General features: G+C 39.2%; 190 protein-coding genes, 1 tRNA gene and 4 pseudogenes (2 of these 195 cut by a window edge). 87 read left to right on the forward strand and 108 right to left on the reverse strand.

Features of this window, described 5'->3' with window-relative positions; translation table 11 throughout:
- From OK025_RS23200 to OK025_RS23215, 5 genes are all read left to right on the forward strand, one after another.
- On the forward strand, positions 1-16 hold the end of the coding sequence (locus tag OK025_RS23200; RefSeq protein ID WP_317667106.1) for a hypothetical protein. 125 nt of this gene lie to the left of the window's left edge; 16 of the gene's 141 nt are visible here — the last part of the coding sequence; the start codon falls outside the window, past its left edge; its stop codon occupies positions 14-16.
- 787 nt (positions 17-803) lie between these two features.
- Complete coding sequence (locus OK025_RS23205) at positions 804-2,270, forward strand: two-component regulator propeller domain-containing protein (RefSeq protein ID WP_317667107.1); 1,467 nt, start codon at positions 804-806, stop codon at positions 2,268-2,270.
- Positions 2,271-2,442: 172 nt separating this feature from the next.
- Positions 2,443-2,637, forward strand: a complete 195-nt coding sequence (locus OK025_RS26850; protein ID WP_411567680.1) for a C10 family peptidase — start codon at positions 2,443-2,445, stop codon at positions 2,635-2,637.
- Positions 2,638-2,680: 43 nt separating this feature from the next.
- Positions 2,681-3,145, forward strand: a complete 465-nt coding sequence (locus OK025_RS23210) for a hypothetical protein (protein ID WP_317667108.1) — start codon at positions 2,681-2,683, stop codon at positions 3,143-3,145.
- Positions 3,146-3,638: 493 nt separating this feature from the next.
- A complete protein-coding gene (locus tag OK025_RS23215; RefSeq protein ID WP_317667109.1) occupies positions 3,639-4,250 on the forward strand; it encodes a hypothetical protein in 612 nt (203 codons plus the stop codon).
- 584 nt (positions 4,251-4,834) lie between these two features.
- Here OK025_RS23215 and istB read toward each other — a convergent pair.
- Both istB and istA read right to left on the reverse strand, forming a co-directional pair.
- Positions 4,835-5,572: an IS21-like element helper ATPase IstB gene (gene istB / locus OK025_RS23220; protein WP_317667110.1), complete on the reverse strand. Its 738-nt coding sequence runs from the start codon at positions 5,570-5,572 to the stop codon at positions 4,835-4,837.
- Between the two features lie 18 nt (positions 5,573-5,590).
- A complete protein-coding gene (gene istA, locus OK025_RS23225) occupies positions 5,591-7,144 on the reverse strand; it encodes an IS21 family transposase (RefSeq protein ID WP_317667111.1) in 1,554 nt (517 codons plus the stop codon).
- Positions 7,145-7,447: 303 nt separating this feature from the next.
- On the opposite strand from istA, the gene OK025_RS23230 reads away from it, so the two are divergent.
- Complete coding sequence (locus tag OK025_RS23230; protein WP_317667112.1) at positions 7,448-7,858, forward strand: hypothetical protein; 411 nt, start codon at positions 7,448-7,450, stop codon at positions 7,856-7,858.
- Between the two features lie 134 nt (positions 7,859-7,992).
- Here OK025_RS23230 and OK025_RS23235 read toward each other — a convergent pair whose 3' ends face one another.
- The 4 genes from OK025_RS23235 to OK025_RS23250 form a co-directional block, all read right to left on the reverse strand.
- On the reverse strand, positions 7,993-9,045 hold the full coding sequence (locus OK025_RS23235; protein WP_317667113.1) for a DUF5694 domain-containing protein: 1,053 nt from the start codon (positions 9,043-9,045) through the stop codon (positions 7,993-7,995).
- Positions 9,046-9,219: 174 nt separating this feature from the next.
- Positions 9,220-10,002, reverse strand: a complete 783-nt coding sequence (locus OK025_RS23240; protein ID WP_317667115.1) for a type II CAAX endopeptidase family protein — start codon at positions 10,000-10,002, stop codon at positions 9,220-9,222.
- A 192-nt stretch (positions 10,003-10,194) separates the two neighbouring features.
- Positions 10,195-11,136, reverse strand: coding sequence for a helix-turn-helix transcriptional regulator (locus OK025_RS23245; protein ID WP_317667116.1), 942 nt, complete (start codon positions 11,134-11,136; stop codon positions 10,195-10,197).
- Between the two features lie 65 nt (positions 11,137-11,201).
- Positions 11,202-12,104 carry an SDR family oxidoreductase gene (locus tag OK025_RS23250; protein WP_317667117.1) on the reverse strand — a complete coding sequence of 301 codons (903 nt, stop codon included), beginning with the start codon at positions 12,102-12,104 and terminating at the stop codon, positions 11,202-11,204.
- A 301-nt stretch (positions 12,105-12,405) separates the two neighbouring features.
- Between OK025_RS23250 and OK025_RS23255 the strand changes: the two genes are divergently transcribed.
- From OK025_RS23255 to OK025_RS23295, 10 genes are all read left to right on the forward strand, one after another.
- Positions 12,406-12,876 carry a DinB family protein gene (locus OK025_RS23255; RefSeq protein ID WP_317667119.1) on the forward strand — a complete coding sequence of 157 codons (471 nt, stop codon included), beginning with the start codon at positions 12,406-12,408 and terminating at the stop codon, positions 12,874-12,876.
- 813 nt (positions 12,877-13,689) lie between these two features.
- Positions 13,690-13,845 carry a helix-turn-helix domain-containing protein gene (locus OK025_RS23260; RefSeq protein WP_317667120.1) on the forward strand — a complete coding sequence of 52 codons (156 nt, stop codon included), beginning with the start codon at positions 13,690-13,692 and terminating at the stop codon, positions 13,843-13,845.
- Between the two features lie 246 nt (positions 13,846-14,091).
- The gene (locus tag OK025_RS23265; RefSeq protein ID WP_317667121.1) at positions 14,092-15,633 is read left to right on the forward strand and encodes a DHA2 family efflux MFS transporter permease subunit; all 1,542 of its coding nucleotides are present in this window, start codon (positions 14,092-14,094) and stop codon (positions 15,631-15,633) included.
- A gap of 183 nt (positions 15,634-15,816) precedes the next feature.
- A complete protein-coding gene (locus tag OK025_RS23270; RefSeq protein ID WP_317667122.1) occupies positions 15,817-16,413 on the forward strand; it encodes a TetR/AcrR family transcriptional regulator in 597 nt (198 codons plus the stop codon).
- Positions 16,414-16,606: 193 nt separating this feature from the next.
- On the forward strand, positions 16,607-17,062 hold the full coding sequence (locus OK025_RS23275; protein ID WP_317667123.1) for a VOC family protein: 456 nt from the start codon (positions 16,607-16,609) through the stop codon (positions 17,060-17,062).
- A gap of 115 nt (positions 17,063-17,177) precedes the next feature.
- Positions 17,178-17,708, forward strand: coding sequence for a DinB family protein (locus OK025_RS23280; protein WP_317667124.1), 531 nt, complete (start codon positions 17,178-17,180; stop codon positions 17,706-17,708).
- Between the two features lie 96 nt (positions 17,709-17,804).
- Positions 17,805-18,098, forward strand: coding sequence for a PaaI family thioesterase (locus tag OK025_RS23285; RefSeq protein WP_317667126.1), 294 nt, complete (start codon positions 17,805-17,807; stop codon positions 18,096-18,098).
- Positions 18,017-18,277 carry a PaaI family thioesterase gene (locus tag OK025_RS26855; RefSeq protein WP_411567681.1) on the forward strand — a complete coding sequence of 87 codons (261 nt, stop codon included), beginning with the start codon at positions 18,017-18,019 and terminating at the stop codon, positions 18,275-18,277. Before OK025_RS23285 ends, OK025_RS26855 begins: the two co-directional genes overlap by 82 nt.
- Positions 18,278-18,315: 38 nt before the next feature.
- A complete protein-coding gene (locus OK025_RS23290) occupies positions 18,316-19,164 on the forward strand; it encodes an alpha/beta hydrolase (protein ID WP_317667127.1) in 849 nt (282 codons plus the stop codon).
- Positions 19,165-19,181: 17 nt separating this feature from the next.
- Positions 19,182-20,081: an MBL fold metallo-hydrolase gene (locus tag OK025_RS23295; RefSeq protein ID WP_317667129.1), complete on the forward strand. Its 900-nt coding sequence runs from the start codon at positions 19,182-19,184 to the stop codon at positions 20,079-20,081.
- A gap of 12 nt (positions 20,082-20,093) precedes the next feature.
- On the opposite strand, the gene OK025_RS23300 is transcribed toward OK025_RS23295, so the two are convergent.
- The 4 genes from OK025_RS23300 to OK025_RS23315 form a co-directional block, all read right to left on the reverse strand.
- Complete coding sequence (locus tag OK025_RS23300; protein ID WP_317669783.1) at positions 20,094-20,834, reverse strand: alpha/beta hydrolase; 741 nt, start codon at positions 20,832-20,834, stop codon at positions 20,094-20,096.
- 272 nt (positions 20,835-21,106) lie between these two features.
- Positions 21,107-21,520 (reverse strand): MarR family winged helix-turn-helix transcriptional regulator, encoded by a 414-nt coding sequence (locus tag OK025_RS23305; RefSeq protein ID WP_317667130.1) that lies wholly within the window; start codon positions 21,518-21,520, stop codon positions 21,107-21,109.
- 87 nt (positions 21,521-21,607) lie between these two features.
- Positions 21,608-21,991 carry a hypothetical protein gene (locus OK025_RS23310; protein WP_317667131.1) on the reverse strand — a complete coding sequence of 128 codons (384 nt, stop codon included), beginning with the start codon at positions 21,989-21,991 and terminating at the stop codon, positions 21,608-21,610.
- Positions 21,992-22,176: 185 nt separating this feature from the next.
- Complete coding sequence (locus OK025_RS23315; RefSeq protein ID WP_317667133.1) at positions 22,177-23,730, reverse strand: serine hydrolase; 1,554 nt, start codon at positions 23,728-23,730, stop codon at positions 22,177-22,179.
- Positions 23,731-24,114: 384 nt separating this feature from the next.
- Between OK025_RS23315 and OK025_RS23320 the strand changes: the two genes are divergently transcribed.
- Complete coding sequence (locus OK025_RS23320) at positions 24,115-25,098, forward strand: type I glyceraldehyde-3-phosphate dehydrogenase (protein WP_317667134.1); 984 nt, start codon at positions 24,115-24,117, stop codon at positions 25,096-25,098.
- An 83-nt stretch (positions 25,099-25,181) separates the two neighbouring features.
- Here OK025_RS23320 and OK025_RS23325 read toward each other — a convergent pair whose 3' ends face one another.
- Together OK025_RS23325 and OK025_RS23330 are read right to left on the reverse strand one after the other, a co-directional pair.
- Positions 25,182-25,841 carry a vancomycin high temperature exclusion protein gene (locus tag OK025_RS23325; RefSeq protein ID WP_317667135.1) on the reverse strand — a complete coding sequence of 220 codons (660 nt, stop codon included), beginning with the start codon at positions 25,839-25,841 and terminating at the stop codon, positions 25,182-25,184.
- An 858-nt stretch (positions 25,842-26,699) separates the two neighbouring features.
- Positions 26,700-26,915, reverse strand: coding sequence for a hypothetical protein (locus tag OK025_RS23330; protein ID WP_317667136.1), 216 nt, complete (start codon positions 26,913-26,915; stop codon positions 26,700-26,702).
- A gap of 459 nt (positions 26,916-27,374) precedes the next feature.
- Between OK025_RS23330 and OK025_RS23335 the strand changes: the two genes are divergently transcribed.
- The gene (locus OK025_RS23335; RefSeq protein WP_317667137.1) at positions 27,375-28,010 is read left to right on the forward strand and encodes a hypothetical protein; all 636 of its coding nucleotides are present in this window, start codon (positions 27,375-27,377) and stop codon (positions 28,008-28,010) included.
- Between the two features lie 135 nt (positions 28,011-28,145).
- Positions 28,146-29,687: a protein adenylyltransferase SelO gene (locus tag OK025_RS23340; RefSeq protein ID WP_317667139.1), complete on the forward strand. Its 1,542-nt coding sequence runs from the start codon at positions 28,146-28,148 to the stop codon at positions 29,685-29,687.
- A gap of 145 nt (positions 29,688-29,832) precedes the next feature.
- Here the strand turns inward: OK025_RS23340 and OK025_RS23345 are convergent, their stop codons facing one another.
- Positions 29,833-30,549 (reverse strand): hypothetical protein, encoded by a 717-nt coding sequence (locus OK025_RS23345; protein WP_317667141.1) that lies wholly within the window; start codon positions 30,547-30,549, stop codon positions 29,833-29,835.
- Between the two features lie 846 nt (positions 30,550-31,395).
- Positions 31,396-31,764: a MerR family DNA-binding protein gene (locus OK025_RS23350; protein WP_317667143.1), complete on the reverse strand. Its 369-nt coding sequence runs from the start codon at positions 31,762-31,764 to the stop codon at positions 31,396-31,398.
- Positions 31,765-31,889: 125 nt separating this feature from the next.
- On the opposite strand from OK025_RS23350, the gene OK025_RS23355 reads away from it, so the two are divergent.
- The gene (locus OK025_RS23355) at positions 31,890-32,774 is read left to right on the forward strand and encodes an alpha/beta hydrolase (RefSeq protein ID WP_317667144.1); all 885 of its coding nucleotides are present in this window, start codon (positions 31,890-31,892) and stop codon (positions 32,772-32,774) included.
- A gap of 203 nt (positions 32,775-32,977) precedes the next feature.
- Here OK025_RS23355 and OK025_RS23360 read toward each other — a convergent pair whose 3' ends face one another.
- The 3 genes from OK025_RS23360 to OK025_RS23370 all read right to left on the reverse strand — a co-directional run bounded on the left by OK025_RS23360 (position 32,978) and on the right by OK025_RS23370 (position 36,805).
- The gene (locus tag OK025_RS23360; protein WP_317667145.1) at positions 32,978-35,668 is read right to left on the reverse strand and encodes a hypothetical protein; all 2,691 of its coding nucleotides are present in this window, start codon (positions 35,666-35,668) and stop codon (positions 32,978-32,980) included.
- The gene (locus OK025_RS23365; protein WP_317667146.1) at positions 35,652-36,425 is read right to left on the reverse strand and encodes a GLPGLI family protein; all 774 of its coding nucleotides are present in this window, start codon (positions 36,423-36,425) and stop codon (positions 35,652-35,654) included. The genes OK025_RS23360 and OK025_RS23365 overlap by 17 nt, the downstream gene beginning before the upstream one ends.
- A gap of 65 nt (positions 36,426-36,490) precedes the next feature.
- Positions 36,491-36,805: a hypothetical protein gene (locus OK025_RS23370; RefSeq protein WP_317667147.1), complete on the reverse strand. Its 315-nt coding sequence runs from the start codon at positions 36,803-36,805 to the stop codon at positions 36,491-36,493.
- 479 nt (positions 36,806-37,284) lie between these two features.
- Between OK025_RS23370 and OK025_RS23375 the strand changes: the two genes are divergently transcribed.
- From OK025_RS23375 to OK025_RS23425, 11 genes and pseudogenes are all read left to right on the forward strand, one after another.
- Positions 37,285-37,797 (forward strand): sigma-70 family RNA polymerase sigma factor, encoded by a 513-nt coding sequence (locus OK025_RS23375; RefSeq protein ID WP_317667148.1) that lies wholly within the window; start codon positions 37,285-37,287, stop codon positions 37,795-37,797.
- An 86-nt stretch (positions 37,798-37,883) separates the two neighbouring features.
- Positions 37,884-39,065, forward strand: coding sequence for a FecR family protein (locus tag OK025_RS23380; protein WP_317667149.1), 1,182 nt, complete (start codon positions 37,884-37,886; stop codon positions 39,063-39,065).
- Between the two features lie 213 nt (positions 39,066-39,278).
- A complete protein-coding gene (locus tag OK025_RS23385) occupies positions 39,279-42,488 on the forward strand; it encodes a SusC/RagA family TonB-linked outer membrane protein (RefSeq protein ID WP_317667150.1) in 3,210 nt (1,069 codons plus the stop codon).
- A 10-nt stretch (positions 42,489-42,498) separates the two neighbouring features.
- A complete protein-coding gene (locus tag OK025_RS23390) occupies positions 42,499-44,094 on the forward strand; it encodes a RagB/SusD family nutrient uptake outer membrane protein (protein ID WP_317667151.1) in 1,596 nt (531 codons plus the stop codon).
- Between the two features lie 278 nt (positions 44,095-44,372).
- A complete protein-coding gene (locus OK025_RS23395; RefSeq protein WP_317667152.1) occupies positions 44,373-44,876 on the forward strand; it encodes a DinB family protein in 504 nt (167 codons plus the stop codon).
- A 68-nt stretch (positions 44,877-44,944) separates the two neighbouring features.
- The gene (locus tag OK025_RS23400) at positions 44,945-45,541 is read left to right on the forward strand and encodes a DUF4142 domain-containing protein (RefSeq protein ID WP_317667154.1); all 597 of its coding nucleotides are present in this window, start codon (positions 44,945-44,947) and stop codon (positions 45,539-45,541) included.
- 231 nt (positions 45,542-45,772) lie between these two features.
- Positions 45,773-46,633 carry an alpha/beta hydrolase gene (locus OK025_RS23405; protein ID WP_317667155.1) on the forward strand — a complete coding sequence of 287 codons (861 nt, stop codon included), beginning with the start codon at positions 45,773-45,775 and terminating at the stop codon, positions 46,631-46,633.
- 297 nt (positions 46,634-46,930) lie between these two features.
- Complete coding sequence (locus OK025_RS23410) at positions 46,931-48,682, forward strand: NPCBM/NEW2 domain-containing protein (RefSeq protein ID WP_317667157.1); 1,752 nt, start codon at positions 46,931-46,933, stop codon at positions 48,680-48,682.
- Positions 48,683-48,913: 231 nt separating this feature from the next.
- Positions 48,914-49,508 (forward strand): annotated as a pseudogene (locus OK025_RS23415) (DNA-3-methyladenine glycosylase).
- 121 nt (positions 49,509-49,629) lie between these two features.
- Entirely contained in the window at positions 49,630-50,028 is a 399-nt protein-coding gene (locus OK025_RS23420; protein ID WP_317667158.1) for an STAS/SEC14 domain-containing protein, read from the forward strand.
- A 299-nt stretch (positions 50,029-50,327) separates the two neighbouring features.
- Entirely contained in the window at positions 50,328-50,915 is a 588-nt protein-coding gene (locus OK025_RS23425) for a hypothetical protein (RefSeq protein WP_317667160.1), read from the forward strand.
- A gap of 33 nt (positions 50,916-50,948) precedes the next feature.
- Here the strand turns inward: OK025_RS23425 and OK025_RS23430 are convergent, their stop codons facing one another.
- The 3 genes from OK025_RS23430 to OK025_RS23440 all read right to left on the reverse strand — a co-directional run bounded on the left by OK025_RS23430 (position 50,949) and on the right by OK025_RS23440 (position 53,522).
- Positions 50,949-51,407: a hypothetical protein gene (locus tag OK025_RS23430; protein ID WP_317667161.1), complete on the reverse strand. Its 459-nt coding sequence runs from the start codon at positions 51,405-51,407 to the stop codon at positions 50,949-50,951.
- A gap of 612 nt (positions 51,408-52,019) precedes the next feature.
- The gene (locus tag OK025_RS23435) at positions 52,020-52,718 is read right to left on the reverse strand and encodes a mutarotase (protein ID WP_317667162.1); all 699 of its coding nucleotides are present in this window, start codon (positions 52,716-52,718) and stop codon (positions 52,020-52,022) included.
- Positions 52,719-52,829: 111 nt separating this feature from the next.
- Positions 52,830-53,522: a hypothetical protein gene (locus OK025_RS23440; RefSeq protein WP_317667164.1), complete on the reverse strand. Its 693-nt coding sequence runs from the start codon at positions 53,520-53,522 to the stop codon at positions 52,830-52,832.
- Between the two features lie 321 nt (positions 53,523-53,843).
- Here OK025_RS23440 and OK025_RS23445 point away from each other — a divergent pair, with 321 nt between their 5' ends.
- Together OK025_RS23445 and OK025_RS23450 are read left to right on the forward strand one after the other, a co-directional pair.
- The gene (locus tag OK025_RS23445; protein WP_317667165.1) at positions 53,844-56,516 is read left to right on the forward strand and encodes a DEAD/DEAH box helicase family protein; all 2,673 of its coding nucleotides are present in this window, start codon (positions 53,844-53,846) and stop codon (positions 56,514-56,516) included.
- A 73-nt stretch (positions 56,517-56,589) separates the two neighbouring features.
- Positions 56,590-57,132 (forward strand): SMI1/KNR4 family protein, encoded by a 543-nt coding sequence (locus OK025_RS23450; protein ID WP_317667166.1) that lies wholly within the window; start codon positions 56,590-56,592, stop codon positions 57,130-57,132.
- Positions 57,133-57,147: 15 nt separating this feature from the next.
- Here the strand turns inward: OK025_RS23450 and OK025_RS23455 are convergent, their stop codons facing one another.
- Both OK025_RS23455 and OK025_RS23460 read right to left on the reverse strand, forming a co-directional pair.
- Positions 57,148-57,720, reverse strand: a complete 573-nt coding sequence (locus OK025_RS23455; RefSeq protein ID WP_317667167.1) for a glutathione peroxidase — start codon at positions 57,718-57,720, stop codon at positions 57,148-57,150.
- Positions 57,721-58,055: 335 nt separating this feature from the next.
- On the reverse strand, positions 58,056-59,345 hold the full coding sequence (locus OK025_RS23460) for a glycoside hydrolase family 71/99-like protein (RefSeq protein ID WP_317667169.1): 1,290 nt from the start codon (positions 59,343-59,345) through the stop codon (positions 58,056-58,058).
- A 485-nt stretch (positions 59,346-59,830) separates the two neighbouring features.
- On the opposite strand from OK025_RS23460, the gene OK025_RS23465 reads away from it, so the two are divergent.
- The 3 genes from OK025_RS23465 to OK025_RS23475 all read left to right on the forward strand — a co-directional run bounded on the left by OK025_RS23465 (position 59,831) and on the right by OK025_RS23475 (position 64,314).
- Positions 59,831-60,652 carry an ATP-binding protein gene (locus OK025_RS23465; protein ID WP_317667170.1) on the forward strand — a complete coding sequence of 274 codons (822 nt, stop codon included), beginning with the start codon at positions 59,831-59,833 and terminating at the stop codon, positions 60,650-60,652.
- A gap of 114 nt (positions 60,653-60,766) precedes the next feature.
- The gene (locus OK025_RS23470; protein WP_317667171.1) at positions 60,767-62,509 is read left to right on the forward strand and encodes an ABC transporter ATP-binding protein; all 1,743 of its coding nucleotides are present in this window, start codon (positions 60,767-60,769) and stop codon (positions 62,507-62,509) included.
- Positions 62,509-64,314 carry an ABC transporter ATP-binding protein gene (locus OK025_RS23475; RefSeq protein WP_317667172.1) on the forward strand — a complete coding sequence of 602 codons (1,806 nt, stop codon included), beginning with the start codon at positions 62,509-62,511 and terminating at the stop codon, positions 64,312-64,314. The genes OK025_RS23470 and OK025_RS23475 overlap by 1 nt, the downstream gene beginning before the upstream one ends.
- Positions 64,315-64,545: 231 nt before the next feature.
- Here OK025_RS23475 and OK025_RS23480 read toward each other — a convergent pair whose 3' ends face one another.
- The 3 genes from OK025_RS23480 to OK025_RS23490 form a co-directional block, all read right to left on the reverse strand.
- Positions 64,546-66,426 (reverse strand): MGH1-like glycoside hydrolase domain-containing protein, encoded by a 1,881-nt coding sequence (locus OK025_RS23480; protein WP_317667173.1) that lies wholly within the window; start codon positions 66,424-66,426, stop codon positions 64,546-64,548.
- Positions 66,427-67,318: 892 nt separating this feature from the next.
- Positions 67,319-67,744 carry a hypothetical protein gene (locus OK025_RS23485; protein WP_317667174.1) on the reverse strand — a complete coding sequence of 142 codons (426 nt, stop codon included), beginning with the start codon at positions 67,742-67,744 and terminating at the stop codon, positions 67,319-67,321.
- 1 nt (position 67,745) lies between these two features.
- Positions 67,746-68,090 (reverse strand): GIY-YIG nuclease family protein, encoded by a 345-nt coding sequence (locus tag OK025_RS23490; RefSeq protein ID WP_317667175.1) that lies wholly within the window; start codon positions 68,088-68,090, stop codon positions 67,746-67,748.
- 638 nt (positions 68,091-68,728) lie between these two features.
- Here OK025_RS23490 and OK025_RS23495 point away from each other — a divergent pair.
- Positions 68,729-69,451, forward strand: a complete 723-nt coding sequence (locus tag OK025_RS23495; RefSeq protein ID WP_317667176.1) for a DUF3667 domain-containing protein — start codon at positions 68,729-68,731, stop codon at positions 69,449-69,451.
- Positions 69,452-69,545: 94 nt separating this feature from the next.
- On the opposite strand, the gene OK025_RS23500 is transcribed toward OK025_RS23495, so the two are convergent.
- From OK025_RS23500 to OK025_RS23510, 3 genes are all read right to left on the reverse strand, one after another.
- Positions 69,546-71,012 (reverse strand): sigma 54-interacting transcriptional regulator, encoded by a 1,467-nt coding sequence (locus OK025_RS23500; RefSeq protein WP_317667177.1) that lies wholly within the window; start codon positions 71,010-71,012, stop codon positions 69,546-69,548.
- Between the two features lie 6 nt (positions 71,013-71,018).
- Positions 71,019-72,140, reverse strand: a complete 1,122-nt coding sequence (locus tag OK025_RS23505) for a vWA domain-containing protein (RefSeq protein WP_317667178.1) — start codon at positions 72,138-72,140, stop codon at positions 71,019-71,021.
- A 274-nt stretch (positions 72,141-72,414) separates the two neighbouring features.
- Positions 72,415-74,502 carry a DNRLRE domain-containing protein gene (locus OK025_RS23510; protein WP_317667179.1) on the reverse strand — a complete coding sequence of 696 codons (2,088 nt, stop codon included), beginning with the start codon at positions 74,500-74,502 and terminating at the stop codon, positions 72,415-72,417.
- A gap of 260 nt (positions 74,503-74,762) precedes the next feature.
- On the opposite strand from OK025_RS23510, the gene OK025_RS23515 reads away from it, so the two are divergent.
- Complete coding sequence (locus tag OK025_RS23515) at positions 74,763-75,179, forward strand: hypothetical protein (RefSeq protein WP_317667180.1); 417 nt, start codon at positions 74,763-74,765, stop codon at positions 75,177-75,179.
- A gap of 27 nt (positions 75,180-75,206) precedes the next feature.
- Here the strand turns inward: OK025_RS23515 and OK025_RS23520 are convergent, their stop codons facing one another.
- Positions 75,207-76,019 carry a class I SAM-dependent methyltransferase gene (locus OK025_RS23520; RefSeq protein ID WP_317667181.1) on the reverse strand — a complete coding sequence of 271 codons (813 nt, stop codon included), beginning with the start codon at positions 76,017-76,019 and terminating at the stop codon, positions 75,207-75,209.
- A 216-nt stretch (positions 76,020-76,235) separates the two neighbouring features.
- Between OK025_RS23520 and OK025_RS23525 the strand changes: the two genes are divergently transcribed.
- The 4 genes from OK025_RS23525 (at position 76,236) to OK025_RS23540 (ending at position 81,111) form a co-directional block, all read left to right on the forward strand.
- Positions 76,236-77,060 carry an AraC family transcriptional regulator gene (locus tag OK025_RS23525; RefSeq protein WP_317667182.1) on the forward strand — a complete coding sequence of 275 codons (825 nt, stop codon included), beginning with the start codon at positions 76,236-76,238 and terminating at the stop codon, positions 77,058-77,060.
- A 74-nt stretch (positions 77,061-77,134) separates the two neighbouring features.
- Complete coding sequence (locus OK025_RS23530) at positions 77,135-78,442, forward strand: serine hydrolase domain-containing protein (protein ID WP_317667183.1); 1,308 nt, start codon at positions 77,135-77,137, stop codon at positions 78,440-78,442.
- Between the two features lie 204 nt (positions 78,443-78,646).
- The gene (locus tag OK025_RS23535; RefSeq protein WP_317667184.1) at positions 78,647-79,870 is read left to right on the forward strand and encodes a hypothetical protein; all 1,224 of its coding nucleotides are present in this window, start codon (positions 78,647-78,649) and stop codon (positions 79,868-79,870) included.
- A gap of 182 nt (positions 79,871-80,052) precedes the next feature.
- The gene (locus OK025_RS23540) at positions 80,053-81,111 is read left to right on the forward strand and encodes an alpha/beta hydrolase (protein WP_317667185.1); all 1,059 of its coding nucleotides are present in this window, start codon (positions 80,053-80,055) and stop codon (positions 81,109-81,111) included.
- Positions 81,112-81,127: 16 nt separating this feature from the next.
- Here OK025_RS23540 and OK025_RS23545 read toward each other — a convergent pair whose 3' ends face one another.
- The 14 genes from OK025_RS23545 to OK025_RS23610 all read right to left on the reverse strand — a co-directional run bounded on the left by OK025_RS23545 (position 81,128) and on the right by OK025_RS23610 (position 94,395).
- The gene (locus tag OK025_RS23545; protein ID WP_317667187.1) at positions 81,128-81,640 is read right to left on the reverse strand and encodes a 4'-phosphopantetheinyl transferase superfamily protein; all 513 of its coding nucleotides are present in this window, start codon (positions 81,638-81,640) and stop codon (positions 81,128-81,130) included.
- Positions 81,637-81,891: an acyl carrier protein gene (locus OK025_RS23550; RefSeq protein WP_182981180.1), complete on the reverse strand. Its 255-nt coding sequence runs from the start codon at positions 81,889-81,891 to the stop codon at positions 81,637-81,639. Before OK025_RS23550 ends, OK025_RS23545 begins: the two co-directional genes overlap by 4 nt.
- Before the next feature lie 4 nt (positions 81,892-81,895).
- Positions 81,896-83,167, reverse strand: a complete 1,272-nt coding sequence (locus OK025_RS23555; protein WP_317667190.1) for a beta-ketoacyl-[acyl-carrier-protein] synthase family protein — start codon at positions 83,165-83,167, stop codon at positions 81,896-81,898.
- A complete protein-coding gene (locus OK025_RS23560; protein ID WP_317667192.1) occupies positions 83,164-83,604 on the reverse strand; it encodes a 3-hydroxyacyl-ACP dehydratase FabZ family protein in 441 nt (146 codons plus the stop codon). The genes OK025_RS23555 and OK025_RS23560 overlap by 4 nt, the downstream gene beginning before the upstream one ends.
- Positions 83,605-83,618: 14 nt before the next feature.
- A complete protein-coding gene (locus tag OK025_RS23565; RefSeq protein ID WP_317667194.1) occupies positions 83,619-84,671 on the reverse strand; it encodes a type III polyketide synthase in 1,053 nt (350 codons plus the stop codon).
- A complete protein-coding gene (locus tag OK025_RS23570; protein ID WP_317667195.1) occupies positions 84,668-85,381 on the reverse strand; it encodes a methyltransferase domain-containing protein in 714 nt (237 codons plus the stop codon). Before OK025_RS23570 ends, OK025_RS23565 begins: the two co-directional genes overlap by 4 nt.
- Positions 85,372-86,505: an NAD(P)/FAD-dependent oxidoreductase gene (locus OK025_RS23575; protein WP_317667197.1), complete on the reverse strand. Its 1,134-nt coding sequence runs from the start codon at positions 86,503-86,505 to the stop codon at positions 85,372-85,374. Before OK025_RS23575 ends, OK025_RS23570 begins: the two co-directional genes overlap by 10 nt.
- Before the next feature lie 295 nt (positions 86,506-86,800).
- The gene (locus OK025_RS23580) at positions 86,801-88,447 is read right to left on the reverse strand and encodes a carboxylesterase/lipase family protein (RefSeq protein WP_317667198.1); all 1,647 of its coding nucleotides are present in this window, start codon (positions 88,445-88,447) and stop codon (positions 86,801-86,803) included.
- Between the two features lie 228 nt (positions 88,448-88,675).
- The gene (locus OK025_RS23585; RefSeq protein WP_317667199.1) at positions 88,676-89,851 is read right to left on the reverse strand and encodes a c-type cytochrome; all 1,176 of its coding nucleotides are present in this window, start codon (positions 89,849-89,851) and stop codon (positions 88,676-88,678) included.
- A gap of 56 nt (positions 89,852-89,907) precedes the next feature.
- On the reverse strand, positions 89,908-90,216 hold the full coding sequence (locus OK025_RS23590; RefSeq protein ID WP_317667200.1) for a phosphoribosylpyrophosphate synthetase: 309 nt from the start codon (positions 90,214-90,216) through the stop codon (positions 89,908-89,910).
- Between the two features lie 227 nt (positions 90,217-90,443).
- On the reverse strand, positions 90,444-91,268 hold the full coding sequence (locus tag OK025_RS23595; RefSeq protein WP_317667201.1) for an AraC family transcriptional regulator: 825 nt from the start codon (positions 91,266-91,268) through the stop codon (positions 90,444-90,446).
- Positions 91,269-91,458: 190 nt separating this feature from the next.
- The gene (locus OK025_RS23600) at positions 91,459-92,310 is read right to left on the reverse strand and encodes a helix-turn-helix transcriptional regulator (protein ID WP_317667202.1); all 852 of its coding nucleotides are present in this window, start codon (positions 92,308-92,310) and stop codon (positions 91,459-91,461) included.
- Between the two features lie 222 nt (positions 92,311-92,532).
- Positions 92,533-94,188: an FISUMP domain-containing protein gene (locus OK025_RS23605; RefSeq protein WP_317667204.1), complete on the reverse strand. Its 1,656-nt coding sequence runs from the start codon at positions 94,186-94,188 to the stop codon at positions 92,533-92,535.
- Between the two features lie 27 nt (positions 94,189-94,215).
- Positions 94,216-94,395 carry a hypothetical protein gene (locus OK025_RS23610; RefSeq protein ID WP_317667206.1) on the reverse strand — a complete coding sequence of 60 codons (180 nt, stop codon included), beginning with the start codon at positions 94,393-94,395 and terminating at the stop codon, positions 94,216-94,218.
- Between the two features lie 711 nt (positions 94,396-95,106).
- Here OK025_RS23610 and OK025_RS23615 point away from each other — a divergent pair.
- The gene (locus OK025_RS23615) at positions 95,107-95,994 is read left to right on the forward strand and encodes a helix-turn-helix domain-containing protein (RefSeq protein ID WP_317667207.1); all 888 of its coding nucleotides are present in this window, start codon (positions 95,107-95,109) and stop codon (positions 95,992-95,994) included.
- Positions 95,995-96,095: 101 nt separating this feature from the next.
- On the opposite strand, the gene OK025_RS23620 is transcribed toward OK025_RS23615, so the two are convergent.
- The 3 genes from OK025_RS23620 to OK025_RS23630 form a co-directional block, all read right to left on the reverse strand.
- On the reverse strand, positions 96,096-97,793 hold the full coding sequence (locus OK025_RS23620) for a hypothetical protein (protein ID WP_317667208.1): 1,698 nt from the start codon (positions 97,791-97,793) through the stop codon (positions 96,096-96,098).
- Between the two features lie 5 nt (positions 97,794-97,798).
- Entirely contained in the window at positions 97,799-97,999 is a 201-nt protein-coding gene (locus OK025_RS23625) for a hypothetical protein (protein ID WP_317667210.1), read from the reverse strand.
- 481 nt (positions 98,000-98,480) lie between these two features.
- The gene (locus OK025_RS23630) at positions 98,481-99,113 is read right to left on the reverse strand and encodes a hypothetical protein (RefSeq protein WP_317667211.1); all 633 of its coding nucleotides are present in this window, start codon (positions 99,111-99,113) and stop codon (positions 98,481-98,483) included.
- A 211-nt stretch (positions 99,114-99,324) separates the two neighbouring features.
- Between OK025_RS23630 and OK025_RS23635 the strand changes: the two genes are divergently transcribed.
- From OK025_RS23635 to OK025_RS23655, 5 genes are all read left to right on the forward strand, one after another.
- A complete protein-coding gene (locus OK025_RS23635; protein WP_317667212.1) occupies positions 99,325-99,645 on the forward strand; it encodes a metalloregulator ArsR/SmtB family transcription factor in 321 nt (106 codons plus the stop codon).
- A gap of 1 nt (position 99,646) precedes the next feature.
- A complete protein-coding gene (locus OK025_RS23640; RefSeq protein ID WP_317667213.1) occupies positions 99,647-100,111 on the forward strand; it encodes an SRPBCC domain-containing protein in 465 nt (154 codons plus the stop codon).
- A gap of 8 nt (positions 100,112-100,119) precedes the next feature.
- Complete coding sequence (locus OK025_RS23645; protein ID WP_317667214.1) at positions 100,120-100,704, forward strand: YdeI/OmpD-associated family protein; 585 nt, start codon at positions 100,120-100,122, stop codon at positions 100,702-100,704.
- A gap of 152 nt (positions 100,705-100,856) precedes the next feature.
- Positions 100,857-102,422 carry a sulfatase gene (locus OK025_RS23650; protein ID WP_317667215.1) on the forward strand — a complete coding sequence of 522 codons (1,566 nt, stop codon included), beginning with the start codon at positions 100,857-100,859 and terminating at the stop codon, positions 102,420-102,422.
- A 44-nt stretch (positions 102,423-102,466) separates the two neighbouring features.
- A complete protein-coding gene (locus tag OK025_RS23655; RefSeq protein ID WP_317667216.1) occupies positions 102,467-102,637 on the forward strand; it encodes a hypothetical protein in 171 nt (56 codons plus the stop codon).
- A gap of 58 nt (positions 102,638-102,695) precedes the next feature.
- On the opposite strand, the gene OK025_RS23660 is transcribed toward OK025_RS23655, so the two are convergent.
- From OK025_RS23660 to OK025_RS23675, 4 genes are all read right to left on the reverse strand, one after another.
- Complete coding sequence (locus tag OK025_RS23660; RefSeq protein WP_075992070.1) at positions 102,696-103,445, reverse strand: SDR family NAD(P)-dependent oxidoreductase; 750 nt, start codon at positions 103,443-103,445, stop codon at positions 102,696-102,698.
- A gap of 109 nt (positions 103,446-103,554) precedes the next feature.
- On the reverse strand, positions 103,555-104,238 hold the full coding sequence (locus OK025_RS23665) for a hypothetical protein (RefSeq protein ID WP_317667217.1): 684 nt from the start codon (positions 104,236-104,238) through the stop codon (positions 103,555-103,557).
- 107 nt (positions 104,239-104,345) lie between these two features.
- Positions 104,346-104,855 (reverse strand): hypothetical protein, encoded by a 510-nt coding sequence (locus OK025_RS23670; protein ID WP_317667218.1) that lies wholly within the window; start codon positions 104,853-104,855, stop codon positions 104,346-104,348.
- 19 nt (positions 104,856-104,874) lie between these two features.
- Entirely contained in the window at positions 104,875-105,174 is a 300-nt protein-coding gene (locus tag OK025_RS23675) for a hypothetical protein (RefSeq protein ID WP_201664696.1), read from the reverse strand.
- Positions 105,175-105,310: 136 nt separating this feature from the next.
- On the opposite strand from OK025_RS23675, the gene mazG reads away from it, so the two are divergent.
- The 4 genes from mazG to kdsB all read left to right on the forward strand — a co-directional run bounded on the left by mazG (position 105,311) and on the right by kdsB (position 108,658).
- Positions 105,311-106,123 carry a nucleoside triphosphate pyrophosphohydrolase gene (gene mazG, locus OK025_RS23680; RefSeq protein ID WP_317667219.1) on the forward strand — a complete coding sequence of 271 codons (813 nt, stop codon included), beginning with the start codon at positions 105,311-105,313 and terminating at the stop codon, positions 106,121-106,123.
- 75 nt (positions 106,124-106,198) lie between these two features.
- The gene (gene trpS / locus OK025_RS23685; protein ID WP_145327417.1) at positions 106,199-107,197 is read left to right on the forward strand and encodes a tryptophan--tRNA ligase; all 999 of its coding nucleotides are present in this window, start codon (positions 106,199-106,201) and stop codon (positions 107,195-107,197) included.
- Between the two features lie 12 nt (positions 107,198-107,209).
- On the forward strand, positions 107,210-107,827 hold the full coding sequence (locus OK025_RS23690; RefSeq protein WP_145327418.1) for a deoxynucleoside kinase: 618 nt from the start codon (positions 107,210-107,212) through the stop codon (positions 107,825-107,827).
- 87 nt (positions 107,828-107,914) lie between these two features.
- Complete coding sequence (gene kdsB / locus OK025_RS23695) at positions 107,915-108,658, forward strand: 3-deoxy-manno-octulosonate cytidylyltransferase (RefSeq protein ID WP_317667221.1); 744 nt, start codon at positions 107,915-107,917, stop codon at positions 108,656-108,658.
- Positions 108,659-108,664: 6 nt separating this feature from the next.
- Here kdsB and OK025_RS23700 read toward each other — a convergent pair whose 3' ends face one another.
- Genes OK025_RS23700 through OK025_RS23710 form a run of 3 tightly spaced genes read right to left on the reverse strand, consistent with a single transcriptional unit; the run spans position 108,665 to position 111,281 of the window.
- Positions 108,665-109,570, reverse strand: a complete 906-nt coding sequence (locus tag OK025_RS23700) for an aldo/keto reductase (RefSeq protein WP_317667222.1) — start codon at positions 109,568-109,570, stop codon at positions 108,665-108,667.
- Complete coding sequence (locus OK025_RS23705; RefSeq protein ID WP_317667223.1) at positions 109,557-110,288, reverse strand: FKBP-type peptidyl-prolyl cis-trans isomerase; 732 nt, start codon at positions 110,286-110,288, stop codon at positions 109,557-109,559. Before OK025_RS23705 ends, OK025_RS23700 begins: the two co-directional genes overlap by 14 nt.
- A 6-nt stretch (positions 110,289-110,294) precedes the next feature.
- Positions 110,295-111,281, reverse strand: coding sequence for a glycosyltransferase family protein (locus OK025_RS23710; RefSeq protein ID WP_120334628.1), 987 nt, complete (start codon positions 111,279-111,281; stop codon positions 110,295-110,297).
- 219 nt (positions 111,282-111,500) lie between these two features.
- On the opposite strand from OK025_RS23710, the gene OK025_RS23715 reads away from it, so the two are divergent.
- Both OK025_RS23715 and OK025_RS23720 read left to right on the forward strand, forming a co-directional pair.
- A complete protein-coding gene (locus OK025_RS23715) occupies positions 111,501-112,412 on the forward strand; it encodes a zinc dependent phospholipase C family protein (protein WP_317667224.1) in 912 nt (303 codons plus the stop codon).
- A gap of 100 nt (positions 112,413-112,512) precedes the next feature.
- Positions 112,513-114,399, forward strand: coding sequence for a TonB-dependent receptor plug domain-containing protein (locus tag OK025_RS23720; RefSeq protein WP_317667225.1), 1,887 nt, complete (start codon positions 112,513-112,515; stop codon positions 114,397-114,399).
- 154 nt (positions 114,400-114,553) lie between these two features.
- Here OK025_RS23720 and OK025_RS23725 read toward each other — a convergent pair whose 3' ends face one another.
- The 3 genes from OK025_RS23725 to OK025_RS23735 all read right to left on the reverse strand — a co-directional run bounded on the left by OK025_RS23725 (position 114,554) and on the right by OK025_RS23735 (position 116,716).
- A complete protein-coding gene (locus OK025_RS23725) occupies positions 114,554-115,270 on the reverse strand; it encodes a ThuA domain-containing protein (RefSeq protein WP_317667226.1) in 717 nt (238 codons plus the stop codon).
- 121 nt (positions 115,271-115,391) lie between these two features.
- Complete coding sequence (gene aroB, locus OK025_RS23730; RefSeq protein ID WP_317667228.1) at positions 115,392-116,459, reverse strand: 3-dehydroquinate synthase; 1,068 nt, start codon at positions 116,457-116,459, stop codon at positions 115,392-115,394.
- Between the two features lie 50 nt (positions 116,460-116,509).
- The gene (locus OK025_RS23735; protein WP_317667229.1) at positions 116,510-116,716 is read right to left on the reverse strand and encodes an RNA-binding S4 domain-containing protein; all 207 of its coding nucleotides are present in this window, start codon (positions 116,714-116,716) and stop codon (positions 116,510-116,512) included.
- Positions 116,717-116,811: 95 nt separating this feature from the next.
- Between OK025_RS23735 and OK025_RS23740 the strand changes: the two genes are divergently transcribed.
- The 3 genes from OK025_RS23740 (at position 116,812) to xpt (ending at position 120,678) form a co-directional block, all read left to right on the forward strand.
- Positions 116,812-118,005, forward strand: a complete 1,194-nt coding sequence (locus OK025_RS23740) for a proline dehydrogenase family protein (protein ID WP_182332650.1) — start codon at positions 116,812-116,814, stop codon at positions 118,003-118,005.
- Between the two features lie 265 nt (positions 118,006-118,270).
- The gene (locus OK025_RS23745; RefSeq protein ID WP_313419474.1) at positions 118,271-120,049 is read left to right on the forward strand and encodes an AMP-dependent synthetase/ligase; all 1,779 of its coding nucleotides are present in this window, start codon (positions 118,271-118,273) and stop codon (positions 120,047-120,049) included.
- Between the two features lie 53 nt (positions 120,050-120,102).
- On the forward strand, positions 120,103-120,678 hold the full coding sequence (gene xpt / locus OK025_RS23750; RefSeq protein WP_317667231.1) for a xanthine phosphoribosyltransferase: 576 nt from the start codon (positions 120,103-120,105) through the stop codon (positions 120,676-120,678).
- A 67-nt stretch (positions 120,679-120,745) separates the two neighbouring features.
- Here xpt and OK025_RS23755 read toward each other — a convergent pair whose 3' ends face one another.
- Positions 120,746-121,231 (reverse strand): hypothetical protein, encoded by a 486-nt coding sequence (locus OK025_RS23755; protein WP_317667232.1) that lies wholly within the window; start codon positions 121,229-121,231, stop codon positions 120,746-120,748.
- 177 nt (positions 121,232-121,408) lie between these two features.
- Here OK025_RS23755 and mnmE point away from each other — a divergent pair, with 177 nt between their 5' ends.
- Positions 121,409-122,788, forward strand: a complete 1,380-nt coding sequence (mnmE, locus tag OK025_RS23760) for a tRNA uridine-5-carboxymethylaminomethyl(34) synthesis GTPase MnmE (RefSeq protein WP_120334635.1) — start codon at positions 121,409-121,411, stop codon at positions 122,786-122,788.
- 122 nt (positions 122,789-122,910) lie between these two features.
- Here mnmE and OK025_RS23765 read toward each other — a convergent pair whose 3' ends face one another.
- The 3 genes from OK025_RS23765 to OK025_RS23775 form a co-directional block, all read right to left on the reverse strand.
- Positions 122,911-123,546: a response regulator transcription factor gene (locus tag OK025_RS23765; RefSeq protein WP_317669784.1), complete on the reverse strand. Its 636-nt coding sequence runs from the start codon at positions 123,544-123,546 to the stop codon at positions 122,911-122,913.
- 460 nt (positions 123,547-124,006) lie between these two features.
- A complete protein-coding gene (locus tag OK025_RS23770) occupies positions 124,007-124,486 on the reverse strand; it encodes a hypothetical protein (protein ID WP_317667234.1) in 480 nt (159 codons plus the stop codon).
- 2 nt (positions 124,487-124,488) lie between these two features.
- Positions 124,489-125,799, reverse strand: a complete 1,311-nt coding sequence (locus tag OK025_RS23775) for an RHS repeat-associated core domain-containing protein (RefSeq protein ID WP_317667235.1) — start codon at positions 125,797-125,799, stop codon at positions 124,489-124,491.
- Positions 125,800-125,842: 43 nt separating this feature from the next.
- Between OK025_RS23775 and OK025_RS23780 the strand changes: the two are divergent.
- Positions 125,843-126,862 (forward strand): annotated as a pseudogene (locus OK025_RS23780) (IS3 family transposase).
- Between the two features lie 308 nt (positions 126,863-127,170).
- Here OK025_RS23780 and OK025_RS23785 read toward each other — a convergent pair.
- The 16 genes from OK025_RS23785 to OK025_RS23860 form a co-directional block, all read right to left on the reverse strand.
- A complete protein-coding gene (locus tag OK025_RS23785) occupies positions 127,171-127,416 on the reverse strand; it encodes a hypothetical protein (RefSeq protein ID WP_317667236.1) in 246 nt (81 codons plus the stop codon).
- A 1-nt stretch (position 127,417) separates the two neighbouring features.
- Positions 127,418-127,972 carry a DUF4258 domain-containing protein gene (locus OK025_RS23790; RefSeq protein ID WP_317667237.1) on the reverse strand — a complete coding sequence of 185 codons (555 nt, stop codon included), beginning with the start codon at positions 127,970-127,972 and terminating at the stop codon, positions 127,418-127,420.
- Positions 127,973-128,268: 296 nt separating this feature from the next.
- Complete coding sequence (locus OK025_RS23795; protein WP_317667238.1) at positions 128,269-128,709, reverse strand: tetratricopeptide repeat protein; 441 nt, start codon at positions 128,707-128,709, stop codon at positions 128,269-128,271.
- Positions 128,710-128,831: 122 nt separating this feature from the next.
- On the reverse strand, positions 128,832-129,125 hold the full coding sequence (locus OK025_RS23800) for a hypothetical protein (protein WP_317667239.1): 294 nt from the start codon (positions 129,123-129,125) through the stop codon (positions 128,832-128,834).
- 79 nt (positions 129,126-129,204) lie between these two features.
- Positions 129,205-129,426, reverse strand: a complete 222-nt coding sequence (locus OK025_RS23805; RefSeq protein ID WP_317667240.1) for a hypothetical protein — start codon at positions 129,424-129,426, stop codon at positions 129,205-129,207.
- Positions 129,427-129,434: 8 nt separating this feature from the next.
- Complete coding sequence (locus tag OK025_RS23810; RefSeq protein ID WP_317667241.1) at positions 129,435-134,006, reverse strand: RHS repeat-associated core domain-containing protein; 4,572 nt, start codon at positions 134,004-134,006, stop codon at positions 129,435-129,437.
- Between the two features lie 27 nt (positions 134,007-134,033).
- Positions 134,034-136,349 (reverse strand): hypothetical protein, encoded by a 2,316-nt coding sequence (locus OK025_RS23815; protein ID WP_317667242.1) that lies wholly within the window; start codon positions 136,347-136,349, stop codon positions 134,034-134,036.
- Positions 136,350-137,201: 852 nt separating this feature from the next.
- Positions 137,202-138,050, reverse strand: coding sequence for an IS3 family transposase (locus OK025_RS23820; RefSeq protein WP_317664290.1), 849 nt, complete (start codon positions 138,048-138,050; stop codon positions 137,202-137,204).
- A gap of 14 nt (positions 138,051-138,064) precedes the next feature.
- The gene (locus tag OK025_RS23825; RefSeq protein ID WP_317664289.1) at positions 138,065-138,493 is read right to left on the reverse strand and encodes a helix-turn-helix domain-containing protein; all 429 of its coding nucleotides are present in this window, start codon (positions 138,491-138,493) and stop codon (positions 138,065-138,067) included.
- Positions 138,494-138,631: 138 nt separating this feature from the next.
- Positions 138,632-139,411, reverse strand: a complete 780-nt coding sequence (locus tag OK025_RS23830; protein WP_317667243.1) for a class I SAM-dependent methyltransferase — start codon at positions 139,409-139,411, stop codon at positions 138,632-138,634.
- Between the two features lie 193 nt (positions 139,412-139,604).
- Positions 139,605-140,024 carry a hypothetical protein gene (locus OK025_RS23835; protein WP_317667245.1) on the reverse strand — a complete coding sequence of 140 codons (420 nt, stop codon included), beginning with the start codon at positions 140,022-140,024 and terminating at the stop codon, positions 139,605-139,607.
- 5 nt (positions 140,025-140,029) lie between these two features.
- On the reverse strand, positions 140,030-144,055 hold the full coding sequence (locus OK025_RS23840; RefSeq protein ID WP_317667246.1) for an RHS repeat-associated core domain-containing protein: 4,026 nt from the start codon (positions 144,053-144,055) through the stop codon (positions 140,030-140,032).
- Between the two features lie 14 nt (positions 144,056-144,069).
- A complete protein-coding gene (locus OK025_RS23845; protein ID WP_317667247.1) occupies positions 144,070-149,199 on the reverse strand; it encodes a hypothetical protein in 5,130 nt (1,709 codons plus the stop codon).
- A gap of 18 nt (positions 149,200-149,217) precedes the next feature.
- Complete coding sequence (locus tag OK025_RS23850) at positions 149,218-149,793, reverse strand: hypothetical protein (protein ID WP_317667248.1); 576 nt, start codon at positions 149,791-149,793, stop codon at positions 149,218-149,220.
- Between the two features lie 7 nt (positions 149,794-149,800).
- Complete coding sequence (locus tag OK025_RS23855) at positions 149,801-150,328, reverse strand: OmpH family outer membrane protein (RefSeq protein ID WP_317667249.1); 528 nt, start codon at positions 150,326-150,328, stop codon at positions 149,801-149,803.
- A 95-nt stretch (positions 150,329-150,423) separates the two neighbouring features.
- Positions 150,424-151,119, reverse strand: coding sequence for a tail fiber domain-containing protein (locus OK025_RS23860; RefSeq protein ID WP_317667251.1), 696 nt, complete (start codon positions 151,117-151,119; stop codon positions 150,424-150,426).
- Positions 151,120-151,495: 376 nt separating this feature from the next.
- Between OK025_RS23860 and OK025_RS23865 the strand changes: the two genes are divergently transcribed.
- The 7 genes from OK025_RS23865 to OK025_RS23895 are packed head-to-tail and all read left to right on the forward strand — an operon-like array spanning position 151,496 to position 156,284.
- On the forward strand, positions 151,496-151,864 hold the full coding sequence (locus OK025_RS23865) for a hypothetical protein (RefSeq protein ID WP_317667252.1): 369 nt from the start codon (positions 151,496-151,498) through the stop codon (positions 151,862-151,864).
- A gap of 2 nt (positions 151,865-151,866) precedes the next feature.
- Positions 151,867-152,373: a hypothetical protein gene (locus OK025_RS23870; protein WP_317667253.1), complete on the forward strand. Its 507-nt coding sequence runs from the start codon at positions 151,867-151,869 to the stop codon at positions 152,371-152,373.
- On the forward strand, positions 152,363-153,007 hold the full coding sequence (locus OK025_RS23875) for a hypothetical protein (RefSeq protein ID WP_317667255.1): 645 nt from the start codon (positions 152,363-152,365) through the stop codon (positions 153,005-153,007). The genes OK025_RS23870 and OK025_RS23875 overlap by 11 nt, the downstream gene beginning before the upstream one ends.
- Before the next feature lie 4 nt (positions 153,008-153,011).
- The gene (locus OK025_RS23880; RefSeq protein ID WP_317667257.1) at positions 153,012-154,262 is read left to right on the forward strand and encodes a hypothetical protein; all 1,251 of its coding nucleotides are present in this window, start codon (positions 153,012-153,014) and stop codon (positions 154,260-154,262) included.
- Positions 154,263-154,290: 28 nt separating this feature from the next.
- Positions 154,291-154,629, forward strand: coding sequence for a hypothetical protein (locus OK025_RS23885; RefSeq protein ID WP_317667258.1), 339 nt, complete (start codon positions 154,291-154,293; stop codon positions 154,627-154,629).
- On the forward strand, positions 154,626-155,120 hold the full coding sequence (locus OK025_RS23890) for a type II secretion system protein (protein WP_317667260.1): 495 nt from the start codon (positions 154,626-154,628) through the stop codon (positions 155,118-155,120). The genes OK025_RS23885 and OK025_RS23890 overlap by 4 nt, the downstream gene beginning before the upstream one ends.
- Positions 155,121-155,132: 12 nt before the next feature.
- Positions 155,133-156,284: a type II secretion system F family protein gene (locus OK025_RS23895; protein ID WP_317667261.1), complete on the forward strand. Its 1,152-nt coding sequence runs from the start codon at positions 155,133-155,135 to the stop codon at positions 156,282-156,284.
- 174 nt (positions 156,285-156,458) lie between these two features.
- Here OK025_RS23895 and OK025_RS23900 read toward each other — a convergent pair whose 3' ends face one another.
- From OK025_RS23900 to OK025_RS23925, 6 genes are read right to left on the reverse strand one after another with little or no spacing between them, the layout of a single operon-like run.
- Positions 156,459-157,004: a hypothetical protein gene (locus OK025_RS23900; RefSeq protein WP_317667263.1), complete on the reverse strand. Its 546-nt coding sequence runs from the start codon at positions 157,002-157,004 to the stop codon at positions 156,459-156,461.
- Entirely contained in the window at positions 156,982-158,217 is a 1,236-nt protein-coding gene (locus OK025_RS23905; RefSeq protein WP_317667264.1) for a hypothetical protein, read from the reverse strand. The genes OK025_RS23900 and OK025_RS23905 overlap by 23 nt, the downstream gene beginning before the upstream one ends.
- Before the next feature lie 3 nt (positions 158,218-158,220).
- Positions 158,221-160,185: a secretin and TonB N-terminal domain-containing protein gene (locus tag OK025_RS23910; RefSeq protein WP_411567709.1), complete on the reverse strand. Its 1,965-nt coding sequence runs from the start codon at positions 160,183-160,185 to the stop codon at positions 158,221-158,223.
- A 2-nt stretch (positions 160,186-160,187) separates the two neighbouring features.
- On the reverse strand, positions 160,188-161,615 hold the full coding sequence (locus tag OK025_RS23915; RefSeq protein ID WP_317667266.1) for a GspE/PulE family protein: 1,428 nt from the start codon (positions 161,613-161,615) through the stop codon (positions 160,188-160,190).
- Positions 161,616-161,653: 38 nt separating this feature from the next.
- Positions 161,654-162,157 (reverse strand): hypothetical protein, encoded by a 504-nt coding sequence (locus OK025_RS23920; protein WP_317667267.1) that lies wholly within the window; start codon positions 162,155-162,157, stop codon positions 161,654-161,656.
- A gap of 1 nt (position 162,158) precedes the next feature.
- On the reverse strand, positions 162,159-162,575 hold the full coding sequence (locus OK025_RS23925; protein WP_317667268.1) for a type II secretion system protein: 417 nt from the start codon (positions 162,573-162,575) through the stop codon (positions 162,159-162,161).
- A 439-nt stretch (positions 162,576-163,014) separates the two neighbouring features.
- Here OK025_RS23925 and OK025_RS23930 point away from each other — a divergent pair, with 439 nt between their 5' ends.
- The 6 genes and pseudogenes from OK025_RS23930 (at position 163,015) to OK025_RS23955 (ending at position 174,788) form a co-directional block, all read left to right on the forward strand.
- Positions 163,015-166,491 (forward strand): hypothetical protein, encoded by a 3,477-nt coding sequence (locus tag OK025_RS23930; protein WP_317667269.1) that lies wholly within the window; start codon positions 163,015-163,017, stop codon positions 166,489-166,491.
- 31 nt (positions 166,492-166,522) lie between these two features.
- Positions 166,523-167,236: a hypothetical protein gene (locus OK025_RS23935; protein WP_317667270.1), complete on the forward strand. Its 714-nt coding sequence runs from the start codon at positions 166,523-166,525 to the stop codon at positions 167,234-167,236.
- A gap of 31 nt (positions 167,237-167,267) precedes the next feature.
- Positions 167,268-171,134, forward strand: a complete 3,867-nt coding sequence (locus OK025_RS23940) for a DUF6443 domain-containing protein (RefSeq protein WP_317667271.1) — start codon at positions 167,268-167,270, stop codon at positions 171,132-171,134.
- Entirely contained in the window at positions 171,094-171,849 is a 756-nt protein-coding gene (locus tag OK025_RS23945; protein WP_317667272.1) for a hypothetical protein, read from the forward strand. The genes OK025_RS23940 and OK025_RS23945 overlap by 41 nt, the downstream gene beginning before the upstream one ends.
- A 604-nt stretch (positions 171,850-172,453) precedes the next feature.
- Positions 172,454-173,573: pseudogene (locus OK025_RS23950) on the forward strand (IS3 family transposase).
- Positions 173,574-174,209: 636 nt separating this feature from the next.
- Positions 174,210-174,788, forward strand: coding sequence for a TlpA family protein disulfide reductase (locus OK025_RS23955; protein WP_317667273.1), 579 nt, complete (start codon positions 174,210-174,212; stop codon positions 174,786-174,788).
- Between the two features lie 286 nt (positions 174,789-175,074).
- Here the strand turns inward: OK025_RS23955 and OK025_RS26860 are convergent, their stop codons facing one another.
- The 13 genes from OK025_RS26860 to OK025_RS24015 form a co-directional block, all read right to left on the reverse strand.
- Positions 175,075-175,323 carry a transposase gene (locus OK025_RS26860; RefSeq protein WP_411567682.1) on the reverse strand — a complete coding sequence of 83 codons (249 nt, stop codon included), beginning with the start codon at positions 175,321-175,323 and terminating at the stop codon, positions 175,075-175,077.
- Positions 175,324-175,475: 152 nt separating this feature from the next.
- Positions 175,476-175,805 (reverse strand): hypothetical protein, encoded by a 330-nt coding sequence (locus OK025_RS23960; protein WP_317667274.1) that lies wholly within the window; start codon positions 175,803-175,805, stop codon positions 175,476-175,478.
- A complete protein-coding gene (locus OK025_RS23965; protein WP_317667275.1) occupies positions 175,802-176,062 on the reverse strand; it encodes a class I SAM-dependent methyltransferase in 261 nt (86 codons plus the stop codon). The genes OK025_RS23960 and OK025_RS23965 overlap by 4 nt, the downstream gene beginning before the upstream one ends.
- A gap of 177 nt (positions 176,063-176,239) precedes the next feature.
- Positions 176,240-177,160, reverse strand: a complete 921-nt coding sequence (locus tag OK025_RS23970) for a tetratricopeptide repeat protein (protein ID WP_317667276.1) — start codon at positions 177,158-177,160, stop codon at positions 176,240-176,242.
- 143 nt (positions 177,161-177,303) lie between these two features.
- Positions 177,304-177,957 (reverse strand): DUF4919 domain-containing protein, encoded by a 654-nt coding sequence (locus tag OK025_RS23975; RefSeq protein ID WP_317667277.1) that lies wholly within the window; start codon positions 177,955-177,957, stop codon positions 177,304-177,306.
- Positions 177,958-178,445: 488 nt separating this feature from the next.
- On the reverse strand, positions 178,446-180,890 hold the full coding sequence (locus OK025_RS23980) for a glycoside hydrolase family 2 TIM barrel-domain containing protein (protein ID WP_317667278.1): 2,445 nt from the start codon (positions 180,888-180,890) through the stop codon (positions 178,446-178,448).
- A 4-nt stretch (positions 180,891-180,894) separates the two neighbouring features.
- Positions 180,895-181,830 (reverse strand): hypothetical protein, encoded by a 936-nt coding sequence (locus OK025_RS23985; RefSeq protein ID WP_317667279.1) that lies wholly within the window; start codon positions 181,828-181,830, stop codon positions 180,895-180,897.
- A 49-nt stretch (positions 181,831-181,879) separates the two neighbouring features.
- Positions 181,880-183,508: a RagB/SusD family nutrient uptake outer membrane protein gene (locus tag OK025_RS23990; protein ID WP_317667280.1), complete on the reverse strand. Its 1,629-nt coding sequence runs from the start codon at positions 183,506-183,508 to the stop codon at positions 181,880-181,882.
- Between the two features lie 12 nt (positions 183,509-183,520).
- Positions 183,521-186,658: a SusC/RagA family TonB-linked outer membrane protein gene (locus OK025_RS23995; protein ID WP_294187941.1), complete on the reverse strand. Its 3,138-nt coding sequence runs from the start codon at positions 186,656-186,658 to the stop codon at positions 183,521-183,523.
- Positions 186,659-186,686: 28 nt separating this feature from the next.
- Positions 186,687-189,551 carry a TIM-barrel domain-containing protein gene (locus OK025_RS24000; protein WP_317667281.1) on the reverse strand — a complete coding sequence of 955 codons (2,865 nt, stop codon included), beginning with the start codon at positions 189,549-189,551 and terminating at the stop codon, positions 186,687-186,689.
- 182 nt (positions 189,552-189,733) lie between these two features.
- Positions 189,734-193,744, reverse strand: coding sequence for a two-component regulator propeller domain-containing protein (locus OK025_RS24005; protein WP_317667283.1), 4,011 nt, complete (start codon positions 193,742-193,744; stop codon positions 189,734-189,736).
- A gap of 541 nt (positions 193,745-194,285) precedes the next feature.
- Positions 194,286-194,876, reverse strand: coding sequence for a YdeI/OmpD-associated family protein (locus tag OK025_RS24010; protein WP_317667284.1), 591 nt, complete (start codon positions 194,874-194,876; stop codon positions 194,286-194,288).
- Positions 194,877-195,024: 148 nt separating this feature from the next.
- Complete coding sequence (locus OK025_RS24015) at positions 195,025-195,357, reverse strand: hypothetical protein (protein WP_317667286.1); 333 nt, start codon at positions 195,355-195,357, stop codon at positions 195,025-195,027.
- A gap of 367 nt (positions 195,358-195,724) precedes the next feature.
- Here OK025_RS24015 and OK025_RS24020 point away from each other — a divergent pair, with 367 nt between their 5' ends.
- On the forward strand, positions 195,725-196,654 hold the full coding sequence (locus OK025_RS24020) for a metallophosphoesterase (protein WP_317667287.1): 930 nt from the start codon (positions 195,725-195,727) through the stop codon (positions 196,652-196,654).
- Positions 196,655-196,764: 110 nt separating this feature from the next.
- Here the strand turns inward: OK025_RS24020 and OK025_RS24025 are convergent, their stop codons facing one another.
- From OK025_RS24025 to OK025_RS24045, 5 genes are all read right to left on the reverse strand, one after another.
- Positions 196,765-198,534 (reverse strand): RagB/SusD family nutrient uptake outer membrane protein, encoded by a 1,770-nt coding sequence (locus OK025_RS24025; RefSeq protein WP_317667288.1) that lies wholly within the window; start codon positions 198,532-198,534, stop codon positions 196,765-196,767.
- Positions 198,535-198,545: 11 nt separating this feature from the next.
- Positions 198,546-201,791, reverse strand: coding sequence for a TonB-dependent receptor (locus tag OK025_RS24030; RefSeq protein WP_317667289.1), 3,246 nt, complete (start codon positions 201,789-201,791; stop codon positions 198,546-198,548).
- 379 nt (positions 201,792-202,170) lie between these two features.
- Positions 202,171-202,947, reverse strand: a complete 777-nt coding sequence (locus OK025_RS24035) for a phosphatase PAP2 family protein (protein ID WP_317667290.1) — start codon at positions 202,945-202,947, stop codon at positions 202,171-202,173.
- A gap of 196 nt (positions 202,948-203,143) precedes the next feature.
- The gene (locus tag OK025_RS24040) at positions 203,144-204,415 is read right to left on the reverse strand and encodes a glucose-1-phosphate adenylyltransferase (protein WP_317667291.1); all 1,272 of its coding nucleotides are present in this window, start codon (positions 204,413-204,415) and stop codon (positions 203,144-203,146) included.
- Positions 204,416-204,666: 251 nt separating this feature from the next.
- Positions 204,667-205,125 (reverse strand): hypothetical protein, encoded by a 459-nt coding sequence (locus OK025_RS24045; protein WP_317667292.1) that lies wholly within the window; start codon positions 205,123-205,125, stop codon positions 204,667-204,669.
- 255 nt (positions 205,126-205,380) lie between these two features.
- Between OK025_RS24045 and OK025_RS24050 the strand changes: the two genes are divergently transcribed.
- The gene (locus tag OK025_RS24050) at positions 205,381-205,971 is read left to right on the forward strand and encodes a methyltransferase domain-containing protein (protein WP_317667293.1); all 591 of its coding nucleotides are present in this window, start codon (positions 205,381-205,383) and stop codon (positions 205,969-205,971) included.
- Position 205,972: 1 nt separating this feature from the next.
- Here OK025_RS24050 and OK025_RS24055 read toward each other — a convergent pair whose 3' ends face one another.
- Entirely contained in the window at positions 205,973-207,505 is a 1,533-nt protein-coding gene (locus OK025_RS24055) for a SulP family inorganic anion transporter (RefSeq protein WP_317667294.1), read from the reverse strand.
- Between the two features lie 101 nt (positions 207,506-207,606).
- Here OK025_RS24055 and OK025_RS24060 point away from each other — a divergent pair, with 101 nt between their 5' ends.
- A complete protein-coding gene (locus OK025_RS24060; RefSeq protein ID WP_317667295.1) occupies positions 207,607-209,139 on the forward strand; it encodes a DUF3943 domain-containing protein in 1,533 nt (510 codons plus the stop codon).
- Between the two features lie 40 nt (positions 209,140-209,179).
- Here OK025_RS24060 and OK025_RS24065 read toward each other — a convergent pair whose 3' ends face one another.
- Positions 209,180-210,628, reverse strand: a complete 1,449-nt coding sequence (locus OK025_RS24065) for a L,D-transpeptidase family protein (protein WP_317667296.1) — start codon at positions 210,626-210,628, stop codon at positions 209,180-209,182.
- 114 nt (positions 210,629-210,742) lie between these two features.
- Positions 210,743-211,753 carry a class 1 fructose-bisphosphatase gene (fbp, locus tag OK025_RS24070; protein WP_317667298.1) on the reverse strand — a complete coding sequence of 337 codons (1,011 nt, stop codon included), beginning with the start codon at positions 211,751-211,753 and terminating at the stop codon, positions 210,743-210,745.
- Between the two features lie 176 nt (positions 211,754-211,929).
- On the opposite strand from fbp, the gene OK025_RS24075 reads away from it, so the two are divergent.
- From OK025_RS24075 to OK025_RS24090, 4 genes are all read left to right on the forward strand, one after another.
- Positions 211,930-212,256, forward strand: a complete 327-nt coding sequence (locus OK025_RS24075) for a hypothetical protein (RefSeq protein ID WP_317667299.1) — start codon at positions 211,930-211,932, stop codon at positions 212,254-212,256.
- Positions 212,257-212,511: 255 nt separating this feature from the next.
- Positions 212,512-215,262: a heavy metal translocating P-type ATPase gene (locus OK025_RS24080; protein WP_317667301.1), complete on the forward strand. Its 2,751-nt coding sequence runs from the start codon at positions 212,512-212,514 to the stop codon at positions 215,260-215,262.
- Positions 215,263-215,317: 55 nt separating this feature from the next.
- Positions 215,318-215,596: a lipopolysaccharide assembly protein LapA domain-containing protein gene (locus OK025_RS24085; RefSeq protein WP_317667302.1), complete on the forward strand. Its 279-nt coding sequence runs from the start codon at positions 215,318-215,320 to the stop codon at positions 215,594-215,596.
- Between the two features lie 141 nt (positions 215,597-215,737).
- Positions 215,738-215,810: transfer RNA gene (locus OK025_RS24090), tRNA-Lys, on the forward strand.
- A 589-nt stretch (positions 215,811-216,399) separates the two neighbouring features.
- On the opposite strand, the pseudogene OK025_RS24095 reads toward OK025_RS24090, so the two are convergent.
- Both OK025_RS24095 and OK025_RS24100 read right to left on the reverse strand, forming a co-directional pair.
- Positions 216,400-217,374 (reverse strand): annotated as a pseudogene (locus tag OK025_RS24095) (recombinase family protein); the annotation flags it as partial.
- Between the two features lie 219 nt (positions 217,375-217,593).
- Positions 217,594-217,812, reverse strand: coding sequence for a hypothetical protein (locus OK025_RS24100; protein WP_317667303.1), 219 nt, complete (start codon positions 217,810-217,812; stop codon positions 217,594-217,596).
- A 388-nt stretch (positions 217,813-218,200) separates the two neighbouring features.
- Here OK025_RS24100 and OK025_RS24105 point away from each other — a divergent pair, with 388 nt between their 5' ends.
- The 4 genes from OK025_RS24105 to OK025_RS24120 all read left to right on the forward strand — a co-directional run bounded on the left by OK025_RS24105 (position 218,201) and on the right by OK025_RS24120 (position 223,161).
- On the forward strand, positions 218,201-219,727 hold the full coding sequence (locus tag OK025_RS24105; RefSeq protein ID WP_241283103.1) for an SAVED domain-containing protein: 1,527 nt from the start codon (positions 218,201-218,203) through the stop codon (positions 219,725-219,727).
- A 20-nt stretch (positions 219,728-219,747) separates the two neighbouring features.
- Positions 219,748-220,893 (forward strand): SMODS domain-containing nucleotidyltransferase, encoded by a 1,146-nt coding sequence (locus tag OK025_RS24110; protein ID WP_241282771.1) that lies wholly within the window; start codon positions 219,748-219,750, stop codon positions 220,891-220,893.
- Positions 220,894-220,957: 64 nt separating this feature from the next.
- Positions 220,958-222,682, forward strand: a complete 1,725-nt coding sequence (locus OK025_RS24115; RefSeq protein ID WP_317667304.1) for a ThiF family adenylyltransferase — start codon at positions 220,958-220,960, stop codon at positions 222,680-222,682.
- A 2-nt stretch (positions 222,683-222,684) separates the two neighbouring features.
- On the forward strand, positions 222,685-223,161 hold the full coding sequence (locus OK025_RS24120) for a Mov34/MPN/PAD-1 family protein (protein WP_241282760.1): 477 nt from the start codon (positions 222,685-222,687) through the stop codon (positions 223,159-223,161).
- Between the two features lie 136 nt (positions 223,162-223,297).
- Here OK025_RS24120 and OK025_RS24125 read toward each other — a convergent pair whose 3' ends face one another.
- Together OK025_RS24125 and OK025_RS24130 are read right to left on the reverse strand one after the other, a co-directional pair.
- Positions 223,298-225,619 (reverse strand): AAA family ATPase, encoded by a 2,322-nt coding sequence (locus OK025_RS24125; protein ID WP_241282759.1) that lies wholly within the window; start codon positions 225,617-225,619, stop codon positions 223,298-223,300.
- A gap of 21 nt (positions 225,620-225,640) precedes the next feature.
- Positions 225,641-226,009, reverse strand: a complete 369-nt coding sequence (locus OK025_RS24130; protein WP_241282757.1) for a hypothetical protein — start codon at positions 226,007-226,009, stop codon at positions 225,641-225,643.
- Positions 226,010-226,130: 121 nt separating this feature from the next.
- Here OK025_RS24130 and OK025_RS24135 point away from each other — a divergent pair, with 121 nt between their 5' ends.
- Entirely contained in the window at positions 226,131-226,349 is a 219-nt protein-coding gene (locus OK025_RS24135) for a hypothetical protein (RefSeq protein ID WP_241282756.1), read from the forward strand.
- A gap of 55 nt (positions 226,350-226,404) precedes the next feature.
- Positions 226,405-227,184: an SOS response-associated peptidase gene (locus OK025_RS24140; protein WP_317667305.1), complete on the forward strand. Its 780-nt coding sequence runs from the start codon at positions 226,405-226,407 to the stop codon at positions 227,182-227,184.
- A 70-nt stretch (positions 227,185-227,254) separates the two neighbouring features.
- Here the strand turns inward: OK025_RS24140 and OK025_RS24145 are convergent, their stop codons facing one another.
- The gene (locus OK025_RS24145; protein WP_317667306.1) at positions 227,255-228,724 is read right to left on the reverse strand and encodes a hypothetical protein; all 1,470 of its coding nucleotides are present in this window, start codon (positions 228,722-228,724) and stop codon (positions 227,255-227,257) included.
- Between the two features lie 1,098 nt (positions 228,725-229,822).
- On the opposite strand from OK025_RS24145, the gene OK025_RS24150 reads away from it, so the two are divergent.
- Positions 229,823-230,218 carry a single-stranded DNA-binding protein gene (locus tag OK025_RS24150; protein WP_317667307.1) on the forward strand — a complete coding sequence of 132 codons (396 nt, stop codon included), beginning with the start codon at positions 229,823-229,825 and terminating at the stop codon, positions 230,216-230,218.
- 50 nt (positions 230,219-230,268) lie between these two features.
- A protein-coding gene (locus OK025_RS24155) for a DUF932 domain-containing protein (protein WP_317667308.1) crosses the window boundary here: on the forward strand, positions 230,269-230,686 show its beginning. Its footprint extends 656 nt past the window's final position; only the first 418 of its 1,074 coding nucleotides appear in the window; the start codon lies at positions 230,269-230,271; its stop codon lies beyond the right edge, outside the window.

Below are 230,686 nucleotides of genomic sequence, written 5' to 3' on the forward strand. Positions count from 1 at the left end.
ACATCTCTTCAGCTAGAAAATAAAACCAGAATAGATACGTATTAATTATTACTTTTAACAACATTAATCCTGCAGCACCATGTAAAACTCATGATCTATTGATAAAAACATCAAAAAGAACAAGAATGACAACGAATATTCCTAGAGCAATTAAACGGGTATACTAATATGAAGGTTGTCCGAACCTTTTCATAATAAGCCCAACGATAATGCTAAGAAGCCCGATGCTTGATTATCATTCATACAATAAAATTCAGTAAAAGAATTGACACGCTAGGTCCTAAATCAATTCTTAACTTTACTTGAAAAAAGAGTCCCGTTATAAGGAACATAACTGGAATCCGTAGTTTTTATTTACACATTTAGTGGGACTGCCCCGAAAAAAATGAAAAAATTTTTTACTTGGTTAATGTATGTCGCGGCTTTTTTTTCTGCAATTATTATATTGTTGTTTATTTATTTGTCTGTTGACCCATTTCGTAAACAAAAACAAAGAAAACTTTATTATAAAAGGATCGAAGAAATAAAAACAGGAGTGCAAAACCAACTTTGTCATAGGATTAAAACTTAAAAACTTCTTTCCAGTTGGAGCCTATCAGGCTTTCTATTTCGCAAAAGCCAATTATATTAACTTTTTTCTTAAATTTATGCCATCAGTTAGCCTTTGCTTACCCAGTCGCTAAATTGAAACTTTTAACTCAATTTCCGCCACTGACGCCAAGCCCCGTAACTTAAGCCGAAGCTACGCGGACAGCTTTACAAGCAATATTAAACGGACACTCCTCGATAGATAAACAAAATAAATGAGAAAAACACTTTTTATCCTTTTTGCTGGTTTGACAATTCAAGCAAAGGCACAAAACTTATTCCCTGTAAAACTCGAAAATTGTAAGGCTGAAAAGTTTTGCCTTGACTGTGGAGATATAAAAGCAGGTTATGAACAAAATGAGTTCACAAAATTACAAGAGAAACTGAACAAGGAATTGAACTTACAAGGAATAAAAGGTGCTGTAAAATTTCAGGTTCTTGTTGACGCAACAGGTCACGGTTGTGTATTAAGTCATACTGACCAATCAAACAATCCCATTTCATTGAAAATTATTGAAGAACTTAACAAATTCAAGAAATGGACACCAGCAATAACAGGTGGAAAGACTGTAGAAAAGTCGTCCATCAATTTAATTTTTGCAATAAGTGACAACAAAATTTCGGGACAGATTGAGCGGATTGATATGAAGGCTTTTAATAAGTCATTTGATAAACCGAACAGCCCCGAGATATACAATAAAACTTACGTGTACAAAAACGGAAGTTTAAAAAAATACAAAATGACAGTTTGGAACTCCAGTAACTCAAATCTTCCAAACAATATGAACGACAATATCACCATTGACAAAAATGGCATTGTTTGGCTGACTGTTGATGAAGGATTGGTCACTTTTGATGGAAAAGAATTCAAAAATGCAGAACAGGATATTACTGACAAGGGGAAATTCTTTTCCTATTATGCATTAACAACAGATAATGAAAATGTGAAGTGGGTTTATGGAACTAAAAATATTTACAGCTTTGACAATGTTAAATGGACAAAGTATGACTCAACCGATATTGGAATAGATGGAGCCTATGAAATTGTTAATAATCAAAAAACTGGAGAAGTATTTTTCTGCTCTGACGAAGGCTTGACCATTTACAAAGATCGAAAGTGGACGAATCTAAATAAAAGCAAACTCAAAGACCTGCCATCAAACAGAGTAAATTTCGCAAAGAGAGATTCAAAAAACAGAATTTGGATTGGAACTTTTAATGGTACAGCTATAATTGACGAAAATAACCAATTAACAAACTTTGAAAACACAAACACCATTTTAAAAGGAAAATGTATTACTTCAATGGACGAAGACGAAAATGGTAATCTTTTTTTTACGCTTTATGAGTTTGACAGAAAAGTGAAAGGGAAAGTAAACAATGATGAAGGAATTGCAATTAGATACACCGACGGAACTTTCAAACAATTTACGACCGAAAATTCAGGAATGCCTTTTAACCATGCAAATTGTGTTCTTTACGACAAAAAAGAAAAGGTTCTTTGGATTTCGACTGATAGAGCCGGCTTAGTAAGATATGACTTAAAAGATGGCTGGGAAAATTATCACAATGAGAACTCTGACATTCCAACTTCCTATATTTCAACAATGACTTTTGATATGAATGGGAACTTGTATCTAGCGACACGACAAGGATTAGTAAAAATTGAAAGAAAACAATAAATACCGCTGATAATAACAGAGTTTTCATTTTGTACGTAAGGCAAGAAATGAAAGCTCTGTTGGACGGAACCTAAATCAACTTTATTTATTTTGATGATTAATACTTTTAAGTTTTTAATATGTATATTTATTACACCAGCCATAGAAAATAGATTTTGAGAAAAATTTATTTGTGGAGAGTGAAATAAAAGCGAATAGCCCCGTTATATTAACCGGTTATACTACAAATGTCGAAAGCACATACCCGGATGGCCATTGCTGGGTGACAGATGGAATACACAAGGTTATAACCTGTCCCGAAGCGTTACCTGATGGCTCAACAATTGGAGGATGGGGCTTTCTGTGGTTTCACATAAATTGGGGCTAGCTCGGTTGGGATATGGTTTATTCTATCTACAATTCATATCAATATGAACAAGTTATTAGTAATATTCGCAAGCCTTCTTACTTTCATCGCATGCAAGAAAACAGAAGAAATAAACTCAAGTGTCTATAGTGAAGTACAGCTCACTTTGGTCGATGAAAATGGTGCAAATGTCCTAAATTCAAAGCTAACAATTGCGGATCTTAATCTTTATTATGTCTCAAGTTCAGGCGAAAAAATCATTCAATATAATTCAAGCCTGGATCTTCCAAAAAACATGGAAATAACCAGTGATGGACAGGATAAAAAACTACGATTGTTTGCCAACCTCAAGGCGGAAAATAACGAGTATACTGAAAGCATATTAAACGTTAAAGGTTATGATGATATAACAATTAAGGTTAAGGTTCAAAAAAAAGGCGGTAGCCTCGGATATTCCGACTTATTTGTAAACGGAAACAACATACCTGTAGAATTGAGATTTAAACCGATTAAGATACAACTGAAGTAATAGTCACAAAAGATACAAAGACCACTAAATACCAGAATGCACATCCTTTACAACAAGATAGTTTGGATCAAGTCATTAATAAACAGAAAAGACTTCTGGAAGAAAAATTAAGATAGAATGATGAACAGACTCAAGCACTTATTTATCCTGAGGAACAGTTTGGGATAATATGGATCTACATATTCAGCTGGATCTAGTTTTCGCGGACAATACGTATCGAATCAGGTTGACTTACTACTGGAAAGATAAACAGAATTAGACGGTCGAATCTAATGGAAACATTCAAAATGACCTATCACAATCGAATATTCAAAGTTGTCAACAAATTCAGGTAATGGCGACACCTCAAGTGAGATGGCCTTTCATGACAAGCAAGAGGGAAATATCCTTACATCTATTTATTAGGGGGTAGCATTGTTGCCGGACACTTGATAGGTCTAGTCGATTCAAATGAAAATATTGATATGGTATCAGAGTTTTAAGTAGTGAAGATATGAAAAGAATTAACTGGTCAATATGGCTGCCGATGCTGGCTATCATTTTACTTACAATTGAAGTGCTGATGGAGTTTGTAATCTCCGATCAAGCATCCTGGTCCAGGTTTTTATCCAGTATAAAAGAGACAAATCCAAACGGTTGGTTAATTATCCCAGCAATGATCATCAGTGGGATCATTATAGGGGCGCTACGAATTTCCAAGCATAAATTTGGTAGGCGTGTGTCGGTTGCGACAGGGCTGATATTTATAGGTTTCTCACTTTTTTTTATCACGAGAATGACACTATTCTATTACGGGTTGAATGAAAGTCTCAATTATTTTACAGCAAAGGAGGACATAAAAAATGGAAAGATCAGATTCTATACATATGGACAAATGCATTATAGCTCCGAGAAGGAATATTACGCTATAGATTCTCTTGAGAAATCCTATGGGTACGAGGTGATCGATGCAGGTGGAGGGACTCCAGGTCTAGAAATATATAACGATGTGATTGAAGATTATTTAACAAAAATTCATGGGAAAAATTGGCGTGATGGATTCAATAGAAAAATAGATTCAATATATAAGTCAAGCAACTCAAGTCAAAGAAAAATAGACAATTAACACTCCCCTGTACTTCATCTCGTCAAGACCGAACCAGTGTGACCTGGAGATATAGATGAAGATAGATCCTACATTTTTCGATAGTTTTTAGTATTTTGTATCGTAATTTGTTAACCCTATCTAAATATGAAGAATCCTTTAGGCATCAAGGATATCGCCAAGATGCTCAAAATTTCGGTATCGACAGTTTCGCGGGCTTTTCGGCATACCCACGAAATTTGAAAGGAATTAATAATTTCTCCAAATGGAATCACTAAAGCCAGCGGGAAAATAACACCTAAAATAAAGAGCACACATGCATTTGTTATTTTAAAAACTTCTAATTTGAAGCAAAAGGGGTCTCTTCTCGTACTTTTTGACGCACTCATAAAAACAATGAACTTTTTTAAATATATGGTACTTAACAATGGAACATACAATCTAGATAAGCATCCCCTCTACATATTGAAAAAAAAATAATTCGTAGAAATAAAAACGTTAAAATCACTTTAGGTCTGTCCTGGGTATTTCGGAGTAATGATGCCAGTGATTTCGGTCAAACCGTGCCACTTAAAAGATCATACAATTATATAAAAAGGATTTGATTATTCCTTTTTCAATATTCCTTTTCTAAGCGATTCACCTTTTAGGTCTATCCGATGTGAGGAGTTCACAATCCGGTCCAAGATCGCATCCGCAATAGTGCCCTCTCCGCCGATGACCTCGTACCAGGCCGATACCGGTATCTGGGATGATATTATGGTTGATCTTTTACCATGTCGGTCGTCGATAATATCCATCAGTGTTTCCCGATCTTGACTATCAAAAGCCTGCAAACCAAAGTCATCAAGTATCAGCAGTTCCGTTTTCGTTAGTTTTTCCAGTTCTTTAAGGTACGTTCCGTCAACTTTGCTCAATTTCAGCATTTTGATCAGTCTGGCAGTTACTGTATATGAGGTTTTTATCCCCGTAATACAGGCCTGGTGTCCGAGAGCCTGGGACAAATAGCTTTTTCCAGTACCGGAAGCACCACAGATGATAATGTTTTCTTTTCGGAGCACAAAGTCCAGTGTACCCAGACGCGCAAACATATTTTTGTCCAGATTTCTTTCGCTGGCGTAGTTTATATCACTTAGACTGGCATTATGCCTAAAGTTTGCCTGCTTGAGCAAACGCTCTATCTTTTTATTTTCCCGGTCTTCCCACTGATGGTCAATAAGTAATGCAAGGTATTCGTCGCAGGTTATCCCTTCGAGCCTGTTTTCCTTAACGTACTGCTGGTGTAACTGAGCCATAGCTCCTAAACGCATGTCGCGTAGTTTTTCAACTGTCTGATTGTTCATTTTTTTGATTCTTGATTATTATTCATAAGCGGAAGCACCGCGTATATTGCTGTGAAAAGGTATATGTGGTTTTTGAGGCTCAAGCTCACTCACTGATAAAAGCAGCCTGTCCATATTGTTTTTTAGGATATTCTTTATCCGCAGATAGGAACAGCTATCTGTATCCAATGCTCTTTTACACGCATTGTTCAGACGCCCGGATCCATAGGCTCGGTGCAGGTGAATAATTCCAAGAGAGCGTTTGTAGTTTATTTCGGGATAATCATGGGAAGCTAGGATCTTTTCGATGCATGCCAGAACATATTCCCCATGTGGCAGCGCTTTTTTTCTAAAGAACTCTGGGCTCCATTCCGAATAGAACTTATGTGTGCTGCTCAGGTGATCTGCGTTAGTGATGTAACTGCCTTTGGTCAGATTGCGCTGGTGAAGCGCAATTCTTTCATGATTATAAAAGATCTCTACGCGGCTCCTGGTGTAATGGATCATTGTTTCCTTTCCGATATAGCGGTATGGAACGCTATAATAACACTTCTCCGGAGAAAAGTATACGTAACCCATCTTCTGTACTTTGGCCCTTTTGTAATCTTTCAGTTCATATGTATCAGTGGGAAGGGCTTTGAGATATTCTCGTTCAATGCTCTGGAAGAGCTCGATACGGCTCGATTCTTTTCGTTTGAACAATAGATTGTTATAACGCTCCAGTAGTACTGCAATTTCTCTATTGAGATCTTCCAGCGAGAAGAAAGTCATTTCACGTAATGGATAATAGATACGCTGATAGGCCAGATGCACCGCATTCTCAACCAGCGCCTTGTCCTGTGGAGAGTAACTACGCGTTGGGTTGATGACACAGTTATAATGGCGGGCAAAGTCCTTGAAGCTACGGTTGATGTCCGCTTCGTATCTGCTCGATCTATTGACGGCAGACTTTAGATTGTCGGATACTATCGCTTTGGGCGATCCACCATAAAAACGAAGTGCCGCCGTGCAACAGGATATCATATCTTCGCGTTTCTGGCTCCTGCATGCCTGGATATAGGTGTACTGGCTGCACGGCAGTATGGCCACAAATACTTCCACAGCGATAGCCTCTCCGGTATGTTTATCGATGATCTGCAGCTTCTTCCCGGCAAAGTCTACGAACATTTCTTCTCCCGCAATATGCTGAAGTTTCATTGAACCCTTTTCTTTTGGATATTTACGGCGATAATGTTCGAGAAACTGCGTGTAGCTATATGGTTCTGCGGCCAGCTCAACATATTGCTGATAATGATACAGAAAGGTAAAGCCGGGATGATTCCGGGCCTTGTTGACCCCCTGAAAGTAAAGCATGAGTTCATTATGGCGGGTAGCGTCCAGCGTCGTATGGGATGAAAACAGTTCGGATAAAGCAGCGGTATCAAAGTCCAGAAGCTTCTTGAATGAGTAGCCGCTGCCTGCAAATAGCTGCATATAGGTATTGACTGTATTGCGGGAAATACCGAGAACGGAACCTATTTTACGGTTACTGTAACCGTCCAGATGTAATGTGAGTATTTGTTTTAAGTCCATCGGATCAAGTTTGTTGGCCATATCGCTGTATTTAAAGCGACAAGGTAATTCTTTCTTGATCTTTTTAAAGTGGCACGATTCAAACCGTAAAAAATACGGATGGATGAGCGAAAATTAAACCACTAAAGTGGCATCATTTGAACCGTAATAGCTGGCACCATCCGACCGAAATGACTGGCACAAATCAAACCGTAATATCCATGTCCGAAGTAATTTATAATAAGGATGTATATCTTGCCAGCACCGAAATCCTTTTGAATCAAAAAGGAATCCGATCTATCTGAAGACTGAAATGCAAACTTATATTACAATAATATTGGTGTTATGAAAATTTTAGCAATAATTATATCTTTTTTTTTCATTTTGATTTCATGTGATGATGTTGATTCAAAATTTTGTGTTTTAAATAGAACTAATCAAAATATATATGCTTATCTGACAACCGATTCCTCTTCGGAAGAGGCAAGAGCTTTTTTTATTGATAATGGAAGACCGAATCAAACGTTAAGAATATATAAGGCAATAAAACAGCATGATTCTGTTTGTTTTCCGATTATTGGTAATTGGAATCAAATCAGCAATTTTAACGGAGATGGAGATATTTTTATCTTTTCAGTTGATTCAATTGAATACGATAAGGAACAGTTGAAAGCCAATTCTTATCATTTTATAAAAAAATATCAAATAACAAGGAATAAACTTTATCAGCAGGGTTGGCGTTTCGAAATAAAATAGTTTTTACGATTAACAAATTGAAAACAGAGCGATTTATTGCAAAATAAATCGCTCTGTTTTTTAGATTACAACATTAAAAGGAAAAAAATCTCTCAGCGAAAATTCTTATATGCTTTAAAATGATAACACCACTTTTAGTCAACTTCATTAATGTTTCTCACTTTCACAGCTGGCATCGTCTTGAAAATGTCCTGCATGTACTTTCTATGGTTGGCCCCAGCTAGGACTACAACTCTTTTGGCGCCTACAATCTTAGCCCTTTTGACAACATTATGGCACATTCCCTCATTTCTCATAATCCACCAATGTATTTTTGACAGCATTTCTTCTTTGGGAAACCCATTCATGTTATATAGAACAGGCAAGTAAAAATCTCCCCAGGCGGAAATCTCGGCGGCCTCATCCGTGTTCAACCATTCCGTTACCGTATTTGAAGACTTTTCGATATGAGCATATTTTTCAAAACCTTTGTCAATAGCTATCAAAGCTGTTTTCAACTGATTTTTTAAGGAATCGGTTATATCTTTCCTAAACAAGAGAAATTTTGCATCAAATGCTCCCCACGATGCTTGCCAATTCAGATCATAGTCCTGGCAATCCATAGCCATCAGTTCCTCGATGCCTAGCTCCTGCATTAGCGGGAAGGCGATATAGGCATACTCAGAGGTTATCAGCCTTTTCATACTTCGTCCACTGGTATCTATCCCCGGGCTAAGCAATTTTTCGATATGATTTTCAAGTTCAGCATTGGGTTGATGCCTCAGGAAATTATAAACTTGCCAAAATTGATAATGTCCATTTGCCACATCCTGATCGAGATAATAGGCATGCGCTAAATCAGCTTTTACACGATAATCATTGGGTTGCTGCTGGGATCGTTCCTTCAAGCTGTCAATGGTATGCTGCAGTAATGCCTCTTCTATAGGTCGATTGCTCCTAAGTTTGCTTAGCCGGTTGCTATTTGGCTGTTTGCACCAATAATCCATTAGCAAACGCTCGTCTTCTTTACTCAGAAACTCTCCAAAAAAGGCGTCAGGCTTAAATTTTCTAATTTTTTGATGGATGCTGGAAAAATCCTGGGTAGGATATTTACTATAATCATGGGAAACGCCTATTAATAAAACCTCAATATCCTGTGCTTTGGCGTTGATCGAGATTAAGAAAAATAAATAAAAGAAATACTTCATATTAATGGCCTCAAAATAGGTTTTTTCATGGCGTAGTTTTTATACTACTAAATTTACGGAAATTTTAGAAAAATTAATCAAAAAAACTGTGCATCGAGGTCAAAGATTCTTACCACTCTAAAAAGAAATTGAAATAACCAAACTCCAACGATTAAATCTCTTATCCGATTAAAATCATTCTGTCAAAGCTTTTCGAGATTTGAATAATAGCGAAACTATCAAAATTCCTAAAAGCATCACGACAGCGTAAGCTGTATAAGCTACTAGTTCACCTTGTCCCTCAAAACCTTTAGGCACTATTTCAATCAATAATCCGGTGTTATTTTTATAACCGAGCATCCAATGAAGAGAATTCCATGCAAAATGCAATCCGGTAGACAAGGCTATATTACCCGTTTTTAATGTAGCAATTCCAAAAAGCAATGCTCCAAATCCTGATCCAATCAACGAGTTTTTTAACGTTGAACCAGCGATTATATGTTCTATAATAAATATCACAATAACACAAAGTAAACCTAACACTGGCCCAATTTTATCTTTCAACCTCCATAACATATATGTTCTAAAGACAAGTTCTTCCCGAAGACCAACAAATAGGAATAATGGTATATATAAAGCAAATTGAGATAGCTGAAATGTAGTTGACCGTTTAAATTCTACCTGCGATAGATTTACAATTAGCAAGGTCATAGTCCCTACCATTAACAATCCGACGCAAAGCCCGATAAAAAATTTTGAAATATCGTTTTTCTTAAATCCCAGACCTATTTTACGAAGAGAAATTTTATCCCAACGCTTGAAAATATACACTAATCCTACTGTTAATACAGTTGCAAGCATTAATGAAAATAGTTCCGGAAGATTACCGGCTTTGCAAATCGCATTTGAAATTGCAAACATCATCATGCTGCAAAGATAAAATAGCATTACCTTAAAATAAGTCGGAGCATTTTTCATTGTAATAATTTAAGTTATTTGAAATTACAAAAAGTCATACAAAAAACTGAAATTCAAACAATTATTCATAAACCATCAAAATAAAAACAACGAAGTCTACACGGTATCACTCCCCAATGATGGCAATCCCTCCCTGTCGCAACTCGGAAGCATTCGGAAATATAATCAATGCATACGCAAAAGAATTTTTATCTATATCTTACCTATTACTTCTTCAAATTCAGCTTTAATAGATTCCCAATATTGAATGAATTCCTGAACTCCAGCGGCGAAATATTGGTTGGCTTTAAACAGTTTATTGAATGACTGGGGGTGCTCAAAACCCAATTCATAAGCGATCTCACTTATGGTGCGTTCAGTTGTGGAAAGCCATTCCTTGGCTTTTTCGATCAACTTTTCATGGATGATCTGCTGCGTGGTTTGTCCTGTCAGCGATTTGAGCAGTCCCCGCATGTATTGCGGCGACATATTCAGCTTTTCGGAAAGCAACTGCACCGTGGGTAAACCATAAGCCGTGATATTTCCTTCAAAATAATCGGAAAGAAAATTTTCCAGCTTCTCCAAAAACTGATGACTCGCCTTTCTACGTGTTATAAACTGACGCTGATAAAAACGCTGGGAATAATTCAACAGGGTTACCAATTGAGAAATGATAATATCCTGGCTGAACTGGTCCAGATTGCTCTGATATTCCTGTTTGATATTCTCGATGATCTGCTGCATTTTTACCTCCTCATCTTCTGATAGGAACAGTGCTTCATTGATCGAATAGTCAAAAAATTCATATCTTTTGATCGAAGCAGAAAGTGCTGTGTTCCACAGAAAGTCCGGATGGATCATCAGCATCCATCCGGAAGGATTTCTTCCTTCTTCTTCACGTATTACGCTTAAAATCTGATGCGGGGCCATGCAGAACATTACCCCTTCATCAAAATCATAGTCATTCTGTCCGTACTTGTACTTGTGTTCCATGTCACGTTTTACCGAAATCATATAAAAATCAAACAATAGGCTCTGTTTACCGACTTTTGTTTGCTCGGTCATATCCTCAAAATTGATTACACTGATAAGCGGATGCTTGGGCGCCGGCAAACCGCGCAGTTTATGGAAATCGGAAATGCTCCTAATTCTCATGGGCTTATTATCGGACATGGTCTTACCTGCTTTTATATTTTAATGGAAAGGAACAAAATTACAGATTATCGGCGTTCCGAAAAATAATACGAACTTTTTAAATCTTCCAATAAGGTTGGATGTACGGGGTTCCAGTCCAGCACATTCCTTGTCCATTCACTTGAACTCCGATTGTCAAGCTTTGCAAAATGTGTAAACCAGGAAAAATGCTGCTCGGCTTCCTGAGAATTTAAAGAAACCAAAGGGATATTTAAACGCTCGGCAATTTCAGTGGCTACCGTTTTAAGCTCGATTCCCTCTTCAGTCACGGCATGATATCTAGTTCCACTGTCAAATGGTTTTTCTAGTGCCAAACGGTAAAGCCTTGCTGCATCCAGGCGGTGAACAGCTGGCCAATGATTATTTCCGTCGCCAATAACCGCTGAGACAGCCTTTTCTTTTGCTATTTTGATAAATAGCGGAACAAAGCCGATTTTATCGCCTTCACCATGCACTGATGGTGATAATCTGATCACAGCAACGTTCAAGCCTTTTCTTACCTGATCGTCCGCAGCATTTTCAGTTGCAACCCTTGGGTGCGGATGATTAACACTGCGATCCTGCTCGGTTGTCATACCATCTTTTGAAAAAAGTGCTGTGCCAGAAGTGATGAGAAAAGGTTTATCTGTACCAACCAAAGCATCTCCTATGGCATTAATTACTTCTTTATCTAATTCGCACATTTCTTGAAAACGCCCAAAATCATGAACAAATCCCAAGTGTATAACAGCATCAGCGGCTTTGACCCCTATCTTCAGACTTGCAAGATCAGTCAGGTCGCCACGGTGAGCCCCCGCTCCCGCTTCAATTAATTTCTTTGCCGATTCTTCCGACCTGGCAAGCCCGAGTACCTCGTAACCAGCTCCCAATAATTCCTGTACTACAGCTGTCCCAACGAAACCTGTAGCACCTGTAACGAATACCTTCATGTCTAACTTTATTTATAAAGTAAAGTTCAGAGTCTTTGTATCATTAAACGTATCCAAAAATAACTTTGTTGTAGCCAAAACTTACGATCTGAGTAAGAGTGGAGTGTCGATACCTTTATAGCAGAAGACTAAGATAGAATAAAAAGCAAAAAAGGCCAGAATAGTCCACACTGAAGGTCTAATGAGGAATTAAGAAATCTAAGACAGAAAGCGATGAAATCTGACATCTAGGCTTGAAGATTGAAAACAAACATCATTATATTTGAATTTATTAAATTGATTTAAAATCTTAATCAATACTATGACGAATGAATTATTTGAATTTGAAATTCTAAAAGCCAGTAGAACCAGGTTATTACAATTAATAGAAACTGTTGATAACAACATACTATTTAAAATCCCAGATAGCTTTAACAATAATATCGTTTGGCAAATTGGTCACTGTATTACTTCTCAACAGCGGCATATGTATATGCGTAGTGGGCTACCGATGCATATATCACAGGAATTTATGGGAATGTTCAAAATTGGAACCTCCCCGCATACTTGGGAAAGTACTCCAGATGTTGATGAAATAAAACATACATTACTTTATACAGTCGACCAACTTAGTAAAGATCTAGAATCGGATATATTTGTTAATTACCAGCCCTTTAGCTTACCTCTTGGCATTTCCGTCAATAATCACATTCAAGCACTTCAGGCAGCCAACTTTCATGAAGCCGAACACAGCGGAATAATATTAAATTATTTAAAACTTCTAATACAGTAGGGATACAAAATGTTTATTTTCTTTAATAAATATTTAGAATACCAAATTTAACCCAAGATCTCTATTATTGCCTATTCCCCCCAATATTGGTCCTAAGAATGCCAACTTTCATCCAGCCGAGTACAGCGGAATAATATTAAGAAACCAGGATCTCAAGGATTATAAGCCCCCCCATCCTATTCCTCCGCAGACTGAACAGTCCGTATCGTCACCAAAACAGCTCTGACATTCAAACAAAAAGGATCTTATATACCATTTTTTATCAAAAAACAATTCAATTCTAAAAGGGCTTCCATCCTCAGCCTCTACAAAAAATAAATTGAATTGTTTCCTTCTGACAGAGTCTCAATCAATTTAAAATCATAGTCATTGCCAATCAATATATATTTCTTTTCAAATGACGGGTAGAGAATTCCTTTTTCTACCAGTTTGTTAACGATTTTAGTATTATTCCTAAAAATTTTAAATACCTGTAAAAAATAGTCGAAAATTTCCTCTTTATCCATATCAATTAATACATATTTACCTATCCATATTTTTACTTATCCATATTTCTACCTTTTCAATTGAAGGAAAAGCTCCACTTGAAAACCGTCCTCCTCCACCATAAAAATACAAATGTATTTAAAGTGTTGAGTTGCCCCAATATTTATTCTTCCGTTAGGATGTCTTTTACCGCTGTATTTGATTGTAATGCCATCCACGATTACAAAACATGTTATTCTAGCACTGTACCTACACCGCTCTTTAACCTGTTGAATTCATCGTAGGTCTAGGTAAATGTACTCTATTTAAAAAAAACAAACCAGTAAAATGCTACGGATTATTAAGGCTATGGAATTAATTAACGATACCGATTTGAATATGACCGAGATCACGTACGAGATTGGCTATTCAAATATAGCTGCTTTTAGCAACAATTTTTATCTACTGACCAATATGAGGCCTACGGAATTTAAAATGAGATGAATCTGATATAACTAATGTATTTTTTTATCTGATATTATTTATTCATTTTTGTACCGATCAGTATATTTTAAAATATAATATGACTTAGTTCTATAGAATGTTGTATAATATAAAAAATGTAGTTATAAATATACCTAACGGTATATTTATAGAGATACAACTCATAAAATATAAAAATAGCATGGATATATAATGCAGGCCGATTGGAGTTCCAACAGCTTGCAGGAGACTAATAATTTATAAAAAATGAAAAGATTAATATTAATCGTCACAGTGATTACAGCTGCAATTATGGAATTGATTGATACGTCAATTGTCAACGTCGCATTGAACTACATGAGCGGTAATCTGGGAGCTTCCATGGAAGATATCTCATGGGTTGTAACCGCTTATGCCATCGCCAATGTGATCGTCATACCGATGACAAGTTTTCTTGTCAATAATCTGGGGCGTCGAAACTATTACATCGGTTCCATTATCTTATTCACCTTTTGTTCATTTATGTGCGGAAACTCATCGAATATATGGGAATTGGTGGCTTTCCGTTTTTTACAGGGTATTGGTGGAGGGGCTCTCCTTTCCGTTTCAGCTGTTGTTGTATATGAATGTTTTCCGAGAGAAAAACAAAATATAGCCAGTGCATTATTTGGGATAGGTGTATTTATCGGACCTACAATAGGTCCTACGCTAGGAGGCTACATCACGGATAATTTTTCGTGGCCGTGGATATTTTATATCAACGTACCGATTGGTATAGTCACAGCACTAATATGCCTTCGATTACTGCCTGAGTCTCCGGTCAGGGAAAAGATAAAACAGGTTGACTGGGCGGGAATATTTTTGCTTATCCTAGGTATCGGCTCCCTGCAGACAGTGTTGGAACGTGGTGAAACGGAAGATTGGTTTGAATCAAAAATGATTATCATTCTTTCCATAACGGCTGCTATTGCGCTCGCCTTATTTATTTTCCAGGAACTTACGACATCCGCACCTGTGGTCAAATTGCGAATTCTCAGCTATCCTTCTTTGAGTATTTCGGCTATTTTAACTTTTGTTACAGGTTTAGGCATGTTTACCTCAATCTTCCTTACACCGGTGCTGGTACAGCGGTTTCTCGGCTTCTCCCCCACTCAGGCCGGACTGGTACTTTTGCCCGGATCCATTCTTGCTGTATTTGCACTGATCATTACCGGAAGGGCTTTGCAGCGCGGAGTAGCCCCTTCTTTAATTGTATTGATAGGCTTTATCTGCTTCATTTACTTTAATTGGGCGATGTCCCAAATTAATCTCGACGTTTCTGCAGAAACAATAGCTCACCATTTGATTATTCGCGCCCTCGGCATGGCTTTGCTCACTGTACCACTGTCTACACTTGCTATTTCCCAGCTTGATCCCCAGAATATGGCTCAGGGAACAGCCATTAATAATATGATGCGACAACTTGGGGGGTCGTTCGGAATAGCCTTGATCAACACATATATCATAAGAAAAACTGCTCAGCATCGCATCGATCTGATTTCACATATTACGGCAGATAATATGCACCTGACACAACGAATCGAAAAATATAAAACACTCTTTTTGACGCAGGGACTAACAAATACAGAAGCAGAAAAGAAAGCCATGGGGCTACTGGAAAAAGTCGTTGTAAAACAATCTTTATTCAATAGCTATACAGATGCCTATATATTGGTAGGCCTCCTATTTTTGTCAGTCACGCCCATTCTTCTCTTTTTTCTGAAAGGAAACAAGAACAAAAAGATTATCATCGCCAATGCTGATCATTAATATCTGAATTATCGTGTTCCGCTTTTCAAAAGTGACGACAACCTCCTTAAGAGGTAAATTTCCACTTTATAGGATTACATCATGAAAGAATTTGATAACAGTAGACAGTTATTTTTCGATAAAAAAAAGACCGATTGTTTTATTTTATTTATACTTTTGTAAAGGATTAACATTCGCTGTTAGATGAAAATAACAAAATCTGAAAATACCAAACGGCTCATTATCGAGAAAACTGCATCTGTGTTTAACACCAAAGGCTACGCAGGCACATCGATAAACGACCTGATGACTGCAACAGGACTTTCAAAAGGTTGCATCTATGGTAATTTCGAAAATAAAGATGAGATTGCTTTGCAAGTTTTTGATCATAACTTCGCTAAGGTCACCCAGCATATGAAAGAGCGCATTCTGGCCACCGACAGCTCTATAGAACGATTGCTGGTTTATCCACAAACCTATAAAAACTATTTTAGGTACTCCTACTTTCAAGCTGGTTGTCCGATTCTAAATACCGCTACTGAGGCGGATGATACACATCCAAAGCTAAAAGAACGGGCACAAAGGGCGCTTGGATTTTGGAAGACATCGATCGAAAACCAAATAAAACGTGGTATTGTAAGACAGGAGATAAAAGAAGAAACAGACCCAACTGAATTTGCCGTGATCATGATTTCAATGATCGAAGGAGCGTTTATGCAGGCAAAGGTCAACAACCATATGACCGAGCTCAAAATAGCAATGTCTTTCCTTGAAAAATTAATTAGGAATCTGCGTGTATAATTATTTTTTACACTATAGAAAAGACCGATTGGTTTTTTTTAAAAAAGATTGTATTGGAAAAACAGAATGAAAAAATTCAACGAGAAGCATTATTGAATAAAACACATGTCTATATCGATATAGTTAAGAGTTAGAATATCGTTGAGTTGTTTTTAAACGAGGTTGCTTAAATATTAATAAAAAATATAAAAACATGATTGAGGGATTATATGAAACACACATTCAGGTGAGTAGCCTGGAAACTGCGGTTAAGTTCTACACGGAAGTAATGGGGTTGCAACTTGCACATTACGATGCAACCAGGCCGATCGCATTTCTTTGGATCGGCGAAAATAAGAAAGCAATGCTTGGACTCTGGGAGCAGCCGGAGAATTTACAGAAGCGACATTTTGCTTTCGGCTGTTCGAAAGATTTTCTACTGGAATCTGCCAATACTTTTTTACAAAAAAGAGAGTTACAGGCCTATAATTTCCTTAAAGACGGTACCAACGAACCGATGGTTTTTGCATGGATGCCCGCACTTGCGCTATACTTTGACGATCCGGATGGCAATCAGCTTGAATTCATCCATATTTTGAAAGGTGAAAGTAAGCCGGAACTTGGGGTACTCAGCTATCAAAAATGGGTAGAGATTAATGAATCTCATTAGAATAATATGCACATCGTAGGCAACTGTTTGAAGCATGATTTTTTTGCATTGGATGAATGGATAATACCTACCAATAATTGAATAAATAACAAGTTATGATTAAAAAATGGGAACCGTGAAATCACAAGCATTGGTCAAATGGTTTGATCGAAATTTCGATTTAGATATAGACAATTATCGTTACGAAGATAGCCTAACGCGCCTCGCATATTTTCCGGTAATTTTAAAACAATTACTGGAAAACTGTCGTAAATCAATTGCAACAGTGAAGGTTGTAGGTAAATGGTCTATTCACGAAAATATAGGACATTTGATCCTTTTAGAAAAACTCTGGAGCAGTAGGTTTCAGGATATAAAAGGAGGAAATCAAAATATGTCATCCGCTGACTTAAACAATTTCGCTACTGATCAGGCTTCTTTCAATAAATATCCGCTCAACAATCTCACTAAAAGTCTGGTACATGAACGAGATCAGACCATTGCACTATTACAAAATATGAATGAAGAAGATTTTCTGAAGACTAGTATACATCCGAGGTTAAATCGACCAATGTCAATCTTAGAGCTAATGCATTTTGTGTCCGAACATGATACAAATCATATGCGGTCCATGCTATTCATTATAGCTAACACAGAAAACAATTAATTTTTAACAACAAAAAGATTGGCTATTTATTTGAAATAATATACTGCCCGTCTTACTGTATATCTATTTAACTAAAAACCTGGCAAAACATTACATATGAAAAAGTTATCAATACTTGATTATCTTAATAAGATGATCAAAAAAGAGCTTATCAGAGATATGTACACGCACATGCAATATCCAACTGCAATATCAAACACCCCAGGTATGATGGTCAAGGAAATAGGATTGGGTACAGCGACAGTGGAAATAGACACGAAAAAAGAACAACATAGCAATCAGCAAGGAACTATCCATGGTGGATTGATATGCGAATTGGCAGATGCAGCAATAGGAACGGCTCATTCAACTTTATCAAGACAGGCGAATCCTTTACCAGTGTGGAACTGAAAATCAATTTTTATAGGCCGGTTTTTGAAGGTATACTTATAGCCAAAGCCTCAGCCCTACAAAATGGAAAAAATTTGAGTCATTATCAATGTGAGATTTTTTGCAGTGACGGAAAAAAAGCAGCCATGAAAATCAGTACAGTGATGACCTTAAAAGGTGAAAAAGCGAAGGGACGTTAGTTTATTTATTCCCATAACATTAAATTAGAATAATATTCATGAATAAAACAGTTTTTAAAACTCAAGAAGGAAAAAATAAGATTATCCGTGCGTACGATGATACAATCAATAGTGCATCATTGCCATTGAAAACCTATATGGTTCAAACAACTTTTGGCGACACCTATTTTTTGGAGTCAGGCAGTCAGCATCAAGAAATCCTAATCTTATTACATGGTGCATCTTCAAATGCAACCTCATGGTTGTCGGATATAGCCGAGTATTCAAAACAATATCGGGTAATCGCTATAGATATTCTCGGCGAAGCAGGAAAGAGCGCTGAAAACAGGCCATCTTATAAAACTACAGACTTTGCAGATTGGTTAAAAGAGATTTTCGACAAACTCAATCTGAGCAAGGCAACTATAATTGGCTTATCACAAGGAGGTTGGCTAGCATTACGATTTGCAATAAGCTATCCGATATTAGTCGACCGACTTATTTTGCTGACACCAGCCGGAATAATTCCGACAAAAAAAACATTCATTATAAAAGCCCTTTTCTATAGTCTATTGGGAAAAAAGGGCCGTATCTTGATCAATAGATTGGTATTAGGAATCCAATCTGTGGACAGTAAGATTGTTGCATTTATGGATTTAATACAAAGCAATTTCAATGCGAGGATAGAAAAAGAGTATATTTTTTCAGACGCTGAACTGGACAATTTAACGATGCCGGTTTTATTTATTGGTGGGGATCAGGATGTAATCCGCTCGACACAGGATATTACTGTAAGATTGGAAAATATACTTAGTGACTTTACAGCAATCACAATTCCACAGATGGGACATGTATTGTTTGGCCTAACAAAGCAAATATCCCCTTATCTAAAAAAGACAAGACGCTAATTAAACGTACGATAAGAATGAGTTCACGTATAAACTACAGTCACCTCAAAATTCCCTTTGACACATTGGAGCTCTATATTCTTTCCGATGGATTTTTTGATATTGGCCCCTATCAGCCTATCATTGCACCGGATATTTCAATTACGGATCTTCAAAAAGAATTAAACCGTCTTCGTTTACCAATGAGCATTTACGAAGCCCCTATAAACGTGATGCTCATCAAAAAGAACGATCAACTGATTTTAGTGGATACCGGTGAAGGATTTTACGATAAACAAAACGCGGGAAAATTAGTTTATAGCCTGGAAAGCGCAGGGTTTCGTACTACAGATATTTCTGATGTATTGATCACCCATAGTCATCGAGACCATATTGGTGGTATTTTAACCGAAGACGGAAGTTTAGCATTCCCAAATGCGAGATTTTACATTTCGCGAGCTGAAATAGAATTTTGGTTCGGAAGCCATCCAGATTTTTCAGCTAGCTTAAGACCCGAATTTGGCAACTCGTCCATATCCATGGTACGGCGGATACTCGGCACTATTATGTCTCGTTTGGAGCTATTTGATGCTGGGGATGAACTGTTCTCATGCATTAAAACTCTGGCTGCTCCGGGGCATACCCCTGGGCACATTATATTTACTGTTTTCTCCGATCAATTGTCTATTACGCATCTGGTAGATCTGGTTCATAGCCCTTTATTGATTGCAAATCCAATGTGGGGCACCCAATGGGATGTTAATTTTTCATTAGGTAACATCAGTAGAAAAGATATACTTGAACAATGCTATAATCAAAACAGTCTAGTTTGCGCTTCCCATCTTCCCTGGCCTGGAATAGGCTATATCAATCGCGTCCATGACCAATATCAATGGATTCCAAAGCCTTATAATTCACCCCTGGTCCTTAATTTGTAATCTCGCATTGAATTATTTAGCGATAAAATCTGAAATATTCTCTATCAGAGAAGGAAACAGCTCCTTTGGTAGAGCGTGTCCCGTGCCATTCTTTAGAATCAGATCGCAATTATGTATATTACTTTTTAAATCCGCCGCATGCGCAGCACCAAATAAAGGATCTTGATCGCCGTGTATCATCAATGTTGGTACATCAAGACAATGGAGTACATGTGGGTTGTACGTATAACTTGCAAGTGCAATGATCTGACGAAAAGCTTTTATCAGAGATGACTTTCGGTATTCGTCTTTGATAATTAGCTCACACTCCTTTTCCTCATTGAACCGATATCGGTTGTCATAAATCGCTTTCATAAAGTCGACTTTTTCTTTTATGAAGATTTGCCTATCACCTTGAAAACTTGTGGTTGAGTTTGTTAGTTTTCTTATCATTGCGTCATCAACTTTTGGGAGAGTAGGATTAAAAGATGAGGACATAAATAAAATCAATGTATTGGTCAGTTCGGGATATTTATATGCAAATAACTGTGCAATGATACCACCCATCGACCGTCCGACAATATGTGCGCGTTGGATGCCGAATGCATGCAGCAGATCTCTTATGTCGTCGGCCATATCTATTAAAGAATAAGGAGCAGCGTGTTTTCCGGGCTGCTGCAAAAAATCGTCTAGGGAAGAACTATGGCGGTCGTTGCCACTATCGGAAATAAGAGTACTTTTTTCCGCAGTCTCTATTATCGAAGCGGAGCACACGAAATCCTTCTTCTGCAAGCTTATTACAAAATCAGAGTTCCCAACGGGTCATTTGGGTATTTAACCCACTGACCAAGACAATAGTTTCTTTATTTTTTTCGCCAAATATTTCATAATAGATGACAGTATTTTTCAGCTCAATATATTCCATATATAATTTACAATGATTGCAATTTCCAAAGACAAAAGTCTTGAGTCCTAGATAGGACTAAACAATGTTCTGTCTAAAAACTCAGTTTTTCTTTATTTTTTGTCTATAGGCAAATTAATGTTTAGAGATCACCGCCTAAGACCTTTAGCTGGTTCGAAAAATTTTTTAGATCTTTTGTCCCTATCCCATCTAACAGCTTTTTGGAGATGTATTCGGCTGTAACGCTCGCCTCCTTATAAACCTTATCTCCGACAGTACTGAGCTTGACGTAGCTTACGCGAGCATCCCTTTCATTACTGTCCTTTTCAACAAGTCCTATTTTTTCCATAGGTGAGATAATGCGCGTAATCCCTGATGCAGTTAAACCGGTATTTTCGGCCAAGTCTATCCGCTTTAAACGGTTGCCAGGGGCTTTGCTTAAAATATGCAGTATCATAAAGTCTGTAAGACTTATTCCATGCAGGCTCAAACCGTCAAATTTCTTGACAAGGACAGATTGAACTTTTATAATGTTGAGAATCGTATTTATTTCCATGACCAAAATATTTGCAATATATTTGACTATTCAAATATATTGCAAATATACAAGTTTTTTTTAATAGGTCACGAAGCAATACTTTTTCTATGATTTAATCTTAAAGGTATATTTGTAATTCAGATTGAAATTATAGCGTTTGGTATTCTGTCCGTAATAGTCGTTGACAGCATCAAGGCTTTCCTCAATGGTGGTGTGGGGGATTGTTGCAATAGCTGTAGCGGTATTGGTTAGACCTCCACCAAAGATAAAATTGCCATTTACAAAAAAACCAACTGTATTCTTTTCGTCAATAAAATAGTCCACACCAGTCTGGGCAGCCATTTTCTGAAGTTTGTCCACATCGATCATATAGCTGTCATAGAACTTTCCATTTTTTAGCTGGCGATCATTGTAATACCCCAATGTATGATTATATGTTCCAAAAACATTAATCTTGTTAACTCGATAGTTAAAGGCAAGGTTTTCCAATTGTTTGGGACTGATTCCATAGGCAAAAGCTGTGGAAATGCTTCCATTTTATCCTTTTGTCTAATTTTTCTTGGTTTTTATATTGATTATACCAGGCGCTCCAGTGGCAAGAATATTCCAATTAATAAGAATTTTTATATGGAAGTCCTTCGGTTTATAATAAAATCTTTTTTTCTCAAGATTATTTATCGTTGCTCTGAATGGTTTTTGTCAGCCTTACGATCAAACATAACCGGTTTTTCGCTACCGTCCAATAGAATTCCTATACCTTGAATCTGACCGTCCACATCGCTAAAAAAGTTAAATAAAAGATTACTTGGTTCTGTATCCACTACGCCATTTTTATCTACTAAATGTGGGTCAAAAACGTCATAATGTCGATGTAGAAGGATAACTTTCTCATACCCCAGCTCACTGTACAAGTGACTATCTTTGAGCTTTATCTCAATAATTCCATAAGCGGGATTTTCAAAAGAACCAATGTATTGTTTTAAGGGATGGGAAGCTTTCGTCGATGGAACAGGTAACTTTTCTACTTCTTTTTTTACCTGACGCAACGAGTCGATTTCTGCCTTTTTCTCTCCATTCCAATCAATTGGATCCAAGCCCAAAAGTATATCCGAGATAGAATTTCTGACTACCGTGGGAACCCTAGATACGTTTTGATTGGTTAATACGACAATTCCGAGTGTATCTGTTGGAAAAAATGATACGTTTGCAGAAAATCCGTTTATATTGCCACCATGTTCTACTTGATAATGCCCTCTATAGGACCCAATCATCCAACCTAAGCCATAGTTAGAGAGGAAAACATCTTTATGCTTGTCAGGTAAACCAGCATCCATCACCATCTGAGAACTTGCAGCCTCCTTTATATAATCTGTCGGAAGTATTTCCTTCCCATTAAAATAACCTTGGTTGAGCCAAACCTTGAGCCAATTAGACATGTCGCTCACACTGCTGTTGATGCTTCCTGCAGGCCCCATACCATTAATATTATAATAATCAATCTGTTTTATCGTATTGTCTTTAGAAAGTGAATAGGGCAAAGAAACATCACTATCCCGCTGAAATGCTAGAATATCGGTATTGGAACGCGTCATTTGTAGGGGCGTAAAAAACTTTTCTTGAATATTCTGTTCCCATGTTTTACCGCTTAGTCGCTCTACAATCATTCCTTGCGCAAGGTACATAAAGTTGTTATAGAACCATTTCATTCGCAGGCCTGAACTCGGTTTCATAAATCTGACCCTCGTAATCAGCCTATCTCTATTTTTGCTATTGAACAGAAACCAAGATAAATCATAGCGGGACAACCCAGTCCTATGCGCCATCAAGTCCTTAAGAACAATTTGATTGTCCATTTCATCATTGTAAAACTTTAATGCTGGCAATAAAGCTACTGCTCTGTCCTCAAATGTCAGTTTGCCATCCTTTCTCAACAAACCTAATAATGAAGCGGTAAAAGCTTTGGAGCTTGAACCTATGGCAAAAAGAGTATTCGGTGTGACCGGTTTTTTCTGAGCGAAATCGCGATAGCCAAATCCCTTACTATAAATTACGTTATCACCTTTTACAACAGCGACGGCGAAGCCTGCTACATGATGATCTTTTAAAACGCGGTCAAGTATTGAATCAATTGCTGCAAATTGATCTTTCGGCTCAATTATTTTCCCAACTTGAGAAAATAACGATAGAGAAAACAAAAAGCCCAAAATAAAGGTTATCAGGAGTTTCATACCAAATGGGAATTTATACGAAAATACTTATTCAACTTGATTTCCACAAACGTTCTCCTCTTTCCCTTTCTGACTGCAACACAGTTAGGATTTTTCTCCAAAAATGAAAGAAAAATGCAAGGTGCTTCAATCTATTCCAAATTATAGAAATATTGACCTCTAAGTATCAATTGTATCATTTTAATAGAGTTATGTTAGATTCCCAGAGAACAGAAAAGATACCCAATAAAAGTCAATTTTTCTCCGGTTTTATCAGTGCGTGATTGTCGGAAGTCTATGATAGAGAAATTATTGACCCATGTCAATCTTTTTTTTCGAAAAAAAAAAGAACTTAGTTTATATAAAACAAAAGAAACAATAATAAACAGAATTAAAAGGCACATTATGAAAAAAATAGCTATTAATGGATTTGGCCGCATCGGACGTGCCGCTTTAAAAATAATAACAGAAACTACTGACCTTGAAGTTGTTGGAATCAATGATCTGATGAGTATTGAAAATGCTGCCTATCTGCTTAAATACGACAGTAACTATGGGAGATATGAAAAAGATGTCCGCATCGAGGGAGATACACTTGTGGTCAATGGAAAAGCTGTTAAATATACAAGCATAAGGGAAATTGAAAAATTACCTTGGAATGATATCCAAGCTGATATCATTATCGAAAGTACGGGAATTTTCACAAACAAAGCAGATGCAGAAAAACATCTGACCTCTGGAGCAAAATTTGTAGTCATCTCGGGTCCGACCAAAGATACGCCTACAGTGGTTCACGGGGTAAATACGGAAGACGGAAGAGTTTCTGTTTTTTCATGCGCAAGCTGTACTACCAACAATATAAGTCCAATAATCGAAATATTAGGCAGAAGGCTCGGGATAAAAAAGGCAATCTTAAATACCACACACGGATATACGGCTTCACAGGCTCTTGTAGATGCTCCTTCAAAAAAAGAACCGCGTATGGGAAGAGCGGCAGGAATAAACCTTGCTCCTGCTGCCACAGGTGCTGCAATAGCGACAACCAAAGCACTTCCGCAATACGCGGGAAAATTTGACGGAATCGCTGTCAGGGTGCCAGTCCCAGTAGGTTCTATATCAGATATTACTTTTATCGCGGAAAGGCCTACTACGATCGAAGAGATCAACCAAATTTTGATCGAAGAATCAAAAACCGATCGATATAAAAAGGTACTAACAGTAACAAACGAGCCTTTAGTATCTACCGATATCATCAAAAGCCCATTTGCTTCGACAGTCGATTTGGAAATGACCAGAGTTGTCGATGGTGATCTAGTAAAAGTGATGGCATGGTATGATAATGAATGGGGATTTACCAACCAAATGATAAGACAAATTCAATCGATTTAGAGTGATAACAACGAAAAGTTGGATATACAAGCCCCTTCAATAATTTGAAGGGGCTTTTTTCTAATCAATACGCAGTATATAAGCTATTCTTTCGTGTAATTTGATTTCCCATTTATATCAACTGATCCACCTAGATACTTTGGTTTTCGGTTTCTTATTACGTCCAATACGGCTTTGGTAACCGATAATTTTTCTCTCAGTGTGTAGTATTTATAACCGGGATAAGCACCTCGGTCCGCACTATAGCCAAATGACTTTATGCCCATTTTGTCGCCTAGATAAAGACATCTGTTTAAGTGATATTTTTGGGATACCAAGATTGCTGTGTCAATATGAAAGATATGTTTTGCACGATACATGGTCGAATAGCTATCAAAGCCCGCGTAATCGATGTATATTGCTGTGGTATCAACACCATTTTTCTGGCAGTATAATTTCATTACGGTAAGCTCATCGTACTCATCTCTTCCGTTATCTCCCGACAGTAGTATTTTATCTACTTTGTTGTTTTTATATAGCGAAATCCCAGCATCCAGCCTATCTTTTAAATACCGACTGGGCTGATCGCCATTTATTCCCGCGCCAAAAATAACAGCTACTTTAGCTTTGGGCACATCTTTAAGTTCGGTGAAAATCGTCTTTTCTGTTTTGGTCGTTACATTGCGACTAGTTAACAAAACCAAAACCAGTGCTATTAGGCTTAGGACGATAAGCACTAATATGAACTTTCTTATTTTTTTCATCAGTTTAACTTTTCAATGATTCTGCAGGATCATTTTGAACCTAAATTTAGTGGTAATAACACCAATAAATTGAACTAATTATAATTCGCTGGAAATGAATTATAATTCGCTATATAGAATTTCCTTCTATTCCACCATATTAAAATAGGAATCATGTTTCAAGATTACATTTAAGATACTAGTATACCCCACGCTCACGAAGATGGTCGCATTTTTCGTTGGCTATCCATAGCTGGCTTTGAGAATTTTTCTATTTCTATACTTTTTTATGAAATGCTCATAACATTGCCATTTTTAATTATATTAATATTAGCTCCGATCGGCTTGTATTATAATTGGAAGAGCTATAAGACGAAAGAAGAGCCCAGAAAAAAAAGGACAATGTTCTTTATGGGGCATCTTTTCTTCTGCATGATGATCATTTTAATGTTTGTGTCTGTAATTAAGGGGCTAATTGATCATAATTGGTAAAATTAATTTCACTACTGTCCTACAGTATCAAAATAATATTCAATTATCTTTGAAAAATTAGCTTAAACATCAAAATTAAAAATATTAAAGTCTTTGTCGATAAGAATATATCTTAGAATACCAATAACATAATAGGCCAAAAGCGATTAAAGACCGCTCCAACCTTCAAAAGCAACTAATGCCTAAATACAAATTAACAAAAAATACAATGCGTTAGAGACATAAATTAATTCAATCGATTACGCTTTTTTATACATTTAGCTAAATTTAACTTTGTCTAATCATTAAGCTCAAATCAGAATCTCCATAGGTTGCTAAATACATTGTTACTTTTAAGTTGGTACGCCACTTAAAAGTAACAATGGGTATAAGCTCAACGACTATTTCTTATGAAAGACATTTGTTTGGCGGAATTATTTTATTTACATAATCTTTGACTTCATAAATCTCGGTTCTTTTTTCTTCAAAGTTTTCTTTCAGCTCCGTTACTGAATAATTCTTGTCAAAACTGCCAATAGCCGTCGCAATCATCAAGATAATATCTACAAAAATTGCAAATCCAATCCCACAAATAATCAAAAATATTTTTAGAAAACTCTTCATTTGTTGTTATTATTGCTGTTATTCCATTGATTAGGTTGCAGCCGTAGCTCAAATTTAAACAATTTTCAAGGCATATCCTTTAATCTCTTCTCGGTAATTATTGCTGACAACAAAATTTCGAAACATATTATTAATTCCTGTTTTAAAAGAATAGAAATTTATGTATATAATAATGCAATTGTTTTTATTAATCGGCCACATTCTCTTACACAAGAGAACGTATGCAACGGACTCAACTTCGTTTAAATGCCTATTACGATATAATATAAGCTGTGTGAGATAATCCGATCTTATGTCTCATGATCTTCCGGCACTATTTCAATAAATAATCTCCTATTACTTTTATAATCGAGCATTGAATAAAGATAAATGCACTAATCAGATTAAATACTTGCCTTAGGGCAAGAAGTCAAGGAAGTTTAAATCGTAGTTTTATAAAAAAACAACCACAGTTTAATTATGAAATATCTGTTTTTAGCTATCACATTTAGTTGTATTGTCCTATTTTGGTTTGCTGTACAGCGTAAACTTGCGGTAATCGTTTATATAGTATGGTCGCTCATCATATCAGCTGCAGCATTTTCAGGATTCTTCATACAATTTCCACCCTCATTCGGTTTGACATTATTGGGTACAGTATTCACAGTATTCTATTGTACAAAATTATTAGCTGATTCAATGGTAAATGTATATCTGCTGTTGGCCATTCATGTTGTACGCATACCTGTAGAATTTATTCTCTTCGCATTATTTCAAGCGAAGATACTTCCGAGAGAAATGACCTTTATAGGCTGGAATTTCGATCTAATCTTTGGAATTACCGCTTTGATATTTTTGATAGGAAGTTCGTTCAACCGAAAAATTTTCAATTCACAATTATTTATCCTGTGGAATATATTTGGTATTTGCTCACTTTCGATTGTAATTACTTTAGGCATATTATCATCACCTCTTCCAATGCAAATGATGGGATATAATCAGCCCAATATCGCTGTTCTACAGTTCCCATATGCCTTACTCCCTAACCTGATTGTACCGTTCATCATCTTATCACACATTCTCTTACTTCGAAATTTAATTACTTCGAGGGCCTAATAGCAGCTAGCTTCTTTGTCATGCATTTGGCGTATTTTATGTAAAAAAATAGTCATTCGGAACAGATGTTGACAATATACAATACCTTTCAATAATATGGGAGGTCTTATCTTTTATAATTAATATCTTTGCCGTATGAATATTGAACAGATCAAACAGCCTTTCCTTAAGAGGTTTCCAGGAGATTTTTCCAATACCCCTACACAAAGAAGCACGCCAAAAGTGCTATTTGCTACGATTGAACCAGTTGGGTTCGAACAGCCTCAACTGATTGCTTTTAATGAGACTCTTGCGGAGGAAATAGGGCTGGGAAAATTTGAAGAAAAAGATCTTAGTTTTCTAGTAGGATCTCACCTACCCGCCAATATTCGGGCATACGCTACAGCATATGCGGGGCATCAATTTGGTAATTGGGCGGGACAGCTTGGTGACGGCAGAGCTATCCTTGCTGGCGAAATTACCAATTCCGAAGGTAAGAAGGCAGAAGTTCAATGGAAAGGAGCCGGTTCAACCCCCTATTCGAGACGTGCCGACGGAAGAGCCGTATTGAGATCTTCTGTACGTGAATACCTGATGAGTGAAGCCATGTATCACTTGGGCATTCCAACCACTAGGGCTTTAAGCCTTGCCTTTACTGGAGAAGATGTCATCCGAGATATCATGTATAATGGCAATCCACAATACGAAAAAGGAGCCGTAGTGATAAGAACAGCCGAAAGCTTCCTCCGCTTCGGACATTTTGAACTGATGTTTGCGCAAGGCGAACACAAATTATTACAGGATCTGCTAGATTTTACTATTGAAAATTACTTTCCCGAAATTGTAACGTCTGATCATCAGAAATATAGAGACTTCTTTGAAAAAGTATGTATCCGTACCGCAAACTTAATGGTGGAATGGTTCAGAGTCGGTTTTGTACATGGCGTAATGAACACAGACAATATGTCTATCTTAGGCTTAACCATCGATTATGGTCCTTATTCAATGATGGATGAATATAATTTAAATTTCACTCCAAACACTACGGATTTGCCAGGAAGAAGATATGCATTTGGAAAGCAGGCACAGATTGCACACTGGAATCTATGGAAACTTGCAAATGCCCTACAACCCATCATCAACGATGAAAAATTCCTTGAAAACACGCTAAATAATTTTGGCGTTTATTTTTGGGAGACTCATGACAAAATGCTTTGCAAAAAATTCGGGTTTGATAAGCTCAAAAAAGAGGATGCAGCATTTTTTGCCAACTGGCAGGGATTAATGCAGAATCTGGAATTGGATTACACCTTATTTTTCAATCAACTGGAAAAAGTATCATCTGACGTTGATTTAAATGAGCATTTCGCCTCGGTGGCTTATACGGCTTTAAATGAAGAAAAAATCACAAAACTTGAAGTCTTCTTGGAACAGTACCGAGCCCGCCTGCAAGCAAATTCAATTTCAAAAGCAGCGTCTCGGGAATTAATGGGGAAAACAAATCCGAAATTTATACTGAGAAACTATCTACTTTACCAATGTATTGAGGAAATCAGTAATGGAAAAACAGAGATGTTGATGAAACTAACGCAAGCTTTAGAAAATCCTTATCAGGTATTGTTTCCAGAATTTTCTGTAAGGCGTCCTTCCAGCTATAATGACACAGCAGGATGTTCTACCCTTTCATGCAGTTCATAACATTATGTAGTGTTTTAGAAACAAATTAAACGCCTAATTGCCAGCACTGAACGAATGCTAACCGCTTAGTGTTGACATATAATTCCGAATCGTTAAGATTTGAACAAATCATTGTATTTTTCAACTATCAGCAATAAATAATGTGCTATTCAAAGCATCGTAAAGGAACACAATTATAGACTTCGGAAAATTCTGCTTTACTGTCTACACTAATTTTTGTATCTAAACTATTAGGTTCGTGTATAACGGTGACAATACGTCTATAGCTATAATAGGCGTATTCATGATTGCCCGCTAATGGAAACAAAATAAAAAAACCTCCTCCTGCCCACTCGCTTGGCACTATTAAATCACCATTTTTATCCACTGCAAGACAAATGCTTGTCGTAGAGAATCTGTTCAACAAAACATAGATGTCAATATCTGTATTCCTAATGGAAAAAAAATTGCTCGGCTCAGACTTAACTTTTCTGGTTTTCTCACGCACAACATTTCCCAAGGTATCGATCAGCTTGAACAGCATTTTATTTTTTCTTGTTAGTTCCAATGACGTTTTGTAAAGGTATTGTAGACTGTCGGTTTTATAATAATCTGGCTCAATAAAGTTCCATAGGCACACTTTATTGTATTTGGAACTCTTTTCCTGGCTACCATCATTTCGGCCGGGTACCTTCTGAGGAAAATTATCGAAGATATAGACCTCCTTCAAACCTATCTGAGAGACGCTATGATCATTGGCATTTTTCGCTAAATATTTAGGAGATATGGATATGCAGGAGCTATAAAATAACACGAATAGAAGGGGCAATAGTCCAATTGTAACTCCATACACCGTCTTGTCAAATACATTAATCCGCTTCATATTATGTGTTCGTTTTTAGATTTCTCATCTTTGTCTATCTTGCATTTTTCAGATATATATTACTAGCTAGCTATTCTGCGATTACTTATTTTGAAAGATAAATAAAAATGAGGATTTAACATTGATTTTCGACCTTTGGTTTTCTATTTTTACGATTTGCGAATTTTCTAAAAATGATCATACAAAGCAGCCAGCCAACAAGTAACCCCGCAAATAGATAAGACTCTAGATGCATATCCTGAAAATGAACGCTCGGTATATCAGCTTCGGAAGTAAACTCGGCTCTCTTTAACAGATCACGTATCTGAGTAACTTTATATTTTAGATATATAATGCGCATGGCACCACATATAAGCCCTGAAGAGCTGATAATAAGTAACGAAAGCAGCTGATTTTTTACGGAGAATATTTTACAGTAAGTGGTAACGGATAGGTACAGAAAAGGTATAATTCCAAAACAGGAAATAAAAATAAGTATTGGCAAAACCTGGCCAGGTAGACGCCAGCTATCCTTAAACAAGGGACTTTCACCTATAATTTCGGTTGTAAAAAACATTAAAAACCGATCTCTAATTAAAAAGGCAACCAGACACAATACGAATGACAATCCAATCATAACTATTTTGCATCTCATAGCTATTTATTTCTCAATAGTAAAATTTCCATACAATTTCATAATTTAAACAAAAATACAACCGCATTTTCGATATCTAAGAATACGTTTATAATTCGCTAAGCTATCTTTATCATCCGCTATAACTTAGAAATTTCCGAGAACAAACTGATCAGACAATTATAAAAGAGTGTCCTTATCCTAGATTAGATATGTTCATACATTTTTATAGATTATCGGCTTAGACCATTTTGGATATTGCTTTTACATTGTTCTATCTGCTTTTTCATTACCTTAAGTTCCCGTATCTTCATGTCTATCTGTTCGAGTTTAAGATCGAGGACTTCCATTTTACGTGCCTGAGTTAGCTCCTTTTGATACCATGCATCAATAACCTGTTTAATTTCAGCTAAGGTAAAGCCTACAGCTTTCGCCATCTTTATAAACCTCAGTTTTTCGGCGACTTCATCATCGTAGTAAACGTAATTATTGGATATTACATCCTTTTTTGTCATGCCGGAAATAAGTCCGCTCTTTTCATAAAAGCGTATGGTTCCAATAGGCATGTTTGCTTCCTTAGCTAGCTGACTAATTAATTTCACCTGATAATCAATTACTTAATATAAATAACGCAAGTATATAGTATACTTCATACTTGTAGGTTGTAAAAATACAGGTTAAATTTGTCAATAGAAAATCAATAGTAGTTATCAATTATTTTTTTATCATGGAAACAGCATATTCCGACAAAGAGCTTATTAAACTAGTCCCCGGCTTCACAAATAATTATATTGTATTAAATGATCTATCGATCCATTATGTTCAGGGAGGCAAAGGAGATCCCATAATTCTGATTCCAGGTTATCCAGAAACATGGTGGGCATACCATCATGTCATGCCGATATTAGCGGAGAACCACCAAATAATTGTAGTTGAAATTAGAGGAATGGGTAGCTCAGATAAGCCGGAAAATGGCTACGAGAAGAAGAACATCGCCAAGGATATCTACGAATTAGTCAAGCATTTGGGCTTCGATAAAGTTTCTATTGCGGGTCATGATATCGGTGCACATGTAGCATTTAGTTTTGCCTGTAATTATTCGCTGGCAACAAGTAAATTAATATTGCTGGATACACCACATCCAGACCCTAGCATGTATAAGCTTCCTATGTTACCTATTTTGGAAACCAGTTATTTGTATCCATGGTGGCTCGCTTTCAATCAGGTAAAAGAACTGCCAGAAAAGTTACTTGAGGGACGCATGTCAATCGTCATCGCTTGGTTGTTCGATAACCTGCTGATTAATAAAGATAGTATAAGCCAATTTGATAAATCTGTTTATAGCGCGGCTTATGACAATAAGGATGCCATTCGCTGTTCAAATTCATGGTATCAGGCTTTTCCACAGGATATTAAAGATTATGACAGCTATAATAAATTAGAGATCCCCGTCTTAGCAATTGGTGCAAGTGGTTATGACTTGCTCCATCATTCTTTGCCGGCGATCACAAGCGATTTAACACTTAAAAAAATTGAAAACTGTGGCCATTTTATTCTCGCTGAAAAACCTAATGAAACCGCTGAATTGATCAATGAGTTTTTAGCTAGCTAAAACTCACATTGTTTTTAGCGAAGTCTATGATTTTCTTCAGCTCAAGTTTTTGGTCAGTTTCTTGAAAGCTGTATAACGATATTGACCATCTAATTTCAGATGAAATTAACTCCTAATCAAATAGCAGTGTTTGCGTTGGCTATCCCAGTAGCTTTTTATCCGCGAGGGTAAGCTTATATTTCTCTGGTTTCGTAATAAAAACGTCAGAAGCTATAGTCTACTCCAAAACTGATATAACCCGGCAAAAGTTTATATTCGGTGCTGGTATTATAAAGGTCTGTCAATTCAGCATTTCTGAAAAAGCGAGTATTGAAAATATTTTTTGCAGTCATAGTAAATCTTGCCCTATGCTGTCGCAATTCATAAGCTAAGGAGAAGTCCGAAAAATAATAGGTCTTAGAATCCTGGCCAAGGAAACTACCAAAGCGATAAGATTCATTTTTCAGATTACACTGAATGTTTTTTCCCATAGTCAAAAATACATTCAGAAATCCGCGGCTATTGCTGAGCGTAGTTTTGCTGTCTGAGCGATAGGTAACCGACTGTAAGGCATAACCTGTATAAATATTCAACCTTGATTTCCATGCACTTCGAAATGTTAGCCCATAATCATAAGTGTCTGTATGGATCTGACGATTACCCACGCCCACCACTACCGTTTGGTAATCTGCTGTATTTGCCCCTAAGTCCAATCGAAGATTCCCTCCCAAAGCCTTCACGTAATAGTTAAGATCTACCTTATAATAACTACTCTTTTTGTTTTTAAGCAACACTTGCTGCACAAGGCTGAAATTGGGATCTAAACTGCTCGATGTACCCACATAATCAAACAGAATCTGATGTCCGCCCGAAAGGTTCGCAAAAAAACGATCTGTCATACCGCCATAGGTGTACATCAGCGTGCCGCCAGAACTACTTAAGGTCGCTAGATTATCCATTCCTCGAATAAAGTTTCGAATCCCTGTCGTATAATAATGAGGAACTAGCTCGGTGAGTGAGGTATTCTGTTGCTGAAAATAGAGGTCTGTTTCGAGTCGGCCTTTTGGGTGGATAGCCCATTTCCCTGATAATCCCGGAGAAAGTAACAGGTTATTTTTATATTTGGGTTTACCAAAATCAATCAACCTGTTCTGTACAAGACCTGCCTGCAAGCGGGGTGTCAATTCCCATTTATTTTGTTTAAAGGTATACTTGGAAATAAGGTTCGTCTGAAGCACCTTTAAGTCCATAGCATTGGAAAATCCAGAGGGAGAGACTGCTGTCCCGTCTAACTCGTCTGGAGTTGATAACAACTTCAATTCCGTGTTAAGCTCTTGTTGCTGGCAGGCCATATTGAAGGCCAACTCAAAAAAATCACCATTTTTCTTTCGGCTTACATAGTGTGTAGTAGCACCCAGATACTGTAGATTGTTTTCGATATGTTGTCTTACCGCATGGATATCTTTACCTCCAAACAAGTTTTCATAATAATATTGATTTATACTATAGTCCAATGGCGACTGCTGCTTTATCCAACGTAGTGAGCTCACCAGCACATCCCGCTCCGAAAATTTGTAGCTATGACTCAGATTGTGGTTGGTCAAATATCCTTTACTTGCGGTCAGTTCCTCACTTTGGACACCATTAAACAATAATGTGCCCAAATCATTTTTTCGTAGAGAACCTAATGTACCTGAATAGCTCAACAGCGTACGCTTATTGGGCTCAAACTGCAGCTCTAGTTTCGTGAAGTAGTTATCGATGTTTCTGGTAAACTGATAATCTTCGGTGTTGGTAAATTGAATATCCTCCAAATGATAGCTCTGCACGGTATTTCGGTAAAATGATTTTTTAGTAGGATTTGCAAAACCCAGCCATTTGATCTTTAACTGTGTGGTCGGATTTAAAATGGTATTCAAGGACAACAACTTATCATTATTGAAATTCGTTCTTTTATAATCAAAACCGGGCAGATTCGGCGTATTATCTATCAAAGTCGGTGTTGTTATTCCCACACCAATCTGACCTGGTTCATCAGGAGAACCAGACTGGATCAGGTGGTTGATACTGCTTACGGCATCCACTCCATTATTGTTAGCAGCGCCTAATAAGTAATATTTGTTCATTTTTCCGAAATTCATCAGGTTAGCATTAGCCTGATAATATTTTGGACCTATAGGAACTACCTGTGCATCCACTGAGCCCAGCCACTGTGCCCGACTTTCCTCCTTAAGCTGCAGATTTAGTGCAATTTTGTCCGAATTCTCGATACCTTTCAGCTGTTTATTATTAGAATACCGTTGCAATATTTGAATTTTTTCCAAGGGACGAACGGACATGCTTTGTGTCAGCAGGCGATAGCCCTTTTCAAAAAAATCGTCCCCTTCAACCATCACTTTTTCCACTTCTTTATTGCCTATTTTGATGCTACCATCGGTGCCCACCTGAATGCCGGGAATCTTTCGAAGCAGATCCTCTACCGTACGCTCGTCGCCCTGCAAAAAGGATTTCACAGCAAGCTCAATGGTATCTCTGCCCCGACGATAAGGCCCTTTGGAGTGGACAATCACTTCCTGCAATTGTTCCACTCCTCCAGCTGATAACTGTACATCAATCAGCGTATCGGCCTGCGTCGGTGTAATAAAAAGGGAAACAGGTTTAAAGCTCAGCGCCTTGAATACCAACGTAAATGATCCACTTTGAGCTGTTTGCACATGATATTTACCCTGGCCGTCGCTAAACGTATAAGCTAGCATTTTGTTATCATCATCACGCCGTAGATCAATACGTACCCCTCCTAACGGTTTTCCCTCAGTACTGACGCTTCCATGGATAGCAAACTGTCCACGTACGGCAATACATAACAGACAAAAGCTGAGTAAGGCCGCTATCCGTTTATTAATGTTCCCATTCATACACTTGCTCTACACTGCCCCTAACTTTTTGCTTCTCAACGCTCACGCCCTCCATCATTGGCATTTTACTGTACATAATACGCATTTGTTCTTCATTGAATTGGTCGTCTTTTTTAATAAACTCTTCCAGACTCAACTTGGGCAACGACTGGATATATTTATTATTTAAGGGAATATCGCCAGTATAGGGATAATTTACCTCCTTCAAGTACCAGTAGTTCGGATTTGCACTTTCGTTATAGAGCATCACGATAAGGCCTGGCAAGCCACCAAATTTCGATGGTCCCACAGGTACAGGAATATCATTGGTATAATAAGCCACCAGCGTAGTCCCACGATAAGAAGCCGTTGCTTTATGGCATACATGTTTGCCCAACGTATCTACATCGGCGTAATCGGTATTCCAGACCAATGGCGGAAACTTGTCCGTCACCAAATAGTTAACACCTTGAATGGAACGGGTCTCCAACTGTTGATCAGCCTTATTTTGATGGATCACAACCCTGTTATATCGTTTGCCAGAACCGATTGTTATCGAAAATGAGGGCGCAACTTCATCATCGACATCTTTGTTGAGCTCTTGCTTGCGGATCGGCATCGAATCACGAACAGCAGTCTTCACCTTTCCATCATAATAGACATCTTCTTTAAAAGTACTCATGGCTGATGGAATGTATTCATATACCGCATGAAGCCGCTGTCCAGAAGATAATCTGGATAGGAAAAGAAATAAAAAGAATATATAATATTTACGCATGATAATTTAGTTTAGAAAGACGGGGCAAAGGCCCCGCTTTTGTTTTTTTGATAATGGATAAAAAATTAGTTGTTTGCAACCCAATCATGCATCGCGGCAAAGAAACTAGCACAACCACTGGCTGACGATGCATAATCCGTGAAGACTGCGCTACCTAACAAAACGCCGTCGCAGCTGTATATACTTACTTTAAAATTACAGCGTACGAATGCTGGATTCGTTTCCGTAGTTTCCTCGGTAACCCGAACCGTATTGTTGGCCAGGCGCTGGGAAGTTGTTTTCACACGTGCATTTCCGTTGGTTGTTGTTGCCGCTGTCTTAGCCGAAGCAACTGATGATAGCATAACCACTGCTACCAAACTCATCATTAATCTTTTCATTGTCTTTAAATTTACTTGTTAAACCATGGTATGATTTGATGGCATACCTTTGTATATGGCAGTAAAAATAAAGACACATTTAATTATTTAAATGATGATTAAATATCTGTAAATGGTCACTTAGAATTCGTAGCTGATCCGTTACTATTCGCAATGGGCACATCATTGAATAACTCGAATTATGGAGCGAATCGCTTGGAAATAAAAGCGTACAAAGCCTCAATGTAAAGTAACCTACCCTTGAAAAAAAATCTATAGAAACAATACATGAAAGATTCCGAAAAACCAAGATGTTCACACAGCAAACCTCGTGTTATATCATATTTATATTAAATTACAGTGAACTATAAATAAAAACAGCATTTAATAGCACCTCTATAAAGCTTCAAAATTTTAAGAAGTTTTACCTACATAAAATCTCTAATATTTTTCTTTATTTCACTTTTAAAATCTATATTTTAAGAAAAAAAGCAAACGAAATGTTATCCACAGAATATTATTTTAACAAATATTTTCTGCAACTCAGTGTATTTGCATTTCCATGGGTTGGTTCAGAGGAAATTGCAAAAGACATCGTGCAGGACGCATTTATCGTTCTAATGGGTAGACAGGACTTACTACAAAAGGGAGAGCCCGTCATTAAAAGCTTCCTTTATAGCTCTGTAAAAAATCTAGCAATGAATATCAAGCGGAGAAATGTGGTATTTGATCGTGTACGGAACCAATTTAACACTGACCAACCGGATGACAATGATATCCTGGATAATTTAATAAATGCAGAATTGATTGGAGCTCTTCATCGGGAACTTAATGAACTGCCCGAAGGTTGTCAACGAATCTGCCGTTTAATCTATCTAGACGGAATGAAGTATGAGGAGGTCGCACAGGAACTCAATGTTTCCGTAAATACGGTTAAAACACAACGTATGCGTGCGATAAACCTGCTAAAAAGAAAATTTTTAAGCCTACTTTTTACATTTTTTACACTCTAACACACAACGACTTACAACTAACCCTTAACTTTTTTCCATAAACGAATCACCCATTTCAACACTTCAAGTTATTTAGCTTCTGAATTATGATAGAAACCGACAAAATAATATTAGCAGAATTGATTGCTCTTCTTTTGAAAGATGGTGAGTTAGCATCCGACAAAGGGAATCAATTAAAAAATCTCTTACAAAAATATCCTGGTGCGAAGGATATCATTCGTCGTCGGCTATCGCAAACTGATATTTATGTTCCATGTGATCTTCACAAGATTGATGTAAGCCAAGAATGGCTGATCACACAAAGTAAATTCACGGCGAAGGAAACGATTTTACAACCAAGAAAGAAATACCTCTACTTAAATAAATCATGGTACAAAGCTATTGGAATTGCAGCTACTGTACTGCTTGCCCTAACGCTGTTATGGAAAAAACAACAGCACGAAAAACCTGTAAGCTATTTAATTCCTGACAAGATATACGGACATAAAAATGATGTTCTTCCCGGAGGAGCAGGTGCAATTTTAAAAATTGAGGGGAAAGAAGAAATACGATTAACCGAAAAAAAAGCTAACCAATATTTTGCGCAAGGTATCGAATTAAAAGAAGGGCGACTTATATACCCATCTAACTTAACAGAAAACCTAAAAAACACTTTAATAGTTCCCAAACGATCTACCATGATATTAACCCTTAGCGATGGGACTAAAGTATGGGTAAATGCTGCCTCTGAGCTCAGCTATAAAACAAATTTTAATAAAAAAGAGAGAAGAGTGACACTAAAAGGTGAAGCCTATTTTGAAGTTGCGAAAGATGCACATAGGCCCTTTATCGTTGAAACAAATCATATCAATATACAGGCAATCGGAACAGCTTTTAATGTAAATTCCTATCATGCAAATACGAAAGTATCATTGACAGAAGGAAAGCTTAAAGTGAGCAACGAAGAGCACGAAATCTATATGAACGCCGGTAGCGAAACGGAGATCGTGGATAAAAAACTAAAGACTTTCCCATTAGTCAGTAAAGCCGAAGCCACAGCGTTCAAAGACGGTTATTTTTATTTTAAAAATAAGGATATGCAACAGATACTTGATGAATTAAGCCGCTGGTATGGAATTCAGATCGATTGCAAGATCCCTCTAAATAGTGAACGATACGAGGGTAGTATAAAAAGAGATGTAACGCTAGCAGAACTTTGTAATGTCCTCAAGGATTTGACAGGTTATAAGCTGACCATTGAGAATGATAAACTGATTGTGAACAGATAAACTTACTTAAGGAGGACTTCGTATGTAAAAAGGAAAAAAACCTAAATTAATATGATAAAAAATGCAGAAGTACGGCAAATACTCCTGCATCAAAATTGAATTAACACTGATCATAAACCATTAATTCTATACCAATTTATGAATAATTTATTTTATTCAAAAGGGATCTTATGTCCCGTTGACAAAGGGAAAACTCTGAACCATTTATTAAAAATGAAACTGACAGGAATCTTATTGGCGACATCCATGATGGGCGCCTACGCTTCAAGCTCCGCTCAGATTACTTTACACGCCCAGAATACCAGGATTGAAACGGTGCTGGAAAGCATTACCAAACAGACTGGTATACATTTTATCTTTAAAGAAGGATTACTAAAAAACGAAAAAGCAACGGTTGAAATCACAAATGTATCACTCGATAAGGCCTTGGATCAAATTTTCAAAAGCAGCACTTTCTATTACATGTTACATCGTGGCACTGTTGTCATCAAACGTAAAAATGAAGATATTTCTCTGCCAGAACAAAGTACATCCGGCATATCCAAACTGCAACAACAAGTCGTAAAAGGGAAAGTACATGATAACAAGGGGAATCTATTGAGTGCAGTCAGCATCTTGCTAAAAGGCTCCAATACAGGAACTTCATCGAATATGAAAGGAGAGTTTCAACTGACACTCCCCGATGGCAAAAAAGGAACCCTGATTTTTAGTGCAGTTGGATTCAAACAGCTTGAAATCCCAATTAACAATAAATCGGAGCTGAATGTTATCATGGACGCTGATGAAGTGGGACTTGATGAAGTTGTGGTCGTTGGCTTTTCCGAAGTAGACAAAAAGCACATTGCATCTTCCGTATCACAAATGGATATGGAGAAAATAAAAAATCGCCCGATTTTTAAAATGCAAGATGCTTTTTCAGGAACGATCCCAGGAGTCACAATGATGCGCGGAAACAGTATGCCGGGAAGTGTTCCCGGCACCATTTCCATTCGCGGAATCAGTACCTTACAAAATGCAGACCCCCTAGTCATCGTCGACGGAATGGAACAGAGCATCCATGACATTGACCCGAATCAGGTTAAAAGCATTACCGTCTTAAAAGATGCCGCTTCAGCCTCCATGTATGGCTCCCGTGGTGCAAATGGCGTTATCATCATCGAAACAGAACGTGGACAGACGGGACAGTTTAAAGTCGTTACCAACAACTGGTTTGCTGTCAACAAACCCATTGATCTTCCAAAATTTGTCGGGGCTGTCGATTTTATGAAATTACGGAACGAGACCTTAATCCAACAGGGACAGGCTGCGATCTACCCCGAAGAGACAATCAACCAATATGCCTCTGGAGAATTAAAGGAGGTCAATTGGCTCGATCAAGTCATGGAACGAACTTCGACAGCGATTAATAATAACGCGAGTATATCCGGTGGTGGCGGTGTCGGTACTTTTAATTTAATGCTCGGCCATATAAAAGAAAATGGCCTCAATAAGATTGAAGGTACTCAGAAGTTTTCAGCCCGCTTCAATACAAATATCAACATTGCCGATAAATTTGTATTAATGGCTGACTTCTACGCACACCGTTTACAGGTAGATCGCTTACTAGCAAACGATGACGGACACGGCCTCTATAAACAGGCTTGGCGCTTGAACCCAACGCAACAAATTTTTTATGATTCTGAACTTCCCGAACACTATATTCTGCATAACAATATCAATCCAATCGCGTCTATAAAACATGGGGGTACAAAAAACAATATGTATGATCGTAGTACCATCAATTTACGTCCAAAATATAACATCAACAGCAATCTAAATATCGAGGGAAATGTCTCCTACATGATTAACAAGTCGGCCAATAAACAAAAAAGACTGACCTACAAGTTTTTCGATGAAAATGGCGCTCCGGCAGCAATTTGGGGGAATGATGTCAATGCCTCACAAGGTGTTAGTGAAAGCCAGCTCACCGCACGGATGCTGATTAACTTCAACAAGGAGCTCCGCCAGCACAAAGACAAGATTTATCTAACGGCAGGGTCAGAAGTGATGAATTATACCTTCACCGATTTTAGAGAAATCAGCAAAGCTTCCTTTTTCGGTAAACTAAACTATTCTTTTAACAACCGCTATATTTTGGAGTTAACCGGACGTTCAGACGGAAGTAGCAAGTTTGCTCCTGGTCATCGCTGGGGATTTTTTCCTTCGGGAGCTTTTGCCTGGAACTTGCATAACGAACATTTTTTCAAACCTATTCTCGAGTCTGGTACGGTCAATAACCTTAAGATACGAGCATCCTATGGACTTATCGGAAACGAAAATGTAGCGCCATACCTCTGGCAGGAATCTGTAAACACCTGGGGTTGGACAATACGTGTTCCGAATCCAAAGTTTTCCTGGGAAAAACAGAAGCAATGGAACCTGGGGCTAGATGTCAATGCATTTAAAAATAGACTATCCTTTACTGCTGAACTTTATCATAAAAATTCATACGACCTTATTTATGATCAATTTGCCGTTCCTCCGCTCACGGGATCAAATAGTCTGGAATCTGCTGTCAACATCGGCGCCGTGGAAAATAATGGTTGGGAGCTTTCAGCAAGCTGGTCAGACAAAAAGGATGATTTTTCGTATACCCTCGGTGGAATGCTTTTTGATAACCGCAATCGAATGCTCAAAGCAGGCTACGATGAAGATGACAGATTGATCTTTAAAGGCGATAATAACCGAATTTGGTACAAAGGTGTTCCAATCAACAATTATTATGGCTTCCAGTCTGATGGCTATTTCCAAACCCAAGAGGAAGTTGATGCAACTCCCGCTAAAATGCCAAATTCAAAACCGGGGGATATCCGCTATGTGGATAAAAATCAGGATGGTATAATCAACGATGAGGACCGAAGCTACCTGGCAGATCCCCTCCCCCATTATAATTATGCAATAAATCTAGACTTTCGATATAAAGGTTGGGATTTCTCGGCATTGGGTCAGGGAATCGGGAAGCGCACGGGCCGCTTGATCGGACAAGAAGCCTATCCGGTGTATGTTGATGGAAACAGTAACGACCTCGGAGCACCACGTGTTGAATATGTAGCAAACCATTGGAGTCCCGGCAATCCAAATAGCCGTTTTCCACGTCTATGGACGGGCCCAAGCCCTAATACGCTACTCAGTGATGTTTGGCTCAGCAACGCAGCTTTTTTTCGCATCAAGTCTCTTCAACTTGGCTATACATTTCCTAAAATCGGCAAAAGCATCAAAAATTTTAGAATATATGTTAATGCACAGGATGTATTCACGTTCACGAAATGGGAAGGTCTGGATCCCGAACGTATTGATGTAGATAGTCCTGGAACAAATGATGGGAACGGAAATTATCCACGTATGGCAACCTACAGTGTTGGACTTAGTGCAAGTATTTTTTAAAACTATACTAATGAAAAAGAAAATTTTAACCTTGATAATTGCGCTAGCAACGCTGAGTAGCTGCGAAAAATTTCTTGACAAACGAGATCCTACCGCAACATCTTTCGACGAGTTCTTCAATACTGAAGAAGATTTACGTCGGGTAGTCTACAGTAGTTATTTGGATGTTTTCATGGGACCTGGTGAACGCCGCCTGCTCTTCTATATGTTAGATGGTCGCACCGATAACGCCTATGCTAGAATAGAGACAGATCACCATATGATCATTGCCAATGGTAATATGACTAGCAACGCTCGTTTGGCTGAGTATTACTGGACATTATATAATAAACATGTGGGACGGATCAATACTTATCTTGCTAATATTGACATTCCCTATGTAGAAAATGAATCGATACGACAAAAATATAAAGCGATCTTAGAGGCACTACGTATTTGGCATTATTTCAGGATCACTGAAGTTTGGGGCGATGTGCCTTTTGTCCTAGTCCCAGTTACACTTGAAGAGGCGATACCTCCAGTAACGCCTAAAGCTGAGATACTGACCAAGCTATTTGAAATGAGCCAAGATGTTGCAAATAGGCTCCCTGAAAATGAAGGCACCACAAACGCCTATATGTTTAACAAATACTCCTTCAAAACATTGGTCATGCGATACGCTCTTTATAATGGTCGTTATGATCTTGCAGCAACCCTTGCGAAGGAAATAATGGATAGCGGCAAATACCAACTCCACCCCCAATATGCTAGCTTATTCAATTATCAGGCAGATAAGACCAATAAGGAATTTATCATCAAATTTGACATGGAAAGCCACAATAATTCTGCTACAAATTCCTTTCAGCATCTTGCGCCACAATATAAGACTGGAAATGGACAATCTTATGTTGTTCCTTTGAAGTCTTTGGTTGATAGTTATTGGACACTACAGGGGCGGCCCATTGATAAATGCCCCTTACATAGTAAGCAAGAATATGAGCTCAACCCCAAATTAAATCGCGATCCACGTTATGCCGCTAGTATTTTTGGACAGGGCGACCTATTCAACAAAGAGAAAATAGATATTTATGATTCAAAGAGTCTGTTCTATTATCAAAACTTACGAAGCAGCCGATCTGGTTATTGGTTTAAAAAATTTGTAGACGAAGCTGATGCTTTTCGTACGGGGGGCAATATGCACTTTCCTTTGGCTCGTTATGCCGAAGTATTATTGACCTATGCCGAAGCCAAAATTATGTTGAACAACGTAGATGAATTAGCAAAAAGCTGTATCAATCAGATTCGACAACGTGCGGGACTTGACATGAGTGTAGCAGATGTCAATCTAACCGTGAAATCTCAACAGGAATGGATCGACTTAGTTCGCAATGAGCGAAGGGTCGAATTTGCCGGTGAAGGCCTGCGCTATAGTGATATCCTTAGATGGAAAACAGCGGAAGCAGTCCTCAATCAACCTGCATTGGGTCATATAAGACAAGGTGCAGACGGAAAATCTGAGGTACTTAAAATTGAAGACAGAAAATTTTTGAAACATCAATACCTCTGGCCTTTCCATGAAAGTAGCTTTCAAGTCGAACCCAACCTGATCCAAAATCCAGGATACTAAGGGATCTATAAAAGAAGAATAGCGATCATATTAGCGCTATTCTTCTTTTTCTATAACCAAATAATAAGTTTTATCTATCTATAACGTCTTCACTAAAACTTTTTCACTTTCTTGGGAGACTATCGATTAGCCGGTTCGCTAAAAACATCGTAACAATTCAAGCGGAACTAAGTTGAAATTCTTCATTATAATGTTATAACTTTAAACTGATATACAATTAATTAAAACTAATCCCTATACAGTGAGGTTTAATTTTTAGACTCTAAAACTAAATTATTATGGAGACTATTTTAATGAAAGAAATCGTTCAGCAATTAAAGGATGTGGAGCATACCGACCTGTGGATCGATGAAAATTTTGAAAAAAAATTAGCTACAGTGACCGAATCTACTGTTTATAAGCGTCCCATCCCAGAAATGCATAGTGTAGCAGAACTAATGTCACATCTTATTGAATGGCGAAAGGAGGTTCTGAGCCGTTTGAAGGGAAATCCACGGGGGCTCGAAATGAACGAAGCTAGGAATTGGCGGACGAATGACGAACTGGAGACAATAGGCTGGAAAAAGCTATTGGAAGATTTCTGGGATAGTCAGCAACAAGTTATTCACTTCCTCAAAGACAAAGACGATTCCTTCTTGGACCAGCCCTATAGATATGCGAATACTGATTTTCCACATAACATCAAATATCTCTTGACAGGCCTTATCCATCACGATTTTTACCACCTCGGTCAGCTGGGTATCATCATTAAATTTTTAAAGCTAAAAGAGACTTCAATGTAGCTTCGGTCATTTTTTTTAACGATACTGATTCGACTAGTGTTCATTTAGAAATCAAAACACAGAAGATCATGAAAAGAATATTTTTGACCTTAGCAATTGCATTTTCTATTTTTGCTGTCCAAAGTTGCGACAATGCAAATACCGACAGTAAAAAAACTGCGGACAGTATCAACGAAACAAAGGCGCCAGAAAACCTAGACGATAATAATACTGCAACAACGCCGGTTGCTGTCGGTGAAGACGATGCAAAATTCGTTACTGAAGCAGCAAGCGGGGGCATGGCTGAAGTAGAACTTGGGAAACTGGCGAAGGAAAAAGGCCAGCATGTGGATGTTAAAGCGTTCGGCGAAATGATGGTTAATGATCATTCTAAAGCAAATGATGAACTTGCGACGCTTGCACAGGCAAAAAATATCACACTACCAGCCAGCTTGGGTACCGATGCGTTAAATCTGAGGGATGAATTGTCCAAAAAGTCGCCTGGAGACTTCGATAAATCTTATATCGAAGATATGGTTAAAGATCACGAAAAGGATATTAAACTCTTTGAAGACGCTAGTAAAAACCTCAAAGATGCTGAGCCGAAAGCGTTTGTAGATAAAACTTTACCGACACTCAGAAATCACTTAAACCACGCTAAAAGTGTAAAAGATAAGTTGAAATAATAGCCAAAGACAGGGACTTATATTTAAATATTCGTCCCCGTATTTTTTTAATAATACCTTAACTGCCCAAACGATACGAAAACCCGCCTCCAAATATTAACGCACTCCTATCTTTCACTTCCATTTTGACGCAATCGCCCCTTTATTTGTCGTATTTCCACAGTGTCTTCTTACCGAATCGTTCTGATATTTGTTAGGTAAATTTTATATCAATCTATTATGAACTCGCTTATGAAAACCAATATTTTTTTAAAATCATTACTCTGCCTCATTATCATGACTACCGTTATGCAATCACATAGCCAACAGATCAAACCCACAGCCCAAGGCTTGGTACCTCTTAAAAATACCCAGGTATATTACGAAGTTTATGGCACAGGAAAGCCAATTGTACTGTTACATGGCGCATTTATGACGATCGGCTCAAATTGGAGTCAGTTAATACCTGAACTAGCTAAAACCAGAAAAGTGATCGCTATCGAATTGCAGGGGCATGGCCATTCTCCTTATTCGGACCGAAAATTTAATCATGCAATACTGGCAGATGATGTTGTCGGAGTATTAGATTATCTAAAAATTGAAAATTCCGCTGTACTTGGATATAGTTTTGGAGGTACTGTGGCCTATCAATTTGCCATTCAGTACCCAGAGCGCTTAAATGAATTGGTCATTATTTCAGCAGCCTATAAAAGCAATGGTTGGATGCCCCAAATTAACAACGCCTTCAAGAACATGAAACCAGCACTGTTTGAAAATAGTCCGATGCAGCAAGCCTATGATGCGGTTGCACCAGACAGAACAAAGTGGACGAAATTTCTAGAGCAGATGATCTCTTTGGCGCAATATCCATTTGATTTGGGTGATGCCAATATTGCCAAAATATCCTCACCCGTGTTAATAATTGCCGGAGACAATGACGGTCTGGATAAGATCGAACTGATAAAAACGTATCAGTTGTTGGGAGGTTTAGTAGTTGGCGACTTCGGAAAAATGCCCAAATCTCAGTTAGCAATTATTCCAGGACAGAGCCATGTGAGCCTCATGAACCAGACAAGTATTCTTTTAGATTTCCTGAGTGGCTTCTTAAAATAAACAATGGGAATATAATGAGATAATCTCAAATCCTTTGCATTCGTAATAATGAAACTGCTCCTAGCTATGGAAAATGGTGTTCCGTTAAAGAGAATTTTTATCTATTTAAAATGTCTATTTCTTTATGAATATTTAATCTTTTGGCTGTATATTATTAACGAAAATCATATTGATTTTATTTAACTTAGAGTGTATCTCGTATACAACCGGGATTAAACCTAAATAAAGTCAACAAGATGTATAGCAAACTGTTTTTATTCGACTATGATTAATCGGACTATTAAAAGACTCGTTTAAATGGAAACTTCTATTGTAAAAATCAAAAAAAATGGTACGCCAATTTTCCTTCAGCAGATGTTGATTATTTTACTGTTAACATTTAATCAATTAGCTCATGGAGCAATCCCAGGAAGTAACAGTACACCTTTTCAAACCGTTAAGATTGTTTATTTTTATCCCGCTGATTCAAAGTTGTCTTCAACTTGGAAAAATCGTCTCGCTCGAGTATTGAAAGATATATCCAGCTATTATAAAAATGAGCTTAAAAGTTTTGGTTTCCACAGTGATGGCATCCCGTTTGAGACAGACAATACAGGGTTTCGCTACCACCTCGTTCAAGGGTCAAAACCCTCAAATGATTACACAATAAATTCCGGAAGTGAAATAGAAAAAGAAATTTTTGAGAAATTGGCATCAGTTATCAACCCAAACACAGAACATGTTCTCGTAATTACTTCATTAAGCCATAAAAATGAAAATGGAACCTACATATTTCATTCACCATATTATGGTAGGGGATCCGCTTCATCCGGCCTCTGTATGGTTGCGGACTGTGAGCTATTAGACCCAGCGTTGCTAACGGATGCAACTAACAAAATGACGTTTACGGAAATGTTTGCAACAAATAAAGAATGTACTGTTGGTGAGTTCAATAGTTGGTATTTGGGAGGAATAGCCCATGAAATGGGGCATCTATTCGGATTACCACATGATAATGGTTTTCCAAATGAGTTCAATCCAAAAACAATATCCTTAATGGGGGAACATGGTAGTCGACACTACAAGGAGGAAAAATGGGGTGGTTTACAATCATCTAAATTTTCCCGAGCCTCAGTTTTTCAATTAAGTAGTCATCCACTATTTACGCAGAGACCAAAACCTTTACTTAGTAAAAATGAATTTCTATTACAATCCTTTAAGTTATCACAGGTTGAAAACACAACGAAACTAAGCCTTCACTATCGCACAGACAAAGTACCCTATGGTGTTGTAGCGTTAATCCGCCCTTATCATGTCTCGGAGTATTTAAGCAACAGCTTTACGTCTGTAGTCAATCAAAGAAATTCTGCAGAAATTGATATCGCATCATTGGAAACCAATATACCCCATGAAATAAGAATGCTGTTTTTATTCGACAATGGATCAGTTAAAGAGTGCCGAAAAATGGTTAGCCAAAGTGAAGAAGGACATTTTTTAACCGTTAACAATTTTGGTCAGGCAACTGTAAATGATTTGATTAGAGTGATAGAAAACGATAGCCTGGACAATCAAAAACAAGCTAAGTTAGACGTATTAAATCGATTATCGCTGGACTGCGAACCTATCGACCTTAAAACCGTTACGACTGACAGCATATGTCTTTCCGATGCAGCATGGGAAGAAGCTTCTGTAGGCTGGGAAAACCCAGCACGAAATTATTATACTGCCGAATCGAACAAATTGTTTTTTCTGGAAAACATGGGTAAGATATATGACAAAGGATTGTATGCGCATGCTCCTTCTCGATATACATATAAGCTTGAAAAAAAATGGCGGAAATTGAAGATTATAGGAGCATTACGCGACGGCGCGCAGAAGCCAGAAGGTATTCAATTTATTATCCGAGGTAACGGAAAAACCCTTTCTTCTCATTATATCAAGCCCAATGAAAAGCATCTTTTTACTATAGACATCGAAGATGTCGATAAGCTTGAACTCGTCACTCTGGATGAAACTGGAAACAACTTTAATGCCTGGTCAATTTGGTGTACCCCATTTCTTACAAGATAACAGTTGCCCCACTTATGAGGTAAGACTGGTTCTTATTTGGTTTAATATTTGTAATTTATCAAATGATGATTTTCCCTATATTTAATCTCCGTAAACAAGGATATTATAACAAACAATTTGGGGCTATGTAATGATGGATAAAATTATCAGCATGGCCAGTGATGGAATGGCTTCTCTTGTACATATCAGGATTGTATTAAGAATAAACGATTCACTTAAGAGGTATAAACGATGTATAAACTACCTAAATCTTATTATAAAAATACAAATACAATATTCCTGGCAGAAGATCTATTAGGTAAGGTCCTCTTTACAAAAAAAGATGGTCTGGTAACAGCAGGTCGAATTGTCGAAACCGAAGCTTACTTTGGCATTATGGATAAAGCATCCCATGCATTTAACGGAAAGAGAACATCGAGAACTAAGCCGATGTACCAGGAAGGTGGTGTGGCCTATGTATACTTATGTTGGTATTCACCATCTGTTGAATGTTGTGACTTCTGGAGCAGACGATCCCCAATGCGTTCTAATTAGGGCTATTGAGCCGCTGACTGGAATTGACGTGATGGCATCGCGGAGGTCCGTGCCGCCCGAAAAACCCATATTTTCCAACGGACCGGGTTCTGCGGCCAAAGCTTTGGGAATTGACTCCTCATTTAATGGTGCCTTTTTGACCGACGATAGTATATGGATTGAAGATCAGGGATTAAAATACAGTCCAGCACAAATCGGAAAAGCAGCACGAATCGGTATCGATTATGCTCAGGAGCACGCGGCTCTACCCCTGCGTTTTTTTATAAAGGAAAGTAAATATGCCAGAAAGTGACCAATCATCCCATCCGTAAGCTCCCAGTTGGGCTTTAATTCATGTATGTAACTGAATTTCAATTACGTTCCATATTTTTTAAATTTACTATACATATGGTATATAAAACACTAAAAGCAACATGATTAATCAAATAAAAAAATTTATGGGCAATGCGCTTGCATTGGAATTACTCGGATCATTTACAGAACCTGATGCTCTGTTGATAGAACAACTTTTCGAAGAAAAATTGAATGAAGGTTATGAGCATGTAAACATATTGATTAAGGTGAAAAATATGTCAGTAATTAAAGACATGAAATTAAAAGGATTTTTCGAAGGCGAATTATGGGGGATTAAGCATTTCGGAAAAATTGGACGTTGTGCTGTTGTATCTAATTCGAATTTCATGAAGTCAATAGTCAATATTGAAAACAAGATGCTCCATTTATTTAACTCGGCTTTAGAAGAGCGATATTTTGATGAAAATCAGTTAGAAGAAGCATTGGATTTTATCGAAAACAACAATAAAAAAAACTAAGCAAAAATCAACTGATGAAATCATACAAAGGCTCGATACGTGTACGATGTACCTTTTATGTACTGGATTCGCAACGATTTTAAGTTATCCCTCATATTTTACTATTGGTGGAAACGATAAATATAGAGATGATGCGGGTCATCCGATTAGTTCGCTACGAACTTATTGTTACATAGAACAAAGTATCTTATTTTTGAAAATATGAATATAACCCTAAAAATTATCTTTTAATTCGCTTATTTTTAAAACATTAAACTTAAATAAATTAACCTATTTTTGAACTAGTAAAAATTATTGCTATGGAAAAACCTTACGATGGTATTGCAAGCATTGAACAAACCTCAAACGGATACCATATTACCATCCCTGCCAAGAAACATGTATCTGTTATGTTGTTCCTTGCTTTATGGTTGGCCGCTTGGTTTGTTGGATTAAATTGGGCCGGTTCCTCTCTCCTAGAGTTTTTTTTAAACAACAGAAATAGTGGTTTTGGATTTAATTGTTTATTTACAATGATATGGTTGATCTTTTGGATTACGGGAGGCCTATTTGTTATTAAAACGTTATTGTGGTTTCTAATTGGCAAAGAAGTTATCGTGATAGATCGTGAACAGATCAGCATTGCCAGAAAAAATGATATATTATTTAGAAATAAGATATTCGATCTCCGGGAGGTAAAGAATTTTCATGTTGAAGAAGAACCCTTTGAATTCGTATTTTGGACTCGTGGGAATGATTTGAAATTGTTTAAAAACAGAGGGACTATTCGATTTGAATATGGTTTTAAAACCATAAGGTTCGCGGCTGATATGGATCAAGCTGAAGCAAACCACATCTTAGAAAAATTAAAATTTTCGGGTTACCTGAACTCATCCAATTTTAATTAAATAAGTACATAGACGAAAAGTAAATAGGCTCTATTATTTCTGAATCTCCAGATTGGTTTGCCGTTTTCCGATTACTTTTCTGAATATGATAAATTCCAAAAGGGTACTAGCGAGATAAATAGCTGAAAATATGAATAGTATTTTTAGTGGCTCAAGAATCATATGATATTGATAGACACCTACTAATATATAAACAATCAATGAGATCAAGCAAAGCGCTGGTATTCCCGAAAATGTCAAAAACGATAATACTTTATTACTCCTAATTTTTTCGATGTGATTTAGAAAAAATAGTAAGGAACACAACGTCATTGCGAAAAGATAGATCGTTGAAAAACCCAGATTGACAATAATGTCCAAAATAACGATGATACTCTCCAGGAATCCTGAGGAATCCGTATTTGTTTCTGAAATAACAAGTCGGTAAAGGATAAATAGCAAAACACTTATCAGTATATTAACCAACCAGAACTTTATTACAATTCTTCCCATTTCTTATTTCTTTACAGGTTAGTGAATCATTTTCGGAGTTGCTGCTTTTTTCTTTCTCACAATTTTTTATATACTTACCAGAGGCTCAAGGCACAGCAGGGCCTTTTGGTCGTTCAATTTTTAGAAAAGGTGGATTTGTTTTAACTGTTTTTATCTGCCCGAAACACCACATATGTGCGAAGAAGATTAGAGTCAGGACAATAATTTTTCTCATATAAGCTGGTATATTCTATTTCTGATTCCATATAGTTCCACCCAGTAATCACTTCAAAAATCCACTTTTCTTTCGAAGAGATAACGACTTCAAAGGCTCTTACAAAGATATCAAGTTATTTTTCGCAGACCATGTACGAATATAAAATCTGTCCCGACGAATAGTAATTATAATTGCCCCTTAAACGTTGCTACACAAATTCAACTTATACGTTATGATCGCAAACCTGAATTTGATCAACAAAGAAACTAAATTATATGTCAATATGTTTGTTATACATATCCACATCATATTTTGGAGTGATGTGCACTTTCTCCAAAATTCCATCATAAAGAAAACAAAATTTCATCAGGGATTGTCTATGGAAAAAGTGAAATATTGCCCGCCCAACCAATGATTCATAGGGTAAATCGATTCAATAGTTGAACGATACTACTGTTTTGGTACCAATCGTTGTAGACCAAATCAAGTGACACTATAGGCATTGCTCCAAATTCAACCGTACGGAAATCTTCCAATCGCTCTGCAAATTTTGCTGGGGATTGCAATTCTTTCCGAAAGCGTAGAGATGTCATGTGTGCAGTAGTCAATTTATACCTAGAATCTATACTTTGCTGCAGTCCCGAAGAACTAAAATTCTTTCGTAAACACTCACGCAACCTATCAAGTCCATCGCCAGTCGGAAATCCCTGTATCATAACTGCCTGGCGGGATGAAGTAATACCTTTAAATAAGAATTCAGTCTTAGGGACATCCCGGATACTATCCGCAATAACAGACTCAAAATCTGCAACATGCACCTGATTTAGGTCAAACCCCTCATAGCATGAAATGATAGAGAGTACTGTTACATGCAGGTCTGTCATTGGTTGATAATATTGCTCCGCATCAATCTTCCTCATCTCATCCTGAAATAGATTTATCTGGCCTTTAACCTCATCACTCGGTTTTATTAATAAAGTCAAACCGCGGCGTCGATCCCCTTGATCATCGATCCGACGATCAATTTCAATATCTCCTTGACTGATCTGTCCAATGGAATGATTGAACAAGTTATCATAAAGCTCCGTCAGCGCCATAGACGTATTATTTTTCATATGGTCATAAAGATCCTAAATTTTTACGTTCTTTAGTCACCCCTATCTATTTTCCCCATATAATACGTTCAAAAGTTCGGCCTCCAAAGTTCCATTCACAAAAAAGTTACTTTATTTATCGTTTATACTGATTTTAACAGGTATATCCATCTGCCTTTCACTAACTTGATCAATTTGTAGCTTAAGCTGTATAGTACCTTTTAATTCAGAAAAAAACTGTTTAGATTGAAGGGTAATGCCTAGATTTTGACAAGTTTGATGATTATAATCCCACAGACCGAAACGTTGTAAATATAATGGGTTTTGAACGGTATCTATCAAACCTACTTCTTCGTTTTTTTCATTCGTTAATACCGCCTTTGTGAGTGTACAATGTATCCTGTCCGCTAAGCCTGTAGCGAAGCTACCTTGTCGCTTCGACGCAGTCTCCATAGCTTGGAGTTCATCTGACGTTAATGGGTAATACGTCGTCAATAAAAATTGATTAGCCGGAACGCGTTTCGCTTCAGTCAGATCGGTTATACTTGCACTCATGTTACTGACCATGGCATCTAAAACCGTTTGCTGTTCTGATACGCTAATCCTATTAGGTGTACGTTTCAAATCGGTCTGACAATTTGAAAATAAAATTACCTGAACCAGTAATGGAAATAGTCTATTCATCTTATATTGTTCGTAAATAATGGGACAAAATTTCAGTTTTCGCGCATCTGCCATTAGAACAGCTATCGCAGTAATCTCTAAAATCAATTGGTGATCGATAAGAAAAACCTGCATTTCTGTTTGATTAGATGATTCAATCATAAAACTTCCTAAGGTTAAAATCCATTCTTTCCACTAAAATAAGCGTTTAAAAAAAAGCTTCTTTCAGCTGTTTACGATTCGCTGGAGCTGAATTATTATTTGTTGGAGCTTACTTTAAAAGCGCTTTATTAATGAATCCCAGCAATTCATAAATAAGTTCAAAAATTGGTTAACACATTTATCTTTTTCTAAAAAAAATTGAGTCTGCTAGATTAGCATATGCTGTTTCATAGCTGAAACCTTTCGCTATGAATAGTAAATGCAACCAAAATTAGTATCTTGTGGACAAGTATGGTATAAATTTTAAATTATTCGAATCTATTGACTGAATACCCTAAAGCAATTAAATTCAAATATACATGGCGCAAGTACCAACTACGGGTACTTGAAGAATTACAGGCGCATCTGAAAGATAGGCATTTACATGTCGTGGCTCCTCCTGGTTCAGGTAAGACTGTTTTAGGTCTTGAAGTCGCTATCCGCATCAATAAACCAACGCTAATTCTCGCACCGACACGTGCAATCCGTAACCAATGGATACAGCGATTCTGTGAACTCTTTCTTCAAATGGATATAGTTCCCGACTGGATCTCTAGAGACATCCGAAATCCAAAATTTATGACCGTAGTAACCTATCAGGGACTACATGCAGCCTGCAATGATCAGGGTGCACCAGAGCTCGGCTCAAACCTTGACCTTATCCTAAGAGGATTGAAATCCCAAAAAATCGGTACGATTGTCGTCGACGAAGCACACCATCTTAAAAATGAGTGGTGGCATACGTTAACTTATATCAAGAAAAAGCTGGATCCGACAGTTGTTGGTCTAACAGCGACTCCACCTTACGATGTCACTCCAACAGAATGGCAGCGCTATATGGATCTCAATGGACCCATAGATGCAGAAATTTCGGTCCCCGAACTTGTTATTGAGGGTGATCTATGTCCACATCAGGATTATATCTATTTCACCAATCCTAGCCAAAAGGAAAGACAGTTTATTGCCGATTATAGGGATAGCATGCTTAAGCTATTTAAGGAAATAAGCCGTGACAAAATGATACTTCAGGCTGTTCAAAATCATCCAATATGGCTAAACCCGATGGGCGATCTCGACTGGGTCTATAATAACTTAAAATATTACTCGGCATGCTTAATTTTTCTCCATGCCAACCAAATTCCAATTCCCGATCTTCATATGGAGATTATCGGTGGCAAAGATTTTCAAATACCTCGTCTGGATTATGAATGGCTCGAAATTCTACTTGAATTTTATCTCTATCAGGAAAAGGCACATTTCAATGCATTTACAGAACATCGAAACATACTAGTAAATAGATTACAAAGACATGGTGCTATGGAAAGAAAGCAGGTTAATTTTTCCCAAAATAGCCGTGTTCGACAATATTTGACATCCAGTATCAGTAAAATGGATGCTATTACAGCGATTGTAGATTTTGAATATGAAAAATTGGGTAAAGACCTGCGATTGGTAGTCCTTTCAGATTTCATCCGAAAAGAATTCTATGTAACCACCGACCACAATACGCTTGAGTTGAACAAAATAGGTGTTATACCTATTTTCGAAAAATTAAGACGGCAAAATAAGAATAATAAGAAAATCGCTGTGCTTACAGGATCTATGATCATTATTCCGGCGAGCATTTACGCTGCATTTCAAACCACCGCTGCCAAGTATGGCATTTATGACAGCTCTGCGAACCCTGTTCCTTTTGATGTAAATTACCTTTTAATAAACCAGACAGAGCGTCTTAAACACGATATCGTTCACATTGTCACACAGCTATTCCAAGCTGGAGAAATTGAAGTCTTACTAGGGACCAAGTCATTGCTAGGCGAAGGCTGGGACGCTCCGGCAATCAATGCACTGATTTTAGCGAGCTTTGTCGGCTCTTTTGTACTTTCCAATCAGATGCGTGGTCGGGCTATCAGAGCCCAACAGAGCAATAAGGACAAAACGGCAAATATCTGGCACTTGGTATGTGCAGACTCCACTTCCGCAACGGGTGGTGATGACCTCAAATTATTAAAACGACGGTTCAAAAGTTTTGTCGGCGTCTCGCTGCGACAAGAACCTGAAATCGAAAATGGTATAGGCCGTTTTGATCTACCCGAAAACATACACAACGTCGGGGAAATTTCACGGAAAAATGCGGAAATGCTGCTATTTGCTGCCGACCGGGAGAACCTCAGACAGCGGTGGCATGATGCGCTTAGCAAAGGAGTGAATCTCGTCGAGGAGATCAAGATACCTTTTGCGGAAGAACAAGATTATCAACGTGTAAAATCATTGTATCTCAACAAAACAATTAGAAACGTACTCGCGACAGTGGGCGCTGCTTGGCTTAGTTTTGGACTTGACAATGTGCAGGGATTTTTTAGAACATTAAAAAATATGCAAAGCCTAAAAGATTTTTATATTTACATGGCTAGCTTGGCCGCAGTCGGAATGCTGCTTTTCGGTAGAAATACGGTCAGATCACTCAAACTTTATTTGAAATACCGAGATATTTCCAAAGATCTTAACCAAGTAAGTTTCGCGCTCTTAAGTAGCTTGATAAAAGCTCATATCATACGGACCGATCGAAACGAAGTGCGTGTGGAGACGAAAGTTGATCGCTCAGGTTCCGTTTACTGCCATTTAGAAGGGGGCACAACATACGACAAATCTGTATTTATCAATGCACTACTAGAGATTATTGAACCGATCAATAATCCGCGTTATGTGATTGTCAGGAAAAATAAATTTGCATATTTTGTTAAGCAGGAAGATTATCATGCTGTTCCGGAACTGTTGGCACGCAAGAAACAATTCGCTGAATATTTTAGCAACCAGTGGGAAGCACACGTAGGGAATTGTGATTTAATCTTTACCCGAACAATTACTGGCAGAAAATTGATCTTAAAAGCACGGGCGAAATCATTAGCGGCACAACTGCATGAAAACGTACTACAGGTAAGTAAATGGCGGTGAAGAAATAAGTCAAAAAAATCAACAATAGGCAGGAAATTTTGAATCGTAATATGCGAATTTTTATAAAAACGTTATGCTAAATAATACCTTTAATCTACAAATAGAAGGTACACCTTCTGAATTTGGGGATCAGTCAATTCTCGAGAATTTTAAATTCCCAAATGGAAAAGCTTTTCCTAAATCATACAAATCCTTTGTAAAAAACTATGGATACGGGTTAGCATTAGGTGAATTTCATATCTATATTCCGATGGGCAACTATGGAGATTCATTAACTGTTAGATCCGATGAAATTAGAAGTACCTATATTGATGATGTTAAAAATAATGATATCTGGTTTGAAATAGGTCCTGACTGTTCGCTGCCAATCTTAAAGCGATTGTTTCCCTTCGCTTCCAGCGACAATGGCTACTATCTCTTTTGGGACTATGAAATTGATGCAGCGGGCGAACTGGATATCTATATAACAGATTTTAAAGGTACAGGATTTAGAAAAGCTGGCAAATCAATCGATGAACTCATTAGTAATTTAACTGGCGGTTCTATTAAAGAATTTCTCCCATTCTGCAGCCATCCACTACCGCGGACTTTCAAATGTTTAAAGAAAGTTGAATGAGCACTATCTAACTACTTACTCGAGCAGCGCTACAATTGCCGGGTCCTCGGGATCTGTTTTTGGAGAAAAATGCTTCATAAGCCTGCCATTTTCATCGATTAGATATTTCTGAAAATTCCACATGACAGCAGAACTTTCTACACCGTTCAAGCTTTTGTTGGTCAACCACTGATAAATAGGCGCCTGTCGCTTTCCTTTAACATCAATCTTTGCTGCCATCGGAAAAGTTACGCCGTAATTCCGTTGACAAAAAGCAGCTATTTCGGCATCCTTACCAGGTTCTTGGTCTAAAAAATCATTCGAAGGAAAACCTATAATAACCAACTTATCACTGAATCTTTTATATAAGCGTTCAAGTCCCTCGTACTGAGGTGTAAATCCACATTTAGAAGCGGTGTTTACAACGAGTATCTTTTTACCTTTAAATTGCGCGAAATCGATGGACGAGCCATCCAGCCCCTTAACTTTAAATCCATATAGGGTAGCTGATTTCAAGGCCATATCTACTTTAACGTTACCATTGGTGAATAAATAATAGGCCACACCTGCGGCGACTACCGCCACAATGAATAAAATTATAAAGAGCATCTTTTTTATTTTTTTTTGAAACATGACAATCGATATAAGCACGAAACCATCCCAGAATCGTCTTTACTTAGGTCGATGAACACCCTTGGACTTGCGACCAAGGACGATACATAACAACCTCGCCGATCAACGTTATACAACGTATTCGGCGAAGTTTTATAAACGATGAGTTCAGCCTTTACAATGGATTAAAGTTACTAAAGAAAGTCTGAATTGGAAATGAAAAATCCTTTTCTGATCGGATAATAGAACAATATAAAAAAACCGAATCTTCATGACAAAGATTCGGCCGCACTATTAAACTATATAAACCAATTGTGTACGTTAAAGTTAACTTATTGAGGGGATGTTGGTCTATTTGGGCTTAGCACTATCTGTCCTTTTAACATCTTTCCACCGTCCATTGTAATCCGGAGATAATAATCTGAAGAACAAGGAATCCCATCTTCATCCATGGATTTAATCCCCAGCCCAACAGGAACATCCTGTTGGGTTGCAGCAGTCTTTGCTATCTGATTGGATTCGTTGTACTCATCAAACATGGACACATACATACTCTTGACACCAAGCGCGGTCAAATTATAGAATTGTCGCCACATAAAATCACCATGTTTTCGTTGCCCCTCCTGCAGTGACCCCGGCAATACACAGGGCTGATAGTCGATGTTATTTAAATTGCAAAACTGTAGATCAGCATTTTGGATATGCTGCGCATAATGATCCACGTCTGCAATGGTTCCGATGCGGCCTACCATCCAAGGTGACAACATATCAAATGATTTGTAGACATCGATATAGCCCTGTCTCGAATCTCCTCCTGTTTGTGCCAACCTCCAGTGTGTTGGCGTACCGCCCATAACATAACAACCTTGATCGCGAAACCACTGAATCACCTCCAGGCAGACGGCTGCTGACCAGGGATGGTTATTGTCATTAAAACCGAATCCCCAGATACCGATCACAGGCTTGCCGTTCTGTTTGGCATAGGCAGGAGACTGAGTATATTGTTTCATCAGATTTAGCCAATCATTTTTTATCTCAGTCTGCATATTAACCCAGGCTGACACATCATACATGATATAGAATTTCACACCATGTTGCTCTGCGGCAGTTTTAACTTTAGCCGTAATGGCATTACGAATGGGACCTTCTATCCCCGTGGGATTAAATCGCTGCAATGCCGCCGTGTGGATCCCGTAATCTTTCATCCATTTAAATTGGACATTGACGGTCTGATCGTCAAATGAAGAAAACAAAGACGCAGGCGAACCATTGCCCAAAGCCGGTAAATTGGTGTTGTATTTTTTTTGGTATTCGCTGTTGTCAGGCCAAGAAGGAATATGGAAATTACCCTGAGTCGGCGTCTGCTGCCAAGCCTCAGTCCAGTGCCACCAATGTGTTCCCATCGGAGAATTATCACCAGCGCAGGAAAACCAGCCCTGGTATCCAACGGTAATCTGTCCAACAACATCGCCTGTCGCGGAAAGTCCATTGTTGCCATTCGCTTTTTTGGCCTCCTCTTTCGGGATAGATTCTTCAATCTTCTTTTCGCTCTTTGAACAGGACATCATCAAAGCGATCAACAAGAAGATTATACATACTTTTTTTTGCTGTTTAATACTCATAATTAAGTGTTTTTTTTATAAATGGTTGAAAATGGGTTTATACATATTGGTTTATTTCAATGTTGGCCCCCATACCTTCCCGATGCTCTGGAAGGTTAAAATTCTATTGGGATATTCTTGAAATCAAAGTTATTATGTACCATTAATGAACTATTAACAAGAAATTAATAAGTTCAATAAATCTGTATGAAACGAAAAATTATTTATAGATATTTTTAGTGGGCATACAGCAATTTTGCCGTATATTGAAAATAAATGCTACACCAGTTTATTTATAAAGAAGTAATTAATCTAAGCGATCCAATGAGGTCTTCTTTCGAAAAAAGAAAACAATATGATCTAAATTCTGTATATTAAACGAACTCAATGGTAGATTTTTTCTGACTGCAGCTATTTCTTCTTTAACGGAGAGCCAAAAATCCTCTTGGGTGATCGTGATTTAACTCGAATAAATTAAACTAATATAAACCTCAATCCGATTTTCTATGAAAATTACGTTAACATTGACCCTGATCATGTTTGTACAAGTCCTATTTGGACAGAAGTCTTTAACGCCTCAATGGCAGTCGGACACCACACTAAGATCTCCAGAGTCCGTTTGGGTAGATGCCAAAAACAAAGTACTCTATGTTTCAAATACGATTGCTTTCGAACCTAACACTACAGCATTCATCAGTAAACTGAATATGGACGGAAAATTTATCAAACGAGATTGGGTTACAGGACTCAATGCCGTCTTGGGCATAGGAATCCACAAAAACCGGCTCTATGCGGCTGAAGCATTCTCTAAATCAATTGCCGTCATCGATACGGATAAAGCAAGTATCATCAAAAGAATTACCATTGATGGCACTGAGCTACTCAACGACATTACCGTTGACTCAAAGGGTATCGTTTATGTAAGTGATACGCGACTTGGAAAAGTCTATCGCATTGAAAACGACTCTCCTATGCTGTATGCAGAAAATCTCAAAGGTGCAAACGGGTTACTGGCAGTCGGAAAAGACTTGTATGTGCTATCGGATGGCGCACTTGTTAAGATAGATCAAGATAAGAAAACTACCGTAATTTCAAAAGGTATGGAAGGCGGTCTAGATGGCATCGTGCAGATTAAACCCAATGAATTTATAGTTTCCGGTTGGCAAGGACTTATTTATCATGTTAAAACTGACGGTTCTAATTCAGTATTACTTGACACACGGGACAAAAAAATAAACGCTGCCGATATCGGCTACGACAAATCTTCAGGTATGCTTTATGTGCCTACCGTCAGGAGTAACAGCGTGCAGGCTTACAAACTGGACTAAGTGATAATTATGAGCGTTAAAAATTAACGAAACAAGAAAACTTCTGGTGGTATTTTTTGAATAAAAGCCCAGATTTAGTTAATTTAAAACATAAATTAATGGCCCCATAAGCAGATGAAGCTTTCCACGTTTACACCTTATACCAAGTCATTTAGAAAGGCTTTTTTGATTATTCCTTTTTTCGTTGTGATTGATGTATTTTGCGAAATTGTACAACCTCGTCTGATGTCTATCATAGTCGACGACGGAATCTTGCATAAAGATATCAACTACATTTTGAAAATTGGATTGGCCATGATCGGATTAGCCATCGTTGCTATCGTTGCCAATTTGTGCAACATCTATTACTCTGCACATGCGTCTGTGGGTTTTGCCACGAATCTCCGGACTGCCCTATTTCGAAAAATACAATCTTTTGCTTTTGCGGATACCGATTACTTCACTTCAGCGTCGCTTACAACACGGCTCACCAACGACACCAATATAATGCAGCAAGTCATGATGATGTGCCTACGTATGCTCCTAAGGGCACCCCTGATGATGGTTTTTGCCATTATTTTTGCGATTTCTATTAATAAGGATCTGTCCATTGTGATGGCCATTGCATTGCCTGTATTGGCCTTAAGTATTTTCATTTTATTACGTAAAGGGCTCCCCTTTTTTATCAAGATGCAGCAGGCGGTTGATCGTGTCAATAGTGTTGTGCAGGAAAATCTGCTCAATGTGCGGGTGGTAAAAGCTTTTGTACGACAGGATTTTGAGAAAAAGAAATTTGACAAAGTAAATTTCGATCTGATGAATGTTGCCACCAAAGCTTCCAGCATCGTTGTCCTTATCATGCCCGTCATGCAATTGGTGATGGGCTTGTCGCTTGTTGCCGTAACCTGGTTTGGTGGCCAGAAAGTAATGACTGGAACGCTCGCGCTGGGTGGACTGATGTCATTTCTAAGTTATATCACGCAGATCCTAATATCTCTGATGCTCCTTTCATTGACATTCATGATGATTTCAAGGGCAATCGCTTCTGGCGATAGAATTGAAGAAGTTTTAGAGAAACAACCCTCCTTAACGGATACTGCGGAAGGCCTCCAAAATAGAAACGCCATCACCGCGGGACGGATCGCATTTAAGCAAGTCACTTTCCGTTATAACTTACAAAGTGAAAAACCCAACCTTGACAATATTAGTTTCGAAGTAAAGCCTGCGACTACTTTAGCAATCATAGGTGGCACAGGTTCGGGAAAGAGCACTTTGGTACAATTAATTCCACGACTATATGATGTGTCTGAAGGTGCCGTTTTAGTAGATGGCATCGATGTCAGAAATTATCAACTACAGGAACTTCGCAGCCAGATTGCTATTGTGTTGCAGCAGAACCAACTTTTTTCAGGAACTATTTTAGAAAATCTCAAATGGGGAAATGAGCAGGCAACAGAAGAGGATATTTATGCCGCTGCCGAGATTGCTTGTGCAGACGATTTTATACGCTCCTTTCCCAGCGGCTATCAGACACTTCTGGGACAAGGAGGCGTCAATGTTTCAGGAGGACAAAAACAACGCATATGTATTGCCAGGGCTTTATTGAAGAAACCTAAAATCTTGATTATGGACGACAGTACAAGTGCTGTGGATATCGATACCGATCGAAAAATACGTGAAGGTTTAAAAAATTATCTGCAGAACACCACACTATTGATTATCGCACAGCGTATTTCGAGCGTCATGCATGCCGACCAAATATTGGTCATGGAAGAAGGCCGCATTGTCGGTGCCGGATCACACGATGTACTTCTGCAAACAAATACCAGCTATCAGGAAATTTATCAATCCCAACACCTGCAAAAAGAAGAAGCCTAATGAGTACCTCAAACAAATCCATCCCCGTGAGTTTACCAGGCCCCGGTAATTCTAGACGCATTAAAAATGAGAAGCCCCAGCAAGGATTTAAGGCTTTATTGCGATTGATGCGCTACCTTTCTTCACAACGGCTGATGCTCCTGCTAATTTTAATTTCACTCTTATTGGGAACTGCAGGAATACTGGCAGGCAACTACCTTTTACGGCCTGCGATCAACAATTATGTCCTCAAAAAAGATCTTGTTGGTCTAGGACATATTGCTCTAGTCATGATCGGAATTTATATCGCTACAGGAATTTTCAACATGTTGCAATACCGCCTAACCATAAAAGTTGCACAGAAAACGATTTCTAACATCCGAAATGATCTGTTCGACCGCATGCAATACCTCCCTTTGCAATTTTACGATACCCATCAGCATGGCGATCTGATGAGTCGTTTCACCAATGACATGGATACAGTAAGCGACGCCCTAAATAATAGTATTACACAGCTTTTAATCAGCTCAATTACGTTGGTGGGGACACTTGCCCTCATGGTGTATATTAGCCCTATCCTATCGATTATTGCATTGATCATGATTCCGCTGATGTTATATCTGGCGAAATTGATCATCAACAAAAGCAAGCGTTTTTTTGCCGCCAACCAAGCTGCACTTGGCAATGCGAATGGCTATGTGGAGGAAATGATCAGCGGACAAAAGGTAGTGAAGGTTTTTGGCCACGAAAACGCCGCCATCGAACAGTTTGAGCAGCTTAATCAAGTACTGCGGGAAAAAGCAACAAAGGCTCAGTTTTATTCTGGAATGATGATGCCTTTGATGGCGAATATGAGCACCATTAACTACGCGCTGACTACCATCGCAGGTGGTATTCTAGTGATCACACGTGGATTCGATTTAGGGGGATTAACTGCATTTTTACAGTATGCACGGCAATTTGGCCGGCCTGTAAATGAGATTTCCAGCCAGTACAACAGCTTACAGGCAGCTCTTGCGGGCGCAGAACGTATTTTCGCCGTTATTGACGCTGCTCCCGAAAGTGAAACGATAGATCCGCTACCAATGCCGGCCCCAATTCATGGTCAAGTAACACTATCGCATGTAAATTTTGGATATGTACCCGAAAAACAGGTTTTATTTGATATCGACCTTGACGTAAAACCAGGACAAAAGATCGCTTTCGTGGGTGAGACCGGTGCCGGCAAGTCGACAATTATCAATTTGCTACCTCGCTTCTACCCTTTGCTATCCGGGAATATTCTTTTAGACAAGACATCGATTTTTAAGTTGGATCGTAATGAACTACGTAAAAAATTGTCTATTGTATTTCAGGACACCCATTTGTTTACCGATACGGTTATGGAAAACATCCGTTATGGCAGGTTAACCGCAACGGATGATGAAGTGATAGCGGCAGCAAAGCTTGCTGCCGCAGATAGCTTTATCATGCAATTGCCTCAAGGGTATAAAACCCAATTGACCAATGACGGGGCTAATCTGAGTCAGGGACAGCGACAGCTAATTAACATCGCCCGGGCAACAGTGGCCAATACGCCAATTTTAATATTGGATGAAGCGACCAGCTCGATCGATACACGAACTGAAATCGCTATTCAGGAAGGAATTGACCGATTGATGCAAAACAAAACCAGCTTCGTCATAGCACACAGACTCTCCACCATTAGGAACGCCGACGTCATCTGTCTGATCGAAAAGGGAGCAATTGCAGAATTCGGTTCACATGCAGAACTTCTAAAACAACAAGGAAAATACTATCGTTTGTATATGGGACAATTTGATTAAGCATATCTTTTAAATGATTATGTCATTACCCGCCGATTCAAAAGCGACCACGAAGAAGTTTAAGGTTTTTGGATAGCATCAATTTCGGCTCGAAGCAGCCCATCCTGGTCCTTTCGAATACACAATACCTATCCCCTGTATTTCCCTTTTAGTCTGGGATAATATTTCCGATCCCCAAAAAAATAGTGAATAGCCCAATGACTTCTCTTTTTGCAAGATAGAATGTCTCGCTTAATCTAAATTTACGTCTATTTTGACATCAAGCTCCTTACTGGTCGCCTTTAGAACATGATCAACCCAAATACATAACATAGGCTGTTTTCCAAATTTGTTTTCATCCCAGTCTTCTTTCCAAACAATGTCGATCGTTTTCCCATGATAAGTTAAATTGCCGAGGTAAAAATAATCCATCTTGCCCGCAGGTATTAACGGCTGAATTTGGAAGCCGTTGCTGTGCATCCCTTTAAACCCAATGAGATCTGCTATGATCATGTCTGGATAGGTTGAATGAAAATAATCTTGCTGTCCACCAAATTGCCCACCTTCACTTGGTATATACCATTCACCGATATTTGGGTGCGCATAATCGTGCAGTCGTGTAAGCTTCATAATTTGTTCATAGAGGGTCTCTTTGTCCTGTGCAGTGATTTGATTCTTATAATTTCTTAAATAGTTACTGTATGCCTTATAGACAACCGAGTTTTGAAAAGGCCATCCTCTGCCGTTCCAGGCATAAGCCTGCTCATTATAATAGGGATGTTGTCTTTCTGCCGTGGTCATTCCTTTATGGTTATTGAAACCTTTTTCAGAAGTAAACATCGCCCAGGCTACTTCATACTTTTTATTGTCCTCAGCCGGTATCATATTGAAATACCAGGGGGTATACCCCACGGATTCCCCCACCCGAGCTTCGTAATCCCGAACACCATAAGCATTATCACCGGCTGTAAAGGTATTGAAAAAACCGTCTTCTGAGTTCCAAAGCGTCCGGAGAAATTTTTGCTGTATTTCCTGTGCCCTCGCCTTATAATGGGCCTCTTTCCTCTTATTCTCACTTGTTGGATTTTGTTGTTCTTCCAATCGATAGAGGTTATACAAAGCGTTAGTATTTCCAAACGAATAACTTCCAACGGAAGGGCGAACCAAATAAAAATCGGGGTAGCCTTTGGTAAATGCCAATGGAAAGTTTTTCGCCGCCTTCGTTTTCGCGGCCTCGTCTGTTGTTTCCCAGCCTAAGTAAAGATCTCTCCATGTGCTATCGGTATAAATATCATAAGGCCCATTACTTTCTATTAAGCCAAGTACCGCCGAAAGACTAAACTCCATGCCATCGTACAGATCCAGAACTTTATACATACCGTCTGTCTTCGCTTTGGCATTTTTTACAGTGAAGAGACTATCCAAAAGGTGCTGATGGGTCTCCATCGCCGGAAGCATCTTTTGCGTCCAGGTCTTATCTGGATGGATTTTTAAAAATGACTCAATACCATCGACCATCCAACTCGAAAAATGAACACTTTCTGGCCTGCTCAGATGGGTTAAAAAATTACCATTTTCTCGCTGATTTAATTTGGAAGCTGATCCAAGCATAAAATATTCGGCATAAGATTGAAGATATTTGGGATCGCGAAGCCAGCGTACATCATAAAACTGATGCGCGGTTGGACAAGTAATAGCCCCACTCAAAGATCCCCAGGCCGGATAGCCAAAAAACTCCGTAATAACCCAATAATTCTTTAAATCATGTGGATCGTAGTAATCTCGAAGATGCTTGCTTATCATCCACCAGCGGTAATTATACACACGACTTAAAGTGTCGTTGGAACTCTCAAAATAGGGTATGTTGTTGACTAAAAATTCCTGATTGTTGGATTCGTTAAATGGACCATCCGATTTTGGCCGTTCCTTGTAAGAATTAAATTCTTCTATATTGTCCACCAAATTATTTTTAGCAGCTTCTTTTAAACGATTAAGCTCGTGAAGATATATCAATTCCTGATTACTCTCAAGTCCTCGATTAATCGAACACGAAAAAAGAACACATAGAAACAAAAATGCTGTGCAGCTTAAAACAATAGACTTTAGAAAAACGGAATGATGTTGTCTTTTCATGTGCTAATATTAGATAGAAATATTTCATAATTCATTTGCTATAGCTTAAAGAATACGCTTTAACGTAAATACCAAAGAATCAATACGAAGCTCATCGGCTTCCATTACGGTAATTCTCTAAAATAGCCTAAGCAATTTTTGGAAAAGTTAAACACATGATCCGATAACGACTATAACAAATAACGGCTAATCAACAGAATATTTATGAAAATTCAACATTGTAAAACAAATCCGTATAAAATTGATACAATGTATCATATATAAACCTATTTTGGCCTATATTCCTCTGTCGACGATGAATCGGAATCTTAGTGAACTGGTTTTCCGATAGCATCATTTCCAATAACTCATTTTAATAAACCACAACCTAATATTGCCCAGAAGATCCTGAAAATGGATAATTTCCCATTTTCACATAAAAAAGTATGTTTTTCATATTTTTTCTACTGCTATTCTAGGCTAAATTTGCCCTATAAGTAAACTTGACTCAAGAGAAGTAATTGCTAAAATGAATGGAGATGCCTATCTCATCATTTTAAACTTCCTAATTGATTCAATAAGAATACTGTAAAAAATCCTACAATACTACAATGAAAAACATTTTGTGGAACGACCAAGTCGTTCCACATTTTTTTGACTAACCGGTTATTTCCCAACGTTTGCCCCAATTTCCACTGTGGCTTCTTTATCTCCCCGTTAAAAAAACATTTACATCACCACAACCTCCATCAATTCCTGAGACTAAAATGATCACATCTGCTATTTGTTTCAATAGAGATTAGCTCGAACAAAGGAATTGATAGGGATTATTCAAATATCCTCGTCATCAGATAAATATCATTTCTCTATCAGTGAAAAGAATAGGCTGTTTAAGCTTCCACTAATAAATAATTTAAAATGGGACAACTGCCAAAGGTAGAAGTCTTGAATCCGAGATACCGGCAATCCGATGCCCAATAATCTTCATATACGCTGGGTTTTGTTCAAACGAAAAAAAATCGGACACACTTTTCTGTTTAATCAGCATACAGATATCCCACTGTTCCTGATCGGGGCCGATCAGAAACCGTTCACCTTGCCCAACAAAAAGTAGCTCACCGCCGCTTTCTTCCACATAAGGCTTTGCTAGCTGTATATAATTCATAAAAGCTTCGTATCCCGAGATTTCTTTGATCGGTGCAATCTCCGGAAAATTAGTATAGTCCGCGATTTTCCTTAGCCGAATTAAATTGAGATTTACAATGGGACCTTGGATATTTTTCAATGCCAGGTTCCTTCCGGCTTCATAATTGGGATACAAATATGTCTTTCTTGTCATATCAATAAGTACTTGTTGTTTCACTCACTTTATTCTTCAACTCCGTTGCGGCGTGAAGTACGACTTTTTTATAATCAATGATTTTGTCGTTTTCAAATGGAATAATAACTGCATTTTCAAACAGGAAATTTCCTTCACCCAATCGGTTCCAATCTGCCTGTAAACTTTTTTTGTCAAATTGCCCCATGTTTAACATAAATCTGATTCTATTGGAAAGAGCCGTTAAATTCATGCTATCGGCGATATATATTTTATTTTCAGCATTATTGTAAATTGTTAAAACTCCCATTAATGGTTTACTCTCCAGGAATTCTGCTTTCAATTGTTTTTTGTCTATTTTGTTCATGTGTTTTAAAATTATAAATTTCCTCACGCTACCTCCAGCATCTCTTTATTACCCTTTTACAAGAAGCTCAATCTTTTTCATAGGAGAAATCATTCATGTAATCCCTGAGGCCTTTAGCCCCGTAGGCTCTGCTGGATCAATTCACCATAGCCAGTTACTGGGAGCCTGACTTAAAATATGTACTGTAGGATCATAAAGTCTGTAAGGTTCAGTCCATGTAAGCTCAATCCATCAAACTTTTTGGTGATGATAGATTGAACTTTTATAATGTTCAGCATCGTACTAATTGCGGTCATATTATTATATTTGCAAAATACTTGACTATTCAAGCATTTTGCAAATATAATAATTTCCTATAAACAATTTATAGAGAACCAAAATATTCAGTCGATTCAATGATTATATCCTAATAAAGGCGCCAAAATAAAGATACAAAACTCTCCTACTGTTTCCATTTCCTCCATTAGAAAAGGGAATTACTAGAAAACTACACCTGGGTGTAGCACTGATTGACATAATCTATAATATTTTTGGACAAATTCTAATCAATAAAAAGCAAAAGCCAACGATCTACATAACAGGACAAAGATAGAATCCTAAAATATTAGCAAATTTATTACCTATAGCATAGTATAAACATGACAAATTGCAAAAACTGTGGGACTGATATAACATTGAATTTCTGTCCAAAATGTGGACAGCCAGCGGTCCTTAAAAGAATTGATGCACATTATATCGTTCACGAAATAGAACATGTCCTTCATTTCGAGCGCGGAATATTGTACACGATTCGTGAATTGATCACCACTCCTGGAAAAAATGTACGAAAGTATATTGCTGAAAATCGAAGCCGATTAGTAAAACCCATTATTTTTATCATCATCACTTCATTGATATATTCTATTGTAAGTCATATTTTCCATGTTGAAGATAAATATGTAAGTTATTACGAATCCCAACATTCAACAACGGGTTCGATATATCTCTGGATCCAAAGCCATTATGGATATGTCAATATCATCATAGGATTGTTTATCGCTTTCTGGGCGAAGCTATTTTTTAAAAAATATGGTTTTAATCTTTTTGAAATTGTTATCCTATTGTGTTTTATTTTGGGAATGACGATGTTGATCTACACCGTTTTTGCAATAATTGAGGGTGTAACCCATATGAGCGTTATGGTACAGGCGAGCATTGTCGCTATGTTATATAGCGTATGGGCTATTGGGCAATTTTTCGATCCCTACAAAATACCGAGTTATTTAAAGGCACTCGCAATTTATATTTTAGGATATGTATCATTTACCGTAGCAATCTTTATTATCGGTCTATCAATTGACTTAATTTTAATGAAAAGATAGTTTATGCACTCAATTTCCTTCCTTATTAAACCTTGTTAAAAAGCAGATGGGTAAGTTTACACGATAAACTTACCCATTATGCTGCTAGTTCCTGTTAGAGATTATTTCTCAGATATCCCTGAAAGTTGTCTTGAAACTGAAGGCCGGTCCCCAGTCTATATTTACTTAATTTATTATTGAGGGTAAGCCCCCATAATACGAATTCGGTCAGAAAGTGGAGATCTTCAGACTTCGTTTCCGGTTGGTATTGCTGAATTAACGCATGAATAGGCGTCACTTGATCCAAAACCTGCTCATACGCTAAATCGTCGAGTTCATCAGATAATTCGATCCCCTCTGATTCTGAAAACCAACGAACAATATCATGGTAGGGATAACGCTCGTTTTCTCTTTCCAGTTTCTCAATTTTTGGGAATAAAATCGGAAAAAGGTTTTTAATCGCGTTTTCTATCAGCTGCACTGCGACGATATCCGCTCCTTCCTGTTCGCCTTCATAAACGAGCTCAACTTTACCTGTTATCGCGGGCACAATACCCATAAAATCACTCAGCCGCACTGCTGTTGCTTGCGCACCACTTCTGAGCATGCGCAATTCAGCGGTACTTAATAAGTTTTGAAATGCGGTAATACTCATACGCGCACTCACGCCACTCTTTTCATCAACATATTCACTATTTCGTGCTTCAAAACTTATCTGCTCAATCAATTCCCTAGCCAGCTCAGGGACGTATATCTGCTCTTTTTGGGCCGCTTCTAAGTTCGCCTCCTGCGCAGTAATCGCCTTTGCTATCTCAACCGATGCAGGGTAATGTGTGAGTATCTGCGATCCAATGCGATCTTTCAGCGGCGTCACAATACTTCCTCTATTGGTATAATCCTCCGGATTCGCAGTAAATATAAATTGTACATCTAACGGTAAGCGTAACTTAAAACCACGGATCTGAATATCGCCCTCTTGCAATATATTGAAGAGAGCTACTTGGATTCTAGCTTGAAGATCAGGCAGCTCGTTAATGACAAATATGGAACGGTTTGCCCTTGGAATCATACCAAAATGAATCACACGATCGTCTGCATAGCTCAGTTTTAAATTTGCGGCTTTGATGGGATCTACATCACCGATCAAATCAGCGACCGTCACATCTGGTGTGGCCAGCTTCTCTGCAAAACGATCACCTCGACCAAGCCAGCTTATCGGTGTATCGTCGCCTTTCTCCTTCAGAAGTTCTAGCGCATAACGCGATATGGGGTTAAACGGATCATCATTAATCTCTGAGCCCTGAACCACAGGCACATATTCATCCAATAAGTTGACCATGAGCCTAGCCAAACGTGTTTTCGCCTGACCGCGAAGGCCCAAGAAATTAATGTTGTGTTTGGAGAGAATTGCTCTTTCAAGTTCTGGAATAACGGTATCTTCATAACCATGTACTCCATTGAACACGGTTTCGCCCGCCTTTATTTTTGTAATCAGATTCTGACGCAATTCTTCTTTTATTGTTTTAGGTTTATAACCCGAAGTTTTTAATGCACCAAATGTTGTAATCTTCGTGTAATCCATATATTCTTATCGTATTCTTTTTTTTCGATTTTCTTCGTAATCCTCAAAAATCATTTCGCCTAGATCCCCAAGTCCCGTGTAATAAGCCTTCCCTTGATTTGAAGCTGTAAACTCGTCGACAAATTGCTGTAGATAAGGATCCGAAGCAATCATAAAGGTTGTAATTGGTATTCCCAGCTTTCGGGCTTGCGCCGCCATACTATAGCACTTGCTAGTGATAAAAAGATCCAAGCCCATAGGATTTTTATAATAAGTACCGTCCGGCATATTTAAACAGCTCGGTTTCCCATCGGTTATCATAAATATTTGCTTATTCGCATGCCGTTTTCGCCTTAGTAAGTCCATCGCTAGCTTTAAGCCTGCGACCGTATTGGTATGAAATGGTCCAACTTGCAAATAAGGCAGGTCTTTTATCGCAATAGGCCATGCATCGTTTCCGAAGACAATAACGTCAAGTGAATCTTTCGGATATCGGGTCAAAATAAGTTCCGATAAAGCCATCGCTACTTTTTTTGCAGGAGTGATCCGATCCTCCCCGTATAAAATCATACTATGGCTGATATCGATCATCAACACTGTACTCATCTGCGACTTAAACTGTGTATCTTCTACGACGAGATCATTTTCTGATAAGGCAAACTCGCCTATCCCATGATTGATCTGTGCGTTTTTCAAGCTCTCTGTCAAAACTATTTTCTCCAGGCCATCTCCGTACTGATAATTTCTGAAATCGCCCATATTTTCGTCACTCCGTCCCTGGTGATTGGTTTTATGATTGCCTGATTTCCCTTTCCTCATTTTCCCAAAAATTTGGTCCAAGGCATGCTGACGCAAGGCTTTCTCCAGCTTTGAGGTAATATCTACTCCACCTTCACCACCAAACTCCACTTTTTCTCGGATATAACCTTTATCCTTCAGATCCGCAATAAAATCATCTATCGTATAGGCTGGAGTCGTCAGTTTGAACTCTTTATCCAATTGCCTAAGCCAGTCAATGGCTTCATCAAAATCACCTGAGGTATGGGTAATCAGTTCTTTGAAAATGTCAAATAATTTATCAAAAGGCGTTTGAAACGGCGCTTCATATTGTTTGAAGATAAAACCTTTATTTCGTTTCGTGCTTTTCATGCATTCCTTTTATTAGTATGACGAAGCTATCCAAATAGTGTATCGGATGCTTCATAGTATGAATTTACGAAATAATAATTTTTGTGAGCACCTTATGTCCATTTAACTTTAAAAACTGGCTATAGTATGACGCACGAGCGACAACTTCCACTGAGGAATTAGTTTCAGGCCTTTACGCTCTCCAGTCAAAAGCCGCAAAGAATTGGTATTCCTTGCGGCTTTTTGATCCGGTTATTCTAAATACAAGAGAATTATGCCTGAAATAAGTACCGGGTTAATAAAGCAGTTCCAACGTTGGCTTATTGGCGGTTGCTTCCCTGCTACTAAAAGACATATCATTTGTAGAAGAAGCCGCAGCTGTATTTAAAAATAGAAAGGATACTTTACGATCAGTACCAGTAAGCAATCTGTTAATGGCCGAGGTGACGTCGATGGTCTGTAAACCTATCCCTGAAACAGAAATCTTACCGACAAGTACCGTATCCATCGGTGCATTGTTCCAATTAATGCTATTTTCTAACCATGATGTCGTGGAGGTCGTATAAATATTAATAGTCCGTTGTGGTGCTGTATTCACTCCTGCAACATACATTTTTAATTTTGCCGAACTCACTTTAGGTTTAGTAATCATCGCAATATCAAATTTAGCGTATGCTTTACGCGCGTAAGATGTAGCGTCGGATTTGATGACAAGATCAGCTGTAGTTCCATAATTTGTACCCGCATAGGTACCGTTACGGACATAGGCATCGGCAAGAGAACTTCCCGCATTGGCTACAACAACATGCTGAAACGCTCCAACATCTGGATTACCCAACGGCAGCGCATTTCCAGCAAAATCCTCGCCCCCATTGTTACTTATAAATACACCAGCATTAAGGGCAGCCGAACCGGAACCGACATCATAACCTTTTGCAGCGTCAAGGCCGTTTCCACCAATTGGATTGACAAATACCGGATCTTCATAGAAATTGTTGTTCCGCACGGTAGTTCCCCAGTTCAATGATGTAAATGTACTTGACGGAAATAAACAATTATTGTTAAACTTCAATCCGTTATCGGCCTGGGTAGACAGACTACTAATGGTCGAGGTCGTGTAAAAAATATTATTTGAAAATGTTGCATAAGGCTTTCCTGAACTCACGCCATTCATGACGTTAAACAGGCTGGCGGTCGGATTTTTGATAAAGAATACATTATTATAAATCTCACGGGAATCGTATGTTGTTTTTTCGATCAAAAAGAGCTTCTTTAACCTTGTTGTACCGATATCGTTGACAGAAATGTTGTAGCGGACTTTAATATTCTTAGACTGGTTCATAAAAAGCATAAATCCACCGTTATTATCATGCGAATAATTGTATTCGAAGATATCTCCATCGGTTACTGAATTGGTATCATAGCCATCGGCATCGAACGCGACTCCATCGTTGGCCCCTCCGCCTGTCATACCGTAAACCTCATTATAAGCCACCAGCGTATTCAAGCTGCCAATTGTCCAAATACCGGCATAATTTTCAGAGCCTGTGTTCATACATGCCTTATACACCGTATTGTGTGTAATTTTACTTCCTCCCGTCACGCCTGACATAACGATACCGTCGCCGTAGATATATTCAATCAAATTGTTATCGATAATAATATCTTTTGATCTTGCCGCCATAGCCCTATCGCCAGTGGTCCTTATCCCTTCAACGGAACAATTGGCGACATGACAACTTTGTACCAAAGCCCCATATATTTTACCGTCTAAGATAATCCCGCCAGAACTTTTGTTATAATTGGTCTGTCCATCGATAGCACCATTGACGTCATGGACATAACAATTTCTAATGGAGACATTGCTGATTGCTGTTCCTGCAGAACTGCCTCCAATCACGCGGATCCCCGTGGCGGCATAACTTGTCCCGCTTGCGATGGTATTCGTCAGTTCGAGGTTATTTACTTCAAAATAGGATACTTTATTAAGGTATAGCGCATTTGATCCATTCCTCTTTCCACCGCCGTTGATAATCGGACGAACATCACCGCCATATTTATCTATGATAATGGGAGCTTCAGCCGTTCCCGAATTTTTCATATGCAAAGTGTCATTCCATACACCTCCGCTCTTGAATAAGATACGGTCGCCGGGGCCAAAAACCGAGGCATTAATTTTGGCCAATGTTCTCCATGCTGTAGTTGTGCTCATTCCTGTGCTATCATCGTTTCCGCTGGGATCTATGTAGTAAGTATTGCCCACACTTGCCAGATTCGCCTTCGCTTTTATTTTTAGCGATGTCGGAGAATCTAGTTGAACGGATTTTTGGCAGCTCAGTAGCCCAATGACTCCAATAGAAACCGCCGTCATAAATTTTCTCATAATGTTGTTTTTTGTTTTATAATTTGTTATAATTTTTACAGACGTATTCTAATTCCGACGAATACGAATTTTATAATTTGATTAATAACATTAAATTATAAATAACCCATCAACCAAAAGGGGTAAAATCACAAATAAAGAGGGGTAAAATTTTAAAGACAGATCAAAATCTATCGAAAATAAATTGTCGGATCTTTTTATGTCAACCTACATCGATATAAAAGAAAATTTAATACTTTTAGTGAACAGCTACAGCTTTTATGGACAATAAAAAATTAATGGAAATAGATCAATATATTGATACACTTTCAGACACTGAGCAACAAATAATTCGTCAATTTCGGAAAGCAATATCAGAAAATGACAATACCGTTTCGGAAAACTTTGGAAAATTCATGTCAAACCCAAATGCAATCAGCTTTAGTGAACAAGGCGTATTTAAATACGGGTTAACAGTCGCGAAGAATTATATTTCATTCCATTCCTTGGTCATCTATACTAACCCCGAATTAATGGAAGAACTAAAATTAAAAATACCAAAGGCCAAGTTTCAAAAAGGCTGTATTAATTTCAAAACTTTGGATGAATTTCCCGCCTCAGTATTAGCAGAACATATTCAGGTTTCATCCAAAATAGATTTTAGCCCCATGATAAATCGTTATTTGAAAAAGAAATAAGTACCAGGTCGATTCCCAGAATTTTATTTATTCACTTTTACGCGCAACAATAGAATAGACCATCGGAATCTTATTTCCCAAATGGGCTATTCTGAATTTTTTAGGATCTAGCTCTGTCATGTGTTTAAAAATAGGATAAGGTGAATAGTCAAATTCGTTCAGGTCTTGAATGTTCAGCCCATTATGAAGTAAAGCACCAACGACCTCACTCATACTATGATTCCAGGTGACATAGGACTGCGAAATAGCGGCATCTTTATCGGCATAGGTTCCCTGCTCTGTCTCAACAATTGGAGCAATATTAAAATAATTATAACCAATTTTATCAAAATTGTCATCGAACATCCAAACAACTGGATGAAACTCGACAAAAATAAACTTCCCTTTCGGTTTCAAGAAACGTGAAATTATTTTCGCCCATTTATCTAAATCAGGTAACCAAGTAATCGTTCCGTAACTTGTAAAGACTAGATCAAATTGTTCATCAAGATGACTCTCAAGCTCATATAGATCACAACAGATAAACTGCACATCAGCATGCGTATCTTTCGCAATTTCGCGCGCACTTTCTATAGCCTTGTCAGATAGGTCAACACCAGTAACTTTTGCGCCAAGTCTACTCAAAGAAATTGTATCCTGTCCGAAATGACATTGTAAGTGTAATATTTTTTTCCCACTGATATCACCCAATAATGCTAACTCAATTGAATTCAGCGAAGTCTCCCCTTTTAAAAATCCTGTTAGATTGTAAAAATCTGATTTTAAATGCGTATCCGTTCTGTTATTCCACGAGTGTTTGTTTATTGCGATGTAATTCTCTTCCGGGTTCAAATCGTTCATTTTGTTTTTTAATTAAGCGGTTAATTAGCTACTAAATTACAATAAAAATTAATTTCTATCGGATTCATCCTTTCCTCAATCTAAAAATATGTGTTTTAAGAAATAAAGCTTGGTGAAAATTATCATAAAGGTTGTCTATATTTAAATCGATTATCAAATACGTTCAAGTTTAAAAGGATGAGGCAAGAACAAAGCCTATTTATATGAAGAAAAGAGATGACGATAAAAATATATAGACCAGAGAGCTTACTCCTAAAAAAATATATTGAATGCTTCTATATACTTGAGAAAACTGACGCAGAAAAAGCGACGGCATATTTTACATTTCCGAGTATTTACACCATTGTGACGATAAGTGAGCAGACCCAAACGATGGTAAGCCCAAACAAGGTGATTACGAAGCATTGTCCATCCAATTCGATAGAAACAAACCTTGTATGCAATTTTAATGAACCTGTTTTAGTGAGTTACGAGGGGAAAATAAATGAAATAACCACTTACTTCAAACCTCTTGGGATAAATGCTTTTATACCCAATGATTTAAGCGATTATAACAGCGGAACATTTCCCGATTTTAACCCACACCTGGATTATAAAGATGCTATGAGATCCATCCTGTCCATAGATGACCAGGACGAGCGGATCAAGGCATTAGAACACTATTGGATATCAAAATTTTGGCCATTTGAAAATGCGTTGCTCGAAAACATAATGACCGAAATGTTAGATACACGCAACGTCAATCAATCGATGTCAGAATTTTCGCTAAAAACAAGAAGATCGAGAACAACCATAAATAAGCAATTTGATCAACATCTCTGTAAAACACCCTCTCAATTCAAAAAAATCATCAGATTTAGAGCTGCAATTCAAAGCCACCTCGAAGATAGCAGCAAAATAGGTCTGTCTTATAACCTGGATTATTTCGATCAATCCCACATGATTAGAGATTTTAAAAAATTAACAGGATTTACGCCAAAAGTTTTCTTTTCCAAAATAGCTAATCTCGAACGGAGCCAGATAAAATGGATTTTTATTTAGCAGGTTTACAAAAATACAATCACACTATTTTATTAAACAGTAACATTGCTCCATAATTATTTATACAATACGTTATGAAGCTTTTAATCCTACTTATGCTTTGCCCAGTTTTTCTTGTAGCCCAAGAAAAAACATCAGCTAAGCTTGCAGCCTATATGCAGGCACAAGCTGATGTAAATAATTTCAGTGGAACAGTTCTTGTCATGAAAAATGGCGCTATTTTATTAAAAAAAGCCTATGGTTTGGCAGATTATGAATGGAATATAAAAAACACGTTAGATACTAAATTCCAGTTGGCATCGGTCACAAAACAATTTACCGCAGCCGCGATTTTACAGCTCGTCGACAATGGGCGGTTATCCCTAAATGATAAACTCAGTAAATTTTTCCCCGATTATCCGAAAGCCGATAGCATCAGCATCCACATGTTGTTGTCACACAGCCCCGGACTTGCTATGGGTTTCAAAGAAATCGCGTTAAGTAGCATAAGTCGCGATTCTGCTTATGCAGCCATCAAGAAAATTCCTTTCGAATTCTCACCGGGAACAAATAGCGCCTATAGTAATATCGGTTATTATTTGTTAGCAAAGATTATTGAAAAAGTCTCCGGTGAGCATTACGCTACTTTTTTAAAGAAAAATATATTTGATAAAGCTGGGATGAAGAACACCGGAGTTAGTAACAATGAATCCATCGTGACGAAAAAAGCAAAAGTATATTATCATAATGACCAAGGTTTTATCCATAACCCCTATATCAACTGGGAGATTAACCAAGGTCACGACGGTATTTATTCAACCGTTGAAGATCTAGCCATTTGGGACCAAGCTCTTTATGGAACATCGATCCTATCAGCGGCGATGAAGAAAAAAATGTTTACACCATATAACTCCGAAAATTGGGGCTATGGATTCATTATCAATCCATTTTATAATCACGGACATTATTTGATTGCACATGACGGCGGATTCTTTGGGACAATGACTTCTTTTAATCGATTTACTGACGACAAACTCTTTGTCACTGTCCTTTCTAATAACGGCTCAGCCTCCCATATCATAGGTTACGGCCTTTCAGCAATTGCCTTTGGTAAAGAAGTGGAAATCCCCTACAAACATCATCGCGCCAAAATAGATACAACCATATACAATAACTATGTGGGTGAGTATGGAAAAATACGAATATTAAAAATTGGTGGCAAACTCTATTATAATGATGCGGATATTGAACTCATTCCCGAGTCTAAAACAAAATTTTTCAGAGCAGACGACAACGACAGAACGATCGAGTTTGTTGAAGACAAAACAGATGGCTACAATTCCAATATTTTAACAAAAGGTGGAGTTAAGGAAGTTTTCCCACGATCCAATAGAAATGAATGAAACGCTATGCATGCTGCTGGAATAACGATTTTAATTTATTATTTGAAACCTTAAAGAAAAAAGTTAAATTACACCTATATCGGTCCAGCGTTAGATCGGATATAGCGTATACTAAATTATAAGATATTGCAACAGATAGATCAGGAACCGAAGAAAGCCAAAAAGAAACTGTTATCGAAGTCTTTTATATTATGCCTAATCTTTATGACGGCATATCTCATCAGTTTTTTCGTTTTTGATCTAAGCAGCAGTGAAAAGTTGAGTTATATTATTTTTTCACCTTTTGTTTGTGTACTGAGCTGGATATTTTTTCATTTCTTTTTGCTGGTAAAGGATACACGCAATTTGAAGTACTACTTACTGGGATGTGCCCTGATCGCATGCACTATTATTTATACAAATGGTATTTTTGATATCGATATTAGGCTTCAAAACTTTTTACACTCCTCAAAACTGCCAAATGAATACAGCAAATATGATGACATCAATAAGCTAAAAAACCAGTTTGGGAAACATGAAATCATACTCTTCAAGGCAAGTGACCACCCTATAGATCAGTTTTTGACTAAAAACAATGAATTAATCATTCATTGTTTAACCGGTGCAACCGACACTGACAGTCCATCAACAGTTATTCATACATTCTATAAACTGGATAAAGATGGCGATCAGATTGATGAATACTCCTTTAAGCAGGATAAGGATGACGATTCAGAAATTTTATTTGAGGGGTATTTGATCAACGTTTCCAAACATTACTTTCGCAGCTGGCCATTGAACGGAGATACTACAAAAAAAACAATTGAAGTATTCAACGCAAATCTCAACTGGCCCGCAGATCAACAAGGCCAAAAACTAAATGATATTGAAAGTAAAGCCATTTATCTGCTGTCAGAGAAAATCTATCATTCCGATCAAAGCAATTCGAAAAGCTATACGAAGCGAACTTATTTTATAGACGATAACTGGTATGTATTCTACGAAAACATATCGGATGATAATAATTTAGTCCCACAAAGCTCATCTAAGGGCCGTACCGTAAATGATCTTTTTGGTCACTGGGATAAGAATGAATGGGTAACGAATACTACTCCCCCTAACATTAGATCAGTTTATTATCAGAAAATCAAACGTGTTCGCAATAGACATGACGTCAAAACGGGGAAATATGAAAAAGGAGACCTTTGGCAAGGCTGCCTATTCTCACAGCTTATTGTCGAAAATGACACCTTAAGATTTAAAGACAGCTTATACCTGGACGAAAAATGGCATTGGTCTCAAGTCGACATCAACAATAAAAACATCGGCACACTAACCTTTGAGAATACCGACCAATTTAATGCATATGGCTTTTATGCAAATCCAGCTTTAAATTATCAACTTTTCACCAACCAACGCAACAAACTTTATTTAATTACAAAGAAGTGATTTGTAGCTTGGTGCCGCTAAATTTCGGCAAACATGAAGCGTTCAAAATACAAACCTACTTTTCGCTGTCCAAAATAATGACTATATTAGAACAAATCGCTTTTTTGTGAAAATATATCCAATTTAACAGCCATTGGATCCTAGTTAAAAATTAAATTCTGGAATAGTAGGAAATAAATCATATGAACAAAAGGTATTTTTTCTATATTATCATCGTTATCAGCTTGTTCACTTCGTGTGGCCTTATCCATAATCTTCCCGATTCGGCTTCCCCCAATACCGGCGTAGATCCTAACCTGTGGTACTCATTTGTGGATCAAAATGGTAATTTCTACCCCGACAATTGGAAGAAAAACTATGGCATTCCTTCCAATAAAGCGGCCCGAGATCCCTATTCGCTTATGAAAATTGCCACCGATAGAGGTGACCGTGAACAATTACTCGCTTTTGAACGCAGTAACATGCTACGTCTGTCAAAACGTATTGCTCCAAAAAAACGTGTGTTCATTTTAGTCCATGGCTTTAATGCTGATGAAGAATCTGTTGTAAAACAATATAAATATATTTCCGATCATATCGTTACAAACCCTAAAAACGATGAAATCATTCGATTTTATTGGGATGGTCTACGATCTACCTCCCCTTTTCGTTCCGCCAAAAACTGGTTTTCAGCGGCCTCTTTTAGCCAGATGGCCGGTGAATTTGGATTAAGACGTATACTGAACAATATGGCCGATAAGGATGTCTTCATCATATCACATAGTCGTGGAGCATCTGTGGTTATGAGCGCTATTTCAAATCCTGAATACAATAGCTCATTTTCAGCACAAGCAAAAGACGTTCACAATGTTGATATCGAGCGGGCAAAGCCATTGTTAGAAAACAAAAATAGAATTACCTGCATTATGTTGGCTCCAGCGATAGGACTTTCCGAGTTTCAATATACGGATACGGTAAGTAATACAAAAAAATTTGTAAATCTCAGCTCACAAGTCAAGAAAATACACATCACTATCAACGGAACGGACAAGATGTTGAAGAAGTTTTTTGGATTCTTATCGAACAAACTTAATCCAACTGATCTTGGATACAAAGAGGAAAGTTATAACGCCCTTAAGAAAAATTACAGCATCTTTTCTATGACTGATTTCACAGGAATGTCAAGCCATGATTTTAGTCGTTATATCCGAGACCCCAAATTCAAACAGATGCTTCGGGAAGAATCAATCCAAGTGCAATAAGATGTTTACTCGCTAATTAAGTCAACAAGCTATGAATCGAAACTATTCTCTCAAAACGGCCATGGTTACTTACAGAAACGGGTAAGTGTGTGCCGCTATCTTTCACAATGATGCTTGGTATCCCCTGAGCATCTTTAACAATTTCACCTTTTTCGATTTCTACAATATTGCCTAAATGAACTAATTCGCCAACTGCGATGGTATGTATAAAATCAGGGCAAACAATAGTCTTAGTGTAATACCTCTTCCCTTCGCAGATGACTTCTCCCCTTGCGCTGCAAGAAGACCGTTCAATAACTGAACATAGCAATCTTTTAGGCATATATTTCCGAATTCCTGTCTGTCTATTCCATATTTTATAGGCAGCCTCTTTCATGCTCCATAAGAGCCAAACAACAATTTCGGGATCAGGACTGTTCACAATCAACAGTTGTTCATGCTCATTAAATAGCTTAGAAACAAAGCCTCTACGTCTCCAACTACTATCTTTTCTGGACTGAACCAGGTCGATAACGTCATTACCAATCATTTTTCTTGTAACTTGCTTTCGATTATTTCGACTGCAGCTCCGACATTAAGCATACGCTCCATATCGGAATTTTCAATAACGATCCCAAATTGATCTTCGATATCCAGGACAATATCAACCAAATTTGCTGAATTGATTTGTAGATCACGCATAAAATCAGTCTTTTCTGTAAGCTGTCCAAATGCTTCTTCGTTTGTTGTGTAAGGTGCTATAATTGGCTTTAAAGCACCGATCAATTCTTCTCTGTTCATAGGTTTAGTTATCAAATTTTTTAAATATTAAACAGGCATTTACATCCCCAAATCCGAAACTCGCTTTGGCTATAATATAAGGTTTGACATCAACTTGATGTAATGGTATTCTTGATGGATCTATCATTGCTGTAATCTCAGGATGTAAATCAGTACAATTACTGTTTCCAAATACAAATCCATGATATAACTGCAAAACTGTGGCCACGCATTCTATGCTACCTGCCGCACTGAGACAATGCCCAGTCATTCCTTTTAGCGAGTTTATCAATGGAAAATCTTTCCCTTTACGCCCAAGGGCCTCAGTCCAGTTTTCTATTTCAAAAGCATCTTTGGCCGTTGCCGTTAAATGACCGTTTATGGCATCGACATCCCATCCGGAGACGCCCGAATTTTTTAGGGCTTCCGCAATACATCGGCGTACAGCATCAGCATTTGGAGCTGTCATACTGCCCGTTCCACGTTGCCCTCCAGAATTTACTTGACCGCCCAATAACTCGCCATATATCATGGCCTTGCGTTCTAAGGCACTTTCCAAATCTTCCAGTAGTAGGGCTCCAGCTCCGCTACCCGGTACGAATCCTGCGGCTGTTGCACTCATTGGGCGAGAACCTTCCGCAGGGCGGTCATTATATTGCGAGCTACAGACACGAAGTGCATCAAAACCGCCCCAAATATAAGGCCCACTATCTCCAGTACTACCTGCTAGCATGCGCTTTGCTCTTCCGGACCTAATCCGGTCATAGGCCATTAGAATTGCTTCGGTCCCGGTAGCACAGGCAGAGGAATTGGTGGTGACCTGATTTCCGAGCCCTAATTTCCCACCTAAATATGCACTGACACCACTATTCATCGTTTGGGCAACGACTGTACTGCCTAGCCTACGTGTTTGCAGCTCATCAATTTTATAGATACTCTCCCGAAACTTATCGATACCTGAGGTGCCTGAACCAAAGACTGTTCCACTATCCCAATCGGGGAGCGAATTTAAGGCAATAGGAAAACCTGCATTTGTCCAAGCCTCCATTCCAGCTATGACACCGTATAATATGCCTGTACTGTTAAAACCTCTAAGCTCAAGTTCCGTGAAACATTGTCTTTTGAGATCATCCGATACTTGTGGCATTCCAGCAATCTGACAGGAAAACTGTAATTTTTCCAACTGCACATCATGTCTAACACCGGAGACACCCTCTTTTAGCGCCTGTGTAAAGGCCGGTACGCCCACTCCATTGGGTGCAACGACCCCTAATCCTGTAATAACAACTCTCTTCATAGCTCCTCGGTAATCATACCTGCCAATATTCCTTTACAAACTTCCTGTCCAGCTTCATTTTTCATCGTAACCGCACATTTTAACTTTCCAAACCTAAAATATATTTTTTTTGAAATTACCGTCACTTTTTCCTTTGGAAACACGGGTTTTAAAAATTGTATTTCAGTAGAAGTCAATGCAATAGAAGAGCCCTGTATAAAGTCTTTATTGAGCAGAAAAATTCCCAAACAAGCTAAACCTATTTGGGCCATTGTTTCGATCAGAATAACTCCTGGAGTGATCGCTTTTTCATTAAAATGACCCCTATAAAAATCCAGATTTTCATCAAAGGTATAGGTACCTACAACACCTTCCGCATCGACGTGAATCAATGCGTCGACAAATAAAAACGGGGCACTGTAAGGCAATTTGGCTAATATAGAATTCAGATCCATCATTCAAATTTAGTAGGTTACCACTGTAATAAAACGCGCTGTGCCGAAAATCCAGGACCAAAACTCAGCATTAGCCCCAATTCACCGACCTGAGGACTACGTTTCATAATACGTTCGAGGACATATAACACCGTAGCGCTCGACATATTACCATACTGTGCCAGCACAGCCTTAGTATCCGCAATATCCTTATCAAATTCAGCAAAAATATCTTCGATTGCAGCGACTATCTTTTTTCCACCTGGATGAAAAATCATGTAATCAATATCTTTAATTTCAAGCTGGTTCTTCTTCAAAAATGGATGTATAACGGCATCAAAATGAGACGCGATCACATTCGGCACTTCAACATCCAGTATCATCTGCATACCGCTGTTTGTCAGCTTAAATCCCATAATATCTTCCGCATCATAAAAATGGTACATCTCCTGATCAAGAATCACCGGACCATTGTCTGACTCGTCGGAGGAAAGTAGACAGCAAGCTGCACCATCTCCAAATATTGCGGCACTGACCATGTTTGACATGGAGAAATCTTCCAGCTGAAAAGTTGCTGTTGGCGCTTCGACGGCAATTACCGCAGCACGTTTGCCTGGGTTGGCCTGAAGAAAATTTTTAGCATAAATAATACCTGAAACACCAGCAACACAACCCATTTCGGTAACTGGTAACCGCACAATGTCCTGTCGGAGTTTCATCGTATTGATGAGATACGCGTCTAGCGAAGGGATCATAATTCCAGTACAACTCACTGTAATGATATAATCCAGGCACTGCGGATCCCATCCCGTTTGCCCAAGGGCCTTACGAAGCGCTTGCTCCCCTAGGACCGTTGCCTCCCGACAGTACACATTATTTTTTTCTTCAAAAGACGTCGCTGTGAAGACCTCTTTCGGATCCATAATAGCATATCGTCTTTCCACAGCAGAGCCTTCGAAAAGTTTCTTGATCTTTTTAATAAAACGAGGCTCTTGTCGATGGAGCCAGATATCCAATAGCGGAAGGATCTCTGCCGTAGCACAAGAATATTTAGGAAGTTGCTTCGCAACACTTACTATCTTTACGTTCATATCTTGGAAATTATCCACTGGTAACGAAAGGCCCATTTCCATTGGATGCTATAATTTTCTAATTTCAGTTTATTGGAGTATTGGGTAAGTTCCTCCTTTTTAAACCCACGCAGTATTGAAACAAGCCCATCCACTTTTGTCATTCTATTTAACCTAAAAAGAACAGCAATGGTTTGAAAAAGCCGGTAAGCCAGTTTACTCCTTTGTAAATCGTTGATGACGACCCCCAGTTTTGATACGTTGACCAGACTACCTAGCAACCGAAGGATCTCTTCATCGTCGAAATGGTGTATAGTAAGTGTACACAGAATAATATCATACTTGACATCTTCAAAATTCTCTTCAAAGATATCCGCACACAAATAGGATATATTACTATAATCTTTCGACAAATCCCCCGCATAATTTATTGTATAGGGGTTGGCATCTATACCGAGCATTGAAAGCTTAATATGATGTCTATTGCCATAATCACTCAACATGCGAAGCATGTCCCCATTCCCACAACCGATATCCACAATCGTTATTGTTTCATTCTTGCAGCTGGTTGAAAGTAATTTTTTCACACCATTCAGCGTAATGTTATTTCCGCCTAAAAAACGATTAATCTTTGCGATCTTGTCCAACGTGGTACGAAGTTCTTCTCCTTCGAGCAGAAAATCGTCCATGATCTCATGCTCCGATGTTCTCTGTTTTGTGTTTATTCCCATTTTATTGACCTTGCATTTCCATGAGTTTGTTTAATAATCCAGCTGAGCATTTTCGGAAAAAATGAGGCAGTCTTCATTAAAACTGCGGTTCCCATTTTATAGCTTAACAGGCTCGACAGAAGTCGTCCGAATAAGAGGCGTTTTTTAAACGTTCGATTCCATTGCTTGACATAAGCCTTTTCCAATTGCTTTCGTGAATGAATATGGCCCCGGTAATATTCCAGGACAAGCTCAGAAGCTATTTTTGCGCTGTGTATCGCCATCGCCATCCCATTTCCGCAGAATGGATGAATAAGACCGGCTGTGTCACCAATCATAAGAATATGGTTTTCTACCGCTGATTTCTTATCAAACGACAATTGACTGATCGTAAACGGCTTGTCAAAAAGTAGCCTACTGTGCTCAAAAAAATACTTAAGATGCTTATTTTTAGACAAAACATACTGCTGATAATCATCGATGTTTTTGTACCTCTTGAACGTTTTTACATCGGCCAGATAGCATAAATTTATCCGGTCATCTTCGACCTTGGAAATCCCACAATAGCCTCCTTCAAAATGATGCAAGGCAATTAGGTCATTCGGAAAATCGCCCGAATAGTGCGCCTTAACAGCCATCCAGGGAGAGGTTTTCGTTATAAAATCACGAGATAAGAGCTGATCCATATTACTGCGTTTTCCATACGCGCCCAGTACAATTTTTGATCTTAATACCTGATCTTGAAACGAAACAGCAAATGTATCTCTGCTAAAGGAAATACCAGTTACAGTCGCAATCACAATTGTACAACCTTTACCTTTTGCTTGCTGATACAACAGATTATCCAACGCATAACGACTGACACCAATCCCACCCAAGGGCAGCCTGACCCTATTCATCTGTCCATCTTCTGTCGTGAACTCAAGCTCCTGAATATGTGTTGGACCTAGCGATTCAACATCCACCTGCAGCCAATGGAGGTAGGCCAAAATTTCGTTCGAAACATATTCGCCGCAAACCTTATGACGAGGAAAATCATGTTTTTCGATTAACGTCACATTGAATCCTTGTTTAGACAGATGCAATGCACTCGTAAGTCCAGCCAAACCACCACCTGTAATAATCACATCAGGATTTATTGCCATATATCCAAATTTGCTCTATATGAGTATCATTTACAAAAGATCAACGCTATACATTGTGCTTCAGTTTCCTAAATTGGTTGCCCTATTATTCAATAAACGATTCTTAATAAACCTGTCCTCGGTCTAACATCTCTTTGCATAAGGCAATATCGTCCATCTGCTTTTATCAAAAGTCTATCTGATAACAGCCCTTTGCAATAAATAGTTTTTATTTGGGTGTAAAATAAAAAAGCACTTTAATTTACCTGATAGACAAACGGCTTAACCACTGTGGTAAGTTGAATAAAGAAGGCGTCTATCTGAATTTATCTTCACGGTCGACAAACAATTTATCCAGAAAAAGATATCTGTTCCGAAATTCTTCAGCAGACGCTTTCACCTCAATATTCAAATTCAGAATATTCATGCGTTTATCTTTTGCTGTTGTTTTCGGCCAGGTTGCGAGCCCTTTTCCATTTGGATCGCCCGTCTTGATAAAATTAATAAAGTACTGCTGACCAAGTTTTGATACCTTGTAATCGTCTTTCGTCCATGCAAAGACATCATTGCTCTGCAGATTTCCCAATAAATATTCAATATCACTCGCATGGAAAGCACCCGGTAGGGGCTGTGGGCTTTTTTCCTTGGCTTCCTGCGCAGATTTCTTAGTAATTCCTCCCGCGAGCCCAGTTTGAGCATCGCGGTATGCCGGTTGCATGGGCGGCCGCGGTTTACCGAATATATAAACGTAGACTGGCTGACCGCTATTCTTTCGTTGCAGATCAAGCCATTTCCAGGTACTATAAACGATAAAATTATCGCTACCTAAGGCAGTTGCTGACCGAATGACTTCCGCCTCTGTCTTTCCAGGATAAAGCTTGAGCAATTCGTCAGCCTTAAGGTCATATTGTGCTCTTACTAATTTTTCATAATTCTCCGGAGATGGATACAATTTACCCATGTAGGCGGTATATGGAGCTTCCGTAGACGTCCAGCCTGCAAGTAGGGGGACTTTAGACTGTTCCCCGGCCTCAAAAATAGCCAAAGGAGATTTCGGCAGAAAATAGCCATCGACAATCAAACGGGTCGCAAAGGCCCCCGGCTCGCTGGCTTTATCAAGGAGTTCGGCCGCAGGAATTTCACGTAGCTTATCAAGCCCCTCGGCATTTATACGCGTTGCAAATGTAGTCCCTTGTTGCTCTTGCTCAGTAATAGAGGCCGTGCCATACCGCAAGTTAAAAACACTTCCGCTCTGACCGATAGCACGTTTAAATAGTCCTTTGGACAACGGACTCGTCATCTGGGCAGAAACCGACATACTCCCTGCCGACTCACCACCGATGGTGACGGCATCGGGATCCCCACCAAATGCAGCAATATTTTTTTTGACCCAAACCAAAGCTGCATGCTGATCCAGCAGTCCATAATTTCCGGAAGCATGTTTCGGAGATTCCTCGGTTAATGCTGGATGCGCAAAAAAGCCAAAGATTCCAAGGCGATAGTTGACTGTAACGACAATAAGACCTTCTTTGGCAAAACTTTCACCATCATAGCGATTTTCCGATCCATCACCAGCATTGAAACCTCCGCCGTAAAAATAAACTAAAACAGGAAGTTTGCCCGAACCAAGGGTCTTTGGACGCCATACATTCAGGTAGAGACAGTCTTCACTGATGCCGGGTGACCGAAATCGCATGTCCCCATAGATCGGTTTCTGCATCGGAGAATAACCAAAATGATCTGCCTTACGAATACCAGACCAATGTTCGGCAGCTTGCGGTTCTTTCCACCTCAGGTCGCCTACTGGCGGTTTTGCAAAGGGAATTCCTCGAAAGGACTCTACCCCGCTTGACAAGGTAATTCCTTCGAGTACCCCCTCTTCAACCTTAACCTGAGGCATTTGTGCGAAAACAAATGATGCAACCAAAAGCTGAACAACAGTAAAAAAAATATTTTTCATCATAACATCCATTTAAAACTCCATGGTTTTATTCTTTCAGTTAAAATACAAAATAAAACTTATACTGTCGTGATAGTCTGATATTTCACTGCAAAAACCTAAAGAAAACTTAACCAATCGGCAAATAGCTGCAACAACAGAATGTTTAGTAGGTAATCCGCTCAATTGAAAAATTCATTTGGATTTACCCTTGAAACGTCTGTTGCAAATGAAAAAATCTGAACAATCTACTTATTCCGGATCGACCTTTCCCTTTGTACTCTGTTTAGTAAATTTCACAACTGGATTATAAATTGGTTTAATTGTCCTGAGATAAGCATATATACTTTTAAGATCCCGATCAGTCATCTTTCGAAAAGCGTACCAAGGCATTAGGGAACTATACATCCCCGGCTCGATTTTCTGGATCATCCCAGCATCGTTATAGCTTTTAAATTTGGCAACAAATGCCTCCTCACTCCAGGGGCCAAGCCCGCTTTCGTCTGGCGTTAGATTAGCAGAATGAGTATAACCGCCGGTGGGCATCGGAAACTCAATACCACCACTCAAAAGCTTTTCTTTATCGAAAACATCGCCAAATTTTTTAGGCGAATGGCAATCGTTGCAGCCCGCCATGTTGACAAGATAACGCCCCGAATCAATTTTCGTTTTTAGGTCCTTTAAATAAACCGGCGATGGTTTTCTGGAGATAGCCCGGTTGTATAATGTGGTCAAGTAATCCACTTTAGTAACACTCGCCGGATTTTTAGGCTGAGGTTTAAGTGTTCTGATGTAGGCGATAATGGCCTTGATATCATTCGGATCTGCATGTGAGAAAGCCATAAATGGCATGGCATGATATACAGTACTACCATCTTTACGAATACCGGTCGTCAAGAGGCGGTACACTTCGCCATCCGTCCAATTTCCGAGATTAGTTGGTGTAATATTAGGCGTGAAAGACTCTCCAGGAAAATCAAAGCCCTTACTTTTAGAAAGAAACTCGCCCCCAGCCCCCTTTTGCTCATCTACTAAAGGCCACGAATAAAAATGGACATCACGGGGGCTGTGACAATCCGTACATGTCGCGACATTTTCGACGAGGTATGCTCCACGCTTTAACAAAACTGTATCATTATGGTCGATCAACACATCCGGGACCTTCGGCACAACAGGTAATTCATAACGGACGTAAAGAAATAGGCTGCCAAACATAACCAATAAGACCACAGTCGTTTTAGTTAATATTTTCCTCCAAAGGGTCCAAATCAGGAAATGATTAAAAATCTTATCCAATACCTCCATAAAAAAATGATGTTCGACAGCCTGGTGGTATTGTTTTTCCTGCAGGATGGATAAGGCTCTTTTCAAAACAAGCAACACCGAAAAAACGACAATGATGCTGATTGCTATAAGTATTTTGATCATGCTATGCTCTTGGTTAAATATACATCGGTACACAAATTCTCATGCAAAAAAAAAGATTAAGACCGATAGGTAAACCTCATTTTTTCGAGCATATCGCTACTCAGATTCTCAGCATATGTCCCATAGGCGTCTACTAGGGTTCCTTTTATGCCTGCTGTGGATGTAATGGCATAGATGATACTACTGTCGTCGGGATCAGAGAAACCTTCAAATCGGTAATACTCATCCACCATAAATTCCTCGGGACCTAGCAGGAGCTGTAACGCAATACAACTCAACCCATTTTCTAATAATTCAAAATCCTGAATGTACCCTCGGCCACGAAGGTCTGCAATAGCATCTACTAATGTTTCAAAGCTCTTCATACTGTTAGTTTTTTACCTTAATGTTTATGAATGATCTACTTCTTTCTGGGTTAACATGGAAATTAGTCCTTAACCAATAAAGAATGACCTTTGTGATAGGCAAAGCTAGTATGGATAGTCCATTCAGTCCAATAACATTGATTAAGTATTTAACTTAATATTTATTAAGTCCGGCTGCATATTTCAAGGCACGAATATATTGGGAAATATCTTTCTTTTAAAATAATCTATTGTTTCCTATAGACTCTTGGAGAATCCCCGGTCTGCTTTCTAAAGAATGTTGAAAATGCAGCAGACGTTTCATAACCAAGGTCAAACCCAATAGATTGGATAGATTGGGTCGAAAACCGCAATTGTTGTTTCGCTTCGCGTAGTTTACGTTGTAATATAACGTTTGATGCAGTTGTTTTGAGCTGATTTTGACACAACGTGTTTAAGTAGTTACTTGACAGATTTAAATGATCGGCATACCAAGCGACACGCTGTTGGGATTTAAAATGTATATCGACAAGCTCACAAAATGCTTCAATGATGTCGCGCTGTCCGTTACCTGGATTTTGTGCCAGATAAATGCCGGCCTCCTTTCGTATGATGGAAGACAAAATTTCGATTCTTAGTGCGATAATATCGGCCCAATTTCCGTTAGTCTCATTTTCCAATAAATCAAGTTGGATACGATCCATTTCTCGATTGACCATATCAAAAAGGGAGTCTGAAAGCGCAAATGTGGGGCGTAGATTATTTTGGGTAAAATAAAACTCAGCGACACGTGAAAATGAATCAAACAGCTTTTTTCCAACCACAATTTTTCGGGCGATAGTTTCAGGGCCTGTCTGCCAATGGTGAACCTGTCCCGGAAATAAAAAATGTAATTGTTTGTTTCGAATTGGATAAGCAAATGAATCTACATAATGTGTCCCACTCCCGCGGATAAATAGAACGATTAAGAAATTAGTGCAACTGATTGTTTTATTATAGTTTTCCTGACCAATTATTTCTTTAAAAATAACCTCATCATGTTGAAGAGTACTGGCCGATACCATGCTATTCATGCTGTAATTATACTCCTTATGTGTTAAATAACCTATTTGACGTCTCGCCGGTTTTTAATTAATGAGGAATTCAAAACACAAACAAGAAGCCATGTCAGCTATGTCGAAATTAACACAATGACAGAATAATAGGCTTAATCTATGACAAGAAATTATTCAGTCTGACAAATACCATCCAATTTTAAAACGTTTATACTTCATCAAGAAGAAATTCACGTGGCGATATACCCTTATGGCGCTTAAAGTAATTGGAGAAACTGGCCACATCGTTAAACTGCATTTCTTCGGCAATATCCTTTATTTTTTTTCTCGAAATTTTCATTTCATGAATAACTTCATTAAGTACTGTTTTGGCAATAAACGAAATGGCAGTTATATTTAAATGTTTTTTGCAGAGTACATTTATGTAATTGGCTGTCAATCCCACTTTTTCGGCATAAAAGGCAACGCTTCTATTTTCTCGCCAATGCGTCATGATCAACAGAGAAAGTTTATTAAAAAACAAATCCGGTTTATCAAAGACCGGATGGTCTACTTCGCCTAGCATTTTACGGAGAATCAGCATGGTCACGATTCGGATCCGCGATAAGACAATTTCCTGCAAACCATTACTGTCAGTAACTTCTCTTTTTATGTCGTCAAACTCATATCTCACCTTGTAGAAGGTAGAGACATCCAAATGTATCACTGGATTTCTCTTGTAATATTCAACGGGATAAACGAGAAAACCTTCCAGCATTTTAAACATCTTAGCCGACACAAAAATCAGCTGTATCTTGACCTTCTCCCCTTTGATATCCCAACTATGCAATTGCCCAGGGAAAAGAAAATGAATTTGCCGGTCCACAATGGGATAAGTGAGCTGATCAATTTTGTGAACCCCAGTACCCTGTTCGATCAGTAAAATTGAAAAAAAATCCAATCCCGTAAGCTCTTTCCGAAACAAGGGTTTGTCAACATCGAAACAGATAATCTCTCCATCGACTCTTTTTTTCCGTTGAAAATCACTAAATAATTCTATTTCGTAATTCCTTTTTCTCATTCAATATCCCCCTTAAGTCATCCGTCAATTGACCTGATTTAAAAATAATTTTTTCATGATCGATGAAGCAAAATCTTGATAAAACACAGGACCACCAACCTGGTCCAAGCAACTGAAGTTAGTACCGCGAAAAGAAGCTATTCGGATGCATTAATTCACGATGAGCGTTAATTAATGCATCCCTAATCAGCCTTCCTATAGCGGTCCATTAACCCTGAAGTATTATTTTTGGATCGCAATACAGCGTATCGTCATCCCGGTTGCTTTGCTAAGGTTAGCAGGCTGGCTATTGTTGCTCTGATCGATGGAAGCACTATTTTGCAGTGCAGAAAAGCGAGTGAGGTTACTCCCAGATACAGAGGAAGTCCAATAGGCTCCATTTCCGCCACGCCAGTAAAGAATGCCTTGTGCGGCATTACGATATCCCGCCGCCGGAAAAGTTAATTTGACGTTTGGATCGGTCTTACTTGTCATGACCTTTGCCGCACCAACAGTATTTGCCGTCGAATTATTGGCCCACGTTCCAATATTGCTTGCCGAAGAATTATCGATCAGATGTTGGTATTCCTGTGCAGTAGGCACACGATAACCATTTGGACAAGGATCTGCCGCAGTTTTTGTCGGCGATGCCTCCGTTCCACTATTCCAGGCATTATCAGCCGCAACACTGGTATTCCAACCTGAAATTGCGCCACTACCTGTAGAAGAGGTGGCTACAACAGCCGCACGTCCGTACTGGTAATAGTTGCCAAGTAACGCTGCCGAACTTGGATTTTGGTCAGGATTAAGGCTTGTATCGGCCCCTAAATTATGTCTCATCCAAATTTGGTCGCCGATCTTTGTCGCATACTGTCCGAGGTACACCAGGTTGCCATCCCTAGGTTCGATGGTCAGGTTGAGTCTGTAAGCTACGCCTGGCGTAATGTTCAAATTGGTAATTGGCGGCATATCCGTACGTGTCAATGTACCGATTGTTAATTTCGAAAAGGTTAACGTAGCGGTCGTAGATTGACCGTTCAAGATATTGATTCCTGTAACCGATGCTGTGTTAAAGCCAGTAAATCCGACCGCAAGATTTCCTGCGGTACCTATTCGGGTTATTGTACCATCAGACAATGCTATAGACGCATTTGGATAATGTGAATCGAAGGCCGCCTCGAGTTCTTTAATAGACTTACCTGTTGCAGACGCATCTACTGTTGTTGTAATCTCGCTGAACTGGTGGACAAAAACGATATTTAGGTAATTATCACCAGAAGATGAAATAAGCATGTCTTTTCGAAAATACATGAAGTCGGCTGTCCCTTCCAAAGACGAGATTGATGTGCCATCCAGCGTTTTATTATTGTCGTCCTGGAAGTTTACAGCGGCATTAGCCGATGTACTGTTGATCGAATATGCAACAAATTTATACGTTGCCCCACCATGAAGCAGCAAAGCCGCGGTATTGGATTCAAGCCCGCGCGTGTAATCTCTTTCGGCCACATAATGTCCGGTAGCATCGTAGACCAATAGTTTATACTGGGTATTAGGCTTCATATCGCTTATAGTACGCGCTTTTTTCCCGGAAACCATCGACTCCGCTTTGGTCACCTGTGTGGTCACCGGACTCCAAGTAACGGTCAAATCGAAGTCTTTATCAATAGGGAGACGACGTCGCTGAGCAGCATTTGCCTGCCGAGAAGTGGTTAAATGATCAGCAGTAGTCTGATTTGCAGAGACATCAGCAAATTGTGCAACAGATGCCGTAATTTTTACTTCCATTGTCCCCAAAGCGACTTGCCCTTTATCTTTTTTACAGGAGGACACCATACCCGCTAACAGGAACAACATCACGCCAATAAATTCAATCGATAAACTCATTTTTACATCTTTCATAATCTTACTTATTCATCTCTTTTTTTATTACCAGCCTAGGTTACGGTTGTCGTCGGCTTTATTTTCCCACTGATCTTTCACCTCATTCGATTCACTTGTTGGTTGCGTGGGTGTTGAACCTGCTCCGATACCTTCTTCCATCATAATTTTGATAACCTCCATTTGTGGGGCTTCATAAAATGATTTCTTTTTGTTTTCAGTTTTCATAATTAATCGTATTCAAAAGATAATTGGACTTTATTTTTTATTCCAATCGCAGCCTTATCGTTGCAAAAAATTGCTTCTTCCATAAGGGTTGACGAGTCAGATTATCTAAATTTATCGGATATTTCTTTATTGTACCAATCGGCCTCACCTTATCGAAAACTTGACCTAAACCAAAGAAAATACTTTTCAACAAAAAGAATAAAAAACTAAAAACCAAGTGTTTAAATAAAAAAGAACGCTTAAAATCAATTGGTAAAATAGATCATTTTCGCTTTTTTTTGTTAGAGTTTTAACAAGAGAAGGAAGAAAACCAACAATTCTTTTTGACGCTATAGCTTGTCTTTGTCACGCGATAGCTGGGCCTTTCTTCAAAACAGCCTGAAGTTGCTCCAAAGCAATTCCCGCTGCAATATATTTTTCAATAAAATGAAATCTTGTCTTCTTAATCGAGGATTAGGAAAACTACTTCCATGATTAGGAAAACTTTTTCTCCTATCCCTTTCCTTAATTTTGAATGTTCGATCTTTTTCAGTGTTAAAACAGGCTCTAATCACCTCCTGCCTTTATCTGCAGGAAAAAGACTTGGCGATAGACACTCATAAAAAAGAAGAAAACTGACGAGCAGTGTTCGAAGTTTTCTATCTCTTTGATGGGGCTATTTACGAATGCAAAAGATAATATAAATTATAGATAGAGATAATAACATACTAAATGCAATTACGGACAAATATTTTAAATGGGCCCGATCAGAATGTCGACGTGAAAGACCATATCGTCTACTTACCCTTATTTGGTGCAAGTGCAGCAGGGGAATTTCAATCTTCCGATGCCTATGTTTTCTTTTTCTTTGAAAAGGGTGACGGCCTGCATAGCATCGATTATCTGGATTATCCGGTAAAATCTTCGGAAGTTCACATTACATTTCCCAATCAAGTGCAATCGTGGACTTTTCAGACCGACAGCATTGGACACAGGCTCATCGTCAGTAATACGTTTATTGCACAATTGATGAATGAGGCTGATCAGTTTAATTATGCCACCAACAAATTTCCGGTAATAAAGGTCTCAGATTTTGATTTCAAAGATTTAGTGGCTAACCTGAAAGTTATCGCGCGGGAACTCGCGCGACCACAAATCAATTGGCAGATTGTCAACCTACGTGTTCGTTTGATATTGCTAATTCTTAACGCAAAGATTTCGGCTGAGCTTCATTCGTCTAAAAAAACAAGCAACAGCAACATCATTACTATAGCAGACAATTTCAAAGCGCTGCTCAACAAGCACATTAGAGAGACACGTTCAGTACATTTCTATTCGGATGAATTATTTGTTAGTGCCAATTACCTGGGAATATTATGCAAGCGTGTTTTTGGCAAAAGTGCGAAAACTATTATCAATGAAAGACTGCTCCTGGAGGCAAAAAGATTATTACTGGGCACCAATTATTCCGTTAAGGAAATCGCATACAAACTTGGGTTTACCGATATGGCTAATTTTTCGTCTTTTATCAAGCATATGACTGGAAATAGTCCGAAAGAAATCCGTCAGCAGCAAGCGGAGAGCACCGGGACGGCACAGTCACAGCTCGTCTCGGAATAATCAAGAAGGACAAGTCCATCAAGTGACCTGCCCTTCGTTCATTACATGGAAAATATAAAGTTAAACGGTTGCCGATGTAGTTACATCACCTTACCACCATTTTAATTGTTCACAACGTTACGTACACAGCGTATAACAGTACCCAAGCTGGGTGCAGTCTGTATAATAGACGTATTTCCATAGGTGCCATTATTAACTTGTGCATATAGCACGTAGTTATTGTTATTTGCTGTATTAAACTGGTTACTACGATATTGAATTGTTCCGGTTCCATTGGAACTTCCAGAAGGAATTTCCTGAATATTACCATTCGCATCCCGATAGCCGTAAAATGATAGTACCAAATTGTTATCTGGATAGGCGGAATTTGCCGGCTGAGAACCAAACCAGGCAATACTATAGCGATAGCCATCCGCCACCTGCAACATAGATACAGTACGGTTTGTATTTTGTGACAGCTGCGTCATTTCCTTTGGATTGTTAAGTTCTTGCGGTAATCTCCAAGTTCCCTCCGGATAAACGCGCCTACACTCATCTACAGAGCCATAATCTGTACCACTAGGAACCGTTGTTCCAAAGTTCCAATACTCCGTATTTACATTCGCATAAGCATAGTTATTGTTTGGCCGGAAACGATAGGCATCCGAATTACCGGCACTATAGGATCCGCCATACAATTTGTTCACATCATAAATCAGATTTGTTCTAGCCCAAATGAGTCCATTGATGTTAATTCCTGACTCGATCAATCTGATACTCGTGCTCGATAAAGTTCCCTTCGTAAGGTTCAAGGCATTGCTATGTGCAATGGGAACTATCGTATTGGCCGCAAATGTACGGATCGTATTATCGTCGAGCGTAATCTGAAGTGCATTTAGCTTCACACATAGATTATTTGCAGGAATGGTCGTATTACTGGCTGTAAAGAAACGGCCGATTTTTTCGGCATTTCCCCAGCGGTTATCGACGATCTGCATTTGGTCGCCCCGAAGCGGATCAGCATCACGGAGATTGGCGAAAGTGCCATTAAAAATATTAAAATCACCTGTCTGAACAATATTACTAAAAGAGCCTCCTGTCCCCTGACCTATGCTCAGAACCGAATTATCCATCAGCCCGCCAAACAAGCCACGTGTATTTAAACTTAATTCGATAGCCGCCATCTGACGTAAAAACAAGATGTCAAGATAATTTTCACCTTCTTGCCCCGTGATCGCTCCGGACGCAAACATAAAATCCCTGTTGGCAAGATCAGCACCTTGAATGGAACCCGATCCATCGATGTCAGGGGCTGTACTTTGGTCATTGACTGAAATGGCATACCAGTGATACGCGGTATTAACAGCAATCCTTAAATTCGGATCCTGATCAGCAGTGAGTACTTCATTATAAATCGGCGTCGAATTGCCGTCTTTCATAAAAATCAACCTAAATTTAATGCTGTTATTAAGAGGAACATCTGCTGCTCGCAGCGGCGAAGTAGCGGAAGCAGCCTTTAGACCGTTTGTTTGCGCTGCACTGGCATTACTCTGCACAGTTGTTGTAAAATCAAAATCCTTTCCGCCATGGATAAGCAGTGGTGGGGTTGATTTTGATATAGAAGCCAATTTTTCACCGGTTCTATTTTCCGTTTCATTGATCCTATTGATTTGCCCATCGGCAATAAACCGGGCCGAACGAATAGTCAAATTGCCACTTAACGCTTGTTCTTGCTTGTCCTTAATTGAACAGGATGTGGAAAAAAAAAGCAGTGCCCCCAAAAGGACACCGAAGTTAAAATTTTTAAGAACCTTTACCATAATACTTATAGATCAAAATCTTTGTTATTGGACCAGCCCGCATCGTACGATTGCTCCATGACTGATTGTCCGTTTGCTCCATGTCCTTCTCCCCCAGTATTTACATTACCTGATCCGGCTGCAATAGACTGTTCAAATTCAATTTGAAAGGCTTCTACTTTTGGTGCAACATATTTCAGTTTTTGTCCTTTTTGATGTGTTTTCATTTGTCGCGCTGTTTTTTAATTATGTTTAAATAAAAAAATCGTTGCAAATTTACAGCACATCTTTCTGGCTAGGATTATGAGAATTCTATCAAGAATTGTTAAAATTCGCTATATTGATCAAATGCTGTTAGGCCAGCCACCGAAATCCCGACATCATGGTCACAGGACTTTTGCATAAGCACAGCAAATTCATTGGAAAAGGATATAGTCGATTTTTTTCCAGGAATAGATAAAAAAGTAAAGGTCGGACTTGCGCCCGACCTTTACATCCATTTTTACCCTGGGATTCCATTGGATACTGAAACTGACGCAATTTTAGTTTACAGCTCAATCTTCCTCCCAAAACTATCAAATTATATATCCTCACAAAGATCGGATTCAAACTTCATAGATTAGTTTATCTCATTATTAAACTATTTTATGGTTTTATCTATTTGAACTTTTTTCCATTCCCAGGATGTTCATGCGATAAGGCCACGCGCTAATAGCTAAACCAAACAACAAGCAAAATAAGCCATTGCACAAAGATACATAACCAAAAGGATTTGCTACTTGGTTCTGTTAAGATTTCGAGTACCTGCATAAACTTCGATCTTAGGATCGCATAAAAGCTATCGTTCTTGTCTAAATCGAGTGCATCAAATTTCACTTTATTCAGGCCAAAAACGACAATTCGTTTCACCCAAGGGTTCTCAATTTTGGTATTTTTCACGTCATTGATCAATTTAAGTTTCGCAAAAGAATAATCAGCGACATTTTGTATTACGTCGGGCTGATTCGATTGAAAAACCAACATCGCTTTATCAAATGCTGGAAGAATGAGATCATCCTGCCTTTCCTCTACAACAAGACTTGCAATCTTTGAAAACACATATTTGTTGCTAAAAATAAAAAGTAGTACAGGGAGCAGGATCAATCCAATCAACCAAATGAATCTAGCTGCGGCTTGCGCAGGACTGACCGTCGAAAAGAAAGCTTCATGGCTAGCCTTAAACTGTAAACTGCCAACCACCAAATACAGTAAAGTCGAAACAATAGCCAGCAAATAATATTTGACTAAGCTTTTTGTCCCCAATACGCTCAATTTTTTTAAATACGATAACTGCGTTTTCATCCTGTTAAAATTAATTACTCTAATTTAGCATTATTCACCAAACATTGATCCATAGGTTTAATTCCCGATCGCTTTCATTTTAAATCCGCTAGGAAAAAATTTTTATTCGTTGATCCACGTTAGCCCACCCCACCTACTTCCTTATAAATAATTTATAAAAAATTTGCGTAGCCAAATAACTACACTTATATTCGTAATCAAATAAATCAATATGAACTTAAGACGAGATGTTTTCCAAGCTATAGCAGACCCAACCAGAAGAGCAATTTTACTTCTTCTAGCCTCACAAGCCATGACTGCAGGTGCAATTGCAGCCAATTTCAATACGGCAAGACCGACCGTTTCAAAGCATTTGCAAATATTGACGGAATGTGAATTATTAAAGTCTCAACAAAATGGACGTGAGATATACTACCAACTGAACCCAGCAAAGATGAAAGAAATTGCGGATTTTATCGAACCTTTCCGTCAAATGTGGGACGACAGATTCAACAAATTGGAAGCTATTATGCAAAACTACAAGAACAAATAATATGGAGCCAAAAACTAAGGTCCAGGCAGAGGACAATAAACAGGAGATTATCATTACAAGGGAATTCGATTTACCAGTTGAACTACTCTTCAAAGCATACGAAGATCCCGAAATTTTCGAACAGTGGATGGGAACCAAAGTCCTGAAATTGGAAAATAAAAAGCATGGCTCCTATGCATTGGAAACTTCGCATAATGGCCAGGTCATGTTCAAAGCAAATGGAGCGATACATGAATTCCTCCCCAATCAACGCATCACACGGACTTTTGAAATGGAAAACAGCGCATTTCCCGTACAGTTGGAATATTTAACATTTGAAAAATTAAGTGCAGAACGCAGTAGTCTTCACATCCATATTATATTTCAGTCGGTCGCCTTTCGGAACCAGCTGTTACAGATGCCTTTTGCGCAAGGAATCAATATGGCGCACAATAGATTACAGGAAATTCTTGCTAAACTTACCTAAAACCCTACATGATGAATCTAAAAATTGAATATTTTTTTGAAAATGCGACGAGATGGAACGAAGAATTCAATCTGTTGAGAGAAATTGTCCGTGGCAATAAAACACTGCAAGAAGATTATAAATGGATGCATCCGTGTTATACACTGGAAGGTAAAAATGTCGTATTGATACACGGCTTTAAAGAATACTGTGCGCTGCTATTCCATAAAGGTGTATTATTAAAAGATCCCAAAAATATACTGATCCAGCAAACTGAAAATGTTCAGTCGGCCAGACAGCTTAGATTCACCACTCTTGAGCAGATAGCATCATTACGGGAGGTGATATCGGCATATATTCAGGAGGCCATCGAAATTGAAGAATCAGGCAAGAAAGTTGACCTGCGAAAAGCTGCCGATTACCCTGTACCGGAAGAATTTAAGCGTGCCTTACTTGAAGACCCTTTCCTTCAAAAAGCTTTTCAATCACTTACGCCAGGTCGACAAAAAGGTTACCTATTCTACTTTAACCAGGCAAAACAAGTGAAAACACGTGAGGCGAGAATCGAAAAATATTACCAGCATATTCTAGATGGAAAAGGTATCGATGACTAACCTATTTTTTACAGTTTATCCGTTATATATTTATCTATAAAGAGTAGATTTGTCTACAATCAAATAGACAGAACCAGACCAAGACGAATGATTATAGCTATTATTGCAATCCGATATAGTCAATTCGTCGACTAATGTATAGCTGAATTCACATGAATAAAAAATTAGTATTGCTCATCTGCGGCTTATTGCCCATTTTTTCACAAGCACAGAAAAAGAACAACGCAACACAACGCCCCAATATCGTCTTTATCCTAACGGACGATTTCACGGCCCAAGCATGGGGCGTATATGGCGGTATTTTAAAAGATTTTGTCAAAAATCCGAATATTGAAAAATTAGCCAGCCAAGGAGCGGTACTCCATAATACATTCTGTACCAATTCAATTTGCACCCCTAGCCGTGCAACCATACTGACAGGACAGTACAGTAATAAAAACCAAGTCTACACACTGGAAGATGCGTTGGATCCCGATAAGGAAAATATCGCCAAGGATCTGCATAATGCGGGCTACCAAACTGCTGTTTTTGGAAAATGGCATCTGAAAAAAAGGCCGAGTGGATTTGACGATTTTAAAGTTCTTCCTGGCCACGGTGTTTATCATAATCCAACTTACCTCTCTAAAGACAACTGGAATGATAAGGAAGAGGCTGGTACACCTTATGAAGGCTATGTAGATGATATCACCACAACGATGAGTCTGGACTGGTTAAAATCACGCAACCCCGACAAACCCTTCTTCTTAATGTGTCATTACAAAGCGACGCATGAACCCTTTGATTTTGCCGAGCGATTCAAAGATTACTACAAAGATGTGGAGTTTCCTTATCCCCCGACATTTTTGGATTCAGGAGCAATCACAACAGGACGCTCTTTTGAAGGGCAGCCTTTGGAAGAGCTTGGCCGTCGTTATGAGCAAGCTTCGGTAGGCCCCTTTTGGACATCTTATCCTGAGCTTCCCTTTTCAACAAAAGGAATGGACCCTTTGGAAGCCCGCAAAAAGATCTACCAAAAGTTCATCAAAGATTATCTGCGTTGCGTTGCTGGAATCGATGATAATCTCGGGAAAATTATGCACTATCTTGAAACGGCAAAATTGGACGGAAATACTGTTGTGATCCTGGCTTCCGATCAAGGATACTTTTTAGGTGAACACAATTTTATGGATAAACGTCTCATGTACGAAGAATCACTGCGCATGCCTTTTGTGATCAGCTACCCCAAAGAAATCAAAGCCGGTAGTCGATTAGACGACATGATTTTAAATATCGATTTCGCTGCACTATTTGCAGACTATGCCGGCATCAAAAAACCTGCCTACATCCAAGGCGAAAGCTTCCGGAATAACCTCAAAGGAAATACTTCCAAAACATGGCGGTCGGCCATGTATTACCGTTACTGGCAACATGCTCCAATACGCCCAGCCCACCTTGGCGTTCGTGATGAACGCTACAAACTGATCTATTTTTACGGACAACCTTTGGAAATGACAGGTAGCGAGCCTAAAACAACAGCACCCGCCTGGGAATTCTACGATCTACAACAGGATCCCATGGAAACACACAATGCCATTCTAGACAAAAAATATGTCAAAGAAATTGATCGGTTAAAGAAAAAATTGGCTAAACTTAAAGCTGAAGCAGGCGATGATGATGCAACAAGACCAGCTTTTCAGCAGGTTCTCAAACAAGAAAACTTATCGCTCCGGCAACCATAAGGGACGATCGGTATCCAGAAAAATATGCTACAGTAAAAGTCCTGTTGGCATTATATAATCTTGCAATTGATCCCGGTGAAGATAGAGACCAAAAAGATCAATATCCCGAAATTGTCAAACAACTCCAACAGGTAGCAGATAAATATTGTCGCACGTTGGGTGATGGATTAAATAACATGGAAGGGACTGAAATACGCCCGGCAGCACAGTTATAGTGCAAAAAAAGGGATCCAACACGACAAATTTGGATCCCTTTTTTCTTAAAATGATCTGCTAAACAGCAGTATAACCACCATCAACTAGGTAATACCCTCCGGTCATAAAAGACGATTTATCCGAACTTAAAAAAAGAACCAGCTCAGCGACTTCCTCTGCCTTTCCCAAACGTCCAATAGGATGTTTACTGATTAACGCATTGATATGCTCTTTATCCAACTTAGCCAATAACGGTGTATCAATATAACCAGGTCCAACAGCATTACAACGAATATTTTTTTGACCATATTCTGCGCCGATGTTTTTTGTCAGTCCCACTACAGCATGTTTGGCTGAAGTATAAGCACTTGACATAGGCGCAGCCACGGTACCATGAATAGAAGCCATATTGACAATAACACCACCTCCATTCCGCTCCATGGCCTCTATCTGATATTTACATCCATAAAATACGCCATTGAAATTAATATCAATTACTTTTTTCCATCCATCGAGACTGTAATCTCCCGTTAGTGCAGCCTCTCCACCAATACCAGCATTATTGCATGCAATATCAAGCCGGCCAAATGTCTTGACAGCGTAACCAACCAAGGCTTCATTGTCAGCGGGAGATGAGCTATCTGCTTTGAAAAACACAGCTTCTCCTCCTAGAGATTCAATTTGTTTTACGGTTTCATTCCCCGCTTGCTCGTTGATATCCGAGACAACGACCTTTGCACCTTCTTTACCATAAGCCAATGCAACTGCCAGTCCGATCCCCGAACCCGCACCTGTTACTAAAGCTACTTTATCTGCTAAAATTTTCATATGATATAAATTTTATGATACAGACAATTTACTAAATGCAATGCGGAATCAAGCGAAAAGGGCGATTTACTTCAATTAAAACGAAACTAAAATGACATTTCTCGGCGGGTTAGTTCTGTAGCTGCGGATATTTTTTATATAATCTGTCCAAAAACAAACGCCCCATCAACTGAAGCCTCGCCTGTGTTTCAAACATACCTGAACCTGGAGAAATAATACCATGTGGCATACGCTGAACAGTACCATAATAAATAATATCGAGCCCATTTCCGTTGACGTCAAGATGCATTTTCTTAGGTTTCAAGCCCATGACAGAGCCCATGCGTGTTACTTTTTCAGAATTAGTAATCTGCGCAGTTCGCGCATCGAGCAAGGTTTCATGATCAAAAACCAAATGGTCTCTCACCTCCCCATCATCGAAAAATACGTAATGCAATTCGTTGTTGCTCAGCACGAGATAAGAAGCGTTATCCCGCTCATTATAACGAGCCTTTACACCTACAGCCGCCCAGGCAACAGTCTTGGCTGCCGTAGCTGCAGCTGAAGCAACTTTGTCCCCCACCGTTGCGATATACGCGCATTGCGTAAAGGCGTCGATCGGAGCGCCGTTCAACTGTTTTCTTAATTCACTAAATTCATCACTTAACAATTCATCCTTTACGCCTGGAGCTAGGGCGATCCCGGATTCGCCTTCATACTTTTTGGCCGTCTCCTTTTGCTTTTTCATCATCATAAGAGAAATGAATACGCAAGCCACAACGATAACGGCAAAAATACCAATGTACAACATCATAAAATAAAATTTAGAATGGGTTTATAATTCAATAAAAAATCCAGAAAGTGAACAACCTATTTAGGCTTCCTCTTTCTGGTACGATCGACTACAAAAATTTTGCCAGACTAAAGAATTTTATCCGGGTAGTGAATATTATTTAAAGCAGTCTGGTGCATATCAACCCAAATATCCTTGTTTGACTGCTGTATAAGCCAATTTGGAGAGCTTCGCATGTCGGCATCCGCATCGTTATTGTAAATGGATGGAAAATCAGACTCTTTGGCCCTAAGCAAAACAACGATCGTACCAGCCATGAGCAAAGGGATATCGCCTAAAACGAGATTATAAAAACCATCTTCAAGCAATCCCGGACTAAAACGCTGTAAACTGTCATAACTACGTTCCAATTTGCCGATCAATTTTTCCAGTTCATGTGGATAATGAACCTCAACATAAGACTCAAACAAAGCCGAACCTTTATTGTAGAATCCCGCTTTCATGAGGTTTAATGCTTCATTTCTATAAACCTGCAACCAACGATCCGAAGCTAGATCATGATATTCCGTCTCCACCTCTTTACCATCACGTTTCAAGGCCCAAAGCTTAAGCTGCTCAAGCCGTTCTGTTGTTTCCATTCCATTTTTTTCCATAAGACTATCGCTCCCGCTCTTTGAGTTCCAATTGCAATAGAATATCCCGTTTCTTACCTTCGATTAAAGACAAATTGCCCGCAACAAAAACACCTTTCTGTCCCGAATTTTTGCTAATACCATACACTGATGATTCATCATCAGGATCTGATGCACCTTCGTAGCGAAATAAATAGTCAATTCTGTACTGATCTGCATCAGCCAACAAATCGTCAAATTCAATATTATAGTCTATTGTATAGCCTAAGTCGTTTAACTTTTCCAAAGCAACACTTGCAGAGGAGTACCCATGCATTCTTTCCATAGTTGATTGTTCTAAATCCGATCTAAATTCTAATTTTTATTATAAAACGATTGACAAAAGGGTTTTGTTTTCCGCAAGTTGAAATAGTTTATTCAAAATCATATTTCTACTTTTGTGCTACCAAACACGATGAAATATGGCAAATCTAGCAGCACCAGCGTATCAGCATACACCTCAACTCGCTTTTCAACGATTACTCGATGTCTTATATACCTTACGGGTTGAATGTCCCTGGGATAAAAAACAGACTATGGAATCCCTTCGACATTTGACTATGGAGGAAATGTATGAATTAACCGACGCCATTTTGGAAAAAGATTATCCAGAAATCAAAAAAGAACTTGGCGACGTCTTGATGCATCTGGTATTCTATGCCCGCATTGCCGAAGAAGAAGGACATTTCAACATCGTCGACGTACTTAATGCAATCTGTGATAAATTGATTACGCGCCATCCCCACATCTATGGCGACACCAATGCTGATACAGAAGATCAAGTCAAGTCCAATTGGGAAACAATCAAGCTCAAAGAAGGCAATACATCTGTTCTTGCTGGTGTCCCAAAAGGCCTACCCGCTTTGGTAAAGGCCTATCGTATCCAAGATAAAGTTCGCGGTGTCGGCTTTGACTGGGAAGATAAGAAACAAGTATGGGAAAAAGTAGAGGAAGAGCTTGCCGAATTTAAAGCCGAATTTAATCTGGAAACAGCGCTTCCAATGGATCAGGAAAAAGCGGAAGGCGAATTTGGCGACCTTTTATTCTCCTTAATAAATTATGCACGGCATATTGGCATAAACCCCGAAAATGCACTTGAACGCACCAACAAAAAATTCATTGAACGGTTTACCTATTTAGAACAAAAAGCCGCTGAAAATAAGCAACAACTGCAGGAAATGAGTCTAGAAGAAATGGACGTTTATTGGAATGAAGCTAAAAAATTAAAAAAATAACGCAATCCCTAAAAAGGGAGTCACCGACCGAATTTAATTCGACTTTGTCAAATTTATGCGTAAATTCGCAGGAATATGGAAACAGTTGTTAGCGGTATCAGAAGTACCGGAAAATTACATTTAGGAAATTACTACGGCGCATTGAGCAATTTTGTGAAAATGCAAAACGAATATAATTGCTTTTTTTTCATTGCGGATTTACATTCACTAACGACCCACCCCACTCCTCATGGACTTCAGGGAACGGTTCGTCAAGTTATTGTTGAATATTTAGCTGCGGGAATAGACCCCGAAAAATCGACTATTTACGTTCAATCAGATGTTCCAGAAGTTGCGGAACTCTATCTATATATGAATATGAACGCCTATCTCGGCGAGCTAGAACGCGCTACAGCATTTAAAGATAAAGTTAGAAGCAGTCCAGACAATGTTAACGCAGGCTTATTGACCTATCCGGTCTTGATGGCCTCTGATATATTGATTCACCATGGCACAAAAGTGCCCGTAGGAAAAGATCAGGAACAGCATTTGGAGATGACGCGGACTTTTGGCAATCGCTTCAATCGCTTATACAACGTAGATTATTTTAAAGAAGCGTTTGCGTTCTCCTACGCTGACAAATTGGTGAAAGTTCCCGGACTTTCAGGCCAGGGAAAAATGGGTAAATCCAATGGTGAAGCAGATTGTATTTATCTATCGGACAGTGAAACCGTAATTCGTAAAAAAGTGATGCGTGCTGTATCCGATTCTGGTCCGACGGAAATGAACCAGCCTAAGCCTGAAGCTATCCAAAATCTTTTTGATTTAATGAAGGTCGTATCTACTGCAGATACGTTACAGCATTTTGATGAACTCTATAACAAATGTGAAATTCGTTATGGTGATTTCAAAAAACAATTGGCAGAAGATATGGTCCTTGCAACCAACGATGTACGCTCCCGTATAGAGGATATATCAAACGATGATGCATACATTGCTAAAGTTGCAAAAATGGGCGCTGAAAAAGCAAGCGAATCCGCGCACAAGACGCTGAAAGAAGTTCGTGAGATTATTGGTATTAAAAGATTTTATTAAGCTAGAAATAATATGCACATCGCTATCGTTGGAAATATAGGTGCCGGCAAAACAACATTGACCGAAATGTTGGCCAGTCACTTTAAATTTGAACCTCAGTTTGAAGCTGTAGACAACAATCCTTATCTGGAAGATTTTTATTCGGACATGAAACGCTGGGCATTCAATCTTCAGATTTTTTTCCTCAACAGTCGCTTTAGACATATTGTAAAATTGCAGGAAACTGGCATTGATATGATTCAGGATCGTACCATTTATGAAGATGCTTATATCTTTGCCGAAAACTTGTATGATATGGGTTTAATGAGCGCACGTGATTTTGAAAACTATAGTAATATTTTTCAAAGCATTATCCATTATATCAAACCGCCAGATTTATTGATTTACCTCAAAGCCTCTGTCCCTACCCTGGTGAATAATATCCAAAAAAGGGGCCGTGACTATGAATCCGCAATTCGCTTGGATTATCTGTCGAAGCTGAACGATAAATATGATAAATGGATCAATAATTACAAAGAAGGTAAGGTCATGATTCTGGACAAGGACAACCTGGATTTCACCACAAACCCAGAGGACCTCGGCAATATCATTCAAAAAATCGAAGCCGAATTATACGGATTATTCGAATAATTGCGATATCAAAAGCCTGTAAGACACTTAATTTTACAGGCTTTTTGATAAACTTGCATTTCCTCAGCCAACGATAAATAGTAAAAAATGAAATTTTTAGGTATTATTCCTGCCCGATATGCATCGAGCAGATTCCCTGGAAAACCGCTGATCGACATTGAAGGAAAAACGATGATTCAGCGGGTCTACGAACAGGTCAAAAAATCAACAAAATTAAACGATGTTGTTGTAGCAACTGACGACCAGCGCATCGCCGAAACTGTACGTTCTTTTGGTGGCGAAGTTGTCATGACCGCAGAGCACCATCAATCGGGAACAGATCGTTGTGCTGAAGTCATCACCAATATCGAAGGTTATGATGTTGCCATCAATATACAGGGTGACGAACCCTTTATAGACCCCGCACAAATTGATCTTTTAGCAAATTGTTTTGAAGACACCACTACGCAGATAGCGACCCTAATCAAGGAAATTACTGCGGAGGAGGAACTATTTAATGTAAACATACCTAAAGTTGTCCGAAACACCAAAGGAGAAGCCATCTACTTTAGTAGGCAGACCATTCCTTTTTTAAGAGCTGTGGAAAAAGACCAATGGTTACAAAGGCAAACATTCTATAAACATATCGGAATATATGCTTACCAGGTAGATACATTAAAAGCCCTGACACAACTTCCTATTTCTATGCTAGAAGAAGCAGAGGCTCTGGAACAGCTACGCTGGTTAGAAAATGGCTACGCCATTCAAACGGCAATTACAACGCATGAAACTGTCGCCGTAGATACAAAAGAAGACCTCGCTAAAATATTAAGACTATTTTTCAATAAATAGTAAAGCTTACCGGTGTTCGGTATAATATAACGACCGGACACCTTCCATTAGAACCTGCTTATCCAAATCACTTAATTTGATCATCTGCGCTTTTGCTCTGATCAATTCATCCAATTGCAATTTGGTACTCACACCAACGAGTGCTGTAGCAACAGCTGCGTTAGAAAGCACATACGAAAGTGCAACAACCATATTGTCTTTTCCGATACGTTTGGAAAGATTTGCCAAGTTTCTCACAATATGGGCCACCTCTCCCGAACTATACTGAAGAAAAGGTTCTATTGGCTTGTTGATGAGAACGCCTTTGGCTAATACACCGCGTACGACGATACTTACACCCCGTTCTTCCAACATGCCACTGATTTCTTCTTCTGGTCTTCTATCCAATAGACTGTATTGCATCATTACTGAAGCAATGTCAGATTTGGACAAAAATGCCTTGATAACATTTGGGCGAATTGATGAAAGACCGTAAGCACGGATTTTCCCCTGTTGCTTCAACAGCTCAAACGCTTCAACAATCTCTTCTATCGGATCTTCTATCGTACCACCATGTAACTGATAGAGGTCGATGTAATCCGTTTTTAAACGTGACAACGAACCTTCCACAGCCTTGATAATATAGTCTTTCGAAGCCTTCCAATCCCAGCCGGATCCATCTGCACGCCAAAGGTTACCAACTTTCGACGCCAAAACAATATGCTTGCGAAAGCTTTGCACACTCTCCCCGACGATCATCTCGTTTAGGCCTTTATCGTAGAGATCAGCGGTATCAAAGAAGGTGATCCCGTTCTCGTAAGCTTTTTGGATAATATCTTTGGATTGTTTGGACTGATTGCTTTTTAAAGACATGCAGCCCAAACCTATTTCCGAAACGATTAAGCTTGTATTTCCTAATTTACGTTGTTCCATCTGCACCAATATCAAGCAATTCTACCTCAAACACCAATGTGCTGTTTGCAGGAATTTCACCTGTCGCCCGTTCGCCATAGGCTAATCTACTAGGTATAAAAAATTTAAACTTTGCCCCTTTGGACATTAACGGGATTCCAATCTGCCAACCTTTGATCACCTGACCCAAGGATAGTTTCAATGGCTCCTTACGGTCGTATGAGCTATCAAATTGCTTTCCATTGAGTAAGGTACCTTTATAATGCACGGTTACCTCATCGTCACTTTTTGGCTTTGGACCTTCTGCCTCATTGAGAACAAGATATTGAATTCCTTCGGCTGTAGATTTCATCCCAGCAACCTTAGCATTTTCTGCAAAAAATTTATCTTCTTCAGCACGGCTAGCAGCCTCTTTTTTAGCACGAACGTCCATGATCGCCTGTTGGATAACAGCTCTTCCTTGGCCTTCTTCCAATAGCGATTTCTCCCCTTTCAAGACATCCGAAATTGCTTTTGCAATAACATCTGACTTCAAGTAATCAATCTCAATAGATTTTAGTGAATTTCCGATATCGGCACCAAACGCATAAGACACAGAATCGGCCTTCGTTTTCAGTTGATTTGTTGCACTTGACTTAGTTCCGACGACCTTCTTCTTCGCCGTCGTGTTCGTTTTTTTTTGTTGGGCAAATCCTGTGACTGTTGTCAAGGATAATAGGGCTAATGCAATATACTTCATGTTTGTTTAACGGTGCTTCTGCACGATTTCATTTATAATTTCCTGCGTGATATTAGGGTAATCAACTTCAACCCTAGATTTACTGTTGAGCCAGGCTTCTATCGCCAGCATGTTTTTCTGTTTTAAGCTCGAAATTACAGGCACCCCCATCTCTTCCAATGACGCTGCATTCAAATGCTGCTCATATTGGTTCTTCATCGGGATAACTAACAGTTTCTTTTTCAAATATAACGCTTCTGCCGGTGTTTCAAAACCTGCCCCACATAAAACTCCAGAAGAAGATGCCATACTATCAATAAAAGATTGGTTATTGATCGGTCTTATCGTTACATTTTTCATGTCAAATGCCTTTGAATTATGTTTGCTAAAAACATCCCACTTTACGTCCGGAAACTTCATCAAATGCTTTAAAAGATGCGCATCATCATATGCCGGGAGGTAAACCGTATAATGTCCCTGATCTGTGACATTCAATTCACGAACAGCATTACGGATAACCGGTTGATAAATATTCTTGGCGTACCGCTTGAAATGGAAACCATAGGAATGGGTAGACGGCGCATAATTTTTCATAATAAATTTGCCCAGCATATCACTATCTTCTGGCTTAGGACTCGATGGATCTAAGGCAGCGATCTGATGGCTCAACCCAATGCATTCCAAATCTTTTGAATGACAAGCCCAAGCAGAAATTGGTTCAAAATCATTGATCACCAAATCATAGTTTTCTATGGGCAAGCTCTTAATTTCATTCGTAAATTTACGGATCGTCGAACTCATAAATGTTTTCCACAGATCTACTCCGCCGGATTTACCAAAGATAAAACTCAGCCCGTGAAAACGGTATTTCACTTCGAAAGGTAATGATAGATCTGCTTGAATTCCACTAACCAAAACATCGACTTCCCCTAACTCCCTCAAACAGGGGACAATATCCATTGCCCGGCTCAGATGTCCATTTCCTGTCCCTTGTACGGCATACAATATCTTCATAACGACTGCATTTTGTGTCGGCAAATTAATCAATTTTAACGAGTATCAATATTATTTTATTGTTTAGTTATGTTAAGAAAATATAAATTAACATCAATAAAAAAAATTGTTAATCCATTTTTAATTTTCCTTTACGTATATTTAATATCAACAATTAATTAATAGCCAGTTTAATACCCCATGAAGTCTCTATTTTATCGGATGCTTTGCATAGTCGCCATGCTAATTTTAACATCGTGGGGATTTTTTGCTCATAAAAAAATTAATCATTATGCCGTCTTTGCGCTCCCCGCTCAGTTGGCTAAGTTCTACAAATCCAATATTGACCTTATTACCGAAAAAGCTGTTGATCCAGATAAACGCTGCTTCACAGACAGCGCTGAAGGCCCAAGACATTTTATCGATTTAGAGGACTACCGCAAGGAAAGTACAGTTGACTCCATACCGATACATTGGTCGCAGGCCAAAGAGAAATTTCAAGAAACGCAATTGTTAAAAAATGGCATTGTGCCCTGGCAAATCAACTTTACCTATCAAAAGCTTGTTAGAGCTTTTCAAGCAAAAGATTATAAACGGATTATCAAACACTCAGCAGAACTCGGGCATTATATTGCTGATGCCCATGTTCCATTGCACACGACTAAAAATTATAATGGACAGCTAACACATCAACAAGGTATACATGCATTCTGGGAAAGCCGTTTACCGGAAATGTTTTCAGAAAAATACAACCTTCGCGTTGGAAAAGCCAACTATATCAAAGATCCCTTAGCGGAGGCCTGGACTATCGTCCATGAAAGCAATCGCCTTGTGGATTCTGTATTGAGCATCGAAGCCCGGCTCAATCGTCAATTTAAAGCATCACAAAAAAAATCTTTTATTGAGCGAAACAATCAACTGGTGTGGACCTATTCCGACAGTTATGCTAGAGCTTATCATGAAGCCATGAACGGTATGGTTGAAAGGAGAATGCAAAAAACCATCTTACGCGTTGCTTCCTATTGGTATTCAGCCTGGCTCGAATCCGGCCAACCCGACTTGACCAACATCGAAAAAATAAAAGGCACAGACAAGCAAGATCACATCGATATAACGGGAAAAAAGCGTATCGGCCGAGAAGAGTGGATGTAAGAAGTAACAAAACATCATCCGGACTACCAGTATTATTCACTCCGGACTATTTATTTTTTAGTCAGCTAAGCTACTTTTGCAGCGTAAAATCTAGGAAAGCATGTTGAATAAGAATATTACGTTAACAAACCTTGCATTAGTGCTGAGTATTGGAGCCGCGACTGCTCAGATTAAAGATACAACCACTTTAGGCGAAGTCATCATTAATCAAAACCGCTTACAGATCCCTTTTTCAAAACAAAGCAAGAATATCCAAATATTGACGCAGGAAGATATACAGAGGCTCCCAAATCGATCAATCAACGAATTGCTGAGCAATATCCCGGGAGTTGATATTCGCCAACGTGGACCATTTGGTTCGCAGGCAGATATAAGCATCGACGGTGGGTCTTTTGAACAGACGGCGATACTACTCAACGGGGTTAAAATCACCGATCCACAGAGTGCCCATCACAACATGAACCTTCCGGTTCCGCTGGAGGCCATCGAGCGTATCGAAATCATTCGGGGGCCAGCTTCACGAATTTTCGGTATTAATGCACTAACGGGTGCCATCAACATCGTAACAAAGAAAATTGAATCAAATCAAATTAGTGCCCAGGTGTACAGTGGTTCTTCATTCAAAGATAATGAGCAGACAAGTGCAGGCAAGTATTATGGTAAAGGTGTTCAGCTTGGCTCACAGTTCTTAACCAAGCAAACAAGCCACGGTTTATATTTTGGCCACGAAGACTCCAATGGGCAACGTTACAATACAGCCTCCAACAATAATAAACTTTATTACGACGGGACATATCAACCGAATACAGCTAATATGATAAAAGCCAATGTTGGCTATATCAACAATCAATTTGGAGCCAATGGTTACTACGCTGCACCGAGTGACAAGGAAGCTTATGAACAGGTTAAAACGGCTTTCGCTTCCCTGCAGTCGAAGCATCAATTAACACAGGCATTTTCCATCAGTCCACGCCTCAGTAATCGCTACAACGAAGATGAATATTGGTATTTAGGCCGAGAAACCACGAAAGGTAGATCCAAACATTACAGCAACGTCTTTGGAGCAGAAATCAATGCCACATTGGAGCAAAGTTATGGTACATTTGGCTTAGGACTGGAAAGTCGATTTGAACGTATCAATAGCACCAGTATTGGCGACCATAACCGGGAGAATTACGGCGGCTACCTTGAATTCAAAACCGAGGCGATCAAAAAACTGATGATCAACTCAGGTGCCTACATCAATTACAACTCAAAATTTGGCTGGCAGGTATTCCCGGGTCTAGATTTGGGCTATGATATGACCGAACATTGGAAGATTGTAGTCAACGCAGGTTCTAGCCAGCGGATCCCTTCCTTTACGGATCTTTACACCAATCAGACAGCAAACGTCGGAAATCCCACACTGAGCTCTGAAAATGCCTATCAGATCGAAGGTGGTATAAAATACTTATCCAATCGGATCATTGCTCAAGCGGGCTACTTCCATCGAAGGATAAGCGACTTCATAGACTGGCAAAAAGAGGATGCCACTACAGGAAGCGGAACGGTCATTCCGTGGAAACCAATAAATATTGGAAAAAACAAAATTGATGGATTCAATGCTTCATTCCGATATAATATCAATGATCCCAGCGCCACGACACGATACTTTACAACGCTAAGTTATAATTATCTCAACCCAAGCCTAACATTAGCAGACGGGATACTATCCAAATATGCTATTGAAAGCTTAAGGCATCAAGTTATTGCCAACTTTACCATAAACCACAAGAACTGGATGTTAACTTCTGCAAACCGCTTTAATGAGCGTATCAGTTACAAATCTTATTTCATCGCTGACGTAAGAGGATCGTACCAACTACAAGACTTAAACATCTTTGTGGATGTTCAAAATATATTTGACAAGAGCTATATAGAAGCTGCCGCCGTTCCAATGCCCGGTCGTTGGTTTAGTATCGGCGCAAAATATAAACTGAACTATTAAACCCGATCAAATGGCAAAATTAGTTCTCTTCCCTTTTCGCCATCAATTATAAAAAAGTCCCAAATGGTATTCCATTTGGGACTTTTCATTGTGCTATTGCCACATAGAAGCATGTACCCTGCCCTAGTTCAGAAAACGCCAACTATAAAATAAGTTACTTTTTCTTGGGAAGAACAGATAAAATTCCTCCAATTAAATGTTTTTGGAACTCAGGTTCGTCATAGGACTCATCGGTATGTCCAAGCCCGGTATAGAAGACTTTCCCTCCATCGTAGCTCTGGGTCCAGGAGATTGGATGTTGATCCCCCATTTTTCCACCTTGGTAGCTTTTTTCATCCAAATTCATCAACACATGCAATCCGTCCTTCACGTCCTTGAAATTATACCATTCATCTTTGTGCCACCAGATCGGATCAAGGTGCTTGGTGGCCGGATGTTTTCTGTCCAGCACATCAATTTTGGCTTTTTGTACGGCAGGATGAGACGCAAAATACGCCCCTACAAGGCCGTTATACCATGGCCAATCAAACTCAGTATCCGTCGCTGCATGGATACCCACAAACCCTTTTCCTGATTGGATATACCGCACAAAAGCTTCCTGTTGCGCATTATCGAGAATATCGCCAGTTGTGCTCAGAAAGATAACAGCGTCATATTTTTTCAATCCCTGATCTGTAAACAGAGCAGCATCCTCCGAATGATCAGATTTTATCTTTTCTTTATCTAGCAATTGTTTTAGTATCGCTGCACCCTTTTCGATGCTTCCGTGCCTAAACCCTTTTGTCTTGCTAAAGATCAATACTTGCCTTTGTGCCTGAACAGCAGCTGACATCCCCAACAGGAGAAACAGAAAAATGAAGATTCTATTCATGATATAAATGGTTATTATGATGATTTAAGTTTAGGTTTACTATTTTCCGCAACGAAATTGCGATAAAAATAGCTGTAAAGAAAAGCCGTGCATTCTCCCGATACACGGCTTTTCTGTTTTATTATTGTGTGATTAGCTCTCGGTAAAAATCAAGACTTTCAATAATATCTTCCTCAGAAACGTAGATATCATATTGACAACTGCCAATTTGGTCAAGCAATGCGAAACCGATCTGATTGGACAGGTTTTTCTTATCGTTTCGCATCAGATCCAACAGGGTTGTATCAATGGAAGAATCAAATGTGTAGTCGTTGAAATATTTTCTAAAAGTTTGGATCAAATCGTTTAATTCATCCAAAGGCAAACCATTCAATTTATGCGATAGGTACCCCTCACAAATCATTCCTACTGCAATAGCTTCTCCATGTAATAAAGGTGAAGCATCGTTCAACAACGAGTAGCCCTCAATAGCATGACCAATTGTATGGCCAAAGTTTAAAATTTTACGCAGTCCTTTTTCTTTCGGATCCTCAAGGATAACACGGTTTTTGATCGAAACAGAATGTTTGACTAAAGAATTGTCAATTTGATCGATCTCCAACGTTTTCACTCGCTCATAATAAGCCCGATCGAAGATCAGTCCATGTTTAATTACTTCAGCAAAACCTGAGATTAACTGACGTTGATCTAAGGTTTTCAAAAACTGGCTCGAAATAAATACAGCCTGGGGTTGTGCAAAAGTTCCAATAATATTTTTCACACTTCCCATATCAATACCGGTTTTACCTCCTACTGATGCGTCTACCTGGGAAAGTAAAGTCGTCGGAATTTGAATAAAATCCATCCCTCTTTTGAAAGTCGATGCGGCAAATCCACCCATATCAGTCACCACACCACCGCCAAGATTGATCATCAATGAATGTCTATCGGCTCCGAAATCGAGCATATTATGCCATACACCAATACAGAAATCAATATTTTTATTTTCCTCGCCCGGATCTACTTCTATCACATCATAATTCGCTAAATTGGGTAAAGCTTGCTGAAATAGCGGCAAACAATTATCCAAGGTATTGGTATCCACCAATACGATGATCTTTGAGTAATTGCGCTCAGCTAAAAATGCCTCTAAAGAGGCCAACGTATCATCAAAATATACCTGATAGCCTAAACTTTCTATGACTTCCATTCTACGATTCTTTAAGGTTTAAGTTTTCTATTTACCAATATTGTTTAATATTACACCAATTTTATTTGCATCCCATCAAATTCAACAACATCTCCCGGTCTTAATTTGAGTCTTTTCCGGTAATCAACCTGCCCATTATACTTCACATATCCTTCCACCACAACCCATTGAGCCATAGCACCATGCTCTACCCAATTTAAAGCTTTAAGTAACTGTATAAGCTGGATATATTCGCCCTCGATTTTAAATTCTTGCATTTCACAAAAATAGTGGTTTCACTGAGGAATACAAGAATTATCATCGTTTTAATGCTTACTAAATTGCTACATTTGCCTTATTGCAAATAAAGATTATGATTGAGAATTCTGAGCCCAAGACATTATCCTTTGATAATACAGAGATTGCTTTTAAAAGTAAAAGCGATAAGGATTTGGAAAGAGCGTATTGGTTATTCAAAATAATAGCGAATAACTTCTTGACAAAAGTAGGTCCGTCAATGACCAACTTTGCCCTGAACATAGGACTGCCTATCCAAGGTATCATCCGTAAAACAATCTTCAAACATTTTTGTGGTGGAGAGACTATCGCGGGTTGCGAAGCAGCAATCAACGAATTGGGAGAAAATGGTGTAGGGACAATCCTGGATTATTCTGTTGAAGGAGAGGAAACAGAAAGTGCATTTGACGCCTGTTGCGAAGAGGTATTACGTACCGTAGTTGCGGCAAGTAAAAACAAATACATTCCATTTTCGGTATTTAAACCAACTGGATTAGGACGTTTTGAGTTATTTGAAAAGGTCAATGCCAAAGAAACTTTAACAGCGGCAGAACAAGGAGAATACCAGCGCATGTTGGATCGTACTGACCGTATCTGTAAAGCATGTCATGCCGCAGGTGTAAAAGTTTTGGTAGATGCTGAACATTCATGGATTCAAGATGCGATCGATGATATTGCACGTGAAATGATGGAAAAATACAATATGGAGAAACCAATTGTATATAATACTTATCAATTGTACCGTAGTGATAAGCTGGCATCGTTGAAAGCCGACTTTGAATATGCAAAAGTTAGAGGATTTCACATGGGTGCTAAGATCGTTCGTGGTGCCTACATGGAGATCGAACGTGCTCGCGCTGCGCAAAAAGGTTATTCCGATCCTATCCAGCCAAATAAAGAAGCTTCAGATAGAGATTATAATGAAGCTATTGAATTTATCTTGGACCACCTGGACAACTTTGGGCTAATGGCGGGTACACACAATGAGGACAGTAGCATGTTATTGGCGAAGGAAATTGACAGACGTGGTATTGATAGATCCACCGATCGCATCTTCTTTGCGCAATTATTGGGTATGTCTGACAACCTGAGCTTTAACTTGGCGGCACATGGCTATAATGTTGCTAAATACATGCCTTATGGACCGGTTAAAGCGGTGATGCCATATCTTTTCCGTAGAGCACAAGAAAATACTTCCGTCGCAGGAGCGACAGGTCGGGAGCTCGGGCTTTTGATCAAAGAAAAACAAAGAAGAAAAGCTAGTCGATAACGACTAGCTTTTTTTATAATTGGCGGGTATCAAGTCCATCTACTCAAGGAACTATGCTCAAATGGTTTCCAGGAAACACCCTACTTTTGAAAAGCACAAAAGCACTTTACCTATCACTCACCTCCCCTTCGTCCTTTTGAAACAAGCTAATTACAAAATCATTCCATATTCTTGAAACTATTATTTATGTTTGCAAACTTTTCCCTTAAAACAAAGTTCATACTGGAAGGGTGCTCCCCCGGAGCTTAAAAGAATACGATTTGAAATGGAAGAAAAACTTAGATTATTTGATCTTGCACGTCAACAGATGGGCAAATACCCCGATCTTGATATGTTTGCCCACAAAGTGGACGGCAAGTGGAATTATATCAAAACAGCAGATTTTCTTGAACAAGTAGACAGCCTCTCCAAAGGGCTGATTGAACTTGGCGTGAAACCCAACGAGAAAGTTGGTCTCATTGCCGGTAGCAGTATGGAATGGCATTTGATTGACTTTGCAATCCAGCAAATTGGTGCAGTGGTGGTCGCCATCTACCCAAATATTACGGATACAGACTATCAATATATCTTTAATGATGCCGAAATCAGGGTTTGTATCGTCAGCAACAAAAGCCTGTACGATCGCCTAATGAATCTAACCGACTCAATCTATACATTGAAGTATATTTTTTGTATCGCAGATCAGGAAGGCACACGTAGCTGGAAAGAACTGAATGATATAGGTTCCAATTGCTCCCTAGAAAAACTAGCAGCACTACGTGACCAGGTTAAACCTGAAGATCTCGCTACCCTGATTTACACTTCCGGTACTACGGGCAAACCAAAAGGCGTCATGTTGTCACACAATAATATCTTTTCCAATGTATTGGGCGCAGCAGAAATTACCCCTTGTAAAGCTTATGACCGCGGACTGACCTTCCTCCCTCCTTGTCACGCCTACGAGCGTATGGTTTTATATACCTATATGTATCTTGGCTTTACGATCTATATCGCAGAATCTTTTGACAAGATTGGTGATAATCTGAAGGAAGTAAAACCTCATATCATGACCGTTGTCCCTCGTATTCTTGAAAAAGTCTATGAGAAAATTATGAAAACAGGTCATGATCTCAGTGGTTTCAAACGCAAAGTATTTGATTGGGCTGTTTCAGTTGCAGAAGAATATGATCCAAATCCTGAGAAAAGAAGTCTATCCTATAATCTCAAACTAAAGCTAGCCAAGAAACTTGTCCTTAACAAATGGTATGAAGCATTGGGTGGCGAATTACTTACTGTTGCCTCTGGATCAGCTTCTCTTCATGGTAAACTAACACGCGCTTTCTTAGCCGCAGGAATTCCATTATATGAGGGTTACGGCATGACCGAAGCCTCCCCACTCATTTCAGTCAATCACTATATCAAAGGAATACGCATAGGTACTGTTGGCCTTCCTGTCCGTTTTGTTGAAATAAAACTTGCTGAAGACGGAGAAATATTAGTAAAAGGCCCTAATGTCATGATGGGATACTATAAGAACAAGGCCGAAACGGATAAAACGATCATTGATGGATGGCTGCATACCGGAGATATTGGAAAGTGGGAAGATGAAAAATTCTTGAAAATCATTGACCGAAAAAAAGAGATGTTCAAAATTTCAGGTGGGAAGTACGTCATACCACAACCTATCGAAACCAAGCTTGTTGAATCTAAATTTATTGAACAGGCAATGGTTATCGGTGACGGGATGAAGTTTGCTTCTGCCTTTATTGTACCAAACTATGCCCATTTGTTGGATTGGGCCAGAACAGATGCTCCTGAACTTGCAAGCATGACAAAGGATGATTTTCTGACTGACCCTGCCATAGTAAAAAAAGTTAATCAAGAGGTACGTCGTGCAAACCAGCACTTTGGTAACTGGGAGCAGATTAAGAAACCAATTATTTTAACAGATGAATTTACTATTGAAAATGGAGAGTTAACACCAACCTTGAAAATGAAACGAAAGGTAATTCTCGAACATCATCAAGAAGAGTTCAATAACCTCTATCAGATGGAGATGGATTAAGGTTTAATAAATCAAAATTTTGACATAGCGCGCTATATTTATACGAGTAAAACATGAAATTATTAAAGGATAGAATCCTTCATGACGGTAAAAGTCTTGCAGGAGGCATACTTAAAGTAGACAACTTCATCAATCACCAGATGGACCCGGTGTTGATGAAATCTATTGCGGTGGAATTTGTCCGCCGTTTTGCAGACCTCCCGATCAATAAAATCATTACAATTGAAGCAAGCGGAATAGCCCCAGCGATCATGCTTGGCTACCTTTTGGAATTACCGGTTGTATTTGTAAAAAAAGCAAAACCGACCACCATGGCCGATATGTATGTAAGCCAGGTGCATTCATTTACCAAGAATAGAACCTACGACATCTGTGTCAGCAAAGAGTTTCTTACGCCGAGCGACAATGTTCTTTTTATAGACGATTTTTTGGCCAATGGGAATGCTGCTTTTGGTATGCTCGATCTCGTTAAACAATCGGGGGCTTCTGTCTTGGGCATGGGATTTATTATCGAAAAATCCTTCCAGGAAGGTGGCAAAAGATTACGAGAATTGCCCGATTTAAGAATAGAATCGCTAGCGCGGATAAGGTCGCTTGAAGTGAATAAAGTCAGTTTCGAAGAAGATTAGCAAAAAGAAAAGCCTCATCTCCCTAAGGAGTGAGGCTTTTTTATTCAAACAACAAGATAAATTCTTTCTAATCCCAACGGTAGTCGTTGTAAAAATCTTCCGGATGTCTGCTAATTGCAACATCTTTTACAATCCGGATATTGGCTGCTCCCAAGTTGACATTCAGCATAAATGAAGGCACGTTTGATGAAAAATTCCAACGACCATTGCGCATATACACGTAACCTCCTCTGTAAGGATCGTAGAATGTTTTGTAATCTCTAAAGTATACATGGTGTCTACTATCGTAACGATGTGCGCTTGCCCAGGCCGGTGCTCTATGACGGTATGCCTTTCGGTATGACTTAGCTACTTCTTTATGATACTTACGGTCTTCTTTTTCGCGTTTTTCTAAATATTTTCGATATTCCTTATCCCTTTTCTCTTCATATTTTCTACGCTCTTTGTCCTGTTTCCATTCACGTTCATGTCCACGATGTTGAGCCGAAGATTGTTGAGGAGCGATTAAAACCAGTCCTCCAATTGCCAACGCGAAGTATATCATCTTTCTCATAACAGTATAATTTAAATTTAAAAATCAATTCCACTCCGCCTGTGTTCCATTCTTTTTTACAAGCGTTTCTATGGGTATGACTTCAATGTTTGAACAAAGGTTTAATCGATCGCGACGAATTTAATTTGTGCCGCAATATATAGAATCCATTACTTCAATTTAACGTATCTTTGTACCATGTCAAATACAGGATATATCACTGAAGATACCATTGTTGCATTAGCGACATCTTCCGGAACAAATGGCGCTATTGCTGTCATACGCGTTTCGGGCCAGAATGCCATAAAAATTACGAACGAAATATTTAAAGGAAAGAACCTACTTCAACAAGCATCACATACCATCCATTTTGGAACCATACGCGATGGCGAAGAGATCATTGACGAGGTATTGGTCTCCTTATTTGTAGCCCCGAACTCCTATACGAGAGAAAATTCGGTGGAAATATCAACGCATAACTCCAAATATATTATTGAGCGCGTTGTAAATTTACTCATCAAAAAAGGCGCACGCGCTGCCCGTCCGGGAGAATTTACCTTACGTGCATTTCTCAATGGCGGAATGGATTTATCCCAAGCAGAAGCAGTTGCCGATTTAATTGCATCCAATTCTGCAGCCTCACATCAAGTGGCGATGCAGCAGATGCGTGGCGGCTTTTCCAATCAGCTTAAATCCCTTCGTGAAGATCTCATTCACTTTGCTTCACTGATTGAATTAGAGCTTGATTTTTCAGAAGAAGATGTGGAATTTGCCAACAGGGATCAGCTAAAAAATCTAATCAACAAAATACAGGTTATTGTTCAAAAATTAGTGCAATCTTTTGAACAGGGTAACGTCCTAAAAAATGGTGTTCCTGTTGTCATTGCCGGAAAACCAAATGTAGGAAAATCAACGCTATTGAATGCTTTCTTAAATGAAGAACGTGCCATTGTTTCCGATATTGCAGGAACAACACGCGATACCATTGAAGATGAAATTAATATTCATGGCGTCACATTCCGATTTATTGACACAGCAGGTATACGTGAGACGGCAGATGTTATTGAAGCAAAAGGTGTTGAGCGTACCCGTGAAAAGATGAAACAGGCACGATTGATTATTTATCTTTTCGATCCTACACAGGACAAAGTTGAAGAAGTACAAGCGCAATTGCCAGAAATCGAGCGCCTCCAAATTCCGTTTGTCACCATTATCAATAAATCAGATTTGCTTTCTGAGGCGCAAAAAGAGGTTTACAATGTTCTTAATCCACTTTACATTTCAGCGAAAGAACAAATCGGTGTCGAGGAACTGAAAGACGAATTGATCAATCGTGTACATTTAGGAAATTTAAATACCGACGATGTCATGGTCACCAACATCCGTCACGTAGAAGCGCTACAAAAAACAGCAGATTCACTTGAACGCGTAATCTATGGTATTGACAATCCGGTCACTTCCGATTTCCTAGCGATGGATATACGCCAAGCCTTATATCATCTTGGTGAAATCACCGGAAGTGTTTCTACAGACGATTTATTGGATAATATCTTTTCCAAGTTCTGTATCGGAAAGTAAACAGATAAAATAGAACAAGCCAACATACTGATGATTAACTTATTTACAGAATTTAATTTTGTAGTAATTAACGAGTAAGTTGGCTTTTTTTTTAAATTTCTGTTTTATCTTACTCGCCTCATTTATGTTACATTTTCTGTAGTTATCATATATCCAAAACCATATATTGACTTTATTTTCATTCCAGGAATTTCCTTGACTAATTTTCTCAATCGTAATATTGAGCTATCTAACAGATTGTTCTTATCAGGATGATCATCATACCAAATATGATTCAAAATAATCGAACGGTTGACTATCTGGCCAATTCGCTCCAATAGAAACAAAAGCACTTTCGAATCTTTCTCTCTAACATCGTAACTTAAATCACCTATGGTTACAAGTTGCCCCTGAATAGTGATTGCATTAGTACCAATATTAAATTTTCTGACATCGCTAGGGATTAGCAATAGATTTTGGATTAACGATAATATTGCATAAGGGATAACAGGTTTCTTCATATAATTTATCGTACCTAATTGATACCCTCGGATTTGATTTTCTTCGCCAAATTCGGTACCAGTCATCATAATTATAGGAACATGGGAATTCTTAACTCTAATCTCCGAAATTACTGAAAATCCATCCATATTTGGCAATATCACATCCAACAATACAATATCCGGCTTCTCTTTTGCAAAAAGTAACAGCCCATCTTCTCCTGAGCAAGCTACCTCCACCGACAATCCATGATTCTCAAAAAAATCTTTAAGAGGAATTGCTAAATTATTATTGAAGACTTACCATTTTGGTAGGTTTACCTGTTTTTCAGATAAAATAAAAATGTTAAATTAGTTTGTTATATATTATGAAAAAGAGCAAGTTTTCAGAACATTAAATCGTCAATATTCTTGGAAATTTCGGACATATAGATCATTCGATCCCGAGGCGAATTGATCACTTTGAATAAAACCATGAAAACCAATTAAAAACGGATTTATGACTTCTCAGCATAATATTCAAATGGTCAAAATTATCCGAATTGAATGGCCATCGGTTTTCGAATTTGGATGGTATATGGTTTCACCCCCCCACTATGTCCATTCCAGCCTCTGCTTAACCTTGAATAGTACTGAACTGCATCACAACACCCAATGACTCGGTCGCAGAGAACAATATTACACATTTACTTTACTCTTACCACTAGATTATATTTTCATTTATAAAACCTCTATTTCATTAAATCAAACTTTTATTAAAATTGATTAAATATCTCCATGCCCGATCTGGTTTTCTTCTCCAATATTCTGGATGATCCCTAAAGTCTTCATAGGTAATTTCAGGATTATTGACATCACAGAATAAAAAGGCAAATTCTCCACTGCTTTTTTCATCTGTTGATATTTCCATTTCAAATAAAAATGGATCTGTCCATTGATTGGTGACACCCATTTTACCCCATATCATTATTCCTTCGAGAAGAATTAGATTATTCTCTAAAATTACGTTCGTTATAATACTATCATCAATCCATCTTTCTTTATCCCATTCGATATAATTTCTCTTTAAAAGCAGCTCAAGCAAACCTGCTAGCAGAAACGACGCATCTCCTAAAATTTCATTATAATATATTGGCGTATGATGAATCGCTTTAAACTCATCAAGGTGCTCATATAGTTCATGAACTAACATTTCAAATATTTCATTCTCTGATCTCATTCTTATAATTCTAAGAGCTTTTCTAATGATTTAATTAAGTCTTGTTCGGCTCCCTGCCTTTGTCCATGTCCTCTATCTCTTCCCATTTTAGATGTTACTTCGATCCTCTTTTGAACACTTTGTCTCAATTCTTTTAATAGAATCTCTAGCTCTTCTTTAGAATATTTCACCAAATCTTTTACTTTAGGCAAAGTACCATGCACCTTACCCGTAGCACCTAAACTTGGTAATACTTTTTCCACTCCAATAATAGCAGCACCGCCAAGCCCTTTCGCCAGCTTCATATAAGGCAAACTCGTTGCCACGACCACCCCAACCTCCGCTTTACTCTGCGCTGTACTAAGCTGCATCACGACACCCAGTGAGGCGGTTGCAGGAATCATCGATAATACTGCCCCAGCAGTATTGATTTCCTTATCGGTAGGTAGATACGGGCCATAAGGGTTCTTCCCATACAAATGTGCGGCAGACGGGTTTATATATGTATCAAACTTAATACCATTCTCATATGACAAATAGGCCCTACTCGCAATACTCTGGATACTATTTAAAAAACTATTGAAAGAACTAAACCCTTTGACCTCTACAATGGGAAGGAAAACATGGTTACCCCCCACCGATTGTAATGCCGCATTAAAACCCGCGATCTTGCTATTATAACTCTGCCACCCAAATATACGACTATCATAATTACTCCACATTCGATCCTGCTCCATATACCGCTCAGTTTCCGTCTGCTCAATCCCATACTTGATGGATTTTGGAGAATAGTATGAAGGCAAGTTCGAAAACATCTGTACCAATGAACTTTCATCATACAAACCGGTTGGGTCGCTAAAATTAATTGGATTATTACTCGAATAATTATAAGGACTCTTGTTCGAAAAATATTCACTTAAGGGGTCCGGTATATTCCATTTGCCTATCGCAGGGTCATACATCCGTGCGTGATGATCATACAACCCCGTTTCATCCTGTATCTCCTTCCCTCCATAAAGATAATTATATTTTGTTCCCGAAACCAAATTACCTTCAACATAAGGAGCTGCATTACCGAATGCATAATAGTTATTGATCTGAGAGATCGTATGAGCATTTGTTGCAGCATTTACAGCAAGCGTCATCAATGGACTCTCCGTTTGATTTTTAACATGATATAGATAATCAAATGCGGCTCCATTGGGTCTCACTTCTCCATCGGAAAATTGGAACAGCTTCAGACTTTTTGCTCCCGTTCCTATTGAAGAATATTCAGCCCCTCCAGCATAATAAGTATTTGTTGTAGTAGTACTGTAAGTGTCCCAAAAAATCAAACAGCTTAAAACTGGACATAAATGTTTAGATTTAAGTAATAAAATGAAAAAAACACGTTTTACAGAAAGCCAGATTGTGCGAGCACTCAAAGAGGGTGAAGAAGGCAGAAAGACCGAAGACATCTGCCGTGAGCTGGAAATTAGCAAGGCCACATTTTATAACTGGAAGAGCCGTTACGGAGGCATGGAAGCCTCAGATGTCAAACGCCTAAAGGAACTTGAGGAAGAAAATGCACGTTTGAAAAAGATGTTTGCCGAACTGAGTATGAACCATGATATCCTAAAAGAAGTCATCACCAAAAAAAGGTTGGGGCTCCGGCAGCAAAAACAGTTAACCCAGGAAATTGTTCTAGATCACGGTTTGAGTGTCACCGGAGCCTGCAAATTGACAGGCATGTGCCGTTCACAATATTACTATGTTAGTAAAAAAGATGACAGTGCAGTCATATCTGCATTAGATGATCTGTCCGCCAAACATCCTGTATATGGATTCCGAAAACTTTACGCTTATCTGCGCAGAGCGGGGAAGCCCTGGAATCACAAAAAAGTTTATCGGGTGTTTAAGCTATTAAATATGAACAGGAAGCGGCGTGACAAACGTCGGCTACCCGCTCGGGAGAAACAGCCTCTGGAACAACAGGTCAGCATTAATCAAAAATGGAGCATGGACTTTATGAGCGATAGCTTGGCCAGCGGAAACAGGTTTAGAACCTTTAATGTGATGGATGACTGTTCCCGTGAGATATTGTGTAGCGAAATAGCTACTTCAATTTCTTCTTTGCGGATAACTCGGACACTTGAACAAATCATAGACTGGCGGGGCAAACCGCTCTGTCTACGCGTAGATAATGGTCCTGAATTCACCAGTCATCATTTTGAGCTCTGGTGAGAAATTTTGGATGCTTATTTATTTTTCAACTTGTCAGAAGTAAGAGAACATACCCAGGCATGGATGGATGAATACAATAACAACAGACCCCATGAAGGTCTTGGGAATCTTACACCAACGGAATTATCAAAAAATATTAGACACAAACAACAAATAAATCAATTAGTAACGTAAATTAGAAAAGTCCAATCCCAGCTGTCGGAAAAATGGGGTACTTACAGTACCAACCGTAAAATGTTTACTCAGCTTTCCACCTGTCGCGTCATAGGCATATATTGATAAAACTGGCTAAGGTGTTTAATGTAAGCGTAGATTACATTATCGGAGAGGGTGAACTAGCTACCCTGGACAAGGATTTACTAAAACGTATCGAGGATATTGAAAAACTGGACGAAGCCACTAAGCAACACGTGTTTTTCCTCATTGATAACGTTATCCAGAACTACAAGACTAAGAAAGCCTTTAATAAATGAAAAAGCCCGCTATTGCGGGATTTGCTCTTGTAATTTTTGTATTGCTGATTTTATTTCTTCTTCCAATCTATCATCACCATAATAACTAGGTTCTTTTTTTCGCCATTCTTCATTAGGTTCATAAAAATCTAAATCGTAAGCCAGTTCTGAAAGTATTTCATTTGCATTTTCATCGTTCCATATTAGTTCCTGGAACTGTTTGATTAGGCTACTGCGATTATTTTTGTCTTTTAATATTTGTTCTAATATTTCCATTCTATTGAGGTATAAAACGTGGTTTAACTAAATTACTACCCCTTAATACAGTTGTTACTCTTCCTGTGACAGTATTTGTTCCAATTAGTAAATCATTACCTGAGGCAAACCCGTTCTTAAGAACATAGTTGAAAGTACCATTCTTAGGGTCAAAATATTTACCCCCCTTCGAAAGCCCTGTTTCAACCATACTTTGGGTTATCCCTCGTTCACTCATTCGTAGGGCTGCATGTTCCGAAATCTCTACTCCTGATTTGACTAAAGCATTTGTTCCCCCTTTAGCGGCAAGCTTAACCTCGCTACCAAATGGTACAAAAGCAGCTGCAGATATCGCCATCCCCGCTGCACTTCCCTTATAGACGTTTGCTCCAAGAGATATCAAATCACCAGCTTGAGCGACTAACGGAATCTCTGATGCACCTAAAATATCTCCGAAGGTTTCCCATTCATCTGCATTTTGAGGCCCCATATAAGCCCCATAAGGGTTCTTCCCATACAAATGTGCGGCAGACGGGTTTATATATGTATCAAACTTAATACCATTCTCATACGACAAATAGGCCTTACTTGCAATACTCTTGATACTATTAAAAGAACTAAACCCTTTGACCTCTACAATATGGAGGAAAACATGGTTAACACCTACAGTTCTTTAGTGTTGCCCCCCATATCAATTTAGCATCTTCGCCTCCATTTAATAATTCATCAAAGTGGGTGTGCCAAAACAAAAATGCATTCTTCATATCATAGATTATTTATATCAACTTTTTCTTCGTCATAATGCACATTTTGGCAACAATCCTCTAGATTACTTACAATAACAAAAAGAAAATCTTTACAAAAAAATAGAAATTATAAACTATATTTTCCTTTTTTTAGATCCTTCTCAAATATTTTCAAATTTGATTTTGCAGTAGGTGATCCAAGTTCAGCTCCTTTTTTATATAATTCATAACTTTTTTTCAAGTCTTGTTTTACACCTATTCCTCGCTCATAAAAATCAGCTAGATTATTATACGCCTCCGCATACCCCCCCTCAGCGGACTTGGTATACCAGTAGATACATTTCTTTGGGTTGCATAATGGATTTTCTAATGCAACATATGTCATAGTATCAAATAGCTGAGCGTAACAATACTGAGCTTCCGGATTGCCAGTGTATGCACTTTTTTTTACCAATTCCGAATATCCATCGTACATTTCCTTCTTGTCTTCAAAAGAGATGTACGATGGATATTCATTAATTTTATAACCAATTCCTTTCGCCATTTCTAATTGTTTTTGTCCTTTCATAATATAATCTTACCGATTATTTCCCCACCAATCCCAAAACCCAGGAGGAGCTAATTTACTTTTCTCCTTTCCAGAATGTCCATCTTTTTCTAAAACATTTCCTGGTTTATTTGGACCAGGTCTTAATTTTTTAAAAGGATTATTAGTTCCATCCGCTTTTCCAGCTTGTCTTCTCTCTCTTCTTCCCTGGCTAAAAACATTCCATTAGTCTCTGACATCGACAGCAACCCAAGGGCTGCCTGGACAAATGGCCTATCATCAACCGGATAACCAGCATCGTTTATCTTCATTGAAATTGCTGTCATCCCGACAACAACAAGGCCTGCACCTTTAGCAGTTAACACTCCACTAGAGACACCTAAGCCAATACTACCACCTCCGGAAAGCTCTCCTAAAGTAAAAGCTCCGGTTATCAAAGCAGCTCGATTTTACTGTTGTATAAATGATAAATGTAGTCTTAAAAACATTGATCCCATACAAAATCTATATCTAAGTTCATTCGGTTATGAAGCCAGATGTCCAGTGATCCTTATCAACACTATATTCTGATATCTCAAAGCCTTCTGGTTGATCCTTGAAACCTGCTACTTTAGACATCTTTTCTAAAGCATTTTCAGCAAGTTCCCTAGTACTATATACTCCTATCAATTTCACATCCTCCCCCCCATCCAACGCCTTGTCAAAATGGGTGTGCCATAACAAAAATACATTTTCCATATAGTCAATTATTTATTTCTATCACCATTTTTCTTTAACTTATTGAATTCACTACCTGGACCCGTTCCCTCCCAATTTCCTTCACCATAATGCTCATCTAGTAATCTTTTAGCAAACTCTTTTCCACTTTCACCGGACTGTGGTTTTTTCCCTCTAGCCCAAGATGGCACATCATTAGCTTTATCCTTACCACTCTTTTTACTAAAAACAAATCCATTGGTATCTGACAGCGATGGTAATCCAAGTACAGATTGGCTAAAAGGCCTATTATCTACGGGGTAACCAGCCTGATTCACTTTCATTCCAACATATGTCAAAGCACCAACAGCAGCTCCAAGCCCCGCTGAAGTTAATGTTGTCCCCGAAATTCCCCCTGCAATTGCACCTCCTGAGACTCCTTCAACACTAGCGCCTGTTACACCTGTTGCAACTAATGCTAATCCTGGAGATGCTTTCGCATTAATAGTCGAAATATTATTCCCATACAAATGTGCGGCAGACGGGTTTATATATGTATCAAACTTAATACCATTCTCATATGACAAATAGGCCCTACTTGCAATACTCTCGATACTATTTAAAAAACTATTGAAAGAACTAAACCCTTTGACCTCTACAATGGGAAGGAAAACATGGTTAACCCCCACCGATTGTAATGCCGCATTAAAACCCGCGATCTTGCTATTATAACTTCCCCACCCAAATATACGACTATCATAATTACTCCACATTCGATCCTGCTCCATATACCGCTCAGTTTCCGTCTGCTCAATCCCATACTTGATGGATTTTGGAGAATAGTATGAAGGCAAGTTCGAAAACATCTGTACCAATGAACTTTCATCATACAAACCGGTTGGGTCGCTAAAATTAATTGGATTATTACTCGAATAATTATAAGGACTCTTGTTCGAAAAATATTCACTTAAGGGGTCCGGTATATTCCATTTGCCTATCGCAGGGTCATACATCCGTGCGTGATGATCATACAACCCCGTTTCATCCTGTATCTCCTTCCCTCCATAAAGATAATTATATTTTGTTCCCGAAACCAAATTACCTTCAACATAAGGAGCTGCATTACCGAATGCATAATAGTTATTGATCTGGGAGATCGTATGAGCATTTGTTGCAGCATTCACAGCAAGCGTCATCAACGGACTCTCCGTTTGATTTTTAACATGATATAGATAATCAAATGCGGCTCCATTGGGTCTCACTTCTCCATCGGAAAATTGGAACAGCTTCAGACTTTTTGCTCCCGTTCCTATTGAAGAATATTCAGCCCCTCCAGCATAATAAGTATTGGTTGTAGTGGTACCAACCGTAAAATGTTTACTCAGCTTTCCACCTGTCGCGTCATAGGCATAGGTAAGCACATTGTTATTAGAAAATTTGATCGTATCCGGAAGGTTCAAGTGGTTATAATGAATATAATTGATTCCTTTATTCAGATCCTTGATGGTCCTTCCATTGCCATCATAGACATATTCACCTGCTACTTGCCCTGCTTCTGAAAAACCCAATGCCTTGACAGCCACTGCCGACGTACTGATATCATCTATCCGCGTGTGCTTAAAGCCGTCATAGTAATATTTTAAACTGTCAACCTGCTGTATTAAACCCGAAACCTTGGCATATCGTCCGCTTGATGTAATATTTCCAGAGAGATCGTAATTAAAGTATTCTTTGAAGCCATTATCAATTGTATTGCCGAAAGAGTTGCCTGCTGCTTTTAATCGATTAAATGCGTCATAGGTATAATTACTCCGTTGTTGATAGACTGTATTATTATTTAGTTTGTGACTGACATAGGATAGATTGCCTCTAAAGTCATTTTTAGGGATGTTATCATATGTATAGGTACTTTCAAATAGTGTAGAGCCATTTTTAAGCTTCCCCTTTATATACCTGATCCTTGCTTTATAATCGTATTTAGGCGAAATGGTATAAATAAAATTTGTGCTCGAATTACCTCCTATTGCACTATAGGCAATCTTCCCTGTCTTATCAAGATAATTTTTCCATAAATATTGTACAGCTTGATTATTGATCTGATTGGTAGCGCCTATTAATTTCAACATCGAATCATACTCATAAGAAGTAACGGAAACAACACTATCTAATTGATTTTTATGCAAGTTCCGCACACTTGATACAAGGTTGTAACTAATCGAGTTATTGTAGGTATTGACTTGTTCATCATAACCATCAACTATATTACTGGCAATCGTTCTTCTATTTCGGGAAAGCATATCATAGAAAGAAACGGTCCAGAGGTATTTGTTCTGCCCAAATACCTTTACTTTGGAAGCTATAGGAAGCCCTATTGGCACCAAATTCTCCCTATCGTAGGGGCTCTGGATATTGTCTTGCGGCAGTCGCCAAGGGCAATCGGCCGGTAAAAGGGTTTCGTATTCGTCGTAGTAGTTAACCTTAAGTTCTGTACTGCCTGTTGTTGGGAACACACGTGACGTGTATCCATAGGATCCAAAGGCAAGTTTTTCTTCCCACGGTGTCGCCTGCGCGGTTATCGTAGTCTGAAGACCTGTGCGCGTAGCATTATATTTATATTCCAATGTTTTGAGCTCACGACCATGCCCATCATACTTACTAAAAATCCAAATACGATTGAGCCGCTGAACAGAATCCTGCGACGCTGCCAAACTGCCATCTTTGTTATAGACATAAAAGATCTTTCCCTGGCCGGGCATTTTCTTTTCAACAATCTGTCCGTATTTATCATACTTGTATGCATAAATATAAGTCTCAAAATTGGCATGATTAAAAGGGATGTCAATGTTCGGTGTATTAGGAGGTACCACATAAGCCAGTCGATCTAATTTATCATAGAGATAATAGGTAACAGCAGAATCTACTTCACTCAGATAATCTTTTTTAACGATCAGGTTTCCTTTTTCATTGGTATACTGTACACTTGTATTTGTCTTTCCTCCTGTCCAGTTAACTCCCTTTATGGTTTGGACCAATAGTACATTTTCCCGATGCGAGGGTTTAAATTTAAGCCCTGTTTGGTCATAGCTCCAATATTTGATACTATGATTGCTGCTCAATTTACTATATCTCTTCTCTTCAATTTTTGTTGTATGCCCAGAATTTGCAATTGCAGCATTGGAAACTTTGAAATATGGCCCCGTACCTTCCTGTTCGATGATTTCATGGCTGAATTTATCATAACGATGTTGCACATAAGGATAGAGATTAAAATCCATATTTGGATTTTTCAGGGTATCCCGATAAAAACTGGACTGTGCAACCGTATCTCTATTAAAGATCGGTTCGCTCAATACATTGGAGATGGACTGATCCGTTACAACAAATGGATCAAAGGATTTTATTGACCGGCCTAGATTATCATACTTGAATATAGCGACATTAAAGGATTCATTGTCGAACTGATTTATCTTTTGTGTCACCCGGCCAAAAGGATCTATAAAGGTGATATTTCTTGTTCCATCCCAATTAAATTCAAACACTGTATTTTCACCCTGCGCAATAATAGAATAACTATAGTCTTGACTATTTAAAAAATCATTATCGACTTTATTCGTTAAACGGTCCCATGAATCATAAATTTTCTGTGTGCGATCGTAATTCGGACCTATTTCATTTGTTATCGTATTATTTGCACCATAATTGATATTGTTCATGAGGCTCTCTCTTGGGTGAAGTCGCAGATCAAAGAGGCTTCCTGAATTCACAGTAAATGTTACCGATGATGCTCCTTTAATAAAAAGTGTATTCAAAGTACCTGAATACATTTTTCTGGAAAAGGATTTCAACACAGTCCCCCCTTGTAGAGTATAAGTAAGGCTGCCCTGAAAACTCAGTATATATGTTTTTGCAGGATCAAGTCCACTTTTAGAAAAACTTCTAGCTGTACCGTTGGAAATTGTCCAGTTACCGAATTTGGTTGTATTTCTATTATTATAATAAGCGATATCGCTGGCAGCATAGTAGTAAGCTACATCACTTTGCTTTGCATTACTGACATTACCAATAAGACGCCCCTCTTCATCATAAATGAATGCCTTTTGTATGCCATTCTTCTCTTTAACCTGTAAAGGCTGCCCTTTCTCAGTAAACAGTTCTATCGTCGATTCCAGTTCATAACTTGATCCAACAAGTTGAAGTGTAGGATTTGACGAAGTCTTTTCATTTTCAAAATTAAACTGTCCGAGATTTTCAATCGCAAAATGGGTCTTGTACAGTTTTTTGAGGTAACCTTTCCCATTTGCTTCATATTCGTAAAACTCAGCGTTGATAACCGTATCGTTCCGCAGGTTCATCTTAAAAATCGGAAGGTTAAGAAATCTATGTTTAAGGAGGCTGTCCTGCATAGGATAATATAATCCTCCAAGACTACCGCTTCGCTGGATAACTGTTTTATCTACCGCTCCATTATTGATTTGCATAGAAGATTCTATGATCTCCCCATATGAATTGTAGCTGTATCTTTCTTTGCTAATGACCGAATCGACCGATTGTGCATTAAGAATTGTGACATGCAAAAATAGAATAACGACAGCAAAACCTCTTTTCATCAAGTTTGTCTTCATAAAAATCGAATTTTTAGTTCTTAAGAATCAATTATTATACTTATAGTCCACAACATCCTTTCCCGTAAGTATACTTCCACTAAAATCTATGGTGTAGAAGTTATAATCGAAAAACGAATCTATTCCAAGGTCAGATAATAGCGCAGCTCGAGACCCATCTGTTCCGACAAATGGTTCACTTAACTTCACAAAATCCCTGATCATCAACTGCCTCACATGATCTGTCTCTCCAGTATTGATACCAGCTCCGGTCCTTGTTTTGTATTGATAATTAGTCCTTTTTCTAATTCGCCAAGTATTATTGTACAGTTCGTATATATTCTCTTGAGCAAGTAATGGCGATTTTCCGACAAAAACCGTTGCAAGATAATCCGGCCTATACTGTCTGTTGATCAAACCTCTCTCAACAATTTTCATCTGATTATTACGAAGGTTGAGCTCGCCCGCATTCTGTATCGCATTATCATTGTTAAATTTATATTCTTTCATCTGCACAGGAGTATTGCCATCAAATTGGACTTCCTGCACCTTGTCGAAATATACATTATTGGAAAACAAATCGAGAAAACTTGAAGCTGAGGTATAGTTGGAAGAAATTTCATATTTATTCAATAGCTCCCAGGTATTTCCAGAAGAGGTCGGAATCCGTAAAACCAAACCTTTTTGAACAATGTATTTATTCTTCACTTGGTTATTGCCAAAGTAATCATTAATAATTTTACCGTCTCCAATTAAACCTGAGTTGCCATTTACGTTCATGGTCTCCTGATTTCCGATATTTCCATAATAAAAACGGCGATGGTTCATTTTCAGAGTTGAGCCTTGTCTTTGTTGATAAGTTTCCTTTAAACGAAATCCCGCATAATAAGTTTTGAGGCTCATCGGCGCTTGCAGTTTATTTAGGTCATAATCAAAACAGGTAATTCTGCCTAGCGGGGACTCAGTAATGGTTTTCAGTAGTCCTGTTTTATCCTCACTGATTGTAGTCTTATCCGAAACTTTTAAATTTGGCTTCAGAGCGTTCAGATTACCCGTGGTCCAAGGTGCAGAAAAATTGGAGAATTCCCCAGCGTAGATCCCAAGAGTATTAATTTCAAATGGAAAAGCTGAAACATTCGAATTATCACCCATCGAATTAGTAAAGACAAATCCAAAAAGATCGCGGTCAAAAACTGTCGATGAATTTTCATTGAAGTAAGTAAAATCATAAACTTTATTATCCCCATTACTGTTGATCGTGATTTTCTTCAAAAAAGTAAAACGTCCGCCAGTGCCACCATATTCAAAGCTGATGGTTCGAATAATCCTTGGGGCACTTTGCCTTGTCGTAACCTGTATAGAACTTACAAAACGCCTGTCATTGATCAGGGTGTACACCATATTGATGCGTAACGTTTTTGTCTCCGCAACGGTGAGATATCTCAAAGTTTGATAATCGTTTTCGGGACCGATCTCATCAATTCTGGTTTGTATTCTTGGCATGCTACTGTTACCCGCACAACCTTCCAGAATGGATAAAAACCTGTTCGGAGAAAGTTCATTGAGTCCAAAAAAATCGTACTCCATCCGGATAGAGTCCCCATTGGGGTGTATAGCCATCTCGAGTTGTTGGCTGGTAACAGCGCTATTTCCTGAAATATTAGTGAAACCCAATGGACCATAGTCGTATTTGATACCGGCGTCATCATATATATAAAAAGGTACTAAGGGATGAAAGTCATTTTCTATTTTCCATTTTCCTGCCGGCGCATCAAAAAACTGCACCCTTCTGACATCCAATATTTGGGATCCCCGATTAAGGAGAATAAATTTGCCACCACCCGAGAAATTGGAAAAGCTAAAAATATCAGATTCGGAATCCCAGTTTTTAAGTGTTGTCCCATCAGATTTAAGGAATTGCCCCGCCGTACCAAGTCCTATTTCATTGATTGAGTTCTTTACCGCAAAATTAATCAATACGTTCTCCTTTTGAAGCTTGTTCAAAGGCGAACCGCTTGCAATTAATGTTTCAACAGAATCAATATTAGGTAGAATTGAATATTCATCCAATTTCCCCCTTATTGTCCTATTTAAACTATAATCTAAACTAAAACTCCATCCAGCGCCAAATTTACCATAGACATCGTCATACCGTAGTCCACTGGAGGAGTAACTTAGTGCTACGGGTATACTTTTGTCTCCAAAATCAAGATCAAAAAGATGAACGGAAGTTGAAACACTGCCATTTCCTTTATTGAAATCTGTTGACACTCCTTTCTCCTGAATTGCAATATCTTGACTTTGTGCAAAGGCAGATAGATAATGCAGATGAAATAGAATCAAGACAATAACGAATCTTCTCATAATCTACTGGTTAATTAATAACTAATTGGTTTGTAATTCTTTTCTATTGGGATCCCGTTTTCAGCCCCAGGTCTATACCTCTTCTTCTCACTTTGCAAAACAAACGGCAATATTACATACAAGCACTCCCCCTTTTCCAATGAAAAACGGAACTTTTTTAAATATTACCTACAAATAAATTTATCAAGCAAAGTCAGACGTTATACCTCGATAAAATTTTCTTTTTTTTCTTCTTGAAACAAAGCATATAATAAGGCATATGTGAATTCGGTACAAACAATCAAAGATAAACTCTGACGTAAAATTGGCTAATAAAAAGGCTTTACTTTGACCTTTATAAATATAAAGAAAAATATTCAAAACAATAAAGTATAAAATTAAATATTTTCAGCATCTACTCAGGTTATGTCTCGGCAATAATGCGGAAGGACTTATACGTCTATAGCTTTACAGTTGGTCTTATATGTCTATAGCTTTTTTGGTTAAAACCGTAGAGGAAACATGAATGAACAAGCTTTCTCACGATCTGAATCAATATAGATTTTATATGATACTGAAAAACAAAAAAACCTGCAAAAATATTTGCAGGTTTTATCTTTAGTAGCCCGTAGGGGAATCGAACCCTACTTGCATTAATCTATTTATCAATTATTTACAAACCTTCTATTTCCCGACTCACCGAATAACTCACTGGTTTGACATACGTTTTAGCTGCAAGTGCTTATTAAACAAAATTAAAGATAAAAATTGATAAGTTTGCCCTTCTATTAAGCAAGAATACCTTTTTTGTATAAAACAATTGACTAGTCCTGAAAAATCGATACAGGTTTTCAGTGATTAAAAATAAATAATTTAAACAGTAGTAGCCGATAGGTTGCTACTGTTTTTTGTTTTATAAGTTCTGAAGTTCATGTTTGATTTCATGTGCATCTGATTTGGAGTTAGCATATGATTAGACCAATGTGGTCTGTCATTATTATAGATATCGATTGCTTCAGCTACGATCTGCTTCATCAAATGTAGATCTAAATGATAGGTATCAATCATGAACTCTTGTTTGAGTATACCATTGATTCGTTCAGCGATGGCATTTTCATAAGGATCAGAGTTTTCTGTCATACTGCACCTGAGCTGATACTTGTTTAGGTAATATTGGTATTCTTCTGCACAATATTGTACCCCTCTGTCGGAATGATGGATTAACGGCTCGTTTGTTTTTCTTTGTTTTTGTGCCATTTTTAGTGCTTTTACAACATGCGGTGTGCACATGGTCCGCGAGACCTCAAAGCCAACAATTTTTTTCGAATAGGCATCTGTAACCAAACTCAGGTAACAGGGGCTTTCTCGCTTCCCTATGTAAGTGATATCACTTACCCAAACCTGATTGGGACGGCAAACAGTCACTTCTTTAATAATATTCGGATATTTTCTAAATCTATGATGTGACATAGTGGTCGTATGATAGCTTCTTTTAGGTGTAATTAACAAATGGTTGGCGCGTAAAATATCAAAGAATTTGTCTCTGCCCACTTTTAATGCCTGTAGCTCCCTTGCCAATATATGGTAAAGTTTCCGTGTGCCTATTCTTGGCTGGGTAGTGCGTATTTCATGAACTAAGTCCACAATTTTCCCGGCTATACCCTGGCTCCTGGCTATACGTTTGATCCTTCGATAATACACCTGCCTGTCTAACCCGAACAATCCACAAGTAAAACTTAGGCTTTCTTGTTTTTCTTGCCGGAAACGATTGATTGCGCGGGTTTCAAGTTTTTTCTTACGTCGATTTTATATTCTTTTTCTGCAATATCGATCATCATGTCAAAGATGATCGCTTTGGAATCAGCGATGTGATTCTGATGCTCAAGTTGAGCCTTTTGCTTCTCCAGCAGTCTGACTTTGGCTTCCAGTTCTAAAATGCGCTGTTCTGGTGACTTTGCCATATTGGATGGTATTTGATTCTCCCAATCAAAGTTACCATATTTTTTTAACCATTTGCGAATAGTGCTATCTCCCTGGATGCCATACTGTTTTTGAGCTTGGGAGAGTGTCAATTTCCCCGATTCAATCTCTTTAACGACATTCAGCTTCAATGTTAAAGTGTAATCACGCTGAGTCCGCTTTACATAATTTGTTCCTTCTTCCATAACGATTCTTTTTGTGTATCGATATTTCAGGACGAGACAAATAACTAAAAAAAGAGGCTATCAGTAAAACTCATGGTCTCTCTTTTATGTGCCTAATTGAATATGGTTTATCTAAAGATTTTAATGAGTCTCTAAGGTCTAACGCCATATAAATCCTCGAATTCTTAAGAAGCGAAGAGCCTTATTGATAGCTGTTAACGCTGGTTTTTTAATCTTCCACTTTAGCCCATCGAAACCTGTTGGTGCCGCATCAAAATCTTTGACTGTTGCCGCTCCAGTTTTCATATGCATAGGCGGTTCGTCATGTCTACGTTTTTCAACAACGACGATACTATCATAATAGTGAACGGAATCGGCAGACCGAGTAAACTCATTCACTTTTAATCCACGTTGCTCAGAGTGGTAAGCGTTAATATAATCAATAAAATTTTTACTATATTCAATAAAGGTACCATTTCTCTTGTGGCCCCCTCCATAAAAAACCTGATAAGACGTATGTAGATCCTCACATAAATAAACCCCGTTATCTTTTACATGACTAAAGAGTTCCTCAAAAGTAATAATCTGTTGAAGCATAGTATGCCCCCCGTCATCGATCAGGATATCAACTTTTGGAATCTGTTGTTTTATCTTACGCAAGAAATTTCTGTCTGATTGGGAACCGATAAATATTTCAACGTTCTCTTCTTCCAACTCTTTACAATGAGGATTAATGTCAACCCCATAAATTTTTGCCTTATCACCAAAATAGTTTTTCCACATTTGAAGACTCCCCCCTTGAAAAACACCTATCTCCATTACGACAATTTCTTTGCCTCTATACTTACTAAAATGCCGATCGTATACATCAAAATAATGTATCCACTTATTGATCAACTTATCATTATTATTTCGAAAATATACCTCTAGATCATTCATATGCAGGTTTATATTAAATAACTTGTTTTTGGGTGTCACAATTTCCTAAATTATTTCTAAAAATTATGATTTTTTCTATAAAAAATTAAAGAAACCACTATCTTATTCGAAAATCATAAAAAACCCTGAAAACTAAATTTTCAGGGCTCATAATAAAAAACTTAAGACATCAATAGGCAGTTCCTCAATGAAATTATGGGCGTAGGCCTAATTTGCGCAACTTATCGTTCCAATACCCCTTTGGCATATTGTTAATAATATATCTATCACAAGTAAGCTCGCAAGTAAACTCAGTTGTATCAAATTTCGGCACCTTCTTGTGAATATAGATAATGACTTCTCCCTTTTTCTTTACAATTGTATCACCGACAGCCCAGAAATAATTCAACTGACCGAACCATCTTGCAGGAAGTTCCTGAATGGTATCTTTATTAACACCAGGTTCTTTACCGTACAATTTATATCGATCAAAATCAAGTTCTGGTAATTTTTCCAAAACAATATTTGCTTCATATTTACGATAAAAATCCTTATGTTTTCTACAATCTTCTTCCGTGAAGATACAGCTAATAAAAAATATTAAAATAAAGAATAAAACCAATAGCTTAGCCATTTTTCTTAAAATTTAAATTTAGATGCTTCATTAAATGCTTTAACGACATCAGAATAGTGCACTCTTTTAGTATAATCAACTCCAATTGTGGCACCCGTACCTGCACCAAAACTAACTTTATAAACTCCATTAAAATCGAACTTGTTATCATCAGTTAATGGGATTGAAATCCCAATCATTAGTTTATAGCCAATGGCAATATCAAGGGTACGTCCTTCAATTCCACTGAAAATATCTTGATTATTATCCCTTGCATCAATATAAAAATCCAACGTTGTTCCTCCGGCTGCAAGCTGCCCTTGTCTATATCCACCAGATGCAGTATAGGATCGAAATAAAGCTACATTATGATTTTGATCTGCGACTACACTAAGGCCCACATTAGATCCTCCAACATTCGCGTTAACAGAGGCTCCTGCATAAACGGGAGGGCCCATGTACGGCCCATATTCTCCACTTGGTGGAGCATGAAAATAAGGATGATCAGAGCCTAGATCCTGGAAAGCATTATAAGCACGTTCTATCCATGATTGCGGCTTCTTTTTCGATTGACTTGCCTGGGCAGCTGCCACAAAAGCCATGCTGGTAAAGCCATTCCCCCCCCTTCCGGCATATATAGTAGGCATTCCTTTCTCAACCATACCAACATTAAATTTGCCCTCAGCAGTTTTATGAATTTTTCCGCCATGTTTTAATGTAAAAAGAAACGCCCCCATCCAGGTGTCCCAACTACCATCAGGATCAATTCCACTGATGGGATTATTTCCCATTGCTAGGTAGGGAGAATAATATTGTGATTCTGGATCAGTTGAAATCCATCTTCCAATTGAAGCATCATAATTTCTAAGTTCGAAAGAATTCCAACCGGTCTCTTTGTCTTTTTCTGCAAAAACACCTTGATAACCATATCTGCTGTCAATTCCACCTGAGCGAGCCTCCATCCCAAATGGATAATAATCTGCATAGTAAAGAATATCAGCTTGACCACTAGCAAGTTTATTTCGACTAATGATAGCTCTCGTATTTCCCAAATGGTCTTTTAAAGTATAGCTATAACTCCCTCCCGGCTTATTCAGCATACCTAACCTATTATGACCATATACAGGTTGCTCTATTAATTGCAATATACCACCGTTTTTGCTCTCAAAAACGGCCAACAAAGTACCATCACCAGAATAACTATACCAGTTGACAGAATTTGTTCGGTGATCCTTTTTCATCACTCGATTACCATTATGATCATAAACAAAACTAAGAATTAGTGTCGACTTGCCAGCATCACTATAGACTTTACTTATCTTACCCGTAACGTCATAATCCATATACATTCCGTTTGTGCCTTTTACCTGTGAATTTAATTGGCCAAAGGCATCGTATGTATAGGTTGCATAACTTGGTATTGAAATTAATTTATTGGTACCAGTTTGATAAGAATAGGTAAAATTATTTATGGTTGTTCCTGTACCATTAGTACGCTGTAGTGTAAGTATATTTCCATTATTGTCATAGCTCAGTCCTTTCTCTTGATTCACATTAGTCATCGCAGTAAAACTTTTCGCTCCATAACTTGGCGTTCCCCATGTTGAGCTAAGTAACTGCCCTTTGTTATCATATGTAAATATATTCATTGAACCAGCATCAAGTCCAATTACTGAACTAGGTTTTTGAACTTGCCAACCAATGCCATTCATAAGACCACTATAACGAGCTGGAGCTGCGGCGTTTTGAATACCATATATATTTGTCCCTGGCCGCGAATAGTCATTCATATAATATTCAATATTCTCATTAAAAGCGTCAATTGCAAAGCCATTCCCTGAACCATCCTTTCCAGGGTCGTTAGTTCCATTTGTTCCCAAATTAGTATTATTTACACTTTTAAGCTTACCATCGACGGTATAGACATAATCAATACCCTGCAATTTATCTCCATATTCGATCCTTTTCAAACCTCCAGTAAGCGCATAAATATACTTTGCATGAACTAATCTTGTTGCAATATTATCAACTGTATTTGTATAAACCGCTTTTAATTTGCCGTTAAGGTCATATTCAAAATAATGAACAAAAGTTTCTAGCGATGTATTTTTTTGATAAATTGATTTTGTAACACGACCAAATTCATCATAAACATAATCCATTGTTTTAAGACCAAGACCGTTAATATTCGTAACTGTCCAGGATACATTGCCGTCTCCGTCATAATTGTACCAAATACGATTTATTAGCTTTGCTTCATCTTTAACATTCCCTGTTAATTGGGAATATTTCTCAATATAACTAATTTTTCCACCCAAAAAATATGAATCTTGAATATATCCAGTCAGCGCATGAGAAGCATTAACATCATCGTAGTGATATTCTATCATCTCATATTGAGTACCTACAGTTGAGGGTAGACCTGCCGCATCACACATTGTTTGGGTGATATTCTCAAAGGCAACCATGCCAGTACCTGATGGTAAATATTCTCCTGCTTGCAGAGCACGTCCATATTGATCATAATTATAGTATGTATAACTGCCTTTCTGTTTTTGTAAAGCATTTTGAGAAAACCGGATTTTGCCCTCAGTATTATATTTAATGGCCGAACGTCCTTTATCAGGAATCATCCCCCCTACAAGAAGACCTTGTGCATTGTATTCAAAAGTATGAACAAAAGGTACACTTTCGAGTGTCCCGTAATTGGAAAGGCCTCCGTTTAAAAGCTTTTTTACTCCTTCAGGCTGTATCGTAGCTCTTAACCGCCCCAACTGGTCATAGAAATTCATGGATATGTTCCCCAATCCAAGATTATAACTTACTGTTTGTGATCCCCCCGTGGCACGAAGTTCATATAATCCTTTGTCCAAGATAACTGCGCCGGAAGAAACAGTACTAATTGCTTCATTCCGGACATAATCTACCAAACTGGATGCAGTACCATTAAAATTTACCGACTGGGACGTTAATACCGGAAAATATGCTGAATTATCCGATGCTACGTTGATTGTCTTGACAACAGTCAGATCAGCTCCCCCAATGGCAGTGAGGACCGGCCTTCCATCAACTGAAATCGAAACACCTACATTCCGATCTGGATCCAAACTCACGGACATATTCCTCACAGCAGAATCCACAAGTATTCTTCCCCCAACCTCAGCATCAGTGAAAAACTTATTCCTTATACTCTCATATAAAGCTAATTCTCCTGTTATTGGCACAGAAAAAGTAATTGTCTCATGATTCTTGCCCATTCTAAGCTCATCGCCCATTGTGGCTGAACGTGTAAAAATATGGGTTCCATTTGATGGTTCAATACTCATTGTATAAGGAAAGGAGGTAATATCTTGATACGGTTCAAGTGAATTTGATGTACTATAATACCATCCAAGAGTTCCATTGACTGTTCCCCCAACCGCATCGGGCGCATTAGTTTTATCTATTTTTGCACCTGAGCTATTTAAATAACGTCCAAAATTTCGGAAAGTATAAGGAGATGAGGACCCATTGACTGCAAACCCCTCTTTATATAAGAGTTCGCTATTATTAATTGGAGCGACTAGCGTGTTGCCAATTGTTTTCCCTTCAACTGAATATAAAGGTTCTACAGCCAGTACCATATTTGCTTCAATATTCCGGCTTTGAGACTGTATTATCCTACCCCTATCATCAAAAAACAGCTTGCTTTCGGAAATAACCTGTCCATTAGCATTAAACTTCTTTCCTAGAACCCAGTTCATATCTGCATTAGGGTTATTATTACCAGGGTCTATGGGCCCCGTAATATTAGGATCGACCTCTAGCAATACGCTAGCCCCTAGCTGAATTGTCGTCCCCGCATTCAGCGTAACGGACTGCCCGCTTCTAGCAACGAGGCTTTGGCCAGAAGATAATACATAGGTACTTTGGCCGACAGGCGGAAAAATGATCGGGTCCGCAGTTATGATTTGAGTTTGCCCCAGAGCCGCTCCAGAGTTGCAAAAAAAAGTTATATAGCATGCGATTGTACTCCACACAATCTTCAAGCATTTTTGTTGTTGTCTTCTCATGGTCCGCAATTGGTTTAATTTGGCAATCTACTAAAACTCTTTGTACTATAATTCAATTGACTTTCTGAGATCTTATAAGGAATTCTTCCAAACTGTTCTCTATATACTGCTTTAATTTGTCCCATTGCATTATATTCATAGCGAGTAAAAAGATTATTGCGATCGAGGCTATAACTCAATAGACCAGTGATTACATCATAAACTGAAGCAGAGCTTTCTGTATTTTTTGGTTGGAAACGGAAATCGTCAACATAGGTAGTTATTGTCCCATCATTTTTAGCGAATACCTTAACCGTTGCCCCTCCACTTAATGTAATATCAAAATTAATCAGTGTCCAATCTCCTGAAACTTTAGTACTCACGTTAGAGGCCCCAGATACTGACTTTTGAACACCATCGAGCTGATAGTAGAGTTTTACATTGCTTGCACCCCCATTGTTTACCCAAGCTGAGACCGTATATGTGCGGGCAGCAGTAAGTTCAGAGACCGGAACAGTATACTCAAAACCAGTCTGCCCCGATGCTATTTGGATACTCTGTTTTCCTGTATGGAAGATACCTGAAGTAATTGTACCCGATCCCTTTTGCACCTCGAATTTTTTATTATTACTAATATTTTCATCTTCTGCCCCACTAAAGACTAATTCTCCATAACGAGCAAAAGTTCCATTAAAAACAGGCTTTGTGTTATTATAACCATATCGAGTTGTTACGTAATTATTTTTATAATCCCTAATACTAATTACATGACTATATGGGTCAACTAAAATTGTCTCATTATTTCTCTTCCAAGAAATATTGGCGCTGGCCGGATTAGCAAAAGGAAAAGCAACAAAACTTGCAACAGCTGTCATATTATTGGCTGCTCCGGTGACCGGCATCCATTGATATGACGCAACCTGCCGCCATACGTTTCCATTATTGCTTGCAGTTCCATTTTGTACGATTATGTCACCATTCTCGTTTAACGCCGATATAGCATTACTCCATTGATCATAACTTGCCGAAACTAGATACTCTTGTGTTCCTGTTGCATTTAACCGATATATATTGCTTGCCGACAACTGTGTGAGCATATTTTTCTTAGTTGCATCAAGTTGGTTAGGTCCCATGGATGGATAATCAAAATATGCAGGAGTGTTTTTACTCAGAAAGCTGTTACCATATGAATCTGACGAGATAGTCTCTGTCACTGTTCCACTATAAAAGTCAAATGCATTAACCTTAGTAGAAGTCTTTGTATTGTGAATATAATCGTATTCAACTGTACCTAAATTAACTAATGGATAATCTTCTCTAGAGATCATGGTCCCATACGTCGACCAGGTATTATCAGAATTCAGAACTTTTTTTGCCTCTGAGAATCTTTCATTTAGTAAACCCTGATAACCAAATTTCTGTAACTTTGTTTTATAACCATCAAAAAAGTCACCAGTTATTCCATCATGAAGGTACTGCTTCACAATACGCGATATAAGTTTACCATTGGCATCATAAGTACAAATTGATTTTGGCTCACCCAAAAGTGCCATAAACTTCCGCAAAACAAAATTCTTTGTCGAGACACCGGAGCCAATATCACTAGCTATTAAGCTTTTATCAATTCTAATATCAGAGAACGTCATAAATTCTGTCACATTTTTCCCAGAAGGTAAACTGGAAACTCCATCAGGATAACTTACCTTTGTTGTCGTTTCCACTCGCGAATACATTATACCTGGGCCAGGAAGCTCTGAACTGAATTTAGTAGACGTATATAAACCTTCATTAAACAACGCATCATAATAATCTCGATCTGTTTGGGGAAATGAACTTGCATATCGGAATGGCACAAATCCCAATGGCTCGTAGATTGTACTTCCTGATGACACATTCCCATTCTCTTTTGTATATCTGAAGTCGGTAGAGACGCGAGTTCCATCCATAGTTTTTAACTTTATAGATCTAACACGAACTCCTGCTCCGCCCAGCGTATTATATTTTGACAGATTGGAAGGTAGATTATAACCGGTCATGCTCGTATTTCTATAATTTGCATCCCCTGTATGAAAAAACCATTGTTCGTCACTGGGATTCAATCTTACGTCGATATAGTTAATTCCTACTCCAGTTACTTCCAGTAAAAAATTAGCCATAACGTCCGTTACAGGGCTAAATGTTGAGTATATGGGATCCTTTTTCTCAGAAGACCTTACCATATGTCCACGAATCTCATCACCGATATTACAATAATCTCTACAATCCGGTATATTAGTATTTGAAAGCCTATAAATCCCGGTAGATATTTTACTGAAATAGTCAAACCAATAAGGTCTATTCATACCATAGGATGCTTTTTCGAAATCATGTCCTTCATATTCAATATTTAAAGTTGGTCCGGTAAAGGTTTTTATAGTCCTTAATGACCAGACGTCTACAGACTGTATAGATCGTTTTGTCGGCATTCTAGTGTAATTCGGCTCGAAACCAGAACTATAGTCCGACTTGAACATTCCCCAAAAATCATAGTAATCTTTTAGATAGGGAGGGTTTTTAGTCTTTCGAATATTTCTAGTCCCCAAATTACCACTATTTCCACCTTTAAGTTCATAGCTATACGTTCCCCCTGACTGCGTTATTTTATTGATATAACCACAATAAATAGGATTTACTTCATCTGTCTCTATCAGGTCACCAACCTGGTAAGCAAAGCTTACCCCTGTAATATTTCCGCTGGTTATGGTGCCCTGGGTTTTGCCTTGGTCTTCAGGCGCAAGGTTATACCCAAATTCCATGGGCGGAACAATCGCCTCACCTCCTGCTCCCCGTGTTTTTAATGACTTTAAAGTTAGCTTCCCCAATTTAATTGAGGGATTTCCAAAATCGAAACTTGTTGTACTTCCCTTGGCAAGCGAATAATCATAATTTAAGTCTAATACCCTTATGGAATTAGACTCTAGCAATGATCTTCCATAAGAATCGACATCATTCTTATCCATTATATTGTTGGGTAATTCACATTCCGAACAAACAACAGTACGTCCCGACGGTACCATTCCAGAACTACCGCCCTTATTTTGTGTCAAACTGGATGCAACCCCATTTTTTAATAGATAAATATGGCTAAGTCTAAGACTTTGATTTGAATTTATATTATAAACCCCAGTATTATTATAATCTTCTGATACATTATTCTGTGAGGACCAATTTTTATTAAATGATTCTTTTGAGGCACTTTTCCCGTCCGTTCTTATTTCTTTTTCAAATATTGCTGTATGTGACCTGGTTTTAATGGCATTTAAATAATAGACTTCTTTTTTGCCAAGAGATACTGCCTGAAAATTTTGATCAAAATTAACAACGTATCCATCAGTAGGACTTCTCCAAACAAACTCATCAGTCCATTTTCCATATTCGAAACTAACCCAATATCCATAATCAGCCTCGTCGAGAACTCCGATAGTCCCTCTATCTACATAATCAGGGCCCGTTATGGCAGTAAGATGCCAGATATAAGCATATCCAGCATTCTTTGTTTGCCTATTAAATCTGAGTCCATTTGTCTTTACCCTATTTTCTTGGTAAACCTCTTCCTCATAAGAATAGGCGGGTAAATTGTAATGGTACGTTACACCGCTTTCATTAGTTATCGCAAATCCTGTGATACCGTTATTTTGTGTTCCTGCTGCCAAAGTCCCTAAATGCTTTTTCCTATCCAATCCCAAGGCAACGGGATTTATGAACTTAACATTACTGTTTGGCGCAATTACATTGCCGCTTCCGTCAACTTTGAAATATTGAATAGATTTCGAACCAGAAAGCACTTGGTCAGTGGCATTATATCCACTTGACCAGTTGCTACCAGTTCCTGTGGCTGCAGCAAACGGAAGAGCACCAGAAGTAATAGTTGTGGCGTTAAGGGCAAAAGAGTTATTTGCCTGCTGCAAAGTATTGGAAAAATCGCCTACAAATCTAAAACCTAAACTATTAGATACTTTTGAATTGTTAGCATATTGAACTGTTGTCTTACTTATTCCGCCACCGTCTCTTTCAATCACATTCTGATTTGATACGGATCCTTGAAAAAGATAAGGTCGAATTAGCCCTCCTAATCCCTGCGCTGTAACCTCATAATTATCAAATGCCGGAAATGCACCACCCTGATATTTCTCAGGATTTGAAAAAAAGACAGAGTTATCATTGGGCATTTGATAACTATCATTGACCAGATCATTGCTGGTAAGTAATCCACTAAAAGATTTATTATTTAGAGCACCATAAATGTTACTCGATTCCGTTTCATCCGACCAATACCTAGTCCTTGTATTAGAATACCGTAGGAAGACCAAATTTAAGCCCTTTTTCTTAGTCTCAGTTTGTATTATCCCTTCCTTCCCGTTTGAAAGACTACTTGCAACAGATAGCCCTGTATATGAAAAACCACCTCCTGTCGATATATTAGCTCCTATAATTCCCTGAAAGCCTGATGCAGATACACCAATTGAATTGTTTTCGCCAACAGAGCCCATTATTCCCAATTGGCTTCCCCCAAATTCACCAAAGGCCATTCCTACTCCTGCTGTTAATGAAAACCCGCTGCTAAAAGGATTAGAGCCAATCCCCACACTCATACCTAATGGCGACCCTTTACCTCCCAACCCAAAAGTATAAGAGGCACTCCATCCGATGCCGACACCTAGATAGGTATCTTTTGCTACAGTAACATCCAAAGAAACATTTATCTTTGGAATTGTTACACCAACGGACGTCACGTTTGTTACTCCTCCAGCCCAGTAATCTCTACGACTCCCTTGGTAATTTGCCCAGTCATCTGGGAAACCATTAATGGACCTAGTAATTGAGCCTGGATTTAGGGTCCAACCTAGTCCTACCCAACTACTTTCCTGTTCTGGTGTAATTCCTGCGTGGTATGATAAGGACAATGGGTACCCTCCTTCAGGTCCTGGAACTTCCAGTAGGGGAGCATTGTATACAAAATCTCCCGTAACTTGATTCACCATCGTAGAAGTATCCACAGGCTCGAAACTTGTTGCATCGGGTGACGATGGTCCAGAAGTCAATGCCCAAACTGTAACTGGCCAGAAAGCCTGATAGAACATAGTAATCAGGCAAACCACTGCAAATATTTTTCTTTTTCTTTTCATTTCTTTATGATTATGAGGTTAATCATGTCTTTTTAGCTGAGTAGTCAAATTTTCCAGACGGTCCAATGCATTTTTTGTAAATGTGAATTCATAATCCGGACAATTTAACCCTATATCCTTCACTTTTATGATGAACTCTTTTCCATGGCTTATCTTTCTTTCATCTATTGAAATGACCACTTCTGTATTATTTGTCATCCCGTAGGTAGGAAAGTATTGATAACTCGAAATTTTTTCTTCTTTTCCATCGGACTTAACAGATAGATAATCTTCCATTTTGAATGATAACCTGTTTAATAGGACATAATAGGAATCCTGATCTGCAGTAGACAAAACATCTTTCCCCATTTTTTGATAGATCAATCGAAAAAAACGATGATTCAAATCAGTATTCTTATCTTTATTGAATGAAATAATTCTTTTAGGAAGATACGTGATGGACACCTTTGAGTTCTCATTAGAATAGCTATAGAGAACACCATTTTTCCCATTTTGGATATAAGAATAAAGCTCCTGTTCATTTCGTATCTTGGGTTGACAACTGATTAACGAAAAAAGAATAAGAGAAAAAACACAAATAACCAATACTTTCATGAAATATTTATTTAGATGCATTTAACTCTTTGATAATATCTTCTGTAATATCGGTACTTTCTTGGGCATACGCTATTGTACCAGCTGGATTCGCTATAAGTATCATACGGTAACCTTTTTGTTTCCCATAGTCTTTAAGGAAACTATTTATTGTTTTTACAACCCCAGAAAACTCCTCATTACGCTGCTTCTCTAATTTTTCTTTTACTACAGCCTGATATCGCTGGAGATCAGCCTGTTTTTCATTAATTATAAGCTCTTGCTTTCGCTTTGATATGGGGTCCAATTTGAGACCGTTTTTTTCATAGTCTTTTATTGCAATTTGGATTTCTTGCATAAGAGTATCAATATTTCCCTCATATTTTTTTGCTTCCTGCCCAAGTTTCATATTTATTTTAACCGCTTCTGAATACTCTTGGAATAATTTTGCGGTATCCACATAAACGATCTTGTCTTTCTCTTGAATTAAATTCCAGACACCAAGAGCCAGCCCTATGAGCACCAGCACATATAAGAGATAGTTATTAACTTTCATAAAATAATATTGATTCGGTTTATTGTCTTATAGGACTATGAAGAAACATAATCCATTGTTGTTTAAGTTGATTGGATATCTATCAGAAATAAAACTTATTCTTCTTTTTTTGTATTAATTGGCACAGGAGCTGCTAGAGATGCATTTTTTGTACGTTGCTTTTCAGCAATCAGTACTTTTAACTCTTCAATTGTCTTCTGCTGCTCTTTGATTGCTTCAACAAGATAAGGAATGATGTAATTGTAAGACATCGCTTTTACCCCTGAGCTATCTGCCGTCACAACTGCTTCAGGAATAATTTTTTCTACTTCTTGTGCCAAGAATCCAATTTGGTGATTGTTTCCGCTGCCATTAACAGAACGTTGAACCATCCCGTCTTTCCAATCATAGGAATACCCGTTCAATTGAAGTACTTTTCCCAGCGCGCTTTCTCCTTGAGCCGTAACAATGCGTTTAATATTGGTTTTTAAACGTTCGTCTGATACCTGGATATATGACCTTGCTTCCACATCAATATGTCCAGTACTAGTGAGATTATAAAACACCACCTTATTAACACTGTTTATCCTAGGATCAGTATTTTGCATATCAATATGTAATGCATTTGTGCCTGCACCATAATTCCCAAAAGAAGTAAATCGAATCTGTGGTTTACTAAACTGTAATGGAAAAGTAGGTGAAGCGGTACCAATCCCAATGTCATTAGAAGTTGACACGGCTATCTGACAATATACAGACTCCCCAGCTAACAAGAGACTCGCACTGATAATATAACCAAGTAGTTTATTCATATGTATTTATAATTAAAATGTTTCAAAAAGAAATAGACACATCAACAGCAGTAAAGGCCATAAACGTATCATTATCAGAAAAATCGATTAATTAATTTCTTGTGGTCTCTTATTTTTTCCTTGAAACAAAGTAATTCAAAATAACATTGGTGAATTGCACTAATAAAAAGCGAACTATAAATAAAATTGGTTAATAAAAGAACTTTCTTCTGACTTAGCATAAATGTAGAAAAAATCTAACAAAATAAAAAGTATATTTCGACTTTATTTTATTTTTAATTTCTAACAAAATTTTAAGGTATTTTAGACATATCTACATACTTTCAACTATAACCTTTTTTAAGTAAATTTACCAGAAATCGCTAATTAGAAAATTATGAAAAGATTTTTAGCCGCATTATTCTTATTTTCCGTAAGCTTTGTGGGCTGCTCAGAATTTATAGAATATCCTATGGAGAAAGAAAGTGTCGAACTATTGGCGCCGATGGACAGCCTTTCCACGCAGGACAGTGTCGTGAGCTTTTATTGGAAAAATCACCAGGACGCAGACAAATATCGGCTTCAAATTGCACGTCCAAACTTTGATTCTATTCAAAAAGTAATAGTAGACACGGTAACCACATTGGATCACCTTAATCTGACAGTAAGTCCAGGAAAATATACCTGGCGCGTGCGACCGGAAAATTCGGGAAGTGTAGGTCTTTTCAAACAACGCCAGATTACCATTTTGCCGAGCTTGAAATAAAAATGAAAAACAAAGCGATGACATATATATTGCTCTCCTTGGTCATTGGACTTTGGGGTTATATTATATATAAGATTTTTGCGGCCGTTTCTGATGATGATCAGGGCCCTCGGCAGGCACAAAAGAACTTTGTCCAAAATGTGAGCGACCTCAGTTTTTACAATCAAAAGAAAACAACAGCTTTGTTATTAAACTATCCCGATCCCATGTTAAAAAATATCGTTGCCGACACCGTCCCTTCAGCACCGGTAACGCCCGCCGTAAACAACTATGTCGCGCCACCGGTTCAGTCTTATCAGCCCGAACCGCAAATCAATGTGCGCTATATCGGGTTTATCGAAAATCTAAACGACAAGAAACCTACGGCCATCGTCGCCATCATGGACAAACAATATATGATGAATGTCGGCGATGAACAGAATGGGGTTAAATTGACAGCTATTAACCACGGACAGATTACCATCAAAGCCCACGGTAAAAACAAGACAATATTTAAAAATGACAACTAAAAAAATTCTGTATACGATCTTCTTCTTCATGATTTCTATCATCTGTCAGGCACAGGTTAAAGAACTCGCCATCTTTCGGAGATTCACGTTTTCGTCCAGTGATGGAAGCAAGACCATATGCTATGCCGACAACATCAAGATCAGTCCTAATAGTGACAAAACCTACGTCTGGTACGAAAGCAATCAGCTGCACCAAACTATGGGTGGCTATTCAGGTAAACTTCTCAATGGGCAGTTTACACATTATTTCCCCAACAAGAATCTTTCCGACCAGGGATTATATGTAAAAGGACTCAAACAGGGGGTATGGCGCCACTGGTATGCAAATGGTAACCTCAAAAGTGAATCCCAATGGATGGCGAACATCGAAGAAGGCCCCTTTGTACGTTACGATGAGCAGGGCAATTGGATCCAACGCGGCTATCTAAAAGAGGGTAAATTGCACGGTAGCATCGAGAACAAAACAAGCGATATCATTAGTTACCAGTATTTTGACCTGGGCAAAGAAATTTCCAAAGAAGCTTTCCAGAACAACAATATCTTTCGCAAGACGGGAAAACTAATCGGTGACCAGATCAATAAATGGTTTAAAAAGAAAGAGAATCAGCCCGAACCGGTAACTCCTAATTCCTAAAACTATGCTCAAGGCGGCAGCATTATATCTGGTGTTGGTCATTTCCCTTATCGTGTCGGTACTTTTGGGGAGTTTGATCTATCTTGCTTTCTTTTTTCGGGATCAGGATGCCCGTTTTAACCGTAAAGAACAGCTGAGACAGCAGGTTGATGCCGGATATAGTCTGGTTACCTCCACCAATTTTCCTTACGCGCTGGATACCGCACTGACCAATATCACCCAGCAGGGAGATTCGGTCTATCTCTCGAAATACGAATGGGGACTTTATGATATTGCCGTTGTCCGGACGCGTATGCTACGGGATTCCCTGATGAAAACGGCTCTATTAGGTGCAATCCCCTCCGACTCAACGGTACTGTATATCACGGATGAAGACCGACCAGTTTCAGTCAGTGGTGAAACAGTCATTAAAGGAACTGCGTTCATTCCAAAATCTGGAGTCAGACCATCGTATGTTGACGGCGAATACTTTAAAGGCAATGAGAAGATCGTCGAAGGGGAAAGCAAAGACAGCGACCGGCAGATGCAGGCACTGAACACCAAACGCCTGACAGCGCTGCAAGCCTTGCTCAAACAAGACAGTCTGAAGGGCGAGACGCTGCCCCTGGGTACCACAAATAAAAACCCTTTCCATCAGCGCACACTACGCTACTATCTACGTGCAGGCCAGGGACAGATCAGCGATAGTCTGATGGGTAATATTCAATTGCTATCGGACACCACAATTATCATTCCCGCTACCGCTTTTTTACAGGATATTTTGGTGATAGCGCCATGCATACGGATCGAAAAAGGATTTAAAGGCGCTGCGCAGTTCTTTGCCACCGACTCGTTGATATTGGAAGATAATGTTTCCCTCCAGTATCCATCGACCGCAGCAGTAATCGGCGCAGAAGGCAAAAGAACAAGCTTAAGAATAGGCAACAACTGCAATATCGCAGGAACTGTTCTCTTATACGAGCCCAAACGCTCCGATATGCCATCGGCAGCAAGCCTCGGAAAAGACTGCACTATTCAGGGAGACCTTATTGTATATGGTCTTCTAGACTATAGCAAAGGTCTACAGGTCATAGGGCGCACAGCTTGTTACCGATTTCTGTACAAAAGCCCTTCATCCATGTACGAGAATTTTTTGGTCAATATTAAATTTGACCGCAGCAAGCTATCCCCCCATTTCCTGAGTTCCTATTTACAGATAGCGGATCAAAAAAAACAGGTTAATAAACCTTTAAAGTGGTATAGCTATGGGGGATAAAATTATTCGGCTCAAAGCCTCCACCCTGGTGGAAACACTTGTATCCATGGTCATTATCTTGATCGTATTTGGAATCGGCATGCTTATTTTTGTCAACCTGACCAAAGCCTCCAGAAGTGAAACACGAAAGAGCACAACTGAGCAGATGATGCTTTGGAGCCGTCAGTTAGAGACAACCGGATTTGATGGCAACACTATGGGAGAAAGCCTGAAGGATAGTATCAAATTAAGCTACCAGCTCAAGGAAACCGAAGGGTATCCCGACCGCCTGCGCCTGGCCGTTTATGCAATCTCCGAGGAAGGCAAAGTAACAGATAGTCTAGTACGCTATATTGAGAATAAAGCAGAGGAAAGGGATCAGCAATGAGCAAACAAAAATTAAAGGCTTTTACCCTCATGGAACTCACCATTGCCATGCTGATTTCAGCCATCAGTATCGGTATGGCTTTCTATATGTTTCAATATTTTCAACAGCTCTTTCTACGACAGCAAAAGCAACGACAGGAGCGTTTCTCCTACAGTCTCTTCAAACATCTGTTGGAACAGGACATCAATAAATCGCTTTGGTTAAAAACAAGCGAAAATGGTCTGATCTGCGAAAATGAGTCCGGAAATATCAGTTATGAGTTTGCACCTAAATTCATTGTGAGAAATCAAAATATCGTAGAAAAAGATACTTTTTTGATCCAAACTGTCAACCTGGATATGACGCCAAGGATACAGCATCTTCCATCGGAAGAACTGACAGATCATATTAACCTAAATATCCGGTTTGAAAATAAAGAACACAGGTTTGATTACCATAAGATCTATTCGGCTCAGCAGCTTTTACAGCTTGAATCGGGGATCACTAATTAATGTATTTCGTCTATGCCTTCAATTGATATCTCAAAATATAAGAAAAAGCCCGAACAGCCAACTTCCCCTAAGAAAAAAGAAGGATCTGGCGATATTTTGGCCTTTCTGAACAAAGACATCAGCTTTGGAAACGGCCAGCTTCCCGACAAGAAAAAAGAAGAATTCTATGTCGAATTCAGTACCCTACTCTTATCGGGTGTTGACCTCAAGACTGCATTTGATCTTGTTCTTTTGGATCAGAAAAACAGCAAGGACAATAAGTTGTTTCAGGAAATCAAGAGCAACGTCCTTGTGGGCGATAGTCTATCAGATGCCATCCATAAAAGCGGAAAATTCAGCAATTACGAGTTTTTCAGTTTACGGATTGGGGAAGAGACTGGAAAACTTGGCGAGGTCATGAAAGAATTGGCCTCTTTCTATAAAAGCAAGATTGGGCAGCGTCGCAAGATTATTTCAGCACTCACCTATCCCGTCATTGTGTTAAGCACATCGATGGGCGCAGTACTATTTATGCTTAAGTTTGTGGTACCGATGTTTTCCGATATTTTCAAACGTTTCGGCGGCGAGCTACCGGCCATTACAGCGTTTATTTTAAAAGTCTCCCAATTTATGGACCGCACGTTCTGGTGGGGTGTATTAGTCCTTATCGGTCTTATTGTATTTATCCGTTTCAACCAAAAGCAGCTGTGGTGGCGCAAGTGGTCTTCCAGGATTATGTTGCGACTTCCATTATTTGGCGATATTATCCGCAAGGTCCATTTGGCGCGTTTCGCGAATACCATGCGTCTATTGGTCAGCACCAATACGCCACTGTTGCAGTCTATCCAGTTGGTTCAGCAAATGACCGATTTTTATCCGATAGCACATTCCTTGGAGGGAGCCGAGAAGGAAATTTTACAGGGAGAATCCTTACACGCCGCACTTTCCAAATATCCTTTTTACCCAGCCAAAACGGTACAATTGATCCGTGTTGGTGAGGAGGTGAACCGATTGGATTTTTTCTTTGAAAAGATAGCAACCCAGCTGACGGAAGAAGTCGAATACAAGACCTCAACACTTTCCAGTCTGCTTGAACCTTTTATTATTATCTTCTTGGGGTTGGTCGTTGGCCTGATTCTGATCGCCATGTACTTGCCGATGTTCCAAATGAGCAATAGTTTTTAACAAAATTAAATGAATATTAATTAGCGTAGAGTAGGGGATTTAATGTTTACCTCGGCAGCCCGCTGACATCTAGTATTAAACATTTCACTGTCAGGTTTTCGGTCTTTATCGCTTATTCTTTATTGTCCAGAACTGTTACTATTGCGCATTTAGCTAAGAATATGCCCAATATTTCTACTTTTCCAACTTCACCTTAAATCCCACTTCACCTTCAATTACTTTACGTTCATTTGCCGATACTCTCCTGTTGTCAAACTTTAAGGTCACCGTGCTCAGATAGCCCAGTGTATTGATCTTTTCTAGTTCGGCAACGGATGCAACTATAGACCGATAGTCTCCCTTTAGCGTTAAGCTCTTGGATTTGACAGCAGTGCTATCTACTTGCATCGCATTATTCTTAGGGAGATTATTGAAATAGACCTGAATACGCGGCGAATTAATTGCACGGCTAGCTTCCGAAAGGAAATTATCGTTCCAGGTTGCCGAGTCACTTTGATAAACTTTACTCAGGCTATCCAGTACTTTGCTCTTTCGCGTGAAATCATACTGTGTACTGTTGCTGATATCGTTACCAATCAACCCATTCAAACGTGTATTTTCACGATAGGCCAGATAGGTCTTTTGGAATGCCAAAAACCAGGCAAGCACCAGGAGAACCCCAGCACCCGCAAACAGCAGCTTGTTGCGTTTTTTATAGTCAATTTCCTTCCACTTTATCATTGTAGTTTATCTTTATGGTAAAGGCATCCATCGTTTCATCCAGTTGCTTGTTGCCATATTCCTCGATACTGACCTTTGCGATCCAGGGATTATTCTTGAGTTCACGCAGCCATAGATTGAGCATTTCCAAAGTTGGACTATTCCCTTTGATTATAATCTGGTCAGCCTGTTGGATCACTGTATTCCCCAGTCCTTTTGATTGCGGATTGACCTGGATCTGTGCCAGGCTGATCTGCGTAAACTGCCGGATGGAATAACCGATCTGATCCAGCAGCCAGGCTTTGGAAACACCACCATTCCATCCCAGTTCAGTCAAAAGCTGTTCATTGCTCTTTATTTCCCCTTCTAACTTTCCTAAATCCTGCACCGTGCTCTGTTGACTACTTACCCGGTCTCCCAAGGCCATATTTTCCTGATAATAATGACTAAATAAGAACGTGTTCACCAACAGCAAAAGAAAAAAAACAGCAACTAGAATCAGCAGATTTACGTTGAACTTTTGTTTTTCGAGCCAGCTTTGACGCTGTTCTTCCACTTCGGGAATAAGCAGCCCATACTCCGGGACATAATCGGCCATCAAAGCTGAAAAAGCAATTGCATAAGCGGTCACATACTGCGGTTTAATCGGATGGTCGCCAATCTTTAAGGCAAATCGGCTCTCGAACTCCTGGCCATACCGATATTCTTGCCATTGTTTGTTTTCAGCACCGATCCGTATGGAATGTCCGTCAAAAGTGTAGGCATCACCGTAACTATTGATCTGACCAAGTATTGCGTCGAGCACAAAAGGACCGATAAACACTTTGATAACCTGATATCCGTTGACTGCAAATCTGTCGATCATCTCCACAATATAATCCTTTCGCACAAAAGCCACCCATTGCTTTGATTCCCCTTGCAACTGCCCATGATAAAAACGATCCGCATCATAGCTGGGGAATATAGACTTCAACCGCTCCTCATCCAGATCCATAGGTGTAGTCTCTTTGATAAGGATCTGTCTCGAATCAAGGTGAAGTGCAACAGGTGTATCTTTGTACTTATTGTTTGTGATAAGTTCCCAGTCGTCTACCTCCCAGGTATCTTCAATTTCCAGCTGGTCTTTTTCCAACTTGACCTTGCAACAACGAATGGAAAGACCGGCAGAATCCTGTCGAAGCGAAATGCCAACGCAAGTATTTAATCGATATTTTTCCTTGATCCTGTTCAACATTGACTAATACAATATCGTTGGTTTAATAAAGACGACTGATACAACCTTCTGTGTGGTTTTCTCCCGGCTGCTAAATAGCCATTTCAAAATAGGAATACGGGATAAAAGTGGTAACCCTCTCCCACTATTACTATTTTCAGTACGCTCAATTCCACCTAATACAATCATATCTTCGTTACGGGCACGAATAATTGACTCAAATTTACTGTTGGATGTTGGCGGTGGTTGATTATCTTTTGGTGTTCCAATAAAGTCAGAAATATTTACTTTAATCTTCATGGTAATCTGATCATCCCCCGAAACAACCGGCGTTATGTCGATGGCCAGATCCGCATCAACCTTGTTAAATTGAGAGGTAAAGACATTTGTATTTGTTAATCCGGGAAATACGTTTTGTGTTTTGATTTCATAGTACCGTGTACTGCCTATACTTAATGTCGCTTTATGCCCATTTAGGGTTGAAAGTTTAGGTACAGATCTAATTTCTACGTTTTTATTCTCCTCCAAGGCCTGTAAACGCACATAAAAATTAGGAGTTACACGCCCGAGATTAAAGGAATTGTTCTTTCCGAGCTGTGAAAGAAAACGGTTAATAGAGCCGGATCCAAAGGTAAAACCATCGGAAAGGCTTCCCCCCACTTTAGGAGAAATGGAGTCGACCCCCATTTTGATTCCTGTCTTAATGGTGTTTCCTTTCTGTATATCTAGCATAGTCACTTCAATCAATACCATCGGCACCAATTTATCCAGCTGCTTCACATAAGTTTCAATTTCACGGATCTGTGGTCCCGATCCCGAAAGCAGCAACATATTCTGCTCCTTAAATTCTTTGATCTCAACGTCTTTCCGCCAATCCATCGGAATCATCATCATAATGGTATCGATCGAACGGTGCTGCAACTGTACAATTCTATTATCTCGTAACCCTTCATTGCGACGATTACCGATCAGATAAGTATTGTTATCCATCCGGAAGGTATACGGTGTTCCCTGAAAAATAGAGGTCAGGAACTGGTCAAAAGAAATATCCTTTACATTGGTCGTAATATTTCCGTCAATCTGGCTATAGATAAAATAATTGACATTGGCTTCTTCTGAAGCACGCTTGATCAATTCGATAATTGGTGTATTGGTTGCCTGTATCGTGAAACGCTTTCCGCCGCCGGCTTCCGTTTTTCCATAAAGGGCATAGTTACCTGGCTGACCGCCACTCATGCCCGGATTCATTCCACTGGCTCCATTTACGGGATTACTTGCATTGTCTGGTCTAAAGCGCACATCCGTCTGCCGGTCATCATTGATAAACAATTCCTCTCCGGGGATCAAGGACTCAAATACATACACATTGTCATTGGTCTTGCGGTATTTCAACCCATTCACATACGCCAATTTTTCCAATGCTGTTTCAAATGGCGCCTCAGCCATAAATCCCGTCACGGTCTTCTGGAGCAAGGGTGTGGGCACGATTAAATTTTTACCCGATAGTGAACTGATTTTTTGAGCCACTTTGCCTAAGGGATCATTCTGCAGTTCATAGCCTAGTCCATCGCTTGATGTATTGTACTGTACCTTGATATCCTTTTCAATTTGAACAGGCCCGGGCTCCGGTAATTTTTTGATCGTCATAATCGAACCGATCACATCGATATCCAGACCATACGTTTTCGCTAGAAATAGCAGTACGTTTTTAGCGGTTTCGCCTGTAAAGTTATTGACGATGGAAAAACTCAACGTAGGGTCCACATTGATATTCAAGTCATTGGACTGCGCGAGAGCCCGTAGAAATTCCTGCGCCGTAACGCCCGAAACGGAAAGTTTCACCTTCTTTTGTAATCCAGGTACCGTTCCCGCCAAAGCTTCCAGCCGTTGTTCTACGCGTGCATAGTTTTCTGTCGCATTTTGAGCAAAAGTTCTGATGCTAAAAGACAGTAATAGCAATAAGGTTAAATATAATGTTCTCAAACTCATCATCAATAATTGAATAGTAATGGATAGATTTCCTCTATCGTTGTTTCCCCGGCAGCGAAAAGCTCAAATGCATTTTCGCCAAGTGTTTTTATTTTTCGTTCCTTCAGTTGCTCGTCCACCCGCATATTCCCTTTTTTGATCTCGTCCACCAGCCCATGATCCATCGGAATAATCTCATAGACCGCTTTTCGCCCTTTAAAACCTGTAAAATAACAAGATGCGCAACCCACGGCAACTGCATGCCTATGCACCGTAAAATAAGGTTTAAATTGTCTGGGGTATAGATCGGCTGTCAGCTCCTCCTCCCGTTTACAATTGGGACAAAGCGTACGCACCAAACGCTGAGCTACGGAAGTATTTAGGGTATTGGCAATCAAAAAATTGGGAATCCCCATATCGATCAAACGCGATACCGTTCCCCATGCAGAATTCGTGTGGATGGTGGACAATACCAAGTGTCCCGTTAGCGCCGCCCGTATGGCCATATTGGCGGTATCGGGATCACGGATCTCCCCCACCATAATAATATCCGGATCCTGACGCAAGAACGTACGCAGTGCAGCAGCAAAGCTCAGCCCGATATTTTCCTTGAGCTGTACCTGGTTGATACCCTCCAACGTATACTCGATAGGGTCTTCTATGGTCAGAATATTATTTGTGGTCTTATTTAAGTGTTTTAGTGTAGCATATAAGGTAGTTGTCTTACCCGAACCAGTAGGTCCGCTGATCAGCAAAATACCATTGGGCTTTTTCACTCCGTGGAGGTAATTTTCATAATCCTCCGGAGACATCCCCAATTTATCCAGTTGGATATTGGTGGCATTATTGTTCAGCAGACGCAGCACGACCTTTTCCCCGTGAAGAGTGGGTAGCACCGATACACGGATATCAAACTGATCCTGATTACGTCTGTAATGGATACGCCCATCCTGTGGCAGGCGTTTTTCGGCAATATCCAGATTGGACATGATCTTGATCTTATTGATCAAAGCCGGATAATCCTCTCTTTTCAGCACATACCGTTCCACCATCATTCCATCGATACGCACCCGTACTCGGCAGCGGTTTTCATAGGTCTCTATATGAATATCACTGCTTTTAAGCTGTTTTGCTTCGTAGATCAAATTATCAAGAAAATCTGCATTAAAGACCAAGTTTTTGACAGCTTCATTTCCTTCCGACTGTTTTTCGCCAAAGTAATGTTTATTGAGCCATTCTTCGATCTGGGCCGATGAAGTAATCTCCAGGATAATATGCTCATCAAAGAGAATAGCCAACTCATTCTCCAGTCCGGAAAGGTCAGTTGACCGATCTGTGTAAAAATGAATTTCCTTACTATTCCGGTCAAATGGAATAATACGGTAGTGCCATGCGATATCCCGGGAAATTGCATGCAGTATTTCTGTTGAAAAATGATAAGCTGTCCCCACAATGCTTCTTTGTTAATAATTCGGTATACTTTTCTATACTATGACATAAATGATAGACCGATCACAGTCCAATCAATCCAATTCATCCGTTCGGCGATAAAATACCCTAAAAAAAGTAATGCCTGGCAACCTGCCAGTGGAATACCCTTTTGCGGATCCCGCCAATTTTTGTTGACCATAGCAACCAACAATGCGGTGATCAAACTGACGATGTGGAAAAGAAAAAAGTTCAGAAAGGGCATATACAACAATATGCAGAGCAAAAATGCGATATCCCCCCAGCCCAGCTTTCGATCCATGATCCGTCCCCACCATCCTTCTTTGAGCCGGAAATAGATCAGAATGGCCCCCATCTGAAAAGTCAAAAAAAAGATATTGGCCAAGATATCCGGATAAGAGTCCTGCCAATAATTTTCTGTCAACTTAAGTCCCAAAAGTAGTATGGCTAATAAAAGAAAGAGAACAATGCTTACAGCGCGCTGTTTAAAATCCTGATAAGCTATACCGATTAAAAGAACAGCAATGGATATGGTCCACCACATGTTAATCTGCGGTAACCTCTTTTAGGTTTTTATCTTGGTCTATTTCCCACACATTGAACTTGCCGTCGCCATTGAAATCCACTACGGCAGTTGCTCTACCTAGAAAGGTGTTCTGATCAGCGCGTACAATTTCGATCCGATAATTGGCTTTTCCGTCTTTATCGTCAGTACTTAATTTTTCCTGTACAAAACCGATTTCATCCAGGTTGCCACTGTATTTGGACTTTTCGAAAAAATAATTTTTCTCCAGGGTCTGCAAATGCTGAAGCTGTACCTTAGCTTCGGTGCTTTTGGCTTTGGTAATCAATGGCATCAGATTCGGTAACGCCAACAGCACTAAGATACCGATAATCACCATAACCACAAGGATTTCCGTAAGACTATAGGCCTTTAATCGCTTTTTGTAAAATCTTTTCATAATTCGATCTCATCTATATTTATTTAGGCATTACTAATATAAAAGTTTTTACCTAGCTCTCCTAATTTTTAATTCTTGGTCCTAATAGCCGTATTATTCCCATTAATAGAAATATCAAATATGTAGCATTTATCATATCGCGACAGAAAAGTACAATCGAAAATTTATTTTTTCATCTTTTTACAAAGTGACAAGAATTAAAAATCTATTCTGTATATTTTCCTTCTAAACACTGTCTTGAAAAAACAAAATTAACCACATCATTAAATTGGAATTTATTTTTGAAAATTAAAAAATAAGTTTTAATTTCAAATACCGATTATTAATTTACGTTGCATAACCTTAATTTGCCGTATAGCCATATTCGAAATCCCTGAGTGGAATTTCTTGCTATTAACCTAACATTTCCTTGTATTTATTAACTTATCCTTTGAATAATATGAAAAGAATTATTCTCTTTTTGCTGTATTTTTGGCAATTTAATGTGATCTATTGCCAAAGTACCGCTTCTCCGAACGTGGAGAAATTAATTGAACGAGGTATAGTCCCTGTCTCCAGTTTTACCGGACAGGCGAATGTTCAGATCCCATTGTATACTACTTCTTATAGGGATCTTTCAGTTCCGATTGTGCTTAGTTACGACACAAAAGGGAATAAAGTCAAGCAGCATCCCGGATTTTCGGGTCTTGGATGGAGTTTAAGTACCGGAGGCGGAGCTATATATCGTAAAGTGGTAGCGGAAAAAGATGAAATCTACCGAACCGTCAATGGAGTAACTTATACCCATGACATCGGCTATTATTATACCGGAGGAAGAGTTGCCGACACCTATAATGATATCAATACTGTCAAGAAGTTCGCAAGGGACGGTACTAATTTACCCATCAGTGATTATGCCTACGACGGATCGCCCGATGAGTTTTATTTTAATTTTAATGGTTATTCAGGCATATTTTATATTACCCGGCAGAATTCAACGAGCCCTCCGGTATTACGTTTTTTATGTGATGGGGAATATACGCTCAAAGGTGAGATCATAGAAATCAAAGATAATGTCCAGTTTGCCGATTCTCCAAATCAAACCGGAGGTATGTACACCCAGACCAGCCTGCGTTGCATTTACGGGATTAAGATAACCGATGATAAGGGCTATCAATATATCTTTGGCAACACGGTAAATAATATTGAGTTTACAAACTCGGGTATACTAGGCTATAGTCAGGATAATACAGCAACAGCCTGGTATTTAAGCAAAGTTACTTCGCCTAATGGTTATAGCATCGACTTCGAATATGAACGTAAAGGCCGCCTGATTGTCCCAGATACATTCAGGGACCTTACGATAAAAAGCGGTTCTTACAATTTTAAGAATTATGCCCATTTTTTACTTGTTTTTTCGGTAAGCTGGGGTTCTGGGGGATATCAGTATTACGGAAGTACCCAAAAAAGCACGTATTCATTTATCTATCCAAGCTATCTGAAGTCCATTAAAACGCCGCTGCAGGAAGTGACATTTCATTATAGTCCGAGCAATGAAATGGCCTATAATATGTCAGGGTATGAACAACCTACAATAGGCCAGTTATTATATGCAACACAATCCCCGGATCCAAATGGCGGGAGGAGCTATTGGCAGAAGCTGGATGAAATACGTATCGGCAGGACCAATAAGACTATCCGTTTCAGATATAGGGAACAAAGCAATACAAGATTGCGCTTAGATGAAATCCTCCTGGGAGTTGGAACCGGTACTTCTTTTCTAAAAGATCAGGAATATAGGTTTACCTATAACGAACAGCTGTTACCAGCTTATGAGTCAAGAGCGACTGATCATTGGGGATATTTTAATGGGAATGAATATGCCTATAGTTCCAATTATTATGACAGTCGCCAGCCTAATGGCAGCTATTTACAGGCAGAGATGCTCAAAAAAATCCAATATCCTGAAGGAGGCATCACCATGTTCGAATACGAGCCCCATACTTACAGTAAGGTTGCGTTCCAGTATCCGTTTACTGTACGTGATACGACATCAAACCTGATTGCCGGTGGTTTACGTATAAAAAGCATAACGTCAAGCCCCGAAGATGGAACTGCTACCCGAAAAACAGAATATTTTTACTCCAGAAACTATATCACTTCCGGAGCGGTCTCTTCCGGCGTACTTGCTGGAAATCCCCGGTATTCAAATTCCGGTAGTAGGTTTTCCTCCTTTAAGTCCGGTGATTTCTGGTCAGGAAGTTCAGGTTCGGTTCAGGCGTATTATCAGCACGGAATGGACCGAAACTTTTTCCCATTGGGATTGACCAAGGGCGCACACATTACTTATTCGGAAGTCACGGAAAAAACAATCGGGAATGGTTACATAACAAGAATCTACTCCAACCACGACAATGGTTATATGGATGGAGCTCCAATATTGATGCATTCCAATTTCAGCAGTGAACAGTTTGAAGACCCATTTATCTCTTTTCAGGCTTATCGGGGGTTGGAACTTAGCCAAAAGATCTATAACAATTCCAAAGTACTGCAGAAAGAAACTGTTAACACCTATAATATCGCTACTTTGAACACCTACGGCGTACCATTCATCCAACTTGCTGTAGAAGGGGATGTTGATGGCAGGAGGGCCTCTTCGGGAGTTTATCCTACTGTTACCCCTTCCCTAAAATCTTCTATTGTCAAAGAGCTCAGAGATGGCAATATGATCGAAACAAGCAATACGGAGGCGTCTAATTTCACTGCCTTTCATGGAGATCAGGATATCTCTATCAACCGACCAAGCAATGTTAGTTATTACGAGGTTAATAATGCGCCTGGCAATAATATTGGTCGCACGATGGGTTATAGTTTTCCATTTAGTTTTCCAAAAAGTGTGATCACCGTACGTGAACATACATACAGGACAATGAAGACCAGAAATATGCTTGCCTATCCTGTTGTAACTGCAATTAATAAAGCAAGATATATGAATAATGCATATAATTATACCCCTGTCAGCCAAGATATCATTGATTATGGAACATATGATAATATTATTGCACCTTCACGAATCTATCGGATGAGCTTTGATAGCAAAACAACAAACTATCTTCAACCTGATATTTTGGCATCATACTATAATAATGGTGGCACAGCATTTTGGAAGGAATACCTCCGAGTGGATTCCCGGGCAGTTCTTCTTAAGGAATTTACGAAATATGATATCTACGGGAATCCCCAGGAAGTCAAGGAAAATGGCAAACCCCAGCAGGCCTATTTATGGGGCTATTGTGGGCAGTACCTTCTAGCCGAAATAGATAACGCCAGCTACGATGAGATTTTTGGAATTTTGGGACAGCCGACAATAGATGCGCTCAATTCGCCGACAGTCTCCGAAACAACTATTGACAATGCGATAAAGTTGCTCAGGAACAGCGCTTCCCTAAAAAAAGCACAGATCACGTCCTATATCTATTTACCATTCATTGGGATGAAAAGCAAAACAGATTCCAGAGGTATAACAGAGTCTTATGAATATGACGTCTTCAATAGGCTGATAGCAGTAAAGAACCATAATGGGGATATTATCCGGACATATTGCTACAATCTAAATGGGAAGCTATATGACTGCGATGGGAATAGGCGTCTTCCAGAAAATGCTTACGTTGTTAATCTGGCCTATAAATCATTTATGGATGGTTCGGGTGAACTCTTATGTCAATCGACCGATAAAAAAAGGTATTATTTTATTAATACCGGCAATGAGGTGAGCCCGGGAATAGAAGTGGGAACCGTACTCTTCACAATCGAAGGTAACTATGCTCCTCCGGGTTATTATTCCAGAGGATCTGCTATTGCTTACATAGGCGGATCCGATGGGAAGGTAACCGCTATATATCAGTGTAGTGATCAATGGGGGGTAATAGAAGGGTAAATCACCAATTATTCTTGAAATCAAACTCGTTATGAAAAAAACACTTAAAAACATATTCCTGACTCTTTTTATCCTAAAGGCAGGAACTATATATGGACAGATTGTTGACAGTTCGGAAATTTATGCAAGGGGAGCATCGCCAAAATCAAGAACCATGGCCAGCATAATGGCCCTTCCCTCACTTCCAGCTATCAATTATACAATTCCCGGCACACTGATGGTCGGCCAACCGATAAACTATCTACCGACAAACAGTGGTGGAGCTGTATATTCCGATGGAGACGTTACCTTACTGGCCGGGGGCAATACTTCTGGCTACGTAGATGCAATTGGTGCAGCTGCCCGTTTTCAGGGACTCGCGGGAATGGTCATCGGTTCATCAGGCTTAATTTATATAAGTGACGCAGGTAACCATACCATACGCTCCTATGATCCAGATAGCAGGGAAGTAAAGAGTTTCGTAGGTTCAACTTCATCGGTTAGCGGTTGGCAGGACGGTACGGGGTCAGCTGCCCGGTTCTATAAACCTGTCTCCATATGCAAAGATGTTTCAGGAAACCTATATGTTAGTGACCGCGGTAATAATATGGTACGCAAAATTACGCCGTCAGGAGCTGTTACTACGCTGGCAGGTTCTACAACAGCGGGATACACGGATGCTACAGGTTCATCCGCAAGGTTCAGTGAACCTTGGGGAATAACTGTGGACGGAGCCGGCAACATTTATGTAACGGACGAAAAATAATCTTCGCGTACGGAAAATCACACCTTCTGGCGTGGTAACAACGTTAGCTGGATCGGGGTCTGCAAGCAGCGTTAATGGCACGGGGACAGCGGCCAGTTTTTACGGGATGAAAGGAATTGCAGCAGATGCTTCCGGAAATTTATATGTCTCTGAATACAATGGCTGTAAGATCCGAAAGATCACACCTGCAGGAGTTGTAACTACATTTGCCGGATCTGGATCGGCAGGTAATGTTAACGGTACAGGAACCGGTGCCAGTTTTTATTTCCCCATGGCTATTACTGTGGATGGATCGGGAAATGTGTATGTGACCCAATTGGACAACCGCGTCCGCAAGATCACGCCCTCCGGTGTAGTCACAACAATCGCAGGAACAGGGAGTAGCGGCAGCGATAATGGAAGTCCAATGTCCGCTACTTTCTCCAGCTTAAACGGAATCTTCGCACTTTCTGTGGATAACCTTTACCTAGGGGATTCCGGAAACTATCAGATGCGCTGGGTTGGGAATGGCAACGGTTACAGCATCACCCCGGCATTGCCAGCAGGAATGGCATTTAATAAGTCAACAGGGGTGATATCAGGTACGCCAACAGGCGCAAAAGCATTGACCAGTTACACCATTACAGCCTACAATGCCGCTGGAAGTTCAACCAAAACGGTGAGTTTCGCAGTAGCCTCCAGTATAACCAACAATGACATCGGAAGTTTTGGAAAAAATAACATCGTCACCAGGACCGTTCGGAAAGCAGGATACAAAACAGCTTCATCTCTTTTGGGTAAACCGGTGGACAGTGCAAATGTCTCCATAGACTATGTTGATGGCCTAGGCAGAACAGTGCAGAATGTCAGATGGCAGGCCAGTCCGTCAAAGAATGATATCGTACAGCATCTGGAATATGATAATAATGGCCGAGATAGTATCAAGTATCTCCCACATGTTAAAAATGGAGCTAATAACGGTAGTTTTAATGGAGCTGCCAAGGTGGATCAGTTAGCATACTATTCGGCCGGGAATACTTGGGATGCAGCTGTGGTGAAAACGGATAACCCATATTCGGCTACAAAATTCGACAACAGTCCGCTGAACCGTATAACTGAACAGGGAGCATACGGACAGGCATGGCAGTTTACCTCGAATCGGTCAACGGTTGGTACAACGAGTGAATCAGGCCATACATTGGTTTCTGAGTATGGGACCAATGTGGCCGGGGATATTCGAAAATGGACAATAAATGCAGACAATATCAGCGCAGATGGCAGTGCATATTATGCAGCAAAAAAACTCTATAAAACTGTCTCAAAAAGTGAGAACTGGATAGCTGACAGTGCAAAGGCCGGAACAATAGAGGAATACATTGACATATTTGAAAATAGACTTGTTCTTAAAAGGGTTTGGTTGACCAAGACAAAAGCACTGAATACCTATTACGTCTATGATGACTATGGCAATTTAAGATATGTTGTTCCACCGGGGTATAGCTCTTCTACATTAAAAGAAACCAATGATAATGATTTCAATGAACTCATATACGCATATAAATATGATGAAAGGCTCAGGATAACCGAAAAGAAGATCCCGGGAAAGGGTTGGGAATATTTTGTCTACAACAAAAATGACCAGCCTATATTGACCCAGGATTCTGTGCAGCGTTCCGTGGGAAAATGGAGCTATACAAAATATGATGCCTTCGGTCGTATCGCTTCGACCGGTATCTATACAAATACCCTTGCAGATCAGAAAACCCGGGCTCAGGTACAGGCAATTGCTGACGGAATATCAGCTATCTGGGAAATCCGTACCGGAACTACTTATAGTAATAATGCATTCCCAAATACAGCCTTACAATTGTCGGAGTTAACAGTGAACTATTATGATGACTACAGTTTCAAGACGACCGCCGTTCTCTCTGCGACTTCTGGTCTAGACAGTACCTGGATGGTGAATGGACTATTAACAGGGACAAAAATAGCGAAAGATGACGGCTCATCGCCTTTATTATCCGTAAACTATTATAATAAATTTGGCGATGTTGTGGAAATCGTTTCCGACAATCATCTTGGAGGGGTGGACAGAGTAACCAATAGCTATAATTTTACGGGAGATCTACTAACGAGCAAAAGACAGCATAGGATCAGTGGTTCTACGGATTTGACAACACTCTTGACCACAAATGAATATGACCATGTTGGGCGATTGACACAGACAAAGAAGAGGGTCAATAGCCAGACCGAATTTATCCAGAGCCGACTCGCTTATAATGACATTGGACAGCTGAAAACCAAGTCACTTCATAGTGAAAACAGCGGAAGCAACTTTTTGACAAGTATCGCCTATCAGTACAATGAACGAGGTTGGATGACCAAGACAAGTTCTCCCCAGTTTACCTCCCAGCTGAACTATAATAAAAACGGCACAACTGTATTAGCAAACGCGCAGTATAACGGCAATATAGCCCAGCAGCTATGGGGATATGCAGCTACAACAAGTAATACTTTTACCTATGGTTATGATGCATTGAATAGGTTGAAGAACGGGGTGAGTACTGGAACTGTGATGAGTGAAGTCTTGACCTATGATGACATGGGCAATATCAAAACCCTGATTCGTGATAGTGGTACTACAATCAGCTATAATTACAGCAATAATAACAAGAGCAATCGGCTTGCAAGCCTTTCAGGAGGATTGACGGGGACATTTGCATATGATGGAAATGGTAACGCGACCAAAGACCGTACAGGGATGACATTGGGCTACAATTACCTGAGCCTGCCAAAAACAGCAGTTGGAGGTGGTAAAAGCATTTCTTATATCTATGATGCGACGGGAAGTAAGTTGAACAGGACGTCAACTGTTGGCGGAACAACCACGCAGCAAGACTATTTAGGTGGTATTGAATATAGTAGAACTGGATCCGCCAGTCCCGTTATTGAGCGTATTGCTACAGAGGACGGTTTTTTGTTGAACAGCTCTGGCAGCTATAGTTATTATTACAATCTGACCGATCATTTGGGTAATGTCCGTATAGTGCTGAAGAAAGATGGCACAGCTACAGCCCCATTAGCAACGGTGATGCAGAAACAGGATTATTATCCATTTGGCAAGACGAAATCCATTGCAACAAGTATTGATAATAAGTATCTTTACAATAGTAAAGAAATACAGAAAGATCTGAATCTAGGCACACATAATTTGGGTAGTAGTTATGTGCTGGAAGGTCAATATGACTACGGGGCGAGGTTTTATGACGCGGAGATAGGCAGGTGGAATGTGGTGGATCCGCTGGCCGATATATTCGAAGATTTTTCTCCGTACAACTATGGCATAAACAATCCGATATTGATGGATGATCCAACTGGAATGGCTGCTGATACGGTTATTAGAGCTAGAGTACGGGGTCCACAGGTTTTAGTATTTAGAAATGCACCTAAAAGAGGCCCTGTTCGGGGGTTCTGGGCGGGAGTTGAACAAGTTTTGACGGGTGGAAATCACGATGGATATAAATACGACTGGGACGGAAAGCCAATTGGTTATGCTCCAGTTATGGGGATGCCTCCTGATATTGGAGTTGCTGCTATCGCTGGAAATATTAATGCGGTTTATAAAGGTTTTAAAAAAGGAATACCTTATATTGGTAAGACATTCAATTTTTTAAAACGGTATAGTAAAGCGGAACGAGAGTTGATGAAATTAAAGACACTTTTCTCTGGTATTGATGATCCAATTTTATTAAGAGCGGTGGAACAAAAAGTATTAGAAGTTCAAAAATCTCTTGGAAAAGTCTCTAATCAAAGAAACGCATTCAATCCAAATAGAACTGACTATGAGACTTATATGTTGAAAGCTGAAAAGTGGTTGAATGAGAACTACCCTAATTGGAAAGATTTATTACAAAATTGATATGCAAATAGAAAAAAAGATTTATAAATTACCATTGTTTAATATCCCCTTTAACGAAATAAAGTCTCTTGAATCGTTTGATAAAAAATATGTTTGTTGTAGCTCTATTTCAATAAGACCTTTCATGAATTTAGCACAATATCTTGTTGATGTATATAACTTGTATGATGACGAAATAACAGGTTTTAGCTCATTGAAGCAGGAAAATAAACTATTTGGCAGTGTTATTTCCGAAGAATTAACTATTAGAGGCAAATCAAAATGTATAAAAATTGATACAGTTAATGTAGAAATTACCAAAGATGAACTGCCTGATCTTAAATATAGTCCAGATGATATATTTTCTAATGAAGGAAAATGGTTTTATACTGAGAAAGGACATTATCAAATATTTTCTGGGATAAGATCGGTATATGAAAATGTAAAACATCTCGAAGGGCTTGAGATATATGGAGATAATATATTACGACTGAGAACGGTTATTGAGCTGTTGAAAATTAATGTAGATCTAGGTAAAACGAATATGACAATTGAAGAATACCTTGACGTAGGTTTTCTAGTTCTCAAATCTGACCCTTCAATGAGCAAGATTGATGACGAAACTATTCAAGATGGAGTTAAAAATTGGATGCCAACAATGTTAAATATGCCGCTATATTCGAAAATCCCTTTAGAGATAAGAGGAAAAAAGCTCATCTCGGGGGAATGGAAATAAACAGTTAAAATCTTCCGAGTTAACGGAGGAAGATTATTTTGAGATCTTCTTTTCCATCAGAAGTTTTTAAAATTAACCCGTCTCGAAATAGACATACTTCCTCCGAAAGGTAAAGAAACGTCAGGTCTTTGGGCAGGAAGTACCAGTAGTAAACATAGCGAGGATTTATGAACAAATCGTCATCAACTATACATATTGCCCCAGCCCTAAAAGGATATGCTTTGTTAGATAAAAATAACGTTTTTAAACACGAATTTATACATGTTTATCACTATATGAAAGGATTTTCTGCAGCTCTTATGAATAAATTTTCAGAAAGCGGTGCAACTGATTACTCATTTCACTATATTAAGCATTTCAAGTTGTCGAATGTCCAAATGTCATACATACAAAAATTTAGATTTAATTATCCTGCAGAATTTTCATGGCGAAATGTAAATAAATATGTACATCATTATGGATAAAATAATAAAATTCATAGCTTTATTAATTTTATTATCCAGGTACACTAATGCCCCTGACGTGACCTCTCCCCAAAAAACTGGAGCATTTAAAAGTAGAGAATTCAGACTTGAATTACTAATTTTAAAAGGGAGGAAAAGTGATGAAAAAATCAAAGTTTACCGAAGCACAGATTGCCTTTGCGATCAAACAGTCCGAGACAAGTGCCCGTGTGGAAGAAGTCTGCAGAAAAATGGGTATCAGCGAAGCTACGTTCTACAACTGGAAGAAGAAATACGGTGGCTTGGGTGTATCGGAGCTGCGTAAGCTCCTGCAATTGGAAGAAGAAAATGCACAGCTGAAAAAGCTCGTGGCCGATCTTAGTCTGGACAAACTGATGCTCCAGGATGTATTAAAAAAAAATTTTAAAGCCTTCGCAGCGTAGAACCATGGTTACCGGACTCATTTCTGATTATCGAATTTCCCTACGCAGAGCGTGCGAGGTATCTCTGCTGAGCACCTCAGTTTGGTATTATAAACACCATAGACCAGATGACAGTCCATTACGTCTTCGCATAAAAAGCATTGCTTAAACACGTGTCCGTTACGGCATAGAGCGGATCGTCGTTCTTTTGAAACGTGAAGGCTGGCGGGATAATCCAAAACGGATTTATCGAATTTATAAAGAAGAAGGCTTAAATCTACGGGTGAAAAGGCCCAGACGCTGCCGCGCCGCCGCTCATCGTTCCGAGAGACCGGTTTTTTCCAATTTACATGACTGCTGGAGTATGGACTTTGTCGCTGATGCGCTATTCGATGGCAGGAAAATCCGCCGCTTAACTATAGTGGATAACTATAGCCGTAAATGCATGGCTATTGCGGTTGGACAGGGGCTTAAAGGAAGTGACGTTTTTTCTATTTTGGAAGGGCTCCGACTATTCCAACAGGCAATACCAAGAAAAATCCAAGTGGATAACGGATCGGAATTTATTTCCAAGGAGGTCGATAGATGAGCTTATGAACATCAGGTGGAATTAGTTTTCTCCAGGCCAGGAAAACCAATAGATAATCCGTATATTGAATCATTCAATGGAAGTTTTCGGGACGAGTGCCTGAACGCGCATTGGTTCCTGTCATTGGAGGATGCGAATGAAAAAATTGAAATCTGGAGGGAAGAGTACAACACCTTCAGACCCCACAGCTGTTTAGGGGATATGACACCTGAAATGTTTATCGAAAAACAGGTCAAAACAGCAGAATTTTCTACTTTAGAATACTCTTAAATTCGGGGAGAGGTCATTCGATTGGAATTATTTAGTTTTGGATATAGCTAGTTAGGGTGAGATTACAATATCATATGTACTATACAGACTATTAAAAAAGAAGTATGAAATAAATATATATTCATATAGTTTCCTTTCTAAAAAAGAAAAAGGTTACTTCGTTTTTCGTCCAGTCTCCCCAAAAAAGGATTTAAATATCAAGTATGTATTTGGAAATAGAGGAAAAATATATTTAAGTTCTGGAAATAAAATTTATGAAATCTATAACCAGAAAATAACTGAGATCTTATCTTTTGTAAACAAAGAGATAGTAGGGATATCCTTTTGAAGATATCCTAAGGTATTTTCGTAAGTATAGATTTACAATTTTGTCTTCAAATACTTAAAGTAAATGAATTAGAAACCAATTTAAAATACATATTATCAGCAAAGACGGTTTTATTAATATTTACACAAGGTAATACTGGGTAATAGGGGCACATACTATTTGCTTTAGGAAGCTGATTGTAAGTACCCCATTTTTCCGACAGCTGAGATTGGACTTTTCTAATTTACGTTACTAATTGATTTATTTGTTGTTGGTGTCTAATTATACAGCAAAGAGAATAATTAGGTAAATCAATTAAATTAGAAAAAATGAAAAATAAAATTATTGGCACTACTACAATGAAAAAATATCTAACTTCCTTATTCCTCTTCATGTTAATGCTAGGAAAGCTACATGGACAGACAGATTTTACGAAACCTGAAGATACACTCACCATTTTGGAGCATCCCTCATCGTTTAGTGATTTGATTAAGCAGTTTAAAGGGAAGGTTATTTATATAGATATCATGGCCTCATGGTGCAAACCATGTATTCAGGAACTTAAAATTTCTAAAGGACTTGATCAGTTTTTCGCTAAGGAAAATATAGTCAAACTTTATATTAGTATCGACAATTTTGGACAGACAGATAAAGCGATAGAAATTCTAAAAACCGAGAACATCAAAGGATATTTTGTAACATACCAGGCTCCGGACGGAAAACCTAATCAATTTGCAACGGATTTGGAAAACCTACTTTTATTCGACAACAAAAAACAATTTAGAGGTATACCCATTTATGCAATAGTTGATAAACAAGGAACACTGATTACCAATGATGCAAAAAGACCAAGTTCCGGAGAAGAACTTAAAAAACAGTTGCAAAAGACAAATAATTCGCACAATTAACCAGAGCAACCTAGCTTTTTTACTTTTTCATATCTCATCTTCAAACAATACTGCAAAGATAAAGCATACTTTGGAAAAAGATGATTCAACATCATATTCGCCTGTTTATGACATAAATATGAGTTAACAAAAAGCTAAAGTTATTGATTATAATAAAAAATACATCTGGAATAACTAGTATAAATTTTTGCTATCTTGTTGTTTAACATGAGAAAAGTATTATTTACCCTAATTTCTTGTTGCGGGAGTGTAAACTGAACTGTGTCATTGGATAATTAACCAAAATCTAAAAGCCTCTATCAAGTTTGAGCCTATCCCCAAATTTAATGTAAAGTTGGGATATGGTCAAGCCGCAGTTATGCACTGGCATTGTCCACTTTTTAGAGATGTCCTTTATTATAAGAAACATCAGCTTCATAAGAGCCTGCTCAGAACTGAATGCACCTTTAGACTTCCTTATTTTTCGGATCTGACGGTGCATTCCTTCAATAGGATTAGTCTCTCTGGATCTCAAGATCTGGCTTATTGAGCTCATTTACTTTTTATTAATAACTGCAGGAGGGTACTCCTCCCGCAATTGTTCTTCTTCGAACACAATAATATTCCCCATTATACCCCCCAATATGCCCTACACGCAGCGAAGAATGATCCGCAACTGCCAGCAGTCTATATGACTGTTAGTTTTTATTATGTTTTTGCAACCAGGAAGAATTCGCCACTTGCGGGAACAAGATTGTCTGTTCTGCCCTTGAAATATTTTTCTATCATATCTTTTGTTGAAACGGTTTGGATTTCTTTCAAACCTATTTCGCCTGCAAGTTTTACAATGTCTTCAACACTGAAAAAACTTACAAATGGCGTTCCCGAAGCTGCAGCACCTTTCATTGCTATTTCTTGCATTGGTTTATCTTCTTCATCAAGTTGCTCCAACGGTAAATAAAATGCTATTGCAATCGTCGAACCCGAAGCAAGCAAAGTCATTTTTTTCAATGTGTCTGTAATTGCTTTTTTTGTCAAGTAACAACATATTGTTTTATTCCGTTCTCAATTTCAGTTTTTGCAACATCTTCAACAAATCGCGCACAAGCAACAATAGAAGCACGAAGTCGTTTGGTATATTTCATATCAGGGCGTTCTTGCCATTCTGCCTCGGGTTTGATTAAGTCATATCCAATTTTGTCGTCAATTACATAAGGTTTTTCGTCTATCAAAACGTGTAACGCTCTCCACAAAGCTGTTCGTAATGCTGTATTGTCTGGTTGTCTTGTTTTCATAATTTTCGTTCTATGCCAGTATCTGTAACTATGACCGCTAACAGTTTGGATATATTGCCGAAGGCAGTGATTTTAGCTCTAAAATTCAATCAAAGGACGAACGCTAAATCTTGTATAAACGCCCTATCTACGCCTTTCAGCCCCATCTTTGGCAATACCTTGCTATGGGTTGTTTTTCTATTTGCAGTATTCATTAATTCGTTCTTTTGCATATTCTGCTCCGTTGTCAAGTGCTCTATTCCAATTTTCGCAAGCTCTCCTTTTGTCTCTTAAATTGAAATACGTGTTTCCTAAATTGAAGTATGCTTGTTGTTTTGCTTCCTGCCCCAGTTTGTCAAGTTTCAAAATTGTTTCATAGTCAGCAATTGCACCCTGATAATCTCCATTTTGGTCTTTAAGTCCACCACGATTTATTAAAGCACTTACAAATTTTGGTGCAATTTCTAATGCTTTGTCGTAGTCTTTAAGTGCCGATTTCCAGATGTACAGCTCGTTTTTCACGATAGCTCTTGAATAGTAAGCATTTGGGTCTGTTGGGTCAATTTGGATTGCAAAGTTCCAATTAAATATTGCGCCACTTAAATCTCCATTGTTATAACATGCTAAACCTTTATCAAAATAATAGTCCGCTTTTGTTGTGTCAATGACTGGAAATTTTTGTTCCTTCGGGTCAAATGGTCCACCGTAAGCGTCAAGTTTTGCGTCAAATTCAAAACCTCTTTTATACATATCCAAACCCCAAAAAAGTAAGTTGTCGGCTGTCATTGGAATTTCATTGGTCTCACCGTTTAATTCCCAGAGTTTTTCGTATTTTTTAACTTCTAGAACGGTATAGGGATAATGTACCTTGATAAATTCTCCAAGTTTTTGTAAGTTCTCTTTTTTGTCTGAGATAAAAGTAAAATCCATTTTTGTCATGCAGTTGTCTTTAAGACCACTCTTGACCATATTAGTAAAAACGTCTTCGGCAGAAACTATTTCTTTGCTATATCCCTTAACAAAATCGTCCCAAGTGAAGAATGTCTGTTCCATTTTCTTTTGTCCGTAGACTGTGAAGATTGTTAGTAAAAGTAATAGTGTCAATATCTTATTTCTCATTCGGGGGGTCGGTTTTAAAATTGTCCATAATGTTTCACTGTTTTGTATGACCGGTCTGAATTACCGCCAATTATCAAATATACTCAATCAAAGTAATTCAGCGCCCCTTTTGCCAATTCAACGTTAGCGCTAGTTTTCCTGAATTAGTTATACTTATAGTTCCAACTGTCTTCAAAGTAAATTTTCTCCTTTCCATTTTCCCAGACACTAAAAATTCTACCATTTGAAGTTTCAAACGATTCTTTATCTCCCTCAAATCCTAAAATTCCATTTACCCATAAATCGTCTTCGACATTTGCTATTTTTATAGCAGTTTCTTTCGTTTTTCCGTCTCCAGTCTCAAAAATTGTTTCTAAAACCATTTTTAATCTTGCACCTAAATAATTGTTATCTGTTGTCCCCTTCTTTTGTTGACAACCACAGACAGGAATTAATGTGGAGAGTTCTACAGGATTTTTCGCCAAATTTGAGTAGCCCAATTTCAATATTTTAGAACAGTTATTTTTTATAACCGCTTTTCTGAAATTATCCTCGTTTGGATTATCTAAAAAAGCGAGCCCACTTCCTTTTTTATATATTTGACCGTAGTACAAAAATTTAATTTCTTCACTTGATATTTTTTCAGGTTCAGTTGTTATTTTATTTAATAAATTAGGATAGAAATACTGTGAAGATGGATTTTCTATTTCTGTTTTAATTCTTTCTTCGAATTCGTATGAAATTTGATTTTTTTGAGCATATAAAAGCGTATTCAAAAACATCAATATTAGCATTAGATTTAGTGTTTTTATTTTCATGTGGACAGTTTTTAAAATGATCGCGAAGACTCCAGAAACAATACGGTTCATATTAAATAGAACCTTTTGAAGATCAGTAAATCTTTCCGTTTTTTTAATAATTCTTGATCCGATAGTTCGCTTAATTCTTTTTCTTTCATGATTCTTTTTCTTTCATGCTATTTTTACTTTAGGTCCAAGGACAAAATACTTAATAATACCTTGTAAATTTCCTTATTTTGTCGGCGATACAGGTATCATGTGCTAATAATGGTTTCTGATCAAATATAAATATCTTCACGAAGATTTATCAAATTATTTCCTTTTTCAGGATATATCGTACTTACCACAGTCTTTTTATCGATATTAATGATAATAATGGAGAAACGAAGTTTTTAACAGATTGCGGATAACACACGATACAACAAAAAGGCAAGGTCCTACCATGGTAAGACCTTGTTCGTATTAGTAAAAAAACATGCAAATCCAGCGCAGACCAGAGCCAAGAACTAATTGGCTTCAAGTTGAATATCACCCGAAATTAGTCTTTCACTTTTTGCCCTTACCTGTATTTTACCTTTGTTTTTGCTCCTGACAATCGCCAAGGCTTTACCATGAAAAGCATTGCGTGAAGCTGATTGGAAGCTTGTCAGATCCGTCGTATTGCCATTGTCTGTCGCCACAATTTTTGCAGCATTTCCCTCCACCTCAAATTCGATTTTATCGTCTGCATCAGGAACAATCGTACCAAACTCGTCCACGATATAGGCATGCACAAAGGCAAGTTCTTTGTTTGCCGAATTGAAAGTCACGTTTTCTGCAGACAATTGTATACGATGCGCTCTCCCTGCTGTACGAATCGTTTTACTTAGCAGTTTCTTGCCACCTTGAAATGAAATAACTTCAATCTCCCCAGGTTCAAATTCAACGGCCTTAAATACAAGGTCGTACCGGTCTGGGTCGTTGGACTGCTCCCCTATCTTTTTACCGTTCAGATAAAGCTCCACCCGGTCAGCCTGATTAAAATATACCACGATATCTACCCGATCACCTTGCTTCCAATTCCAATGAGGCAATACATGTAAGACCGGTTTTTCAGTCCATACGCTTTGATACAGATAGTAGACATCTTTCGGAAACCCGGCTAGATCCACAATACCAAAGTACGAACTTCGTGCCGGCCAGGTGTACGGTGTGGGTTCGCCAAGATAATCAAATCCCGTCCATACATACATCCCAGCAATATGGTCATACCTTTCCATCAACCTCAAGCTTGTCTGATGATTTGAACCCCATGGTGTGAATACATTGTCGTAAGCCGATATGTTCCTGTCTTCATTCCCGCCAGAAAAAGGAATATCCCATCGTTCAGGCCACATGCGACTAGAATCATAAGGGACCAGATCATACGTTCCGCGGCTTTCCAACGCCGAGGTGCTTTCCGTTACGATAAACTTCTTTCCGGGATGATCCTGTGGGAAGCTTGCCCATTTCTTATGGTTATAGTTGTAGCCAATCAGATCTACCGCCGAACTCATCAGCACCGGATTTACTTTGGAAAGCTCATTATTGGCAATGGTGGTCGGACGTGTGCCATCCAGACTATCGACGATTGCGGCCAGCGCGATCGGAATGGCTGTACCATCAGCTTTGGAATGCCATTGCTCCTGCGCTTCATTGCCCAGGCACCAGATAAACAGCGACGGATGATTCCGGTCCCTTTTGACATGGTCAACAAAGTCCCGCTTGTACCATTCGTCCCAATATAAATGATAGTCATAGGGATTTTTATACCCTTTCCAGACATCGAAAGTTTCGCTCATCACGACAAAACCCAAGCTGTCGCAAAGGTCTAAAAACGCTGGAGCCGCAGGGTTGTGTGAGGTGCGTATCCCATTGACCCCCATTGCTTTCATGATGCGGAGCTGACGTAATGCTGCCGACGTATTGAATGCCATACCCAAAGCGCCCAGATCACTGTGTAAACAGACACCCCGGATTTTAAGCTGCCGCCCATTCAGTATAAAGCCCTGTTGCTGATCGAAGCTAAAATTGCGTAAGCCAAATTTCGTAAGCTGTTCATCCACAACCCGACCATCAACAATAAGTTTAATTTTTGCCGTATATTGATAGGGATTTTCAATATCCCATAAGACGGGATTTTCGAGGACGATCTGCTGAGCGATGGAGTGCTGACCTGCTTTGACAGCGCTCAACGTGGTACGTTTGCTTGCGACAACAGCACCTTGAGCCGAAAGAACCGCTGTCAGTAGCGTAATCTTTTTTGATTCCTTAAGGTTATGCTCAATTTCCAGGGAGAGATCCACGACAGCACGTTTCTCACTGAGCTGCCCAGCTCTTATGAAGGTGCTGTTCGTTCCTACGCTGACTGGATTACGGCTGATTAATTTGACATCCCGATAGATCCCCGACCCCGAATAGAAACGCGAGTTGGGCTGATTCTTATTGTTTACTTTTAATGAAAGCAGGTTTTCCCTACCATCCCAGTATAAATAAGGGGAAAGCTCATATTCAAATCCGATATAACCATTGGGTCTTTTTCCTAAGAAATGTCCATTGATCCAGACTTCACTATTTTCGTATACACCTTCGAATGCAATAAATATCCGTTGCCCTTGCTCAGCCTGCGCCAGCTTAAACGTTTTTTGATACCATCCTACGCCACCATCGAGGTAAGCAGCCCCGCTACCTGCGGGGCTGTTTTCTCTAAATGGCATTTCGATACTCCAGTCATGTGGTAGATCGAGCTTTCGCCAGCCCTCTCCTTTTCGTCCATTGCTATATTGCTGGCTGCTATCCAGTTTAAACCACCAGCCCCCATTAAAATCAATAATCTTTCTGGACTGTCCACTTAAGGAGCCCGCAGTCGCCAATAACAGGAAGAGCAGGATCATCATTCGGCTATATCCCGTGTGAAATAGTCGCTTCAACATAGGCTTATTTAGTCTTATTGGTATCCGAGGGATCTTCGGTCAAACTCTCCTTGTAGGCCTTGCTGATAAAATTAAAGGTCAGCATAGCTGCTCCGTCGTTCGAAAGCACGGGATCCCGCAATACCGCCAGTTGCATTGTATTCTCGGTCAGCGACATAATTCGTACATCACCCCAGTCGACAACGATCCCATCTTGTGGCTTTCCATGTAAAGGCGAAGCCCCGGTCATACGGATGGTTTTCTTTTCGGTATCGATATTAAAAGTCCCCTTCTGGACTTTGCCCAGCATAGCATGATTCACGTTGATGTTTGCACCGCCTTTCAGATCAAAAGTCATACTTCCATAATCACCGGCAGGCATAAGCCAGCTATTGCCTTTCCAATCGGGTTCCCAGCTCCAGCTATCGCTATTTAAAGGCGCGGCTGTTTTATTGATGCTTCCCCACCAGTCACCGGTGCCGTAAAAATACATTGGACCTTTAAAGTAGCGGGAAATGCCCTCAGCATCCAGATCGAGGTACCATGTTTTCTCTTCCCCTGCCCCGCCCGTCAATAAGGTCCAGGTCTCGTCACTGATAAACTCGGCATACATCTGATCGATTTTAAATGTCACTGGCTCGCCGTAGACGATGCCGCCACGCGTCTCGACACCAAATTTAACGGTGTACTCACCGGGAAAAGGCATTTTCAGGGTTACCTTTTTCTCCTGACTCCGTCCTTGTGGATGCTCCCACAATGGGGTGTATTTTGAATCCATCAAGCTGGTTAAATACACAATATTGGGATTACTGGCGTCATGTTCAACGGTAAAGGCCTTTCCCTTCTCCAACTGCGCCGAAGTGACATCAATGTCTCCCAGTGTATAATTCTCGGGAGAACAAGCTCCAAAGAGTACCATCGCCGCAAAAAAGCAGATGGCATATGTGAATATCTTTTTCATGTTTGTCTAGTTATAATTCAACCAATAGTAAGTCCTGGTATACCTGTGTTTAGTTCCAGCCGGCATTTTGTTTCAGTACACCATTGGATAAGGTAATCTGCTTGTTGGGTATTTGCATAAATCCTTTCGTTGTCAAAAAACGCTCTTTAGTCACAGTGACCTTCTCCGGCACAGATCCACTGGGCACATCTTCGGTTGTTTCCAGTGTAGCGGCGGCATTATTCAGCCCCTGCCGCAATACATCCCAATAGCGGATACCTTCAAACGCAAATTCAAATTTTCTTTCCTTCAGAATATTGTTTTTTGAAACTGCTAGCGGCACAAAATTGGTCTTATACGCTCTTTTCCTTACCTCGTCAAAGTATTTCTGTGCGTTTGCGGAACCGAGTTCTGCCGCCATAAGCAAGACATCAGCGTAGCGGATGACAAAGTAATCCTGGTCTTGGGACAGTTGCATATCCTTATCCCCGCCTGTATTGGTGGTGCCGTCCGGCAATGCCGTGGGGGCGTATTTTTTGATGGTGTAACCTGTATACTCACGCTGGTCTTTCAGGTCAAATCCCGTGATATTCTCGCCATCGATATCAATAATTGAGGCAGTTTTGCGTGTATCCATGTTGTCAAACTCATTGAAGAACTTTTTGCTTACCGTACATGCCCCCCATCCTTGGCCATAAGGCGACCAATTTTTACCACGCAAGCCCAGAAAGACGACCCAGCGGTTGCCATCAACATAACCGTTGTAGTTCGATGTATTGTTGAATTTCTGTGCAAATACAACCTCAGCATTTCCCTTACCGGCATATTTGGAAATATCTAACGTATTATTGCTTGCATTGGGGATATAACTCGCTGCCGGCCACAGATTTTTGAAATCTGCCACCAGCGCAAACTGGCCGCTGCTGATAACTTCTTCGAGTCCCGCCAGGGCTTCGGCCTTGGAGACACCGATATCTTCACTGCCATAATAGCCTGCATAAAACAGATAAACACGGGCGAGTAGCGCTTTGGCAGCAAATGGAGTTGCCCGACCATCATTTGTGGCCGCAGCTGACTTGGGGTAAGCTGTTGCTGGGATATTGGCGGCCGCAAATTTAAGGTCTGAAACAATCAGTTGATAAATCGCTTTGGGGTCCGACTGTGGAATATTCTCATTGGTCGGGCTGGTTAGCAAAGGGATGTTTTCGAATAAACGGACGAGATCAAAGTACATGGTGGCCCGCAGGAATTTCGTTTCCCCTTCGATACGTGCCCGCGCTGTTGTGTTGCCTGAAAAATCAGTACCGTCCAATTTTCCCAAAAGGGTATTGCAGCGAAAAATTCCCGCGTAGTAATCAGACCAGGTACCATCAAAGATATTATTGTCCGATTGGGACTGCGCAATATCAAAACGGTCTATTGCCTGAAATGAGCGACCGTCTGTTGTACCTGTTCCGCCAAAACAATTGTCGGCGGCCACCTCTGCTGTCAGATAGAAAGACTGGCTCCCATTGGAGGTCGTCCGTTGATAACCATCATAACAACCGACCAGAGCCATGTCAGCATCGGCTACGGTTTTATAAAAATTGCTTTCCAAAACGCTTGTCATCGGTTCGACATCCAAAAAACTGGATGAACATGATCCTAAGATTAAGGATCCAAATAACATGGAATGATAGATATAGCTCGTTTTTTTCATGATTTCTTGTGTTTAGAATTTAACATTTAGGCCAAATAATACAGTCCTTGGTCTTGGATAGTAACCGAGGTCGATACCCGATACCCAACCATCTGTTCCATAACCGATCTCGGGATCCATCCCATCATATTTGGTGAACGTGAACAGATTTTGACCTTGTACGTAGAACCGGATCTGATTAGCATACTTCCATTTGATCAGCTTCGACAGATCATAACCTAAGGTCACATTGCTGATCCGAAGAAAGTCTCCATCCTGAATATAAAGGTCTGAAAACTGCCAATTGACATTAGTTTCCGTAACACGGGGGATCGTACTGGAAGTACCTTCTCCGGTCCATCGGTCTAATATTCGTGTGGTATAGTTTGCTTGTTTATTGGCATGATTGCGGTAAGACTGTACAATTTTGTTTCCAAGGGAACCGTAGGCATTCACCGAGAAATCAAATCCTTTATAATCCAGTCCAATATTAAATCCATAGGTAAAATTAGGCATGCCAACACCTAGATTTGTCTTATCCGAGGCATTGATAATACCATCGTTATTCTGATCTACATATTTCACATCGCCCGGTTTTACATCCGCTTGAAGGATACCTTTTCCGGCTGTTTTCCAGGCGTCGATCTCGGCTTGGTTCTGGAATAGACCGTCTGTTTTATACCCCCAGAAGTAGCCAATGGGTAGGCCGTTTGCGGCGCGGTAAAATTCTTCCGAGTTATCGTATAACATGGCTGTCTGTCCGTGGATAATACCATCTTCAGTTGGTATCTGTCCCACCTTATTTTTGTTATAGGCACCATTTACCCCAAGACGATACTTGACTTCATTGATCTTATCCGCCCAATTTAGTCCCAGTTCCACCCCTGTATTCTTCACGTCACCGCCATTGATAAAAGGGGGCAACGTTCCGGTTGTCGCCAAAACAGGCGCTGTAACCAGCCAGTTTTTCGTCTTTTTGACATAAAAGTCGGCGACAACATCCAGACGGCTGTTCGCAAATTTGGCATCAAATCCGATATTGGTCTGTTCGGAAGTTTCCCAGGTCAGATTCGGATTGGACAAGCGGCTCGGATAGGCCCCAGCGATATTATTGTTGCTCGTTCCAAAAACATAATGTGCGCCGGGGTTGGACGATGTAATGCCTGTTGAGGTACTGATGGGTGCCGCATATTGAAAATCAGCGATATCCTGATTACCCACTTGCCCCCATGAAGCACGGAGTTTAAAGAAGTTTACAGCCGCTAAATGTTCTTTAAAAAACTCTTCCGAAGAAATTACCCAGCCTGCCGACACCGAAGGGAAATATCCCCAGCGGTTGCTGCGCGAAAATTTAGAGGATCCATCTGCACGCAATGTCGCATTCAACAGGTACTTTTCCTTATAATTGTAACCCAGCCGTCCAAAGTACGAGACTCTACGGGTGATGTTCTCAGGCTTTCCAGACACCGTACGCGTTTCGACGACGTTCCCTTTTTCATCCAGGTGTGCCTGGCCTGTGGTATTGTCCAGGTAAGCATGTGCAAAATCATTGAACTGCGAAAGTAGATTCCAGTTGGACCCCGAAAGGTAAGTTCCCTGGTAACGTAGCGATTCCATACCGACCATGGCCGAAAAACGATGATCCGTATGGATATCAAAGTCATAGGAAGCGGTATTTGTCCAGGTCAGCGTATGACCTTTGCTCATGTTCTGTGAGGTTGTTGTATGATCTTGGTTGTAGGTGTAGATGGAGAAGCGGTACAAGGGCGTAAAACTTCTGTATTCTGAAGCATAATAGTTGAATCCCAGCAATGAGCGGACCTTTAGGCCTTTGATTGGTTCGATTTCCGCAAAGATATCGGCCAATAATTTTTGGCCATCATTGGCGTTGTTCGAATTGGTCATCATCACCCCATATGGATTGCTGTCCCCATTGTACCAAGGTGAATTGGAAGTATCATTGAAAGGACTTCCGTACAAGCCGTTGTCTGAATACACCGGTGACAAAGGCGAAGTGGCAAACGCACCGCGCAGCGTATTGCTGTACTGATTGCCCACACTGATGCCTCGATTTTTGATGTAGTTAAAGTTGAGGTGCTGACCTATTTTCACAACGTTATCAAAGAGTTTATGTTCCGAATTCGTCCGAAAACCATAACGCTGATAGTTGGAAACGTCTTTACCGCCTACAATCCCCTCCTGACCAATATAGTTCATCGATAAGGCGTAGGTGGATTTTTCATTGCCGCCGGTCAGGGCAACATTGTAATTGTCCATTTTTGCATTATCCTTAAACATGTAATCCATCCAATTGGTATTGGCCAGACCGTCCATGCCGTTAAAATCAATCAGCGCGGCCCCCGAATTCAGCGATTGCTCATTCATGATCAGCTTGTACTGATCTGCATCCAGCAATTTTGCTTTACGCGAAACGTTCTGAATGCCCGTATAGCCATCAAACGACAGCACATTTTTTCCCGCAGTCCCCATTTTGGTGGTGACCAGGATAACCCCATTGGCAGCCTGCGAACCATAGATGGCGGCCGAAGCTGCGTCTTTCAGTACGTCGATAGATTGGATATCGGCCGCATTCAAGACCGAAATATCCCCTCCCGGAACGCCGTCGATGACGTACAAGGGGCCCGAATTACCGATTGTTCCCAGCCCGCGGACGACGACCTTCATATCTGCTCCCGGCTGACCGGAAGTTGATGTAATGGATACACCCGGTGCCTGCCCCTGAAGCGACTGCAGCGGGTTCAATTGATTGCGTTTCTGCAGTTCTTCACCCTCCACCTTCAAATTGGCGCCTGTATTCAGTTTTTTCTTTTGTACACCGTAGCCAATGACCACCACCTCTTCGAGATCGGAAGCTTGCGGCTGTAGGCGGATCACCATATTGGGACCCGTAATTTTAACTTCCTCCGTTTTGTACCCTACGTAAGTAATGGTCAATATCGTCCCTGTGCTGGCTGCAATAGAAAACTTGCCCGATTCATCGCTGCTCGTTGAAATCTTCTGATTCTTTACGCTGATACTCGCGCCCCCGATCGGCAATCCTGAATCAGCCGAAACAATCGATCCGGTGAAGGATTGTGCCCAGACCAAAGAGGTCACGCTGGTCATGACAACGACTGCCATGCCCCTGCTCAACAATTGTTTGCTTATCATATGTCTTGATTTATAAATTGGTTTTTTATTATTTTAATTTGACCTGCAAGGCTTTGCCTGTATAGGTTACCACTGTTGATTTTGCTGATGAAACATCCAGTCCGACGGCGTTGCTGTCGCTGACAAAAATGATATTGAACTTTCTTTTGGTCAGCATGCCGTCGAAATCTCCCTGACGGCTGGCCAAAGACAGTATTTGTGCAGAATTGTCATAGCTGAAATCAATGCGGCTATATTTCCCTTTTTCATAATTATAATTGCTCCCTTCGTCTTCATAGAGTGAAAACTGACCGTTTGCTCCGGCATAGATATAAAGATCCAGCACATCCGACTTTTTCTCGGCCGTATACTGCATGACAGGCCCAATGGGTACTATTGCTCCGGCTCTGACATAAACAGGGATACGTTCGTATGGTGCTGCCACAACCAGATCCTGCCCGCCTGCTACCATCTTGCCACTGTATAAATCATACCAGCTGGCTCCTTTTGGAAAGTGTATCTTGCGTGAGGTCGCTCCTTTTTCAGTAACTGGACTGATGAGCAAGGATGGTCCCCAAAGGTATTGGTCGTTGCTCTGGAATCCATCTTTGTCCTGCGGGAAATCCATGGCAAGTCCACGTATCATCGAATAGTCTTCAAAAAAGGTCTTCGCGGCAAGACTATAATTATAGGCCAGTAATTTATACCGTAGATTGATCGCATAGGTCATGCTTTTATAGGCCGGATGATCCACAGGAGCGATATTATACGGCTCGCGGTAGGGATATTGTCCATGCGCCCTGAACAAAGGCAAGAATGCCCCGTATTGGTACCAGCGGCTATTTAGCTCGCGCCACTCCTCCAAGTCCGCCGCATTCGGTTTGTGAAACCTATTTTCAACCAAAAAGCCACCCGCATCCATGGTCCAATAAGGTGTCCCGGACATCGAGAAATTGATACCCCCCGCAATCTGATCTTTCATGTCATGCCATCTCGAAGCAATATCGCCGCTCCAGGCCGCCGCCGCATAGCGCTGCTGCCCTGCAAAAAAAGATCGCGTCAGAATAAATACCCGTTTGTTAGGGTCTGTTTCACGCTGGCCCTCATAGATACCCTTGGCATTTTGCAAAGGGAACGCATTATAATAGCGAACAGATGACCCTATACTCGGCTGAAAAACCGATTTACGCTCATCCAGATCAATATTGGAGTGAATATCTGGTTCGCTGGCATCCATCCACCAGGCATCGATCCCAATTTTGAACAGGTTGTTGTCCAACAATTTCCAGAACCCGTCGCGTGCCGCTTTGTTGAAAGGATCATAAAATGTCGAGGTATAGCCCTTTCCGATCCAGTCTTTTCTGCCATCATAAATATTTCGTGGATAGATCCATTTGTTGGCTTTAAATTCTTGGTAGACGGAAGACTCTTCATTGATTTTGGGCCAGGCCGAAATCATGATCTTAAAGTGCTGATCATGCAGCTTCTTCACCATGGCCTGAGGATCTGGGAAACGCTTTACATCAAATTTCTGGCTCCCCCAGTCATTTTCAGCCCAGTAAGACCAATCCTGCACAATATTGTCGATTGGAATCTTACGTTTGCGAAATTCAGCTGCGACCGCTTCAATTTCCGCTTGCGTCTTGTAGCGTTCTCTGCTCTGCCAAAATCCGAAGCTCCAAAGCGGCATAATCGGTGCCTTGCCGGACAAGTGGCGATAACCTGCAATGACCTCATCCATTGATGCCCCCTGAACAAAGTAATAATCAATGGCATCGCCAGCTTCCGAATTAAAGGAAAATACATTTTTACGCGCTTCTGGGATAGGGCTCTGCCAGTTTAATGTAAAATAAGATTCCCCTCCATCTGGTATCCATTCCATGCGGATCTGGTGGATCTTATCTTTCTGGAGGTCTCTCTCAATCTCAAAGGTACCTGCATTCCAGGATTGACGCCAGCGGTCAGCGACCTGCTCCCCATCAATCCAGACTTTCATATAACCCGAATATTTAAAATGCAGCACATGTTTGCCTGTGTAGGGCGAAGAGAAACTTCCGGCATAGATGACTTTGCTTTCGGCCAGATTTACGCCCTTTGGAAACTTGTGCTGATCTGTTAGGTAGCCATAGTCAATGATCGATTCCGGCCGGGATAGATAAACCTCTTCGCCTTTGTTCCGGTTTACATAGGTTGCTGTGAGCCACCCCGGTTCACCTTCTTTTGACTGCAGCTTAAAAGCATTTAGGGGCAATAACGGCCGCACGTCGCCCGCTTTTGTGATGGAGTAATTGTGCCATAAAATACCATAGTTATTGGTAGACAGTAAAAAGGGTATTCCGATTTCTGTATTATATTGCAGCAACGAAACCTGTTTTCCGCGGTTATAATTCATCACCGCATTCTGATGTTGGCCGAGTCCATAGATCCCTTCTTCAGCATTGACAATAAAGTCTTGGTTAATGTGATAAAATGCATCACCTTGATAACTATTGGCTAAGAAAGAACTTGAATTCCGCTTTGCTTCTTTAAAGATGGATTGCCCCTTAAGATCAAAAAATTCCACTTTACCATTCATCAAAGAAACCACTGCCTGCATATTGGCTGTTTGTACATTTACCGTCGAGTCGGTCGAGCTTACCGCGAGTGATTTTACTTGCCGGCGCAGTGAATCGACGATCACTAAGCTTGTTTGTCCCGGTAAGGCTGCACCAGCCGGAACAGCTGTGACACGCACAATCTTGTCGGTCACGACATCCAAATAAATATCCTGATCAATGGAGGTCTCCGAATTTTTGAAGCTGACCTTAATACCAGAAGGCATTTTTTCATAATGAGCTTTATTGGCTTGGCTAAATCCCTGCTGTACGATTGCGAAGAGCATCAAACCACTTAAAGCGTACGTTAAGTTGCGCATTTAAATAAGATTTATTGGTTATTATATTCCCTTGGTTATTACATGTCCTTTCCTATTGAAAGAACAGATCAAATATAAAATGCAACCGGTTGTATAAGGGGTATGTTTTGTTAACTTTTAGGGGTTATTTTGTTAACTTATGCGGTAAGACATGCAGACGACATTGCAACTAAACCATTTATTTATAAGCTTTTTCGATAAAAAGACGGCAGGTTACCAAATGCAGATTTAAAATATTTGCTGAATTGTTTCGGATTTCCGAATCCTACTTCATAAGCAATTTCAGCCATCGATAATTTCGAGTTCTGAACCAGATGCATGGCACGTTTGAGCCGAATATGTCGGATGTATTCCATCGGTGAATAGCCTGTGATGGCAAGCACCTTTTTATAAAGCCCTACGCGGGTGAGGTTCATTCTTTTGGCTAGCAGTTCGACAGAAAGCGAAGAGTCACTGAGATCCTGTTCAATTTCCTTTACAAGCACACGGATAAACTGTTCATCAGCAGATACGATATCAGGCTGCGCTAGATTAACGTTGATCTGTTTTTTATACCGTTTTACTAACGTCTGCTGCTGATGGAGTATCTGCGCCAATTTTGAACGCAGCAGACTGATATTAAAAGGTTTGTTGATATAATCTGTTGCACCGGCCTGTAAGGCCTCCAGTTCGATCTTCTGATTGACTACCGCAGTTACAATCAGCACAGGGATATGGACCAGCTTAGCCTGGGCTTTTATAAAGCGGCAAAAATCCAGTCCGCTCTCTCCAGGCAGGCTGAGATCGGTGATGACAAGATCGACCTGCTGCTTGCTTAGGATCAATTTTGCATCATTAATACTTTGTGCAGCGTAAATTAGGTAGACCGAACTCAGGGTTCGCTCCAAGTAATGAAGGAAGTCAATATCATCTTCCACCAATAAAATAGCGGGTTTATCCTGCTTACTGCTTTCGACGGGATCGGCGCTCGCTACGGCCTTATTTATGGGCAACTGAACATTAAATGTCGTCCAGCGCGCATTACTACTCAGCCTGATAGTTCCACTCAAGAATTCGACATAGTCTTTGACAATAGAAAGCCCGATGCCTGTACCCTGATTCAGTTTTCCATTTGGCACATCCAGTTGTATGTAACGTTCAAAAACGCGGGCTTGTAAATTTTCGGGAATCGCTATACCCTGATTTTGAACTTCAATACACAGTATCTTTTCTGTTTCTTGTTCAGTGATTTCGGCATTGAATGTCACAATACCGGATACTGGGCTAAATTTGACCGCATTTGACATCAGATTGAAAATAATGCTTTCCAATTTGTTTTTGTCAAACCAGGACAGATATGTGTCTGGAGCGATATTGACCTGCAGCGAGATCTGATTGCTTTGAGCCATTACTGCAAAGGCATCGAGCTGTTCGCGGATAAATCCCATCAGATCCCCATATTCTTCGTTCAGTTCAAGTTCACTTTTCTCCAATTTTCTAAAGTCTAGCAGCTGGTTGACCAATTTAAGCAGACGGTCTGCATTCTTCTTGATTAAGTTTAGGTCGGCTTTTTTTTCTGGATGCTGCTCTTCATCCAGCAGCTGCTGTGCTGGAGTTAGAATCAAGCTGATCGGAGTCCTGAATTCATGGCTTATATTGGTAAAGAAACGTGTTTTCAACGCATCCAGTTCCTTTGCCTGTGCAGCCTGTTCCTGAGCGAGGTAAAGTTGATTACGCGTCCTGACACGCAGTTTTGTCAAATAAAAATAAGCCCATAGGACGACTAGTATCAAACAGGCGTAAAAAAGAAAAGCCATTGTTGAACGCCAAAACGGTGGCTGTATATCGATTGTCAAAAGTAGTACACCATCTGACCAGCTACTTGAATCGATAGCATGCCGAATATACAAGCTGTAGCTGCGGGTGTCCAGATTGGTAAAACTGGCCCGCATGGTTCCCGGTTCAAAATCAAACCATTCATCACTTAGACCAGCAAGCTGATATTGGTAGAGTCCATTATGTTGCTGTAGGTAGTCAAAGGTCGAGAACTCCAGCGAAATGGCATTGAGGCTGTACGGAAGCCTCAGTTCCTTAAGATTATTCAGGGCTTGATCGTAAATGACCCGGCCCGAAAATTCTTCACCTACGGCTACCCGCTTATTGAATAAATAGAGATTCGACAAAAGCGGCAAGATCAGTTCACTTTCGCGGTTAATTTTCGCAGGATCAATAAAATTGAACCCCTTTGGCCCACCAAAAACAAGTCTTCCGTCCCGCATTTTTAAAGCAGCGTTTTCATTGAATACATTCCCCTGAAGGCCCAATTCCTGCGTAAAATTGCGGATGATAAACTTCTCTGCCTGCCCTGTACCGACAATCGCCGACAGGCCTTTGTTTGTGGAAGCCCAAACATCACCTTGATCATCGACCAAGAGTGCCAGGATTGCATCGTCGCTAAGCCCATCTTGCTGTGTAAGATAGCTTATTTTGGCACCATCGATTACATGCAGTCCCTCTTGTGTCGCTACCCAAATACGACCGGCTTTGTCCTCTTTGATATCATAAATTAGATCATTCATGAGTTTCATAGGCGAACTGGATGTATTGATATAGGTAATCTTCTCGTCGGGGGCCAACAATGCCAATCCTGTAGCTGTGCCGATCCAGAGACGTTTTTTTGAATCCTCAAATAAAACAGAGATATAATTGCTGTTGATGGTTTGGCCCTGCCGTGTATATGTTTTCGAAAACTGTGCTGTTTTTTTATCAAACAGGTACAGGCCGGTACTTAGCGTTCCTATCCAAAGCCGATGTTGACTATCTTCATAGATCTCCCATACACTATCGTCGTTCAATTTCCCGGGGGCCGAGTCACGGTGGAAAACCTTAAAACTTTTGCCGTCAAATTGACACATACCACCTCGATAAGTTCCTATCCACAGCCTGTCTTCCGCATCCAGCAATAAGGAAACAATCACGTTGCTGCTCAAACTATTGGGATCCTGAGGATCATGCAGGTATTGCGTAAAGGTTTTCTGACTGATATCATAATAGAGCAATCCCCCACCATTTGTCCCAATCCAGAGATTACCCTTTCGATCCTGTACAAACTTATTGACGTCGTCAAAGGGAAGTGATTTGGGAAGTCCAGGATAGTTTTTGACTAAGGAGAATAATAACAAGTTGGGATGATAATAACTGATGCCGCCTTTGTATGTTCCCGTCCAGATAATACCTGACTTATCTCGATATAAAGCCGTTATGCTATTGTAAGGTAGGCTTCGTAAATCATATTTATCGTTACCGATGATTTGTACACTTTTTGTTTTTTTATCATAAACATTGATCCCACCATGATCAGTTCCTAGCCAGAGATGCCCTTTATCATCTTGCACGATATTGCCTACAAAAGGATTGGATAGTTCTTTTTGGAGATGTTGAATTGATCCATCTTTCGGGTCAAACCAGTATACACCGATTGGAATATCCTTTGAGAAGATCCATATCGCCCCATCCTGATCGGCAAATAGATTATAATTTACCAGCTTATTGCTGATCGGCAATAAGCTGGTTTTGGTACTTTGAAGTGATTTCGTATCAATATGGCCCAGCAGGCCATTTTCGAAGACTACCCAGATCGTGTGGCCTTGCCCAGCTATCACATCGGCGATTCGGTTGTTCTTGGTCAACGGCGGTACAGTACGATAGGTTTTCTTTAGGCTATCGTACAAGATCAGCGAACGATCGCTATACAATAGTGCAAAGGTCTGCCCTTCCAGCTGTCTTATCGTATGTACGTCTTTGACGGGCAACTTTAAGCGGGTCAGTATGGAATCAAGCTGCTGGATGATAATACCTGAGCGCTGATCATACACATTCATCCGGTTGCTGGTACGAATCCATACATTGCCTTCTGGTCCCGCAAAGATTGCGGAAATCGAATTTCCACTCAGCCCGGTTCGTTTATTGGCAGAATAGCGAAAATTTGTGAATTGCGCCCCATCAAATCGGCTCAGGCCAGATTCGGTACCAAACCAGAGGTAGTTGTACTTATCCCGGAGTGCGCAATTGACATGATTATGGACCAGGCCCTGATCAGAAGTTAAGGTTTTAAACGCATACGTATTGACCTGGCTCCAAACTGAAGATTGCCCTAAGAAAAGGAAAAGAAAGAGTTGGAGATACGCGTATAAAAAAGACTTAAGCTGCTGCATTGGTTTTCATCTCCCCAATGATACAAAAATTGAGCAAATACAGCAAATCAAGTTGCTATTCATATAAGCTTTAACATGGTCTTTTGATCGTTTCATCATTATATAACACGCACTATCACCGCTTATCATATTCCCAATATAAAAAATGGCATTATCGAGACAACTATTCTTTATCCCCTAACCATGTTACCACATTGCGATCATGTTCGCAAGTTAAATCGGAATAGTACCATTTTTACAGGGATATAGCTAGGGGTTAACAAGGGTTTACCCCTGTTATACCCCTGTTAACCCCCTGTTATCCCCCTGTTAAACCCCTACTAATAGTAGAACTGGTATAAATTAATTAATACGTTTTGTAGGAAAAATTGAAGATCAGTTTTACAATGAAGCGCTTCCAAAAAATTGCTATTAAATAGCCATGAAAATAGCACTATTTAAACAACCCTATCAGGCAATAGAACCCCTAAAAGCCAGCTGTTAGATCTGACTAAAAATTTCTTTTTTACCACTCGAAATAGCAGTTCAAAATACTGGAAACTTACTGAAATTGCTTAGGCCTGTCTTTTTCAGCCGCCCTTGCCACGATCTCATCAATGCGTTTTTTGCGGGTATCTGGTCTTTTGGCAAGAACAATCCATTGCAACATCATTTTTTTGACGGATTTACTCAATCCAAGAAAATAATCTTTTGAACCAGCATAATATTGAAATGCTTCATCCAAATCCTGGGGAATAATTAATTCTTCCACACTGTCCAAAATTGACCAGGAACCATTTTCTTGTGCTATTTTTATAACCTCATGCCCCGCTGGAGTCATCAGATTCGCATCGATTAGTTTTTTAACTTTTTCTTTGTTAATTTTAGACCAGGTACTATTGGGTTTTCTTCGGCTAAATAACTGCATGAATGAATAGGCATCAATCGGCCTCCGTGTGCTATCAATCCAACCAAAACACAATGCTTCATCCACAAGTTCAGTCCAGTTGACCACCGGTAAATTTGATTTTTTAGTATTACAGATCACCCAAATTGATTGTGCTATATGATGATTGTTTTCGAGCCAAAATCGCCATTCTTCTTTTGTATTCAGGTAAATAGTGGCTCTCTCCGCCGAATTCTGTTTGATCATTGATATCGTTTTTTAGTCCTTACTGGTATGGATAAAATTTGTCTATTGTGAAAATACGTTTTTTTTGAATACTAGTCATCCATGTTTTGCACACAACGACCAGCTTGTCCTATTGACAACCTCAAATTATTCAGCAGCATTTTCATTCTTAAATTTTAAAAATATATCTTTTGGGAACTATTAGAAGTATTAAGAGTATAACAATCTGTATACAGATGACAAAAAATAAAATAGTTTGTGTTCGAAAAGCGAGTTCAGAGACCCGTTTTGCATTTCCGCGCCGTAAATCGATCTGATTTTTCAGCAGATGCTTTTCACAGCTGTCAATATCAGCCCGCTGCTCTATTTTCCATTTTTCCTCACTTGCCAAATGATTATTTTTCGTAGGCGCCAAGTCGATAGCATCGAATAGCGTAAAAAAAAACCAGCAACAGCCAATAATGGTAATTAAAGTCAAGCTAATCAGGATTTTCTTTATCATACGTATTTATTTTTGCTCTTCGTTTCAAATAATAAGCCTTTAAAAAATTATAATCAACACAAAAGTTAAAACCTTTTATTCGTTAAACATCACAATCGCCAATTTACAGTATTACAATAGCTAAAAAATCGATAGTTTATATGTGTTGGCAATCATTTATAATTCGTTAGTGATCCATCAATTTACACAAACGTTTGTGTATTCAATTTACTTGAATCTCTAATTTATTCTCAGTATACTCGTAATAACATTATAATCAATTACTCAGAACGGCGGTTCAAAAATAGACTAAACAGACCGTAAAGGAACATTACCGGAATACAGACTAATATATTCTTATAGCAATATATTTTAAAACGCTAAAAAAATGAAACAGATTGGCTTAAAAATCAAACGGGAATGGAAGTTTCTTTCCATATTCGTCATCTGCTCTTTACCCAGCTTATTCAGCATGGCACAATCCAACACACCGGTCCTCCGTATCGGTATCATGGCCGATATGCAATACGCAGACAAAGCAGACCACGGTAGCCGTTTCTACCACAATTCATTAATGAAGGTCGATACCGCTGTAGACTTCTTCAATCGCAATAAGGTCGATTTTTCCTTGATTCTTGGCGATCTTGTCGACGAAGGTCCAAAAGATCTTCCAATACTGTTAGCACATATCTCCCCCTTAAAAAAATCGACTTATTGTCTACTTGGAAACCACGACTATGTCAACGTATCTAAACCAGATCTTTTGCACACTACTTTTGGGATGCCAGCTAAATACTACGCATTTACAAAAGGAAAATGGCGATTTGTTTTCTTAAATACGAATGCGCTCAGTGAATATGCCACAACGCCCAATTCAGCAGATCAACATGAATGGAAAACCCTGGTGGATAGCCTACAGACAAGCGGAAGGAAAAATACGCAACCCTGGAATGGCGGGGTTGACCGTAAACAACTCGAATGGTTACAAAACGAACTTGCCCAAGCGCGGAAAAACAAAGCGCATGTGATTGTATTGACACATCATCCTTTATTGCCAGAAAACGGCTATGAAACACTTAATAACCGGGAGGTTCTTGATATACTATACCAATTCCCCGAAGTTAAGCTGGTACTTTCCGGTCATCATCATAAAGGGAATTATGTAATGGCAAATAATATTCCTTTTGTAACCATGGAAGGTATGATCGAAACAGCTACCAGCAATGCCTATGGTCTTTTGGAACTCTATCCGAAAGAAATCAAAATCAAAGGCCAGGGTAGACTCAGTTCAAGAGTTTTTAAATTATCATCCAAATAGGGCTCAATCGGGTGATTAATAAACTCACCATAAATAAGATTTAAATAAAACATCCGCAACAGCGAAAGCTGTTGCGGGTGTTTTTTATTGAATGGGTTCAAACAAAAATGCTATTCCATGGTTGGATTAAATGTTCCGCCCCAATCTTTATTCTGCTTGATATTTGGGTTCTTGTCAATGACCGACTGCGCGACGGGAAAGAAATAATAGGTATCGGGTACCAAATTCTTTTTGTTTCCTGTGCTTGGCACCTGCAAGACGCTATATTTAAACTGATTTTCTTTCAACGTATATGTTTTGGCCAATGCATTGGCATCATCAAAACTCATTTCCGTTCCATTTGAGTTTATTGCTATCGCTTCAACTCCATGTTTGGTTGTATTGTTCAGTATATTGAGCTTACGTAACCTTCTTAAATCCCAAAAACGATGCCCCTCAAAGCAGAACTCAATATTGCGCTCTGCCAAAATAGCTTCACGCATTTGTTCCTTCGTGGTCGCCGTTATGCCATATTTATTGTCTGTACCCGGCTCGATTCCTGCTCTTTTCCTAATTTGCGTAACCAGGTCTAAAGCTGTCGCAAAATCACCTGTTTCATTTGCCGTCTCAGCATAATTCAATAGGACCTCGGCATAGCGCATCAACACAAAGTCGACATCATACTGAGTTTCCACTTCGGTTTGCTTTAATGACAGTTTGGAATTTTTTAAGATAAAAAACCCACTATATCGATCCAAATTGGAGGATGGAGTTTTTGCCTTCGGGTTAATGCCAAAGTCATCTAAAGCCGGAGCAATACCAACAGAAGTGTATTGTCTTTTGCCGGTCTTGCCGGAAACTTCATAGATTTTGGCATTCCACACAATAGACTTGTCAAAACGCGGATCGCGGTTTTCCCAATAGGATTGTAAAAATTGATCTTCTGTCTTATGGTATTTACCCGCTTGATCGGAATATAACTTTCCATCTTTCATTGGAAAAGCTTTTACAAATTCCCAGGATGGAACGGAACCTGCCGGTCCCCTACTTTCGGATCCCGGACGTACGCCATTATCCCAATTGGCAACTTTATTTGGATAGGCATTAATCACAGCAAAAACGACCTCAGGTCCTTTTTCAACCAGCGCAATGTTGGAATAATCTGGAGTCAAACTATAGCCATCCGCCTTAAGCTGATCATAAGCTAATTTATTTGCGGTATTAGCCTCCTGCCAATAGGCATTTCCATAAGGATTGGAAGGGTTAAACTGTGGTGAAGCTTTATATAGTAATACCTTTGCTTTAAAAGCGGCTGCAAAATCACCATCAATTTTCCCATAATCTGCCGTTCCTTTTCCAATTGTTTTTGGCAATTGTGAAATGGCCTGATCCAGATCTTTAACGATCAGCTCAAAACATTCTTTTGTCGAATTGCGGGGCACATTAAGATCATCATTTTTTAGGTCTTGCGGTACCGTAATATAAGGAACACCGCCGTGGATCCTGACCATATTAAAATACATAAAGGCACGCATAAACAACGCCTGGCCAATCACCGTTTTTTTAAAATCGTCTTTTAGTGAGGTACTTTCATTGACCTTCTGTATGGCTGTATTGATTTTCCGGATGGTCGTATAATCCCACGATTTGTAAGAAGTATTGTTGACGGTAACCGCATCCAATGGAAAAGCGATGCCGATCAGTTGTTCCGAGTTTCCGTCCGCACCAGAATTCCAGTTACCAAATAGTGGATATAAATTGGCAAGATAGCCGTTCACTAGATTTGGATCAGCCCATACCTTAGCTTCATCCAGCGAATTGAGGTCCTCAATGTCCAATACATTTTTACAGGAGGACATGCACAAGGCCAATGCAATTAAAGGATAATATATTTTTTTCATCTTTTTTTCATTTAAAATTTAACATCAAGTCCAAACGTAAAGGTTTTCATGACTGGATAAGAATCGTACAGCTTTTGTTCGGGATCATGAAACTCTTTCATTGGCGAAAAAACAAACAAATTGGTTCCATTAAAAAACAGATTGACATCTTTGACACGCAGTTTCTCCGTCATGCTTTTCGGCAATCGATAAGAAACATTAAGATCACGTAAGCGCAAATAGGCTCCATTTCTTATCCAGAATGACGAAGGAGCTGCACCGGATTCGGCCCATCCGGAGTATCCTGTTGGCCGCGGATATTTGGCATCGGTATTATCCGGTGTCCAGACGTCAGAAGCCCAAATTGGATAATATGGGCGGAAGGTATCACCGTGCTGGCGCATTCCACCGCCTTCTTGATTACTGATCATCCGATCGTAAGCAAGAACCCCCTGAAATAAAGCCGAGACATAAAAGCCCTTCCAGCTTGCATTGAATCCAAACCCATAATTGATGCGCGGAGAATTATTGTCCGACAGTAGCTGCATATCGTTATCATCAATTTTTCCATCCGGACCACCTGAATAGTTTGTTCCTTGGACATCTTTGTACAAGATCATCCCTGGAAAAGGATCCCTTCCATAAGTCGTAAATCCTTTTGCCTTCAGTGCATCAGCTTCGGCCTGCGTCCTTACCAGACCCAGTGCTTCAAAACCAATAATTCGATTTTCAGGTCGTCCAATTCTGGACCGAAAATACTGAGGCTGCCCATTGGTATAGGCAGGTTCTTCATCAAAGATGTCCCAACGGTCTTTGGCATACCCCAGATTGGCATTGAGACCATAAGCCACCTCACCAACCTTATCATTCCAGTTAAAAGAAATCTCGCCGCCTTTATAACTTCTCGCCGCATAGTTTTCGGGAGCAAGCAAACGTCCATAATTATCTGGAACTTTCAGTGATCTTCTGCCAAGAATATTGGTTTCCTTACGTGAAAACAGATCAAGACTACCGGTCAGCTTATTATTAACAAATCCAAAATCTAGGCCCAAGTTGACACTCTTAGAAGTCGTCCAAGTGAGGTTCTGCGTTGGTGTTGCGCCATACGCTATACCATTATAATAGCGATCACCAAACATATAGCCACCCGAAGTGGTATACTTCTCTAAATAGCCAAACTGACCGATCCGATCGGCATTGACATCCAAATCATTACCCGTTGTACCATAAGAGGCTCTGAACTTCAAATCGGATATCGTATTTTTTATATCCGTAAAGAAGTTTTCGTCCGACACACGCCAGGCTGCTGATACTGAAGGAAAAAATCCCCAGCGCTTATCTGTCGGGAATAATGGTGAACCATCGTAACGAAAAGAAAACTCCGCAATATATTTATCCGCATAATTGTAGTTGGCACGCCCAATGATACCACGTCTCGAATCGATCGTTTCATTGGCCGTTGTCGACCTGAAGTTGCGATCTGTAGGATAAATAAACATTTGATCCAGGGCTGTAATTGGATTTTCTGCCCGTGAAGTGACATAAGTCCCTCCTTTTTTGGACTGTTCATACACCAATGTTCCGTCTACGGAATGTTTACCAAACTTGCGGTTATAGTTTAAAAACCAGTTTACCTGATATTCCCACAATCGTTGTGGACTGTAATCCATGAAAGGCTGGCTCTGACTAAACGTAAAAATATTAATATTAGCTTCTGATGGCGGAGCTGGTATAAAGCGGTTGTCATTCGGGTTTAAGGCAGTAAAGGTATAGTTCTTTTGAAAACTCATATAACGCTTGCGCATATAGTCTTGAGCAATGTAACTTCCTACAACTTTTGTCGAAAGGCCCTGTACCAATTTATCCAGCTTCAAGTTTAGGGTCATAATCGGATTGACCTGCCGCACTTTACGGTCTATATAGCGATCTCCGATGACCTGATCGATCACATTCCACGCCTGCCAGCTTCCCATAGGCGTCTGTACAGGATAAGCCGTTGGTGTATTGCTCGGTGTCCCGTCTGCATTCAGGTAAAAAGGATACATCTTTGGCCAGTTGAATGTAACGCGGTAGAAATCGGATACATCAAAATCATCATCATTGGAAGATGTGCTAAAGGGCCAAAAAAAACGTTTCGAATTCGTCTGGTTGGCTGAAATATTAAAATCCATGCTAAAATCTTCGGTAATCTGCGCGGAGATATTGCTCCGTAGGTTAAATTTCTCATGATCCAAAGATTTATACGATCCATTTTCTTTACGGTAGCTGAGCAAGCTATAATAAGTAATTTTGTCGCCACCCCCATTAACCGAAATCGATTGTCGATGTGTAAACGGATTGCGCCAGATAACATCATTGGCATTGTAATTTTTATCCTTGAAATAATCAAACTCCTTTTGACCATTAGGAATTGCATTACCACGAAATTCAGCGACCCGGTTTTGATAGGTGAGTTCATCTTTCGCAGTGGTTAAATTAGCGAGGAGCTCCTGTGTTGGTGTATTGAAAGTATAATTACTTTGTACATTAAAAACAGGGGCTTGCGCTGTTCCTTTTTTTGTCGTTACCACCACTACACCATTACCGGCCCGGGTGCCATACACTGCTGCAGTTGCAGCATCTTTTAAGAAGGTCATTTGGTCAACCTCGTTCGCTTCAAGCACATCGAATGCAGCCTTATCGCGAACCACGCCATCAATTACATAGAGTGGTTCGGCAAAACTCCCCCGTATACGCAAGCTCGACGATGCCCCGGCCATCCCCGAAGTATTGGTTACGTTGACACCCGCGGCTCTACCGGCGAGTGAATTGGAAAGATTTGAACTGGGGATGTTTTTTAATTGTTCTGCATTGACGGTAGCCACCGAACCGGTAATATTCCCTTTACGCTGCTTACCATAGCCAATGATCACGACCTCTTCAAGTGCTTGATCACTCGATACCATGACCACGTTCACATTACCTGTGGAAACGGCCACCTCCTGTTTTGTAAACCCTTGGTAGTTCACGACCAAAACATCACCGCGCTTTGCGCGAATGGAAAAAACACCTTGTTGATTGGAGGACGTTTGAACGGATGTTCCTTTGACGGTGATGGTAGCACCGGCTAATACCTGACCTTTCTCATCTTTGATGATCCCTGTAACCTGATCTTGATCGACAATAGCATTGATCGGATCCAGATTCAGCGCGTAAGAATCAGGCTGACTAAACAGCAGGCAGAGCCCCAAAAGGCTAATGGGTCTCGCCTTTCCATGAAGAAAAAAATTTCTCATCATAATTACAAATTGGTTTAAAATAATAAAGAACCGTGGGGTTCAACTTTGGTTTATTGACTTTGCACGCCTTTCTTTTTATAAAAAACAGCAAAAGTGGATTAGATTGTCTATTAAATTTAAAAAACAAAATCATATTAACGAAATTAATATGATTTTTTAATCTAAAATTCACAGAAACGTTACATGCTTAAAATAGGGAATGGAAATGCCCGACACGGCAGTCCCGATCTTCAGGTAGGACACCTAAAAACTGTAGTGAACACAGGGATTTAAATCGGATTTATACCCCTGTGTGAATCATATCTAGGAAATTTTATTTTCAGGCGAGCCGAATACGATCAATGTAGAGGCTCCGAATGGGGCTTAAAAAAATAAGAGTCTAAAACTGTAAGCTGGCATTTAGACAAAATTGTCGCCCATTATAGGTTGGTAATACCACATAACTCTTTTTTGAACTTTGTAATCGACTGTCTACCAGCGGCAGCAACCAATAGGCGATTTTAGTACTTAAGATACCGACCCCAGCTCCCATAGCGATATCCGAGAACCAGTGCTTGTCATTGTGCATCCGCAGATAACCGGTACCAGCAGCAACAGCATAACCCGCTATTCCGTACCAAATTGACTCCTGTCTGTATTCCTGCCAAAGAAGTTCCGCTCCAACAAATGCAGTGGCAGCATGCCCTGAAGGAAAGGAATTGTTCGCTGAACTGTCCGGCCGCCATACAGGAATGGTCGATTTCATAATTTTTACGGTCGAAGTCATGATAATATTGGAAACTGCTGTTGTGAACAGGCGTTGTTTAAGGTTATGTTTCGCAGGTACCCCGACCGCATCCAGCACAAAAACTCCGGCAGTTCCAGCAAAGCGGGTGAAATCGTCCAGTTTAATTTTTCCGCTCTTCCCTCTCGATACACCGTCTCTAATGTCTTCATCTATCCCTTTTAAAAAGGGATTCCCTTTGGCGACAATACCATAGGTGATCAATCCAACAGGAACAGCCAGTTCTTTATAAGGAATTTTCTTAAAAAAATGAGATCCGCTGCTCGAATCCGAAGGTTGTTCCAACTGGATCTGCGCAAATGAGGTAACCGGCATTACAAAAAGTAAAACCAGTAGCCAATAAAAAACAATCTGTTTCCTGTAATCGATCATTTTAGCCTTAAAAAATTTTATAATGCGCAAAGATAATATTTATAAACCACCTCTTTGACAGTATTACGCCATACAGCACGACAATATTGGGCATCAATCTCCATTTTATCAGTAAAACAAAGGAAAAAGCAACGAAAGTCTGCTGTTTACACAATTTATATAAACAGCAGTCTTTAACTTCAACATAGATAAATGATCAAAATCCTATCGTAACCCCGTTGGCAATGATAGCATCTTTTTTCACAACAACGATGCCGTCACAGATCATATGCGTATCAAAATCGCCATCATTCAAGCCCGGTCCACCAATGATACGAACGTCATCTCCAATACGGCAGTTCTTATCCAAAATTGCATTTTCAATATAACAACGTTTACCGACGCCTACCGGTGGTGGCTTTTGTGTATTTCCCAATTCCAATACTTCTTCCAATTGCTCATAGTAATCTGTTCCCATCATGTAGGTCGATTTAATAACCGTCCCTTCACCAATACGGGAGCGTATCCCAATAACAGACCTTTCCAGTTTATCTCCATTTAAAATACATCCATCGGCAATTACCGTATTATTTAAAGTCGTTCCTGAAATTTTCGAAGGCGGAAGCATCCGCGCACGTGTATATACGGTCTCATTAAACAAGTTGAAATCCGGAATATCATCCGTTAATCCGATATTGGCATCAAAAAAAGATTTGATGGTCCCGATATCGGTCCAATAACCATCAAATTGATAACTTAACACGCGAAGTGCTTCGATGGCATCGGGTATAATTTCTTTGCCAAAATCCATCCCCGGGTTGGCAATTAAAAGATTACGTAAGATGTTTTTTGAGAAAACATAAATCCCCATGGATGCCAAATAATGCCTTCCCTGCTTATGCAAAACCTCGGAGACCTCTGAGGTCCAATTTAATACTTCGTCCTTATCGGGCTTTTCGACAAAAGCGGTAATTTCATTCGCTTCATTCGCTTTTAAAATACCAAATCCCGTAGCATCCTTACCATTGACCGGTATAGTCGCAATGGTAACATCACCCCCATTTTCAAAATGGAAGTCAATCAGCTTCGAATAATCCATTTGGTATAACTGATCACCAGACAAGACAAGAATGTAGTCATAATCTACATTCAGGAGATGTTTCTGCGTTCGCCTAACAGCATCAGCCGTCCCCTCAAACCAACGATCGCCCTCATTGGTCTGTTCAGCAGCCAAGATATCAACAAAGCCCTTACTGAAAATACTGAAATTGTAAGAATTTTTGATGTGTGTGTTCAAAGAGGCTGAATTGAACTGCGTCAGCACGAAGATCTTATTATAGCCAGAATTCAAACAGTTCGAAATCGGAATATCGACCAAACGATATTTTCCAGCTATTGGAACCGCTGGTTTCGACCGTTGCTGTGTCAATGGGAAAAGGCGCGACCCTCGACCTCCTCCCAATACAAGGGAAACTACTTTGTGTATCATACCTCAATCCATTAATTGGTTATAAAATTGTTATCTTCAAGAACAAGGACCTGATCAGGTTTAGTCTCGAGATTCTTTAAATTCAGGTTTAAGAATCCTTATTAAATTAGCAATTTTCCGGATAAGAAGCAAACAACAATTTTGATCACTCATTCTTTTTACAAAAAAATAATTTTCGAAAAACGAGCAGAAACATGCTTAATTTTAACCGATTAAAAGACGATGATGACAAGTTGGTGTCTCCCATAGGTTTAATATCCAAATAGTCCAGTGAATAAAAAAAGGCAGTAGATATAGCCAACAAGTAATAGGTTAACACCTATTTGCGGATATTTCTTTTGGGTAAATAACCATAGAATCTCAATAAAGGCATAAATGGACAACGGTGCTGCAAGACTGACGGTCATAAAATAGAGTAAATATCCAGCCCCCAAACCATCATTTTGTTGTTTAAGAATCAAATATGGGACAAGAAGTAGCAGAAAGGCGATGCAGACTACAGAAAATCGAATAAAAAAATGTCGTTTTAGTTTTCTATCCCCTTGAAGAGGCTTATACATAAACAGTATTGAGCCCGATAGATATAATTTTAACAACAAATAACCGATATAGTAATGTGCGCTCTCCAAACCATTCCAATCTTGATTAGCGTAGGCAAGACCAACAATTAGAAATAAAACAATAAATAAAACTACTTTAATATAATTCATCTAAAAACATCAGGGGATTATCCCTACTAGAATAATTGAACGCTGTAAATTTTAATATCGTATGGAACACAGCTGAATTTCAAGATTTCTCTCCAATACGACATCTTGCCAATCGAACTTTGACCACGATAGCGCAAATCAATTGAATAAAATCAACTTCCGATCGGATAGCTAAAAGCAATTTTCAGCAAAGAGAAGCACCCTATTGACCTAATATTTATGTAAATTGCTAAAGCATATAGAACAAAAACAGCTATGAATTCTTCACTATTGGATGGAAACTATTGGGATGAACGTTATAAGAACAAAGCAACAGGCTGGGATATTGGCTATGCCTCTCCTGCTATTATCAACTATGCAGCGGAGTCTATCACCAAAGATGCATCTATTCTAATTCCCGGTTGTGGAAATGCCTATGAAGCAAAGGCTCTACTTGACATGGGGTTCCATCAAATTACCTTACTTGATATCGCTCCGACCCTCGTTGCGAAGGTAAGAAAGGAGTTTGCTAATAGCCCTCAGATCCAAATTGTATGTCAAGATTTCTTCCAGCACCAGGGCCAGTACGACTATATAATTGAGCAAACATTTTTTTGTGCACTGGATCCTTCATTACGCCCCAGCTATGTACAACAAATGCATACTTTGCTCAAGCCTCAGGGTATACTGATGGGCTTATTGTTTAATCGGGAATTTGCACAACAGGGACCACCTTTCGGTGGAGATCAAACGGAATATCAACAATTATTCGCATCGCAATTTGACATTTTACAGCTGACAGATTCAACAAATAGTATTCCCCAAAGACAGGGAAATGAACTGTTTTTTGAGCTGCGCAAAAAATAGTCTACTTGCCCGGCATGACCCGATAGGTTGGATCTTCCATGATATTGACCTTCACAATGCCCGCAGCATTTTTTAACAAAGAGCGACAATCTTCACTGAGGTGCCACAATTCGATTTTTTTCCCTTGTGCAGCGTAGCGTTCGGTAATTTTGTTGAGTGCATCCACGGCGGACATATCCACCACACGACTTTCCTTAAAATCTAAAATCACGCGCTCGGGATCTTCCAAAACATCGAATTTATCTAAAAAATTAGCTGTCGAACCAAAGAAAAGAGGGCCATAGATTTCATAATGCTTGATGCCCTCGGCATCCAAATATTTTCTTGCCCGAATGCGCTTCGCATTATCCCAGGCAAATACAAGTGCCGATACCACTACACCAATAAGCACCGCAAGTGCCAAATTATGTAAAACCACGGTAATTCCGGCGACAATAATCCCAACGAAAATATCTGATTTGGGAAATTTATTCACAATACGTAAGCTCACCCATTGGAATGTTCCAATGGCTACCATCATCATCACACCGACCAGCGCGGCCATGGGTATCTGCTCAATAAAAGGAGCACCTACCAAAATAATCACTAAGATGGTCATCGCTCCGATAAAAGAAGAAAGCCGCGTGCGTGCACCAGCATTTAAATTGACCAGTGTTTGAGCAACCATGGCACATCCACCCATTCCCCCAAAAAATCCATTGATAGTATTGGCTATCCCCTGCGCCATGGATTCGCGGTTTGCATTTCCTTTACTCCCTGTTATTTCGTCCACCATGTTCAGTGTCAAAAGCGACTCCACCAACCCTACTCCAGCCATCACCAAAGAATACGGAAAAATCAGCCGCAATGTTTCCCAGCTCAGCGGTACATGAGGTAAATGTAAATGGGGCAATGTCCCACTAACAGAGGCAATATCGACGACTTTTTTGGTATCAATACCTAAAAGAGAAACTAGGCCAAATACAACCAGAATAGCGATTAAAGAGGCCGGAACAGCCTTCGTTATCCGCGGAAATCCAATCACAATCAACATCGTCAGCAGCGTCAATCCCCCCATGATGTATAAGGTACTTCCCGACATCCACTCAGCCCCCTGCCCGGTATTCACCTTAAATTGGACTACTTGAGCCATAAAAATGATAATGGCCAGTCCGTTTAAAAAACCGTACATAACAGGCTGTGGAATCAAGCGTACAAATTTCCCCCATTTAAAAAGCCCGACTAAAAATTGCAGGAGCCCCGCCAAGACGACAGCAGCAAACAGGTAATCAATACCGTGACTTGCCGCCAGGGCCATCAATACAACCACTGTTGCGCCAGCACCTCCGGATACCATCCCTGGCCTACCTCCCAAAATGGAGGTCACCAAACCCATTAAAAATGCTGCGTAAAGTCCGGTCAACGGTGGTAGCCCGGCTAAAATTGCAAATGAGAGCGATTCCGGAATCATTGTCATTGCGACCGTTAATCCTGCAAACAACTCATTCTTAAGATTAATCGATTTTATATTGAATATTTCAAAGGTATGGTTCATTTTTAAATTACTAGAACAGGATAATTGCCGCAAAGGTACTAATCACACAAACACTTTTCCCCTATATTTGTTATTCTTTACAAATTTTATCGCAAAACAGTATGTTCATTTCGATCAAACAACGCATTAACCAACGTCATTATAGTCTTTTAATATGTATCTTTTTGTTGCTTGTCCAGCTCGGGAGTATAGGGCCTAGTAAGGCTGCATTCCTACCAGCTAGAGACTCCTTAATGACTTCAGATAGCCTATTTCGAGCGAAACCTGTCGAAAAATATCCCATGTACCACGATGGGCAACAACGACATTGGAACAATCATCTTATCAACGTAAAACAAACAGACAGTCTATTCGATTACCAAAAGAAGAACTTCTTAAGGGCGGGAATTGAGTGGTTTTCCATCCAAGCTATTCCTGCTTCGGTTAATTACTTCATTCGAAAAGATCCTGTTTCGCATATTTCCTTTAAAAACTTCTTTAGCCATTTAAAACTGTCTGCCTGGACCTGGGACGACAATCTCTTTGCCACAAATCAAATGGCGCACCCTTATCACGGTCAGTTTTATTTCAATTCGTTCCGATCCAACAACTATAGTTTTCTACAATCGACAGCAGCAACCGTAGCTGGTAGCTATATCTGGGAAACTGCAGGTGAAACAGAACCACCATCCATCAATGATATCATCAACACAAGTTTTGGTGGTACTATTTTAGGTGAAATGACCCATAGACTATCGCATCATATTCTTTCGCGCCCGAGTCTGACCAAAGGACAACGTAATAAAAAAGAACTATTGGCCATGCTGATCAATCCGATAAACGGACTCAACCGTCTGCTCGACGGGCGCTGGGGAGATAAAGTAAAAGGTGCGGTGGTCGACAGTTCTTTAGTACACACCGAAGTTGAATTGGGGCTAAGACGGTTTGATGCCAAGGAACATGATATCTTGAATAAAGGAAAGAATGACATTTATGCGCGTATCAAACTGATTTACACCAACGATGATCTAGACAAAAAGAAACCCTTTGATGACTTCTTCCTCAATTTGGAACTTGGATCAGATGATAGTTCCATCGTCAATGCGGTCAATGTGTATGCCTCGTTATACGGTAACCGTATTTTATCCAATTTAACAGGACGTCATCGTGGTATCGTGTCTGCGCATTTCGACTTTCTACGCAATGAAGCCTTTTACTATGGATCACAGAGCATCAATTACAATGTCTTTTCAAACTTCAATATTGGTAGCCGTACCAAGCTGACAACCATCCTTGGTGGTGGTCCAGTGGTACTGGCCGCTGTACCCGATCCTTATCTCCATTTTGGTGAAAGCCGCACATACGATTATGGCCCCGGGGCCGATGTTAGGGCTTCAGCCACATTGAGCACATTAAACCGCTTTAAATTTGGTGTAGATTATCGTGGCGGATATTTTGTCACAATCAGTGGCAACAAATCCCACCATTTTCTACACGCGGTATCCACAAGTGCTTCAATGCGTATCTGGAAAAATTTCGGTGTCAACCTTTACTCCGGTTACTTTAGATTGGAAGGTCATTATCAAGACCATAACAATGTCAACAAAGACTATCCTTTTGTCCGGATAGCACTAGCCTACAACTCTGAATACTAGCGATAAAAAAGGCTTAACTAAATGAGTTAAGCCTTTTTGATTAATTTGTCCAATATTTCTTTAACGCTTCCTTCAAACGCGGATCATAACCATATATATCCGGATACGTAACAATTTTCCCTTCGTCATCCAACCAGGTTGTATAGTAGGTGATATAAACTGGCATCTGCCGTTTAAGTGTTACCCAACGTGATTTTGAGATCGAATCTGTGGTAATTTCTTTTGCAATTTTTTCGGCCTGTTTTTCATTATTGACAAGGTATGACGCCAAATCAACGGGTTTTTCAACACGCACACAACCGTGGCTGACGGCGCGATTGCTCTGCCCAAACATTTGTTTTGCAGGCGTATCATGCAGGTAAATGGAATAGGGGTTCTCAAACAAAAACTTCACATTCCCCAATGAATTATCCGAACCAGGATTTTGTTTAAAACGAAAATTCTCCACAGAATCCGAATTCCAGTTGACCGTTGCAGGGTCCACTTGTTTACCTTTGTAATAAGCCACCATATTGCGCGATGCCAGATAGTTTGGATTGTTTCGAACGCTTGACAATAACTCTTTCTTGACAATACTACTTGGAATATTCCATACAGGATTTACTTGCATGGCATCCAAGACCCCCTGCATCACAGGCGTCTCGTGGTTCTCACCTTTCCGCGTATACGCCGGATTATCTGTTTCACCTACACACACATTCATCAGTTGACTTGTCTTCCCTTCTTCCATAATATGTAAACGCTGTTCAGGTATGTTCACAAATACATATTTCTCCGGAAAAGCATCTCCCATCCAGCGCAATTTTTCCAATACCATTAACACCTGGCTACGTTGTGCACTGTTTAGGTTCCCATTTTCCAATAAATCCTGAAATCTGATGTAATACTGATTTTTAGGTTGGATATCGGTCAACACAGTTCCAATTTTTACACTATCCAGCATTTGTACAACTTTGCCATAGCTCATACGCTTTTGAGGAACGAAATATCGTCCATAAAGGCGTTTGGGATTGACCACACCATATTTTATGCTGCTGATATAAGCCACCAGCCCATCAGTACTCAATAAGTCAAGTTTGGCCAATAAGGGATAAACTTCAGCAACATCTTTGGTTTTCAGTTTTCGAAGCGAAGATAATGTTTCCTTAATCGCAGCTGTATGGAAATAACTAGTTCGAATACCATGTGCATCACTCCGCTCAAAGTACGTTAACATGGTGTCGATACTACCATCAAAAAGGTGTTCGGCAATTAAAGTCATTCCTTCAGTAGAATCCGATAATTCCTTCATCCAGCTCGGATTAACCAATTGAGGTTTTTCCTTGCCATACACTTCACGGAAGACTTTTACATAAGCTGCTGTGTCAAAATCCTTATAGGACTTATTTTCAAACTCTTTCGCCAACACATCGCCATAAGTCGGAGGATTATCTTTACAAGAAAAAAATACTACTGAAACAAATGAAATAAAAACTAAAAATCGTAACATATTACAAATCGTGAAAAAGAAATGGCTTCGCAATAATGAAGCCATTTTCTGAGGACAAAGATAAATAATTCTTATTGTCTAAAGAATCTTACCTGTCATTGAATCACTACAGAATCAATCACTGTATTTTTTCAGGAAATCTTCCAGCAATTCCACCATATCGGTGTTACCCAAAAAAGCTGCTGATCGCTGATGCAAAGTTTTTGGCTCAATATCTAGTATACGCTGAGATCCATTCGAAGCTTTACCCCCTGCCTGCTCAATGATGAAGGCAATTGGATTGCACTCATACATCAATCTTAGTTTACCATTAGGATGCGCAGAAGTCGTTGGATAAAGAAAGATGCCCCCTTTGAGGAGATTGCGGTGAATATCGGCGACCATTGAGCCGATATACCTTGACGCATAGGGGCGTTGCGTTGCACTGTCCTCCATTTGGCAATATTTGATATATTGCTTAACGCCGTTTGGAAATTTGGAATAATTTCCTTCGTTAATCGAATAAATTTGACCCGAAGCCGGAATTTTCATATCAGGATGGGATAAACAAAACTCGCCGATCGAAGGATCCAATGTGAATCCGTTTACGCCCTTTCCTGTTGTGTACACCAACATGGTTGAACTACCATAGATTACATAACCTGCAGCGACCTGTTTCGTTCCATGCTGTAAAATATCATTGCCATTACAGGAAACACCCGTATCAGAAATTCGTCGATAAATGGAAAAAATCGTCCCCACAGATACGTTAACATCGATATTGCTTGAGCCATCCAGCGGGTCAATACAAACAATATATTTCGCATTTTTGGAAACCCCTGATTGGATATACACGGGATTTTCATGTTCCTCTGAGGCAACTACACAGCATTCTCCCCCACTTTGAAGCGCTTTGATAAACTGCTCATCGGCATAAACATCCAGTTTCTTTTGTCCTTCGCCCTGCACATTGACCTGTCCTGCATCGCCTAAAATATCAACCAATCCCGCTTTATTAACCTCTCTATTTACAATTTTTGCTGCGATTCCAATATCGCGCAGTAGTCTAGAAAGCTCCCCTTTAGCATACGGAAAATCGGCCTGTTTTTCAATGATAAATTGGCCTAGTGTAGTTATACCACTCATAATGTTGTTTTATTGGATATTTGTTGCACAAAGCTAAAAAAGTTAAATAAAATTTAGCAAACACATCCTTCTCATATTTAGCATTTTAGCAGACTAAATACGCAATCGATTGCGCTATGCTTTGAAAACTCTTCTTTGCTAAAACGATTATTAGCTATAAAAAAAATAATAAAAGGTTGAAAGCAGTGGATAAATTTCAAATAGCAACGATTAGAAAAAAAACAATAAATGCTAAGTATTTGGTAATTTTGGCTAAATATTTTGATATAATGCAACAACTAATACAACTCATCGAAAAAGAAAAATTAGGCAATCAGCCGGCAACACAGCACACGTTGATCATCGACGATAAGCAAGTGATTCACGGTGCTCTTTTCCTGGTAAAAACCGCCCGAAAAACATTTAAATTGATGATCCCGGCGCCTTTTCACGAAGCAGTTCTGAAAGAACAAATAACCATCAATACCTTGATCAAACATCCCCAAGTAATGTTACTGGCTTAATAAAAGGGAAATTCCCCTATCCCATGCCTATCCCCAGAGCAAACAAAACATCGCTTGATTGTGTTTATCATAGCGTAGTTTCGCTGTTTTTTACACCACATACCGTCTCCCGAAGACTATAAAGCTGGTTCGACCTAGAAAATGAGAGCAAACCGGAAGCACATATTATCAACGGGAAATTTTACAAGAAAACCCGGTAAAAGTGTAAAAATCACCTCGATATAACGTTTAACTTTAGGCAACAAAGACAACGCTATGCAACACCACTATACACTTTCGGGAATGTCCTGTGATGGATGTAGAACCACAATCGAACATGCATTGAATGCGCTTTCTGGCGTTCATGCCGAGGTAACTTTAAACCCGCCAAGCATGACAGTAACATCTCAGAAACATATTCCGTTACAGCAATTACAGGAAATCATATCAAAATTAGGTCCTTATCAGCTCAACGAAATACATAAGCATCAGGGTGACGTACAATCCGATCAACACATTGTAGCACAAGCTTCAGACAGGTATGGTTGCCCTATGCATTGCGAAGGTGAAAAAACGTACAGCCAACCAGGAAATTGTCCGATCTGTGGTATGCATTTGGAGAAGCTCGATGCAGAAACAGCAATTAAAAATAAGCTGCATACTGAGCATGCAGCGACCTCGCATATCCAACACGAACAGCAACACAATCATTCCGCTCAGTCAAATGCTACGGTACATCAATCACAGACAATATCTTCAGCTGACAAAGCACATGGTCATACATCCGCTAATCAATACGATTGTCCGATGCATTGTGAGGGCGATAAACGCTATAACGAACCCGGGAACTGTCCGGTATGCGGCATGAATCTGGAAAAGATCCCCATGTTAAAAACAGACATTCAATATACCTGTCCCATGCATCCTGAGATTGTACAAGATCATCCCGGAAATTGCCCTATATGCGGTATGGACCTTGTGCCTATAGCCAATGGGAATGATGAGGCCGACGATCATACCTATCGTGATCTACGCATGAAATTATGGATCTCTATCCTATTTACGGTCCCGATCTTTATACTTTCCATGGGCGAAATGCTTCCCGGTAATCCAATAGGTAAAATCATTTCGCCCAGCTGGTCTGGCTGGATACAACTGGTTTTATCCCTGCCGGTCGTTTTTTATACCTGTTGGTCTTTCTTTCAACGGGGCTGGGTATCTTTCAAAACCTGGCGCCTTAATATGTTTAGCCTGATTGCACTTGGTGCTGGAGCTGCGTTTGCCTATAGTTTGGTTGGCCTATTTTTTCCGCAGGTGTTCCCTGCTGAATTAAAAAATCACCATGGCTACATTGCCCTTTACTTCGAATCCGTTACCGTCATATTGACTTTGGTATTATTAGGCCAGGTGATGGAGGCCAAAGCACATTCCAAAACCAATTCGGCAATCAAAGAGCTGATCAAGCTGAGCCCTTCCGAAGCTACGCGCGTAGAAAATGGAATAGATAAAAAAATTGGCATAGATCAAATTCAACTCGGAGATATACTCAAAGTAAAACCCGGGGACAAAATCCCCGTTGACGGACAGATTACGGATGGCAACAGTAACATTGATGAATCCATGCTGACGGGTGAACCCATTCCGGTAGAAAAACAGGAAGGAGATCATGTTAGTTCGGGAACAATCAATGGCGACCGCAGTTTCCTCATGAAGGCAGAACGTATCGGTTCGGACACACTACTGGCTCAGATCATTCAACTCGTCAATGATGCGAGCAGAAGCAAAGCTCCCATTCAACGGTTAACGGATAAAGTATCTGAGATATTTGTTCCGATTGTCATAATCATTGCAATTTTAACATTTCTTACCTGGTGGCTTTGGGTTCCTTCTGCTTCCTTAGCGTTCGGCTTTGCGAATGCACTTGCCGTACTTATTGTCGCCTGCCCCTGCGCTTTGGGACTCGCTACACCGATGTCCGTCATGGTGGGGGTCGGCAAAGGGGCCAAACATGGAATCCTGATCAAAGATGCAAGTGCGCTGGAAAAAATGAACCAAGTGGATGTGGTTCTAACAGACAAAACAGGTACCATCACCGAAGGAAAACCCACCGTTGATGATATTCAGCCAAACTCGTCAAGCAGCAAAGACGAGATATTGTCTTTGGCTGCCGCTTTAAACGCCAATAGCACACATCCTTTGGGCCATGCTATTATTGAAAGGGCAAAAAAGGAAAATAGTAAAACGGACCTTGCAGTTTCCGATTTTGAAAATGTTGCCGGGCAAGGAATCAAGGGAAATATAGCTGGACATAGCATAGCACTGGGCAATCAATTGTTGATGGAGTCTATCGGCATAGCAATCCTTCACGATATGAAGCAGATGGCCGAAACTGCACAATCCCATGGAAAGACAGTATCCTTTCTGGCAAAAGACAGTAGCTTATTGGGGTATTTTAGTATTTCAGATCAAATAAAGACCTCTTCGAAGCGTGCAATCCAATATCTTATACAGCATAAAGTCGATGTCGTTATGCTGACGGGAGATAATATCCATACGGCAAGGGCTGTGGCGGATCAAGTTGGCATCAAGCATTTCAAAGCCAATGCCTTGCCCAAAGATAAATTGCAGGAAATTCATGCGTTACAGCAAAAAGGACATGTGGTGGCTATGGCTGGTGATGGCATCAATGATGCCCCTGCCCTTGCTCAAGCCGATATCGGCATTGCCATGGGCACAGGTACCGATGTTGCCATACAAAGCGCTTCACTCACTTTGCTGAAAGGAGACCTTATCGGAATAGCCAAAGCAAAGGTGCTGAGCCAAAAACTGCTCCGAAATATTAAGGAGAACTTGGGTTTCGCTTTCGTCTATAATATACTTGGGATTCCATTGGCTGCTGGGCTTCTATATCCTTCTTTCGGAATTCTCCTGTCCCCGATGATCGCTGCCGCTGCAATGAGTTTCAGCTCCGTTTCGGTTATCTTGAATTCTTTACGCTTAAATCGTGCAAAGATCGATATCGATTAAAAACAGATATTCCCTATATTCGCTGTTAGAATAACGACATATAGTTTACAGTAACATGCGTAATATCTTTTTAATCTTGATAACGGTTATCATCACAGTGATGTGTGTCAAAAATCCGCAATCGGTGCAGCTCAATTTTCTTGGGGAATCACAAGTGGCATTATGGAAGCTATTATTGGCCTTTTTTATTGCGGGAATTGTATTTGTATCCCTATTGAAAATCGGAAAAAAGAAACAACGGGCGTATGAAGAGGAAGAAATAGACGAATCGGAAGAAGAAAACAGCGACAGAAAGTCCCAATTATCGGATGAAGACCGGAAATTTCTTTCCTAAATAAAAAAATAAATCACTAAAAATGAAGCCCTAAACAGCCGTAGCGCATTTTTATCGCACAAATACTTGCGTGGAATAGGGATTAACCCTATCTTTGCATCACTTCAAACAAGGAACGGTAGTTCAAAAACAAAGAAGTAAGATTCCGTAGCTCAGCTGGTAGAGCAATACACTTTTAATGTATGGGTCCTGGGTTCGAATCCCAGCGGGATCACTCTATGGTCATCAGGATTTTCTAAATTCTGATGACTTTTTTTTTGCTCTACTAATCCACTCTTACTCAGCTTAATAAGATTAAGAAATGCATTCGATTTAGGGGTTCGAAAACCTCTGCCGTCAAACTCAAGTTTTTGGTAATAAATTGAACTCGCAATCTTCCGTTTGTCATCTAATGTGCCCTCAACATATCTCTGCGCTAAATTGGATATACCTTCTAATGCCAAAGACAGTTTGCCTGGAATATCTTGATCCTTTCCTGCTTTAACAAGTCCTTTCAAGTTTTCCTCGAGTTCTTCTAGTTTCTGTTTACACTCTCTTTTAACTTCATTGTAATCATCCTCATCAAGCCTATCGGTTAAAAAAAGATCTCTGGCTTTTGCAAGCTTTTGGTTGATTTTGTCAATTTCCGCCGTTACTGATTTTCTTTCATCGTCTATATTGCCACAATACTTTTTGTAATTCTTTAAAAGAGCTATTTTTAGTAGGTCTTTATATTCAGGTAGAATTTCATAACCTCTGAGATTTTCGACAAATTTCTCATTTACAACATCAGAGTTATGTCTGAATCCACATTTAGAATTGCAGTGATAATAACTATAGTGTTTGGTATTTCCTTTTGACGTACTTGCCGTCAATGTACTCCCGCAGCGAGGACAGATTAACAGCCCTCGTAACGGAAAGCTTTCGTTATTTAAAACTTTACTTTCTCCCACTTCAGCCCTACTCTTCCGACTCTTACCTTCCAAAACCCGCTGAACCTTCTCAAATAATTCTTCGGTAATTAATGGTACATGTTTTCCTTTGACATAATGAGCAGCTTCATTCTCAAATTCAGCAATAAAGACCTTTCCCACGTATACAGGATTTCGGATCGCCACCATAAAAGCATTTCGGGTCAAATTTTTACCCTGTCTCTTATTCATGAGGACTCGAATGTGCTCAGAAGGCAGTTCGCCTTTCGCTATTTCCTCAAATGCCCATATTATATTATCTGCCTCTGGATGTAAAACACCAATATATTTCCTGCCATCCTCCGTACATCTGTTTATATAGCCATATGGAGGTGTCCCCATAATCCTGCCCTCTTTTCTCGCTCTCCTCATTCCATAAAATACATTTAAGGCCCTCCTATCATTTTCAACTTCTGGAGTTGAGAGGTATATAGCCAATACGATTTTGTTCTCTGGGATTTTGAGATCTAATGGCTGCTCTATTGCTTGAGGTTCTACTTGTAAACTATCCAAAACACTGATCATATGATATGCGTCCCCGGCGTTTCTACTAAACCGATCCCATTTAGTAAATAGGATCAAGCGTGGCTCGCGATCTTTCTTGCTTCTTTTCTTCAAATTTTTCAGATAAGCGCTCCATTCAGGCCGTTCAAAATTTTTGGCAGAATGATCCTCAAATATTATATTCTCGACTGCAATACCATATTTTGCACAGTAGCTCTTTAGCCGTTCCGCTTGATCACGCTGTGAATAACCTTTATCGGCCTGTTCATCAGTTGATACTCGAATGTAGAGATCAGCAATTTTGCTGCTATAGTTCTTTTTCATAGTAGTAAATTTAACTTTGAATATTTTTTAGGAATTAACGTGAAAGGACTGCGGTCCTCCTCCTCATAGGACGGAAATCTGAAATGTAATTCAGCTGTCCCAAATAACTTAGTCTTTCTCATTGGAAATAATTTATAATTTTGGCTCTCAGTTAAACCAGTAAGCTGAATGCTAATATTTTATCAACACGAAGAATACTACAAAATTACAAAAAATAGATTATTCGGGGGAGAAGTACTGTTTAATAGTGACCCTTGTAAGCATATGTAAAAAATCAAGCATTTCGGCAGCTTCTTCTTCAGTAACTTTCTTACCGGTCTTGCGTACAGCCTCCATAAACTCGTCTAGGGAAATTTCTTCGAGCTCAATAAAAGAGGATTGCTTCAACATTTCAAGGTTGAACTTTTTGCCTGGCTTGGAAGTTCCATATTTTTTCATACTAGCTGACACCTTACTGGTAAAGCTATCTTGATATTTTCTCAAAGAACCAACAATGGAAAAAAAGTGACTAACTTTTCCTACCGTTTCCTATAAATATTTGCATTCATTTCATTACGGCAAACCGTAAATGTTTTAAAATTCATTTTGCTACGTTAGCATATAATAAAAATTTGTAATAACATCAGGTACTTGCATCTATTTTCTTTTACTTATTAAGGTCAATCTTTTTTAACTGACATAATGACCTTAAGAGTTGGATAACCTAACGCTAAGGTTAAGTAAAATGCCAAAGATCAGGTCAAAGAATTTCTTGTAAACGGGACAATTTGTCGCCAAACAGTTTAGGGCATAATTACTGTGATCTAAAATTAAAAATTATAAACATATGGCAACCAGTGTAATTGCAAGACAGAGCGGTGACGACTTCCAATCAAAATTTTTTTGGCTAAAAGCGTGTGGATTGAATCTTCCACATACATGCATCAAAAAAGTTGCTTGGGAAATGGACTCTACGTTTGGATTTGATGACGTAGTGGTATATTATGACCCCTCTACCAAAGAATCAGGGTATGATGTGACAGAAGAATATTATCAAGTAAAATTTCATGTCGACCACAGGAGAGCATTTACATGCGAGGCGTTAATGGACCCTTCATTTATTGGAAATACCACGGAATCTATCTTGCAGAGATTGCACAAAAATTATAATAATGATCCTTCCACTTTTGCTTCAAAACGGTACAATATCGTTAACACCTGGGGTTTAGACCATAATGATGATCTACCCAAATTACTTGGAAATAATGGTGGCATTCGTCTCGATATTTTATTTAAAAACGGTCCGAGATCGGCCAATGGTAAAATAAGGGAAGCTTGGAAAGCTCACCTCCAAATTGACAACGATGAAGCCTTAAGAGATATTTTAGCGCCCTTGAGAATAATGCATAGTTTTGGGGATGAACGAAACGTAAAGGATCAGCTAAATTCTAATCTGTTACTATCAGGTTTAAGGCCCATCCCCGCCGATCAGCACTCCAGCAAATATAATGACCTAATACAAAAATTGCACGCTTCGGGCAAAAATGTCTTTACTAAAGATGAGCTTTTCGATATTTTGAAAGCTGAGGATCTTTATATTGGTAAAGCTGCTGATGAGGAAAACTTCTTTAAAGTCGGTGTACGAAGTTTTACAAAAGGTGCAGAAAATTTGCAAAATGAAGTTGATCAGTTAACCTGTTTTCTTCACTGCTTTTCGAGCAGATTTATTTTGGAAGAATATGCGGGAATGGAATTCATTAATGCAGAAATAAAAGCAATCGCAGCGAAAATAATAGAAAATAAAAAACCTGTCCTATTACACTTGGATACCCATTTGTCACTTGCAACTCTTTTAGGAGCGGAGCTCAATCCTAAATATGGTGTTCCAGAAATTACGCTGGTGCAAAAAACGTTCAATGGTAAGATGCTATGGAAAGCCGATACACAAATAGCATCAGCACACATGGGTCCCTTTTGGACAATTACTGAAGAACAACACCATTCTCACGGTGACGAAACTGTCTTGTCAATTAACGTAACACATAATATCATCGAAGATGTAAATGCATTCGTTGAAGAAAATCTCATCAACGTAAGAACATGTATTCACGCAACCATACTGCCAAAAATTGGTGCTACTTCATTGATTGATGCCAATCACGCAGTTTCAGCACTCGAAGAGCTGATAAATAATATGAGAACGATAAAACGCAAATCCTCAGCGATGGGAAAAGTTCATGTATTTATTGCTGCACCAAATGCCATGGCTTTCTATCTTGGTCAGAAAATCAGCCTGCTTGGAAAATCGGCGCTATATGAATTCGACTTTGAACAACAACGAAATGGTGGCTATCATGCTATTTTGGAAATATAATAACTTAATACTAAATCTAAATGAAAATTAATTCGTACTTCAATGACTTTTTGTCAAATATAAGACTAACATCCTCTCAAAAAGAGGATTTAAAAAGAGGACATAAGACATTACGGGATCGTCTTGCGGCCGATGATGATCTTAAGGATATCATCATTTCAACATTCCTTCAGGGTAGTTACAGAAGATCTACAGCAGTCAGACCTTTAAATGGTAAACGTGCAGATGTTGATGTGATAGTAGTTACTAACCTGAATAGAAATGAAATTACACCTCAACAGGCCATTGAAAAATTTATCCCTTTCGTAGAAAAACACTATAAGGGAAAGTACGAGATTCAGGGTCGATCGATTGGAATTGAACTATCTTACGTTGATCTGGATATCGTAATAACTTCTGCTCCCTCTGAATCGGATAAAGAATTACTAAAATCAAGCAGTGTGACGTCAAGTTTAATGCTTGAAGATTTTACAAACGATTATGAATGGCGCCTGACAAAAGGATGGAGCGATCCCGATCCTATGAAAGCTTTTAACTTTTTGGCAGAATCCGTAAAAAATCAAGCCGAGTGGAAAATGGAACCTTTATGGATACCGGACAGTGAAGCTGATTCATGGGACCAGACTCATCCGCTAGAGCAGATACGTTGGACTAGAGACAAGAACAAAAATACAAATAAGCATTTTGTAAATATTGTTAAAGCACTAAAATGGTGGAGGACTTTGAAACTAACTGACCTGAAATACCCAAAAGGATACCCCATTGAACATATGGTCGGTGACTGCTGTCCTGATGGAGTCACTTCTGTTGCTGAAGGTGTTTACATGACACTGCAGGGAATAGTTGACAACTACAGTTCAGAGAGATTATTGAGGGCCACTCCTATTCTTCCTGACCGAGGTGTGCCAGAACACAATGTTTGGAAAAGGGTTTCCAATGATGATTTTACTTCATTTTATGATTCTGTAGAGGAATATGCAGCCCTGGCCAAGGAGGCATTAGAGGCTGAAACTTTAAAGGAGCAAGTAGAAAAATGGAAAGAATTCTTTGGTGATAAATTTCCATCTTATGATGGCGACGAGACCAAAAATACGCTGTCCTCGGGTTCAGCTGGATTCACAACAAGAAAAGAAAATACAGATGCTGGACCAGGTAGATTCGCATAATTCGGAGCCTACCGAAATATTAAAAGCCGCTCGTAGGAAACTGGAGGATATTGAAGGTTACCAAATGCTAGAGGATCTGGCTTGGGATCACTTTGCAAAAAAGTGGAAACTGACCTTTAAAATATCAATTGAAAGCTCAAACCAAGACTTAGTGCCAAACGAAACCGTTTGGCATGTTTTACTTGACCACAATTATCCCAAAGGAAACATTTTAGTAATGCCTGACGGAAAAGATGGTATTACGAGCACCTTTCAGCATCAGGATTTTAATCATATCATTAAAGACAGGCCATGGTCCAGTGGTAAATTATGTCTGGATGAGAGTCAGGGAAGCTGGGGAAGAAAGCAATACCTTACCGAGCCAAAATTCGCAATATCAAGACTCTATTGGCATATTATAAGATGTCAAAGCTGGCTGGTCGCCGCCAGCAATGGTACTTTAGTTGAAGATGGCGATCCTTTTGAATTGCCAGCATTCCCACCAAGGCAGAAATATCAGCTTTTTTTTAACGAAAACAGGACTACATTTGAAAGCTGGTGTAAAACTGATCATAAGGACGGAACTCTCATTTATAAGCAATTGAGAAAGGATATTTATGCGGTCCTTCAATTCAAAAGCGACAATTTTAGCGTGGAGCAGAATTGGGGTAAATACATTACGGATAATCAAAACGGGCATCAGTACGGTATTTATATAGTTCTTGACAATATTCCTGTTATTAGCCCGTGGCAGATTCCCACTACTTTTGGAGAATTAATTGAGATATTAAATCTCCAAAAAATTGATATTTTAGCAACTCTTGTAAGACAAACACAGAATCTAAAGAAACAAGGTTTACATCCTAATATTGTTTTTTTAGGTTTTCCTGTAGCGGAGCGGATTGGACAGGACAATCATTTAATGCATTGGTTTGCGTTCACATACCCACAATTACCAAAAGTAAAAGGATTTCGTCCGAATGCCCCCAGTTTGTCAAAACACCTTATCAAACTGGCAATTCAAGAGAATAAAAAAATAAATTGGATCAAAACGGATAACTGGAATCAGGAACAATTAACAAATAGAGGTAGGATGGCTAAAGATACCTCAGAAATGAAAGTTTTATTAATTGGCGCAGGATCTGTTGGCTCTATTTTCACACAATCGCTGGTAAGACTTGGTATGAACGATATTAAAGTAATCGATCCAGATACGGTAGTGGCAGGAAATTTATCGCGCCATTCTTTGACACTTGACTCCGTCGGTTTACCAAAAGCCGAAGCATTGTCAAATCATCTGAACAGCATATTCCCTTCTGTTTGTAGCACATATGAAAATTCGTCCCTTGAAGAGGCTGTGAGTCAAAATAAATTAATCTTATCAGATTTCGATATAATTATTGAAGCCACTGCGCAAGATTCTGTCCTTGCTTTTCTAAATGACAGTTTGGTCAATACAGAATGTTTTTTTGCATCCATATCAACAGGCTACATGGCAGACACTTTGTACCTCTATACAACTCGCCTCAACAGGGGTGAACAAAATTTTCTAAATGATTTCAATGCAAAAGCAAAAAAATGGTTAGAAATGGATGCAAAAAAGGTTAGCGGAGAAGAACAACTAATCGAAGGGATAGGTTGTTGGCATCCCTTATTCCCTGCCAGATTAGATGACATACAAATGCTAGCCGGTGCTGCAGTAAAGGGTTTTGAAAAGGAGCTTGTTGATGGGGACAAACCTAAATTAACCGTGATCCAAAAACAATATAATAACGATACGTTTACAGGTATCCAAATATTTCAAGAATAACGATGGTATATGCCAACATTGAGAATAACTTAAAAATTCATCTTTCAGAAGATTTACTTTTTGAATTACAAGCCTATTGTACCCAGTCCAAACATTTAGAGACCGGAGGAATATTAATTGGTCGGTATATCGACAATAATTGCTCCGCCCAAATTACGACTGTCATCGGACCTCCCAGCGATTCTAAACATGGAAGAACCACATTTGTCAGGGGAACAAAGGGATTAAAAAAGATATTTGACAGCAACTGGAAAAAAGGTCTGTACTACCTTGGAGAATGGCATTATCATCCGTATGCACTTCCGGATCCAAGCTTTCAGGATATCAACCAGATTAAGAATATATCCACAGATCGAAAATATCATTGTCCGGAACCATTGATGATCATCATAGGAATGGACGGCAAGAATTTCATAAACCGTATTTTTGCATCCTTAAAAGGCAGGAATCTGATTGAGTTTTATCCGATAGAAGAATAACGACCTCAATTCCCTCAATCTATTGTCACTCATCTGTCCATGTTCAGACTTTTTTAAATTCCTTTAAACATTACCAAATCACAAAAAAGAAAATTACTTTGAATTTTTTTCATGGCGCAATAGGGAAAAGGACTTCTTATTTCGTCTGATTTATCCATGCATTTAAAAACTCGTCGACATCCAGCACATATTGTTCCGCATCTTCTTTTAATTTTATCTGTCCAGCGTGTGCCACGGCATTTCTGCGGTCCCTAAGATCATCAATTTTTTCAATGAGCAAATCCGTCGGTGCATTGAAAACATCTGTTAATACGGTTCCCAAAATCCTAAATTCTGTAGCAGAACATACCTGGTTTAGGTGACTGATGCCGAATTTAAATTTTTCCAACGAGGCTTGCATCCCTCCTAACATCCATTTTTTTACAGGATCTACTCTATGAAAAACTTTTTTTAGCTCGTTTTCTAAAGCTCGGCCATATTGCAAAATAACCGGAGAAAAGTCACTTGACAACGTAATCGTATTTAATAAAAACTGACCTGATGCTAAATATTTGACCGTTGTAGCTTCGAGTTTTGAAGTATCAAATAAAAGTTCTAAGCTTGCTAAATAACGAGATATGTCCATTCTTGCGTCAAATTCGTCAATCTTTTCCTCCAATCTAGAAATTTTTTCTTCACTGTCCTCCAGATTTGTCTTCATAGATTCAAATTCCAACACAAAGTTGTCTCTCCTGATATTGAGTAGGCTTAACTGTAAATTATTTGATTCGTCGAAGAATCCACCATCAAATACTTGGAATTGTATACTTCCGTCATTTTGAATTTCAAGGACTTCAACCTGTTTATTTCCACCGTTAATATTCTTAAAATGCCGAAGATAAAAAATTTTAACAAGGTCAACCGCATTTTCCGCCGCTACCAAATTTTGAAACTTACGAATTAAATACTCACTGTGAGTTTCGATAATAAACTGGATATTGAATCGCTTGTTGGCTTCAAAGAACATTTCTGCTAGCAGTGATTGCCATTTTGGATGTAAATTGGTCTCCGGTTCTTCGATCAATAACAGGCTAGGCTCAAAAATGTCCCTCCAATATTCACCCTTATCATCATATTCATGGACTTCCCTTTTATTTTTTTCGGCCAAAACACAAATCTGAATGAGCAATAAAATGAGCTGTTTTATTCCGTAACCAAAATCCACAAGCTCGCGCTTATCGCCATTCATATCAATCACAGAAACAAAAATTAACTGGTAATCTTGCTTAAAATCTATATAAAGCCTTCTCCCGATCTCAAAAGCTTTTAGGTATCTATTTAGAAATGAAGTGCTATCACCCTGTAATGGAAGGAAGCCCTTTAATAGGTTAATGAAAGGAGTATTTAACGATGCATTATAGATTCTTACATGCTGCTCCCTTACTGTAGAAAGGTAATTAACCGAAAACAGACGTTGCTCCAACCGAGACATGCTCTGTAAAAATGCATGTTCAATAACATTGTAGTTGCTTTGATTATTAGTATCAACATCAATCCATCTTAGATTATCCCTTAAGATCTCAAGACAGCTGGAATAAAAAACACCCTCAATATCCAGTTGCGGATAAAAATATTCAGGAGGTTCAAAGTCTCTATCTGACACTTTTAAGGTCCCCCGAAGTACTTTCTTCTTTAAACCATTATTAAGAAAACTAGCCCATGATTCTCTATCAGGTACTGGCTTGAATGAGCTCATCAATATAGACGGAATAACTCTAAACCCCTCCTTCTCTAAAGCTTTTTCTAACCAACCTTTATCGTTCTGATTATCTTGATGATAATCATAAATTTCCAAACCGTCGCTTAAAATGGATTTTAATTTTTCAGTATTGATACTCCAATTAACAAGACCTATTGGAGGTTCTCCATCGGGTTTCCCAAAAATTCCGTATTTAATATAAAAATCCCTCTTCTTGTAGGTAGGATCGGCTTTCAGCTTTTCGTACTCTTCAATATCTTTTTTATACTTTCTCAGATCTCTGGCTTTGTCAGCTTTGGAAGCATTCTTATAAGCAAAAGAAAGGAAAATGTCGTCATCCTGAGCGTCAGAAAGCTGCACCTTTCTTAATTTCGCCCTGTACGGATCAGCTGAAAGTACCACGTACGTAAGTGAGATATGTCCATGCCTCATCCCAAGGAAATTGAAGGGCAGTGAAACTGTTATTTTCTTATTGGTTTTTTTGTAAAGTACATTTTCTAAATTTCCTAACAAATGTTCCTGTTCCGTGAGATCGAGTTCGTAAGGAAAAACTTTTGCACTAACGCTATTCTTTAGCAGCTGTAGTCCTTTGATTATTGAACTTTTCCCTGAATTATTCGTACCTGTCAATAAATTTATCGCAGAAAAGTTTTCAAGAATTCCTTGCTGATCATCAAAAATTCTGAAATTTTTAAGACCAAAGATGTTTACTGGTAACATTAACAAATTTTATTAGTAAGATTAATTCTCCGCTACTTTAGTAGTTTTCCACGTTTTTAACTCAAATAAAACAGCCGCATCCCCTGAATTATTCCAAACGGAACTCTTTAAATCCCAATATATATGGTATTTCTTGTTTTTTCCGCCATTGATATCAGTTGATCTCTTAATGCCAACTTTTGAATATAGCACCACCTCGTCCCCTTTATTTACCTGCTGTGGCTTGAACCAGAAAGTATGTCTCATTTTGTTGGAAATTTTACCTTCATCAAGATACGTTGTGTCGGAAATGATAAAGTAATACAGATTTGTATCTTCCAGAACGGATAATTCAACACGCTCGCTATCCAATGTTCCGAAGTCCACGACCTGGTTGATTTTTAATTTCATAATAGATTATATAGCTTTTAAAGCAATTTAGGAATATTTCCAACGTTACGAAACACATTTTCATACTTTCTAATTTTTTTTTAAATTTAATTATGTCTGTAAAGGCTTCATAATAAAAAATATGTTAGAAATTGAAATTCAAGGCTTGAAAATTGCAGTATCTGAACATATTGTAAATGGCCAACAAGTCTTTAGGCTTTCATTTTCAGATAATAGAAAGCCAATGGTCATTGCACGCGCGAAAACATGGAATGGCGAAACATGGACAAGCATTCCGCAGGGCCGGCAGAAAGAGGCAGAAGATTTTGGAAAAGAAATTAGTAAACACTTAAAAGACTAAAACGATGTGTTATTACAATGGACAACGCGTATCAAGGGATGAATTCATTAGATTAATGGATCTTGAAAAAGCCGTTATGAATTATGACTTCCTCGATCAGGAAATACATGAAGGTTTTAATTACGGAAATATTGCCGTTTTAAGACCCACAGAAGACAAATGCAATTTCGACATTGTACAAATGGAATGGGGCTTTATACCAAGCTATATAAAAAACCGAGAAGATGTTAAGAAGATGCGCTTTGGTTACAAGGACACTACCGGAAAATGGCGTCAGCCTTACACAACACTGAATGCAAAAGGTGAAGAACTTCTTTTGATCGATGAAAAAACAGGACGTGAAAAAATGTTCCGGAAGGCAGCTCTTGAAAGGAGATGCCTGATATTATCCAGTGAGTTTTACGAGTGGCGCCATATCCATCGCCTGAATAAAAAAACGAACCAACCCCTTAAAACAGCGGATAAGTATCCGTATCATATTGGATTAAAAAATAAGAAATACTTTTTCATCGCAGCGATCTGGCAGAACTGGACCGATAAGGATACAGGTGAAACAATCGATACAGTTGCATTGGTGACAACAGAAGCCAATTCATTGATGAGGCAGATTCATAACAGCAAAAATCGTATGCCCACAATGCTACCAGATGAGCTTGCGTGGCAGTGGATGATGTCAGATTTGGGTGAAGAAAAAATTAAAGAACTGGCAACATATCAGATCAAAGCAGAAGAAATGGAAGCATATACAATTGATAAAGATTTTAAAACAACCGGTACTCCCACCAAGGCATTTGTTTATGCAGACGTTCCAGAACTTAGTTATGAGGTAAACTAATCATAGCTCGTACAAAATAGCTGCTATTTCAAAATATGGTAAAAAGATTAACCAGCTCAAAACTGACGAATTATATTTCATAAAAAACGTCCTCACCCAAATCCAGGTTGGTTAAATCAGAATGTAATTGTGGGTAATTAATGATGTACCCCTTATATCCAATATGCTTTAAAATAAGCGTGTAGATCAACCGATGCATAATTATGGTCATAAAATAAACTTGCTGAGTGATTACATCTTCCGAATCATCAGTTACGGGAAGTTCCCCATGCTGAAATTTATTTCTAGCCTTCAATGCGTCTTTCTCATATTCCTTTAGCGTATAACCCACCACAGCAAATGATTGTTGAAGTTTGCCCATATTAGTAAGCCCATTAAGATTATCTATGCGTATTTTAAATATTTCATGAGCATCTTCATATTGCTCCTCGTCGGGCAATGTCTCCTTTAATACCTTTACCATACCTTCTTTAATTTCTTTGAAAAGTATTTTATCTACAGGCGGTGGAATTTTTTCCTTATACAGTTTTATGAAAACAGAAGTTATAGCTTCAAGAGCAAGGCTTAATGCAGAACCTTTTATTTCCAGAGGAAGTAAATTAGCTTGAAGAGTAATGATTATAGCACGTGAGATGGGTTCATGGTTATAAAAAAGTTCACAGATTGCACTGAATATTGGCTCTTCAATTTCTACTATTTTACTAATCCATTTTTTCACTTCAGCGTGTTTCTCGTCCCGCTCTCTTTCATCCTTACCGGTCATATCATGGACGGAATACGCATTGGTAGTATGAATTCTATAAGTGCTCAATATTGATTCGCGATAGATCGAAAAACTAATATCGTTTATTTCAGTAAATTGGTCTTTTGTCGAGGATAACATATATCCCTCATCTAAATAGAGATTTCCGTAGAGAAATCCAAAAGCCAATAAAATACTATAGCAAATGTTCGTAAATTCAGAGAGTGTAGATTCAGATGTTGAGTCAATAAAAAGATAAGTGTCGCCACTTTCTGTAAATTCAAAAAAATGATATTCTATCTTATTGATAGTAACCTTGATAAGGTTTTTATGATCGGCAGGAACATCTGCTTCATAAGTCCACCCTCTTATTTCTCGAAGCTTTCCTTTAGTTTTGTTTACTGGAACTACAAACCGCAAAAATTTTTCATCAAAATTCGAAGCAGACTCCGCAGTAGACAATCGATCTATACTTCCCACTATATCAAGAGTAGAATCGTCATCACCAAACAGATCCTTAAATCGCTGATTAAGATGTATTGAATTTTCAGGAATGTAGTATGTCGCTTCTTCATTGGTGAGCTTTATGGGCTGTGGAAGCTTTATACGATGCATCGCATCAGAATTGTAACCGCTTAAAATCTTAAAGTTAATTTCAGCTGAGAACCCCCTTTCGATTTTCACAATGGACATATCATAATCTTTCAACAAATAATGTTCGTTGTGGAGTTTAAGAGTTTGCGAAGCTTTTAAATCATTGATCCTTTTAATAGTAGCTTCAATATATTTTTTTGTCATGAAATATGGCTTATCAAGTAGTTATTTAAGGATCAAGATAGTAATTATTAACCGATAAAAGACATTTGATAAGTATTTATTAATAAAATTAATGCATAATTTAATAACTGCATCAGGACGCGTCTTGCTGCAGTGATCAGAACGTTGACCTTTTTACTTTTTAGAAGCTAATTCTAAGTGGTAAATACTTTTATAGTACCGAGTCCACGCCGATTAATTAGTGATCAGATCTTCTTTTTCAATGGCGTGTGCCTAAAAGCAACGGGCTTTGTGTTACAAGTCCTCGTTCCTCCGGGCTTTCCACGTCAATCCCTCACGCATAGACATACTTTTTTAAGCGCTGTTTTCATATAAGCCTTAAGATTCTTCCCATTCAAGGCAAAGCACATTTCCTCCAGCGCCAAAGCCTTAAGCAAAAAAGAGCTTTTTATGCCGCCCATCATAGCAAATCGAAAGCTATCCAGATCCGGTCCCACGGGCGAATACCTTTCAATTACCTATGAAATAACACTGTCTTTAAAACTCTTGGGAATCTATTGGTTGGATAAGGATTTGGCAATCACTTTTTATCAAAAGAACAGTCGAAAAAGTATTCAAATATTACTTTACTGATTTCATTTAGCTTAAGATCCTTCCCCTCCCGAAAAGCACATTTCTTCCACCGCAAAACCTTAGCGAAAAAGAGCTTTTTTATGCCACCCATAATAGCAAATCGAAAGTTGTCCAGATCCTGTCCGACGGCAAGCACCTTTCAATTACCTATGGAATAACACTGCCTTTAAAACGCTTGAGAATCTATTGGATGGATAAGGATTTGGAAATCACTTTTTATCAAAAGAACAGTCGAAAAAGACATTCAAAGGTACATCGTGCAGCTAACCCACATCCCGCAAAAGACTACGGCATAAACACATGCCGTCCCTCTTTCCCATCCTTTATTCCGTTTCCTTTTGCCTTACAGCAATTGCCCGATTTACTGATTGACTTTCTTTTTTTTCCTGTTTTTTCTTTTGAAAAAAATGATTAGGGGCCGAGCCTCAGCAGGACAGGAAGAATGAAAAACTTAACAGGATTGTAGAACAACTAAAACAAAAAGTTATGAACATTTCAGGAAGACTGACACAAGATGCAACGGTCAGTAAAACAACAACAGGTAAGGAAGTGGTAAACTTCAGTGTAGCGGTAAATGATGGCTACAAAAACAGACAAGGGGAATGGGTAGACAACACCGCATTTATTGAATGTGCCTACTGGCGTAGCGCAAAGCCAGTTTCTTGGCTCAAACAGGGGTTATATGTCGAACTAACGGGGCAGATCAGCGCAAGGGCGTGGACTGGAAAGGACGGCACCCTAAAAGCAGGGCTGAACTTCACAACCTCCAATATCAAACCCGCATGGGGAACAGCATCGGAAAAAGATTCCGTACAGGCCAGTAACAAACAGCAGAACGGCAGTCTTGCCAAAGAAGACGAAAAAGACGACCTACCATTCTAAGCAGGACAGCGCAAAATCAAATCATTTTAACCCTTTAAAAAATAGAAATCATGGGACATAATTTAAATTTCAACAATAGAACGGGCAGATATTCATTTTTCAGTGTTAAGGAAAAAGCTTGGCACGGCTTGGGGCAGATCGTGCAGGACTACCCGACCAGTGCCGAAGCAATCAGACACGCAGGACTGGACTACGAAGTGCAAAAAAGCCCCCTGTTTACAAAAGGTTCAGGAATAGTGGAAATTTCGGACGGCATCGTTATACAGGACACTGAAATTGACGTTCCTAACTATTTTGCCAATATCCGCACGGATAACAATACGGTACTCGGTGTAGTGGGTAGAGACTACCACATCGTACAGAATAAAGATGCCTTTTCATTTTTTGATTCCATCGTAGGCGGTGGCAGTGGAATACTTTACGAAACCGCAGGGGCACTCGGACAGGGCGAACGCATATTCATTACCG

The organism is Sphingobacterium sp. UGAL515B_05 (assembly GCF_033097525.1).
Classification (GTDB): domain Bacteria; phylum Bacteroidota; class Bacteroidia; order Sphingobacteriales; family Sphingobacteriaceae; genus Sphingobacterium.

Coding starts and splice junctions, on each gene's coding strand:
- OK025_RS23245 (WP_317667116.1), bottom strand. CDS start 11,136: ATGAGAATTAGGAGCATTTCCGATTTCCATAAACTGCGCGGTTTGCCG.
- OK025_RS24020 (WP_317667287.1), top strand. CDS start 195,725: ATGAAACAGATTGGCTTAAAAATCAAACGGGAATGGAAGTTTCTTTCC.
- OK025_RS23595 (WP_317667201.1), bottom strand. CDS start 91,268: ATGAATAGCATGGTATCGGCCAGTACTCTTCAACATGATGAGGTTATT.
- OK025_RS23795 (WP_317667238.1), bottom strand. CDS start 128,709: ATGAAAGGACAAAAACAATTAGAAATGGCGAAAGGAATTGGTTATAAA.
- OK025_RS24030 (WP_317667289.1), bottom strand. CDS start 201,791: ATGATGAGAAATTTTTTTCTTCATGGAAAGGCGAGACCCATTAGCCTT.
- OK025_RS23210 (WP_317667108.1), top strand. CDS start 2,681: ATGAACAAGTTATTAGTAATATTCGCAAGCCTTCTTACTTTCATCGCA.
- OK025_RS23515 (WP_317667180.1), top strand. CDS start 74,763: ATGGACAATAAAAAATTAATGGAAATAGATCAATATATTGATACACTT.
- OK025_RS23770 (WP_317667234.1), bottom strand. CDS start 124,486: ATGAGATCAGAGAATGAAATATTTGAAATGTTAGTTCATGAACTATAT.
- OK025_RS24115 (WP_317667304.1), top strand. CDS start 220,958: ATGCTAGAGGATCTGGCTTGGGATCACTTTGCAAAAAAGTGGAAACTG.
- OK025_RS23285 (WP_317667126.1), top strand. CDS start 17,805: ATGAAAAAGTTATCAATACTTGATTATCTTAATAAGATGATCAAAAAA.
- OK025_RS23755 (WP_317667232.1), bottom strand. CDS start 121,231: ATGAGAAAGATGATATACTTCGCGTTGGCAATTGGAGGACTGGTTTTA.
- OK025_RS24130 (WP_241282757.1), bottom strand. CDS start 226,009: ATGAAATTAAAAATCAACCAGGTCGTGGACTTCGGAACATTGGATAGC.
- OK025_RS23870 (WP_317667253.1), top strand. CDS start 151,867: ATGAAAAACAAAGCGATGACATATATATTGCTCTCCTTGGTCATTGGA.
- OK025_RS23735 (WP_317667229.1), bottom strand. CDS start 116,716: ATGCAAGAATTTAAAATCGAGGGCGAATATATCCAGCTTATACAGTTA.
- OK025_RS24140 (WP_317667305.1), top strand. CDS start 226,405: ATGGATCTTGAAAAAGCCGTTATGAATTATGACTTCCTCGATCAGGAA.
- OK025_RS23660 (WP_075992070.1), bottom strand. CDS start 103,445: ATGAAAATTTTAGCAGATAAAGTAGCTTTAGTAACAGGTGCGGGTTCG.
- OK025_RS23490 (WP_317667175.1), bottom strand. CDS start 68,090: ATGAACAAAATAGACAAAAAACAATTGAAAGCAGAATTCCTGGAGAGT.
- OK025_RS23460 (WP_317667169.1), bottom strand. CDS start 59,345: ATGAGTATTAAACAGCAAAAAAAAGTATGTATAATCTTCTTGTTGATC.
- OK025_RS23590 (WP_317667200.1), bottom strand. CDS start 90,216: ATGAAGAGCTTTGAAACATTAGTAGATGCTATTGCAGACCTTCGTGGC.
- OK025_RS26860 (WP_411567682.1), bottom strand. CDS start 175,323: ATGAGCTCAATAAGCCAGATCTTGAGATCCAGAGAGACTAATCCTATT.
- OK025_RS23900 (WP_317667263.1), bottom strand. CDS start 157,004: ATGATAAAGTGGAAGGAAATTGACTATAAAAAACGCAACAAGCTGCTG.
- OK025_RS23405 (WP_317667155.1), top strand. CDS start 45,773: ATGAAAACCAATATTTTTTTAAAATCATTACTCTGCCTCATTATCATG.
- OK025_RS23485 (WP_317667174.1), bottom strand. CDS start 67,744: ATGACAAGAAAGACATATTTGTATCCCAATTATGAAGCCGGAAGGAAC.
- OK025_RS23230 (WP_317667112.1), top strand. CDS start 7,448: ATGAAAATTTTAGCAATAATTATATCTTTTTTTTTCATTTTGATTTCA.
- OK025_RS23540 (WP_317667185.1), top strand. CDS start 80,053: ATGAACAAAAGGTATTTTTTCTATATTATCATCGTTATCAGCTTGTTC.
- OK025_RS24120 (WP_241282760.1), top strand. CDS start 222,685: ATGGTATATGCCAACATTGAGAATAACTTAAAAATTCATCTTTCAGAA.
- OK025_RS24100 (WP_317667303.1), bottom strand. CDS start 217,812: ATGAAAAAATATGGAACTTCCAAGCCAGGCAAAAAGTTCAACCTTGAA.
- OK025_RS24135 (WP_241282756.1), top strand. CDS start 226,131: ATGTTAGAAATTGAAATTCAAGGCTTGAAAATTGCAGTATCTGAACAT.
- mazG (WP_317667219.1), top strand. CDS start 105,311: ATGGCAAATCTAGCAGCACCAGCGTATCAGCATACACCTCAACTCGCT.
- OK025_RS23675 (WP_201664696.1), bottom strand. CDS start 105,174: ATGGAAAGAATGCATGGGTACTCCTCTGCAAGTGTTGCTTTGGAAAAG.
- OK025_RS23690 (WP_145327418.1), top strand. CDS start 107,210: ATGCACATCGCTATCGTTGGAAATATAGGTGCCGGCAAAACAACATTG.
- OK025_RS23345 (WP_317667141.1), bottom strand. CDS start 30,549: ATGAAGCGGATTAATGTATTTGACAAGACGGTGTATGGAGTTACAATT.
- OK025_RS23640 (WP_317667213.1), top strand. CDS start 99,647: ATGGAGCCAAAAACTAAGGTCCAGGCAGAGGACAATAAACAGGAGATT.
- OK025_RS24055 (WP_317667294.1), bottom strand. CDS start 207,505: ATGAACCATACCTTTGAAATATTCAATATAAAATCGATTAATCTTAAG.
- OK025_RS23250 (WP_317667117.1), bottom strand. CDS start 12,104: ATGAAGGTATTCGTTACAGGTGCTACAGGTTTCGTTGGGACAGCTGTA.
- OK025_RS23480 (WP_317667173.1), bottom strand. CDS start 66,426: ATGAAAAGACAACATCATTCCGTTTTTCTAAAGTCTATTGTTTTAAGC.
- OK025_RS23805 (WP_317667240.1), bottom strand. CDS start 129,426: ATGGAAAATGTATTTTTGTTATGGCACACCCATTTTGACAAGGCGTTG.
- OK025_RS24050 (WP_317667293.1), top strand. CDS start 205,381: ATGAATTCTTCACTATTGGATGGAAACTATTGGGATGAACGTTATAAG.
- OK025_RS23635 (WP_317667212.1), top strand. CDS start 99,325: ATGAACTTAAGACGAGATGTTTTCCAAGCTATAGCAGACCCAACCAGA.
- OK025_RS23645 (WP_317667214.1), top strand. CDS start 100,120: ATGATGAATCTAAAAATTGAATATTTTTTTGAAAATGCGACGAGATGG.
- OK025_RS23400 (WP_317667154.1), top strand. CDS start 44,945: ATGAAAAGAATATTTTTGACCTTAGCAATTGCATTTTCTATTTTTGCT.
- OK025_RS24085 (WP_317667302.1), top strand. CDS start 215,318: ATGCGTAATATCTTTTTAATCTTGATAACGGTTATCATCACAGTGATG.
- OK025_RS23570 (WP_317667195.1), bottom strand. CDS start 85,381: ATGGGAATAAACACAAAACAGAGAACATCGGAGCATGAGATCATGGAC.
- OK025_RS23435 (WP_317667162.1), bottom strand. CDS start 52,718: ATGAAAAATAATACGTCTATGGCGCTGACGGAGCTTTATGATAACTTG.
- OK025_RS23920 (WP_317667267.1), bottom strand. CDS start 162,157: ATGTGGTGGACCATATCCATTGCTGTTCTTTTAATCGGTATAGCTTAT.
- OK025_RS23375 (WP_317667148.1), top strand. CDS start 37,285: ATGTTATCCACAGAATATTATTTTAACAAATATTTTCTGCAACTCAGT.
- mnmE (WP_120334635.1), top strand. CDS start 121,409: ATGTCAAATACAGGATATATCACTGAAGATACCATTGTTGCATTAGCG.
- OK025_RS23830 (WP_317667243.1), bottom strand. CDS start 139,411: ATGAATGATCTAGAGGTATATTTTCGAAATAATAATGATAAGTTGATC.
- OK025_RS23575 (WP_317667197.1), bottom strand. CDS start 86,505: ATGGCAATAAATCCTGATGTGATTATTACAGGTGGTGGTTTGGCTGGA.
- OK025_RS23665 (WP_317667217.1), bottom strand. CDS start 104,238: ATGATGTTGTACATTGGTATTTTTGCCGTTATCGTTGTGGCTTGCGTA.
- OK025_RS23965 (WP_317667275.1), bottom strand. CDS start 176,062: ATGAAAACAAGACAACCAGACAATACAGCATTACGAACAGCTTTGTGG.
- OK025_RS23700 (WP_317667222.1), bottom strand. CDS start 109,570: ATGGAACAACGTAAATTAGGAAATACAAGCTTAATCGTTTCGGAAATA.
- fbp (WP_317667298.1), bottom strand. CDS start 211,753: ATGAGTGGTATAACTACACTAGGCCAATTTATCATTGAAAAACAGGCC.
- OK025_RS23610 (WP_317667206.1), bottom strand. CDS start 94,395: ATGAAAACTGAAAACAAAAAGAAATCATTTTATGAAGCCCCACAAATG.
- OK025_RS23860 (WP_317667251.1), bottom strand. CDS start 151,119: ATGAATAAACTACTTGGTTATATTATCAGTGCGAGTCTCTTGTTAGCT.
- OK025_RS24110 (WP_241282771.1), top strand. CDS start 219,748: ATGAAAATTAATTCGTACTTCAATGACTTTTTGTCAAATATAAGACTA.
- OK025_RS23385 (WP_317667150.1), top strand. CDS start 39,279: ATGAAACTGACAGGAATCTTATTGGCGACATCCATGATGGGCGCCTAC.
- OK025_RS23945 (WP_317667272.1), top strand. CDS start 171,094: ATGAGAACTACCCTAATTGGAAAGATTTATTACAAAATTGATATGCAA.
- OK025_RS23720 (WP_317667225.1), top strand. CDS start 112,513: ATGTTGAATAAGAATATTACGTTAACAAACCTTGCATTAGTGCTGAGT.
- OK025_RS23620 (WP_317667208.1), bottom strand. CDS start 97,793: ATGGTAAAGGTTCTTAAAAATTTTAACTTCGGTGTCCTTTTGGGGGCA.
- OK025_RS23340 (WP_317667139.1), top strand. CDS start 28,146: ATGAATATTGAACAGATCAAACAGCCTTTCCTTAAGAGGTTTCCAGGA.
- OK025_RS24035 (WP_317667290.1), bottom strand. CDS start 202,947: ATGATCGATTACAGGAAACAGATTGTTTTTTATTGGCTACTGGTTTTA.
- kdsB (WP_317667221.1), top strand. CDS start 107,915: ATGAAATTTTTAGGTATTATTCCTGCCCGATATGCATCGAGCAGATTC.
- OK025_RS23355 (WP_317667144.1), top strand. CDS start 31,890: ATGGAAACAGCATATTCCGACAAAGAGCTTATTAAACTAGTCCCCGGC.
- OK025_RS23600 (WP_317667202.1), bottom strand. CDS start 92,310: ATGAGAAAAAGGAATTACGAAATAGAATTATTTAGTGATTTTCAACGG.
- OK025_RS23980 (WP_317667278.1), bottom strand. CDS start 180,890: ATGTTGAAGCGACTATTTCACACGGGATATAGCCGAATGATGATCCTG.
- OK025_RS23425 (WP_317667160.1), top strand. CDS start 50,328: ATGGAAAAACCTTACGATGGTATTGCAAGCATTGAACAAACCTCAAAC.
- OK025_RS26855 (WP_411567681.1), top strand. CDS start 18,017: ATGCGAATTGGCAGATGCAGCAATAGGAACGGCTCATTCAACTTTATC.
- OK025_RS23495 (WP_317667176.1), top strand. CDS start 68,729: ATGACAAATTGCAAAAACTGTGGGACTGATATAACATTGAATTTCTGT.
- OK025_RS23265 (WP_317667121.1), top strand. CDS start 14,092: ATGAAAAGATTAATATTAATCGTCACAGTGATTACAGCTGCAATTATG.
- OK025_RS23895 (WP_317667261.1), top strand. CDS start 155,133: ATGCCTTCAATTGATATCTCAAAATATAAGAAAAAGCCCGAACAGCCA.
- OK025_RS23550 (WP_182981180.1), bottom strand. CDS start 81,891: ATGAACAGAGAAGAATTGATCGGTGCTTTAAAGCCAATTATAGCACCT.
- OK025_RS23850 (WP_317667248.1), bottom strand. CDS start 149,793: ATGAAAGTATTGGTTATTTGTGTTTTTTCTCTTATTCTTTTTTCGTTA.
- OK025_RS24010 (WP_317667284.1), bottom strand. CDS start 194,876: ATGATCAAACAGAATTCGGCGGAGAGAGCCACTATTTACCTGAATACA.
- aroB (WP_317667228.1), bottom strand. CDS start 116,459: ATGGAAGTCATAGAAAGTTTAGGCTATCAGGTATATTTTGATGATACG.
- istB (WP_317667110.1), bottom strand. CDS start 5,572: ATGAACAATCAGACAGTTGAAAAACTACGCGACATGCGTTTAGGAGCT.
- OK025_RS23235 (WP_317667113.1), bottom strand. CDS start 9,045: ATGAAGTATTTCTTTTATTTATTTTTCTTAATCTCGATCAACGCCAAA.
- OK025_RS23290 (WP_317667127.1), top strand. CDS start 18,316: ATGAATAAAACAGTTTTTAAAACTCAAGAAGGAAAAAATAAGATTATC.
- OK025_RS23365 (WP_317667146.1), bottom strand. CDS start 36,425: ATGCGTAAATATTATATATTCTTTTTATTTCTTTTCCTATCCAGATTA.
- OK025_RS23810 (WP_317667241.1), bottom strand. CDS start 134,006: ATGAAGACAAACTTGATGAAAAGAGGTTTTGCTGTCGTTATTCTATTT.
- OK025_RS23625 (WP_317667210.1), bottom strand. CDS start 97,999: ATGAAAACACATCAAAAAGGACAAAAACTGAAATATGTTGCACCAAAA.
- OK025_RS23580 (WP_317667198.1), bottom strand. CDS start 88,447: ATGATGAAAAATATTTTTTTTACTGTTGTTCAGCTTTTGGTTGCATCA.
- OK025_RS23930 (WP_317667269.1), top strand. CDS start 163,015: ATGAAAAGAATTATTCTCTTTTTGCTGTATTTTTGGCAATTTAATGTG.
- OK025_RS23330 (WP_317667136.1), bottom strand. CDS start 26,915: ATGAAGAGTTTTCTAAAAATATTTTTGATTATTTGTGGGATTGGATTT.
- OK025_RS24105 (WP_241283103.1), top strand. CDS start 218,201: ATGGCAACCAGTGTAATTGCAAGACAGAGCGGTGACGACTTCCAATCA.
- OK025_RS23745 (WP_313419474.1), top strand. CDS start 118,271: ATGGAAGAAAAACTTAGATTATTTGATCTTGCACGTCAACAGATGGGC.
- OK025_RS23295 (WP_317667129.1), top strand. CDS start 19,182: ATGAGTTCACGTATAAACTACAGTCACCTCAAAATTCCCTTTGACACA.
- OK025_RS23370 (WP_317667147.1), bottom strand. CDS start 36,805: ATGAAAAGATTAATGATGAGTTTGGTAGCAGTGGTTATGCTATCATCA.
- OK025_RS23420 (WP_317667158.1), top strand. CDS start 49,630: ATGATTAATCAAATAAAAAAATTTATGGGCAATGCGCTTGCATTGGAA.
- OK025_RS24000 (WP_317667281.1), bottom strand. CDS start 189,551: ATGCGCAACTTAACGTACGCTTTAAGTGGTTTGATGCTCTTCGCAATC.
- OK025_RS23705 (WP_317667223.1), bottom strand. CDS start 110,288: ATGAAGTATATTGCATTAGCCCTATTATCCTTGACAACAGTCACAGGA.
- OK025_RS23505 (WP_317667178.1), bottom strand. CDS start 72,140: ATGAAAAGCACGAAACGAAATAAAGGTTTTATCTTCAAACAATATGAA.
- OK025_RS23470 (WP_317667171.1), top strand. CDS start 60,767: ATGAAGCTTTCCACGTTTACACCTTATACCAAGTCATTTAGAAAGGCT.
- OK025_RS24150 (WP_317667307.1), top strand. CDS start 229,823: ATGAACATTTCAGGAAGACTGACACAAGATGCAACGGTCAGTAAAACA.
- OK025_RS23785 (WP_317667236.1), bottom strand. CDS start 127,416: ATGGAAATATTAGAACAAATATTAAAAGACAAAAATAATCGCAGTAGC.
- OK025_RS24065 (WP_317667296.1), bottom strand. CDS start 210,628: ATGTTACGATTTTTAGTTTTTATTTCATTTGTTTCAGTAGTATTTTTT.
- OK025_RS24060 (WP_317667295.1), top strand. CDS start 207,607: ATGTTCATTTCGATCAAACAACGCATTAACCAACGTCATTATAGTCTT.
- OK025_RS23555 (WP_317667190.1), bottom strand. CDS start 83,167: ATGAAGAGAGTTGTTATTACAGGATTAGGGGTCGTTGCACCCAATGGA.
- OK025_RS23825 (WP_317664289.1), bottom strand. CDS start 138,493: ATGGAAGAAGGAACAAATTATGTAAAGCGGACTCAGCGTGATTACACT.
- OK025_RS23840 (WP_317667246.1), bottom strand. CDS start 144,055: ATGAGAAGACAACAACAAAAATGCTTGAAGATTGTGTGGAGTACAATC.
- OK025_RS23455 (WP_317667167.1), bottom strand. CDS start 57,720: ATGCTCTTTATAATTTTATTCATTGTGGCGGTAGTCGCCGCAGGTGTG.
- OK025_RS23255 (WP_317667119.1), top strand. CDS start 12,406: ATGACGAATGAATTATTTGAATTTGAAATTCTAAAAGCCAGTAGAACC.
- OK025_RS23875 (WP_317667255.1), top strand. CDS start 152,363: ATGACAACTAAAAAAATTCTGTATACGATCTTCTTCTTCATGATTTCT.
- OK025_RS23430 (WP_317667161.1), bottom strand. CDS start 51,407: ATGGGAAGAATTGTAATAAAGTTCTGGTTGGTTAATATACTGATAAGT.
- OK025_RS23905 (WP_317667264.1), bottom strand. CDS start 158,217: ATGTTGAACAGGATCAAGGAAAAATATCGATTAAATACTTGCGTTGGC.
- OK025_RS23465 (WP_317667170.1), top strand. CDS start 59,831: ATGAAAATTACGTTAACATTGACCCTGATCATGTTTGTACAAGTCCTA.
- OK025_RS23410 (WP_317667157.1), top strand. CDS start 46,931: ATGGAAACTTCTATTGTAAAAATCAAAAAAAATGGTACGCCAATTTTC.
- OK025_RS23670 (WP_317667218.1), bottom strand. CDS start 104,855: ATGGAAACAACAGAACGGCTTGAGCAGCTTAAGCTTTGGGCCTTGAAA.
- OK025_RS23215 (WP_317667109.1), top strand. CDS start 3,639: ATGAAAAGAATTAACTGGTCAATATGGCTGCCGATGCTGGCTATCATT.
- OK025_RS23270 (WP_317667122.1), top strand. CDS start 15,817: ATGAAAATAACAAAATCTGAAAATACCAAACGGCTCATTATCGAGAAA.
- OK025_RS23935 (WP_317667270.1), top strand. CDS start 166,523: ATGAAAAAAACACTTAAAAACATATTCCTGACTCTTTTTATCCTAAAG.
- OK025_RS23525 (WP_317667182.1), top strand. CDS start 76,236: ATGACGATAAAAATATATAGACCAGAGAGCTTACTCCTAAAAAAATAT.
- OK025_RS23985 (WP_317667279.1), bottom strand. CDS start 181,830: ATGAAAAAGATATTCACATATGCCATCTGCTTTTTTGCGGCGATGGTA.
- OK025_RS23545 (WP_317667187.1), bottom strand. CDS start 81,640: ATGATTGGTAATGACGTTATCGACCTGGTTCAGTCCAGAAAAGATAGT.
- OK025_RS23715 (WP_317667224.1), top strand. CDS start 111,501: ATGCTAATTTTAACATCGTGGGGATTTTTTGCTCATAAAAAAATTAAT.
- OK025_RS24080 (WP_317667301.1), top strand. CDS start 212,512: ATGCAACACCACTATACACTTTCGGGAATGTCCTGTGATGGATGTAGA.
- OK025_RS23395 (WP_317667152.1), top strand. CDS start 44,373: ATGGAGACTATTTTAATGAAAGAAATCGTTCAGCAATTAAAGGATGTG.
- OK025_RS23260 (WP_317667120.1), top strand. CDS start 13,690: ATGCTACGGATTATTAAGGCTATGGAATTAATTAACGATACCGATTTG.
- OK025_RS23970 (WP_317667276.1), bottom strand. CDS start 177,160: ATGAGAAATAAGATATTGACACTATTACTTTTACTAACAATCTTCACA.
- OK025_RS23360 (WP_317667145.1), bottom strand. CDS start 35,668: ATGAATGGGAACATTAATAAACGGATAGCGGCCTTACTCAGCTTTTGT.
- OK025_RS23275 (WP_317667123.1), top strand. CDS start 16,607: ATGATTGAGGGATTATATGAAACACACATTCAGGTGAGTAGCCTGGAA.
- OK025_RS24025 (WP_317667288.1), bottom strand. CDS start 198,534: ATGAAAAAAATATATTATCCTTTAATTGCATTGGCCTTGTGCATGTCC.
- OK025_RS23205 (WP_317667107.1), top strand. CDS start 804: ATGAGAAAAACACTTTTTATCCTTTTTGCTGGTTTGACAATTCAAGCA.
- OK025_RS23565 (WP_317667194.1), bottom strand. CDS start 84,671: ATGAACGTAAAGATAGTAAGTGTTGCGAAGCAACTTCCTAAATATTCT.
- OK025_RS23955 (WP_317667273.1), top strand. CDS start 174,210: ATGAAAAATAAAATTATTGGCACTACTACAATGAAAAAATATCTAACT.
- OK025_RS23240 (WP_317667115.1), bottom strand. CDS start 10,002: ATGAAAAATGCTCCGACTTATTTTAAGGTAATGCTATTTTATCTTTGC.
- OK025_RS24045 (WP_317667292.1), bottom strand. CDS start 205,125: ATGAATTATATTAAAGTAGTTTTATTTATTGTTTTATTTCTAATTGTT.
- OK025_RS23880 (WP_317667257.1), top strand. CDS start 153,012: ATGCTCAAGGCGGCAGCATTATATCTGGTGTTGGTCATTTCCCTTATC.
- OK025_RS23865 (WP_317667252.1), top strand. CDS start 151,496: ATGAAAAGATTTTTAGCCGCATTATTCTTATTTTCCGTAAGCTTTGTG.
- OK025_RS23325 (WP_317667135.1), bottom strand. CDS start 25,841: ATGAAAAAAATAAGAAAGTTCATATTAGTGCTTATCGTCCTAAGCCTA.
- OK025_RS24015 (WP_317667286.1), bottom strand. CDS start 195,357: ATGATAAAGAAAATCCTGATTAGCTTGACTTTAATTACCATTATTGGC.
- OK025_RS23845 (WP_317667247.1), bottom strand. CDS start 149,199: ATGAAAAGAAAAAGAAAAATATTTGCAGTGGTTTGCCTGATTACTATG.
- OK025_RS23990 (WP_317667280.1), bottom strand. CDS start 183,508: ATGAAAAAAACGAGCTATATCTATCATTCCATGTTATTTGGATCCTTA.
- OK025_RS24040 (WP_317667291.1), bottom strand. CDS start 204,415: ATGATACACAAAGTAGTTTCCCTTGTATTGGGAGGAGGTCGAGGGTCG.
- xpt (WP_317667231.1), top strand. CDS start 120,103: ATGAAATTATTAAAGGATAGAATCCTTCATGACGGTAAAAGTCTTGCA.
- OK025_RS23500 (WP_317667177.1), bottom strand. CDS start 71,012: ATGGATTACACGAAGATTACAACATTTGGTGCATTAAAAACTTCGGGT.
- OK025_RS23975 (WP_317667277.1), bottom strand. CDS start 177,957: ATGAAAATAAAAACACTAAATCTAATGCTAATATTGATGTTTTTGAAT.
- OK025_RS23650 (WP_317667215.1), top strand. CDS start 100,857: ATGAATAAAAAATTAGTATTGCTCATCTGCGGCTTATTGCCCATTTTT.
- OK025_RS23585 (WP_317667199.1), bottom strand. CDS start 89,851: ATGATCAAAATACTTATAGCAATCAGCATCATTGTCGTTTTTTCGGTG.
- OK025_RS23520 (WP_317667181.1), bottom strand. CDS start 76,019: ATGAACGATTTGAACCCGGAAGAGAATTACATCGCAATAAACAAACAC.
- OK025_RS23725 (WP_317667226.1), bottom strand. CDS start 115,270: ATGAATAGAATCTTCATTTTTCTGTTTCTCCTGTTGGGGATGTCAGCT.
- OK025_RS23380 (WP_317667149.1), top strand. CDS start 37,884: ATGATAGAAACCGACAAAATAATATTAGCAGAATTGATTGCTCTTCTT.
- OK025_RS23815 (WP_317667242.1), bottom strand. CDS start 136,349: ATGAGAAGATTCGTTATTGTCTTGATTCTATTTCATCTGCATTATCTA.
- OK025_RS23440 (WP_317667164.1), bottom strand. CDS start 53,522: ATGATTGAATCATCTAATCAAACAGAAATGCAGGTTTTTCTTATCGAT.
- OK025_RS23535 (WP_317667184.1), top strand. CDS start 78,647: ATGACGGCATATCTCATCAGTTTTTTCGTTTTTGATCTAAGCAGCAGT.
- OK025_RS23630 (WP_317667211.1), bottom strand. CDS start 99,113: ATGAAAACGCAGTTATCGTATTTAAAAAAATTGAGCGTATTGGGGACA.
- OK025_RS23910 (WP_411567709.1), bottom strand. CDS start 160,185: ATGAGTTTGAGAACATTATATTTAACCTTATTGCTATTACTGTCTTTT.
- OK025_RS23890 (WP_317667260.1), top strand. CDS start 154,626: ATGAGCAAACAAAAATTAAAGGCTTTTACCCTCATGGAACTCACCATT.
- OK025_RS23605 (WP_317667204.1), bottom strand. CDS start 94,188: ATGAAAGATGTAAAAATGAGTTTATCGATTGAATTTATTGGCGTGATG.
- OK025_RS23320 (WP_317667134.1), top strand. CDS start 24,115: ATGAAAAAAATAGCTATTAATGGATTTGGCCGCATCGGACGTGCCGCT.
- OK025_RS23315 (WP_317667133.1), bottom strand. CDS start 23,730: ATGAAACTCCTGATAACCTTTATTTTGGGCTTTTTGTTTTCTCTATCG.
- OK025_RS23740 (WP_182332650.1), top strand. CDS start 116,812: ATGATTGAGAATTCTGAGCCCAAGACATTATCCTTTGATAATACAGAG.
- OK025_RS23305 (WP_317667130.1), bottom strand. CDS start 21,520: ATGGAAATAAATACGATTCTCAACATTATAAAAGTTCAATCTGTCCTT.
- OK025_RS24005 (WP_317667283.1), bottom strand. CDS start 193,744: ATGCAGCAGCTTAAGTCTTTTTTATACGCGTATCTCCAACTCTTTCTT.
- OK025_RS23475 (WP_317667172.1), top strand. CDS start 62,509: ATGAGTACCTCAAACAAATCCATCCCCGTGAGTTTACCAGGCCCCGGT.
- OK025_RS23835 (WP_317667245.1), bottom strand. CDS start 140,024: ATGGCTAAGCTATTGGTTTTATTCTTTATTTTAATATTTTTTATTAGC.
- OK025_RS23995 (WP_294187941.1), bottom strand. CDS start 186,658: ATGATAAGCAAACAATTGTTGAGCAGGGGCATGGCAGTCGTTGTCATG.
- OK025_RS23925 (WP_317667268.1), bottom strand. CDS start 162,575: ATGAAAAGATTTTACAAAAAGCGATTAAAGGCCTATAGTCTTACGGAA.
- OK025_RS23530 (WP_317667183.1), top strand. CDS start 77,135: ATGAAGCTTTTAATCCTACTTATGCTTTGCCCAGTTTTTCTTGTAGCC.
- OK025_RS24145 (WP_317667306.1), bottom strand. CDS start 228,724: ATGACAAAAAAATATATTGAAGCTACTATTAAAAGGATCAATGATTTA.
- OK025_RS23560 (WP_317667192.1), bottom strand. CDS start 83,604: ATGATGGATCTGAATTCTATATTAGCCAAATTGCCTTACAGTGCCCCG.
- OK025_RS23335 (WP_317667137.1), top strand. CDS start 27,375: ATGAAATATCTGTTTTTAGCTATCACATTTAGTTGTATTGTCCTATTT.
- OK025_RS24125 (WP_241282759.1), bottom strand. CDS start 225,619: ATGTTACCAGTAAACATCTTTGGTCTTAAAAATTTCAGAATTTTTGAT.
- OK025_RS23510 (WP_317667179.1), bottom strand. CDS start 74,502: ATGAGAAAATTTATGACGGCGGTTTCTATTGGAGTCATTGGGCTACTG.
- OK025_RS23390 (WP_317667151.1), top strand. CDS start 42,499: ATGAAAAAGAAAATTTTAACCTTGATAATTGCGCTAGCAACGCTGAGT.
- OK025_RS23450 (WP_317667166.1), top strand. CDS start 56,590: ATGCTAAATAATACCTTTAATCTACAAATAGAAGGTACACCTTCTGAA.
- OK025_RS23710 (WP_120334628.1), bottom strand. CDS start 111,281: ATGAAGATATTGTATGCCGTACAAGGGACAGGAAATGGACATCTGAGC.
- OK025_RS23615 (WP_317667207.1), top strand. CDS start 95,107: ATGCAATTACGGACAAATATTTTAAATGGGCCCGATCAGAATGTCGAC.
- istA (WP_317667111.1), bottom strand. CDS start 7,144: ATGGCCAACAAACTTGATCCGATGGACTTAAAACAAATACTCACATTA.
- trpS (WP_145327417.1), top strand. CDS start 106,199: ATGGAAACAGTTGTTAGCGGTATCAGAAGTACCGGAAAATTACATTTA.
- OK025_RS23855 (WP_317667249.1), bottom strand. CDS start 150,328: ATGAAAGTTAATAACTATCTCTTATATGTGCTGGTGCTCATAGGGCTG.